The 230686-nt window shown below is 42.0% G+C and carries 208 protein-coding genes, 2 tRNA genes, 1 pseudogene and 1 riboswitch (1 of these 212 running past the window's edge); of the genes and pseudogenes, 100 read left to right on the top strand and 111 right to left on the bottom strand.

Translation table 11 applies throughout. The features are described 5' to 3' along the window. Positions 1–535: the 3' portion of a catalase gene (locus GO620_RS07500; protein ID WP_157523880.1), read on the top strand. It extends 1652 nt beyond the left edge of the window; 535 of the gene's 2187 nt are visible here — the last part of the coding sequence; its start codon lies beyond the left edge, outside the window; it ends in the stop codon at positions 533–535. A gap of 72 nt (positions 536–607) precedes the next feature. Here GO620_RS07500 and GO620_RS07495 read toward each other — a convergent pair whose 3' ends face one another. From GO620_RS07495 to GO620_RS07480, 4 genes are all read right to left on the bottom strand, one after another. After that, positions 608–889, bottom strand: a complete 282-nt coding sequence (locus GO620_RS07495) for a type II toxin-antitoxin system YafQ family toxin (RefSeq protein ID WP_157523878.1) — start codon at positions 887–889, stop codon at positions 608–610. A gap of 5 nt (positions 890–894) precedes the next feature. Continuing rightward, on the bottom strand, positions 895–1092 hold the full coding sequence (locus tag GO620_RS07490) for a hypothetical protein (protein WP_157523876.1): 198 nt from the start codon (positions 1090–1092) through the stop codon (positions 895–897). A 77-nt stretch (positions 1093–1169) separates the two neighbouring features. Next, positions 1170–2492, bottom strand: coding sequence for a BamA/TamA family outer membrane protein (locus GO620_RS07485; RefSeq protein ID WP_244139476.1), 1323 nt, complete (start codon positions 2490–2492; stop codon positions 1170–1172). 254 nt (positions 2493–2746) lie between these two features. Beyond that, on the bottom strand, positions 2747–3457 hold the full coding sequence (locus tag GO620_RS07480; protein ID WP_394368558.1) for a DUF72 domain-containing protein: 711 nt from the start codon (positions 3455–3457) through the stop codon (positions 2747–2749). Positions 3458–3553: 96 nt separating this feature from the next. On the opposite strand from GO620_RS07480, the gene GO620_RS07475 reads away from it, so the two are divergent. Continuing rightward, entirely contained in the window at positions 3554–4639 is a 1086-nt protein-coding gene (locus GO620_RS07475; protein ID WP_157523872.1) for an L-dopachrome tautomerase-related protein, read from the top strand. A 282-nt stretch (positions 4640–4921) separates the two neighbouring features. Here the strand turns inward: GO620_RS07475 and GO620_RS07470 are convergent, their stop codons facing one another. The 4 genes from GO620_RS07470 to GO620_RS07455 are packed head-to-tail and all read right to left on the bottom strand — an operon-like array spanning position 4922 to position 8147. Beyond that, on the bottom strand, positions 4922–6181 hold the full coding sequence (locus GO620_RS07470) for an aspartate kinase (RefSeq protein WP_157523870.1): 1260 nt from the start codon (positions 6179–6181) through the stop codon (positions 4922–4924). After that, complete coding sequence (locus GO620_RS07465; RefSeq protein WP_157523868.1) at positions 6181–6987, bottom strand: DUF3298 and DUF4163 domain-containing protein; 807 nt, start codon at positions 6985–6987, stop codon at positions 6181–6183. Before GO620_RS07465 ends, GO620_RS07470 begins: the two co-directional genes overlap by 1 nt. Then, positions 6984–7457 carry a GNAT family N-acetyltransferase gene (locus GO620_RS07460; RefSeq protein WP_157523866.1) on the bottom strand — a complete coding sequence of 158 codons (474 nt, stop codon included), beginning with the start codon at positions 7455–7457 and terminating at the stop codon, positions 6984–6986. The genes GO620_RS07465 and GO620_RS07460 overlap by 4 nt, the downstream gene beginning before the upstream one ends. Then, positions 7458–8147 carry a YggS family pyridoxal phosphate-dependent enzyme gene (locus tag GO620_RS07455; protein ID WP_157523864.1) on the bottom strand — a complete coding sequence of 230 codons (690 nt, stop codon included), beginning with the start codon at positions 8145–8147 and terminating at the stop codon, positions 7458–7460. An 81-nt stretch (positions 8148–8228) separates the two neighbouring features. Between GO620_RS07455 and GO620_RS07450 the strand changes: the two genes are divergently transcribed. Both GO620_RS07450 and GO620_RS07445 read left to right on the top strand, forming a co-directional pair. Beyond that, the gene (locus GO620_RS07450) at positions 8229–8654 is read left to right on the top strand and encodes a DUF4296 domain-containing protein (RefSeq protein ID WP_198173522.1); all 426 of its coding nucleotides are present in this window, start codon (positions 8229–8231) and stop codon (positions 8652–8654) included. A gap of 11 nt (positions 8655–8665) precedes the next feature. Next, positions 8666–11032, top strand: a complete 2367-nt coding sequence (locus GO620_RS07445; protein WP_157523860.1) for an endonuclease MutS2 — start codon at positions 8666–8668, stop codon at positions 11030–11032. Between the two features lie 105 nt (positions 11033–11137). Here GO620_RS07445 and GO620_RS07440 read toward each other — a convergent pair whose 3' ends face one another. Beyond that, complete coding sequence (locus GO620_RS07440; RefSeq protein WP_157523858.1) at positions 11138–11584, bottom strand: nuclear transport factor 2 family protein; 447 nt, start codon at positions 11582–11584, stop codon at positions 11138–11140. 73 nt (positions 11585–11657) lie between these two features. On the opposite strand from GO620_RS07440, the gene GO620_RS07435 reads away from it, so the two are divergent. Both GO620_RS07435 and GO620_RS07430 read left to right on the top strand, forming a co-directional pair. Continuing rightward, positions 11658–12374 carry a pirin family protein gene (locus tag GO620_RS07435; protein ID WP_157523856.1) on the top strand — a complete coding sequence of 239 codons (717 nt, stop codon included), beginning with the start codon at positions 11658–11660 and terminating at the stop codon, positions 12372–12374. 62 nt (positions 12375–12436) lie between these two features. Continuing rightward, positions 12437–13444 (top strand): glycosyltransferase family protein, encoded by a 1008-nt coding sequence (locus GO620_RS07430; RefSeq protein WP_157523854.1) that lies wholly within the window; start codon positions 12437–12439, stop codon positions 13442–13444. Here GO620_RS07430 and GO620_RS07425 read toward each other — a convergent pair. Further along, complete coding sequence (locus GO620_RS07425; RefSeq protein ID WP_157523852.1) at positions 13431–13880, bottom strand: hypothetical protein; 450 nt, start codon at positions 13878–13880, stop codon at positions 13431–13433. The two genes, GO620_RS07430 and GO620_RS07425, sit on opposite strands and share 14 nt — an antisense overlap. A gap of 140 nt (positions 13881–14020) precedes the next feature. On the opposite strand from GO620_RS07425, the gene GO620_RS07420 reads away from it, so the two are divergent. From GO620_RS07420 to GO620_RS07400, 5 genes are all read left to right on the top strand, one after another. Further along, positions 14021–14623 carry a metallophosphoesterase family protein gene (locus GO620_RS07420; protein WP_198173521.1) on the top strand — a complete coding sequence of 201 codons (603 nt, stop codon included), beginning with the start codon at positions 14021–14023 and terminating at the stop codon, positions 14621–14623. 44 nt (positions 14624–14667) lie between these two features. Continuing rightward, entirely contained in the window at positions 14668–14931 is a 264-nt protein-coding gene (locus GO620_RS07415; protein WP_198173520.1) for a metallophosphoesterase family protein, read from the top strand. A gap of 215 nt (positions 14932–15146) precedes the next feature. Continuing rightward, on the top strand, positions 15147–15599 hold the full coding sequence (locus GO620_RS07410) for a DMT family transporter (protein WP_157523850.1): 453 nt from the start codon (positions 15147–15149) through the stop codon (positions 15597–15599). A 23-nt stretch (positions 15600–15622) separates the two neighbouring features. Then, on the top strand, positions 15623–16126 hold the full coding sequence (locus GO620_RS07405) for a DUF1003 domain-containing protein (protein ID WP_157523848.1): 504 nt from the start codon (positions 15623–15625) through the stop codon (positions 16124–16126). A 162-nt stretch (positions 16127–16288) separates the two neighbouring features. Then, a tRNA-Lys gene (locus GO620_RS07400) sits at positions 16289–16364 on the top strand. Between the two features lie 4 nt (positions 16365–16368). Here the strand turns inward: GO620_RS07400 and GO620_RS07395 are convergent. Both GO620_RS07395 and GO620_RS07390 read right to left on the bottom strand, forming a co-directional pair. Continuing rightward, on the bottom strand, positions 16369–17451 hold the full coding sequence (locus GO620_RS07395; RefSeq protein WP_157523846.1) for an acyltransferase family protein: 1083 nt from the start codon (positions 17449–17451) through the stop codon (positions 16369–16371). Between the two features lie 207 nt (positions 17452–17658). Beyond that, on the bottom strand, positions 17659–18213 hold the full coding sequence (locus tag GO620_RS07390) for an arylesterase (RefSeq protein ID WP_157523844.1): 555 nt from the start codon (positions 18211–18213) through the stop codon (positions 17659–17661). Positions 18214–18393: 180 nt separating this feature from the next. Here GO620_RS07390 and alaS point away from each other — a divergent pair, with 180 nt between their 5' ends. The 4 genes from alaS (at position 18394) to GO620_RS07370 (ending at position 24818) form a co-directional block, all read left to right on the top strand. Continuing rightward, a complete protein-coding gene (gene alaS, locus GO620_RS07385; RefSeq protein WP_157523842.1) occupies positions 18394–21120 on the top strand; it encodes an alanine--tRNA ligase in 2727 nt (908 codons plus the stop codon). A 325-nt stretch (positions 21121–21445) separates the two neighbouring features. Further along, positions 21446–22915, top strand: a complete 1470-nt coding sequence (gene gatB / locus GO620_RS07380) for an Asp-tRNA(Asn)/Glu-tRNA(Gln) amidotransferase subunit GatB (RefSeq protein ID WP_157523840.1) — start codon at positions 21446–21448, stop codon at positions 22913–22915. Continuing rightward, positions 22915–24030 carry a TlpA disulfide reductase family protein gene (locus GO620_RS07375; protein WP_157523838.1) on the top strand — a complete coding sequence of 372 codons (1116 nt, stop codon included), beginning with the start codon at positions 22915–22917 and terminating at the stop codon, positions 24028–24030. The genes gatB and GO620_RS07375 overlap by 1 nt, the downstream gene beginning before the upstream one ends. Positions 24031–24125: 95 nt before the next feature. Continuing rightward, complete coding sequence (locus tag GO620_RS07370) at positions 24126–24818, top strand: response regulator transcription factor (protein ID WP_157523836.1); 693 nt, start codon at positions 24126–24128, stop codon at positions 24816–24818. Between the two features lie 70 nt (positions 24819–24888). On the opposite strand, the gene GO620_RS07365 is transcribed toward GO620_RS07370, so the two are convergent. After that, a complete protein-coding gene (locus tag GO620_RS07365; RefSeq protein WP_157523834.1) occupies positions 24889–25446 on the bottom strand; it encodes a hypothetical protein in 558 nt (185 codons plus the stop codon). A gap of 117 nt (positions 25447–25563) precedes the next feature. On the opposite strand from GO620_RS07365, the gene GO620_RS07360 reads away from it, so the two are divergent. Further along, positions 25564–26292: an RluA family pseudouridine synthase gene (locus GO620_RS07360; RefSeq protein WP_157523832.1), complete on the top strand. Its 729-nt coding sequence runs from the start codon at positions 25564–25566 to the stop codon at positions 26290–26292. Positions 26293–26307: 15 nt separating this feature from the next. Here GO620_RS07360 and GO620_RS07355 read toward each other — a convergent pair whose 3' ends face one another. After that, on the bottom strand, positions 26308–27057 hold the full coding sequence (locus tag GO620_RS07355) for a class I SAM-dependent methyltransferase (protein ID WP_244139475.1): 750 nt from the start codon (positions 27055–27057) through the stop codon (positions 26308–26310). A 125-nt stretch (positions 27058–27182) separates the two neighbouring features. Continuing rightward, positions 27183–28577 (bottom strand): arginine decarboxylase, encoded by a 1395-nt coding sequence (locus GO620_RS07350; RefSeq protein ID WP_157523830.1) that lies wholly within the window; start codon positions 28575–28577, stop codon positions 27183–27185. A gap of 325 nt (positions 28578–28902) precedes the next feature. Between GO620_RS07350 and GO620_RS07345 the strand changes: the two genes are divergently transcribed. Genes GO620_RS07345 through GO620_RS07335 form a run of 3 tightly spaced genes read left to right on the top strand, consistent with a single transcriptional unit; the run spans position 28903 to position 32166 of the window. Beyond that, positions 28903–29376 (top strand): (2Fe-2S)-binding protein, encoded by a 474-nt coding sequence (locus GO620_RS07345; RefSeq protein WP_157523829.1) that lies wholly within the window; start codon positions 28903–28905, stop codon positions 29374–29376. Beyond that, positions 29369–31534, top strand: a complete 2166-nt coding sequence (locus tag GO620_RS07340; protein WP_157523828.1) for a xanthine dehydrogenase family protein molybdopterin-binding subunit — start codon at positions 29369–29371, stop codon at positions 31532–31534. Before GO620_RS07345 ends, GO620_RS07340 begins: the two co-directional genes overlap by 8 nt. A gap of 11 nt (positions 31535–31545) precedes the next feature. Next, positions 31546–32166, top strand: coding sequence for a hypothetical protein (locus GO620_RS07335; RefSeq protein WP_157523827.1), 621 nt, complete (start codon positions 31546–31548; stop codon positions 32164–32166). A gap of 1 nt (position 32167) precedes the next feature. On the opposite strand, the gene GO620_RS07330 is transcribed toward GO620_RS07335, so the two are convergent. Genes GO620_RS07330 through GO620_RS07315 form a run of 4 tightly spaced genes read right to left on the bottom strand, consistent with a single transcriptional unit; the run spans position 32168 to position 38040 of the window. Next, complete coding sequence (locus GO620_RS07330) at positions 32168–35410, bottom strand: error-prone DNA polymerase (protein WP_157523826.1); 3243 nt, start codon at positions 35408–35410, stop codon at positions 32168–32170. A 3-nt stretch (positions 35411–35413) separates the two neighbouring features. Continuing rightward, positions 35414–36919, bottom strand: coding sequence for a Y-family DNA polymerase (locus tag GO620_RS07325; protein ID WP_157523825.1), 1506 nt, complete (start codon positions 36917–36919; stop codon positions 35414–35416). A gap of 1 nt (position 36920) precedes the next feature. Further along, positions 36921–37658 (bottom strand): ImuA family protein, encoded by a 738-nt coding sequence (locus tag GO620_RS07320; RefSeq protein ID WP_157523824.1) that lies wholly within the window; start codon positions 37656–37658, stop codon positions 36921–36923. 10 nt (positions 37659–37668) lie between these two features. Continuing rightward, positions 37669–38040 carry a hypothetical protein gene (locus GO620_RS07315; RefSeq protein ID WP_157523823.1) on the bottom strand — a complete coding sequence of 124 codons (372 nt, stop codon included), beginning with the start codon at positions 38038–38040 and terminating at the stop codon, positions 37669–37671. A 151-nt stretch (positions 38041–38191) separates the two neighbouring features. Here GO620_RS07315 and GO620_RS07310 point away from each other — a divergent pair, with 151 nt between their 5' ends. Next, a complete protein-coding gene (locus GO620_RS07310) occupies positions 38192–39439 on the top strand; it encodes a YdcF family protein (RefSeq protein ID WP_157523822.1) in 1248 nt (415 codons plus the stop codon). A gap of 62 nt (positions 39440–39501) precedes the next feature. Here GO620_RS07310 and GO620_RS07305 read toward each other — a convergent pair whose 3' ends face one another. Beyond that, positions 39502–40524 (bottom strand): LLM class flavin-dependent oxidoreductase, encoded by a 1023-nt coding sequence (locus GO620_RS07305; RefSeq protein ID WP_157523821.1) that lies wholly within the window; start codon positions 40522–40524, stop codon positions 39502–39504. A gap of 215 nt (positions 40525–40739) precedes the next feature. Between GO620_RS07305 and GO620_RS07300 the strand changes: the two genes are divergently transcribed. The 3 genes from GO620_RS07300 to GO620_RS07290 all read left to right on the top strand — a co-directional run bounded on the left by GO620_RS07300 (position 40740) and on the right by GO620_RS07290 (position 42773). Beyond that, positions 40740–41324, top strand: coding sequence for a DUF4142 domain-containing protein (locus tag GO620_RS07300; RefSeq protein WP_198173518.1), 585 nt, complete (start codon positions 40740–40742; stop codon positions 41322–41324). Between the two features lie 365 nt (positions 41325–41689). Further along, positions 41690–42289, top strand: a complete 600-nt coding sequence (locus GO620_RS07295; RefSeq protein ID WP_157523819.1) for a Rossmann-fold NAD(P)-binding domain-containing protein — start codon at positions 41690–41692, stop codon at positions 42287–42289. Positions 42290–42542: 253 nt separating this feature from the next. Continuing rightward, a complete protein-coding gene (locus GO620_RS07290; protein WP_157523818.1) occupies positions 42543–42773 on the top strand; it encodes a hypothetical protein in 231 nt (76 codons plus the stop codon). A gap of 437 nt (positions 42774–43210) precedes the next feature. Here the strand turns inward: GO620_RS07290 and GO620_RS07285 are convergent, their stop codons facing one another. After that, positions 43211–43549: a hypothetical protein gene (locus GO620_RS07285; RefSeq protein ID WP_157523817.1), complete on the bottom strand. Its 339-nt coding sequence runs from the start codon at positions 43547–43549 to the stop codon at positions 43211–43213. Positions 43550–43940: 391 nt separating this feature from the next. Between GO620_RS07285 and GO620_RS07280 the strand changes: the two genes are divergently transcribed. From GO620_RS07280 to GO620_RS07245, 9 genes are read left to right on the top strand one after another with little or no spacing between them, the layout of a single operon-like run. Next, a complete protein-coding gene (locus GO620_RS07280; protein WP_157523816.1) occupies positions 43941–44360 on the top strand; it encodes a response regulator transcription factor in 420 nt (139 codons plus the stop codon). Beyond that, positions 44338–45441, top strand: a complete 1104-nt coding sequence (locus GO620_RS07275) for a sugar transferase (protein WP_157523815.1) — start codon at positions 44338–44340, stop codon at positions 45439–45441. Before GO620_RS07280 ends, GO620_RS07275 begins: the two co-directional genes overlap by 23 nt. A 38-nt stretch (positions 45442–45479) precedes the next feature. Continuing rightward, the gene (locus GO620_RS07270) at positions 45480–46163 is read left to right on the top strand and encodes a TolC family protein (RefSeq protein ID WP_157523814.1); all 684 of its coding nucleotides are present in this window, start codon (positions 45480–45482) and stop codon (positions 46161–46163) included. Continuing rightward, positions 46163–48448, top strand: a complete 2286-nt coding sequence (locus GO620_RS07265; RefSeq protein ID WP_157523813.1) for an exopolysaccharide transport family protein — start codon at positions 46163–46165, stop codon at positions 48446–48448. Before GO620_RS07270 ends, GO620_RS07265 begins: the two co-directional genes overlap by 1 nt. A gap of 13 nt (positions 48449–48461) precedes the next feature. Continuing rightward, a complete protein-coding gene (locus tag GO620_RS17315) occupies positions 48462–48596 on the top strand; it encodes a hypothetical protein (RefSeq protein ID WP_262895030.1) in 135 nt (44 codons plus the stop codon). A 14-nt stretch (positions 48597–48610) separates the two neighbouring features. Beyond that, a complete protein-coding gene (locus GO620_RS07260) occupies positions 48611–50086 on the top strand; it encodes an O-antigen ligase family protein (RefSeq protein WP_157523812.1) in 1476 nt (491 codons plus the stop codon). After that, positions 50083–51330: a glycosyltransferase gene (locus tag GO620_RS07255; RefSeq protein WP_157523811.1), complete on the top strand. Its 1248-nt coding sequence runs from the start codon at positions 50083–50085 to the stop codon at positions 51328–51330. Before GO620_RS07260 ends, GO620_RS07255 begins: the two co-directional genes overlap by 4 nt. Positions 51331–51344: 14 nt before the next feature. After that, positions 51345–52256 carry a beta-1,6-N-acetylglucosaminyltransferase gene (locus GO620_RS07250; protein WP_157523810.1) on the top strand — a complete coding sequence of 304 codons (912 nt, stop codon included), beginning with the start codon at positions 51345–51347 and terminating at the stop codon, positions 52254–52256. 8 nt (positions 52257–52264) lie between these two features. Continuing rightward, a complete protein-coding gene (locus GO620_RS07245) occupies positions 52265–53935 on the top strand; it encodes a hypothetical protein (RefSeq protein WP_157523809.1) in 1671 nt (556 codons plus the stop codon). A gap of 4 nt (positions 53936–53939) precedes the next feature. On the opposite strand, the gene GO620_RS07240 is transcribed toward GO620_RS07245, so the two are convergent. Then, positions 53940–54869 (bottom strand): glycosyltransferase family 2 protein, encoded by a 930-nt coding sequence (locus tag GO620_RS07240; RefSeq protein ID WP_157523808.1) that lies wholly within the window; start codon positions 54867–54869, stop codon positions 53940–53942. Then, complete coding sequence (locus GO620_RS07235; protein WP_198173517.1) at positions 54862–56337, bottom strand: flippase; 1476 nt, start codon at positions 56335–56337, stop codon at positions 54862–54864. Before GO620_RS07235 ends, GO620_RS07240 begins: the two co-directional genes overlap by 8 nt. Before the next feature lie 374 nt (positions 56338–56711). On the opposite strand from GO620_RS07235, the gene GO620_RS07230 reads away from it, so the two are divergent. The 3 genes from GO620_RS07230 (at position 56712) to GO620_RS07220 (ending at position 59727) form a co-directional block, all read left to right on the top strand. Further along, the gene (locus GO620_RS07230) at positions 56712–57362 is read left to right on the top strand and encodes a response regulator transcription factor (protein ID WP_157523806.1); all 651 of its coding nucleotides are present in this window, start codon (positions 56712–56714) and stop codon (positions 57360–57362) included. A gap of 421 nt (positions 57363–57783) precedes the next feature. Continuing rightward, positions 57784–59115, top strand: coding sequence for a P-loop NTPase family protein (locus GO620_RS07225; protein ID WP_200230784.1), 1332 nt, complete (start codon positions 57784–57786; stop codon positions 59113–59115). A 138-nt stretch (positions 59116–59253) separates the two neighbouring features. After that, positions 59254–59727 carry an OmpA family protein gene (locus tag GO620_RS07220; protein ID WP_157523804.1) on the top strand — a complete coding sequence of 158 codons (474 nt, stop codon included), beginning with the start codon at positions 59254–59256 and terminating at the stop codon, positions 59725–59727. A gap of 78 nt (positions 59728–59805) precedes the next feature. On the opposite strand, the gene GO620_RS07215 is transcribed toward GO620_RS07220, so the two are convergent. Genes GO620_RS07215 through GO620_RS07205 form a run of 3 tightly spaced genes read right to left on the bottom strand, consistent with a single transcriptional unit; the run spans position 59806 to position 66414 of the window. Beyond that, positions 59806–61773, bottom strand: a complete 1968-nt coding sequence (locus GO620_RS07215; protein ID WP_157523803.1) for an OmpA family protein — start codon at positions 61771–61773, stop codon at positions 59806–59808. A 26-nt stretch (positions 61774–61799) separates the two neighbouring features. Continuing rightward, the gene (locus GO620_RS07210) at positions 61800–62762 is read right to left on the bottom strand and encodes a PorP/SprF family type IX secretion system membrane protein (RefSeq protein ID WP_157523802.1); all 963 of its coding nucleotides are present in this window, start codon (positions 62760–62762) and stop codon (positions 61800–61802) included. Between the two features lie 19 nt (positions 62763–62781). After that, a complete protein-coding gene (locus GO620_RS07205) occupies positions 62782–66414 on the bottom strand; it encodes a CshA/CshB family fibrillar adhesin-related protein (RefSeq protein ID WP_157523801.1) in 3633 nt (1210 codons plus the stop codon). Between the two features lie 541 nt (positions 66415–66955). On the opposite strand from GO620_RS07205, the gene GO620_RS07200 reads away from it, so the two are divergent. Then, a complete protein-coding gene (locus tag GO620_RS07200; protein ID WP_157523800.1) occupies positions 66956–69145 on the top strand; it encodes a PAS domain-containing sensor histidine kinase in 2190 nt (729 codons plus the stop codon). A gap of 12 nt (positions 69146–69157) precedes the next feature. Here the strand turns inward: GO620_RS07200 and GO620_RS07195 are convergent, their stop codons facing one another. The 5 genes from GO620_RS07195 to tal all read right to left on the bottom strand — a co-directional run bounded on the left by GO620_RS07195 (position 69158) and on the right by tal (position 72238). Then, positions 69158–69484 carry a single-stranded DNA-binding protein gene (locus GO620_RS07195; RefSeq protein ID WP_157523799.1) on the bottom strand — a complete coding sequence of 109 codons (327 nt, stop codon included), beginning with the start codon at positions 69482–69484 and terminating at the stop codon, positions 69158–69160. 52 nt (positions 69485–69536) lie between these two features. Beyond that, complete coding sequence (locus GO620_RS07190; RefSeq protein ID WP_200230777.1) at positions 69537–69800, bottom strand: hypothetical protein; 264 nt, start codon at positions 69798–69800, stop codon at positions 69537–69539. A gap of 178 nt (positions 69801–69978) precedes the next feature. Continuing rightward, positions 69979–70632: a response regulator transcription factor gene (locus tag GO620_RS07185; RefSeq protein ID WP_157523797.1), complete on the bottom strand. Its 654-nt coding sequence runs from the start codon at positions 70630–70632 to the stop codon at positions 69979–69981. A 159-nt stretch (positions 70633–70791) separates the two neighbouring features. Then, a complete protein-coding gene (locus tag GO620_RS07180; protein ID WP_157523796.1) occupies positions 70792–70998 on the bottom strand; it encodes a hypothetical protein in 207 nt (68 codons plus the stop codon). Positions 70999–71137: 139 nt separating this feature from the next. After that, complete coding sequence (gene tal / locus GO620_RS07175) at positions 71138–72238, bottom strand: transaldolase (protein WP_157523795.1); 1101 nt, start codon at positions 72236–72238, stop codon at positions 71138–71140. Positions 72239–72451: 213 nt separating this feature from the next. On the opposite strand from tal, the gene GO620_RS07170 reads away from it, so the two are divergent. The 6 genes from GO620_RS07170 to GO620_RS07145 all read left to right on the top strand — a co-directional run bounded on the left by GO620_RS07170 (position 72452) and on the right by GO620_RS07145 (position 79967). Next, positions 72452–73558, top strand: coding sequence for a fatty acid desaturase (locus GO620_RS07170; protein ID WP_244139474.1), 1107 nt, complete (start codon positions 72452–72454; stop codon positions 73556–73558). Between the two features lie 20 nt (positions 73559–73578). Further along, positions 73579–74100: a DUF892 family protein gene (locus tag GO620_RS07165; protein ID WP_157523794.1), complete on the top strand. Its 522-nt coding sequence runs from the start codon at positions 73579–73581 to the stop codon at positions 74098–74100. A 129-nt stretch (positions 74101–74229) separates the two neighbouring features. Continuing rightward, positions 74230–77175, top strand: coding sequence for a chemotaxis protein CheB (locus tag GO620_RS07160; RefSeq protein WP_157523793.1), 2946 nt, complete (start codon positions 74230–74232; stop codon positions 77173–77175). Then, on the top strand, positions 77168–78727 hold the full coding sequence (locus GO620_RS07155) for a sensor histidine kinase (protein ID WP_157523792.1): 1560 nt from the start codon (positions 77168–77170) through the stop codon (positions 78725–78727). The genes GO620_RS07160 and GO620_RS07155 overlap by 8 nt, the downstream gene beginning before the upstream one ends. Next, entirely contained in the window at positions 78727–79386 is a 660-nt protein-coding gene (locus tag GO620_RS07150; protein ID WP_157523791.1) for a response regulator transcription factor, read from the top strand. Before GO620_RS07155 ends, GO620_RS07150 begins: the two co-directional genes overlap by 1 nt. A 215-nt stretch (positions 79387–79601) precedes the next feature. After that, positions 79602–79967 (top strand): response regulator, encoded by a 366-nt coding sequence (locus GO620_RS07145; RefSeq protein ID WP_157523790.1) that lies wholly within the window; start codon positions 79602–79604, stop codon positions 79965–79967. Positions 79968–80130: 163 nt separating this feature from the next. Here GO620_RS07145 and GO620_RS07140 read toward each other — a convergent pair whose 3' ends face one another. Genes GO620_RS07140 through GO620_RS17365 form a run of 3 tightly spaced genes read right to left on the bottom strand, consistent with a single transcriptional unit; the run spans position 80131 to position 81937 of the window. Beyond that, positions 80131–80664, bottom strand: a complete 534-nt coding sequence (locus GO620_RS07140) for an ORF6N domain-containing protein (protein WP_157523789.1) — start codon at positions 80662–80664, stop codon at positions 80131–80133. Between the two features lie 59 nt (positions 80665–80723). Beyond that, on the bottom strand, positions 80724–81776 hold the full coding sequence (locus tag GO620_RS07135) for a site-specific integrase (protein ID WP_317198317.1): 1053 nt from the start codon (positions 81774–81776) through the stop codon (positions 80724–80726). Continuing rightward, complete coding sequence (locus tag GO620_RS17365; protein ID WP_317198316.1) at positions 81773–81937, bottom strand: Arm DNA-binding domain-containing protein; 165 nt, start codon at positions 81935–81937, stop codon at positions 81773–81775. The genes GO620_RS07135 and GO620_RS17365 overlap by 4 nt, the downstream gene beginning before the upstream one ends. A 707-nt stretch (positions 81938–82644) precedes the next feature. Between GO620_RS17365 and GO620_RS07130 the strand changes: the two genes are divergently transcribed. Beyond that, positions 82645–86025, top strand: coding sequence for an HsdM family class I SAM-dependent methyltransferase (locus tag GO620_RS07130; protein ID WP_157523788.1), 3381 nt, complete (start codon positions 82645–82647; stop codon positions 86023–86025). 325 nt (positions 86026–86350) lie between these two features. Here the strand turns inward: GO620_RS07130 and GO620_RS07125 are convergent, their stop codons facing one another. The 4 genes from GO620_RS07125 to GO620_RS07110 all read right to left on the bottom strand — a co-directional run bounded on the left by GO620_RS07125 (position 86351) and on the right by GO620_RS07110 (position 91957). Then, positions 86351–88762, bottom strand: a complete 2412-nt coding sequence (locus GO620_RS07125) for a hypothetical protein (RefSeq protein WP_157523787.1) — start codon at positions 88760–88762, stop codon at positions 86351–86353. Further along, positions 88755–89957 (bottom strand): hypothetical protein, encoded by a 1203-nt coding sequence (locus GO620_RS07120; protein ID WP_157523786.1) that lies wholly within the window; start codon positions 89955–89957, stop codon positions 88755–88757. The genes GO620_RS07125 and GO620_RS07120 overlap by 8 nt, the downstream gene beginning before the upstream one ends. 93 nt (positions 89958–90050) lie before the next feature. Further along, on the bottom strand, positions 90051–90770 hold the full coding sequence (locus GO620_RS07115; RefSeq protein ID WP_157523785.1) for a hypothetical protein: 720 nt from the start codon (positions 90768–90770) through the stop codon (positions 90051–90053). 68 nt (positions 90771–90838) lie between these two features. Next, the gene (locus GO620_RS07110) at positions 90839–91957 is read right to left on the bottom strand and encodes an RES domain-containing protein (protein WP_157523784.1); all 1119 of its coding nucleotides are present in this window, start codon (positions 91955–91957) and stop codon (positions 90839–90841) included. A gap of 260 nt (positions 91958–92217) precedes the next feature. On the opposite strand from GO620_RS07110, the gene GO620_RS07105 reads away from it, so the two are divergent. The 3 genes from GO620_RS07105 to GO620_RS07095 all read left to right on the top strand — a co-directional run bounded on the left by GO620_RS07105 (position 92218) and on the right by GO620_RS07095 (position 94203). Further along, complete coding sequence (locus GO620_RS07105) at positions 92218–92508, top strand: helix-turn-helix domain-containing protein (RefSeq protein WP_157523783.1); 291 nt, start codon at positions 92218–92220, stop codon at positions 92506–92508. A 103-nt stretch (positions 92509–92611) separates the two neighbouring features. After that, entirely contained in the window at positions 92612–92947 is a 336-nt protein-coding gene (locus tag GO620_RS07100; RefSeq protein ID WP_157523782.1) for a plasmid mobilization protein, read from the top strand. After that, entirely contained in the window at positions 92944–94203 is a 1260-nt protein-coding gene (locus tag GO620_RS07095) for a relaxase/mobilization nuclease domain-containing protein (RefSeq protein WP_157523781.1), read from the top strand. Before GO620_RS07100 ends, GO620_RS07095 begins: the two co-directional genes overlap by 4 nt. A 23-nt stretch (positions 94204–94226) precedes the next feature. On the opposite strand, the gene GO620_RS07090 is transcribed toward GO620_RS07095, so the two are convergent. From GO620_RS07090 to GO620_RS07075, 4 genes are all read right to left on the bottom strand, one after another. Then, entirely contained in the window at positions 94227–94574 is a 348-nt protein-coding gene (locus GO620_RS07090; protein WP_157523780.1) for an RNA recognition motif domain-containing protein, read from the bottom strand. Positions 94575–94725: 151 nt separating this feature from the next. After that, entirely contained in the window at positions 94726–95127 is a 402-nt protein-coding gene (locus GO620_RS07085; RefSeq protein WP_157523779.1) for a helix-turn-helix domain-containing protein, read from the bottom strand. 79 nt (positions 95128–95206) lie between these two features. After that, the gene (locus tag GO620_RS07080) at positions 95207–96001 is read right to left on the bottom strand and encodes a C10 family peptidase (protein WP_157523778.1); all 795 of its coding nucleotides are present in this window, start codon (positions 95999–96001) and stop codon (positions 95207–95209) included. A gap of 74 nt (positions 96002–96075) precedes the next feature. After that, positions 96076–97248: a helix-turn-helix domain-containing protein gene (locus tag GO620_RS07075; protein ID WP_157523777.1), complete on the bottom strand. Its 1173-nt coding sequence runs from the start codon at positions 97246–97248 to the stop codon at positions 96076–96078. A gap of 210 nt (positions 97249–97458) precedes the next feature. Between GO620_RS07075 and GO620_RS07070 the strand changes: the two genes are divergently transcribed. Then, the gene (locus GO620_RS07070) at positions 97459–98907 is read left to right on the top strand and encodes a HEPN domain-containing protein (protein WP_157523776.1); all 1449 of its coding nucleotides are present in this window, start codon (positions 97459–97461) and stop codon (positions 98905–98907) included. 307 nt (positions 98908–99214) lie between these two features. Here GO620_RS07070 and GO620_RS07065 read toward each other — a convergent pair whose 3' ends face one another. From GO620_RS07065 to GO620_RS07010, 12 genes are all read right to left on the bottom strand, one after another. Further along, the gene (locus GO620_RS07065; protein ID WP_157523775.1) at positions 99215–99916 is read right to left on the bottom strand and encodes an SDR family NAD(P)-dependent oxidoreductase; all 702 of its coding nucleotides are present in this window, start codon (positions 99914–99916) and stop codon (positions 99215–99217) included. A gap of 203 nt (positions 99917–100119) precedes the next feature. After that, positions 100120–100929: a transposase gene (locus GO620_RS07060; RefSeq protein ID WP_157523774.1), complete on the bottom strand. Its 810-nt coding sequence runs from the start codon at positions 100927–100929 to the stop codon at positions 100120–100122. Between the two features lie 859 nt (positions 100930–101788). Next, positions 101789–102862, bottom strand: coding sequence for a helix-turn-helix domain-containing protein (locus tag GO620_RS07055; protein WP_157523772.1), 1074 nt, complete (start codon positions 102860–102862; stop codon positions 101789–101791). A gap of 63 nt (positions 102863–102925) precedes the next feature. Next, positions 102926–103555, bottom strand: a complete 630-nt coding sequence (locus GO620_RS07050; protein ID WP_157523771.1) for a hypothetical protein — start codon at positions 103553–103555, stop codon at positions 102926–102928. 488 nt (positions 103556–104043) lie between these two features. Continuing rightward, complete coding sequence (locus tag GO620_RS07045) at positions 104044–104583, bottom strand: ORF6N domain-containing protein (protein ID WP_157523770.1); 540 nt, start codon at positions 104581–104583, stop codon at positions 104044–104046. Positions 104584–104618: 35 nt separating this feature from the next. Next, on the bottom strand, positions 104619–105866 hold the full coding sequence (locus GO620_RS07040) for a site-specific integrase (RefSeq protein WP_157523769.1): 1248 nt from the start codon (positions 105864–105866) through the stop codon (positions 104619–104621). 195 nt (positions 105867–106061) lie between these two features. After that, positions 106062–106146 (bottom strand) — tRNA-Ser (locus GO620_RS07035). 94 nt (positions 106147–106240) lie between these two features. Then, positions 106241–107227 carry a YihY/virulence factor BrkB family protein gene (locus GO620_RS07030; protein ID WP_157523768.1) on the bottom strand — a complete coding sequence of 329 codons (987 nt, stop codon included), beginning with the start codon at positions 107225–107227 and terminating at the stop codon, positions 106241–106243. Further along, a complete protein-coding gene (locus GO620_RS07025; RefSeq protein ID WP_157523767.1) occupies positions 107224–107643 on the bottom strand; it encodes an acyl-CoA thioesterase in 420 nt (139 codons plus the stop codon). Before GO620_RS07025 ends, GO620_RS07030 begins: the two co-directional genes overlap by 4 nt. Continuing rightward, the gene (mltG, locus tag GO620_RS07020; protein ID WP_157523766.1) at positions 107643–108695 is read right to left on the bottom strand and encodes an endolytic transglycosylase MltG; all 1053 of its coding nucleotides are present in this window, start codon (positions 108693–108695) and stop codon (positions 107643–107645) included. The genes GO620_RS07025 and mltG overlap by 1 nt, the downstream gene beginning before the upstream one ends. A gap of 3 nt (positions 108696–108698) precedes the next feature. Beyond that, positions 108699–109013 (bottom strand): rhodanese-like domain-containing protein, encoded by a 315-nt coding sequence (locus GO620_RS07015; RefSeq protein ID WP_157523765.1) that lies wholly within the window; start codon positions 109011–109013, stop codon positions 108699–108701. After that, the gene (locus GO620_RS07010) at positions 108994–109785 is read right to left on the bottom strand and encodes a PASTA domain-containing protein (protein WP_157523764.1); all 792 of its coding nucleotides are present in this window, start codon (positions 109783–109785) and stop codon (positions 108994–108996) included. The genes GO620_RS07015 and GO620_RS07010 overlap by 20 nt, the downstream gene beginning before the upstream one ends. 435 nt (positions 109786–110220) lie before the next feature. Between GO620_RS07010 and GO620_RS07005 the strand changes: the two genes are divergently transcribed. Beyond that, the gene (locus GO620_RS07005) at positions 110221–111210 is read left to right on the top strand and encodes a D-alanine--D-alanine ligase (RefSeq protein WP_157523763.1); all 990 of its coding nucleotides are present in this window, start codon (positions 110221–110223) and stop codon (positions 111208–111210) included. A 119-nt stretch (positions 111211–111329) separates the two neighbouring features. On the opposite strand, the gene GO620_RS07000 is transcribed toward GO620_RS07005, so the two are convergent. Next, positions 111330–111740 (bottom strand): acyl-CoA thioesterase, encoded by a 411-nt coding sequence (locus GO620_RS07000; RefSeq protein ID WP_157523762.1) that lies wholly within the window; start codon positions 111738–111740, stop codon positions 111330–111332. 435 nt (positions 111741–112175) lie between these two features. On the opposite strand from GO620_RS07000, the gene rpsO reads away from it, so the two are divergent. From rpsO to GO620_RS06970, 6 genes are all read left to right on the top strand, one after another. After that, a complete protein-coding gene (gene rpsO / locus GO620_RS06995; protein WP_157523761.1) occupies positions 112176–112454 on the top strand; it encodes a 30S ribosomal protein S15 in 279 nt (92 codons plus the stop codon). Positions 112455–112581: 127 nt separating this feature from the next. Next, positions 112582–114708, top strand: coding sequence for a polyribonucleotide nucleotidyltransferase (pnp, locus tag GO620_RS06990; protein WP_157523760.1), 2127 nt, complete (start codon positions 112582–112584; stop codon positions 114706–114708). Between the two features lie 151 nt (positions 114709–114859). Further along, positions 114860–115129, top strand: a complete 270-nt coding sequence (locus tag GO620_RS06985; RefSeq protein WP_157523759.1) for a hypothetical protein — start codon at positions 114860–114862, stop codon at positions 115127–115129. A gap of 115 nt (positions 115130–115244) precedes the next feature. Next, positions 115245–115895 carry a ribulose-phosphate 3-epimerase gene (gene rpe, locus GO620_RS06980; RefSeq protein WP_157523758.1) on the top strand — a complete coding sequence of 217 codons (651 nt, stop codon included), beginning with the start codon at positions 115245–115247 and terminating at the stop codon, positions 115893–115895. Positions 115896–116056: 161 nt separating this feature from the next. Further along, positions 116057–117124, top strand: coding sequence for a 3-phosphoserine/phosphohydroxythreonine transaminase (gene serC, locus GO620_RS06975; protein WP_157523757.1), 1068 nt, complete (start codon positions 116057–116059; stop codon positions 117122–117124). An 81-nt stretch (positions 117125–117205) separates the two neighbouring features. Further along, a complete protein-coding gene (locus GO620_RS06970) occupies positions 117206–118171 on the top strand; it encodes a D-2-hydroxyacid dehydrogenase (RefSeq protein WP_157523756.1) in 966 nt (321 codons plus the stop codon). A gap of 136 nt (positions 118172–118307) precedes the next feature. Here GO620_RS06970 and GO620_RS06965 read toward each other — a convergent pair whose 3' ends face one another. The 4 genes from GO620_RS06965 to GO620_RS06950 all read right to left on the bottom strand — a co-directional run bounded on the left by GO620_RS06965 (position 118308) and on the right by GO620_RS06950 (position 122999). After that, positions 118308–119705, bottom strand: coding sequence for an MBL fold metallo-hydrolase RNA specificity domain-containing protein (locus GO620_RS06965; protein WP_157523755.1), 1398 nt, complete (start codon positions 119703–119705; stop codon positions 118308–118310). Between the two features lie 105 nt (positions 119706–119810). Next, positions 119811–121643 (bottom strand): ABC transporter ATP-binding protein, encoded by a 1833-nt coding sequence (locus GO620_RS06960; RefSeq protein WP_157523754.1) that lies wholly within the window; start codon positions 121641–121643, stop codon positions 119811–119813. A 29-nt stretch (positions 121644–121672) separates the two neighbouring features. After that, on the bottom strand, positions 121673–122215 hold the full coding sequence (locus GO620_RS06955) for a hypothetical protein (protein ID WP_244139473.1): 543 nt from the start codon (positions 122213–122215) through the stop codon (positions 121673–121675). A 7-nt stretch (positions 122216–122222) separates the two neighbouring features. After that, complete coding sequence (locus GO620_RS06950; protein ID WP_157523753.1) at positions 122223–122999, bottom strand: SAM hydrolase/SAM-dependent halogenase family protein; 777 nt, start codon at positions 122997–122999, stop codon at positions 122223–122225. A 102-nt stretch (positions 123000–123101) separates the two neighbouring features. Here GO620_RS06950 and GO620_RS06945 point away from each other — a divergent pair, with 102 nt between their 5' ends. The 4 genes from GO620_RS06945 (at position 123102) to GO620_RS06930 (ending at position 126735) form a co-directional block, all read left to right on the top strand. Next, positions 123102–124061, top strand: a complete 960-nt coding sequence (locus GO620_RS06945) for a PhoH family protein (protein ID WP_157523752.1) — start codon at positions 123102–123104, stop codon at positions 124059–124061. Positions 124062–124144: 83 nt separating this feature from the next. After that, positions 124145–125089, top strand: coding sequence for a phosphoribosylaminoimidazolesuccinocarboxamide synthase (locus tag GO620_RS06940; protein WP_157523751.1), 945 nt, complete (start codon positions 124145–124147; stop codon positions 125087–125089). 341 nt (positions 125090–125430) lie between these two features. Further along, the gene (locus GO620_RS06935) at positions 125431–125808 is read left to right on the top strand and encodes an STAS domain-containing protein (protein WP_157523750.1); all 378 of its coding nucleotides are present in this window, start codon (positions 125431–125433) and stop codon (positions 125806–125808) included. Positions 125809–125823: 15 nt separating this feature from the next. Further along, the gene (locus GO620_RS06930; protein WP_157523749.1) at positions 125824–126735 is read left to right on the top strand and encodes a ribonuclease Z; all 912 of its coding nucleotides are present in this window, start codon (positions 125824–125826) and stop codon (positions 126733–126735) included. Positions 126736–126862: 127 nt separating this feature from the next. On the opposite strand, the gene GO620_RS06925 is transcribed toward GO620_RS06930, so the two are convergent. Both GO620_RS06925 and GO620_RS06920 read right to left on the bottom strand, forming a co-directional pair. After that, positions 126863–127807, bottom strand: a complete 945-nt coding sequence (locus GO620_RS06925; protein WP_157523748.1) for an MlaD family protein — start codon at positions 127805–127807, stop codon at positions 126863–126865. Positions 127808–127835: 28 nt separating this feature from the next. Continuing rightward, a complete protein-coding gene (locus tag GO620_RS06920) occupies positions 127836–128690 on the bottom strand; it encodes an N-acetylmuramoyl-L-alanine amidase family protein (protein WP_157523747.1) in 855 nt (284 codons plus the stop codon). A gap of 52 nt (positions 128691–128742) precedes the next feature. On the opposite strand from GO620_RS06920, the gene GO620_RS06915 reads away from it, so the two are divergent. The 3 genes from GO620_RS06915 to GO620_RS06905 are packed head-to-tail and all read left to right on the top strand — an operon-like array spanning position 128743 to position 134431. Further along, on the top strand, positions 128743–131475 hold the full coding sequence (locus tag GO620_RS06915) for a putative LPS assembly protein LptD (RefSeq protein ID WP_157523746.1): 2733 nt from the start codon (positions 128743–128745) through the stop codon (positions 131473–131475). A gap of 3 nt (positions 131476–131478) precedes the next feature. Next, positions 131479–132723, top strand: coding sequence for a competence/damage-inducible protein A (locus GO620_RS06910; protein WP_157523745.1), 1245 nt, complete (start codon positions 131479–131481; stop codon positions 132721–132723). A gap of 49 nt (positions 132724–132772) precedes the next feature. Then, entirely contained in the window at positions 132773–134431 is a 1659-nt protein-coding gene (locus tag GO620_RS06905) for a dihydrolipoamide acetyltransferase family protein (protein ID WP_157523744.1), read from the top strand. Positions 134432–134501: 70 nt separating this feature from the next. On the opposite strand, the gene GO620_RS06900 is transcribed toward GO620_RS06905, so the two are convergent. From GO620_RS06900 to GO620_RS06875, 6 genes are all read right to left on the bottom strand, one after another. Beyond that, positions 134502–135281 carry a polysaccharide deacetylase family protein gene (locus GO620_RS06900; protein WP_157523743.1) on the bottom strand — a complete coding sequence of 260 codons (780 nt, stop codon included), beginning with the start codon at positions 135279–135281 and terminating at the stop codon, positions 134502–134504. Then, entirely contained in the window at positions 135262–136215 is a 954-nt protein-coding gene (locus tag GO620_RS06895) for a glycosyltransferase family 2 protein (RefSeq protein ID WP_157523742.1), read from the bottom strand. Before GO620_RS06895 ends, GO620_RS06900 begins: the two co-directional genes overlap by 20 nt. Before the next feature lies 1 nt (position 136216). Beyond that, entirely contained in the window at positions 136217–137383 is a 1167-nt protein-coding gene (locus GO620_RS06890) for a glycosyltransferase family 87 protein (protein ID WP_157523741.1), read from the bottom strand. A gap of 240 nt (positions 137384–137623) precedes the next feature. Beyond that, on the bottom strand, positions 137624–138679 hold the full coding sequence (locus GO620_RS06885) for a homoserine O-acetyltransferase family protein (RefSeq protein WP_157523740.1): 1056 nt from the start codon (positions 138677–138679) through the stop codon (positions 137624–137626). Positions 138680–138739: 60 nt separating this feature from the next. Further along, positions 138740–140062, bottom strand: a complete 1323-nt coding sequence (locus tag GO620_RS06880; RefSeq protein WP_157523739.1) for an O-acetylhomoserine aminocarboxypropyltransferase/cysteine synthase family protein — start codon at positions 140060–140062, stop codon at positions 138740–138742. A gap of 236 nt (positions 140063–140298) precedes the next feature. Continuing rightward, positions 140299–140405: riboswitch (SAM riboswitch) on the bottom strand. Positions 140406–140785: 380 nt separating this feature from the next. Beyond that, positions 140786–141907, bottom strand: a complete 1122-nt coding sequence (locus GO620_RS06875; protein WP_157523738.1) for a trans-sulfuration enzyme family protein — start codon at positions 141905–141907, stop codon at positions 140786–140788. 121 nt (positions 141908–142028) lie between these two features. Between GO620_RS06875 and mqnE the strand changes: the two genes are divergently transcribed. Genes mqnE through GO620_RS06855 form a run of 4 tightly spaced genes read left to right on the top strand, consistent with a single transcriptional unit; the run spans position 142029 to position 145456 of the window. Next, on the top strand, positions 142029–143222 hold the full coding sequence (mqnE, locus tag GO620_RS06870) for an aminofutalosine synthase MqnE (protein WP_157523737.1): 1194 nt from the start codon (positions 142029–142031) through the stop codon (positions 143220–143222). After that, a complete protein-coding gene (locus GO620_RS06865) occupies positions 143222–143842 on the top strand; it encodes a histidine phosphatase family protein (RefSeq protein WP_157523736.1) in 621 nt (206 codons plus the stop codon). The genes mqnE and GO620_RS06865 overlap by 1 nt, the downstream gene beginning before the upstream one ends. Beyond that, the gene (locus tag GO620_RS06860; RefSeq protein WP_157523735.1) at positions 143843–144589 is read left to right on the top strand and encodes a menaquinone biosynthetic enzyme MqnA/MqnD family protein; all 747 of its coding nucleotides are present in this window, start codon (positions 143843–143845) and stop codon (positions 144587–144589) included. Between the two features lie 60 nt (positions 144590–144649). Then, positions 144650–145456: an SDR family oxidoreductase gene (locus GO620_RS06855; protein WP_198173516.1), complete on the top strand. Its 807-nt coding sequence runs from the start codon at positions 144650–144652 to the stop codon at positions 145454–145456. 34 nt (positions 145457–145490) lie between these two features. Here GO620_RS06855 and GO620_RS06850 read toward each other — a convergent pair whose 3' ends face one another. After that, entirely contained in the window at positions 145491–147227 is a 1737-nt protein-coding gene (locus GO620_RS06850) for a phospho-sugar mutase (RefSeq protein WP_157523733.1), read from the bottom strand. A gap of 210 nt (positions 147228–147437) precedes the next feature. On the opposite strand from GO620_RS06850, the gene GO620_RS06845 reads away from it, so the two are divergent. Next, entirely contained in the window at positions 147438–148322 is an 885-nt protein-coding gene (locus GO620_RS06845) for a TIM barrel protein (protein WP_157523732.1), read from the top strand. A gap of 55 nt (positions 148323–148377) precedes the next feature. On the opposite strand, the gene GO620_RS06840 is transcribed toward GO620_RS06845, so the two are convergent. Both GO620_RS06840 and GO620_RS06835 read right to left on the bottom strand, forming a co-directional pair. After that, positions 148378–149277: a DMT family transporter gene (locus tag GO620_RS06840; RefSeq protein WP_157523731.1), complete on the bottom strand. Its 900-nt coding sequence runs from the start codon at positions 149275–149277 to the stop codon at positions 148378–148380. Between the two features lie 75 nt (positions 149278–149352). After that, positions 149353–150219 (bottom strand): YitT family protein, encoded by an 867-nt coding sequence (locus GO620_RS06835; protein ID WP_157523730.1) that lies wholly within the window; start codon positions 150217–150219, stop codon positions 149353–149355. 56 nt (positions 150220–150275) lie between these two features. Between GO620_RS06835 and GO620_RS06830 the strand changes: the two genes are divergently transcribed. Both GO620_RS06830 and GO620_RS06825 read left to right on the top strand, forming a co-directional pair. Then, positions 150276–150659 (top strand): DUF5655 domain-containing protein, encoded by a 384-nt coding sequence (locus GO620_RS06830; protein ID WP_157523729.1) that lies wholly within the window; start codon positions 150276–150278, stop codon positions 150657–150659. A 63-nt stretch (positions 150660–150722) separates the two neighbouring features. Continuing rightward, the gene (locus tag GO620_RS06825; RefSeq protein ID WP_157523728.1) at positions 150723–151136 is read left to right on the top strand and encodes a hypothetical protein; all 414 of its coding nucleotides are present in this window, start codon (positions 150723–150725) and stop codon (positions 151134–151136) included. A gap of 31 nt (positions 151137–151167) precedes the next feature. Here the strand turns inward: GO620_RS06825 and GO620_RS06820 are convergent, their stop codons facing one another. The 3 genes from GO620_RS06820 to argB form a co-directional block, all read right to left on the bottom strand. Then, positions 151168–154014, bottom strand: coding sequence for a S9 family peptidase (locus GO620_RS06820; RefSeq protein WP_157523727.1), 2847 nt, complete (start codon positions 154012–154014; stop codon positions 151168–151170). 80 nt (positions 154015–154094) lie between these two features. After that, positions 154095–154907, bottom strand: a complete 813-nt coding sequence (gene proC, locus GO620_RS06815; protein ID WP_157523726.1) for a pyrroline-5-carboxylate reductase — start codon at positions 154905–154907, stop codon at positions 154095–154097. Positions 154908–154909: 2 nt separating this feature from the next. After that, a complete protein-coding gene (gene argB, locus GO620_RS06810; RefSeq protein WP_244139472.1) occupies positions 154910–155731 on the bottom strand; it encodes an acetylglutamate kinase in 822 nt (273 codons plus the stop codon). Positions 155732–155848: 117 nt separating this feature from the next. Here argB and GO620_RS06805 point away from each other — a divergent pair, with 117 nt between their 5' ends. Further along, entirely contained in the window at positions 155849–157150 is a 1302-nt protein-coding gene (locus tag GO620_RS06805; protein WP_157523725.1) for an NAD(P)/FAD-dependent oxidoreductase, read from the top strand. 59 nt (positions 157151–157209) lie between these two features. Next, positions 157210–158460: a cation:proton antiporter gene (locus GO620_RS06800; RefSeq protein ID WP_157523724.1), complete on the top strand. Its 1251-nt coding sequence runs from the start codon at positions 157210–157212 to the stop codon at positions 158458–158460. Here the strand turns inward: GO620_RS06800 and GO620_RS06795 are convergent. The 7 genes and pseudogenes from GO620_RS06795 to GO620_RS06760 all read right to left on the bottom strand — a co-directional run bounded on the left by GO620_RS06795 (position 158457) and on the right by GO620_RS06760 (position 164567). Further along, a pseudogene (locus GO620_RS06795) lies at positions 158457–159075 on the bottom strand (FMN-binding negative transcriptional regulator). The gene GO620_RS06800 and the pseudogene GO620_RS06795 overlap by 4 nt on opposite strands. Further along, a complete protein-coding gene (locus GO620_RS06785; RefSeq protein WP_157523723.1) occupies positions 159075–160022 on the bottom strand; it encodes a Rossmann-fold NAD(P)-binding domain-containing protein in 948 nt (315 codons plus the stop codon). Before GO620_RS06785 ends, GO620_RS06795 begins: the two are co-directional and overlap by 1 nt. Further along, on the bottom strand, positions 160019–161143 hold the full coding sequence (locus GO620_RS06780; protein WP_157523722.1) for an aspartate aminotransferase family protein: 1125 nt from the start codon (positions 161141–161143) through the stop codon (positions 160019–160021). The genes GO620_RS06785 and GO620_RS06780 overlap by 4 nt, the downstream gene beginning before the upstream one ends. A gap of 152 nt (positions 161144–161295) precedes the next feature. Continuing rightward, a complete protein-coding gene (gene argC / locus GO620_RS06775) occupies positions 161296–162336 on the bottom strand; it encodes an N-acetyl-gamma-glutamyl-phosphate reductase (RefSeq protein ID WP_157524324.1) in 1041 nt (346 codons plus the stop codon). Between the two features lies 1 nt (position 162337). After that, positions 162338–162685, bottom strand: a complete 348-nt coding sequence (locus GO620_RS06770; RefSeq protein ID WP_157523721.1) for a cupin domain-containing protein — start codon at positions 162683–162685, stop codon at positions 162338–162340. Next, a complete protein-coding gene (locus tag GO620_RS06765) occupies positions 162685–163878 on the bottom strand; it encodes an argininosuccinate synthase (RefSeq protein ID WP_157523720.1) in 1194 nt (397 codons plus the stop codon). The genes GO620_RS06770 and GO620_RS06765 overlap by 1 nt, the downstream gene beginning before the upstream one ends. After that, positions 163878–164567, bottom strand: a complete 690-nt coding sequence (locus GO620_RS06760; RefSeq protein ID WP_157523719.1) for a GNAT family N-acetyltransferase — start codon at positions 164565–164567, stop codon at positions 163878–163880. The genes GO620_RS06765 and GO620_RS06760 overlap by 1 nt, the downstream gene beginning before the upstream one ends. A 402-nt stretch (positions 164568–164969) precedes the next feature. On the opposite strand from GO620_RS06760, the gene GO620_RS06755 reads away from it, so the two are divergent. Then, a complete protein-coding gene (locus GO620_RS06755; RefSeq protein WP_157523718.1) occupies positions 164970–165803 on the top strand; it encodes an MBL fold metallo-hydrolase in 834 nt (277 codons plus the stop codon). A 55-nt stretch (positions 165804–165858) separates the two neighbouring features. After that, a complete protein-coding gene (locus tag GO620_RS06750; RefSeq protein ID WP_157523717.1) occupies positions 165859–166590 on the top strand; it encodes a glycosyltransferase family 2 protein in 732 nt (243 codons plus the stop codon). Between the two features lie 127 nt (positions 166591–166717). Here the strand turns inward: GO620_RS06750 and GO620_RS06745 are convergent, their stop codons facing one another. Then, positions 166718–167122 (bottom strand): hypothetical protein, encoded by a 405-nt coding sequence (locus tag GO620_RS06745; protein ID WP_157523716.1) that lies wholly within the window; start codon positions 167120–167122, stop codon positions 166718–166720. 29 nt (positions 167123–167151) lie between these two features. Then, positions 167152–168552, bottom strand: a complete 1401-nt coding sequence (locus GO620_RS06740; RefSeq protein ID WP_157523715.1) for a sigma-54-dependent transcriptional regulator — start codon at positions 168550–168552, stop codon at positions 167152–167154. A gap of 340 nt (positions 168553–168892) precedes the next feature. Here GO620_RS06740 and GO620_RS06735 point away from each other — a divergent pair, with 340 nt between their 5' ends. The 4 genes from GO620_RS06735 to msrB all read left to right on the top strand — a co-directional run bounded on the left by GO620_RS06735 (position 168893) and on the right by msrB (position 175741). Next, entirely contained in the window at positions 168893–171211 is a 2319-nt protein-coding gene (locus GO620_RS06735; RefSeq protein WP_157523714.1) for a penicillin-binding protein 1A, read from the top strand. Between the two features lie 114 nt (positions 171212–171325). Beyond that, on the top strand, positions 171326–174472 hold the full coding sequence (locus GO620_RS06730) for a DPP IV N-terminal domain-containing protein (RefSeq protein ID WP_157524322.1): 3147 nt from the start codon (positions 171326–171328) through the stop codon (positions 174470–174472). Between the two features lie 289 nt (positions 174473–174761). Next, complete coding sequence (locus tag GO620_RS06725) at positions 174762–175232, top strand: fasciclin domain-containing protein (protein ID WP_200230774.1); 471 nt, start codon at positions 174762–174764, stop codon at positions 175230–175232. Positions 175233–175264: 32 nt separating this feature from the next. Next, positions 175265–175741 carry a peptide-methionine (R)-S-oxide reductase MsrB gene (gene msrB / locus GO620_RS06720; protein WP_157523712.1) on the top strand — a complete coding sequence of 159 codons (477 nt, stop codon included), beginning with the start codon at positions 175265–175267 and terminating at the stop codon, positions 175739–175741. A 56-nt stretch (positions 175742–175797) separates the two neighbouring features. Here the strand turns inward: msrB and GO620_RS06715 are convergent, their stop codons facing one another. The 5 genes from GO620_RS06715 to GO620_RS06695 form a co-directional block, all read right to left on the bottom strand. Continuing rightward, a complete protein-coding gene (locus GO620_RS06715; protein WP_157523711.1) occupies positions 175798–178941 on the bottom strand; it encodes an efflux RND transporter permease subunit in 3144 nt (1047 codons plus the stop codon). A gap of 49 nt (positions 178942–178990) precedes the next feature. After that, positions 178991–180091, bottom strand: coding sequence for an efflux RND transporter periplasmic adaptor subunit (locus tag GO620_RS06710; protein ID WP_157523710.1), 1101 nt, complete (start codon positions 180089–180091; stop codon positions 178991–178993). Between the two features lie 24 nt (positions 180092–180115). Beyond that, complete coding sequence (locus tag GO620_RS06705) at positions 180116–181390, bottom strand: TolC family protein (RefSeq protein ID WP_157523709.1); 1275 nt, start codon at positions 181388–181390, stop codon at positions 180116–180118. Between the two features lie 542 nt (positions 181391–181932). Next, positions 181933–182709, bottom strand: a complete 777-nt coding sequence (locus GO620_RS06700) for an amidohydrolase (RefSeq protein ID WP_157523708.1) — start codon at positions 182707–182709, stop codon at positions 181933–181935. 19 nt (positions 182710–182728) lie between these two features. Beyond that, a complete protein-coding gene (locus GO620_RS06695; protein WP_157523707.1) occupies positions 182729–183874 on the bottom strand; it encodes a methionine aminotransferase in 1146 nt (381 codons plus the stop codon). Positions 183875–183953: 79 nt separating this feature from the next. On the opposite strand from GO620_RS06695, the gene GO620_RS06690 reads away from it, so the two are divergent. Genes GO620_RS06690 through GO620_RS06675 form a run of 4 tightly spaced genes read left to right on the top strand, consistent with a single transcriptional unit; the run spans position 183954 to position 186844 of the window. Further along, positions 183954–184922, top strand: coding sequence for an ABC transporter substrate-binding protein (locus tag GO620_RS06690; protein WP_157523706.1), 969 nt, complete (start codon positions 183954–183956; stop codon positions 184920–184922). Further along, positions 184922–185794, top strand: coding sequence for an ABC transporter permease (locus tag GO620_RS06685; RefSeq protein ID WP_157523705.1), 873 nt, complete (start codon positions 184922–184924; stop codon positions 185792–185794). The genes GO620_RS06690 and GO620_RS06685 overlap by 1 nt, the downstream gene beginning before the upstream one ends. Continuing rightward, positions 185787–186536: an ABC transporter ATP-binding protein gene (locus GO620_RS06680; RefSeq protein WP_157523704.1), complete on the top strand. Its 750-nt coding sequence runs from the start codon at positions 185787–185789 to the stop codon at positions 186534–186536. The genes GO620_RS06685 and GO620_RS06680 overlap by 8 nt, the downstream gene beginning before the upstream one ends. Before the next feature lie 41 nt (positions 186537–186577). After that, the gene (locus tag GO620_RS06675; RefSeq protein ID WP_157523703.1) at positions 186578–186844 is read left to right on the top strand and encodes a hypothetical protein; all 267 of its coding nucleotides are present in this window, start codon (positions 186578–186580) and stop codon (positions 186842–186844) included. Here the strand turns inward: GO620_RS06675 and GO620_RS06670 are convergent, their stop codons facing one another. Next, on the bottom strand, positions 186845–187288 hold the full coding sequence (locus GO620_RS06670) for a c-type cytochrome (RefSeq protein WP_157523702.1): 444 nt from the start codon (positions 187286–187288) through the stop codon (positions 186845–186847). It abuts the gene before it with no gap. Beyond that, positions 187288–188580, bottom strand: a complete 1293-nt coding sequence (locus GO620_RS06665; protein WP_157523701.1) for a PQQ-dependent sugar dehydrogenase — start codon at positions 188578–188580, stop codon at positions 187288–187290. Before GO620_RS06665 ends, GO620_RS06670 begins: the two co-directional genes overlap by 1 nt. A 266-nt stretch (positions 188581–188846) precedes the next feature. On the opposite strand from GO620_RS06665, the gene GO620_RS06660 reads away from it, so the two are divergent. Continuing rightward, positions 188847–189737, top strand: coding sequence for a hypothetical protein (locus tag GO620_RS06660; protein ID WP_157523700.1), 891 nt, complete (start codon positions 188847–188849; stop codon positions 189735–189737). 174 nt (positions 189738–189911) lie between these two features. Here GO620_RS06660 and GO620_RS06655 read toward each other — a convergent pair whose 3' ends face one another. Together GO620_RS06655 and GO620_RS06650 are read right to left on the bottom strand one after the other, a co-directional pair. Continuing rightward, a complete protein-coding gene (locus tag GO620_RS06655) occupies positions 189912–190862 on the bottom strand; it encodes an aldo/keto reductase (RefSeq protein WP_157523699.1) in 951 nt (316 codons plus the stop codon). A gap of 5 nt (positions 190863–190867) precedes the next feature. After that, on the bottom strand, positions 190868–191101 hold the full coding sequence (locus GO620_RS06650; protein ID WP_157523698.1) for a hypothetical protein: 234 nt from the start codon (positions 191099–191101) through the stop codon (positions 190868–190870). A 113-nt stretch (positions 191102–191214) separates the two neighbouring features. On the opposite strand from GO620_RS06650, the gene GO620_RS06645 reads away from it, so the two are divergent. From GO620_RS06645 to GO620_RS06630, 4 genes are all read left to right on the top strand, one after another. Next, positions 191215–192159, top strand: a complete 945-nt coding sequence (locus GO620_RS06645) for an MBL fold metallo-hydrolase (RefSeq protein ID WP_157523697.1) — start codon at positions 191215–191217, stop codon at positions 192157–192159. Between the two features lie 322 nt (positions 192160–192481). Beyond that, positions 192482–192664 carry a DUF3820 family protein gene (locus tag GO620_RS06640; protein WP_157523696.1) on the top strand — a complete coding sequence of 61 codons (183 nt, stop codon included), beginning with the start codon at positions 192482–192484 and terminating at the stop codon, positions 192662–192664. Between the two features lie 108 nt (positions 192665–192772). Beyond that, a complete protein-coding gene (gene msrA / locus GO620_RS06635; protein WP_157523695.1) occupies positions 192773–193429 on the top strand; it encodes a peptide-methionine (S)-S-oxide reductase MsrA in 657 nt (218 codons plus the stop codon). 64 nt (positions 193430–193493) lie between these two features. Further along, positions 193494–193730, top strand: coding sequence for a hypothetical protein (locus tag GO620_RS06630; protein ID WP_157523694.1), 237 nt, complete (start codon positions 193494–193496; stop codon positions 193728–193730). Between the two features lie 59 nt (positions 193731–193789). Here GO620_RS06630 and corA read toward each other — a convergent pair whose 3' ends face one another. Continuing rightward, positions 193790–194905, bottom strand: coding sequence for a magnesium/cobalt transporter CorA (gene corA / locus GO620_RS06625; protein ID WP_157523693.1), 1116 nt, complete (start codon positions 194903–194905; stop codon positions 193790–193792). Beyond that, positions 194905–195519 (bottom strand): WbqC family protein, encoded by a 615-nt coding sequence (locus GO620_RS06620; RefSeq protein WP_157523692.1) that lies wholly within the window; start codon positions 195517–195519, stop codon positions 194905–194907. The genes corA and GO620_RS06620 overlap by 1 nt, the downstream gene beginning before the upstream one ends. A 37-nt stretch (positions 195520–195556) precedes the next feature. Between GO620_RS06620 and GO620_RS06615 the strand changes: the two genes are divergently transcribed. Together GO620_RS06615 and GO620_RS06610 are read left to right on the top strand one after the other, a co-directional pair. Then, positions 195557–196441 carry a lysophospholipid acyltransferase family protein gene (locus GO620_RS06615; protein WP_157523691.1) on the top strand — a complete coding sequence of 295 codons (885 nt, stop codon included), beginning with the start codon at positions 195557–195559 and terminating at the stop codon, positions 196439–196441. Continuing rightward, positions 196434–197477 carry a glycosyltransferase family 2 protein gene (locus GO620_RS06610; protein ID WP_157523690.1) on the top strand — a complete coding sequence of 348 codons (1044 nt, stop codon included), beginning with the start codon at positions 196434–196436 and terminating at the stop codon, positions 197475–197477. The genes GO620_RS06615 and GO620_RS06610 overlap by 8 nt, the downstream gene beginning before the upstream one ends. On the opposite strand, the gene GO620_RS06605 is transcribed toward GO620_RS06610, so the two are convergent. Together GO620_RS06605 and aroQ are read right to left on the bottom strand one after the other, a co-directional pair. Further along, the gene (locus GO620_RS06605) at positions 197455–199965 is read right to left on the bottom strand and encodes a mechanosensitive ion channel family protein (protein ID WP_157523689.1); all 2511 of its coding nucleotides are present in this window, start codon (positions 199963–199965) and stop codon (positions 197455–197457) included. The genes GO620_RS06610 and GO620_RS06605 overlap by 23 nt on opposite strands. 46 nt (positions 199966–200011) lie before the next feature. Next, entirely contained in the window at positions 200012–200428 is a 417-nt protein-coding gene (gene aroQ, locus GO620_RS06600; RefSeq protein ID WP_157524320.1) for a type II 3-dehydroquinate dehydratase, read from the bottom strand. A 98-nt stretch (positions 200429–200526) separates the two neighbouring features. Here aroQ and GO620_RS06595 point away from each other — a divergent pair, with 98 nt between their 5' ends. Next, positions 200527–201369, top strand: a complete 843-nt coding sequence (locus GO620_RS06595) for a site-specific tyrosine recombinase (RefSeq protein WP_157523688.1) — start codon at positions 200527–200529, stop codon at positions 201367–201369. Between the two features lie 41 nt (positions 201370–201410). Here GO620_RS06595 and prmC read toward each other — a convergent pair whose 3' ends face one another. Beyond that, the gene (gene prmC, locus GO620_RS06590; RefSeq protein WP_157523687.1) at positions 201411–202286 is read right to left on the bottom strand and encodes a peptide chain release factor N(5)-glutamine methyltransferase; all 876 of its coding nucleotides are present in this window, start codon (positions 202284–202286) and stop codon (positions 201411–201413) included. A gap of 22 nt (positions 202287–202308) precedes the next feature. On the opposite strand from prmC, the gene ribD reads away from it, so the two are divergent. From ribD to GO620_RS06540, 10 genes are all read left to right on the top strand, one after another. After that, positions 202309–203355 carry a bifunctional diaminohydroxyphosphoribosylaminopyrimidine deaminase/5-amino-6-(5-phosphoribosylamino)uracil reductase RibD gene (gene ribD / locus GO620_RS06585; RefSeq protein ID WP_157523686.1) on the top strand — a complete coding sequence of 349 codons (1047 nt, stop codon included), beginning with the start codon at positions 202309–202311 and terminating at the stop codon, positions 203353–203355. Next, a complete protein-coding gene (locus tag GO620_RS06580) occupies positions 203352–204218 on the top strand; it encodes a DMT family transporter (protein WP_157523685.1) in 867 nt (288 codons plus the stop codon). The genes ribD and GO620_RS06580 overlap by 4 nt, the downstream gene beginning before the upstream one ends. Next, positions 204218–204829 (top strand): IMPACT family protein, encoded by a 612-nt coding sequence (locus GO620_RS06575; RefSeq protein WP_157523684.1) that lies wholly within the window; start codon positions 204218–204220, stop codon positions 204827–204829. The genes GO620_RS06580 and GO620_RS06575 overlap by 1 nt, the downstream gene beginning before the upstream one ends. Before the next feature lie 84 nt (positions 204830–204913). Continuing rightward, positions 204914–205192: a hypothetical protein gene (locus GO620_RS06570; protein ID WP_157523683.1), complete on the top strand. Its 279-nt coding sequence runs from the start codon at positions 204914–204916 to the stop codon at positions 205190–205192. Between the two features lie 85 nt (positions 205193–205277). Next, positions 205278–206627 carry a magnesium transporter gene (gene mgtE, locus GO620_RS06565; RefSeq protein ID WP_157523682.1) on the top strand — a complete coding sequence of 450 codons (1350 nt, stop codon included), beginning with the start codon at positions 205278–205280 and terminating at the stop codon, positions 206625–206627. Next, positions 206628–207617 (top strand): PD-(D/E)XK nuclease family protein, encoded by a 990-nt coding sequence (locus GO620_RS06560; RefSeq protein ID WP_157523681.1) that lies wholly within the window; start codon positions 206628–206630, stop codon positions 207615–207617. Position 207618: 1 nt separating this feature from the next. Then, positions 207619–208629 carry a biotin synthase BioB gene (gene bioB / locus GO620_RS06555; RefSeq protein WP_157523680.1) on the top strand — a complete coding sequence of 337 codons (1011 nt, stop codon included), beginning with the start codon at positions 207619–207621 and terminating at the stop codon, positions 208627–208629. 83 nt (positions 208630–208712) lie between these two features. Beyond that, entirely contained in the window at positions 208713–209969 is a 1257-nt protein-coding gene (locus GO620_RS06550; RefSeq protein ID WP_157523679.1) for a putative DNA modification/repair radical SAM protein, read from the top strand. Beyond that, entirely contained in the window at positions 209966–210724 is a 759-nt protein-coding gene (locus GO620_RS06545; protein WP_157523678.1) for a TIGR03915 family putative DNA repair protein, read from the top strand. The genes GO620_RS06550 and GO620_RS06545 overlap by 4 nt, the downstream gene beginning before the upstream one ends. Positions 210725–212250: 1526 nt before the next feature. Next, on the top strand, positions 212251–213600 hold the full coding sequence (locus tag GO620_RS06540; RefSeq protein WP_157523677.1) for a PhoH family protein: 1350 nt from the start codon (positions 212251–212253) through the stop codon (positions 213598–213600). On the opposite strand, the gene GO620_RS06535 is transcribed toward GO620_RS06540, so the two are convergent. Next, on the bottom strand, positions 213592–215778 hold the full coding sequence (locus GO620_RS06535; RefSeq protein ID WP_157523676.1) for an FUSC family membrane protein: 2187 nt from the start codon (positions 215776–215778) through the stop codon (positions 213592–213594). The two genes, GO620_RS06540 and GO620_RS06535, sit on opposite strands and share 9 nt — an antisense overlap. A 163-nt stretch (positions 215779–215941) precedes the next feature. On the opposite strand from GO620_RS06535, the gene GO620_RS06530 reads away from it, so the two are divergent. Both GO620_RS06530 and GO620_RS06525 read left to right on the top strand, forming a co-directional pair. Beyond that, positions 215942–218518 carry a phosphoenolpyruvate carboxylase gene (locus tag GO620_RS06530; protein ID WP_157523675.1) on the top strand — a complete coding sequence of 859 codons (2577 nt, stop codon included), beginning with the start codon at positions 215942–215944 and terminating at the stop codon, positions 218516–218518. Between the two features lie 65 nt (positions 218519–218583). Beyond that, entirely contained in the window at positions 218584–219117 is a 534-nt protein-coding gene (locus GO620_RS06525; RefSeq protein WP_157523674.1) for a DUF4142 domain-containing protein, read from the top strand. Here GO620_RS06525 and GO620_RS06520 read toward each other — a convergent pair. The 14 genes from GO620_RS06520 to GO620_RS06455 all read right to left on the bottom strand — a co-directional run bounded on the left by GO620_RS06520 (position 219109) and on the right by GO620_RS06455 (position 230110). After that, positions 219109–220311, bottom strand: a complete 1203-nt coding sequence (locus tag GO620_RS06520) for a DUF763 domain-containing protein (RefSeq protein WP_157523673.1) — start codon at positions 220309–220311, stop codon at positions 219109–219111. The genes GO620_RS06525 and GO620_RS06520 overlap by 9 nt on opposite strands. 292 nt (positions 220312–220603) lie before the next feature. Beyond that, positions 220604–221056: a hypothetical protein gene (locus GO620_RS06515; protein WP_157523672.1), complete on the bottom strand. Its 453-nt coding sequence runs from the start codon at positions 221054–221056 to the stop codon at positions 220604–220606. Between the two features lie 7 nt (positions 221057–221063). Beyond that, a complete protein-coding gene (locus GO620_RS06510) occupies positions 221064–222386 on the bottom strand; it encodes a phage/plasmid replication domain-containing protein (protein WP_157523671.1) in 1323 nt (440 codons plus the stop codon). Continuing rightward, on the bottom strand, positions 222383–222640 hold the full coding sequence (locus GO620_RS06505; RefSeq protein ID WP_157523670.1) for a hypothetical protein: 258 nt from the start codon (positions 222638–222640) through the stop codon (positions 222383–222385). The genes GO620_RS06510 and GO620_RS06505 overlap by 4 nt, the downstream gene beginning before the upstream one ends. 66 nt (positions 222641–222706) lie before the next feature. Beyond that, entirely contained in the window at positions 222707–223288 is a 582-nt protein-coding gene (locus GO620_RS06500) for a hypothetical protein (RefSeq protein ID WP_157523669.1), read from the bottom strand. A 5-nt stretch (positions 223289–223293) separates the two neighbouring features. Beyond that, positions 223294–225399, bottom strand: coding sequence for a hypothetical protein (locus GO620_RS06495; RefSeq protein ID WP_157523668.1), 2106 nt, complete (start codon positions 225397–225399; stop codon positions 223294–223296). After that, positions 225396–225683: a hypothetical protein gene (locus GO620_RS06490; RefSeq protein WP_157523667.1), complete on the bottom strand. Its 288-nt coding sequence runs from the start codon at positions 225681–225683 to the stop codon at positions 225396–225398. The genes GO620_RS06495 and GO620_RS06490 overlap by 4 nt, the downstream gene beginning before the upstream one ends. Continuing rightward, positions 225683–226312, bottom strand: a complete 630-nt coding sequence (locus tag GO620_RS06485; protein ID WP_200230763.1) for a hypothetical protein — start codon at positions 226310–226312, stop codon at positions 225683–225685. Before GO620_RS06485 ends, GO620_RS06490 begins: the two co-directional genes overlap by 1 nt. Continuing rightward, the gene (locus tag GO620_RS06480) at positions 226312–226884 is read right to left on the bottom strand and encodes a hypothetical protein (protein ID WP_157523665.1); all 573 of its coding nucleotides are present in this window, start codon (positions 226882–226884) and stop codon (positions 226312–226314) included. Before GO620_RS06480 ends, GO620_RS06485 begins: the two co-directional genes overlap by 1 nt. Then, positions 226884–227666: a hypothetical protein gene (locus GO620_RS06475; protein ID WP_157523664.1), complete on the bottom strand. Its 783-nt coding sequence runs from the start codon at positions 227664–227666 to the stop codon at positions 226884–226886. The genes GO620_RS06480 and GO620_RS06475 overlap by 1 nt, the downstream gene beginning before the upstream one ends. A gap of 1 nt (position 227667) precedes the next feature. Beyond that, positions 227668–227958, bottom strand: a complete 291-nt coding sequence (locus GO620_RS06470) for a hypothetical protein (RefSeq protein WP_157523663.1) — start codon at positions 227956–227958, stop codon at positions 227668–227670. Further along, the gene (locus GO620_RS06465; protein WP_157523662.1) at positions 227958–228365 is read right to left on the bottom strand and encodes a hypothetical protein; all 408 of its coding nucleotides are present in this window, start codon (positions 228363–228365) and stop codon (positions 227958–227960) included. Before GO620_RS06465 ends, GO620_RS06470 begins: the two co-directional genes overlap by 1 nt. Positions 228366–228368: 3 nt before the next feature. Beyond that, a complete protein-coding gene (locus GO620_RS06460; RefSeq protein ID WP_157523661.1) occupies positions 228369–229301 on the bottom strand; it encodes a hypothetical protein in 933 nt (310 codons plus the stop codon). A gap of 437 nt (positions 229302–229738) precedes the next feature. Then, a complete protein-coding gene (locus tag GO620_RS06455) occupies positions 229739–230110 on the bottom strand; it encodes a hypothetical protein (RefSeq protein WP_157523660.1) in 372 nt (123 codons plus the stop codon). Between the last annotated feature and the right edge of the window lie 576 nt (positions 230111–230686).

Here is a 230686-nt window from a genome sequence, read left to right as displayed (position 1 = left end):
AGTGGAAGGCTCTTTAGACAGATCTGAGCCTTTAAGTATGGCCAATACTGTAAAGGATTCAATTAAAAGCCGGAAGATAGCGATCCTTGCGGCCGATGGGGTAGACGATGCATCACTGACGACAGTTAAGGAAGCCCTTGAGGCAGAAGAAGCAGTGGTAGAGATCATTGCACCAAGGCTGACCATCACAACGGCCGGTGGCAAAATAATACCCGCCGATCACAGCTTCTTAACAGCTGCGTCTGTATTGTTCGACGCCGTGTATGTACCCGGCGGAACAAACTCGGTAGCGACTTTGGAGGCCGAAGCTAATGCGGTGCATTTCCTTAACGAAGCCTTTAAACATTGCAAATCAATTGCCGCGCATGCGGATGCCATGCAGGTTATAGACGCTACCTACTTTAGCAAGAAAGTACAAACCGATGAAGGCGTGATCGTCGGCGATGACAATGCCGCGCTTGCAGATCAATTTATTGCAGCCATTAAATTGCACCGCTTTTGGGAACGCGAAAAACCTCGACTGATCCCGGCGTAAATAAATGTGTTAATGAACAATGCCTCTCAGGAAACTGAGAGGCTTTGTTGTTTACTAAAACAAGATCTCTACTCAAAATAAGTCTGAATGTGAACCGGTTCGAACCAGTTCAAGCAAATTGATTTTTTCATTTTCATCCCAAATCAACAGTAGATCCGGCTTCACATGGCATTCCCAATAACCTTTGTAATTCCCGCTAAGCTTATGAGGTTTGTGCTTTTTATCGAGGCCTTTATGCCCCTTCTTTGCAAGGATACTTATTAAGTCTTTTAAAATGTCCAGATCTTTAAGCGATCGCTTTTTCAGCAATTTTAAATCTTTAAGAAACTTAGTAGACGTGACAATTTCGAACATGCGAATTATAGCCCTTTAAAAAGCTCGTCAACGTTTTTAAAATGTTTGCCTTTACCCGCTTTTAATTCGTTCATCGCCTCAACGGTGTCAATATTAGGCTCTTTGTGAGTTTTTTTCACCTTAATTACTACGCCCAATTCCTTCAGAAATCCTTTCACTAATCGCGACTTATTGTCGGGTACTTGTATCTCCAGCGTTTGCATGTTCGAAAATACGAGAATTTCACTATAACAAGAGCGTTATAAAACCGTATTAACCGAATCTTTTTTGAGAAAGTCCTTTAAAAAGACTCGTTCAGGTTTAGGAAGAAACCTTTGCTGCCAAAGCGGCCAAAGGCATAGTCGAGGGCCAGGTTGGTGCGGGTGGCTTTGTTAAACAACACACGCAGTCCCGCGCCATAGCCGGGCTGAAATACCTGGAAAAGTTTGGTGCCTTGCTCATCATTTGCGGTTTGCATGTTTACAAAGGTTACGCCGCTTAGGAATTTGTTTTTGGTGATGGGGAAGCGATATTCCAGTTCGGTATCGTTAAATTGGGTGCCTTTAAAATATTGGTTGGTGTAACCCCGGCCGCTGCGGAACGCGCCATCGCGGGCTGTGCCGGGTAATTCCAGGTAAGGTACATCGCCGCGAAGCAGGTATGAGCCCCAGTTCCAGAATGCCAAAACTTCTTCGGGGTGCGAATCGGACAGGCTAAAGTATTTCCTAAAGTCGGTTGTCAATTGCACCGAGTTTTTGGTACTGCCTATCCATGTTTGGTTGATACGGACACCTGCGTCGGCAAAAATACCTTTATAAGCACGGTTGGGGTTGTCGCGGGTGGTGTATTCCACGTTGAACAGGAAGCCGGCAGCGCTGTAATGATCCTGCGGAAAGCCATGCCGGATATTGTAGACACCCATCGGCGTGTTGGTAGAAGTGTCTTTGCCTGTAATGTTCTTCCTCACATCGAAAGACACACCCGCGCCCACAAATAAGTTTTTGGTTACGTTCTTATATATCTTCTCGCGAAAATTAAAGTAGGTTGAATTTAGGCCGTAAACCTTACGGTCGGGGTCTAACAGTGTTTTATCTGCACTACTGCCTCCCTGAAACGCGCGACCTATACCAAGGCCATAATCGGGCGAAACCGTTTTAGCCACAACGATATTACCCTGCAGGTTAAGCTTGTTACCGGGGGTAAAAATGTTATGGTTAATGTAAAAATAAATGACATTTTTTGTGGTGATAGAAGCAGAAGTAGCCGCTACAGAAAGCAGCGTTTTAGAATCATCGCCTAATCTTTTTGTAGCTACTGCTTTAATACCTATCTGGAAACCTATGGTAGGGTTGGCGCTGATATTTGGTACCACAGATACGCCCGAGTTGATCTTATTAGGATCGGCCTTGCGGCCGGGGTGCAAAATATTGCGCTCAAGATCGCCGATGTCATACTGTTTGCTTAAGTCTTGAGCCGGCACAAACCTGCGTGATTTTTTTATAGCGAACGAATCGGTTTTGAGCGAATCTTGCGGCACCGTTTGCGCAAACGAAACATCAGGTAAAGCGGCAACAAGGGAAATTGCCGTTAAGAATGCAAGTACGTTGGGGTAAAATTTCTTCACTTACAGATATACGTAACATCAGGTCCGTATGGCTTTATCAATAAGTCAATGTTCGGGCCTGTTTTAATTTTAAAACAGAAGAAAGCAGGGCGAGACCTGCTTTTCTTATCAATGAGTACAAAATTGCTAAAATGTTACGCGCGCTATTCATAATTAATTCAGAATTGACGCCGCAGAGACATATCTGTATCTCGCTTACTTTAAGTAAACAATTTGCAAGAAACTTTTAACAGCCGCTTTGTGGTAATAGCTGATTAACGCAGGTCTTTTACCATGCTGTTAAGGGTCATCAGGTTTTTTACCGCATCGCCCATGGTATTGTTAAAGTAGCAGTAAACGGCTTTGTCATCATCGAGCCACTCGACTATGAGGTTTGCATAGTCGTATAAAAAGTCGTCTTCATAGCTGCCGCTGTAACGGCCGCCCGGGCCATGAAAACGCAGATAGATAAAATCTGCATTCGATTTATTTTCAACAGGCGCGGGGCATTTTCCCATGTCATGTATCACCATTGCCGCCTTGTATTTTTCCAAAACCCCATAGCTGTCGTCGTTATACCAGCTGCTGTCGCGAAACTCTACGGCAACTTTCCAGCCGGTGTTGTGATTAGCGACCTCGCTCAACAAGTAATCCAGTTGGTAAATATTTTCTGATTTGATACTGCCGGGAAACTGGATAAGGAGGCACCCTTTCTTTTCGTCCACGTTATCGATCGCGGCCATAAAACGTTGAATGTCCGCAGGATCAAAAACCAGGTTTTTATTGTGGGTGATGTTTTGCCAAAGTTTAAAGGTGAAATTAAACGCGCCTTCAACTTCTGCAGCCCATTTGGCAATCGTTTTAGATAATGGCAGTTTATAAAATGAGCTGTTGATCTCTATGCTGCTAAACAACGAACTGTAATAGGTTAACCGGCTTTTGTCTTTATATGCATCGGGGTATTGGGTTTTGTTACGTACAGGCAATGCCAACCCGCTTATCCCAGAATGAAACTTTGCATTTGCCATGCTGTAAGAATGTTCTTTGTTGTATTTTGTTGGCGAAGATTTACGATTTCCTGAATGTTGAAGAGACACATTTTAATTCTGGCCCTTACAGCCACAAATGTCATAGCTAAGGCACAGCTGGTAGAAGTAAAATCGTTTGGGCATAACCAGCCTATCGGTGTTGCGGTTGCCCCTGACAACAACCGTTTATTTGTTTCTTTTCCGCATCATCAGCCGTTTGAGTTTGCCCTGGCAGAGATCGTCGACGGTAAAAAATATGCTTACCCTAACGAAGAATGGAACGAGTATAAACCCGGCGAACCAAAAAATCATTTCATGAATGTACAGGCCTTATACGCGGATGAAAAGAACTGCTTGTGGATACTTGATTCGGCACCGAAAGGATCTGTGCAATTAACCAGTGAGAGCAACAACAGCGTGGGTTATTTTAAGCTGATAAAAATTGATCTGAAAAGCGACCAGATCATCGCGGTTTACACCTTTGATGATCTGCCAAAAGATAAAAGCGCATTAAATGATGTGACCATAGACAATCTTCGCGGTATGGCCTATTTATCCGATCCGGGATTAAAAGCATTGGTGGTGCTTGATCTGGTTAGCCGTAAATCGCGCGTGGTGTTAAAGGATGATAAGAGCATGCTGGTTACACCGGGTTATACTTTGAGAATAGATGGGGTAGACGTGGCTGACAGTACCGGCAATGCTTTCGTGTCCAATGTAAATGGTATCGCTTTAACGCGGGATTATAACTGGTTGTATTATAGGGCTATAAATCAAACCAAATTGTACAGGCTGCCCGTGCAGTTATTGGCAGACGCAAGGTACAATGACTATGAACTATCCCAGCACATCGAAACTGTAGCTGAAACGGGTGTTAGCCACGGCATGGTGGCCGATTATAAAGGCAACATCTTTTTAAGTAATTCAGAACAGCATAGCATACAGTATGTGTCGCCCGATAAGAAAGTACATACGCTGGTTACAGATCCGCAGATCATCTGGCCCGACTCTTTCGCCGTTGGCGCAGATGGTTACCTGTATTTCACGTGTTCTCAGATAAACCGGTTGCCAAAATATAACTTCGGTAAGGACAAGACAGACTATCCTTACCTGCTATTTAAAGTCAAGCTTCCAAAGTAGCCCTATTTAATTTATTGCGTTATAATCGGTATAGTTATTGCACCATTTGCGTTATAAATAACATAATAAGAAAACGCAGGGACACATAAAAGGTAATGCCGCCGTACAAGGTACAGCTACTGCCGACAGAAACTTTACCAACCAAAAAGAGGTAAAACAACAAGCGGGAATTAGCAATGGCGGCAGCCAGCGTTCGGACCAAACTTCGGGCCGGGATGCAGCCCAAAAACCAAGGCGAAAAATGTTATAAAAAACGCTCCTCTAAAACGGAGGGGCGTTTTTTTATTGACTTAAAACCACTTGCGCTGTGTTGCGGCTAATTTGTTCCAATAAAATTTTCCGCCCCTGTGTCAACGATGTTAAATCTTCGGGTTTGTAATGTCTCAAAGTCAACAAGCTTAGATCACGGTTGTATTTGGCATTAAATGTTTGCTGCAGGGTAATTAGCAATTTCTCAAACTGGCCGTCCCGGTAATCAAAACAAACTGTAAAACTTAAGGCCGATACCTGCATCACATTGATCTTTACGTGCCTGTCTGCAAATAGCTTGAAGACGGTACTTAGGTGTTCTTCCGTAATAAAGGAGTGATCCTTTGCCGATACAGACAACATGACCTGGTTATGTTTTAAGATAATAACAGGTTTTGAAAATACAGCAGTGGCCTGATGACCGATAGTGGTGCCTGCCGCATTCATATCTGTAAAAGACCGCACAATAAGAGGGATGCCGGCGTTTTGTAATGGCTTTATGGTTTTAGGGTGGATAACACCGGCACCGTAAAAGGTCATCTCGATGGCTTCAGTGTACGAGAGGTTATCAAATTTTAGTGTTTCTGTAAAGAATTTGGGGTCAGCATTTAAAATGCCCGGTACATCTTTCCAGGTCGTTACCGATTGGGCACCCAGGCAAGCGGCAAAAATAGCCGCGGTATAGTCAGAACCTTCGCGACCCAGGGTGGTGGTAAAGTTTTCTGATGTACCGCCTAAAAAGCCCTGCGTAATCACAATGTTGTTTTGCAGTACCGGCGGTATATCTTTCGCTATTTGAGCACGGGTTTTATCCCAATCAACAATTCCCTCGCGATAGGTGTTATCTGTATGAATGTATCCGCGCACGTCAAGCCACTTGGCGTTAAGCGCAACCTTATTAAGATAAGCCGCCACTATGCGGGTGGATACCAGTTCGCCGACAGAAACGATCTGGTCATAAATGAAATCGAGGTCGTCATGCGGTTCCTCTTCAACCATCCAATCTATCTCTACAAAGGTGTTAGCCACATCGTTATAAACCGCGTCGTCCGGTTCAAAAAGCTGCGACATTATTTGATAATGATAGGTCTTTATCTCGTTAAATATCAGTTCAATATCCTCTGATTGATTAACATACGCTTCAGTTAATTTTTCAAGCGCGTTGGTGGTTTTACCCATCGCCGAAACAACGATCAGCAATTGTTCGCTTTGGTAAGCCGCAACGATCTTTGCAAGATTAATTACACCTGCCGCGTCTTTTACAGAAGCACCGCCAAATTTAAATACGAGCATTAATGAAGATATTGACTAGTAACGGTATTGGGTTTTAACAGCCCCTTGATTTTGGTATAAGGCACAAACAGATCTGTTTGGCCTGCAGCATAAGGTTTTATCTCATATTCGTTGTAAAGAAACCTGATGCCGACCGGGGTAATTAAGAAATTATTATTGACGCTGAATTTGGCATCCTTAAAAAAATAATCGCGGGCCAGGGACGATGTATCGGTAAGGTTCTCACTCTTGCGGAAAATCTTTTCTGCAACGGCATTCAGTTTTGGTAAATAGCCTTCCACCAACACATCTGCCAGTTTCAACTCTTTGTGGGTTTTTGTATTCCAATTCAAAAATGTAGTGCTGCTGCTGCCATGCGCGCCGCCTGTATATTGGTAACTTTTAATTTCGATGGTGGTCAGGGCCGAATCCTGCCGTATAACCGTGGCGGTAGTTTGCGCGGTATAAAACATGTCCTTGCGGCCTGTGGTTTTTATGTCGTCTTTGTAGGCTTTCATAAACTTATCAGCCGACGAACTGAAAGACGTGTCGGGTTTTTCCTGAAGATAGGCGAAGCTCACCAGCCTGCGCTTTAAGGTATCATTTAAAATTGGCGCGCTTCTAAACTCGGGGTAGATGATCTTAATTACCGTGCAGGTACTGTCGGGTTTGTCACCGCAGTCGTCCGCGCGTTGTTTTAAGGTCTTGTAACTGTATGCAAGCGTATCACGCGCCACATCGGGGTGTGTTGGGTTGCGCACTTTGCCACCGCAGGCGTATAACAATAACGACGCCGCCGCAAGTAAGAATGTTATGGGGTTTTTCATGATATCAATTGCTGTACCTGCTCTTTGCTGAGGGCGGCATTAAGCCAGCCTGCTTCGATGGTTGCTTTGTATTTATTGTAAAAATCTATGGCAGGCTGGTTCCAGTCGAGCACCTGCCATACCATGCCGCTAAAGCCAAGCTCGGCAGTTTCTTGTACAATGCGGTTGAAAAGCAGCTTGCCCAGGCCCTTACCACGATACGCTTCTGTAACTATCAGATCTTCCAGGTAAACCCTGCGCCCTTTCCAGGTAGAATAGCGGATGTAGTACATGGCGAAGCCGGCTATAAAGCCATTGTCTTCTGCGACAAATCCCTTCCATACCGGCTGTGCGCCAAAACCCGCTTCAACAAATTCTTCCAATGATACGGTTACTTCTTCGGGGGCGCGTTCAAACAAAGCCAGTTCTTTAACCAGTTCCATTAAACGCGGACAATCTTCTTCTTTCGCAACTCTTAAAAATACGCTCATTTAGTTATTCTTCCAGTGTTTTATTACGCGTTTACCAAATATGGTGCTGCCCAAACGTACAAGCGTGCTGCCTTGATCGATCGCGATCTTGTAATCAGCAGACATGCCCATAGACAATATGTTGAAATGCTCATCCTTGCGGAAATAGCTTAGTTTCACGCCGTCGAAAAACGTTTTCAATTCGTAATATTCTTCTTTAATCTGCTTTTCGTTGTCAGTATTAGTGGCTATCCCCATCAACCCGCAAATGCGAAGGTTTGTCAACTGAGTTAATTCCTCAGACCTTAATATTTCAATGGCTTCGTCGAAACCCAAGCCGAATTTGGTTTCCTCGTCGGCGATGTAAATCTGCAACAGACAGTCAATGACACGCTTATTCTTAACCGCTTGCTTATTGATTTCTTGCAGAAGCTTAAGACTGTCTACAGATTCTATCAAGCTAACATATGGAGCAATGTATTTTACTTTATTGGTTTGCAGGTGGCCAATCATGTGCCATTTGATATCCTTGGGTAGCGCTTCGTGCTTCTCTGTCATTTCCTGCGCCATGTTCTCGCCAAATATGCGCTGCCCGGCCTCATATGCTTCCCAAATATCTTCGTTGGGTTTGGTTTTAGAAACAGCAACTAATGTTGCTTTGGTATTTTCCAGCTCTTTATTTATGGCGGCAATTTGCGCTGCGATGCTCATTAATGCGTATTTTTGTGAAATTTGCTGCTAAGTTACAGAATGCGTATAAACCAAATCTTGTTTTTTTTAACCGCTTTTTTTTTGACAGCCTGCAAAAATAGGAGCACACCCGAGGGCATCATTCCGCGCGACCGCATGGTTGATCTGCTTGTACAAGTTCATATTGTTGATGGGTATATGATTTCAAAATCCCAGCAGCCGGACACGCTCTATAAATATGGTATGGCTAAATACATGCATTTATTTCAAAATTTCCATACAGATACTGCGCAGTTTAAACGCAGTACAGTTTACTATGCAAACCAGCCCGAACTTTTTGACCAGATGTATGACGAGGTTACAAAGCAATTGGCCGCAAAGGTAGATTCCCTTAGTAAAGTGCGGGCACAGATAGCAAAACAAGATTCTGCAAAAAACGCGCAGCGCACCAAACACCTGGCAGACTCTGCTGCCAAGGCGCAACAAAGTAAAGTGCCGCTGCTAAAAAAAGGGGAGATGATCAATTGAGCCCCGCTAATATGATATTTCCGGAAAATAGCGTTGATAAACTTGGTTTTACCGAGATAAAGGAATTGCTGAAACAGCATTGCCTGAGCGATATGGGCCGCGAATTAGCCGGCCGCATGCAGGTAATGAACAACTTTGAGCAGATCAATAAGTTTTTAAACCAAGCCGCCGAGTTTAAAAACGTGTTACAAAATGATGATGCCCTGCCCATCAACCATTTTTACGACGTCAAATCGCTGGCCAATAAGATGCGTGTTGAGGGTTCGTTCCTAACGGAGGATGAATTTTTCAGGGCGCAGGTATCTTTGACGACAGTGTTTGCCGTGATAGGTTACTTTAACGATCGCGAAGGCGTTTATCCTTTTCTCGAAGCGTTATTTGAGCATCTGCCGGTTGAGAAAAGCATTTTAAAGAAGATCGACCTTGTTATAGATCAAAAAGGTAAGATAAGGCCGAATGCGTCGCGGGAACTGGAAGACATCACTTCCGGTATTGCTAAAGCAGAGCAAGATGCCCGCCGAAAGATAGACCAGATATATAAATCTGCAACTGCTAATGGCTGGACCGCCGATGGCTCGTTGACCGTTCGCGACGGAAGGCTTTGTATACCCGTTTTGGCGGAGAATAAACGAAAGATCAAAGGCTTTGTGCACGACGAGTCTGCCTCCGGGCAGACGGTATACATAGAACCTGAAGAAGTTTTTACGCTTAACAATCACATCCGCGATCTGGAGTTTGAACGCCGCCGAGAAGTGATAAAGATTCTTACTACGCTTACGGACGAGTTGCGCCCGTTTGTGCCCTTACTTTTATCTTACCACGGCCTGCTTACCAAGCTTGATTTTGTAAGGGCGAAGGGGCTTTTCGCGATAGATATCGAAGCCGGTATGCCAAAACTGGTTAATGAACCGGGCGCTAAACTGATCAATGCGCGCCACCCACTGCTTTACCTGAGCTTTAAAAAGGAGCATAAAACGGTTGTGCCGTTAAATGTTACAATTGACGATGCGACGCGCGTAGTTGTGGTGTCCGGACCGAACGCGGGTGGTAAATCTGTTTGTATGAAAACCATTGGCCTGCTGCAAATGATGGCCCAGGCCGGTTTATTGATTCCCGCCGATGATAGCAGCCAGGTAGGCGTTTACAAACAAATCTTCGCGGATATTGGTGACGACCAATCCATTGAAAGCGACTTGAGTACGTACAGCGCGCATCTCTCAAAAATGAAATACTTTGTGGAGCACGCCAATGCCAAAACGCTGATTTTGATAGATGAGTTTGGAACCGGCACAGACCCGCAATTTGGCGGACCAATTGCCGAGGCTGTTTTAGAGTCACTCAACCAGAAGAAAGTAAGGGGAGTAGTTACCACCCACTATTCTAACCTAAAAATATTCGCCGGCAACACAGAGGGATTAGAAAACGCGTCGATGCTTTTTGACAACCGCGAAATGAGGCCGCTATACATATTAGAAGTGGGCAAACCGGGAAGCTCGTACGCTTTTGAAATAGCGCAGAAAATAGGCCTGCCGCAAAATGTGCTAAACCTGGCTAAGAATAAGATTGGCTTTAGCCAAAAGAAGGTGGATACGCTGCTGGTCGATTTGGAGCGCGAGAAAAAAGAAATTTACGATACCCGCACAAATCTTGATAAAGAAACGCGCAAGGTAAACTTGCTTAAAAAAGAGAATGAGCAACTGAAGAGCTATCTGGAAGAAAATAAGCGCAACCTAATCCGCGAGGCCAAACAGGAGGCGCAAAACATTATCCTTAACGCTAATAAACTGGTTGAAAATACCATAGCCGGTATTAAAAGCAGCCAGGCAGATAAAGAAGAAACCCGCAAGCTACGCGAGAATTTAAACAGCGAGTTGCAGAAAACCAAAATCCATGCTGCCCCAGCAAAATCTGTAACACCTGTAAATGACAGCGAAGTTAAAGTGGGCGACTGGGTGAAATTGAAGGATTCTGACACCACAGGGCAGGTAATGGAGATTGCCCGCGACAACGTGATCATCGCCATTGGCGATCTGCGCACTGTAGCCAAGAAAAGCAAGGTACAGAAGGTGTCTAAAAAGGAAGTACCCAAAGATGTAAGACGCAGTTATAGCAGCCAGACCACTGAGGTAGCCAGTTTTAGCCCGGAGATAGACGTGCGCGGCATGCGAGGTGAAGATGCTTTGTTCGCCATTGAAAAGATGTTCGACAGGGCAGTAATGATGGGCATTGGCAGCCTGAAAATATTGCACGGCAAGGGGGATGGTATCCTCAGAAAATTGATCCGCGATTACCTGAAGAAATATGATCAGGTAAGCCATATGGAAGATGAGCACGCCGACCGTGGCGGCAGCGGGATTACATATGTTTATCTGAAGTAGGGTACGCTTTCTAAAAGCGATTGTCATTCCGAGCTTGCAAGGAATCTTATGCGTACATGTATAGCTAAATAAGATGCTTCGCTACGCTCTGCATGACAAAAGTCGCTACATCTTGCTATCGTAATAAGTAGCATCAGAAATGATCTTTCCGTCCTTCAGCTTAAACACCGTGCAAATAGGCAGGTTAAACGATTTGCCATCAGCAGCGGTGCCGGTTGATATGAATTGAGTGATTACCTGGTCGTCTTTGGCAATGGTGTTAGTCAGGCTGTCTTTCAAATTAGGGAACATGCCCGCTAGCTGCGTGTACTTTGCTGTAGTTTGTGCGTGCGACTGGCTGACAAAATCTTTACCTAAAGACGGATCTAAAAATTTAGCGGTGTCGGCATAGTAAGATGACATCAGCTTAAAATCATGCTTATTAAAAGCATCAAAAAATTGATTTATTGTCTCGCGGTTTTTGGCGGTTTGGTATTCATCATAACCTGATGTGTGTACGCATGCCGAGGTTGTCAATGCCAATGCAATAAAAGCCGGGTAAATTTTTTTCATCTGTAAGAAGTTTAACTTTGCGGGTGCTTTCCAAATTTATGTGTTGGAGGCGGCAAGTCAAAATTATACTACTATGGAAAACTACATTCTACATAAAGCCGATACCCGTGGCGCGGCAGATCATGGCTGGCTTAACAGTAAACACAGTTTTAGCTTCGGCGGATATTATGATCCAGAGCGAATGAACTTTGGCGTCCTTCGTGTATTGAATGACGACACGGTATCAGGCGGGATGGGTTTTGGTAAACATCCGCACGACAATATGGAGATCATCTCTATCCCGCTTGAGGGCGAGCTGGTGCACAAAGACAGCATGGGTAACGAGGCCGTTATTAAGCAGGGCGAGATTCAGGTAATGAGCGCCGGCACAGGAATCTATCACTCAGAGCAAAACCATGTACATGATAAAACTGTAAAGTTTTTGCAGATATGGATCATTCCGAACAAGCGCAATGTAACGCCACGTTACGACCAGCAGGAAATAAATCTGTCCGTTAAAAATGAGTTTGTTCAAGTGCTGTCGCCGAACAAGGATGATGCCGGCGTTTGGATCTATCAGGATGCATACTTCTCTATTGGTACGTTCGACAAGGACACGCAATTAAGTTATCAGCTTAAAAACGCTGAACATGGCGTGTATGCTTTTATCCTGGAAGGCAATACCGTAATAAATGGTCATGAACTCAACAAACGCGACGGCTTGGGCATATGGGGTACAGACGCATTAACAGTAGACACCAAACAAGGCTCCCGCATTTTACTGATGGAAGTACCAATGCAGGTAAATTAAACTTAATTTGATGTATTGCTGATGTTTATTTAACACTATCGGCCTATTTTTAGCAGGAACAGATGAGAGTACTATACGCTATCCAGGGAACGGGTAACGGCCACCTAAGCCGCTCAATGGACATTGTCCCGCTTTTAAAAAACATGGCCGATGTTGACGTTCTTGTCAGCGGTAACCAGGGCGATCTGAAATTGCCTTTTCCGGTTAAATATAAATTCCACGGAATGGGGTTTGTGTTCGGAAAAAAAGGAGGGGTAGACCTTTGGAAATCTTTTTACCGCTCAGATATCCGCAAGTTTTTAAAAGAGATCAATGAACTCGATGTAGATCAATATGACCTGGTTATATCAGATTTTGAGCCGGTAAGCTCATGGGCCTGCCATGGTAAAAATAAACCGTGCATTGGTTTAAGCCATCAAGCGGCTGTATTGGCTGATAACGTTCCGCTGCCGGATTCGACCGACCTGATGGGTAAAATGATCCTTAAGCAATACGCGCCCGTTACTGCGCAATATGGTTTCCACTTTAAATCATTCGGCGATAATATCTATACGCCGGTGATACGTCAGCAAGTGCGCGAGTTAGAGGTTACCGATAATGGCCACTATACGGTGTACCTGCCCGCTTATGATGATGAGCGCCTGATAAAACACCTATCTAATTTTAAAGACATTACCTGGGAGGTATTCTCTAAGCACAACAAAAAACTCTTGCGACATAAGAATATTACCATTCAACCGGTAAGCAACAATAAGTTTATCAAAAGTATGGCTTCCTCAAGCGGAGTGCTGTGCGGGGCCGGCTTTGAAACACCGTCAGAGGTGCTTTTCATGAAAAAGAAACTGTTGGTAATCCCTATGAAAACCCAATATGAGCAACAGTTAAACGCGGCAGCTTTGAAATCTATGGGGGTGCCGGTAATTAAGAGCCTGAAAAGCAAACACGAAAAAACCATTCGTAACTGGCTTGATAACGGCGAAGTGATCCCGGTAGATTACCCTGATATTACGCAGCAGATTTTAGACCGCGTGTTTGAAGAGAATGTTCCCCAAGCGATTACTTCAGTTTAACGTAAATACGTTGGTCGTAATTGCCATATTCGAAGGTAGAGAAGGTTAAGGTGTCATTTTTTATAACGGTCTCGTATTTAGAATCGCCTATTGCGGTCATATTCAGCGTACGTGAACCGAATTTATAATTGATGTAATACAAATACTTGAATTGATAGTAATATAAATTATTATGATAGATGGTCATGGTAGAATCGTTAGTGAACACCACCTTTTCGTCGATTCCGGTAGAAACCGGATTTGATGTGCCGAAAGTGCCGCTGATGGCTTTAACCCAATCCCATTTACCGGTTAGGGGGGTATTCATCCCCAAGCCTTTGATGATTGTAGATTCTAACGGGATGTAAGGGCCGGGATCGGGCTCGGGGTTTTCTTTTTTACAGCCGCCGGCCAGCAAAACAATGCACAACAGAATGACGGTATAAATTTTAAGCATCAGGCAAATTTATTGGTAAAGCAAGCTATATATAAAGTACGGATAATCATAGCCTTACGGTTGTCTCATAATAAAATAACAAGTAATCATTGGCAATGGAATATTAATGAGGCCTAAATTATTTAGCAGCAATTATTAGCATGGAAAGAAGATCGGCATTGAAGAATATAGGCGGGTTGTTCTTAGCACCGTCATTATTATCTGCCACTGTAGAGAAGTCCAGGAAACGTGTGCTTCGCGTTGCCCACCTTACTGATATTCACTTAAAAAATGAACTCGGTGCACCCGGCAAGTTTGTAAAGTGCCTGCACCATATGCAGCAGCAGAACCCAAAAGTAGATTGTGTGCTTAACGGCGGCGATATCGTTTTTGATATGAACAAGGAAAATCTGGCTACCATTGATGCACAGTGGAAACTGAGCCATGATATCATGAAAGCCGAATGCAACATGCCGGTGCGTTATTGCCTGGGTAACCACGACATTTGGTGGAACGAAGACGATAAAGGTCAGGCCCTTTACGGCAAGCGCTATTCCATGGATCAGCTGCAATTAGCTAAGCCGTATTATAGTTTTACGCAAAACGGGTGGAAATTTATAGTGCTTGACAGTGTTCACCTGGATATTGACGATACCTGGTATATAGGCAAACTTGGCGACGAGCAATTTAACTGGCTGCAGAACGAACTTGCTACCACAGATGCCTCGACACCTGTTCTAGTGGTGTCGCACATCCCGATTTAACAGCCACAAACCTGATAGACGAGAATACGATAAACAAATGGGTAATGCTGGGCGGCGATATGCATACAGACAATGCTGCAATCATAAAGCTTTTTTATCAGCATCCAAATGTTAAGCTATGCTTGTCGGGCCATATACACCTGCGCGAAAAGTTGGTTTATAACAATGTAACCTATATTTGCAATGGTGCCGTTAGCGGCGCCTGGTGGAATGGTAACCGCCGGGAGACCACGCCGGGCTACGGATTAATAGATCTTTATAATGACGGAAGTTTTGATGAGCAGTACGTGGCGTATTTAAATGCTTAACGTTTTGCCTTAATGCCGCTGACAAATGTACTGCATCATTTTTAGCCAAATTGTGAAGTAGCCTCCATCAAGTTTTAGGATGGGCAAGCCCCACGCGTAAATTAGGATTGTTATGCATAACCGCCTTTGTATGTGTTTAAGGAAAATACAAATCATAAGCTAACAAGTAGCTAGTTGCCGTGTTAAGAGCCTGTAGATATAATCAGATCCTAACTATGCAAAGCAACTCTTTCTGGCTTTTCGCCATAATTGTATTAGCCGGTATCATCGAAGCATGCGGCCCACCGATGAATGCATCTTTATTTAAGCATCTTCAAAACCCCTGGATAGCCGGCTTGGTATGCTTTTTACCCGTATTGGTAATTTTGTTAATCATTTTTCTTTTCAGCGGATCACCGTTACCATCGTTCACTTTGCTTCAACGAATTCCCTGGTGGGCTTACTTAGGCGGTATAGCTTGCTGTATAGCAATTGTTTTGACATTTGTATACGTTGATAAAGTAGGTGTTGGTACATTCGCCGGACTTATTATCACTTCAAACCTCATTATGTCTGTAGTGATTGACAAATACGGGTGGTTTGGTACAGAAATTCACCCATTGTCAATCCCGCGACTTATAGGTGCTTGCCTAATGATAGCAGGTATCTTTCTTATATCTAAATATTGACCAAGAGTTTCATACATTGTAAGATGAAGCCGAAGTATAAATCACGAAAAACGAGCAATGAACAAGGACTTAAATCTGAGTTTCAGATTGATGAAACTAAGGCTGACCGCATAGCTATAGCCGTATCCGACGCATTAGGCAATTTTGCTTTTTTAATGATCATTTGCGCAGCTATTGCCATTTACATACTGTTTAATGTAAATGTCATACCTGGTGTGAAAGCATTCGACCCGGCACCTTTCAATATTATGGACTCGGTACTGTCTGTATTTGCCTTGATACTTACCATTACTATATTGATCAGTCAGGGCAGGCAACGCAGGTTGGAGAAGATACGCGAGGAGGTAGAATTTGAAATTAACGTACGCGCTGAACATGAAATCACAAAAGTGCTGACTATGCTTCACGACATTCAAACCAAATTAGGTATTGCTACTAATGATGCAGATCTTGAGGAAATGAAGCAGGGATTGGATCTAGACGCAATCAAACAAAAAGTTAAAGATAAAGACGCGTTATCAAGTTAAAGATACTCTGTGAATTTTAAGAAGTGGTGTATGCTCCTTTAGTTATGGCAGAATGTTACGTATTAACGTTTCGATAAGTCGTCACCGGTTACTATATTTGGCACGGTGAATATTGGCGCAGTTTTGGCGCACAACGTTTAATCAAATCTTAAAATCACACCAGACTCCGTAGCTCAGTTGGTAGAGCAACAGACTCTTAATCTGTGGGTCCTGAGTTCGAGCCTCAGCGGGGTCACCATTATTTAAGAAATAATACGCTTCCTTTTATTGTTCAACCACATTCGAAGCGGTTCATCATAAAATTTCATTACGAAGTAGCCAAATGCCAACAGGCCTAAAATGCCGCTGATTATTATGATGATTAACTGATTTGTAGACGGCTTATGGGCAGTTGTGTAATTTAAAAAAATCCATAACACAAAATAATGCGTCATATAAAGGGGGTAGGAAATATTGCCGGATAACGTGCAGAGCTTTTTGGTTTTGTCGGATATATTAGTGCCCACACCAAGCATTAACAGCAAGGGAAACCACAGCAGCACCACAAGCAACTCTGCCAGCCAGTTCAGCGGAAAATAAGGCATTACCAATGCTGCGATCAATAAGATCGCTAACCCAATAAATCCAAGCCGGTTGCTGATCTTTAATCTATACCGATAGATAAGCATGCCGGCAATAAAAGAATAAGACACACGTGCGCCGCCATCCCAAAAGTTGTCTTTGCTCCAGCCCCCTGCTAAAGACTGCGCATGCCATGCAACATAACTTAACCACGCTGCTGATACGATTAAAAGAACTACAAGAATTGGACGTCTGAACCGGACTAATATTAAGGCGTATACCACGTTTGCAACGTATTCCCAAAATAATGACCACGCGGGTGCATTAAGGCCAAAGTTGTTAAAACTGCGTTCGGTTATTGCTCCATAAGGGATCATCAGTAACGAGCATATAAAGATGAGCGCAATGTGCGGCAAGTTATAAGAAGCTGCCGCAGAACTAAACGGATCGAATAAAAACGCAAGCAAGCCTAATACAGATCCCATTATCACAAGCGGATGCAGACGGATAAGCCTCGAGACCGCGAATTGCCTAAAGCCCATTTTGCCGATCCGGTCGTCGTAAGCGTAGGCGATAACGAAACCAGACAGGCAGAAAAAGAAATCGACCGCCAGAAAACCGTGACCGATAAAATTTTTGCTGTAGTCTGTGATGATCATTTCCATAAAATGGAAGGTGACCACGCCGATGGCAGCCACGCCACGCAGTCCGTCCAACACCTCGAAATGATGCTTAGGTTTAAGCAACGATGGGTTTAAACTCATGCAGCAAAAGTAAATTAATAGCCGGATTAAAAATTGGAGTAAACTTTAATGCGGACACGTTAGTTAACTACTTACCATAAAAAGCTTACTAGTGCTGCGACAACAGCATAAATCGCCACAAGTAAATCAAGCAATGCTTCTTATGAAAAAAGCAAAAAGAAATTAGCGTTCTCAAGGAAAGTTGACTTCGTCATTATGATAACGCCCTCAAAGTAAAGTTCTTATTACCGGCCAAACGTTGTCTGCAATTATTTTGTATCCCGCAGCAGACGGATGCACTCCATCGCGCAGGTTTAAATACGCTTTTCCGGCAACGCCTTCCAAAAAGAATGGCACGAATGCCATATCATTTGCATCGGCCAGGGGCTTATAAATGGCTCTGAATTGTGCGGCAAAAGCCCCCGGAATAAATGCCGGTATTTGCATACCCATCAGCCCTAATTTTACCTGTGGGTATTTGCGTTTCACTTTGTGGATGATGTTCTGCAGGTTTGTTGCCGTGACTTCTGGCGAAATACCGCGCATAATGTCATTTACGCCGAGTTCTAAAATAAAAACGTCTATCGGCTGGCTCAGCCAGTAGTCGAGCCTAGCTAACCCACCGCCCGAAGTATCACCGCTTAACCCGGCGTTGATCACTTTATAATCAAGTCCTTCTGCATTGATCTTTTGCTGTACAAGGCCGGGAAAGGATTCGTTATCCACATTACCTAAACCATAACCGGCCGTAAGGCTGTCGCCAAAAAATAAAATATTCTTCATCTTCATTTGTTAACCCATAAAGCGTTCGCAGGTTTAGAATTTATTTGCATGATGCTCCACTATGGCGCCATCCGCAAGCAGCAGAATAATATCATCAACGGGTAAGTGCTTTAAAGACCTCCCTTACGGGCGAGGGTTGGGTGGGGCTATCTTCAGCCAAAATAATTACCTTTGCCGCTTATGACAGCCTCTGAAATACGCAAAGCTTTCCTGGATTTTTTTGCTTCTAAAGGTCACGTAATTGTGCCTTCTGCACCCATTGTAGTTAAGAACGACCCAACCCTGATGTTTACCAACGCGGGAATGAATCAGTTTAAAAATATATTTTTGGGAGAGGCACAGCCTGCCGCGCCGCGCGTGGCTGATACGCAACGCTGCCTGCGCGTATCAGGCAAGCACAACGATCTGGAAGAGGTGGGCATAGATACCTATCACCACACCATGTTCGAGATGCTGGGCAACTGGAGCTTTGGCGATTATTTTAAAAAGGATGCAATTGCATGGAGCTGGGAACTGCTTACCGAAGTTTACAAAATTGATCCTGAGCGGTTATACGTCACCTATTTTGAGGGCGACGAAAAAGAAGGGCTGGCAAAAGACCAGGAAGCTTACGATTATTGGAAACAATATGTGGGTGAAGACCGCATTTTGCCTGGCAATAAAAAAGATAACTTTTGGGAGATGGGCGAGACCGGCCCCTGCGGACCTTGCTCTGAAATACACTATGACAGTCGTTCGGATGAAGAACGTGCTAAGATAAACGGCGCTACGCTCGTAAACGACGACAACCCACTGGTTATAGAGATATGGAATAACGTTTTCATGCAATTTAACCGTTTAAAAGACGGCAGCCTGCAGCCATTGCCTGCCAAACACGTGGATACAGGCATGGGTTTTGAGCGATTAGTGCGCGTACTGCAAGGCAAAACCTCTAATTATGATACGGATGTATTTCAGCCGCTGATACAATTCATTTCTGAAAAAAGTGGCAAAACCTACAATGCTTCCCTCTCCTTTGGAGAGGGCCAGGGTGAGGCCTCTTCTGACTGGAATAACGCCGTAGCCATGCGCGTTATGGCCGACCATATCCGTGCCATTAGTTTCGCTATCGCGGACGGTCAACTGCCATCGAATAACAAAGCAGGTTATGTTATCCGCCGGATATTGCGCCGCGCGGTAAGATACCAGTACCAATACTTAGGTTTTATTGATCCCTTTCTGAATGAGTTAGTACCAATTTTAGCAGATCAATTTAAAAACGTCTTTGATAATCTTTATCAACAAAAAGATTTTGTTCAACGTGTTGTTAGAGAAGAAGAAGTATCTTTTTTGAGAACCCTTGGTTTTGGTACAACATTATTTGAATCCTTTGTAAAAACAGGTGAGGATGTAATTCCTAAAGGGCAATCACCATATTTACAAATAAATGGAAAGTCATTTTCTTCTGGTAAAGCAGAACGAATAATTCCTGGCTCTTTTGCTTTTGATTTGTCTGACACTTTCGGCTTCCCGATTGATTTAACTGAATTGATGGCCCGCGAAAAAGGTTGGACTATTGACATCCCCGGTTATGAGGCCGAATTACAAAAACAGAAAGACCGCTCACGCGCGGCTACAGCAATAGATACCGGCGACTGGGTCGTTTTAAAAGACGATGACAATGTTGAGTTTACCGGTTACGATGAGACCGAAAGCGTTGCCCATATAGTTAAATACCGCAAGGTAAAAGCTAAAGGAAAAGAACAGTTCCAGATCGTATTGGATAAAACGCCTTTCTATGCCGAAAGCGGTGGTCAGGTGGGGGATACCGGCGAACTGGTTTTCCCAGATGGCGAGATCATCCCGGTAACGGACACTAAGAAAGAGAACGGACTGATCGTACACTTTACAGATACCATCCCGCAATCGGTTGGCGACGCTTTAACTGCCATCGTTGATATGGAACGTCGCCGCAATACCAACAGCAACCACAGCGCTACGCACTTGCTGCATGCTGCCATGAAACAGGTTTTGGGTACACATGTAAACCAAAAAGGCTCGTTAGTGAATGCAGATTATTTGCGCTTCGACTTTTCGCATTTCAGCAAGGTAACGGATGAAGAATTGACTAAAATCGAGGCGATAGTCAATGGAAAGATACGCGAGAACATCTTCTTAAAAGAAGAGCGTAACGTGCCTTATCAGCAGGCTATCAGTGGCGGAGTCACTGCTTTATTTGGTGAGAAATATGGCGACTATGTGCGTGTGATTACTTTCGACGAAACCTTCTCTAAAGAACTTTGCGGCGGTACGCACGTAAAGGCTACCGGGCAGATAGGCTATTTCAAAATAATAGCAGAAAGCGCGGTCGCTGCAGGTGTGCGCCGGATAGAGGCGATAACCGGTGTTGCTGCAGAGCATTTCATCAATGACCAAAATTCGGTTGTTCAGCATTTAAAGGAGTTGCTTAAAAACCCGAAGGACATTTCTAAAAGCGTTGAGTCTCTTATTGAAGAGAATAACCGGTTAAAAAAGGAAATTGAGAAGTCGGTAGCGGAGAAAGCATCGGGTTTAAAGACCGAGCTTGCTGCGAAAGCTAAAGATATTAATGGTATCAATTTCATCGCAGAAAAAGTGGCACTTCCGAATGCCGACGCGGTTAAAACGCTGGCGTATCAGTTAAAGGATATCGTGCCGAACTTATTTTTAGTGCTGACTGCCGATTTTGACGGCAAACCGAATATTACCGTGATGATAGCCGAAAACCTGGTGAAAGAGAAAAGCTTTAACGCAGGTAACATTGTACGCGAACTGGCTAAAGAAATACAAGGCGGGGGCGGTGGTCAGCCATTCTTCGCCACTGCAGGCGGTAAAGACCTAAGCGGTTTGCATAAGGCGTTAGCTAAAGCGATAGAGTTTGTGAAATAACTTACAAGATTCACTTTAACGCGTCATTGCGAGAAGTAAAACGACGAAGCAATCTCTGATCTATAGACAGTCTTATTGGAAACACCGGGTCATAAGTTTCGTCGTAATGGAGGTTTATTTAAAAAACTTCCTTCTTGCATTTCTCAAATTAACCTCTACATTTATCACAGCCAATTATAAACGCGCTAGTCATCAACAAATCACTGATGGCTAGCGCGTTAGCCATTTAATAGCGTATCCTTTTTACATTTCCGGGCTATAAAACCTATATTGCAGTGGATTTGTGATAGGCGCTTAATACACTTGCGGCTATCAGTATATTAGTATGACGGATTTATTGGACAGCGTTAGTGAGCAATATGAGGTGGTTATCGGTCTCGAGGTGCATGTGCAACTGTCCACTCAAAGCAAGGCCTTCTGTGCAGACGATGCCGGCTTCGGCGGTCTGCCAAATACGCACGTTAGCATGGTGTCTCTGGGTCATCCCGGTACACTGCCGTTTATCAACAAAATTATGGTTGCATATGCGGTAAAAATGGGTTTAGCATGTAATTCACAGATCAACCCAAATAATACCTTTGCCCGTAAAAATTATTTCTACGCCGATCTGCCCAAAGGTTATCAGATCACCCAGGATCAGCAGCCCATTTGTATCGGCGGCGAGATTCAGGTTCGGCTCGCTGATGGTACAATGAAGACAATTGCGCTTCATCACATCCACATGGAAGATGACGCGGGTAAAAGCATCCATAATCAGCACGACGAATATTCGCTGATAGATTTGAACAGGGCAGGGGTGCCGCTATTAGAAATAGTTTCTGAACCGGATATGCGCAGTGCCGATGAAGCAGCGCTCTTCCTGGCAGAAATCCGCAAAATTGTGCGTTACCTTGATATTTCTGACGGTAATATGGAAGAAGGCAGCCTGCGTTGCGACGCCAACATTTCTATCCGTAAGAAAGGGACCACTACGTTGGGCAACCGTTGCGAAGTAAAAAACCTCAATTCCATCCGTAACCTGCAGCGCGCCATCGGGCACGAGTTTAAACGTCAGATAAGCGTTATTGAAGCCGGCGGAAGTATTGACCAGACCACACTCAACTTTAACGCTGATACGGGCGAAACTTCAGTCCTTCGGACAAAAGAAATGGCTAACGATTACCGGTATTTCCCGGAGCCCGATTTGCTGCCGATAGTCCTAACTGAATCATATGTTGATAGCATCAGGTCTGCGATGCCGCCATTGCCTGCCGCGCTATATGATAAATATATTACGGAATTGAACCTGTCCGCTTATGATGCGGGCGTGATTACTGCAGATAAAGACCTGGCGTTTTTTTTTGAAGAGTTGATCTCGCTCACAAGTAATTATAAGTCGGCCGCCAACTGGATGATGGGTGCAGTAAAATCGTATCTAAATGAACGGCAAGAATCTTTAAATGAATTACCATTGAAGCCGCGTCATATTGCAGATTTAATTGCGTTAGTAGACAGCGGAAAGATCAATAACAGCTTAGCGTCAGGGACTTTGTTTAGCGCGCTCCTTTCTGAACCTTCAAAAAACGCGGAAAATATAGCTGCCGAATTGAACTTGATAATCAGTGAGAATGTTAACGAGTTAGAACAGTTTATACAACAAGCGATCAATAAATATCCCGACAAAGTCAAAGAATATAAAAAGGGTAAAAAGGGCGTTTTGGGTTTATTTATGGGCGATATAATGAAACGCTCTAAAGGAAAAATAGACCCTCAGAAAACCAACCAATTATTAATCAAAGCATTAGAAGAATCATAATGAAAAACATATTTAAAGTTGCCGGTTTGCTGGCAATCATCACATGTGCTGTAGCATGCAAAGATCAAAAATCTTTCACTATTAATGGTACACTTAATAATTACAACCATGCAGGCAAGGTTTACCTGTTGGCGGCAGATAGTTCGCAGGTAACTGTTGTTGACTCGACAGGTGTTGGCGCGGATGGTAAATTTTCCTTCAAACGTTCAACCGCGTATCCAAATCTATTTAAGGTTAGAACCGGAGAAGCTATTTTCGATCTTATTGCCACCAATGGCGACGCAATTGATTTCGAGACCAACTTAGCCGACTCATCTCACACGTATAAGGTATCAGGTTCTGACGAGTCGGCCAAGATCCAGGAGTTTAACAAGATTAGCAACGTTTACGGTGAAAAGAACACCAAACTCGTTGCTGAATACCAGGAGAAGGCTGCCCATGGCAACTCTGATTCTTTGCTAAAAATATATCAGCCGGTCTTTCAGCAAAACGTAAAAGATTACACAGCGGCTGTTTTAAAGTTTGTGAATGATAACAAAAAATCGTTGGCTGGTTTTTACGCGGTAACTACCATCGATCCAATGCGTTATGAAACCGAACTGGTAAAATACGCCGACGATATTAAAGACGACTTTAAAAGCAATCCGTCGGTACGCAAATTTGTGAGTCAGATGATGCTTGCTAAACCATTGTCTATAGGACATCAGGCGCCGGATTTTACGGCTAATGATATCAGCGGCAAACCTATGAAGCTTTCAGATTTTAAGGGTAAATATGTTTTGATAGATTTTTGGGCATCATGGTGCGGCCCCTGCCGTGCAGAAAACCCAAATGTGGTAAAGCAATACGCCATTTACCATCCAAAAGGTTTAAACATTCTAGGCGTATCGCTGGATACCGATAAGGGCGACTGGCAAAAAGCAGTTAACGCGGATAAACTTACCTGGCAGCATGTGTCTGATCTTAAGCGTTTTGAAGGTCCCACGGAATCGCTATATAGGATTGAAGCTATCCCTTCTAATTTTTTTATAGATCCCAGCGGTAATATAATCGCCAAAAACATTACCGGTTCAGACCTTGAAGAAATGTTAAAGAAAACGTTCAACAAGCCATAAATTGCTGTTAACAAATTATGAAGGTTAATAATTAATTAACACACTTTTAACCGTTAGGTGCTTTAAACGATTTACTTTTACACAAAAATCGACCAATGAGCACTTTACCGAAGCACAAAATTTTAATTGTTGATGACGAGCCTGATATTTTAGAGCTTATTGAATACAACCTTAAAAAAGAAGGTTATCAGGTTTTTACAGCACAAAACGGTCAGGCTGCCGTAGCAGAAGCTAAGAAAGCGTTACCCGATCTGATCATCCTGGACATAATGATGCCTGTTATGGATGGCATAGAGGCCTGCCGCATTATGCGTACTATGCCGGAGTTTAAAAATACCTTCATGGTATTCCTGACGGCACGTAGTGAAGAATATTCTGAAATCGCCGGATTTAATGTAGGTGCCGACGATTACATTGCTAAGCCTATTAAGCCACGTGCCCTTGTAAGCCGTATTAACGCCATCCTGCGCCGTAACTCGGCCAGCGATGAGATCAGCGAAAATAAGTTGGAAGTGAGCGACCTGGTGATAGATCGCGAAGCTTATCTGGTTTTCCAGAATGGCGAAAAAGTGGTGTTAGCTAAAAAGGAATTTGAGTTACTGTATTTACTGGCATCTAAACCCGGCAAGGTTTATACCCGCGAAAACATCCTTAAGAATATTTGGGAAGATTCTGTGGTAGTGACCAACCGCACCATTGATGTGCACATCCGTAAACTGCGCGAAAAGTTAGGCGAGAAATACATATCTACTATAAAAGGCGTAGGTTACAAATTCGACGCAGAATAATAGAAAAAGCCCCTGATAATTCAGGGGCTTTGTTGTTTTAGCGCATTTTCTTCTTTGAAGAGGAATGGGGTTAGGCCTTATTTTTTTTTGCCGTTTTATCAACCGCACTTTTTACTTTACCAGCAGTTTTTGAGACTGACTTAGCTGCATTCGTTTTAGCAGAAGACGCTTTGCTATCTGCATACTTAACTGCCGATTTTGTAGCCGTCTTTGCTTTTGTTGCAGTGGATTTCGCCTTGTATGCTGTCTTATCAGCGGCGTTCTTGACAGTGGTTTTTGTTTTAGATGCAGTGTTACTTGCTTTCTTGCCTGCGTTATCAGCAGCTTTGGTTGCTGTCTTTTTAGCACTGCTTGCTTTATCAGCTACGGATTTCTTCACAGATGTCGCTTTGTCGGCCACTGTTTTCTTAGCAGCAGCTACTTTAGGAGCGGCTTTTGTTTTTTTGTCGGTAGCTGCTTTCTTTGTATCAGCTACTTTTTTGGTTACTGCTTTTTTAACTGTCTCGGCTTCGTCTTTTACAACTTCGATCGCGTCCTCAGTTTTTCCTTTAGTACCATCCCATAATTCCGAAACGGTATCAGCTATTTTTTCGAAGAAACCTTTTTCTTCACTCTTTCTCTTCGCCATGATTTATCAGGTTAATGGTTAATTGGTTTACAATTGCTTAACAATAAGTAGGTTAGATTGTTTTACTGCACGCTTACACGCCAAACGTGTTAATAAACGTATTTTTGCCAGAAGCATATGAAAGTTCCAAAGTTTACCGACCTGATCTTATTTGAAGACGACAACTTTATTGTGGTCAATAAACCGCCGTTCATCAGCACGCTCGACGAGCGGGGAGAAGCGGGCGGCAGCGAGATCAACATGCTGCGTTTAGCGAAGGCTTACAGTGATGATGCCCAAATCTGCCATCGGCTGGATAAAGAGACATCGGGCGCGCTGATCATCGCTAAGAACCCCGAGGCCTACCGGTTAGCCTCAATGCAATTTGAGCGCCGGAAGGTTAAAAAGGTTTATCACGCGGTGATTGAAGGTACACACGTGTTCGACGAGCTATTAATAGACTTGCCTATCTTAAACACGGGCAAAGGTAGTGTAAGCATTAGCCGGCAGGAGGGAAAGCGTGCCGAAACATGGTTCCAGTCGCTTAAATATTATAAACATTATACGCTGGTAGAATGCCGGCCGGTTACCGGCCGCATGCACCAAATCCGTATTCACCTGGCTACACAAAAGGCGTCTATCGCCGGGGACGCCATGTATAAAGGAAAACCTGTATTCCTGTCGAGTTTGAAACGCAAATACGTTTTGGGTAAGGACCAGGAAGAGCAGCCGATAATGAAACGGTTTGCCCTGCATGCCTTTGAGGTTACTTTTAAAATAAACGAGAAGACGGATGTAACCATCCATGCGCCATATCCAAAAGACTTTGATACGCTGTTAAAGTTGCTGGACAAGTTTGATGCGTAATTGCTTATCTGTCACCTATCTTTTCTGATAAACCAAAAAATGCTGAATAGGCAGAAACTCTTTATCGGTTATCAGCTTGAAATTATTCGCTGCCATTTCTTTATTTACCTGGGCGACGGTTGTTTTATGAAGCGTTTTGATCGGCACATTTGGGTCTTCGCCTCTATACTCTAACAGCAGTATCTTACCGTTAGGTTTTAGAGCACGTCTTAATGCCTGCAGATATTCGTGAGGATAAGCCAGTTCATGATAAACATCAACCATTATGGCCAGGTCTGTGCTGTTGTCGGGTAGGTTTGGTGATATCGCTGTACCTTTGATCACATCGACGTTAGACGCATTTATTTCTTTGGCTTTTTTTGTCAAGAAATTAATAGCCTCATTCTGCAACTCCACAGCATAAACTTTTCCGTGCGGTATTTTAGGGGCAATCCTGAAAGTATAATACCCGGTTCCGGCGCCGATATCAGCTATAACACTTTTAGCAGAGATCGGCAGGTTTTGTATGGCCAGCCTTACGTTTTCTTCCTGCTGGCGAGTATCACGTTCCAGCCACTCAGCGCCGCTGAAACCCATTACCTGTGCTATCTCGCGGCCCATATAAAACTTGCCGACACCGTCCGCAGAACCTTTATAATATGTATAAACTGAATCCTTTTGAACGAGTCTATCTTCAGCTTGCCGCGGCTCACTTAAAACAAATGATAAGCTAAAGAGAATAAGCGATTTGGCGATATACATATAACCTGAAACGAAAAAAGACACTATTTGTGTCTTTTGTAATTATTTCCTGTTACAAAATATAGTTATTGATGCTTCGACAGGCTCAGGATGACATGGGTTACTCCCACGGAAAAAACCTGCTCACCACTCACTAACTCACTAACTACTTACGTCGTATAACCCAGAATTTTTAGTACCTGCTTGCTGTTCTGCTCTTCGCCAAATACCTCAAAATTGAATGTCTCGTCGCGGTTGCGGCGTATGATCACATGCTTAGGAGAAGGCAGCAGGCAATGATGAATACCGCCATAACCACTTAATACTTCCTGGTAAGCGCCCGTATTAAAGAAGCCCAGGTATTGTACCTTCCGCGTTTTTGGCATAAATACGCTGTTCATGTGCGCTTCCTGGTTATAGTAATCTTGTCCGTCGCAGGTGATACCGCCAAGATTGACGCGTTCATATTCGGAATCCCAATTATTTATTGGTAATAAAACATATTTCTGATTCAGAGCCCAAACATCAGGCAGGTTGGTAATAAAAGAACCGTCCAGCATCAACCAGCGCTCACGGTCGTTTTGCTGCTTACGGCCAAGTACTTTATAAAGTATGCCCGATGCTTCTGCTACAGTGTACTTACCAAACTCGGTGATGATATCCGGTTCCATGGTATCATTTTCGGCACAGATCTCTTTAATACGGCTCACGATCTCGTTCACCATATATTCGTAATCAAAATCAAATACTAGCGAATCTTTGAAAGGCATGCCGCCGCCAATATCCAGCGTATCCAGATCTGGGTTGATCTTTTTAAGCTTGCAATACAGTGTTACATATTTCTCAAGTTCGTTCCAATAATATGGCGTATCAGAAATACCGGAGTTGATAAAGAAATGCAGCAGCTTCAATTTAAAGTTGGGGTTCTGCTCTATTTTGTTGTAATAGAAATCGATAATATCTTCTGAACGGATGCCCAAACGAGAAGTATAGAATTGAGAATCGGGCTGCTCTTCAGAAGCGATACGGATACCTAAATTACAAGGTGTATCCATCTCGATCTCATCGTCAAAAATGTTAAACTCTTCCTTGTTATCCAGCACCGGGATGATGTTGGTAAAACCATCGTGCAGCATATCAATGATATACTGTTTGTACTGGAAGGTTTTAAAGCCGTTACAGATCACGGTAATATCCTTAGTCACGGCGCCCTTTTTCTCCAGAGCGTCTATCATCGGCATATCAAAAGCCGAAGACGTTTCCAGGTGGATATCGTTCTTTAAGGCTTCTTCAACGATGTGGCGAAAATGCGAGCTTTTTGTACAATAGCAATATTTATAAGTTCCTCTGTAGTTGTTCTTTATAATAGCTTGCTGAAACAACAACTTCGCCTGCTGAATCTTCTTAGATATGATAGGTAGGTAGGTAAATCTTAAGGGCGTGCCGTAAGTTTCGATCATCTCCATCAGGTTAAGATCGTTAAAGAATAATTCATCTTCAATGATCTCAAAACCATCCTGCGGAAAGCCTACGCTTAGGTCAAGAAACTCCTGGTAACTTTGCATTTGCTGATAACGGTATTTTTCGCAAAAGTGTTATTTTTTTGAGAAATAAAATCAATTAAATGCTAATATGTTACGCGGATTATACATCTGTTATTTTACCAGCAATTGCGTTGAAGTTATTTGTGAACAATGTCATTGATGGCGTTACAGCAAAGCTGAATCAAAGGTAGGTTTGGTATGACAAACCAGTAATCTCTTCGGGGCAGGGTTTAGGTTTGTTATTTATAATTCGTCTATATAAGCAGGCACATTTGCAAGCGTATAAACATTTGTTTTAACTTACATCTACATTCAATTCGTACACAAGTAATTGACAAGCCAGCCTATGACAACTTTAACTGTAAATTCTAAAACATACCACGTTGATGCCGATCCCGAAATGCCGCTGTTATGGGTGCTTCGCGATATTATTGGCCTTACCGGCACCAAGTTTGGCTGTGGTGTTGCTCAATGCGGTGCCTGCACCGTTCATTTAAACGGCGAGGCAGTACGTTCGTGTGTCACACGTTTAAAACGCGCTGAAGGTCAACAGGTAGTAACCATAGAGGGCTTGTCTGCAAATAACGATCATCCGCTGCAACTGGCCTGGCAGGCTAATGACGTGCCGCAGTGTGGTTATTGTCAGTCGGGGCAATTGATGTCTGCGGCTGTATTGCTTCGCGAAAACCCTAATCCGACAGATCAGGATATTGACGATGCCATGAGCGGAAACATTTGCCGCTGCGGTACTTATGTGCGCATTCGTAAGGCTATACATGATGCCGCCGCCATGCAGAAAGGAGTAGCGGTAAATGGTTGAGCAGGAAATAAGCAGGAGAAATTTTCTTAAAGCGGGTGCCCTGCTCAGCGGCGGATTATTAATTTCATTTACCATACCCCAGGTTGGCGGCAGGTTAGGTAAGTCTATCATTCCCGGGATAGAGGGCGGCTTTACGCCTAATGCCTTTTTGAATATCCAACCCGACAACAAGATAACCATTATCCTAAGCCATACAGAAATGGGTCAGGGTATATGGACCACCTTGCCCATGCTCATTGCTGAGGAACTGGATGCCGATTGGAAAAATATTACTGTAGAACACGCCCCGGCCGGTAAGCCCTGGAACCACACTACCTACGGTATACAAATTACCGGCGGCAGCAGCACCACATGGTCCGAGTTTGACCGTTACCGCAAAGCAGGCGCGGCTGCAAGGATATTGCTAACACAGGCCGCTGCCAACCGCTGGCGTGTTACACCTGATAAAGTAAAAACCGCGAATGGTCTTGCCATTTTAGGCGACACGAAATTAAGCTATGGCGAACTGGCTACAGAAGCAGCGCTGTTACCGGAACCTAAAGAAATTCCGCTACGGGCTGCTACAGATTGGAAATATGTAGGCAAAGGTAAACGGCGTTTGGACGCGCCGGCTAAAACAAACGGTAGCGCCCGGTTTGGTATGGACATGCAATTGCCCGGTATGCTCATTGCTGTTGTAGCACATTCGCCGGTTTTCGGCGGGAAGGTTTTATCCTTTAATGCCACAAGGGCCAAAGCGGTTAAAGGGGTAAAGCAGGTTGTGCAAATACCTACTGGTGTAGCCGTTTTAGCGGATAACTATTGGTCGGCCAATGAGGGTAAAAAACTACTGAACATTATTTGGAACGAAGGCGAGGGGGCGAATCTAAACACTGCTTCTCAAATGGCGGCTTATAAAAAGCTGGCTTCAACTAATGGCTTACCTGCTCAAAAGCAAGGAGATCTAACAGCAGGATTTGCAGGCGCTGCTAAAATCATTGAAGCGGAATATGTGTTTCCATATTTGGCCCACGCGCCGATGGAGCCGCTTAATTGCACAGTTAAAATTACAGGCGATAGCTGCGAGATATGGAGTGGTACACAACTGCCCGGTGTGGACCGCGACAATGCCGCTAGAATATTGGGCATGAAATCTGAAAATGTAACGCTTAACGTGCCATTTCTCGGCGGTGGTTTTGGCCGCAGGGCAACCATGGCTTCAGATTTTGTTTCAGAAGCGGTGCAAATAGCCAAAGCCAGCCATCAGACCGTAAAGATGATATGGAGCCGTGAGGATGACATGAAGGGTGGCTATTATCGCCCGGCTTATGTGCATAAACTAAGGATCGGTACAGATGCGGATGGGATGCCTGTAGCCTGGCAGCATAACATTGCCGGACAGTCTATAATGGCAGGTACACCTATGGCTGCCGGCATCAAGGACGGTATAGATGACAGCTCTGTAGAGGGCGTTAAAGATTCGCCTTATTTAAAAGCCGTGCCGGCCCATTATGTAGGGCTGCATACCACTAAAGAAGTGGTTCCGGTTTTATGGTATAGGTCGGTAGGTAACACGCACACAGGTTTTGTGATGGAAACCATTATTGACGAGTTGGCTACTAACGCCGGGAAAGATCCGCTTGAATACCGTAGAAAATTATTGAAAGATAGTCCGCGGCATCTGGCTGCACTTAATCTGGCCGCGGAAAAGGCAGGCTGGGGCAAGAAATTGCCTGCAGGTCATTACCATGGCATTGCCGTTCATGAAGCTTTCAAAAGTTATGTGGCAGAGGTTGCAGAGATCAGCCTGGAAGGCGGAAAGCTAAAGGTTCATAAGGTAACTTGTGCCATTGACCTTGGTTTGGCTGTCAACCCTGACGGTGTACGCGCGCAAATGGAAAGCGGGATAATTTTCGGCCTGACCATGGCACTGTACGGAGAGCTATCTATAGAAAATGGCCGTCTGCAGCAGAATAACTTTTATGATTATAAAATTGCCCGCATGAATGAAGCACCGCAGATAGATGTGCATATTGTTGACAGTAAGGAAGAAATGGGTGGCGCCGGCGAGCCATGTGTGCCGCCGTTAGCACCAGCCTTGTGCAATGCCATTTTTGCTGCCACCGGTAAACGTATTTATGATCTGCCGTTGATGAACCACAACTTTATAACTGCCTAAGCCCCCAACCAATGAATATCACTCAGAAAATCACACTTAATAAAAAACTATCTGTAATCGTTATATTGCTATTTTTATTGGCCGGGGTTGTTGGCTTATCATTTACTAATGGACCTGCCGCGCCAAAACCAAATATTAAAAAAGATAGTGTGGCATCTGTAAAAGCTTTTATGGGAGTTTATAAAGTGCTGATGAGTCCGCGCTGCATGAACTGCCATCCAAATGGCGACGTGCCTTTACAGGGAGAAGACAGCCACCTGCATACTATGAACGTGAAGCGAGGCGTTGACGGAAAAGGCGTTTATGCGTTGAAATGCTCAAACTGCCATCAACCTACCAATACACCGGGCTTACATACGCCTCCGGGTAATCCAAACTGGCATTTGCCACCAGCAAATATGCGCATGGTTTTCCAGGGCCGCACACCGCGTCAGCTGGCTAAACAGATTATAGATCCAAACAAAAACGGGCACAAGGATATGAAGGCATTGATCGCGCACGCTGATGACGGACTAGTGCTTGCGGGATGGAATCCCGGAGAGGGCCGCAAGTTGCCGCCTTTGAGCCATGCCGAATTTAAAAGGCTTTGGTTAATATGGCTCAATAACGGCGCATATGCGCCGGCTAAATAGTTTATTTAAAATTTCTGGCATTGGGTATTACCCTATGTCCATCGCGCACATGCGGCTGCTGGCGGATGTCGTAAGGGGTGGGCTTGGTAGTTTCATCAGCGCTGGCTAAAGTTAGCAACGGCAGTTCTTCTGTATTAGCTGCTGTTAAGCCTTTAAGCAATGGTGAGAGGTTAAAACACCGGCCGGCAATAACGTGTATCACCTGACCCTCACGCTGCACTTTACCCTCTACCATTAATAACCTGGCTTGCAATATTTCTCTGCGGTACTTATCAAACAGGCTTTCCCATACTACCAGGTTAGCGTAACTGGTTTCATCTTCAACGGTTATAAAACACACACCTTTGGCAGTCCCCGGCCTTTGCCTAACCAAAACTAATCCTGCCACCCTTACTGTTTCACCATCAGGTATATCCACTAGTTCGGCGGTTTTGACCGCGCGCAGCATGGTCAGTTGATCGCGCACAAAACTTACAGGATGTGCTTTTAATGATAGAGATGTTGTAGCATAATCTTCTACCACATGTTCGGATGCGGTCATTAACGGCAGTGCTATCTGTGTTTCAATTGCACTTTCTGATGGCTGTCCATTAAACAATGCAATAGGGCGGTCTTTTAAGGCTGATATTTCCCACAGCGCTTGCCGCCTGTCAAAACCTATCGACCTGAAGGCATCCGCATCGGCCAGTTTTTCAAGCGCCGCTAAAGGCACACCCGCGTCCATTAACTGCGGAATGGTTTTATAGTGTTTGATCCTTCCTCTAAGGAGGGCATCCATATCATCCTCTCGCAAACCATCCACCTGCCTGAAACCCAGTCGTACTGCCCGGTATGCACCCACTTGTTCTTCCAGGGCATTGTCCCAGCATGAATAATTGACATCTACAGGCCTCACCGTTACATTATGTTTCCGGGCATCTGTTACGATCTGCGCCGGCTGGTAAAAACCCATCGGCTGGCTGTTAAGCAAGGCAGCACAAAACACATCCGGGTAATTATATTTTAGCCAGCAGGATATGTAAACCAGGTGGGCAAAACTATAGGCATGGCTCTCAGGAAAACCATAACTGCCAAAACCTTCCAGTTGTTTAAAGATGCGAGCGGCGAATTCCGCATCATAACCTTTAGCCACCATGCCATCTATCAGTTTCTTCTTAAAACCGCTTACCTCACCCTTAGCTTTAAAAGTAGCCATGCTCCGACGTAGCTGATCGGCCTCGGCAGGGGTGAAGTTTGCGGCTACTATAGATATTTCCATTGCTTGTTCCTGAAAAAGAGGAACGCCTAGGGTGCGTTTTAAAATTTCTTCTAATTCTTTTGATGGATACTCTACTAAATCAGGATTATCCCTCCTTTTTAAATAAGGGTGCACCATATCACCCTGGATTGGTCCCGGCCGTACAATGGCTACTTCGATCACCAGGTCATAAAATTTTTGTGGCTTTAGCCTGGGCAGCATAGACATTTGTGCACGGCTTTCTATCTGGAAAGTGCCCAATGTATCTGCCCGGCAAATCATATCATACACCCCGGTTTCATCCTGTGGCACGTTTTCCAAAGTAAGGTGCCTGCCGTAGTGCTGCTGTGTTAGATCAAAAGCTTTACGGATACAGGTAAGCATACCCAAAGCCAGCACGTCTACCTTTAAAATACCAAGCGCTTCCAGATCGTCTTTGTTCCATTCCAGTTGCGTGCGGTCTTCCATGCGCGCGTTCATCACTGGGCAAAGGTCAGACAATTTGCATTGCGTAATCACAAATCCTCCGGTGTGCTGCCCTAATTGCCGGGGGAAACCCATCAGCTGCAACGTAAGTTCTAAAACCTTGTTCAGGTGCGGATCATCAGGGTTAAGGCCATTCTCAATAATACGTTCCCTGTCAAAAGCTTCTTCTGTGAAATGCCATATCGTACCCGATAGGCGTTTGATGGTATCTTCTGAAAGCCCCATTGCCTTACCCACATCCCGGATAGCTCCTTTATGCCTTTCCTGGGTTACGGTCGCTACAATACCGGCATGCTCGCGGCCATAGGTTTCATATATCCATTGGATGATCTCTTCACGGCGTTCATGCTCAAAATCTACATCCACATCGGGCCACTCATCGCGCGCGTCAGACATAAATCTTTCGAATAACAAACGTGTTTTGGTTGGGTTAACGGGCGTGATCCCTAAGCAATAACAGACACTGCAATTTGCAGCTGAACCGCGGCCCTGGTGCAATATGCCTAGTTCTTTTGCCTTTTGTGTGTACTCGAAAATTCGGAGAAAATAAGGAGCTAGTTTGCGGCGCTTAAAGAAGTCCAGCTCAAATTGTATTTGCTTTGACATTCGGGCAAATTCCTCTTCGTTAAACATTTTGCGTGCACCGGCCCACGTATGATCTGCCAGATGCTCATCAGACGTACGGCCATCAGGGCTTTTCCATTCGGGCTCCAGATATTTAAGCGTATCCAGTGAAAAATCGCAGGCATTGGCGATCTCCATAACGTTAGCAAGTGCTTCGGGATAATTTTGAAACAGGCGTTCTATTTCATCAGTAGATTTTAAATATCTTTCGGCATTGGCATGCAGCAAAAAACCGGCGTTACTGATGGTGCATTTTTCGCGTACGCAGGTTTGTATGTCTTGTAACTCACGCCGCGCCGGGTCGTGGTAATACACATCATTAGTAGCCACCATTGGTACACCTAACTGTGCAAGCCTGTAAAAGCGCTTGGCATCATCGCCATTGTAGGAGCGTGTTGCGGCGATATATAATTGATTGCCTAAAATTTGCTGATATTCCTTTAACTGCGTTTTAAAACCAGCTTCAAAGTCAAAATCAGCATTTAAAACAGGGGGTGGTATAACGATGAATTTTATACCTTCAGCGTGTTCGTAAACATCCTGTTTATACAATTCACATTTGCCTTTTTCTGTGCGCAGGTTGCCTTTGCTTAATAGAGCGCAAAGACGGCCCCAGGCAGTAATGTCTAAAGGATAAGCCAATAGATCTGGCCCGTCCAGTAATTGCAAACGGCAGGCAGGAATAAATTCAATTTTACGATATTCAAATTCTTCTTTATCTGATAATTCCTTTGCTTCCTGGTGTGCGCGTACCACGCCCGCTACACTGTTTACATCTGTAATAGCGATCTTAGAATAACCCAGCTCAAAGGCACGTCTAACCATTTCTTCGGGGTGCGAAGCACCTTTCATGAACGTAAAATTGCTGGTTACCTGTAGTTCCGCATATTCTATCATCTGTCAGGCAAAAAATCCGTGAATAAACCACTGATGGGTTTGATCTGCACTGTAATGGCCTAACCTAAAGAGCCAGTAACGGCAGCCGGCCTCATCTTCAACCACATAATAATCACGGTGCTCGCCCTTGTCCATCCACCATTCGCGTTCTATACGTTCGGGGCCGTCAGACCTGCGTATGTGGTGCACCTTATCTTTATATCTGAAGTTGATGGGTGGGTAATCGGGGATAGGGGCAGCAACCTCTATGCGCTGCGGATATGGCAAAAGTTGCGTAGGCCTTGGTTTTGCAACAGACCATGCAATGGCAGGCTGTTCCTTTATTGAAGTTGTGCTTTTGACCGAACGCTCAGGCCAGTAATGCTGCTGCGGCAAATACCTGCGGATATGACCTGCTCCAAACTTTCCGGCAATACGGTCAAGCAGTTCTGCAACCTGAGGGTCTTCAAGTCCGGTTGTTTCACCCCAAAACACTTCTTGCGATGGATTAATATTTTCAACCTTGGGCGCTTCAAGTATAAATAACTCGATGCCTAGAGCAGGTTCAATGCTGTCTATTTTTAGTGTAAACAGCTTTAACAAGTGCGCAACATTGTTTGAGGGAGTATTTGTGCCTATCTGAACCTGCTGCTGATTACCATCAACCCGGTAACAGGTTAAGATAGCTATACGCAAACCCTTACCTTCATTTTCGAGCCGTCTGCAAATTTTGGCTAAAAGCATCTCTATGGCGATTTCTATCCCGGATGCCGTGCAAATAGGCTCAAGGCATGGCAGGCGTTCTTCATACGGGCTAATCACTTTTACAGGCTGCAAAACTTCTTCTTCGAAGCCAATAGCCTGCCCTATGCGCAATAAAATATCATCGCCAAAACGCCTTCGCAGAACAGAACGCGGCATTTTTATAAAACTGCCAATGGTTTTTAAGCCAAGTTTGATAAGGCGCTCCAAATTGTCCGGCTGCAGCCTAAGCGCATTTGCGGGGAGCTGCAGTAATGCATTTGCTTGTTCATCGCTTGGGACGATAGTCCCGTTTTTGCCAAAGTGCGCCACAGCCCATGCAGCACCTATAGTATCGGCCATTGCGGCCCGTATGCGGAAACCTTTAAAGTGTAAGCTATTAGCGATCTTATTCATGTAAGCCTCTTCGCTGCCCAGCAGATGTGCGCAACCGGTTATATCAAATATCAGGCTATGGTTATCCCTGTCAACAGCAACAATGGGTGAGAAGCGGATGCACCATTCGGCCATGGTTTTTAGAAGACTGGCATCACGGCCGGGTTTGTGGTCAAATACCTGCAGATCGGGGACAATAGCTTTGGCATCGGCAGCGAAAATCCCTTTAAATATGCCTTGCGATTCGGCCTCTTGATTAGCAGCAATAACAATTATGCGGTTATGTTCGGCCGCTGTAAATATAAATGGCACCTCGCGCATTCCGGGCTTCTTGAGTATCAGCCAATCGGTCAACAAGTGATGAAACCATATCACAACAAAACGCTGTGCCATATCAGCCTGCCTTTCTGGTATATGTATGGATTTCTTCGGAAGTAGCTTGTTGTGCTATTGCTGTAAATTTACCGCCACGCCACTCAACCTGCCATGCGCCGGGGTTTCCGTTACGCACTTTTAACAATTCGACATTCCAGCGGGGGAAGCCTACACCCGGCATGTCGCCTTCCAATTCACTTGGTAATGAGGTGATCTGCCACCGTGCCGCGCATGCAGATGTAGTGAGCTTTAAAGGATCATTTCGTAAAATAAAGCCCGTAACTTTACTTTGCTCAACTGCCAATTGTAACCGCCTCGACTGGGTGAAGCTCATCTCTTTCAACTCGGTAACTACGGCAGCCAGTCCATCGCATTTAAGCGCTTCTTCTGTTGCCCAGAGGATATCTTTTTCGCGCTTTACATCAATAAAGATCACGTGGTGGGGTGCGATATTAAATATACTCAAACCCATTGGGAACAGCATCCGTGAACTGCTTACCCAAATGCATACACCGTTGTTATGCATCAGGGTGCTTAATAACCCGCTTATAAAACCACCGGTAGCTGCTTTATGCTCGGCTTCAAAACATAGAAATTCATGAACAGTACCTGTAGGAATTACTCCACCCGGGAAAGCTTGTTCAACATCACCCAATCCAAAAGTTTGCCTGGAACCATTATCGAAAGTGCGGATCCCCTGTAAACGCAGGATATCCTTTTGCAACTGCTGGATGATCTGTTGTTTTGCGGCAACCATAGCTTGTCATTTAGTTTACAGCAGGGTTAGGTAAAGAGGCAACAAATAAACTCATGCGCGACACCAGCTGAACTACCATATAGTTTGATATGGCCGCGCCGATAGTGCTAATTTCATGGCGGGTTAAAGGGCAGTTATAATCTTCCCAAAACTCATGAAAGTGCAGCTGGTCTGTATCATCAGTAAAACGGTTATCATGCAGGTGCCAGTTGCCGTTTTCTAATTGCAGGGTAAGTGTAGTAAAGCTTTTGCCGTTATAGAAGTCAATGGTGAAGAGCAGGATGTTAAGCACCGCCTGTTCATAAGGTGTTGCTTCTTCAACCTGTATGCGGGTTAAACCTTGTGCCAGTTGCACATCGACAAAAAAATCGTCTACAATCACACATCAAAGTTATGCTAATAATATTAGCATTTCAAAATTTAATTTGAAAAACTTTATCGGCTCAAGTGCTTGTTGTAATCTCATTCCAACTAATTTGTTACATACATTATATTTCCTAAAAAAGCATTTTGCATCGATTTTACTACTACTTATGAAACATTCGCTAATAGTTATATTGGCAATTTTTATGTCTGCAACCGCTTTCGCGCAGAAGCCTATACCTCCACAGCCGGGAAAGCAGCACACCAATTTTTGGATACAATCGAAAAACTATTACTTACTAACCTTATTTGAGCAGGATAAAAATGTTAGCCAACTATTAAAAAGCGACACACTTTTATCAAGATTCGCTAAGCAAAAAATAGCCGACCTAAAAAGTTCTGTTAAAGATTGTAAAGATGCGGCCTGCTATCCGGAAGCTTTGAAATTTACAGAAGGCGAAATTCAGCAGGTTGGCCTTAGATTAAAAACGTTGTACCAATCTAATAACGCTTTAGGGTTAATGGTAAAGAATAAACTAGTGCCTTCAGGTTGTTATAGCATGTATCATTTAAATGGCAGCGAATTATTAATGAAAGCCTGGGAGGAGGATGCAGGTGCGGTAAATTATACCATTGCTGTTTATGCAGAAGGTAAAAAGCCCAATTACCCAACAATAGATTCCATTAGTTATAATGTAAAATCAAAAGGTTATGTAAACCTGATATATGATGCTTCGGCAATTTTAGAAAATGAGATCCAACCGGATGCACTATTCTTTGAACCGGCATTACAGGCTGCGCTTACTTATTTGCAGATAAACCAACGGGCAGACCCGGCAAACTACGAGCCTATGGAATCTACCGTTAACAAACTTGCTGTAGATCTTATAAAAACTGTTAAGTGGGCTAATTATCCCTATACTCACATTATGGTACCGGGAGCCGGCCCCGGCGATTTAGTTACCGCGCTTAGCGGCGAAGGTATGTTACGGTGCCGTCTTGCCGCAAAACAATATCGTTTAGGCGTAGCGCCGTTTATCATGGTATCGGGAGGGAAGGCACATCCTTTTAAAACCAAGTATTGCGAAGCCGAAGAGATGAAAAGGTTTTTGGTTAATGAACTGGATATTCCGGCCAAGGCTGTGATCATGGAACCGCACGCAAGGCATACTACCACTAATTTGCGAAACGGTTTAAGGCTGGTTTATAAATACGGTATCCCGGCTAATAAACCCGGACTGATCATTACGGATAAATCACAAACGGATTACATCATGACCATGGATGGCCGTTCACGCAAAGAATTGGGCTATGTGCCTTATAAGTTGGGTAAGCGACTTGCAGATACTGAGGTTGAGTATTATGCTGTACCTGAGGTTAAACAAATAGACCCGGACGAGCCGCTTGATCCGCGGTAAAGTTCTGTAAATAAAAAGCCCGATATATAAATATCGGGCTTTCTCGTAACAATAAATATTAATCAACGCCAACCTAAGCCAGGCGCAACATGCTTAATAATGGATGATAACACGTGCACATTATAATCTACACCCAAAGTGTTGGGTATGGTTAAAAGCAAAGTGTCGGCTTCCTTGATAGCCTCATCTTTTTCAAGTTCTTTGATCAATTGGTCAGGTTCCGCGGCATAACTTCTGCCAAATATGGCGCGCTTATCGCTTTCTATATATCCTAATTGATCTTTAGAACCGCCTTGCTGACCAAAGTAAAACCTGTCCTGGTCATTCATGATAGCAAATATAGAACGGCTGACAGAAACACGCGACTCGCGTTTATGGCCGGCTTTTTTCCAGGCTTCTTTGTACAACCTTATTTGTTCGGCCTGCTGTTCATGGAAGGGTTTGCCGTTTTCGTCGAACTTAAGTGTAGAGCTTTGCAAATGCATCCCATTCTCTGCTGCCCAAATGGCAGTAGCGTTAGAGGCAGCACCCCACCAGATACGTTCACGCAAACCGGCTGAATGTGGCTCTAAACGTAAAAGGCCCGGCGGATTTGGAAACATAGGATAGGGGTTAGGCGTCGCAAAACCAACACCATCCAGCTTGTCTAAAAATTGCATGGCTTTATTACGGCCCATTTCTGCATCTGTTTCACCTTCTGCAGGCCCATAACCAAAATATCGCCAACCGTCTATTACCTGCTCCGGCGAACCCCGACTGATGCCCAATTGCAAGCGCCCGCCTGATATCAAATCAGCGGCGCCGGCATCTTCTACCATGTACAGTGGATTTTCATAACGCATGTCAATGACGCCTGTGCCTATTTCTATCTGCTTAGTTTTAGCGCCAATTGCCGATAACAACGGAAAAGGAGACGCCAGTTGCGCTGCGAAATGGTGCACCCTAAAATATGCGCCATCTACGCCGATCTCTTCTGCAGCAACTGCAAGATCTATAGATTGAAGTAACGTATCGCTTGCTGTGCGTGCCTGATATGAGGGATGATTAGCCCAGTGACCGAATGATAAAAAACCTATCTTTTTCATGATTTTGTTATCTCCTCCCAGAGATATTTATACAAAGATAATCAACAATCGAGCCAAATATATGTTTAAACATTTATTTGACTTTGTAATTGAATTGTGTCGTTCTAATCACGTAGATTTTTCCTCATAATCAGTGTTTATACAGCAAACTTAAAGCTAAGCTATCCTGTTCAAATTGTAGAATGTCGCAAGCTTCAGACAAATCAATTCAAATGATGAAAAAGTCAATATATGTAATTGTTATATGCATAGCTGTTACGGCTTGCAAGCAACATGGGCCGGATAGTGTAAGCCAGGCAGATAGTGCCAACATGACGAGGGACTCAAACGAAAATCGCAGTCCGGCTACACCTCCGTACGAGATTAGTGGCATCGATGCAAAATTTGCAGCAAAGGCCGCTGCCGGTGGGATGGAAGAGGTGGAGCTTGGTATGTTAGCCCTTGCCAGGAGCAATACCCCGGGAGTAAAAACCCTTGCGGATATGATGCAGAAAGACCATTCAAAAGCGAATACTGAATTGAAAGCTATCGCGTCTGCCAGGCACATTGTATTGCCTGACAGATTGAGTAATGACGCGGCAGCACTTAAAAAAAGTTTGAGCAGCTATAACGATAAAGAATTTGATAAGGCTTATGTAAAAGCAATGGTAAAGGATCACAAAAACGACATCAGCGAATTTACCGATGCTTTAAAGGTTGTGAAATATCCTGAAATGACGGCGTTCATAAAAAAGACAATACCTGTTTTACAGATGCATCTGCAGGCAGCAGAAAAACTCGAAGATCAAATGGTTCAATAGGTTGATCACTTCCACATTATGCTAAAACAAAAAGCCCGACAGATATTCTGTCAGGCTTTAAGTTTTGAAAGTCCCCTTCGCAACGTCACCAGCGGACTTTGTCCGCCGAGGTTGCTTCGGCGACCGAAGGCGGAGAGAGAGGGATTTGTACCCTTCTTTTAATCGCCTTACTATCAATATATTACAGATGTGATAATTCTAACTCACCGAATCACTCACCGCTGATTTTATACGTTTTAACGCAAATCTTATAAATCAAAAATACAAAATTTAATAAATCAGTAAAAGCAATAATTAAAATTATGGGGCTGTAATAGCCAAGATTACGCGTTGTTGTAACGAGCATAATGAATTAACTAAACGACATGCGGAATTCAATTGGAGACAGTTTAGTTTTATGTGCTGCAGAGATAAGGAAACTCGCCGCAGAAGTAAATCTAATTGGACCGTTCGATGTGGTAATTCATAATGCGGGGCTATATCAGGTTCCCGAGGATAGTATTGGTGCCGAGGGTTTATCATTACTATTAACCGTGAATAGCCTTGCACCTTACCTTCTCACCAACTTGATAAACAGGCCGGAGTATTTGATATTGTTAAGTTCAGGAATGCACCTGCAAGGCCGGGTCGATCTTGACGCGATATCAGCAAATAAGGTTTCCTATTCAGACACTAAATTACATGATTTGATACTGGCTAAATATTTTGCACGGATCTGGCCTCAGACTTATTCGAATGCAATTGATCCCAGATGGGTGCCAACTAAAATCTGCGGTGCAAGTGCCCCGGACAGTTTGGAAAAAGGTTTTGAAACCCAAGTATGGCTTGCAGAAAGTAATGAGCCCGGGTCATTGGTAAGCGGCAAATATTTTCATCATAAAAAACAAACTGATTACTTAAAAATTGCCGATGACGTTAATGTTCAGGATGAATTGGTAGATAGGTTTAAAAGTTTACTACAGTAATATGCAAACAAATAGGTTAATCTGTAACCAGAGATCGAGTTGTGACTGCTATTATAAGCTAAACTAGAAAATTATCACAATAACATTGTAAAAGCCGCACTTAGGTACACTACGCACTTAAATACAGTATTTATTCCACAAAAACGGGTATTTCTGCTTCAAACTCATACTCATTTTAATTTGTTGGGTTAATAATAAACACAAACAACTTGCGGGCTTAATAAAAACTCATCAATTATAAAAAGAAAAAATTATGGAAAACAATTCTCCAGGCGAAGGTCAAATGACCAAAGCCATTGAAAATCAAACGGCTAAAATTCCTTCTGTGGTGTACCTAAGTGCCGCAATAGCTTCAATAGCCTTGTCGGTCACCTTTAAAGTAATGGGTAAAAAACACGATGCACTCTTTGTGGGCCAATGGGTTGCACCGTTCTTATTGCTAGGTATTTATAACAAGATAGTCAAAACAGAAGGGAGTGAATAATATACCCTTATTGATAAGTTTTATCGTTGAGGACAAAGTCCCAAACTGGGATTAAGTTTATAATTACATTATTGCCTGTCATGTTGAAAAGCATTATAAAATGATTAATTAGAATGTTAAAAAAACTCGAGGATAAGGGTAATTCAGTTAATGTTAATCGCGACACTAACAATCTACGTTATGGGAATGGTTTTAGACGGACTAATAAGAATACAAGCAATTCTTTTAAGACTAACAATTCAAAACATGATTTAAGATCTTAAATAAAAACCGTCAAAATTGCTGACATTTAGCAGGAGATCATAGCAATTACAAAAACGCCTTTTTGAATAATTTCAAAAGGCGTTTTTTATTTTAGTTAGTTCCTTGTTTGCATCTATAATCAGTCGCAAAAAAAGAAGCCGACTTCACGATTTTAGTTCTCGATAACAGCCAGGCTACAGCAACCACATTGCAGCATGATCGCGGTATTCTGTGATATGCTCAATCAGTTCTTCAACTTCATCGCTGTCAAGAGACTTATGCAAAGCAGGTTCATAAGTAAATAATTTTCCGGGCTGCTCAAATAAAATGACACCGCGATAATTAGGATCGTCATTATCTTTTAAATGAAGTCGCGATTCCTTGTCGAAAATATTATCGCCATACAGGTCATCAGTTTTTTCGAAAATACTATACGAGTATGTTAGCACAGGATGACCATCAGCATGACCTATAGAATCGGGTAGAATCAACAGGTGTAGTTCTTGGGCAATAACAACAGGGAAGGGATTCATAGGTAAGAAGAGTATCTGCCAAATGTAGTCAAATCAACTCCATATAGTCCTGATGTTAATTCCGTATACAGGCGCCAATTATACACCCCCTGTAATAAACACTATAGTTGTGCCGGCTAGTAACCTTGCGAGTCATTCACGCTACCAAGCACATAAGTTTCTAATAAATAGCGCTTTGCGACTTTATTTTTATATGTATAGCTCATAAATCTTTTGCTATTAATACGGCCCTTTATTTTTCGACTGAACAAATACATAGAAAAATATAGTATTAAAACGCTTTAAAAATGGCAGATGTACTGAGTCTGTAAAAATTGGCATGGCTAATTTTGATACTGTTGATGGGCTATGATTTACCACAGCTTAAAACACATCAATATTAATAGGCGCCATGAAACTACAACACCTCTCCAACAAACCAAGGCTTCAAAAACGGCAGATATTAATAGTAGACAGCGAATGGAATATCCTAAAGTTGTTGTATGCATTTCTATCGAGAGAGTTTACTGTTGTTGCAAAAAACAATGCGGTAGATGCATTTCATTGGCTTTTAAGTAATAATCAGCCCGCTATAATAATTGCAGAATTGAAATCAACAGGCTTTGACGATCTGTCATTTCTTAAGCATTTAAAATACAGCGGATTGTATAAGGATATCCCCGTTATTCTGCTTACAGAATATAGAGGTGAAGAGCAAAAAAATGCAGATCCTTTTGATATAGCTGATGTAGTGCTGATGAAACCGTTTAACCCTTCTTATCTCATTTATAAAATAAATCACCTTATCAATGCAAAATCAATTGTGGCCTGAAAAACGTCAAATTCACGATAACTCTGTTAAGGTCGACCTATTTTATGTAGGGAATGATTTTAGAGACTTGCTAACAGAAGAGTTGCCGCCGTCTTATAATTTTCTTTATGCCGAGAACTCTGAAGAAATAGTACGACGTGTAAATGGGTTAACAATATTCGATACCCCCGATCTGATCATTGTTGAGGCAGATGAAAAAGAAAATCATTTTAAATTGATCCAGATTATAAGGGACAATTTATATCTAAATGAGATTATTATTATAGTTCTATCCAAATGGAACGTGGCAAACTGGAGGGTAAAAATGTCGCACCTGCGGGTGCATGACTATTACCTTTATCCCTTTAGTGTAAATCATATTCAGGAAAGGATAGCCTTACTTTTAAAATTGAGGTTATTAAGGCCTAACAGACTTGGGTTGCTCAAAAATGCCGGAGCAGATTTAAAATACAAAATGCCCTTTACCAAAAGGTTATTCGATATTTTATTTTCCGGCTTCATTTTATTGTGTCTCTCACCACTTCTGCTGCTCATTACTTTTTTAGTAAAAGTGGGTTCTAAAGGGCCTGCCATTTACCGTAGTAGCAGGGTAGGGGCCGGCTATAAGATTTTTAGTTTTTATAAATTCAGGTCAATGCATTCTGATGCGGATAAAAAGGTTGGAGATTTTAAAAATCTGAATCAATATCTGCACAGCGGTAATCTAAATGGGAAACCCGTTTTCTTTAAAGTATTAGACGATCCCAGGGTAACTAAATTGGGCCGGTTTCTTCGCAGCACAAGTTTGGATGAACTGCCCCAATTATACAACATTCTTATAGGCGACATGTCATTTGTGGGCAACAGGCCATTACCCTTGTATGAAGCTGAACAACTCACATCAAATGAGTGGTCTAAGCGGTTTTTAGGTCCGGCTGGTTTAACCGGGCTGTGGCAAATAAAGCAGCGCGGCAAAGCAGAAGTCTCCGAACTGGAGCGCAAACTTCTTGATAATAGCTACGTAACCAATCACTCATTCATTCTCGATCTCAAAATATTATTTCAAACCATACCCGCCATATTTCAAAAGGCTAAAGTTTAGCCGGCATAAATGCAAATACTTAATCAAAAACAAATTATATGCTAATCAGATCAACACCATTCTTGCTATTTACAACCTTATTCATAAGTGCCTTTTCTACTGTAAAAGCTCAGGAAAGCATTGTACCAGACATATCTTATGCTTACATAGATAAACTTGTTGCAACTGCTCAAAAAAATTATCCGGAAGTGCAGGCCCGTACCTACCAAACCACCATCGCGAAAAGCGGGATTGGCAAAGCACAGGTAGGATACCTTGAAGCCCTTAATCTTTCTTACTACTATCGTCCAAATACCTCGGTAGATATTGTTAATCCTAACCTGTTTAATGGCTACCAAATAGGAATTAACTTAAATGTAGGCACAATACTCGAAAGACCTTTTGCTGTTAAAGAAGCGCGCGCGCAGTATAAAGTGGCGCAGCTCGCAGAAACGCAAATAAGTTTAAACTTGACAGAACGCGTCAAAGAAAAATATTTCGCCTACCTGGAACAACGGGCCCAGCTTAAAATAAGGACACAGTCTTTTACAGATGCGCAAACATTGGTAAAACAACTGCGCTACAAGTTTGAGAAAGGCGAATCTACACTTGATGACTACCAACGTGCCGTATTAAATACTACCGAGCAGAATCAATCATTAGTGCATGCAGAAACGGGCGTATTCACAACTAAGGCTGCCTTAGAAGAGCTTTTGGGTGTAAAACTTGAAAGCATAAAATAATGGAGATCAAAAATTATTTCATGATGATAAAAAGGCATAAACTTATGCTTTTTCTCATCCCTGCCATAGCAATGGCAGGCGCATATTTCCTGGTTAAATACATCCCAGACAGCTACGTAGCCAAAACTCAGATCGTTACCGGCCTGGTTGACCAGAGCCAACGGGTGATGAATAATAATGATAATCGCCGCGATGAAAATTTAGGTAATGAGTTTATAAACCTGATAGAATCCATTCAACTTGACAGGGTAATAAACCAGGTAGGTTACCAACTGCTTTTGCATGATTTGACCGTGAAGCCCACCTTTAGGAAAATGGCAGCGGCCAACTTTGGTCTAACAAAGGTACAGCTTTTATCTACTATTGCCTTGCTTGAAAAGAAGCAGCTTGATTATGAGTTACTTAACCCAGCAATACCTACAGAGCACGCTGCCGATTCCTTAATAAGTGCGGCAGGTTACGATGCAGGGCACCTGCTTAAAAAGAACCTTAAAATATTTCATAGCGATGGCAGCGACTTTATCAGTATTGAATGTGATACAGAAAACCCTGCACTGTCAGCGTTTATCGTAAATCAACTGTCAGACAAGTTTATCAACTACTATACCGCTAACCTTAGCCAGGGCCATAACAAATCGACCGAGTTCTTGGGCAAGCTATTAGTAGAAAAACAAACGGCGATGAGGCAGAAAATCGCGGAACTGGAGAGCTATAAGGTTAAGCACAATATACTTGACATGGCCAATGAGTCTAAAGACGCCTACGACCAATTGAACAGTCTTGAAGGTTATCGCCAACAAGCGAATAAAGACGTTATTGCCTATACTGGTACGTTGAAAAGTATTGATAGCCGGTTTGATCCTAAAGACCGTAAATACCTCGAATCTACTACAACCAAAGTTAACGCTGCAATTTTAGTGACGCGCGAAAGGTTAAGAGTGACGAATAATAAATACCTCGAAAACAACTTCGATCCGAAATATAAAAAGTCTCTCGACTCGTTACAAAACGCCTTGACAGAAGAGATCAATCAGTCGACCGATAAATACATCTCAAATCCTTTGGCAGCAAAAGACAACCTTGTACAAGAAAAGCTAAAGATGGAAAACAACCTGGAGATTGCGCGCTTTAGTGCAGGCTCTTTGGACAAGCAAATTGGCGCTTTAAAAGGACGCTTAAATGGTTTGGTACCTGCTCAAGCCGTGGTAAGTTCACTTGACCGCGATATAGATATTGCCACAAAAGAATATCTTGACGTGCAGGATAAATACAATCAGGCGAACGTGCAAAATGCATTGCCGGTTCAGCTTAGGCAGCTGCATGCTGCCCTTCCTGGTATCAAGCAGCCATCAAAAAAAATCTTACTCATTGCGCTTTCAGGTTGTGTAAGTTTTGTTTTGTGTATGGTAATCATACTGGCGCTATTTTATTTTGACAGTCATGTTAGGAACCGCGATGACCTGGAAAGGTTAACGGCCATAAAGGTTTTGGGAGAACTAAACTTTGTGCCCGAGATACCAAAAAGCAAAGCCCGTTTTAAAGAACAAAGTGATATTAATGGCAGCATGACTTTATATAGAAACCTGTTGCGCAACATCAGGTTCGAAATAGATAGCAAACTTAGCGACCAGATTACACTTGGCATTACCAGTTTGAATGGACTGCAAGGGAAGACGTTGTTTTCATTAAGCCTGGCTTATGCTTATGCAATTAGCAATAAAAAGGTATTACTGATAGACGGCAATTTTATTCATCCCGTGATCACAGAAATGGTGAAACCTAAACTGTTCTTGGAGGAATTTCTGCACGAAAGCGAATTTGATCCGGATGTATTCGAGGCTAATCAGCCTGACAAATTATTGGCGGGTAAAAAAACTCATCTTCTCGGCATTGGTAATAGCACACCTATTGGTTCTAAAATACAACGCCTTGGTGAGCAATCTTCTTTCGTTCCAGATGGCTTAGACCGTATTAATATTATGGGTAATCGCGGCGGTGATGTGTCATTGCTGGAAATAAGTTCACAGAAACGTGTTCAGGAAAAATTGGAGCAATTGCAAACTGTGTTCGATGTTATTATTATCGAAACGGGGTCTTTAAATTCTTTATCAAAAACAAAGGAATGGATGTTGTTTACAGATAATACCATTGGGTTATTTGAGAATAACCAAAGCCTGCGGGGCGATTCAAAGCCATCGATCGATTATCTGAAAGGCCTTAACGGCCGGATGATGGGCTGGGTATTAAATAAAACCAATACTAATTTCCAGGCAGATGCAATATAAAACCACAAGTAACATGAAAAGAGAAGAAATACGCATCGAAGACGGCAGTCAAACTGAGCTTGCACTTAATGTAACGTTACGTGTACTGGCAACCGGCACAGTACTATTCGTATTGGCAGGCGTAGCCGTAAAGATCATTTTCTTTTAACAAAGCGATTGTTCATGATTTTAACAAAAGAATTTAATTCAAAAACCTGGGCCGATTGGTTTTACCAACCTAAAGGCTATATAGGATTAGCTTTAATAGGACTCATCCTCACTGCTGCAGTGGTGCAGTTTGGCACGCTGGCAGCAATAGGGGTTATTATGCTTGTTGTAGGTATCCCGTTTGCTTTAGCTGTAATAAATTATCCTGCATTTGGCGTTATAACGTTAATGGTGGCCGCATACTTGGTTATGTGGTTAAACCGCATGCTATTAAGCTTCCCGGCCGGGCTTATAATGGACGGGATGGAAGTACTTATGATCATTGGCTTTGTGCTTAAGCACAAGTATGACAGGACATGGGAGTTTTTAAAAAGTCCGATAAGCATAATGGTGTTGCTTTGGCTTACCTATAACATTCTTGAGGTTATTAACCCGGTTGCCGACTCAAAAATGGCGTGGCTTTTTACTATACGTAGTTTGGGTGTGGTGTGTATAACCTACTTCATTTTTATGTATCACATAAAAACGGTTAGTTTCATCCGATTGATAATTAAAGCTTGGCTAATACTTTCTGTCTTTGCAGCCTTATATACCATTCTGCAAGAATATCACGGGTTTCTCGCATTTGAAAAAGCTTGGCTGGCCACAAGCTGGAGTAACGCCGATTTATACTTTATAGGCGGCCGATGGAGAAGATTTTCTATTTTTTCTGACCCCGTTGCAGCAGCATATAACATGGTGATCAGTACAATTTTGTGCTTGTCACTCATGTTTGCTGTAAAATCGGTCGTCAAAAAAGTAATGTTGGCTGTGATAGCAATGCTTTGCGTGGTCGCATTATTATACACAGGCATTAGAGGTGCGTTTGTGCTGCTTCCTGCCGGTTTAGCGTTGCTGTTTATCTTAAAGCTTAGCAAAAGAAGCTTCGTGGTGGGGATTATTTGCGTTGGACTCTTCGGGGTATTTTTAAAAATACCTATACACAACACGGCGATCTACCGTGTGCAAACCGCTTTTTTTCCATCTTATGATCCCTCTTTTAACGTAAGAAAATATAATCAAAAACGTATTCAGCCCTACATTCAGTCGCACCCTTTTGGTGGCGGCCTTGGTGCCACGGGCATGTGGGGGCAAAGGTTTTCAAAAGGATCTTATCTGGCATCTTTCCCGCCGGATAGCGGTTTTATGCGCGTAGCTGTCGAAGAAGGCTGGATAGGTCTAGTATTACTTTGCTCATTCCTTTTTGTAATTCTTCGTCAGGGTATTAGAAATTATTTCGCCATTCATGACCGGGAATTGAAAAGTTATTGCCTGGCTGTGGTGCTCATCATTTTTGTACTAAGCGTAGGTAACTACCCGCAAGAAGCGCTTGTGCAATTCCCAATCAACATTTATTTCTACTTGTTTGCGGCGCTTATCAATATCACTTTAAAACTGGATATCGAAAAACGTGAACAACAACAAAAGATCACAACTTCTTACGCGTTATGATAAAGGGAAGAGATATTTTAATAGTATGCCAGCAAGCCTGGGACATAGAAATTGGCAGCAATTGCAAAAATATTGCAATTGAGTTTAGCAAGCACAACCGTGTTCTTTATGTGAATCCCGCTTTAGACCGGATAACCATGATAAGACATAGAAGCGACAAAAAAATAAAGCGCCGGCTGAATGTGATCAATAAAAAGGAGGCAGGGCTGATCAAGATCAGCGAAAATATTTGGAATCTGTACCCCGATAAACTTTTAGAATCTATCAATTGGTTGCGATCTGAGTGGTTGTTTAAACTATTTAATAAACGCAACAATAAGGTTTTTGCGGAAGTGATAAAACGGGCGTTGACTGCACTCGACTTTAAGGACACCATCATATTTAATGATGGTGATATGTTTAGAAGTCTTTACTTAAAAGAACTTTTACGCCCTTCATTCTCTATTTACTATTACAGGGACAATTATTTAGCGACCGACTATTATCGCAGGCATGGCAAAATAAGTCAGCCGTTGGTAATAAAGAAAAGCGATCTATGCCTCACCAACTCAGATTACCTGGCAGATTATTGCAAAAAATACAACAGTAACAGCTTTAATATCGGTCAGGGGTGCGACGTAGCATCCTTTATCAATTTTTCATCACCTCATTTGCCTGCGGATATAGCGGTAATACCCAAACCTGTAATTGGTTATGTTGGGGCTTTATTGACAAGCCGGCTGGATATTGAGATACTATTACATATTGCACGCTACAATCCCGATTGGAATATTGTGCTTATAGGACCGGAAGATGACAGCTTCGTTTCCAGCGAATTACATCTCTTAAAAAATGTGCATTTTTTGGGTGCTAAACATGGAGATGACCTTGCTGCATACATATCGGCATTCGACATCTGCATCAATCCCCAGGTAATCAATGAACTTACTGTTGGCAACTACCCCCGTAAGATAGATGAATATCTGGCCATGGGAAAACCAGTTGTGGCTACCAAAACCTTAGCAATGGACATGTTTAAAACATATGCGTATACAGCAAACAGTAAAGAACAATACCTTACTTTGATAAAGCGTGCTTTGGAAGAAGATTCGCCCGAGGCACACGCCGATCGTATACGATTTGCGTCTATGCACACCTGGACTAACCATGTTAATGCAATTTATAATGCGATAACCCGCACTTTAAGTTCAAGGTACAAAGCGCCACACCAGTTACAATTATTTGATAACCCTATCACTGCCTAAGGCATATTATAATTATGTCATTAAAACTTGCACACCTGATACTTGCCCATGCCTATCCCGAACAACTGGAAAGGCTGATAAAACGCTTACAACACCCTAATGCAGATATTTACATACATGTAGATAAAAAGTCTGATATCGGTATTTTTTCGAATCTTCTGGCCTACCAAAATGTATTCTTTATCGAGAACAGATCTCTGATAGACTGGGGGACGTACAGTTTAGTGCGCGCTACGCTTGATAGTATGGAGGCTATCTTGCAAACAAAGATTGGGTACAGTCACATTAATCTGTTAAGCCCGCAGGATTATCCTTTAAAAAATGCAGAAGAGATAAATACCTTTTTCATGGCTAACACCGGGAAAAGTTTTCTCGACTCCAAGAAAATTGGCAAAGAGTGGAAAGAAGGTGTGCATAGGGTAGAGAATTATAGTTTTGGTGATTTCAAGTTTAAGGGGCACTACCATTTGCAATACGCTATTAACTTTCTACATATCAAAAAAAGGAAACCTAAACAGCTGACATTACTAGGTAGGTCGCAATGGTTTAGCATTACTCCGGAGTGTGCAGCTTACGTAGTCTATAAAGTTAAAAACGAGAAAAAGCTTAGAAACTATTTTAGATTAAGTTTTGCACCCGACGAATTTATTTTTCAAACGATATTAGGTAATTCAAGGTTTGCGCACACCTTGGTTAACGATAATTTGAGACACATTATTTTTAAAGACGGCGCTCACCACCCTACAGTATTAACTATGGCTGATGCGCTGATATTGATATCATCCAATAAACTATACGCAAGGAAATTCGACCCTAAGAAAGATGAGTTGATCATGAACTATCTTGATTGGGTGGCGGAGTTTGGCCTAAATATCAATTCGCCCGAATACAAGTGCATTAACTATATATTAACCAGAACTACTTAAACTTATACATGCCCACATCAATTATAACAACCAATACTGCAATATCCCTGTTGGTTGTGCCGTTGGGTATGTTAATGAAACTACTGACCCCTAATCTTAAAGTGTTATTTTTTGCAGGGAGCCTAATGGCATCTTGTCAGAAAAATCAGGTTGCATTAACCACAGCTTCACCAGCTATAGTAGACAGCTCGGGTGTAAATACGCCGGCAGCAGCAACTTTGGCAAACACCTTTAATAACATGCTTGGGGTAAACGGGTTTGAGTGGAATGTGTTAAGCGGTGATGGTAGCCAGATCGACGAAAATAAATTAAAGGCCATTAAGCAATTTACCGGTGTACGGCATTATCTGGATTGGAGTAGAATAGAATCCCAGCAAGGCAAATACACTTTTAATCCGGCCCACAGCGGTAACTGGAATTATGATGCCATGTACCAGCGTTTAAAAACCGAAAATGTTGATGTATTGGTATGTTTAAAAACCTGCCCCGACTGGTTGCTGCAAACCTATCCCGCAGATCAGCGTGATGCGGAAAATGTGCCGATGCCATACGGTGCAGATAAAAGTCAACCCGGAAGTTATGTTTTACAGGCGAAAGCAGCATTTCAGTTCGCTGCCCGGTATGGTGGTAACAAAGCTGTCGATGCATCGCTTTTAAAAATAGACAATAGCCAGCGCTGGCCCGGTGATGGCGTTAACGAGAATAAAACCGGTTTAGGACTGATAAAATATATAGAGTGTGACAACGAGCGTGATAAATGGTGGAAGGGTGATAAGGCCCACCAAACCGCACAAGAATATGCGGCCAATCTCTCCGCGTTTTATGATGGCAATAAAGGGAGTCTGGGCAAAGACGTGGGTGTAAAAAATGCAGACCCAAATATGAAAGTAGTGATGGCCGGCCTTGCAGCTGCAGACCCGGCATACGTATCGGCAATGATAGATTGGTGCAAACAAAATCGGGGCTATAAAGCAGATGGCAATGTAAATCTTTGCTTCGACATTATAAATTATCACCTTTACACTAACAATAATAAATCTAACGGTGGTACAGCCACGCAAGGATTAGCGCCCGAGCTTTCTGAAGCTTCACAAATTGCTTCCAGCTTTGTTAATCTGGCAAATGCAAATCACTTACCAGTTTGGGTTACAGAAGCCGGCTTCGACGTTAATACGCAAAGTCCACAACGAGCATTAGCGGTTGGTAACAAAAGTGAAATACTCACCCAGGCTGATTGGCTGTTACGCACCGCACTGCTTTATGAACGAAACAGTGTTCAGAAGTTGTTTTTCTATATCTTATATGACGATAATTTATCTAGCTCAACACAGTATGCGTCATCGGGATTAGTGTTGCCCAATTTTACGAACAGGCCTGCGGCAAATTACATTGTTCAGGCAAAAAACTTAATAGGTGGATATAGCTTTCAGAAGACAATATGTATTGATCCTATTGTAGACATTTATAAAAACGGTACTAAAACCATTTACGTTTTGGTGGTGCCTGATCAAAAACAACGCACAGCTACTTTTGACCTGCTATTGGCAGGTATTAATAAAGTAACGTTCCATACACTTTCTGCAACTTCAACAACAACGATAGACGAAAGCAAAACGGTAACAAACGGCAAGCTTAGTGTTACTGTAACAGAAACCCCTGTTTTTGTTGAAGTAAACTAATATGTTACTTAGCAAGAATAAAACGTTTCAAAAGAAAAGCTTGGTTTCTTAAGGTAAAGTAGAGCCGCGAAAGACTAGCAAGCCCGGCCTGCATGTTAAACGCGCGTTTTATTTTATAAATATTAGACCTTACCAAATGTTTCTTAACACCTAAAAACCTAACGTATAATTCTTTCACCAGGTGTTCATGCATAAAGGGCGTCAATATATGGCGATCTTGAAGTAAGTCATATAATTCCAGATTTTCTATAAAATAATCGCCGGTACTGTAAAATCTCGAGCTTACGTCTTTATCATGGTTTCGAAAATAGTTGAGGACTTTGCCGGATATAAATACATCGCACTGGCTTAATATTGAAATCCAGAACAGCCAGTCGCCACAGAATTTAAACGAAGTAAATTCAAGGTCAACGTTTTCAAACAGATCTTTTTTCCATACTGCCATACTTGCGTTTACTATTTTATTGCTGCTAAGCATGTATTGTTTAATGAAATCTTTGCCACCCTCTACGTTCTCGTAATAAGGGTAGTAGGTAGTTTCTTTTACTTTGTTGGGCTCATAATAATACATCGACTGGCAAAAAGCTATGCCGGTGGTAGGATTGTTCCGCAGGCCATCCATTAAAGTTGCTAATAGGGTTGGTTCGCACCAGTCGTCACTTTCGGCAATCCAGATGTACTCGCCTTTAGCCAACGCAATCCCTCTTTGCCATTGCTTAAACGTGCTGCCGCTGTTTGCCGTATTGAATACGATCTCACTTACCTTTTGGTGATATTTATATTCGTTGATGATTTCTCTGCTGTCGTCGGGCGAGCAGTCGTCAAGAATAATAACTTCTATATTCTGGTAGGTTTGCGCCAATACCGAATCTATGCGCTGACGCAGAAATTCACTGTGGTTATAGTTGGGTATAATTACCGATACCTTATACATAAGCTTTCTTTTTAATAAGCATTAAGCGGGCTGTGACGGCCACCATTTTTGAATGAAGAAAAGGTTCGATGACATCTTTTAAGATGGGCTGCCTGAAAATTAATTTTTGGATGAGCCAGTAAGCCATTGCACATGCAGGAATAGCTGTAATCAACATTAAATAATTGTTTACGTGCGTAAACCTTAACACGGTAACAATTGGCACGAAGATCAAAGAACTAATAGTTGCGGTAATTATCGGCCTGATGCGGAAAGTAAAGTCATATAACCGTTTTACATAAAGGAACATTAAAATAGTTACAATTAACTCCGATATTACATTGGCGAGTGCAGCGCCCAAATATTCAAATCGCGGGACCAACACAAAGTTTAAGACCAGGCTTGCAGCTACGCCGCCTAACACGCAAAATAACATTTGCTTATCCTTACTATCAGGCACAAGTATCTGGAAACCGAAGAAATACCCAAACCCAATAATTATGGGTAGAAGCGCCATTATTTGCATCGAAAACGTAGCGTCCAGAAATTTAACGCTGGAGAATGCGGTAATAAATTCAGGTGCCAGAACCGCCAGGCCAACGCAAATAGGGATCGATATTAACGATGTAAAAGCAAAAGACTTATCAAGTGTTTTTTGCACCTCCTTAAGGTTTTTCGCTGCAAGGTTTTTAGCAAGCCCAGGCACCAGCACCATTCCGGATGATACAACGATTGGTAAGCTGATTTTTGAAAGTTTCACCGCAGCAGTATACAAACCCACTGCATGGGTATTGGCAAGCAGACCGAGCAGAACCGTATCGAACATGGTATACATACTGGTTGCGATAGTAGTACTAAATATATAAAGCAGCGGTTTAAAGTGTTTTTTTAGAGATAGCCCCGTAAAAGTTAAGGATACAGCCTTATGGAGCCGCAACATGTTGATACCGTTATTAGCGATATTGGTAATGACCATGATCATGAGATACCAGAAGTAATCCTTACCACTTTTTATAAGAATGAACATAAGTATCAGCGAACCAACGCGTACCAGCATAGACCGTATAGCAACAGCCTTAAATTGTTCCAGACCTTCATAAAACCAGTCGACCGAGGTGAAGCTGAGTATTATAAAGGATGCTGACCATATATACAGGTTCAGATCAGCTTTGAAACTGGTTACGCAAAGGATAGAAATAAAGTAGACAACGGTTAGTATGATACTGGTAAAAAAATAGATTACTGATAGTTCAGAAAATACTGTGTTCAGTTTAAGCCTGTCATGTTTGTTTTTTGCGATCTCTCTGATCCCGTACACCGGAATACCAAGTGCTGCGATTAAACCAAAGTATTGCGCATATGAGGTAATGAATTGTACTTTACCAACCCCGTTTGGGCCGATGATCTTAGACACGTAAGGGAAACTGATTATCGGAAATAAAAGGTTGGAGATGGAAAGGCATAAATTGAAAAAATAGTTCTTTTTCATGTGGTGTATCAGAGCGCTTTTATTTACTGAGAAGCACTTTATCAAATTTAACCTTTCGGAAAACCACACTCGTGGCATTTGTACTGTAAACCTGTGTGATAACTACTGAATTTGTCTCTCTATTGAATTCCCACTTAGTTTTGGGATATTCTCTTAAAACTTAATGGTGTTATAAATACACCAACTTCAGATCGCCGTCTGTATAAATACCGTGGGTAAATATTTATACCGTTAAGAAATGGATTTACACCATAAGAAATATGTTATCTCTGTCCGATAAATTCCGTAAAAAGCCAATAACGGAAGTATTTTAACATGGCTACATTTAGCTAACAAGAAATTGACAAATACCTATAAAAACAAGCATATTCTCTATGATAAATGTAATACTGGCCGAAGACCATGTGATAGTCAGAAAAGCCATAAGAGCGCTGATAGATAAAGAGAAAGACATTCAGATTGTGGGAGAGGCCGAAGACGGGAATACTTTGCTGGAACTAATAAAAGCTGTTGATGCAGATATCATCCTTACTGAAATAGAGATGCCTGGACTTAAGGCGGTAGACTTTACCCTGTTAATGAAAAATAAGTATCCTAAAATGAAAATTGCATTCTTGTCTATGCATGACAACGAAAGGGATATTATGACAACTATAGCAGCCGGAGCAAAAGGATTTCTTAGCAAAAGCGTTGATATAACAGAACTTCTATTTGCCTTAAGACATATTTCTAACGACGGGCAATACATCTGTTCCAATTCTACCAATACTTTATTAAACCGCATCCGCCAAATACCGGATATCGCGCCTATTGCTTTAGATGCAAATTTGAATTTTTCTATCCGTGACGTGGAAATCTTAACATTGATGGGCGAGGGGCATACCAATCATGAAATTGCCGAGAAATTATTTACGAGCCAGCGGACAGTAGAAAGTCATAGGCAGGCATTGCTCAACAAAACAGGCTCAAGAAACACGGCAGCGCTTATTAAATTCTCTATGACACATCACATTATACATGCGTAAGTATAATTTTTAATTTGAAATGAGCAGGTTTTACCTTTATCCTCATTTCTACCTGGCAACGATAAAAACTTATCGCAGATACTTTATCGGCGTAATCGTCTTTTTGTCCATACTCCTATACTTCATTAACAGACGGGTGAATCCTATACATCGAATTGATGCTGTAATTAAGGTCCCGGTAAATGTAATATCGCCTGCCTATTTAAAAGCAGTCAATAAAAGTGCGTCTGACCATCTCCTTAAAACCGTTAAAGATTTTCAGCTATCAACTATATCGGGCACAAATACATTCAAAATTACTTTTAAATCAACCGGGCTAAATTACAGAGGCCAGATATTGGCGGCTTTTAATAAAGAGGGAGCAAAAAAGCTTATTGCAAACGCAAACCGCATTAATATGCTTGCCGATTCGCTATTGTTTTTGCAAGCAAAAGCTGAAGAAATTGATAGCGCACAAAGAGCTGTGTCAAATCTTACATTGGCAAAAGCATCTCGTAAAGCCGGGCCTTCTCTCCAAGGTCAAAAGATTATTCGTAAGGTAAGTTACCTTGAAGCGTATTTAAACAAACCGGTAGGAAATTTTAACATTATCCCCGAGGGTTTTTTTTCTAACGACAAGCTTATTGAAAACGAAATTGACAAGTTTAACAAGGCCCAATATCAGCGCCAGTTTATTTTAAGTGCAGAATTGCCAGATAGGCGCGCGTTAAAATCCATCGACAGCCAACTGCAGTCATTAAGAGCAAATTTAGCGACTCTTATTGCGCACAAGAAACTTACCGTAAATGCTCTTAAAACGGATATTGCTAAAAGGCCAGTTGACAATACATCCTTGCTGGATAATAGAAACATGGCAGGGGTTAGGTCAGAAATTGCCTTAGTCAAAACAGAGATCGCGGCGCGAGAACAGCAAAGTCTTGAATTAGCCGAACCTGTTTCATACCTCTCTTACCACGATCATGCTGACAGGCCGGGACACTATGGCATTTGGTACCTGGCAGCAGCAATAGTTTTATTGGCATTTCCATTTGCTCTAACCGCGTCGCAATGGCGTGATGATTTGCATTCGGCAAAAATTACTCTTAAAGATGTCAAAAAAGGAAACGGTTTTCCTTCACTTGTATTTCCAACTGACGAGGCCCTAAAAGGCGAAGCTATAGATACCTTTCTTAACGGTCTGGTAACAACAATAGTTCAATTGCCCAAAGACAATCCCTTTGCACAAATTATGCTGATAACTACCGCAGGTAATTTTGCAAAGCCAATTGCGTTGGATCTCGATTTTGCAGGAAGACTCAGTGCTTTGAATAAAAACGTTCTGCTTATCGATTACAACATAGAGGCACCATTTATATTAGAGAGCTTCGGGATGAGTTATAGCAAAGGGTTAAGAACTTACTTTGAAAATGAAAAGACGCTTGCCGACCTAATTATTGTTTCTGACAAACATCCGGGAGTGTCATTTATTGGTGCGGGCCCGGATTTAGCAGAGAAGAACGAGGATGTAATAAATTTTTTGCATCTTTTTAATGAAGGCCTTGATCAAGAAAATAGGCTTAATCCTGAAAAATCTACTTCAGATCAACTGATCAGTAAACTGGTTGATCATTACAAACTTAGCTTCGATTACATACTTGTCGCTATTCCGGATCTAAACACTGTTGACAGGTCAAGCGAGTTGTATAAACTTTCTGACACAAGAATGTATCTGGTAGACGATAATAACACGCAACTCATTTCCACAGAGTTTTGACATCGTTTGATGCATTTTTTTGCCTGTGTGCGGTTTCTACCAAAAATGGCGCATTTCTACTATAAATCACCTCCTAAATCAACAATATAATTTGCTTACTGTAAATAACTTATACATAAATAACTAATAAAAAAGACCATGAAAACAACTCAGAACAAAATCAAAATTATGGCAGCTGCCGTAGTTTTCCTTGGTATGTCAGCAGGGCTGCAAAGCTTTGCCACTAAAGGACATTTCTCTTCAAAAGCAAAGTCGACAGCAAAACGGGCCGACATTAGCAACGTAAAGAACAAGAATATCAGTTTCGGCTTCAACCGTGCAGCCATTACTGCAGATTATTATGCAGAGCTGGCAAAAGTAGCGACCCTTATGCAGCAAAATAATGCCGCCGTAAAATTATCGGGTCATGCGGATAATGTGGGCGGTTACGTATATAACTGGAAATTATCAGAAGCGCGGGCTCAGGCAGTAAAAGATTACCTTATTGGTAAGGGCATTGATAGCTCAAGAGTAGCTGCAACCGGCTTTGGCGATACAAAGCCTATCGCTTCAAATAAAACGCAAACTGGCAGATTAAAAAATAGGAGAGTAGAAATAAAATTCGCTCAATAAGATAAGTGGTAGTTTTAACTAAGTAAGCTGTATTTGTGCCCGGTATATTACCGGGTACAATCGGCTTGCGAAAACTGACTACTGCCTTGTGATCTTGAATTCTGTTCTGCGGTTAATCTGATGTTCTGCTTCAGAACATGCGACATTATTGCCGCATGTGTTAAGTAACTTTGTTTCCCCATATCCTTTTGCAACAATGCGGGCAGGGTCTATACCGCCGGTGGTAACAATGTAATCAACAGCTGATCTTGCGCGTTGGTAAGAAAGCGCTAAGTTATATTTGTCAGAACCCCTGCTATCAGTATGCGAACCCAATTCGATCCATATCGTAGGGTTATTGTGCATTACTTCGATGAGGTGATCTAAGGCGGGGCGAGCGTCGGCCCGTATATTAGCCTTGTTAAAATCGTAATTTATATTTGCTAAAATAATTGGCGCATTGATCTTAATCTTCTCTAAATAGAGGTCTTGTACTAAGGTTTGCGACACCTTTAAACCATTGGTAGTTAGCTGCGCCTGATCGCTTATAAAGGTACGTTTGTCGCCTTTTAAATAGTAATCTTTATCAGCCAGCAAGGTAAAAGCATAATGGCCGGTGCCGTCGGTTTGGTAATTAATAAGAAAAGTATTGCATGTTAATGATACGGATGCGCCGTCAAGAGGTTGCTTAGAAGTTTTATCGTAAGCAATGCCCTCCAACCGCAACACGAGCGGTGGCTTTTCATAAAATTTGTAGATATCATCACTGCCCATGCCGCCTGTTCTATTAGACGAAAGATAGCCCGACTTGCCATTGTAAGATAGGTATGCAAAATCATCTTGGGGTGAGTTTACGGGGTATGCTAAGTTTTTGATGTTACTAAATTTCCCATCGATAAGGGTGGCACTATAGATATCAAGACCGCCCATAGTAATATTACCATCTGTAGCGTAATAAAAGTTGCGCCGGTTGTCGTACATCGGTGTTCTTTCGTTACCTGTAGTATTTAATTCTGTGATATTTACAGGCACACCCCAGGAATTATCTGCCAGCCTGGTGCAATAATAAAGGTCTGTGCCTCCTTTACCGCCAGGCATATCAGAGCTAAAGTAAAGCCGTTTACCGTCGGGTGTCACGTAAGGGTCACCGGTAGAAAATCCCGGCTGGTTATACTTAAACGCAATAGGCGTTGTCCAACCTCCGGATGATCGATCTTCGCGTGCATAATAAATATTCAGTTTAAAAGTCTCTATCCGGTCCGCGTTGCGTTTGTGTTTATTCGGTATACGCTCATCAATTGTATAATACATTCCGCGGCCATCTGCGTCAAAGCTGGCAGGGCCGGTGTGGTACGCGGTTCCTTTATCCTTAAAAAACGGTAAGCCGGGAGTTGACCCTGAGTCTGTCGCTATAGCCGTATAAAGTTTTAAATAACCGCTACCTGTCCATTCGTAAATTTTATTATCGGGATATTGATTGCCATCAAATTTCAGGAAAGGCTTTGCAGCAGATGTTTTATTATTAGGAATAGCCATCCTGTCAGAGGCAAACACAACCTTGCTCTCATACACTGACGCGCCCCACTCAGACGCACTTGTGTTTAGCATAAGCTGATTGGTAACAAGAAAGTTGGTTGGCGAGCGCATCCATTTTATGGCAGAATCGCAAGAAGCGGTCAATAGTGCAATATTTTGGCTCAAGCCTGGCGGAGTTGCTCCTGTGTAGCGATTATAAGCGATCTTGGCTTCGGGATACCTGGCATTACTTTGCAGGGCTTTTGCATAACCTAATAAATTTTCGGCAGACGGCGACATTTCAACAGCCATAGCATACCAGCTTTCCTCGTTTTTGTAATCACGCATCTGGTGATATGTGACCGCTAATTTTTGTACGGTTGACAGCAAAGGTTTTGCGCGATATGCTTTTTCATAAAGCGACGCGGCTTGATAATAATTATACAATTTAAATTGTTCATCAGCGAGTTTTAAGACGAATTGTCCCTTTGCGCTTATAGACAAGCACGTTAATAACAGTATCCAGATAAGCTTAGGGGATAGATTGTTCATTTCAAAATCTTAAATGAGTAAACAGGTTAGAAGTAACGCGGTGTAAGTATTCTTCGTTTAAATGTTTTTATGTAATAGCCGATAGATATCTCATGTGTGCCAGAGCTATATCCCTGGAGAGGGCCGATAGAAATATCATAAGCATATCCTATTCGGATATTGTCGACAGGAAAAACTTCTATGGCAGTAACAACCGAATTGGTTTTACTCAGATCGCTTTGCAGATAACTTTTGTCGTACAAACTTACTGCACTGCGGTAAGATGCACCGAGCCATAATTTTTGGCCAAATAAAATAAAGGCATTTAAGTCTAAACTGGTAGGCCCCGCACGGTCGTCTTTAAGCAAAAAGCTGGGTTTTAGGTAGATATCCTTGCTTAAAGGAATTAGGTAACCTGCCGTTAAATAGTAATGCGGTTTAGGTTGGGCTATAAAAGGGTGCGAATTTTTATTGATATACTGCGAAACTAAATTGTCTGCTGATAAACCCGCGTAAAGCAGGTTATTAGAAAAGAAGACCCCTATGCGGCCGTCGGGCAAAATAACGTTTTGGTTGCTGAGCGGCTGATTTATCTCGGGATCATTTGGATTGAGTAATGCACTATTAAGACCTAATGATACAGCACCAAGACCGACACCCAAGGCCAGTCTTGAACTGCCGTCGTTATTTAACCTTAGCCGGTAAGCATAATTTACATAGGTAGAAAAATCGCTTTGCGCACCAATTCTGTCATTAGCTATTTGCAAGGCCAAACCCACATTGCCGTCGTTGGCCGAGGCATCTACTGCAAGCGATAGACTAACAGGTGAACCTGTAATACCCGTCCATTGCGAGCGGTAAAAGCTATGCAGGTTAATATTTTCTTTGTAACCCGCGTAGGCAGGGTTAATATATATGCCATTAAACATATACTGGCTTTGCTGCGCATCTTGTTGGCCAAAGGCCAGCAGCGTAAAGCAAAGTAATAAAAGTGTGAGTTGTATCTTCATAATATTGTGGCGCCTGAGGCTACCGGTTAACTGTACGTAGTAGCGTTACATAACCCTTGAAAACCTGCCAGCTATCGGCAGCAGTTTTTTTAACCTGAAGTATATAGAAGTACGTGCCCTCATTCAGCCCGTCGCCGGGCCAGTTATTTCGATAACTATCCTGTTTGTAAACCTCATTACCCCAGCGGTTTACAATGGTAAGATGGTTAGCCGCATACTGTTCTAAACCCCTGATCTCGAAGACATCATTCCGTCCGTCGCCATTAGGTGTAAACAGATTGGGGATATTAATAATACCTATGAAGTTTACAGTAATGGTCACCGTGGCAATATTTGTAGTGTAACCCAATACATCAGTTACACGGTAATTAAAAACATCCTGCCCGGTAAAGCCCTTGTTAGGCGTGTAAGTAACTGAACCATCATTGTTCTTTGTGGCGATTCCGTTTTGAGGCTGAGTTGTAATTAAAAGTGTCGGTATGTTAAATGTGGATCCTGCTGCGTCGTCATTGGCCAATACAGATATAATCACTGCCTTATTAGCATCTGTCTGTGCAACATCATCTATAGCAGTTGGCAATCGACCAACCGGAGTGGTAGTTGTACCTGTGCCGGTTACAGGTGTACCGGCAGGCGGTGTCCCCGTTGCGTTAGCTGTATTTGTGACACTGCCGACAACTTTGTCTGCCTGTAAAACAGTGTAAGATGCAGTGAAATTAACGCTAGCGGCCGGCTGCAATCCACCAACAGGCAGTGTGAGTACTACGTTTCTTAGGTTAAGCTTTGCATCTGTGAGATTTAAATTGGTAAGCGTTACGTTACCGGTGTTGGTCACTAAAAACGTATATGTAATTTTATTTATGGCGAATACGCCTGTTTTAACAACAGCCAAGCCGGGCATCGCTACGATAGTGACGCGCGTTGAATCATTTGGTGCCGGCGTTGTGGGATCATCAGACTTTGGTTGGTTAACGGGCGTTCCGGACGGATCTGTTCCCGATGCCGATGCCTGGTTAGCAAAAGTTCCGCGATTTACTTCCTCTTGTGTTAATGTGTGTTTTGCGATAAGGTTCACCGACGCGCCTGCCGCAAGAGATGCGATCACCGCAGGCGAGATTGACCCCGCATCCGCGCGGTCGTCCTTAATGCCGATATTGGTAAGCAGCACATTCCCGGTATTTTTTGCTACCAGTTGATAGTTAATCACATCGCCGGCTTTTGAGCCAGTATTAAGCGCGACCTTTGTGAGAGATAAGGCCGCGCTATCTGCAAAGACCCTGATCGTTACAGTGATAGGATCTGAGGCAGTTGTGTCTGCTGTAGTTAAAGTATAAGTAAATGTATCTGTACCTGTGAAACCCGGATTAGGTGTATAAGTAACGGCTCCGGTGGTGCCGGTAACAGTAGTACCATGACTTCCGTTTCCGGCAGTAACTGAGGTGCCATTGCCACTCGGGCCGTCGTTGTTTTTTACAACTATGTTAATAGGGACATTTACCCTGGTAGATGCTGTATCTTTTACGCCAACCGGCTTCACAGCAACATAAATTAAAGCAGGCAAACTAACAGCCCCGTAGTTGTCTGTTATGGTGTAGGCTACCGGCGTTGCTTTGCCAATAAAAGTAGCCGTTGGCGTAAAGACGACCGTTCCTGCTTTTGTGCTTGTGTAGCTTCCTTGTGCAGGGATGGTAATCGTAGATTTACTTATTTTGTCTGCAGGGTCAACCAACAATATTGCGCTTAGCTCTAAGGAACCGTCTGCATCACTATCATTGCGCGCGACGTTTATCGTAACCGGTTGATTTATTTTCGTTGTATCATGATCCGCTACTGCAATAGGGCGCTGATCTACGCCGAAATCTACATCCGTTACACCCTTCCCGTTACCAGGCATTGTCACGACAATCTTTAAATCAGGAATTCCTGGTTCTATACCATTGCGGTTACCGTTGTTAATCCCGTACCCATCGGCAGATGGTACCCAGGGCTTGGGAAGGGCAGGTGTGGTTGAAGAAAGGGTTGCACCTACCAAGGCATTTAATACAGAAATGCCAACTGAATAATTGCCGCTTACGACATCGTCAAAGTGGTAAAAGCCTGCAGTGTCAACCGGTATTTTATTAATTATTTTTAAGGTGCTGTCGGCCAGGTAGGCATATAGTTGTTGCCCCGATACTACCGAAATCTTATTGCCTGATATTAAATTATCAGAACCTCCATTACCATCGTCATATATGTGGCCCGAAATGCCCACGCCGCTGCCAAGTACATCCTTAAATCTATAGTCTTCAACCTCACCATCTGCAGCGAAATTGATGCTGCGTTCATCCACCTGCGATACGCCGTCATCTGTTAATGCTGAGGTCGTGATCCGTAAACGGCCATAAAGGGCGCCTGCTCTCAGCAATTTGCTGAAAGAGGCTCCTTTAAAGATCAGGTTTACTGATTGGTTATTGGTATTTTGTGGTACGGGTAGACTTGTACCTTCATAAGTTTCAAAGATACCGTCGCCATTGAAGTCTATCCAGGCATATAGCGTTGCCGCAATCTGTTTAGTGTTAGTGACCGGTACACTAAGTGTAATATCGCCTGATTGGTTTACTCGTATATCGGGCAGCGAAGAAACATTTAATGTGTTTTCATCATTGTTTGCTGTAGTATCATCTGCATTGGCACCAGTGCTAAATTTGGGCTGGCCATCGGCATCTACATTGCCGGCACCAATATAAACGCTTGCTTTTGGTATAAGCGGGCTAATGTTGTATTCAACCACAGCATATGTGCCGTCTGTAGTAAAATAATCCTGTGTTTGAAAATCATCTATGTAATGTGCAGGTGCGCCAAAAGTTGCAGGCGCGTCTCCAAAATCAAAAGGTAGTATAAGCCCTATGGCAACCGCTGTTAAACCCTGGCCTTCAATTTTTACGTCTTTTAGGCTGGTAGCCCCCTTGGCAAACAAAACCGCTTGTACGCCAACATCGCCCGGGGGCTGATCAACAAACAATTTAAATGACCGGCCAGAATCTGTAAGTTGCAATTTATAATGGCTGTCATTTGCATTACCCTCGGTACGCTTGTTAAGCAACTGAAATGCAACCGCATTAGTAGAAGTTCCGGATATAAACTCGTCGCCTGCATTTAATGATTCTGCATCTGCTATGATCATACCCGGGTAGGCAACATTTATGTATACGCCGTTGATAAGGACAGATACGGTTAGGTCAATGTCGAATGTTATTGTCTCGCCATTTATAGTTGCCAGGCCCGAGTTTGCTACACCGCGCGAAGCCGGTTTAGGTAGGTTATTACCTGAGTATATAAGATCCAGGCCATCTCCGGAAAAGTTACCGGGCGTATAAGAGATCATCTTGTCGCCATTAACAAATACCTCATTGCTTAATATCGCGGTAATGCGTACTGATGGAGACAATTGCCAGGTATATGTGCCGTTAATAATATGGTCTTTATCGGCACCCTGAGGAGCCGTTATCAACGTTGTATTTGTTGCATTTTCATCCCATGTTAACCAATAAACAGCATTATAAAGCGCGGGTCCCGCCGTCCCACCAATGGCATATTGCGCTAGTGCTTTATTTGAAATGATGGAAAAATTTAGCAAAACGCACGAGAATAAAATTAATCGCCTGATCATGCCGTATGGGTTAAAGAGACGGTTATTTGGGCGGGGATATGCGCTACTAATTGCTTAATAATTGCTTGTTTAAGCTGGTCACAAGGTTTAAAATCACTGATGAAATGCCAAACCCCGGCAATGTTTAGAATAAGGTATTGAGTTGCTAAGGTTCTCAAATGGAAAATGGAGACATCATTAAGTTGCACTTGTGATATACGAGTTAAAAACTTTATATCCTGATAATTGAATCTAACTTTATAAGTAACCGTTGCGGACATAACAGATGAGTAATATGAATGAACATTACAAACCTAATGAGCCCAATTAAACCCATATACGCGATAAATACTGAAAATGAGAGGCTTAAGTACTTCTTTTTGGTGTTATTATATTAGTAAATATTTCTACAGGATAGTATTTATACGTACGTAATATCTAAATTGGCTACACTTGTTATCAGCTTAATGACATATAGTGTTGTGAAGCTGTTAAACATCTAACGCAGACGTTAGTATGAGTTACAGGAGGATTTAGACCCAATCAATTAGTCATCTCAATTATGGCCCCCACCCCCGATTCAGTAGCAATAGAAATACTGGATACGATAGCTGTCGCGTGCTTTAAACTTGATGGAGAAGGCAGGCTGATCTACATAAGTAAAGAGGCACGGCAGTCTCTATCAGAATTCGGTTCTGTACAAATAGGCGCAAAACTCCTTGACAGTTTTCCGCTATACTATGGCACCCCCGTGCCGGACCTGTTAGAAGAAGTGAAGAATACAGGCAAGTCATTATCCTGTGAATATATTTCCCCTTATGACCATTTTTGGATGAGCATTGCGGTTCATCGTGTTGACAATAACGGCCTAATTGTTTATTTCTCTGAAATTGAAAAAGCAAAAGGCACTCAAAAGGAACTTTTAAGCGAACAAGAGAAACTCCATGCCAATAGAAATCTCCTGCGTGCCACTCTTGACGGAAGTTTAAATTTTACCCAAGTTTTTGAGGCGATAAGGAATAACAATCACAAGATCATTAATTTTAAATGGTTGCTGCAGAATAACGTGTCGAAGGAAAGTTCGGGTCATGTTATAGGCAAGCTGTTACTTGATGAAAATCCCGGAGTTATTGACACCGGTTTTTTTGACCGTATGATAGCGGTTACTGAAAGTGGTGAATCATGCCAATACGAGTTGGAGTACAACCATGAACAGTTTAATGGCTGGTACCATCATTCTATCATCAAATTAGCTGATGGTGTGGTAGTAAGCTCTACGGATATTACCGCCCGTAAGTTAGCTGAAGAAAAATTGCTTGACGCCAATGATCTGCTTCAATCTGTTTTTGATACAAGCCTTCTGGCTATATCGGTTATGGATGCAGTATATGACGAAGAAGGAAATATAACCGACTTTAGAATCAAGGTAGCCAATGCTGAATTAGAAAAGCAAACCAATAGAAAAGATCTGGTGGGCAAGCTTTATTCGGTGGAATACCCCGGCATTAAGCAGATGGGTATTTACGACACCATTTTACGGGTTATGGATACCGGCCGAAGTGAAGGGTTTGACTATTTTTATCCGTTTGAGGGGATAAACAGATGGTTTGCATGCATGTTTGTAAAGATGGGTAGCAGCATCATTGCAACCAACTTAGATGTAACCAATATCAAAAACGCCGAATTTGAAAAGCTAAAAATATTAAACTTGCTGGAGCAAACCGAAGAACTGGCCATGATCGGTAGCTGGGATTACGAACTTGCAGGCAAGGTAATGACTTGGTCTGAAGGCATGTACCGCCTGTTCAACCTGGAAAAGACGGCTACCCTTAGTCCGGAAGTCTTTGTGACGTATGTGACACCATACAACACCTATGTCACTCGCAGAATTATCAAATATATCAATAGCGGGCTGGGCCCGTTTGATGAAACAATTGATTTTAAAATTGGGAAGAGTAAAAAAACCTTAAGGTTAAAGGCTGATGTTGTGCGCAACCTTAATGGGGATGTTGAAAGGGTACTTGGTGTAACATTGGATATTACTGCGGGTAAACTAGCGCGCGAAAAAACCAAAAAACTGGTTAAAGAACAGAAAGCATTGGAGTTGGAAAAACAGCAGCAAATATTTAAAGCAATAATTACCACACAGGAAGAGGAGCGTAAACGTATTGCAGAAAGCTTGCACAACGGTTTAGGCCAGGTACTTTACGGTGTGAAGCTAAGCCTAAACCAATTAAAGTTTGGCACAGACAACAATGTAGTTGATAATATTAAAACTGTAAGGCAAACAGAAAACTTATTGATGGATGCCATAAGCGAAAGCCGACGCTTGTCCCACGAGTTGATGCCAAAGCTATTAGAAGACTTTGGCCTCAAAGCAGCTTTTGAGGATATGGCCGAACAATTTGAAACATCTATTGGGTTATTTCTACAGTTTAACGGTCCAGATAATTTCAGGATAGACCCATTTATGGAGCTGGCGATCTATCGCATGATACAAGAAGTGATCCTCAACGTGGTTAAACATGCGGCGGCATCAATAACTAAGCTTAATGTTGAAATTACAACAAAAAAAATGACGGTACTTGTTAAAGATAATGGTAAAGGCTTCGACGTCAACCAAAGCGGGGGTGATGGTATTGGCCTTACTTCGCTACGTAATAATTTGAAATTGCTTAACGGATCTTTACAACTAACATCCGGGTTGGATATGGGTACGCAGGTTGTATTGGAATTTCCTATACAATTTTAAAGTTAGGCAGTATTAAAATAGCTGTAGTTGGCCAGCCACAATTTCTGTGTGATAGCGTTTTATTCCATCTTCAAATGTGCTGTAGGTATGGATCTTACCTTCGAGATGTATAATCTTACCAATGTGCAACGATGTTTTGTCAAATATGGCTTTGTCAGTAACCCTTACAAAATGAAACTCAATGTGCTCAATGTTGCTTTCTTTTTTAGGGATAATTTCTTTTGTAATGAGCGTAAATGTAATACCCGCATTGCCGGGCTCATGGATGGGTGCAGAAGAAATTTGGCCAAGCAAAAATACCCTGTTTACACGGGTTTGGGGGGGATATTTTAAAGTCAAATCAAAGAGGGATTAGCAAGCCAAAATGCGTTGTCATTACACATTGATTTGACTAAAAGTTTTTGCTGTAAAACATTATCGCCGGCAAATATTTCTTGTAATGTGTCATATCAATAAAACCTTTAAAAAAAAACTTCTCTGCCGGAGCAAACTCCCGGTCTGTTAAGAAATAATCGAAGTTTTTTTTACTGATTAGATCTGCTGCAGTAGAGAAATTGACACATTTATAAACCTCAAAATCTGAGATATTGAAAACATCTGCTAGAAGATTGCTTAAAAACAAATCACTACCTAATAATAAAACTCGTTTGGGCATATATCTTTCCTTTCCTGTAGCAAGTCGAATCGTCATCAGGAAAAATAAAGCTCATCCCGGGGGTGTATCTGCAATTGCTACAACCCGAAAGTAAGCACCACAAAAAAAAGCGTAATGCGTATTGCTACCATAAAAGGCACGTAATTTATACGCTATTAACAACTGCGAAAATTGAGTATTATTCTATTAAGTTGTTTTTCATCGCAAATTTTATCAGCGAAGCGGTGTTCACAGAGCCGGTTTTTTCCATTAGCCCTTTACGATAGCCCTCAGCAGTACGTTTACTGGTAAAAAGTTTTTCCGCAATCTCTGCGTTTGTCAAACCGTCTGCAATCAGAAGTAACACTTCAAGGTCTCTTACGGAAAGTTTTAGATCAGAAGGGCTGGGTTGGTTTTCTGTCACACTATTTGTTGCCAATAACTTATCGAGCAGGCGAAGAGACAATTCCGAGCAAATATATTTGCCGTACATGTGTACATGACGTATAGCAAAAATCAATTCATCAGGTGTAATGCTTTTAAGAAGAAAGCCGTTAGCACCAGAGCTAAATGCATGAGCGATATATTTCTCTTTATCCAGCATGCTTAACATTACGATCTTCATTTTCTGGTGCGTTTCCCTGAGTTTGGGAATCAAGTCCAGGCCGTTAACACCGGGCATGTTTATATCGCTCAATAAAATATCAGGTTCTTCCTGGTTTTGCAAAATTGTTAAAAGCTGCTCTGAGTTAACAGCTTCTCCAACTATCTTGTAATCCTTTTCTTTCTCAAGCAGTGCTTTTATACCATTTCTTACAACGTTATGGTCTTCGGCTAAAATAATTTTTATCATTCCCGCGGTGTTTATGGCTAAATCTGCTTGTGGGTTAATAATTTACAATTATGTAAGTATAGGGTTTTAATGTGGCAATAATTCAGTTCTGATATAAAGCTGACCTCTAAAATAAAAAAGCCTCCGTCGGGAGGCATTTTTTAAACAAAATAGATTGACCTATTTGTGTTTGGTAGCATGTTTCTTCGAGGCTTCTTTCGCATGCTCTCCTGCAGCAGCATGATGGCCACTTGCTTTATGAGCATGATGAGCAGCCTTTTCATCGTTGCCATCGGAGTGCTCTTTGTGCGCAGCGCGATGACTTTTTGCTGCTTCTTCATGATGTGTTGCCGCCTCTTCGTGGTGGCTGTGTTTGGTGGTTGCCATATTGATTTTTGTTTATTATATAAGGTCAACCTTAGTTACCAACTATTGTTCTATTATTTAATTTTTTTATTTTTAATTAAATTCTGCATTGGCGTTAGTTTCGTTGTTAGGGCTTCGTTCCTGTAAAAATGAGACATATCTAGATTTTATTATCCAATTTATTCGTAATAGCCGCTAAAAGTTTTTTGTAAGGTTCTTCAAATTTTTTAATGCCTTCTTGTTCAAGATCGGCTGCGATTAACTCCATGTTTATACCGGCTAATTCAAGTGCCGAAAGAATGTTAAAAGAATGTTCTGTATTGTTTTCAAGGCGGGGTAATGCAATTCCATGGTCTCTGAAAGCGTCTATCAAACTCATTGGCGCAGTATTAACGGTGTCTGGTCCAATCAGTTCTTCCATATACCTGGTATCACGGTAAGCAGGGTTTTTATTCCCGGTGCTTGCCCATAGGAGGCGTTGAGGTTTGGCTCCTTTGGCTTCGAGCTTTTCCCAGCGCGGCCCATTAAACAGGCGCTTATAAATTTTGTAAGCTGCTTTTGCAGAGGCAATTGCAACTTCGCCGCGCATCTCTGTAAGATCTTTTCCGTCTAAAATAGGGTCTACCATTAAGTCAATCCTGCTAAGAAAGAAACTTGCGACAGAGGCAATTTCGCTTATTCCATGACCTGCTGCCACCCTTTGCTCCAAGCCGTTTATATAAGCATTTGCAACCTCTTCATATCTTGATAGGCTAAAAAGCAGCGTTACGTTTATATTTATCCCTTCACTTATTGCAGTTTCAATAGCATGCAGACAGGGCCACGTTCCGGGGATCTTCACCATTAGGTTTTTTCTGTTAACCGCGGCCCACAGTTGCCGTGCCTGGGCAATGGTAGCGAGCTCGTCAAGAGCTAAAAGCGGCGACACCTCCAAACTTACATAGCCATCTGCACCTGCAATACCATCGTTATACAACGGTTCAAACAGGTCTGCAGCGTTCTGAATGTCATCTATAGCAAGTTTAAAGAAAATACTTTCCGGGTCGGCATTAACTTTCCCGTACTTTAATATATCAGCGTCGTAATCTGCACTATTATTTATCGCCTGTTCAAATATAGCAGGGTTAGAGGTCACTCCACGAATGCCGTCATCATCGATAAGACTTTGAAGTTTATCAGTGCGAATAATGTTTCTGTCTATATAATCTAACCAGATACTTTGTTTAAAAGTAGAATGAATTTGCTTAACGCTATTGGGCATGGTGTGCTTATTTAAAAAGTAGTATGAAAACCATTGCAACAATGTTGTGATGGTTATTTTAAAATCGGGGTTTTGCAGCAAAGATGCTGGCTAATTTGAGGCGGATATATCATTACAACCCCTGCTAAATCGATCTGTTTCATTTCAAGAGTTTCGACCATATATAGCGTAAAAACCACCACCTGAAAGGTGGGTTTACACACGGGAATAAAAATGTGCATACATAAATTTGAATTAGGCAATAGTCTACTCTTTAACCATCATGTGATGCCGTTTTTTGACCATGTATTACAAGTCCCTGCGTATGGTTGGGCAGATGCCCGCGGGGAATTAATTACGCCTTCTAAAAGGCAAATATGGTCTGAGTTTTTTAGACGGTTAAACGTTTTTCGTTCTAAAAAAAACTGGCTGCCATTTTTCAGCTGGATGAAGGTGATTTTACTATCGTGCTTTTTTGTTGCGTTTTTGTTTTTTTATCTGAGCTGGGGTACAATTTTAGCCGCCTTTTTATATGGGATGATAGTAATGGGAACGCATGGCACTATTTGGCACCATCGCTACTGCACTCACGGCGCATACAAATTTCGCAATAGCTTCTGGCGGTTCATTACCCAAAATCTAACCATTAATGTAATACCCGAAGAGATATATGCCGTTTCTCATCATGTGCACCACGCAAAATCAGACAAACCGGGCGACCCTTACAATGCTAAAGCCGGATTTTTGTATTGCTTTTTAGCTGATGTTAATCACCAGCCCATAGCAAAGGATCTGTCGGCCAATGATTACTGGCGAGTAGTTAAATTAATGAACCATACCGGCATTAAGGCCAATTCATTTGAGCAATATAAAATATGGGGATCTTACGCACATCCTGCCCGTGCGGTGCTATCGTGGGTGCTCAACTGGGCATTTTGGTATGGCGTATTTTTTGTGATGGGCGGCAACGCGCTTGCCGTAAGCCTCTTTGGCGCCGCGGGTTTCTGGGCTGTCGGCGTAAGGACGTTCAATTATGAGGGCCATGCCAAAGGAGAGGAAAAGCAGCGTGAGGGAACTGATTATAATAATACTGATAATTCTATAAATCAACTATGGCCCGGTTATGTGGCGGGTGAATGGCACAATAACCATCACTTGTACCCAAAGAGTGCGCGCAGTGGGTTTCAGCCACATCAGATCGATCTGGCTTGGTATTACATCAAGTTAATGAGCATGCTTGGGGTAGTTACAAAATACCATGATAATAAGAAGCAGTTCTATGAAGAATACTTTTTGCCGCACAAGCAGAAAAAGATCGCTATAAATACATTTCATAAATAACCTATTGCAATTCGACCCCAATGAATAACCAATCTGACCAAATGCCACCATCCGGCCTTGCACTTGACGTTATACAGCGTAACCGGTTTTTTGTCAAGCATTTGAACCGTGTTTTTTGTGTAAAGGTGCATTTGCTTGAACGGCTGCCCGAACTGGAAGACCAATCTGAATTTAACGACCTGAAATTCGCGATAGCAGAAACACTTCAGGACGTTCAAAAACAAATTGCGCGTATGAGGAAGATCTATTTAACGCTTGATAAAGAGGCTGACTTGTCAGAATGTGGTGACCTAACCAACTTTATAGAAGAGGGATTTACCGCTGTTTTTGAAAATAAAGACCAACAAAGTTTGCGCGATCTTTCTATTATATTTTATCTTTCTGTTATAGAAAGCGTAGAAGCTACCTCTTTTCGCTTACTTAAAATGGTTGCAAAAGGGTTTAAGTCAAAAGAAATAGATCAACTGCTCTTGCAGAGTATCGATGAATCTAATGGCGATCGTAAGCTTCTGCTGCAAATAGCGGCACGCCACACTATTTAACAGCTACCGGCCACGCTTAGATAAAAGCTTTAACATCTATCAAAACCATATTAAGGATTGATGTTCTTTTAGCAGTTACTTCCATTCAAAAGAGTAACTTTAGAAACCAATCATTACACCTGCCTATTTATGGTTCACAAGCGAAAAGCCGTGTCTCCCGAGATCTCTGTTACGTCAAAAGTATCGGGTTCTGGCAAAACGGTGAAAACAAGTTCTTTTCCCATAATTGCAATAGGTGGATCGGCAGGGTCTTTCCCCGCTTTCGAGAAATTTTTCTCGCAGATGCCAATTGACAGCGGAATGGCTATTGTTGTAGTAATGCACCTTGACCCAAGCCATAAAAGTGAACTTACTGAGGTAATGCGCAGGTTTACGCCATTGCCGGTTATAGAAGCTACAGACGGCATGCTTGTAGCAGCAAATCATGTTTACATTATCCCATCTAATAAAGATATGGGCATCCACAGTAGGAAATTACTGTTGATGAAAGCATCTAAACCGCAAGGCATCCGTCAACCAATCGACTATTTTTTTCAAAGTCTCGCCAACGATCAATGGAACAGGGCAGTTGCAGTAGTGTTGTCAGGAATGGGTTCTGACGGAGAAACCGGTATACGGATGATCAAAGAAAACCTTGGATTAACCATTGCCCAAGACCCAGAAACTGCTGATTATCCTAGCATGCCAAGTGCCGCCATCGACACAAACCTAATAGATTATGTACTTGCGCCGGAAGAGATTCCGTTAAAGATCATTCAATATTTAAACCATCCAGCCATTGCCGAAGAGACGGGTGAGGATACAAAAATGTCTTTAAAGACAACTAACGCCATGCAGAAGATCCTTATGTTTCTGCGTTCGCAAACCGGTAATGATTTTTCGTTATACAAAAAAAGCACTATTGCCAGGCGTATAGATAGGCGGCTTGCACTTTTTCAATTTACAGATTATGGCCAGTACGCAGATTACCTGCAAGACAACCCAGACGAGATAGATACGTTGTTTGGAGAATTACTGATTGGGGTAACTAAGTTTTTTAGAGATGCCGCTGCTTTTGACTCTCTTAAAACGCTTATTAAAGATAAGCTTAAGGCAGATAATGGGAAAGATAAATTTAGGGTTTGGATTGCGGGCTGTTCGACGGGGGAGGAAGCATACTCAGTTGCGATTATCATTAAAGAAGTTATTAAGGAATTAGACCTTAAGGTGCCGCCAGATTTGCAGATTTATGCAACGGATCTCGACCCCATTGCTCTTGAACATGCCCGGTCGGGCAGATATCGCGGCAATATTGTGTCTGAAGTATCTGAGCAACGTTTAGAGAACTTTTTTACGAAAGAAGAAGAGGGCTATCGAGTAAAAAAAAATCTACGGGAAATTGTGGTTTTTGCGCAGCAAAATCTTATTAAGGATCCGCCGTTTATAAAACTCGATCTGTTGTGTTGCCGTAACATGCTGATTTACTTTACGCCGGAGTTACAGAAAAAAGTTATACCCTTATTTTGCTACGCGCTTAACCCCGCAGGATTAATGTTTATGGGGCCCGCTGAAACTATTGGCGGTTTCTCTGAGATGTTTAAGCCTGCAGATCCCAAGTGGAAGATATTTAAAAGATTGGAGGGCAGTGTAATGTTAAGTAACATGATAGAGTTCCCGTCGCACCCCGCTAAGCAAAATCACGAAAAGACCAAAGATGAAATTGTTGCTCCCGTGCAAAAAAAAGGGGTGAGGGAGATTTTTACACAGGCTTTGATCGATAAGATTTTACCGGCGTCTGTATTGGTTAATGAAAAAGGGGATATTCTTTATAACAATGGCAATACAAGCAAATTTTTAGAGTTGCCCCGAGGTGAAAATATGATCAATAATATTTTACGATTAGCCAGGGAAGAGTTGAGATATCCGTTAACCATGCTGATGCAAGAAGCTCTTAAGACTGACAAAGCTGTTACAGCTGAGGTTGTTAAATTTAACCTTGATGACCAGTTGCGCTTGGTAACAATAAAAGCTGCTGCAATAAAAGATGGGGGGGAGCATCATCTTTTATTGATCTCTTTCGAAGATCTTGGTTTGCAAAGCCACAATGTAAAGTTGGCAAAAAGCGCAGCCTCTTCTGTGGATATAGCTGCTGAAGAGTTGAAAAAAGAACTGATATACACTAAACAACAGTTATCATCGACAGTAGAGGGCATGGAAAACTCGATTGAGAAATTACGATTAAGTAATGAGGAGTTGCAAAGTGCTAATGAAGAACTGCAAAGCACCAACGAAGAGTCTTTAACTACTAAAGAAGAGATGCAGTCTTTAAACGAAGAATTAATGACTGTGAACAGCCAGTATCATTTAAAAGCCGAAGAGCTTACGCGGCTTAATAATGATATGAAAAATCTTTTAGAGGCAACAGAGGTATCGACATTGTTTTTAGACAACGATTTAAACATCCTACGCTATACTCCACAGGTTCGCATACTTTTCAATTTGATAGCAAGCGATATAGGCCGACCTATCAGCCACGTAGTATCAAATTTTGAGGAGCCTATCAATGAACACGACATCAGAGAGGTGATAGATAAACTCGCGATCAAGGTTTCAGACATACGTACAAAAGATAACGAATGGTATAGGGTGCGCATTATGCCTTACAGAACTTTAGATAACTATATCTCCGGCGCGGTTTTGACCTTAACGCTTATTACAGATTTTAAGCAAATGCAGTCAAAGCTGGATATGCTTGAAAATTACGCCCACACACTAACAGATGGATTATCTGACGCCATCATAAGGTTTAGCGATACCCTTGAGGTTTTGGATTTTAATGCCGCAACCTTGAAGATTTTGGGCGTTAAACACAATGAACTTAAAAATCAAAATGGGGCAGCGTTTTTTAAAAAGCTTTGGAAGTCTGACGAGCCTGCAAAACTAATGCAGTCTGCAATAGCAAACCACAGCGTTAAGGAAGCAACTATCAGCATTAAAAATCCGGTTCAGACTAAATTTTTATTAACTGCCACACCATTTTTCGGCGACATAAATACCACCCCTATTGTAGTTCTAAAAATAGGTGCCGATGTCTAAAAAAGGGCAAGTTGCTGCAACGGAAAAGTCAAAGGAGCTAACATCCAATGAGGTTCGTTTACAAAAAGTATTAGAAGATCTGCATTTGCACCAGGCCGAGCTTGAGATGCAAAATGATGAGCTTAGAATTGCTAACGAAAAACTTGAACTGCAACAAATTAAGTTTTCAGGTATTTATGACCTGGCGCCTATAGGTTACTATATTTTAGATAAAAACGGATTAGTTACGGAGGTGAATAACGCTGGAGTTAACCTTTTAGGTGTCGCGCGTGGCGTGGTTGTGGGTAAAAGACTACAAAGCTTTGTTACAGAAGACCATCGCGATATTTACCATATATTTTTGCGGAAAATGCTTAGCAGCGGCGAAAAACAAAGCTGCCAATTAAAAATTAATTCGGCCAGGCAAGGCGACTTTTACGTTCAAATGGAGGGTATAGCCATTCAGCCCGTGCGATCACTTCCTTTGCAATGTGACATTGCCGTAATAGACATAACTGAGCGGGTAAAAACAGAAAATGACTTGTCTAAAACAAAAGAACGGTTAGAACTGGCTTTAGAAGCATCGTCTTCAGGTACGTGGGATTTAAACGCGGACACGATGATATTTCATCTTGATGAATCTAACTTAAAGATATGCGGCCTACCCGGACCGAAGTTTGACGGCAAGTACCAATCGTTCATTAACCTTATTAATCCGGAAGACAAACAAAGCGTGGATAAAGCGTTTAGAAATGCAATAATTCATAAACAAGAAATTAACATTGAATGCCGTTTTAGCAACAAAATAACCAAAGACTGTTTTGTAAATATCAGAGGTCATGTTCATACTGGAAAACATCAATCTGATAGGTTTATAGGTACAATGACAGACATTACCTTAAGAAAGAATTTAGAAGAAGAAGCACAACGAATTAAGCGCGAACAACAAAGAAATATAGCCCTGGCCACTGTAGATGCCGAAGAGAATGAACGGATACGAATTAGCGATGCCCTTCATGATAGTGTGAGTCAGTTACTTTATGGCATAAGGCTTAAATTAGAACTTGTACTTGATGCGGAACGGCCTGACGAAGTTATAAAGGAAGTGTCTGATCTATTGGCTATGGCCACCCGCGAAACGCGCAATATTTCTTTTGAACTGGCACCGTCAATATTAACCGATTTTGGATTACCGACAACTATTGATGAGATGGCAAAGCGTTTGTCCACTTCCAATCTAACTATAAGAACAAATTTAAGTCGGCTTGAAAGGCGCATGGATATTTTATTGGAGACCAACATTTTCAGGATATTGCAGGAATTGGTCAATAACGCAATGAAGCACGCCAATGCTAGCCTGATTGTTATTGACGTAAGAAAGGGCGCAAAAGTTGAATTGAGTGTATCTGATAACGGAAGCGGTTTTTTAGATGGTCCTGATTATATATCAATGGGGTCCGGATTGTCGCGCATAAAAAACAGGTTAAGCTTGTATAACGGTACATTGGTCATCAACTCTAAACCTGGTGAGGGCACCACCGTCGCTGTAACATTGGATACAAGGCCATCGTAATGATAAAACCGCAGATTAATATAATTCTTGCAGATGACCATCTTATTTTGAGAGGGGGCGTTAAGGCCATGCTTGAAAAAGATGTGTCGTTTAATATTATCGCAGAGGCTGATACTGGGGAGGGCGTGCTGCAGCTTCTGCAAATGGGGGCGAAGCCCGACATCGTATTGGCCGATTTAAATATGCCTTTATTAGGTGGAATAGACCTGACCGCCCGCTTAACGGTAGGATTTCCTGAAATTAAAGTAATCGTCCTTAGTGCCCTTGACTCCGAAAAATACATTGTTAAAGCTTTCAAGAATGGCGCCAGGGGATATCTTCTAAAAAGTGTTAGTGCTGCAGAACTATTGTTCGCAATTCATCATACCTATAACCACGGGCATTATTTATGCGCAGAACTTTCCAAACGGTTTTTAGATCGATTGATTTCCATACCGGAAACGGTAATTCAAGACAGCGGACACAACCTCGAAATATCATCTTTAGATGCAGAAATATTGAGTCATCTCTCTGAAGGGCTCACCAATCAGGAAGTTGCCGATAAGCTATTCATTAGCAAGCGTACTGTGGAAAATCACAGGCAACAACTAATAGACAAAACAGGGTCGCGCAACACAATAGCACTCATACGTTTTGCCATATTGAATGGTGTGATTTGACCTGCCAATTTTGCGTAATTACCGTATAAAATTATAGCGTTTCTACCTCCGTTGTCAAAAATTACAGTCTTATTTTTGACCACTATTATTATCAGAGAGTATCTTATGGGTAACTTTTTATCTAAAATACCTATAGAGTATAATACGCCAATAGATACTTAAAAACTGATTTATCAAATGTTGTTTCGCCTAAAATTGTGCTTAAAGAGACGCCTATGAAAAAACAGATACTTATAATTGATGATGATTTTGATCTGCTATATGTATTGCATGAACTTTTCAGGTTTGAGGGGTATAAGTCAATTGGATTTAATCATGGAAATGATATCGAAAATGTTATTCGAGCTCACAAGCCAGATCTAATTTTATTGGACTATCTGTTGCCTGGCTTTAACGGGGGTGAAATTTGCAGCAAACTAAAGTCGTTATCAGAATATGCCATGATACCTGTAATTATATTTTCAGCACACTCGGACAAGGGTATTAAAAATGGAAGTTATGGCTGCGATTACTTTATTTCAAAGCCGTTCGATCTTGAACCACTAATGCTGGTGATAGAACGTTTAATAAATAAAATCTAACTTAGGAGTCAATAATATTGGTCTTTAGATACTTAAATTCGTAATACGATTAACAGGTACAATTTCTTAGGGAGTAATTCGTGTATTAGTAAAATTGAATTTTGTATTTAGTTGATATTCAGCAATTTTGGGACTGGGTTCATTTTTCCTCCCTTATCGTTATTTATAATTCATCAGATTTATAGCCTATTGTCTTTCTGGGTTGATTAACGTTTCTTTTTTCGATAAGTTCATCAAGATACTTAAATACAAGCTCGATATTTTTATCGTGGTACTCCAGTTTCCTTTTAATCTGCTCAACATCAATTTTCAAATCAGTTTCGTCATTTAACAACTGACGCAGTTTGGTAAAAAGGCGAATTATCTGAATATTTATTTCTATTGCTGTCTCGCTATTTAAAATGCTGGATAGCATTGCGACGCCTTGTTCTGTAAAACAGTAGGGTGCATAGCGCAACCCCATTAGATCAGAATTGGAGGTCACAAATTGTGACCTCCAATTTTTGAATTCATCGCTACTCATTTCGAACATAAAATCTACTGGGAATCTTTTAGCGTGTCGCTTAACAGATTGCTTTAAAACTTTGGTTTCGACACCATACAGTGTGGCAAGATCCCTGTCCAACATGACTTTTTGTTTTCTTATATAATAGATCTTGCTTGCAAGAAGATTTTCGTTGATTATTAAATCGCTCATAATAGTAGCTTAAATGATTACGGAAATTAAGTTGCGAATAGCAACCTGATTAAATTGATTTATCCGGCATATTTTGCTTTTAAAGCAGCCATATCGTTTCCAACTTTCAGATCAAGTATTTTTGCGTAATGCTGGGTAGTCTTAATGTTCGTATGCCCTAACATTTTACTGACGCTTTCAATTGGAACACCATTTGATAGCGTTACAGTAGTTGCAAAGGTGTGCCTGGCTATATGAAAGGTCAATGGTTTATTGATACCCGCAACGCCTGCTATTTCTTTTAGGTATGCATTCATCTTTTGATTAGATGAGACAGGCAATGCTTTTCCTTGGCTTTCGCAAAAAGGGTGATCTTCATAACGGTTTAAAATAATTAAAGCCGATGGGAGCAGAGGTATGCGGCTTGGTGTATCGGTCTTTTTTCTTTTTGTGTAAATCCACATTTCCCCGTCTAAGCCTTTGACGATTTCAGATTTCTTGAGTTTGTGAACATCTGCATAAGCAAGTCCCGTAAAACAGCAAAATAAAAATGTGTCCCTGACCTGGTTTAAACGATCGGTAACAAATGTATAATCCGCTAATAATTGAATTTCTTCCTGATTCAGAAAAGTTCTGTCTACCTGTTTTACTTTTGCCTTATAATTCAAAAAAGGATCGCGAGTTAACCAGCCGCTTGCTAAACAAATCCTGATAATTTTTTTAAAATTCTTAATGTACTTTACAGCAGAGTTATTCGCACATTTCCGCTCGGATCGCAGGTAGAATTCATAACTAGTGATAAAATCATGGTCTATCTCCTTGATGTCTATATCAGGGACCTGATATTTCCATTCTAAAAAGTTCCGTGTATGCTTCAAAGATGTCTCGTAACGCGTTAAAGTACCCGAAGCATACTCGTCACCAATCAGTGCTGCAACCTTCCTATTATGGTCTTTAAAAATGTTCAATAACATTAGCGGTTTGTCACCTTTTCCGAGCAAAGAATTTTTAAGGGTTTCTGCTGTAATCACCTTGCGCGCGTCCGTCATAACGCGGTGAGTCTCGTAAACTTGATATTGCAGGTTGTCGAGATAGGCATTAAATGATCTAACTTCTTCTTTGTTACCTTTCATCCTGCCCTTGGCGCATTCCATAGTGAGGGCAGGCATTCGCGGCCTGATGCGGTTTCCGATCTTTTACCGGCTACCGTAATCCTTAAATAAACGGGTACAGGCCCGTCTTCATAATTTTTTGGCTTCTTTAAATAAAAAAGCAAACTGAACGTAGTTTTCATAATGTTTAATACATTAAAAGTGAAACAAAATTAAGTTTGCAGCTACTTGTAGACAAGATGTTCATTGATTGAACATGTTGATAATCAGCATTTTGATGCGATTCTGGTGAGTCAGCTTTTTTTGATCGCTGACTCACCGAATCACTCACCAGAATAATGGGTTTTGGTGAACATTTTGTACATCTGATAACAAAAGAAAAGCCCGTAATCATGAGATTTACGGGCTTTTGTATGTTTTGATATTGAAATCAGCGGAGAGAGAGGGATTTGTAATCCTCTTTAATATCGCACTCTGAGCTATATATTGAAGCTTTTTGAAAAATGGGTCTCTTGAAAGACCCTCTCAAATCAAATTGAATAATCTCAATCGGTAATTAAATATACGAGTTCTATTTCATATTATAAGTATATGTTGTATGTTCTTCATTTGTCAAATACAGATATTAGGGTTATATACTGTCTTAATAACGTTGTTTGCAGTGATTAACTTAAAATATCAGTGTACTAAGGACAGATCGTTCTGTTTGTGTCCCTAAGCGGTTAACAGGACAATTCGATATAGACCACTATTATAGTGAATTTTATACAACAGAATTGGATTAATTAATTTGCCAACTTTTATAAGAAATTCATAAAGATTTTTTGTAAGATGATAAGTTTGTGCATTTATATGTAGTTTGTACTTTCGATTCGACCCACAAATAGGTATGAGCAATACTTTTTTCCAAAAATCCGTACAAAATAAATATCTAAACAGCCAAGATAGAACCGCCATATCGATAAAATGGCAGTTATTTAGAAGACATTTTCAAAATGCAATAATTCAGGAAAACATCCGTAGAAGCAAGGAAGAGCAATATCAGGGTGAGTTTCTCATTGATTTGTTTGTAAATATTTTCGGCTATACAAAGAATCCAGCTCCTTATTTTAATTTAACTACTGAATATAAAAATGCTAAAGACAGTCGAAAAGCGGATGGAGCAATTATTATAAATGGGAAAGTTACAGCAGTTATAGAACTTAAAGGGATAAATACTACAGATTTAACTAAAGTCGAAACACAAGCATTTGGTTATAAAAACAATCAGCCTGAATGCGTATATATTATTACCTCGAATTTTGAAAAGCTTCGTTTTTATATAGAAAACGCAACTGAATATCTGGAGTTTAATTTATTTACGCTTACAGAAGAAGATTTCGCTCTATTATACTTATGCTTAAGTTATGATAACATATTTAAGAATTTACCAAAAATAATTAAAGAGGAATCTGTAAGCAAAGAGAAAGAGATTACAAAGAAGTTATACTTTGACTATTCTTTGTTTAAAAGAGAATTATACCAAAGTTTAGTGCTGAAAAATTCCAGTCTTGAGCCACTGCTGCTATTCAAAAAATCACAAAAACTGCTAGATAGATTTTTGTTCCTTTTTTTTGCTGAAGATCGGCAGTTACTACCACCAAATTCTGTTAGACTTATTTTAAATGATTGGAGGGACTTGCAGGATCGTGATGAAGACGTCAGGCTATATGATCGATTTAAGAAGTACTTTAATTACCTTAATTTAGGCTTTAAAGGTAAACGATATGATGTTTTTGCCTATAATGGGGGCCTTTTCAAACCAGATGAAATTCTTGATATTGTTAATATCGATGACGAGCTTCTTTACAGACATACGTTTACTTTATCCGAATATAATTTTCAAAGTGAAGTTGATGTAAATATTTTAGGTCATATTTTTGAAAACTCACTTAATGAACTTGATGAAATAAAGGCGAAACTCGAAGGCCTCGAATTTGATAAATCTAATACCAAGCAAAAAAAGGATGGTGTTTTTTATACTCCAAAGTATATCACAAAATACATCGTAGATAACACAATTGGGAAGCTGTGCTTAGAAAGAAAGGTATATCAAAAGATAATTGAGGAAGATTATACATTAGATCGAAGGCGGCAAAAAAGGACGATTCAGAGTCTAGTTGATAATCTGACTGAATATAGAAAATGGCTTTTACAATTAACAATCTGCGACCCATCATGTGGTTCAGGTGCATTTCTAAATCAAGCGCTAGACTATTTGATCAACGAGCATCGTTATATCGACGAATTGCAAGCGAAGCTGTTTAGCGATACTCTTTTGCTCAGTGATGTTGAGAAGAGCATTCTTGAGAATAATCTTTTTGGAGTTGACTTAAATGAAGAGAGCGTTGAGATTGCAAAACTGTCTTTATGGTTACGAACAGCTAAGACTAACAGGAAATTAAATGATCTAAATAACAATATCAAATGTGGTAATTCATTAATTAGTGATGCAAATATTGCTGGTAAAAATGCATTTGATTGGTTAAAAGAGTTTCCTCATATTTTTGAACGAGGAGGATTTGATGTCATAATTGGAAATCCTCCTTATGTTGGAGAAAAAGGTCATTCAAACATTTTTGAAGACCTCAAAAAAGTTCCGAAATGGAATGGTTACTATAGACGTAGATCAAACACATATTACTTTTTTATAAAACACGGGATTGACCTTTTAAAAGATGGTGGAGTTCAGAGTTTAATTGTTCCAAGAGAATTTACTAATGCTGATTGGGCTAACAACGTAAGAAAAGAAGTGTTAGAGGAGTCAAAGATTGTCGAAATTGTAGATTTCAATAACCTTAAAGTATTTGATGATGTGGGAACAACGAGTTTAATTCTAACTCAGAAGAAAGAGAAGGTGAGTCAATATACATTCCGATTCAAAGCTCTCAATAACTATGAGACCCTTCAAAATGTTCTTTTCGACAAGCTAAATCATTTGAATTATGACGTGCAAAAATTAAAATCTGATACATATAAACCTTGGAATTTCAATTCATTTGAAATTAGCTATTCTAACTTTATTGTTCCTTTAGGAGAAGTATTTGATATTTCTCAAGGTCTAGTGACGGGTGCAGACAAGGTGACAAATAAACATGTCATTTCAAAATTAATAAGCGAAGATTATCTAGGTAGAGGCATCTTCATATTAAACAAAAACAAAGATATCAAGTGGCAGAAAGGTGATGTTTTCTTAAAAATAAACAACGACTGGATTTTATTAGATGAAGAAGATAAAAATTTTATTAAGCTCTACTATAAACCGGAACACTTAAAAAAGTGGTTCATCCATAACACAGATACGTTTGTTATATATGTTGGTCAACACAATCTAACCGAAAAAATCAAGGACTATCTTTTGCAGTTCGATAAAATTTTATTAAACAGATCTACCATAAACGAAAACAAAGTAATCACGCTTAAAGAATTTTTAGGCTTCTCCACCGATGAAATTAAACAAAATTATAGTTCCGCTGGAGCAGTTCAAAAAATTATGCGTCAGAAAAAATGGTATCTCCCTTTGTATGAAAGGCGCAATGTACCGTTCGAGTCATCAAAAATCGTCGTTAATACGAAAAATATGGACGTATTTACGTTTTCCGATCAGTCTTTTTACTCTTCTGGAGGAGGGTCTGGAGGACAAAATTTCATTTTTCCAAATTCTGCCATTATAGATAAGATTAAAGAAACAAAGACAAATTCTATAGAGTTAACTATGTATGTCAATGCGATTTTAAACAGTAGCTTGCTTCAGTATTACATCGTGCAAGGCCAGTTCAACCAATTAAGCACAGAAAAAATCGCCGATCTACCATTATATCTAGATAAATCTGAATTAAGTAATGAAAAAAGTCACTATTTCAAAATCATTGAAAAGTGCAAAATATTAATTGAACTGTCCAAAAAATCAGAGGCTATTACCCATAAATTTTATTCCTACCTCTCAAGTAAGTTCGTTAGTGCTGAACTATCAAAACTTAAAGCTTGGCAAGACTGTTCCTTTCCACAATTTGTTGATGAATTGAACAAAACATTGAGAGCTACTGGTCTCGATCTACTTTCAAAAAAGGAAGAATTTGAATGGATGGACTTATTTAATGAGAATGTTCTTATTTATCAGGATATCCAAACCAGTATAAAAAACACTGAAGATTTTATAAATGATCTAATTTTTAGCCTTTATAAATTAAGTAAGCAGGAAATTTATTTGATTAAAACATTGAACCCATAGTGTCAGCACCCGTATCAGGTAACGGTTTTCTGTTAGGATTCACGCATTGTTCAGTTGAGTAATCAATTTCGCTTTAATTGATAAATTCTCCTTTTAACATAGGTCAATTGTAGTGAAAATCCAAACCATTCCTCTTAGTATAAATAGCCTAAGACTTCGGTTCTGGGTTAGATACTTCCCATTTGAGCATAAATATAAGTTAAAGCCACTCCCAACAGTCTAATATTGTCCGGAGCTCAATTTAATGAAGATTACTTTCCAAATCAATAATGCGAAGGCACAAAAGAGTTTGAGACTATGCCTATTTGAAGCCAATATTTGCAAATTACCTTAGAATTTTTGCCTCTAATAACGCTATCTTCTCAAAGAGTTCCTGATTTTGGTTTTCGAGATCTGTTATTTTTTGTTGTAAAGTCGGCTTTTCTTTAATGATTTCGTTTTTAATATATTTGTTGAATAACAAAACCAGCTCGTTATTGTGTATTTGATCAATCTGGTGGCTTAGTTGTTCGAGGTGTTCTTGCTTTAGAGTCAATTTTTGGGTGGCAATCGCATATAAGAATTCTATCAATCCTTCGCCTTGTGGCGTATGATGTTCTGAAATAATCTTTTCTAAAATTAATTTCATATTCAAACTAGCGTCATCATCGATCCGGTAAGCAAGCTCGGTTGTCCGCGCACCACGTAAAATGCTTGCTTGAATAATACCATCATTAAACCTATTGAAGTTGCCAGGATCAATGAGATTTCTCACATACTCTGATTGACGTAAACAATGACCTTGCTCCTTGGCATTTCTCAACTGGTTCAGTATCGCGGAAATTGTAAAGTAAACATCAGCTTGGCTTAGGTCTTCGAATTTCGTACCGAAATTGATGAACGCAAAACCCTTTCTCAACTCTAGCTGTTCAGTGTCAGTACTTGGGTAGAAAAGTTCATTTGCAAGCCCCTTGTTCAATTTGCTTTGACTGTCATTAATAATTTCGACACGTTCTTCCAAAAAATGCTTTGCGTTCTCATATTCCATAGCGTTGGCTAATGGTAATAATTGAGATTGAATAAATTCTTTTTCATTCAGCCAGTTGGTTCCTTTCACATCACGATTGCAGAAGAAACTTTCCACTTCTACAAAAGAATGGGTTTCCTTACCATAGTTTCCTTGACGTAGGTTACTCTTAAGAAAATCTAGATCCTCTTGATTATGAGTCCGCGTTAGGCCAATAAAGTAAATGAGCTTTAGGCGTTCGTAATTACGAAAAGCACGGCTAAGATAAAGTAGGTTTTTACCATTAGAAATGCATGAAGCTATGATTACGGCTGCACCTTCAACTTTCTCATCAACTATAACTTCGGCAACATTATCGAAATCAACAATTTTCGGTTCCTGACCAACGATATAATTGAGTTTAAGGTGGTTCAATATCATTGCCGCCAGCTTTTTAGATCCCTCGTCCGGTAAGGCGATTAGAAATTTTGCGTTACTTGGGATGAATTGATTGATGAAATCATAAAGCTTAAGACGATACTTTTTGTAACGTGGATTTTCAATTTCATTTAATACTTGATAGATGTCGAAGTAAATCTCGTACTTCCTATTCGCTTCGTACGTTTCTTTATAATTGACCTTAAAAACAAGCTCTTTAAAGCGCATCGATGCCATAAATTGTTGGACAAAATCAGCTAAGCGTTTAGGCGCATCAGTAACACGAATTGTGAGCTTATTAACCTTTGGTTTTTCGAGCAAAAATACATCACCTTTAACTTCGACGGGAAATGAACCTTTAGCGCAGAAGCTGCATTCTTTGCCTGTATACGTATCATATAATTCAAATCCAACGGGATTATTTTCCGAGAGAGTTAAATTACTCAAGATGTTATGTTCTTTCTTTTTAAATTCTTTTGAGGATCCTAAAAAATATATAATGATAATATTTCGTGAATCTACGGACTCATCATGCTCGAGGATACGTTCAATAATATTACCTGAAGTAGAAGACGATATCAAAATTAATGAATCATTAAAAAACCGAACTTTTTTTGAAAATAAACCCTCATAGGATGAAAAACTTTCAATTGGAATGAAAGGTAGTTTTTTAACAAATCGGCTTTTCAATTCTGCTAATGCAAATGCTAGTGTGTTAATTGACGAGGTATCACAAAAGATCTTTTTGTGCTTGTTTTCGTTAAAGTATCCTAGAAGCCTAAATGCAATGAAATAGATTTCAGCAGTATTCATCAAAACATTGCCTGTCCGGAGAAACTTATCACAGTGTTTTCCAGATGGAAATATAAAATGATGAGCATCACCCTTTGCTTCAATTAGTCCACCTCTATTTTTAAAGATGAGTACAATACCTATATTTAATAACTTATTTAATGTTTCATTATCAATAGATTTTTTTCTGTTACAGCAAGTTAGTTGACCGTCTTTGTTAAAAATCATGACGTGAACATGTTCAGCAAGATGATCGGCTTTTAACTTAGGAACATTTTTGAAAGTGCTAAGTTGATTTATAATGAAGGTTTCTTCGAGTTGTTTTTGCTGATAAGTACCACCGATAATAATAATCTCGTCGGTTTGATAATTTGTTTGATAAAACTCTTTAATTTCTGTTTGCGCGCTTTTCTCTGAAAGTGTATTATTGGGAGAAAAAATAAATGTTACAGATCTTGGGACTAGTTCAGCATAATCATTCAAAGTATTATATTTCGAGGAATAGATATAAAATTCAGACATTGCTCCTCCTCATTAAAGGAAATATAAGAGTTGCAACGGTTCCTTTGACCAAGAAGAGAGGAGTGAACCGATCATTAGAATTTTCCCGCCAATCATAGAGCTGAATATCAGTCACCAGTCCATCGGGTTTGTAATGATTTTGAATGAGATTTCTGAAAACAGAAACATTACCTGTTCTTAGCCAGAAGAAACCCTTATCGTTCAGTGTTCTCATGATCCGATCTAAGCCTTTACCTTTTGACTTCCCGGTTAATCCGGTTGCTGATGTATTATTGACCAACATACACTCTTTTATAACCTCGACTTGCTCTTCCGTTGAAAAGTCATTAGTGGGTCTTTTAGTGAAGCGATTAACGTAACCAACGCCAGTGTCAAACACAGATATTTCTAAAAAATATAATTCGTTATTTGAGTTTGTTTCAAAATAGTTTGAGGTGAAAAAACCATTTAATCCCGCATATTCATGGTAGATATCTAGAAAACTGGCCTTAGTACGACGATGGGTTTTAAGGTATAATCCTCGACTATTTGGGGTCAATGGTCGCTCATTGATATCTGCTCTTGCCCAATCATTTGTGTTTTTTACGAGCTCAAAAATAACATCGATTACATCCTGTCTCACGGGAGCAAAATTTGATAGTTGAAGTTGAACATTCAAAGATGTGACTTGCCTTAAAGACTTGTCGATCGCTCTATCAAAGTCAATTTCATTATCAATAAATTCATCATCTGTGTAGAAGGCATTTAAAAGACCCTTTTGATTGCCGAGATGGTCAAAGCATGCTAAAATTGCTTGAAACCCGTTGATTTGTTGCCGTCTCATTTTGCGGTGATGACTTTCGTTCTGTAACCGCAACAACGGTTTTATATTCCGTCCTTCTATATCTTCAATCGGCCTAATCCAACAATATACCACGCAGGTAAAAAGAAAATCAAGACGATAAAAATCTGATAAGTATTTGTCTGACAACTCTGAATTAACATTAGAAACGTCTTCCGTTTTTATATCAAAAATGATCTTTCCAGAGTTACTATGATACCATGTCGCGAAAAATTGGATAATTGCAGGTGTTAAGCCGAAATCATCATTTGAAAACGATTTAGAAATCTTGATGTCAACCGAGTTATCGGCTCCGAGTTTTTCATATGCGTCTTCGAGTGAGTTTAAGCTTGTTTTATGGTTAAAAATAATCATTAGTCAATGTCAAAATTAACAATATTTCGTATGTAGAAAAGCAACACCTAATGTGTGCGAATTACCTTATTATAGTTGAAAATTTGATATGCATTATTTAACAGCATTCAAAAATCCACAATACCTTGTTAGATGTTCTGTAATTGCAACTAGGTATTTTTTTACGACCTCACTTCTAGTTTGTACTTTTTTAACCCACAATCTACAAATGCGGCGATATTCCACATTAGAGCTTTCTAAAAATGCCAACTTAGTGTCTTCTTCCTCAAGTATCTTTATTATCCCCAACTTGTTTAGCGCTATATCACTAAAACGGCTGTGATGATTTAACAAATTCCTTTCCTTTAATTCGTAACTAAAGCTGTTATCGTAATGCTTGATGAGTCGACCAGTATCCATATAATGGTTTGGAGAAACCGCTTTATATGCAGCACCCAGATTTTTAATGCGTTCCCTAAATTCATATATTTTGTTAAAAAACACTTCGCAATTACGCGTCAAGTAGTCAGCATGACGTACGGGCAACCCATTAAACGGATAGCGACGAAAATAATATTCGCACTCTACAAGGGCGTTCAGACATGAAATAAGTTCGACATAACACATTAAAAACTCATGCTCTTTCTTTGTTTGTTCATCGAATTCAAACTCATGAATACCATCTTCATTAACATGCTCGTCGTATATGAGTGTGTAACTAATTTTCTCTTTGTTAAACTTGCGCCAATATGGATTTTGCTGAAGAAAAGCCATCCAGTTAGTCACCTTATCCCAAAAAATCGAGATAATGGGATCATTGTAAATATTTTCCATCTAATTGTATTCTAATCATCATACAATAAAAATCTTGACACGTGTTTTATGTTGTATTGAATCAACGGTCAATCCGCTAATTCATCCTGCTCTATGCCAATCGGTTGTTCTTCTGAATAGTTTAAAGTCCTTTCAAGTTCCCCAAGAACTGATAACCCATAAAAGCTAGATTTTCCTGGTATTACTTCAATTTTGTGCGCTCGTGCATTAAGCGATTCCAGTTCACTTTGAAGAAGTGTATAATGACGCCCACTGTTACTACATTGGCTTAGTTGAATCGAAGTAGCGTTAGTCATAACAAATTTTGATTTTAAATGGCTGCATAACCCCCTTGCCCTGTTATCCTTGACAGGCAAAACAAGGTTGAAAAAGTCACCTTTAGATATATTATTTCTGAAATCTATATGTGTCGTTTGGTAAGCTATACCATCTATGTCTTCTTTTTCCCTCACCCATTGCAGCAACAACTGAGGAACTATATATTCTGGCTTAAAAGTATCCTTATGGTTACGAATTTGAACAGAGCAGGCCATTACAAGCGGCCATATCATTAAGTAGTGATAGCGTCTTTCGGAAGAAATAGTGTTTACATTTGGTGGTGGAGATAGATCTAATACTTTCAAGGAACTTGTAAGGCTCAAACGGACGGCCTGAAAATCGTTGATATTAGGCCGATTCATCTCCTCCCAGCAGACATATAAAGATGAACCAATATATAAAGAAGGGAATCCTGGAATACTAAAACGTTGTGTTTTAACTAATCCTCTTTTTTCGAATGGAATATGAAAAAAACTGTTAACTGGTATCGGATAGTTTTCTTTGTGTATTCGTATACGGTAAAAGTTTTCCTTAGGTAGGTAAGTTTTGAAATGCAGAACCTCGTTGAAGTCTTTATTAGGATTTACTAAGCCTTCAGATAAGTGAGCGTAGGCTTCAGAGGGCTTACCATTATAATAAGCATTAACTGTCTCTTTGATCTTGCCTATAAAATGGAGTTGCCGTTGTAAGATACGTGCAATGGGGTAGTGCTCCAAAGTGTCAAATGAAGACTCGCTAATTTGTGTTTCTTCTAATTTCTGAATAAATATATCAAGCTGTCGAAATAGAAATTGTTTAAAATCTTGTTTGGGGGGTTGTTTAATAGGTAAGTCAAATATTGAATCGCTTAAAAAATTTTCAATTCTCATAAAAGTGATAAAGATTGCACTTGTAAAGTACGTATAAATTGAATCAACTTACATTTCTTATATATGATATTTAAATTGGAGCCGATACTTAATATAGTTTTTCTCACTCCGACTCGGACTATATCGGATTAAATTCCAATTTCTTTCACTCAATTTTGTATCAAAGGGAGGCTTCTATTATCCGGATGCATTGGGATAAGCTAATATGAGTTCACATTTTGCTTATCTGCTATTAAAATGTTTAACAAATTTGAAAAGCTATGGCAACAGAAATTATCACCAGGGAAGATTTGCAAGAGTTCGGCGAACGACTGCTTGGCCAGATTAAAGCCCTAATCAGCGGCGGATCGGCAGAAGAACCGCGAAAGTTTTTAAAGAGTTACCAGGTCAAGAACCTGCTTAAAATCTCCAACAATACCCTCCAGACATTAAGGGATAACGGTACTATCCCATTCACCAAAATCGGCGGTATCCTCTATTACAGTTACGAGGATATCATGAAAGTTTTACGGGGAGAAGTCAAAAGCAAACGGATCAGTTTCAGTAAATAATTCTGTCCTTTTGATATGGAGCAAGCCATGTTTTCGCTACGCTTAAACGGCTTGCTCCATTCGGAGGCAGTACCATTTTACACTTCGTTTAAATGTACATCTCATGGGAAGACCAGCATTACAAGAAGAAGAAAAGCGGGTGGTTCAGGTGAACATCCGGCTGACTGAGGCAGAGAACAAAAAGGTGAATTCCTTTGCGGAAGCATCAGGCATTTCACCCGCAAACTGGATCAGGCAGAAAGCATTTACCGGCAGATTCCCGATGGTCAAACTATCCCCGCTAAATGCGGCAGTTTACCGGGAACTGCACATGATCGGTATCAACCTGAACCAGGCTGTAAAGCAGTTGCATGCAGGCAAGTTGTCACCTGCTTATCTTAACATCCTTACAATGCTTCTGAAGACCTTGCAGGATGTGTTAAAAGCATTAATGCAATGACAGGCGACCAGGTAAAAGGAAAGGGGTTCCGCAGTGCTTTACGCTACAATCTACAAAAGGTCGATAGGGATGTCGCTAAAATTCTCGATTCGACTTTTACATCGGGCAACGAGCATTCTATCATGGCAGAAGTAGCTTTGGTCAGGGTTATGCGTCCCAACCTGCAAAAATACTTTTACCATACCTCGATCAACTTTCCGCCGTCTGAAGATCTGAACGATGAACAAATGAACAATATTGCAAATGAATATCTGAACAAAATGGGATTTGTTCAGAACCAGCATGTAATCTTCCGGCACTTTGATGCAGAGCATCCCCATTTGCATATACTGGTCAACCGCATAGGCTATGACGGAACAGTAGTGTCTGACAGCAAAGACTACCAGCGTAGCGAACAGGTATTACGAAGCCTTGAAAAGCAGTTTGGATTGACCGAGGTCATTTCGAGCAAACAATCTAAGGAAAGTGCAATGACCAAGGATGAATGGGAAATGATGAAGCGGACGAGTTTGCCATCGGTAAAGATACAACTTCAGGAGATCGTTAAAGAAGCCTTAAACCAGAATATTAATTCAGCTAATGAATTGATCAGACTGCTGGAAGCAAAACAAGTGAACTTATTATTTAACCAGGCCAGCACAGGATTTGTAAGCGGTATATCTTACGGGTATAAGGGTATGCAGTTTAAAGGTGCCCATTTGGGTAATGCTTACAAGTGGCAGGCCATCAAAAACAATATCAGTTATGAACAAGAAAGAGATCGCACAGCAATACACCAGGCAAATGTTAGAACAAGAGCCGGAGGTGAGTACAGTATAACAGGGCAAACCAGAAATGCCGGACAATCCGCAAATACAGAACGAAAAGGCAACATCCGATCAACCAGCCGAACAACCCTCAGAGCTTTTGCAGATCAGGAAGTTGCTGCCGGAAATAGAAAGGATGTACAGCAAAGCACTGGATATTTACCGGTCAAAAACGGAAATGTATATCGCGCTGACAGCAGGCAGGCTGAAGGAAACAAATCAAGCAACGGAATTGATCGTGTTCAAGTTAAAGAAAACGGAGGAGGACTTTCGGAACGCTTATCTGCTCAACAGCAGGACAGGCAGCAGGTGGATTGTCAGGGTTTATCTCGTAGCGATCTTATCAGCGATCTGCTCGGCCTTGATCACCATGCTGCTGATTTGGATAACGCGCAGGTAAACGAGTTTAAACGCAGGAAAAAGAAGAAGAAAGGTCACAGGCTGGGTTGACCAATTTAAAAAATTATAAAAATCTAAGCCCGTCGTGGCCGTTTCTTTCTTACTACTTCGTTAGCCTTTTCGGAGATTTGAAACGATCTTTTTTGAACCGGAACATATTTTGGTTGAGAAACCTCTTGAAGTGTCTCACTAATTTTAACGGTTAGAGCTTTGCCGCTAATTATATAATTATCCAAATACTCAACAGCAGATTCTGCCCCCGGGCTGTCTTTCATTTCGATAAAGGCATAGCCTTTGCATAAGCGCGTCTTTTTATCCCGGACAATTTTTATTGTCTCTATATAACCATGTATTGCGAAAAGTTTCGCGAGACCTATTTCGTCTATGTCAAGCGGGAAACCGCCGACAAATAATTTAACCATTATCTCGAATTATATACAAATGTAGAATTGCAGAATACTTGATTTGTGTATTTATAGAAATGAACATTTCTGTAAATGCAGAAACTTAGAAATGCAGATATGCATTTCTAATAATTGAACTTTGCAGTATAACTTGACAATCAAGAAAGGATTATTTATTCTTAAGAATTTCAACTTTCTCACGCTCGCTTGCTAAAAGCTGTTCATAAAGCTTTTTATTCTCTTCAAATAGCTCCAACAGTCGATCTAAAGGATTGAAAGTACAGTTAAAATTTTGGGAACCAACGGCTCCATGATTTTGGCTATTGTCATTGAAAGTATTGAAATAATTAACAATACCATCTTCACTAAAATTCTTAATTGCATCTGGTGTTACTCCTAATGCGTCCGCGATTTTACTTAATGCCAAATCTTCAACTTCCGCACTTTGCTCGATCTTGGAAATCGCTTGCTGACTCACGCCCATTAGGGTCGCCAACGTTTCCTGCTTGATTCCTTTAAGCTCGCGTATCTTGCTGATCTTTCTTCCGATGTGTAAGGTTGTCTCTGACATAATTCAAATGTAGCTGATTAGCGTAAATGTACAAAACCTTTATTCGTAAGGAAAGCGACTCGATTGTCTTTTACTCTTGTTAGTGCAACTGTGATTTTGGCATTGGCCTGATTGTATAAATAACCCTTAAATTGCGGTCGCCTTTATGTAATAAATCTTCATCAAAATCGTACCAGCCATCTTGCGGGCCGCCTTGCCCCTGATTTAAATGAACAAAAAACCGATCATTAATTTGCTTATAACCGTCAATAACCACAGAATGCCCAAAATCCTTTAGGTTGGCAAAGTGCAGAAACAATGGCCTTTTTGAACTGATTTCTTGCATTACAATGCGCTCCAGTTTCCCCGATGAATAAGGTAGAATATGATTCCATGAAATGTAGCGGCTAACTCTTATTTTGTAATGCTGTTCAAGCAAACCTGATGATGCTAACTTATGCATATAATTATCTGTTCCAAAATCTTTGTTGACTGCTAATGCGGCATAGTAATTATACTTTGCTAAGGCATCGATATTGGCGGTTGGTGTGACTTTATCTATCTGCATAGACAATTTTGCAAGATCAATTTTTGAACTGTCTATATCTTCGTTAATCACGTAACCGTGACTGGATGTATAACTAACATGCCCAAAAGGTTTCAAACGGTGGTAATATACAATCTGCGCAAATGCGGTACTCCAGCATCCAAGCCTTAAATGATCCGGCGTTTCCTGTTCAAATCCGCCCATTTGCTGCCAGTGAGTTTTTAGAAAAATACTGTCTTGTTTCGGAAAGCTATGTTTGGGTAAATCAATTAGCGCGGTTGCGGCAAATGTATAAGTAGTAAATACAATTGCTGTAGTGATGGTCGGTAAAAGAATGCTTTTTTTCATGTTCTGTTTTTAATTCAAAACAAGCTTGTAATAGCATTCTGGGCCACTCAAAACACGTTTTGAGTGTGAATAAATTATATCTTATGATTTTTTATGTAATCGCTAGGGGATAATCCTGTTTCCTGTTTGAAAATTCTAAAAAAGCTGGGCTCCGAATTAAAACCACACTCTAAGGCTATACCGAATAAGGAAAGATGCATAGGGGGATTTATTGAGCGCTCTTTAAACTCCTTTATTCGGTACTGATTGACCATATTACGAAAGTTAACGCCTAAGCTTTTATTAATTACCGCAGATACCATTGCCACCGGATATCCTACATGCTGAGCCATTTGCTTTATATTAAGTTCTTGGTTTAGATAAATCTTTTCGACGTTCATACTGTATAGTATGGATTCCTTGATGGTCAAATAGGCTTTGTCTTCGGTGTTTAAGGTCAAATCATCCGAATATTCATCCGCTGTTATATCAGAAAACTGGCGCAACTTTATCTTATCAGCAATTAAATTGACAGGGTTAGAAAAACTGTACAATGAATAGCCTTTTAAAGACAGGTAATAAATAGTTAATGTTAAATACGTATAAAAAATCTCAATAGTTAAAAAAGAGTGCGGTCCGCTCGTAAAAATATCTTCGATCAAAACAACTGTAATTAAGCCCAAAATCATTATTGCAGACATGATTAAAAGGTTCTTAAGCCAGGTTAACTCCTGCAAACGACTATCAGACTGTGTATCAAACAACCATTTCCTGTAATTATGGATACGTTTAAACCCAAACAGCCAATAAAAAACAGCAGATATAACGGCAACAAAATCTTCCAGGCTTTTTATTTGGTTAAAGAAAAATTTGTTAGCTAAAATGTCTTTATGTCTAATATCCGTTACAGGGATTATCCATACATAAACTAATATTGCATAGGCCATAAAAATTAGCGTAGGAATAAAGTAAAGCAGAATCTTTTTACAAGCTATTTCTTGTGCTGTAATTAAGCATATATACAAATACAGCAGTGGCGGTAAGGTTGTATCAATTGCTAATGGAAAAAAATGGAATAAATGAGAATTCCATAAACCAAGTGTATGCAGAAGTATCTTAAAATTTAGGAGCGCCAGCGTAAAGAGTATTAAAGAGAGGTGTTTTTTACTAGGATCTTTCACTGGCAGACGATACAAAACCAGTCCCATAACTATTCCTTGGATAGCACCTACTTCAACAATAGAATTAAATAATGTTAATGGCAGCATAAGACTTGCAAAATCAACTATTAATAATAGCAGACTTATATTTAGGCATTTTTAAAAATTAAGATTAGTCACTTCCGAATTCTTAGATCATGCAAATTATAAATTACAACTTTCTTATTGTAAAAAACAATCATTTATAGTTCGGTACATTATTGGTAATGCGGTCATTTGTCTACCTGCCGGATAAGCGTCAGTGTTAATGATTGCCATATGAACCTGCATCAAAACTACTATCTCAAATTTTTGGATGTTAACGACAAAGCAGACCCATTATCAGTTATAGCCCAGTTTTTTTCATCTGATTGGTTGCCGGGACATTTAAAAGCCTTGGCAATATGGAGAAAATATTTGCTTTCAGATGAAGTTTTCGAAGATGGCCGCAGCGGCCCGGCGAATGTGTTGTTCACTTATGAGATAACCATAAAATTACTGGAGGCCGTTTTTTTATTCTCAAAAACCAAGCGGTTCCGGTTATTGAAAGACCGTATTTATTTAAAAATAGAAGATCAGATCGAACAGGAACGAAGGGAATGGATTCACTACCCTGGCATTCTTGATTTTAAGGGACTTGCCAATCCGTACGAGGTTATCTTACAAGTACTAGAAAGACCTTTGGATGATTATAATGACCAATTGCATGAATGGCTCGAGATAGCTCTATCCACTTCAAGTATTGATGAATCGCTGAGCGTTGCAGATTTCATCTGGGTTTATGAAAGCATTCAGAAGTTGTATGAAGCGTCATGGGTGATCAGGCAAAGGGAAATCACACTAACATTAAAAAAAGACACCATTACTAGAAATAATGATCTAAAAGAAGCAAATGGCAGAACAGAAAACAACTTAGTAATTTATCAAACCAATTGCTCATTCAATATTGTACCAACAATTGCAGAATTGGCCGGACTGGAAAAGCTGACAGATAAGATTGTTTCCAGTATTGAAAATGTAGATCTCATTATTCATTTAGGAACATATCCAAGACCTGAGGCATATTACCTTTTAATTTTAGTTAGTGAGAATAATAAAACAACTGAACATGAACTGGTAAACAGGATCGAAGATTTATGCAAACCTATGATAGATGTTTGCGCATTAGTGCATAAATTCGACGCGTTTATAAGGGCAATAAATGGCGAGAACAATTTTTTTTACAATGCTCTACTAAATCGTCAGATCGCTTATCAATCTAAGGACTTCGTTATACCTGCTGTGAAGAATTTCGTTAACGAACTTACCACTAAAACAACGGAAGAAACGTGGAAACGCTGGGGTATGCAAGGGAAGTCGTTTTTTGAAGCCGCTCAACGATGTTACGAGGAGGGGAACTATAACCTTAGCCTGTTCCTTATACATCAGGCGGTTGAAAATGCATTGAGCGTTATTATTAGACTATGCCTCGGGTATCGAATAAGCATTCATAACCTGGCGAGGATGCTGCGGATTACACAGATATTTACGGACGACTTTAAAAATGTTTTTGATTACAATGTGGCTGAAGATATCTGCCTTTTCAAGCTTTTACAATCTGCTTATTCTGCTGCTCGTTATGTAGACAATTTCAATGTAGATAAGGACTCCGTTAACAAACTATTAAAAAGGGTAAGTATGATCATTGATATGGCAGAAGCCTTGTATACTAAACTGATTGAGAATTGAGCCGAATAGCGGCGCGGCAAACGGTTCATTTATATTCGCTGTCGCTAAATATTTCATTTCACCGACAGCCCTAACGCCCAGGCAAAATTGTTTTCGCTGCGCTTCAACAAATTTGCTATTTTCTTTATCGCCTTACACCGCCATCACAAAATTAGCACCGCAGGAAAACTGTCAAGGGTATATGAACGATGCGACTTAATTTTTACTTTACCTGCAGCATCGTATTTCTAAGACAATGTCAAACAATAATTTTATTTTTGTCGATTCTTTTGTGCAGTCCAATATGTTCTTTAATAACCTGTGCTACTTACACGTTCAAAAATTTTAGTACTATGCCGACTAACGTCCACCGCCTTGTTATATAGACTACTTGCTTTTTTTTACTTATCGCTGAAATTATTTGGGCCGCTGCCTTTTTTACTGGTGCCACCCAAAATAAGCCATCACCTTTTGCCATTGCCGTATCAACAAAACCTGGCCTTACATCTGTAATGATTATTGATTGTTTCAACTGATTAGCCTTCTTACGAAGGCCTTTGAGATAATTGATCTGGTAAGCTTTACTTGCATTATATGCTGGCGCAACAGGGCTGCCTGTCATGCCTGCAAGAGAAGTTATGGCTACTAAATGTCCGTAGGTTTGCTGTTGAAATGTTCTAAATGCCCACCCAGCAATTTTTGTAAAAGCTGTTATGTTCAAGTCTATTGTATCCTGTTCGATATCAAAGGTGAGTGATTCATTGATGTTTCCTATACCAGAACTCAGAATTAGCATATCCAAGCCTCCAAGTTGAATCTTCAGGCTTTCAAGCCTCACATCCAAATCATCAAGTTGCGTATTATCTATCTGGCTGCAATATATTCTGTCAGGATGCTGCTTTCTTAGCTGTTCTAATAGTTCTATTCTTCTACCTGTTATTCCAATAAGGTAGTCAGCTTTAGCCAACTGAAGAACGAGCTCTTTACCTATTCCTGAGGATGCGCCTATAATAATAACCTTCTTTGCCATGTTAGATAGTTGTAGATTAGAGTGATTAAGAGTAACAATGTTACACGTAAACTACTTTCATCTTATCGCAGTCACAAAGTTCAGTTCCACTCAGAACCTGTAAAGGGTATATAAACAGCTACGTCCGCTACGCTACCTTAGCTGCCCTTTACAGAACCTGCCCGGAAGCTGCTGCGGTGTTTAAGCGTTAAGATGCTACCTGTCTAGACTGGATATTTCGCCAATTCAACATAGCTTGATTGCCGGTTAATAAGTGCGAACATGCGGGCCAAAATCTTATTACGTAGAACGTTTATTGTACTCATCTTGCTTTTGCCCTCGCCAACCCTTCTTTTGTAATAGGCCCTTAGCTCTTTGTTATGAATGATAGCGCTGATTGCCGCTAAGTGAAGCAGCTTTTTAAGCTGTTTATTAGCCAAATGGCTAACCTGCGTTTTTCCTCTGACGCTTGTACCGGATGTATGTTCAAATGGAGCCGTTCCGATATAACAAGCGAACTTTCGCCAATTTGTAAAACGGGTAAAGTTATGCGTACTGGTAATCATATTCGCTGCAATGACAGGGCCAATGCCTTTCATACTGGTTAGCAGATCATATGTCTTCTTTAAAGCGACATCATTATCAACAACACTCAATATTTGCGCATCTAGGTTTTTGATTTGTGTGGTCAAATGAGCGATCATGCTTTTATAGACCTCGAACACCTCTGCATTGTCGGCTATTCCTAGTAACAAACGCTGTTCTTTACAGGTTGCTTCGAAGCCACCCCTGTCACGTACCAGGCGGTCGCGCAAGGTCAGCAGCGTTTTAAGTTTGAGTATACTTTTAGCTGGCAATACGGATGGTTTGATATCGTCCCGGTGCAGCCAGGCATAATTCGCTATGCGCTTAGCATCAATAAAATCACTTTTACCCCGGTGCATACCAAGCGACTTCTTTATCTCTAGTGGAGAGATCATTGCGAATGGGACGTTTGCTTCCTGTAAATGAATAGCAAGTCCAATGCTGTACATGCCGGTATGCTCAAAGCATACTATAAAACCACCTCGATCGACGCTTGGAAGAAGCTTGTTAGTCCATAGCAGTAGCGCAGTGAAGCCTTGGTATTATTAGCAAAGGTTTTGAAAGCATTGCTTCCTCTTAGATGCACATCAATGGTCAGTTTGGAAACATCTACGCCTACAAAATTTGTGAAGTTCATTGTTCGTCAGTTTAAGAGTGAAAAACCCAATTAAAAAGATATGCCGATGACTAATGCCTTTACAAGACCTTAAAGTCTACTATTCTAACTGGTCACGACATGATCTTGTGATTTGGAGCAGAGACTAATACGGCGCATAGGTCGTTAACCTAGCCCTTGACTGAGTTCACCCTGCTCCTTATCAACAAGATAGTTACTTTTAACTACTGACAAATCTAAAGGCCCTTGACAGTTTTCCTGCTTGCTGCTGCCAGTTGTTTAAGCGGTGCAATGAGATGGTGCGTTCATCTTTAGAAACTTTAAGAAGTAATCATTCATAAGTATAAAGCAATCTTAGAAATATAAATGCAGGTAATAAAGCTTTAAGCCTCCATCACATCATCAATTTTTTGCATTATCTCATTAGTTCTATGCAATGCAACAATCATTTTCTGATAATGCAAGATATCATCAAACTCTAAAACTCTAAATACGACTTTAGTAACTCTTTTAATGTCACCGAAATTTCTTCCCCATGTGAGATTATATGCCTTTGTTTATGTTTTATATGCCAGTCTTTTATTCATAGCACTAGTACCCTCATAAATTTATTTAACGAAAAAAAGCTGGTCCAAAATCACTTATTTTAGTAATCCTAAGGAACAGCTTGAAGTTCAAATGTTACGAATATCTTATACAGCTATTCTCATTTTTGTGCTTCTTTTTTTGTTAAGAATAAAAAAATCAAAATCGTCTTTGTTTATTGTTAAAGCAGACATAAATTCTTCATCTGTAAAGCCTAGAGATTTGTGGAAAGTATCAGTAATAAGTCTCAATAGTTGGGGATCTTCCATTGGAACATCATTTTTTTCCACCTTGCGTTCATTGTAACGACTTAATTCAGTCATCAAATAAATAAATCTGTTCATATCAATGCACCCTAACTTATGTGCTCTGTAAATAATTGAGCTTTTGGATACTTTCCAATAGCCCTTGATGTCTGTAAGCTTTGCATAGGTAAGCCTATACAATTCATTTCTTATTTGATCCGAAGGCATAAGAAACTCAGATGCGAATGTGTCGGCCTCCTTTTCAATATCTGCATCGGTTTTAAACGGATTTTCGCTAGTAAAAGGAATATGACAAAGTATGTGACAAAGTTCATGGCTAATTGTAAATCTTTTTCTGTAATTGGGCATGTTTTCATTAAGGACAATAACCCTAGTTCCACTTTTGGTAATTACGGTAGTCCCGTCAAACTTGTCCGGAGCATTCTGTAGCAAAAAGATCATTACTCCGTTTCTCTCCAATAGCTCGATCAAATTAGCGATAGGCCCCCTTTCAATCCCTAAATATCTTCTAACCTTGTTTGCAATTACTTCTGCCGTATTTGTGTGTTCAATTTCAATCTCAGGTAACGAAAAATCTGGTATGTCTACAGATTCCAAAAGATCTTCACAAAACATTCTGATCAAATCAAAAGTTGCTTCAAGTTTTATTTGTTGTTTTTTGGGTAATGTCTGTCTTTTTCGGTAAAAATATTCCTGATATGACCCTGGTATTTTTCCCTCTCTATTGAAAAATGACACAGGAAAATCGAGGTGTTTTGATAGTTCATTAAGTTGGTTTTCTTGGATTTCCACTATTCCTTTTTCAATTCTTGAATAAGTTGCTTGGCTAATTGTTATTAAAGTTTTTGTTAATTCAGCTTGAGACAGCCCTCTTGCTTCTCTTGCCAAAATAAGCATACGTGGATTGATAGTCATGATAGTTTGCCTTTCTTTAATTAAAAGCGGAGAGGTGGCTCTCCGCTAATTGTTTAAAAGACTTTAGCCAGTCTTTTTTTGCTGTTGTATTTTTGGCTTTACAACTAAGCTTTGTCCTGTTGGTGGAATAACCGTTGGCGTATTCTTTCTTCTTAAATCGCCTGCAAGGCCTTGTAAGTTTACAGCCCACTGCACTTCTTCATCAACAATTTTCACTGCCTTAATAGTTCTCATGTCCTCATAGCCATGAGTAACTGTAAAGCCGATAAAAATAATCTCAGGCTCTCCCTGAAAATTGAGCTTGCCTTTAGTTGACAACATAACGCTGTTTCCAGTTCGTATGTTTGAAGGGAAGCCCTTGTTATTAAACTTCTTAAACAAAAAGACATAATCGTTTAGAAACAATCCAAAGCGATTATATCTCAGAGATTTAATTTTATCTCCATAATGTTCAATCAGCTTCCCTTTAACCTGCTCATTCATGCGATTCGGCTTTGTTAGATGATTTCTGAAATCAGGGCTGATGTTATTAACCTGATTCCTCATCTCGTCAAACGCACTGTTTATAATCTCTACAAGGACGGGAATTTCCTGTTCCATCTTGTCTTCGAATCGTATTTGACTCGGCAATTTTGTCGATTCCTTATCATTTTCCTTGGAATCTTCAAATAAAGTGTTTAAATTTGTACTCATTACGAAAAAGATTTATTTTTAATAATTGCCATTAACAAGATGGCGTTAGCAAAAACTCAAAAGCTATACAATTCCACCTGTATAGCTTTTTTTGTGTTTATACAAATATAGCACTCTCTGAATTAAAAACCAAGAAAAGTTGGATTTGTATTTAATTAATTCTTGTGTCCCTATATCTCCTAAGGCTTAAACGATTATTAATACATTATCAGAAGCTGTAAACGGGCAACTAAGTTTAATAAGTAATTCAATATCAGTTGATAAGTCAGTGTGAGCAAAGTTGTCATTATTTTATAAAATATACTACATCAATCCATATTACACACTTATCTTTATGTAAGTTTATGAGAATTAAATAGTTGTAAGATTTTGGAGTACATTTTGGAATTTTCCACGCTTGCGCGCTTGTAAAATATTGAAAAATAAGAGAATACTTGGGATTGGTTTAATTCCCGTCCTTTTACCAATTTTTTAAATAGTTTACTTGTTTAAGGTTTAAACCCAATTCTTTTCCTATTCACTTCTAATGTTGAATGATCAGCAATTTTGCTCGATAATTCATCAAGATAAGCAAAAACGATTTCCATATTTTTTCCTTGATTGAAAAGCTCGTTTCTAATTTTCTCTATTTCCAATCTTATTTCAGTTGTATCAGACAGCAATTGACGTACATTCACAAAAATGCGCATAATTCGGATATTTATTTGAATAGCGTCAGAGCTGTTTAGAACACTTGAAAGCATACTAATCCCTAGTTCGGTGAAGGCCATCGGTGCATATTTTATATTTTGCCCCTGTTTCAAGGTGCCAAATTGGCTCCTTGAAATATTATATTCTTCAGGTGTTAATTCAAACATAAAATCCTCCCCAGGAAACCTCTCCAAATTTCGTCTGACCTGCCTTTTAAGTTGTTTAGTTTCTACTTTGTAGAGCTCGGCCAAATCGAAATCCAGCATTACCTTTTGCTTTCTGATATAAAATATCTTACTGGAAATTATATCATCGGGAATTATGAAGTCATTTTTCATGTTATAAGATTTTAGAGTTAAAAAATTGTGTCAGGTTAATTATACATTAATGACTTATTTTCTATTGACAAGAATTTTTCCTTTAGAATAGCCATATCCTCACTCACTTTAGCGTCAAGAATTTTTGCATAATGCTGCGTGGTGCGAATATTTCGATGACCGAGCATCTTAGACACACTTTCAATAGAAACGCCATTGCCAAGTGTCACAGCCGTCGCGAAAGTGTGCCTGGCCATGTGAAAGGTTAATTCCTTGGTAATGCCCGCCGCACTTGCGATTTCTTTTAAATAACTATTCATTTTTTGATTTGAAAGTACCGGAAGGACACGGTCTTTATGCAGGCATTCTGGATTGTTCTCGTACTTTTCTAAAATCTTTAAGGCTGTTGGAAGCAATGGAATTCTTGATGCAGTGTCCGTTTTTTGCCGAGACGTGAAAATCCACCACTGGCCATCAATACCTTTTGATATCTCTGTTCTTTTTAATTTTTTAACATCAGCATAGGCAAGACCTGTAAAGCAACTGAATAGGAATATATCTCTAACCTGGTTAACGCGATCCGTCACCAGTTCTTTATCTGCTATGGCTTGTATTTCTTCTTTAGTAAGATAATCCCTGATTACTTCCTTTACTTTTGCTTTGTAGTTGATGAAGGGATCCTTATCCAGCCAGCCGTTAGCCATGCAGATGCGGATGATTTTCTTAAAGTTCTTTATGTATTTGACAACTGTATTGTTGCCACAACTTCTTTCAGACCTTAAATAGAAATCGTAGCTTGTTATAAACTCATGATCTATAGCTTTGATGGCTATATCGGATTTCCCGTATTGCCATTGCATGAACTCAACAGTATGCTTTAGGCTGGTCTCATAACGTGCTAATGTTCCTTTAGCATATTCTTTGTCGAGTAAAGACTTGATACGTTTGTTATGATCCTGGAAAATGGGGACAAGCATTTTTTCTTTTACCTGCTGTTCTATTCCAAGCAACCTGTTTCTTAAAGCATCGGCAGTAATTAATTGCTTATTATCCAACATCTGACGGTGTTCTTCAAAAACCTGCTGCTCTAAGGTTTTCAAATAATGGTTGAACACTCTGGCCTCATCTGTAGTGCCTGACATCTTCTGTTGGGCGTTATTCCAGCGTTCCGGCCTGATGTATCGGCGTGTGGTAAATTCAACTCTTTCTGAGGCCACTGTCAATCTTAGATATATAGGAGCAGTGCCGTCTTTAAGGATTTTGGTTTTCTTCAACGTAAAATTGATACAAACTGTTCTGATCATCGCTTTGAACTATTAAAAGGTTAATAAATAAACATTTACCGTTTTAGCGAGACCTAATTTAGAAACCGATGATAGGTCTCGCAAGAGGTCTCAATCAGATTGAGATATTATACATTAGATTGGGTAGCTCTAAAACAAGAAACGCCCCAAATCATATGATTTGAGGCGTTTTTCAAAAACTTAAACTATATTTCGCGGAGAGAGAGGGATTCGAACCCCCGGACCTTTGACAGTCAACGGTTTTCAAGACCGCCGCAATCGACCACTCTGCCATCTCTCCGGGGACAAAAGTACAAATCCGCGCCGGATTACGAAACCCGGAGTTTACTTTTTTTAATTATTTAAAAATTTGGTTATAAGCCCCTGACGTGCAGCTATTTATGCTGCTCTATTTTTTGCGCCGCCGATTTAAAGGTGTTAAACCTAGGCTTCGCGATCTTCACATTCTGCTTGGAAAGGTCAATGCTGGCGTTCAATTCAAAGCCAATCAAAATGATCAGCGAATTTAAATACAGCCATATCATTACCACGATAAGGGTGCCGATAGAGCCATAAACTTTGTTATAAGCACCAAAATTGTTGATGTAATAACTAAATCCCATAGAAGTAAGCACTGCAAGGGTAGTAGCCAGAATAGCGCCCGGACTTACTAACTTCCAGCGGCGGCGCTTGTGTGCAGGGCCATAACGGTATAGCAATGCCAGGGTAAAGAAGAAGATCACCACTACAATAAGCCATCGTACAAATGAAATTACATAACTCCAAAACCAGCCATCAGTATCCAGTCTGGTGCGGATGAAAACAATAACCGCCTGCCCGGCAATTAAAATACAAATGGCTAGGAACAGCGACATACTGATCACAAATGTGAGTACCAAAGCAATCCACCTGCGCCTTAGCCACGGCCTGGTTTCTTTAATAAGCGATGATTTATTAAAGGCCTGCATTAATTTATAAATGCCATTTGTAGCAAAATAAGCCGCCGAAACGAAGCCAATTGATAGCAAAGAACCGTTTTGGTTTTTAATGATGTCTTTAATAGTGCTCTCGAATGCGAGGTATGCATTATGCGGCAACACTGTTGCGATCAGTCCGATAAGCTCGTCCTGAAAATGGTGTACGGGAACATACGGGATAAGCGTGAAAAGGAAAATGATGGCAGGAAAGAAGGCAAGCATAAAACTGTAGGCCAATGAAGACGCCTTATTTACCAGCGATTCTTGTTGGATCTCTTTAAAAAAGAAAACCGCGACAGTATGCAGCGGTAACGGCCTAAAGCCCGGAATAATGGCAACCTTAGTCCAGTCTATGATCCACTGGTAAAATCTAAACTTGCTTAGAAAACGGTGCAGCCATTTCATTTTTCTAATTTATCGAAAAATGGCTTTACTGCATCAAGGAAATCCTGTCCCGGCAGGCATGGTCTTCCGCTGGCCATATTAACGAACACCAGGGCTGTTTCTCCCGTGTTGATCAGCTCGCCTTGCTCATTGTTAAGTTCGTAACGGAAATGAATACGTATGCCGGGCATCTTATCCATTATCACTTTTACGCTTATCTCTTCGTCATAACGGGCTGGCTTTAAATACTTACATTTCATCTCCATAACGGGCATCATAATGCCTGATGCTTCCATGGAGCTGTAGGTGAGGCCTAAACTGCGCAGCATTTCCACACGGCCAACCTCATAAAACTGGGCGTAGTTGCCGTAATACATATAACCCATCTGGTCAGTTTCGCCATAGCGTACCCTTATTTTGGTAGTGTGTGTAAACATTACCGTTTTATATTCCGCTGGTCTAATGCTTGCTGAAAACGCCGTGCATTGGCCTTATGGTCTGCCTCGTTGGTGGCGAAGTTATGATAGCCGGAAAAATCCTCTTTAGCGCACATATACAGATAAGCGTTGTTATCACGGTTTAACACCGCGTTAATGGCATTGATAGACGGCATCATCACCGGGCCGGGGGGCAGTCCCGTATGAACATAAGTATTGTACGGCGACGGGTTAGACAAATATCTGTTGAGCACCCTTTTAATGGTGAAATCATTCATAGCGTAGATCACTGTGGGATCGGCCTGAAGCTTCATACCCTTGTTCAGTCGGTTTAGGTAAAGGCCTGCAATTTTAGGCATTTCGTCGTCATGTAGGGCTTCGGCGTCCACAATGGATGCTAAGATCGAAACTTCAATAGGGGTGAGATTAAGGGCGACGGCTTTTTGCTTACGCTGAGGTGTCCAGAACTTCTCGTAAGCACCATACATCTTTTTAAAGAACTTCTCGGGCGTGATATTCCAGTAAACCTGGTAAGTGTTCGGCAAAAACATGGTATACACATCCTCAGTGCTAAAACCGTATTGTTTTATGTAAGACGCGGAATCGAGCAGGCGGATCAGGGACAATGAATCGGGTTCAATCTTTTTACCCATAAAGCCTGCAAACTGTGTTTTTAACCTTAGGTTATGGAATGAAATATCAACCGGCGATTGTGTGCCCGATGCCAGCATATTAATCAGCGCACGGTTACTCATACCTTCCTTCAACTTGTAGCGGCCCGGTTTTACCCTGTTCACATATTTCATGTTATGCGCCGCCCATAAAAAAGTAGTAGTGTCGTTCACCATTTGGTGGGTTTTGACGGAATCGAACACTTCCTTAAAATCGGCGCCGGTGTGTATATACAAGTATTCCTGTTTGCCACTCACATTAGGACCAAAGTACCTCAGGTAGTAAAAAATTCCGGTACCGGCTAATGCAATTATTACGATCACCACCAGCGCGATGATGAATTTTTTAAAAGTGCCGCCAGATGATTGTCCTTCAGCCATAAATTATTTGTTAGAATTTAGTTTTTGTAGTGCCAGTAAACCACCAGTAAGGTTCCTGACGTTCTGATAACCGTTTTGAATGAGAATTGATTGCGCCGTTTCGCTGCGTTTACCCACTTTGCAAATCACAATAACCTCGTCCTCCATATCAAAGTTTACAGTTTGTAAGTCCTCTTGTAAACGGCTTACGGATATATTTTGTCCGCCGATATTATAGGTGTGATACTCTATAGCTTCGCGCACGTCTAAAATATTGAGTGATTCGTTATTGTTAAGCCGTTGCGAAAATTCCTGCGCATTAATGCTGGGGTTGTTCATCTGTTTTCTTACCCTGGCTAACAGTTAAGTTTATACGTGTGCCTATACTGGTTTTGCTTGTCGAATCGGCCCGCATTGGCGTCTGTGCAACCACAATTACATTGGTAGAATCTGTAATGGTTCCCTGGTACATAATGGTCCCCAATACCAGCCCTGCGCCATGGATGGCGAATTTAGCAGCGTCAAGATCGAGGTTCACCAATTCAGGGATCTCAACTTCGCTGGCACCTTTACCATCGCCCAGCACCAGATCAACCTTAGATCCTTTTGGCAGCTTTGTGCCGGTTTTTATAGGCTGGCCGCCAAACATTACCGCGAGTATGCGGTCGCGGGCAATATCTGCTTTGTACGTAGTGTCGCCAACCTTCAAGCCAAAATTAGATAGCGTGGCAACGGCCTCGCGGTAGGTGCTTTGCTCCAGATCAGGCAGTTGTACGTTTGGTGCAAGTTGCGTTACCACAGTAAGATAAACGGTGCGGTTCTCTTTTACGTTGGTGCCCGCATCGGGGTCTTGTTCTATCACCGTCCCCGGTGCCTGGTCAAGCACATAAACAGAATCTATCTGGTATTTAAAGCCTTGCTGGTCTAACAGGCTCATGGCCCGGCTTACCTGCATCCCTTTTAGCTGTGGTACAGGCGCACCCTCGCCATGACGGGTATAGTAACCTAAAGAAAGGTACGCGATAAGCAACACGGCAACTACCGCACCTATGGCACCTAATATATTATTGCGGAAACTTTTGGTCTTTAAATAAGCCCGGAGTTTGTTCATCTGTGTTTATAAGTACAATTGTTTGTGCCTGGTTAAAGGCTATCAAACATAAATATAATTTTGGAAACGATGGTTCAAATGTGTTTCCGCACATATGACAAGTTCAATTCAGCAGTGTCAAAATGGTTGCAATTTATGACTTATCAGTCATCTTTTGTCGAAACACTGACAAAGTAGTGCTTGCAGGTAAACGCTGTAAGTTACTGATAACAAACTAAAAGCAATATCCCGTCACATACTTAAAGTATGTAACAGGTGTTTCACCTGTTTCAAGTGAAACAGTGAAACAGCAAGTCGAAAAGCATATGAGCGATTCAAGTATTCGGTAACGATACGCCGGCAAATTGGGCACGTGTGTGTGAAATTTGATAACACTAGACGGGAAGTTTAAACTATTTGATGGGGCTTTATAGCTTATAATTATCTTTGAGAACTATGTCTGTAAAAAACATTGCCCTGCTTGCGGGTGGCTACACCGGCGAATATGAAGTTTCTATTAACAGCGCGAAAAATATTGCTGCTACCCTTGACTCTGCCGAGTTTAAAGTCTATACGATACTGATCAACCGGGATTCTTGGTTTTATGAATCGGCCGGCGGTAAGATAGGAGTTGATAAAAACGATTTTAGTCTTACCATTGATGGTGATAAAGTCAAATTCGACGCGGCATTTATTACCGTGCATGGCACGCCCGGTGAGGACGGCAAGCTGCAGGGCTATCTGGACATGCTGGGCATACCCTACAATACCTGCGACGCTGCCACGTCAGCCCTGACCATGAACAAAGCGAACACCAAAACCATTGTTCATGGCATAAAACATTTGCATACCGCAAAGTCGCTCAGGTTATTTAAAAAAGACCTGCACGACGTAACTACCGTCTCCGCGACTTTGAGATTTCCTTTGTTCATAAAACCAAACAATGGTGGCAGCAGTGTGGGCATGAGCAAAGTGCACAACGTAGCCGAACTGCCCGGCGCGTTGGAAAAGGCATTCCACGAAGACAGCCAGATATTGGTTGAGGAATTTATCGAGGGCCGCGAATTTAGCATCGGCATTGCGCGATTGGATCATCACCTTACGGTTTTACCGGCTACGGAGATTATTACGCACAAAGAGTTTTTTGATTATGAAGCTAAATATACACCCGGCGCAAGTAAAGAGATAACGCCCGCGGACCTTACTGCCGAACAAAACGAAACCATCCAAGAAATTGTAACCGAAGTGTACCTGCGCCTTAATTGTAAAGGCATGGTGCGGGTTGACTTCATCCTGCAAAAACAAACCAGCGATTTTTATTTCATAGAGATAAATACCACGCCGGGGCAATCGGCAGCCAGCCTGATACCGCAGCAGGTACGCGCTGCCGGTTTGGACCTGCAGAAGTTTTATGGAGATATTATAAACGGGGCGGCTAATAGTTAATCATCCCTTTTGTCATTTCGACGAAGCATGAGGAGAAATCTTCTCCAAGTGGAGCAGAATTTATAAGGCAGAAGATTCCTCGCAGGCTCGGAATGACAAATTTGTAAATGGGTCGGTCTTTACATCTGGTAATGTTTGATCACATGCGCAGGAAGCTTTACAGCCTTACCTGTCGCTACCTCGATCATACTGAAATCGAACCAACCGTCGCAGCAAATTTTCTTGGTAGCTTTGTTGCTGATGCTGAAATGCACCCGGCAGCCACGCTCGTCAATAGTTTCTATGCCTGTCTTTACCAGGAAGTAATCGCCCATAGCCAGCGGGCGTTTAAAGTCCATTTGCACGGCGCGCACTACCCAGCCGAAGCCTTTGGTTATAAAGCTCTCCATGCTCATGCCGTAGCAGGTGTCCATCTGCTCATAACGGGCGGCCAGCACATAGTCGAAATACTTGCTGTTGTGCACATGGTGGAACATATCTATATCGTCGGGGCGCACCCGGTGCTCGGTTTCAAAAACGGCGTATGGCATTTTGAAAATTCAAAAGGTAAAATTCAAAAGTAAAAAATAGGAGGGTTGGTGCAAGGGGAAAATCTCCATCACGTCTTTGCGAGGAATAAATCGACGAAGCAATCTCAAAAGTATTTTTTCGGTAGGCAATTGCGTGGTTGGTTCACGTTAGCGATAGCAGCAGATACAGCATATAGCCCGACCGCCAAAGGCGGGGACGCCATGTGAGAATTTGTAGAGGAATTGTGAAAGAAATTGAAATAAATGTGAAATGCTTAATCACTGAATTTTCATCACATAAGTTTCCAAAAAGTGTGTCTAAGATATAATAGACAAAGGTTTGCCATTGTGGGCGCTTAAATTCTAAGTGTGAAGGATTGTGAAATTTTTCAATTTTTTTCATTACATTTGCACCACAATTAACAAAAGTTACACGCTTTAATATTATTCAACGTAATGTATTTAAGTAAAGAAGCAAAGGCAGAGATCTTTGCAAAACACGGTGGCGAAGCTACCAACACAGGTTCGGCAGAAGGCCAGGTTGCATTATTTACAACCCGTATTGCGCACTTGACCGGCCACTTAAAGAAAAACAAAAAAGATTTTTCTACGCAATTATCATTGCAAAAACTGGTAGGTAAACGCCGTGCATTGCTGGCTTACCTATACAAAAAAGACATTAACAGGTACCGTGCTATCATCAAAGCATTAGAGCTACGTGATATCATTAAGTAACTTTTAAGCAAAATTGACAAAAAGCCGTCGGGATATTCCCCGATGGCTTTTTTTGATTAGAAACAACAATTTTATACATAGAAAAATGGCGCGCTCCCAAAGATGAAAAGCGTGCCGAATTAACAAAATGAAAGTAATTAACAAAGTTATTGATCTGGGCGATGGCCGTACCATCGAGATCGAGACCGGTAAACTGGCTAAACAGGCAGACGGTTCTGTAGTAGTAAAAATGGGCGACACCATGTTGCTGGCTACTGTAGTATCATCGCCGGAGGCTAAAGAAGGGGTAGATTTTTTACCACTGTCTGTAGATTACCAGGAAAAATACGCGGCAACCGGCCGTATCCCGGGTGGCTTTTTACGCCGCGAAGCACGTTTGTCCGACTATGAGGTATTGATTTCCCGTTTAGTAGACCGCGCATTACGCCCGATGTTCCCTGAGGATTATCACGCGGATACACAGGTAATGATATCGTTGATATCTGCCGATAAGGATATTATGCCTGATGCGCTTGCAGGCTTGGCAGCGTCAGCAGCTTTAGCCGTTTCTGATATTCCGTTCAACGGCCCTATTTCAGAAGTGCGCGTTGCAAAGATCGACGGGCAGTTGGTGATCAATCCCCGCTTAAGCGAATTGGAGCGCGCTACTTTAGAATTCATTGTGGCAGGTTCTGAGCACGACATTAACATGGTTGAGGGTGAGTCGAAAGAAATTCAGGAAGCTGAATTGGTTGAAGCTATCAAATTTGCACACCAGGCTATTAAAGTTCAGTGCCTTGCACAAAAAGAACTGACACAAGAAGTTGGCAAAACAGAAAAACGTACTTACAGCCACGAGCACAGCAATGAGGACTTGAAAAAGGCCATTTATGCTGCTACTTACGACCAGGTGTACGCAGTTGCGTCATCAGCATCTAGCAAAGATGGGCGTGCGGTTAAATTCAAAGAAGTACGCGACAACTTCATCGCAACTTTAGGCGAGATAGACGACATTACCAAATTCCTGGCAAAGAAATATTATCACGACGTAGAGTATGATGCCATCCGCAATTTGGTATTAGACGAAGGTAAGCGCCTTGACGGCCGTAAAACTACTGAGATACGCCCTATCTGGAGCGAGGTAAGCTATTTACCTGCTGCTCACGGTTCGGCAGTGTTTACCCGTGGCGAAACACAATCATTAACCTCTGTAACCCTTGGTGCTAAAACCGACGAGCAGATGATAGATGGCGCTTTCATCAATGGCTACAACAAGTTCTTATTACATTATAACTTCCCTGGTTTCTCAACCGGCGAGGTTCGTCCTAACCGTGGTGCCGGTCGCCGCGAAATTGGCCACGGTAATCTGGCTATGCGCTCGTTAAAACAAGTGCTCCCGTCTGATGATGAGAATCCATACACAATCCGTGTGGTATCTGATATTTTGGAATCTAACGGCTCTTCATCTATGGCTACTGTGTGTGCAGGTACATTGGCTTTGATGGATGCCGGTGTGAAAATCAAGGCGCCTGTATCGGGCATAGCAATGGGATTGATCACTAATGAAATGGGTACTAAATATGCTATCCTTTCTGACATTTTGGGTGACGAAGACCACTTAGGTGATATGGACTTTAAAGTTACCGGTACCGCTAACGGTATTGTTGCTTGCCAGATGGACTTGAAGATCAATGGCCTTTCGTGGGAAGTGTTAACCAACGCTTTAGACCAGGCTAAACAAGGCCGTATACACATCCTTGGCGAAATGGCTAAAACTATTACTGCGCCTCGCGAAGATTACAAACCGTTTGCTCCGCGCATCATAACCCTGAAGATCGATAAAGAATTTATCGGTGCGGTTATAGGTCCCGGTGGTAAGATCATCCAGGAAATGCAACGCGAAACCGGCGCTACCATTAACATTGAAGAGGTTGGCAATCAAGGCGTTGTTCAGGTATTTGCAGACCATAAAGATAAGATCGACGCTGCAGTGGCACGCATCCGTGCAATTGCTGCCCGCCCTGAGGTTGGTGAAATTTATGAGGGTAAAGTACGCTCAATAATGCCTTTTGGCGCGTTTGTTGAGATAATGCCTGGTAAAGACGGCCTATTACACATCTCTGAAATTGACCACAAACGTTTAGAAACTATGGACGGTGTGTTTGAAGTAGGAGAGATGGTAAAAGTGAAGTTGATAGATGTTGATAAGCAAGGTAAATTGAAACTTTCGCGCAAAGTTTTGATCCCAAAGCCGGAACGTCAGGAAAATAAATAGTACATTTAACAAACTTGATAATGAAGCCCTCACAACGTGAGGGCTTTTTTGTTTTAACTATTTTTCAACAATTGAAAACAATTTTTTAATTCTTCCCTTTTAATTGCGTGAAGTTGCTAAAACTTATTATTTACAAAAGACGCTACCATACATGAATGCCCCGTCTGACCCACTTGAATTCCTGAACGGCGGGCCCGAAAATTTGCGGCAAGGCACCGGCAATGATCTGGTGCAATCTCTTTTGTATGAAATTGTTCGCGTAAAAGACCTGATAAAATATTATGAAGAACTACCCGGTGGCGCCGGGCAACTTGGTGCTGCAATCTTAAAGGAACTGGTTGCTGAGGCCTACAATTCCCTCGTTAACTATGATACGGAACTAATGTCTAAATACTACGACCTGCTGCAGAACTGCGATTAGCGCTACGCGAACTATCGACGATAGTCCATATATCAGAGCAACTCAACAGCGTTTCTCATTAAATCTATGGTCTATGGTCCATTGTCCATGGTCTAAAAATGATATATTTGAAACCATGAACCGCTTGATAGCTCCGTCAATTCTTTCTGCCGATTTTGCTAACCTGCAGCGCGATGTAGAGATGCTGAACAACAGCGACGCCGATTGGATACATGTTGATGTAATGGATGGCAAGTTTGTTCCCAATATATCATTCGGGTTTCCGGTAATCAAGGCTATAAAGCAGTACACTACAAAGCCGCTCGATGTCCACCTGATGATAGTTGAGCCCGACCGGTACCTTAAGGACTTCAAAGATGCCGGTGCTGACCATATCACCGTTCATTACGAAGCATGTGTACATTTAAATCGCACAGTTCGGGCCATCAAAGATCTTGGTTGCACTGCAGGTGTTTCTCTAAATCCGCATACTCCTGTAGCGTTGTTGGCTGACATTATTACCGAGATAGACCTGGTACTCATCATGTCTGTAAACCCGGGTTTCGGGGGACAAAAATTTATTCAGAACACCTATAAAAAGCTCACCGATCTTAAACAATTAATCGACGATACAGGTGCTGATGTTTACGTCGAAGTAGATGGGGGATTGAGCGATGGGAATATCAAACAACTTTCGGAAGCTGGTGCTAATGTCTTCGTTGCAGGAAATTCGGTTTTCTCTGCTAATGATCCCTCACAAATGATCTCGAGGCTTAAATCTATCTAACAATTTAATTTTTCCGTAAGTGCTTCCATTGATGATTTGTTAATCAACTACGAATTTTTGATTAACCTGTGATAATAAATCATTCCATTTATTGCCAAACTAATATTCAATTTGCTAATTTCGGCAGTCGCTAATCAAGTGCGGCAGATAACAAAAAACATATGAAACATAACTTTGGTGCCGGTCCGGGCATCCTGCCTCACGAGGTATTAAAGCAAGCAGCAGAAGGCGTTGTTGATTTTAATGGTATTGGTTTATCTATCCTTGAAATATCGCACCGTTCGCCAGAGTTTGAAGCTGTGCTTGCCGAGGCTGTTAAATTAGTTAAGGAGTTGTTAAATGTACCCGAGGGGTATTCGGTATTGTTTTTGCAAGGCGGCGCAAGTACACAATTCGCGTTAGTGCCGTTTAACTTACTACCTCAGGACGGCAAAGCAGCTTATCTGGAAACAGGTGTATGGGCTAATAAGGCACTTAAAGAAGCAAAAAACTTCGGGAATGTCGAGATCATAGCTTCTTCAAAAGCTGATAATTTCACCTACATACCTAAAGATTACACTATCCCTGCGGACGCGTCATATTTCCATATTACAACCAATAATACGATATATGGAACGCAGCTGCATGAGTATCCTAAATCGCCGGTGCCAATGGTTGCAGATATGTCTTCAGATATTTTCAGCCATCCTATAAACGTTGCTGATTTTGGTTTGATCTACGCAGGGGCACAAAAGAACATGGGCCCGGCAGGAACTACCCTGGTAATTGTGAAAAATGAGATATTGGGTAAAACGGGCAGGACCATTCCAGCGATGTTCGATTATCCAACACAGGTAGAGGGTGGTTCTATGTATAACACCCCACCGGTATTTGCCATTTATGTGTCCATGCTTACCCTGCGCTGGTTAAAAGCCAAAGGTGGCGTCGAGGCGATCGAGAAAGAAAATAAAGCAAAAGCGGACGCACTCTATGTCGAGATAGACCGCAATCCATTGTTTAAAGCGGTGTGCGCTAAAGACGACCGCTCTTACATGAATGTAACCTTTGTATGTACTAATCCGGAGCATGAGAAAGCCTTTTTAGAACTTTGTGATGAAAAGGATATAGTAGGTGTAAAAGGCCACCGTAGCGTTGGCGGTTTCCGTGCGTCTATCTATAATGCATTACCTATCACCAGCGTACATGTGCTGATAGACGCGATGCAGGAGTTTGCGGAGAAAAATAAATAACAACCCCCTTGCCCCTTAAAGGGGGTAAGAATCAGATACACCCCCTTCAGGGGGATTGGGGGTGTCAATAACTAAAAAGAAATGATCAGAATATTAGCTAATGACGGGATAGACCCGATAGGTCAGCGTTTACTAGAAGGTGCAGGCTTTACCGTCGATACAGAATTTGTACCTCAGGATCAATTGCCAGAGGCTCTTCAAAATTACGATGCCATCACTGTACGTAGTGCTACTAAAGTGCGACAATCACTTATTGACGCCTGCCCTAATCTAAAATTGATCGGTCGCGGCGGAGTAGGTATGGATAATATTGATGTTGAGTACGCGAAGGAAAAAGGTGTGGCTGTATATAACACGCCTGCCTCATCATCATTATCTGTTGCGGAGCTGGTTTTTGCCCACTTGTTTACAGGTATCCGTTTCCTTCAGGATGCAAACCGTAGAATGCCTGCCGAAGGCGACACAAAGTTTAACGATCTGAAAAAGGCTTACGCAAAAGGTGTTGAGCTACGTGGCAGCACCATCGGTATACTTGGTTTTGGCCGGATAGGCCGGGAGGTTGCTAAAATAGCTATTGGTTTAGGGATGGAAGTTTTGGCTTATGACCTTTACCCATTCGACCCTACATTAGAGGTTATTTTAGGTGGTGGCATCAAAGTTAACGTTCCGGTGAAAGTTGCAACTAAAGATGAGATCATTGCTATAGCGGACTTCATTACACTGCATACACCGTTTTTAGACCAGCCGGTGTTGGATGCCGCCTCTTTTGATCAAATGAAAAAAGGTGTTGGTATCATCAATTGTTCACGTGGGGGCTTGATTGACGAATCTGCGTTAATTGCCGCCTTAGACAACGATAAAGTTTCTTTTGCCGGATTAGACGTTTTTGATAACGAACCGACACCGCGTAAGGATATTCTTACTCACTCTAAGATTTCACTATCTCCGCACATTGGTGCCTCTACAAATGAAGCGCAAGAGCGTATAGGTACCGAACTGGCTAATCTGATTATCGATTATTTTAAGAACGTATCGGTAGCTGAATAAGCATTTTTTCGTTCTGAACGTGGTGAAGAATTTTATTCAGTAGTGCATTTGCGCATAAGATCCTTCGCGTTGCTCAGGATGACAGAGAGGTAGCTAACAAACTACAAAGGCCACTAAAAAGAGTGGCCTTTGCTATTTACAAAGTGTAAGTAATGCCTTTCTCAGGTATACTTACCGCGTAATCTTCATCCTCGATAGCTGCTGCCAGCGCGTCCATACTCTGCGGATCGCCGTGTACCAGGAAAACCGTTTTCAATTTGTCTTTATTCTGGCCACGAACCACATCCATAAGATCATCGTGGTCGCCGTGGGCACTTAAAACGTCGGTTTGTTTTATCGTAGCGTAAACGGCTAACTCGCGGTCGCGGATGTGAACAATAGGGTCACCGCGTAAAAGACGGAAACCAAGGGTGCCTTTTGCGCAATAGCCGATAAACAAGATAGTGCAGTAGTAATTTTGGATATTGTAAAATAAATGGTCCTGGATACGGCCGCCTTCGAGCATACCGGCAGAAGATATGATCACACACGGCTCAAAGTAATTTGAGATATCACGGCTCTCGTTTATATTCTCAACGTAGGTAAGGTTATCAAACTCAAACTCGTCGCCTTCGCGGTCGTAAAAGTCCCTGCTTTCTTCGTTCAACAACGTATGGTATTTTCTGAATGTTTCTGTAGACCGTATAGCCAAAGGGCTATCTACAAAAACTTTAACAGGCGGCAATAAACCGCTGCTAAAAATTTTGTTGAGCGAATAAACCAGCGATTGCGTACGGCCAATGCTAAATGCCGGGATGATTAGCCTGCCATTCTCTTTCACACATGCCTTATCTATCGTCTCAACTAAAACTTCTTCAACGGTTTTACCTTTTGTATGATGGCGGCCGCCATAAGTAGATTCGGTCACTAAGAAATCCACCTGCGGCAAAGGCTGAGGATCATTAAGTACAGGATAGTTTTTACGCCCGATATCGCCCGTAAACGCAATGGTTTTCTCTTTGCCGTTGTCATTGATCTTTAGAACAGCTGCAGCCGCGCCTAACAGATGACCAACCGGAATAAACGTCAGTTCGATATCGCCGGTCATACGGAACGGTTTATTGAAACCTATGGTGACAAACCGTTCTGCAGTGTCCATTACATGTTTCTGAAGATAAAGTGGTTGATTGCCACCACTGTCGTGGTGCCGCTTCTTTCCACGCTTATTGCCGCCTTGCATTTTACGCAAAAAGATATTAACTGAATCCATCATTAGCATTTCTGCAAGATCGGCGGTAGGGGCGGTGCACAGGATCTGGCCTGCATAACCCAATCGAACAAGTGTCGGCAAGTTACCCGAGTGGTCGATGTGCGCATGGGTAAGTATCACCACATCTATTTCTTCCGGCCGAAATGGGAAATTCTCATTGGCAATGGTGCTGCGGTCGCGCTCGTAATCAAGGCCGCAGTCTATTAATATTTTGTATCCGTTAACCTCGAGCAAATGCATGCTTCCGGTTACCTGGCGGGCTGCCCCGTGTATGGTTAAGTTCATTTTATCGTTTCCCTTTTAGAGGTCATGCCGAACTGGTTTCGGCATCCCACATTTAGGTTGAATGTCGTTTGAGATCCCGAAACAAGTTCGGGATGACTTATTGTATTAAGACGTTGCGCTCTCTAACTGCAATTGGCTTAAATAGCGGTACAGGCCGCCATCATGCGCCATTAACTCTTCGTGTGTGCCGGTTTCTGTTATAATGCCCTTATCCAATACGATGATCTTATCCGCTTCGCGGATGGTAGATAAGCGGTGAGCAATGATCACCGAAGTGCGGCCTTTCATCAGCACTTCTAAAGCGTCTTGCACCAAACGTTCAGATTCAGAGTCGAGCGATGACGTTGCTTCATCCAGTATCAAAATAGATGGGTTCTTCAACAGTGCCCTTGCTATCGCGATCCGCTGCCGCTGTCCGCCTGAAAGTTTAACGCCACGCTCGCCAACAAGCGTATCATATCCTTCAGGAAAATTACTGATAAACTGATGTGCGTTTGCTTGTTTTGCAGCCTGTATCACATCTTCGCGGCTCGCGCTAAGCGCGCCGTATTGAATATTCTCTAAAATCGTACCGCCGAATAATAAGACATCCTGTGGTACGATCGCCACCTGGTTACGGATGTCCGTTAAGGTATAAGCGTTCGCCGGCTTTCCATCGAACAAGATTGTTCCGCTTTGCGGATAATAGAATTGCAGAATCAGCGCAGCCATTGTTGATTTGCCGGACCCACTCGGACCTACTATCGCCACTTTTTGGCCGGCTGTGGCATCAAAGCTAATGCTATTTAAAACAGTGATCTCAGGTCGTGAAGGGTAAAAGAAGTTTACGTTATTAAAGCTAAGATTACCGCTTATCTTTTGTTTAATTATATTATCCTCTGCGTTGATCGACACAGGCTCTGCGTTTTCATTCAATATTTCCAGCACGCGTTCGCTGGCACCCACGGCTTTTTGCATGTTGGCGTATAGTTCGGGAAAGCTACCCATCGCTGCTGCAACAAATATGGCATAAAGCACAAATTTTGTAAGGTCACCAACGGTCATCTCGCCGTGGCTAACTAATGATGAGCCATACCATATAACGCCGATGATGGTACCGAACAAGCAAAACACAATAAATGAGGCAAATATCCCACGGAACCGTGCACCCTTAACAGCAATGTTTACAACCTCCCGCAGATTACCATTGTAACGTTTAGCTTCATAAGCCTCATTAACAAAGGCCTTTACATTAGCGATGCCTTGTAAGGTCTCTTCAACAATGGTGTTTGAGTCGGCTAATTTATCCTGCGCCTGGCGTGATATCTTGCGTATAAAACGTCCGAACACAACCGCAAAAGCGATAAGGAAGGGCAGAAGTGCCAGTAAGCTTAAAGTAAGTTTTATAGATACAATAGCCAGCAAGGTGACTCCGCCCACCATCAATATTAATTGGCGGATCATTTCTGCAAGCGTTGTAGTAATGGCATCTTGTATTTGAGAAAGATCTGCAGAAATACGGCTGTTCAGTTCACCAACCCTGCGGTTGCTGAAGAAATTCATTGGCAAAGTGATCAGCTTAAAATAAGTGTCCCTGCGGATATCTGCCAAAGCTTTTTCTGCGACCTGCACAAACCATACAACACGGAAGTAGGAAACAAAAGCTTGAACGAATAGCACGCTGAAAGCGGTTAACCCAATAACAGTTAATCCGCCCGAAAGATATTTTGAATGTGTTTTGCCTTGCGCGGCGTCAATTAATGCGCCTAAAAAGGATGGAAACGCAAGGCCGACTATACTCGACACAAATAAAAACAGCAAGGCCGCTATAAATCTGCCACGATACGGCTTAATGTAACTGATTAATTTGCCTATGTTTTTAAGACTTTCCCTATTGATCTTTGCCTTTGGCAATTCTTTTTCAGAAGCATTGCCGCTATTCAACCTCGCTCTCGCCATTTATATTTCAAAAGGCACGAATTTACGCTTTAATTGCGGGTTCGTTTGCGGTTAACAAATAAAATTAACCCGATGATGACAACGACAATCGCTGCAGCCCACTTTTTAATCGAACTATTACGGTCTTCACTTTCTCTTAATTGTGCAGTAAGTTTTTCATTCTGTACACGAAGCTTGTTGATAGTAGTCATGTAGCCTATCGAAACATCCTGTGTCTCTTTGGCTTGGCTTTGCACAGTTTGTTGTTGATAGGAGCGATATTTAAGCTGATTGTCTTTAAGAGATAACAATACTTTAGTTTGTTCCAGAATGGCATTGTCTGTACGCGTAATATCCATTAATATCTCATTAGAACGGCGTATATCTTTTTTAGTCTGCAACCCAAATATCCCGGTATGCTGGCCCAGGCTTATTGTATAGTCGCCAAATTTAGCAACCCTTTGTGCCAGCATTGTATTTATCTTCTTGCGCTGGTTTTGGTAAGCAAGAGAATCGGGATCCGGCGTAATTGTTTGCGCAAATACAGATAAAGCGATCAAACAAATAATTAAAGTTATGAATGACTTAACCATCTGTATGTTATTGAAAATCAATAATAACACTATCACCCAAATTAAGGCCAAGCAAACCACTTGCGTTGCCTTTATTGATAGCGATCTCTAAATGATCGCTAATGCCAAACAGACAAAGCTTCTCACCCTCAGGTACTTCGTTGTAATGCCAGCTTAGATGTGTAATGGTTTCATTGCGTTTAAAGTAAAGCACAAACCGCCTGCCGTGCTGTACCTGGTTAAAAAAGTCTTTAGTGATATTGGTAATAACGTTTTGGAACGAGTCGATATAGATCACCATACCACGGATGAGGTTACGGTCTACAACCGGCTGCAGGTTCATTTTCTTTTCTGTCTCAACTATCGGTATGCCTATCTCTGTAAGAGAACCCCCGCCGGCAAGATGACATGCCGCCTTTACGAAAATATCGGCCAAAGGGAAGTGCAGGAACTTCAAATCCTGCATAATATTAAGCTCAACCATTTCTGTAGGCCCGGCGTCAAACATCAGCGAAAAAATGCCGTTGTCGGCCCCGACAAAAAAGTGGCCTTTATAAGCAACAGCCAGGTAACGGGTGTGGGTGTTAAAAACGGTATCGATGCCAATAAGGTGTACGGTACCCGCAGGAAAATAATGGAAACTGTTTTTTAAAATGAACGCAGCCTGCTGTGTATTAAAAGCGGCTACGCTATGCGTAATGTCAACAATAGTAACGCCGGGTAACAAACTGAGTATGCTGCCTTTTAGCGCAGCCTGGTAGATATCTTTATCGCCCAGATCAGTTGTTAATGTTATTATTGGCATTGACTATTTCAAATATTTATTGTTAACCTTGTACAAGCGAACAACGCTGCAAATATTCAAATTTTTTAAGCATAAAAATCGGCCACTAAAAAATCATTTCTATTGAACGAACTTAAGATATCCCTCGAGAATGTTAACCCGGCTGTAGTGTGGGGACCAAATAATGATCATTTCGAGATCATTAAAAAACAATTTCCAAAGCTTAAAATAGTTGCCCGTGGTACTGAACTAAAAGTTTTAGGCGATGAGGCCGAACTAAAATCCTTTGACGACAAGTTTGCCAAACTGCTTAACCACGTAGAAAAATACGAATCTCTTAACATACAGGATATTGAGCGATTATTCGGCTCAAAAGTACAAGCACCTGAGCCTGCCGAAAACGCCAATGACAAGTCAACCACAGGCGAGGTGATCGTTTTTGGGCCTAATGGTATTTTAGTTAAAGCCCGTACGGCAAATCAGCGACGCATGGTTGACAGTATCGCTAAAAATGATATCATATTTGCCATAGGGCCTGCCGGCACGGGTAAAACGTATACAGCCGTCGCACTTGCCTGCCGTGCATTAAAGAATAAAGAAGTAAAACGCATTATACTCACTCGCCCCGCGGTAGAAGCAGGAGAGAACCTTGGTTTTTTACCGGGCGATCTAAAGGAAAAAATAGATCCGTATTTGCGCCCGCTTTATGATGCACTGGACGATATGATCCCTGCAGAAAAGTTGAAGCTTTATTTAGAAAACCGCACGATAGAGATCGCTCCTCTGGCATTTATGCGAGGCCGTACTTTGGATAATTGTTTTGTGATACTGGATGAGGCACAAAATGCTACCGATATGCAATTAAAGATGTTCCTAACCCGTATGGGACCATCAGCTAAATTCATTGTTACCGGCGACGTAACGCAAATAGACTTGCCTAAAAAACAACAATCTGGCCTGCATACCGCGTTGAAGATATTGCCTGACATAAAAGGTATAGACATTATTTACCTAACTGGCGAAGACGTAGTACGCCACAAATTGGTTAAACGCATATTAGAAGCTTACGGGGATATACAGTAGACATGAGATATTAGATTTGAGATAAAAGACACTTCCGTATAATTTTATCTCATATCTCACGTCTCACATCTCAAATCTATACTATGAACGCCATAAAAGAGACCCGCTTTAATTTTCCCGGTCAAACGTCACTTTATAAAGGCAAGGTACGTGACGTTTACACTATCGATAATAAGTACCTGGTGATGGTGGTTAGCGATCGCATCTCCGCCTTTGATGTGGTTTTATCTGAACCTATTCCTTTTAAAGGGCAGGTGCTCAATCAAATTGCCGCCAAATTTTTGGAAGCGACTAAAGATATCGTGCCCAATTGGGTTGTTAACGTGCCCGACCCATCTGTAACTATTGGCCGCATTTGCGAGCCGTTTAAGGTTGAGATGGTAATACGTGGTTACCTGGCAGGCCACGCCTGGCGTGAATATAGCGCAGGCAAACGGCAGGTATGCGGCGTTGCACTGCCGGAGGGTTTAAAAGAAAATGATAAACTCCCAAATCCCATTATCACTCCTACAACCAAAGCCTCTGTAGGGCATGACGAAGATATATCTAAAGAAGAAATCCTTTCCCGAGGTATTGTATTGGCAGAAGACTATGAAAAGCTCGAGGCTTATACTAGGGCTATATTTGAGCGTGGAACTCAGATAGCTGCTAAACAAGGGTTGATATTGGTTGACACCAAATATGAGTTTGGAAAAGCTGGTGAACAAATCTATCTAATAGACGAAATCCATACCCCGGACTCATCACGTTATTTTTATGCAGATAGTTATGAAGAACGTCAGCAGAGAAATGAACCCCAGAAGCAGTTGTCAAAAGAATTTGTACGCAAGTGGTTAATAGAAAATGGTTTCCAGGGAAAGGATGGACAAGTGGTTCCGGAGATGACGCCTGAAATTGTTGAATCTATTTCGGACCGCTACATTGAACTATATGAGCAGATAACCGGCGAGCGGTTTGTAAAAACAGATACTGCTGATGTTTTAAAAAGGGTAGAGGCTAACATAAATCAAGCGCTTAGCATGCTTTGAACTGGCTATTCATTCGCGTCAGGGATAGCAGCGAAAAGCCCGCATCCGCCGCAGGCGGAGAGGACTTGCAGCGTATAGCCCGACCCGAGTATTGCGAGGGTGACGCCCAACAAAAAGACACTATAGCATCTTTTATTTCACTTTCATTTACAGATTCTCCAAACACTATTTGCTTTTATTCACTCCCAAGCTTCACCCAAATAGCCATTCTTAGAGGTGTCACCCTCATATTGTCGAAATGCAGCATCATAACTATCATTAATAATTAGTTTTCACCACCAAATCTCCGATTTTTATTTACAGGTAAAATAATTATATCTTAGCCCAATAATTCTACGATAATGAAATTTACTATTGATAAACACGAGAAGTATGTTGTAGTGAAGTTGAATGAATCAAAACTGAATTCATTATTCACACCTCAGCTTAAATCAGAACTGATATTGATCAACGCCGAGGGGCAGCGTAATATCATACTGGACCTTTGCCAGGTTAAGTTTGCAGACTCGTCTGGTCTTAGCAGTTTATTGGTAGGCCACAGGCTTTGTAAAAATGCCGACGGTGTATTTATTCTTGCTTGTCTTAATGAAGCCGTACAACGCCTGGTTACTATTTCTCAATTAGATACCGTAATGACTATAGTCCCTTCTGTTGAAGAAGCTATCGACCTTGTTTTTATGGAGGAGATAGAGAAAGAACTAAAAAAGGAAGTAAAGTAAACCCTCACAGCTGCTATGAAGTTTGAGGTAACCATACTTGGTAGCAGTTCTGCAACGCCTATTTATAACAGGAATCCAACCTCGCAGGCGTTAAATATCAATGAGCATATTTACCTGATCGATTGCGGCGAAGGCACGCAACAGCAAATGCTTAAGTTTGATGTTAAGGCCAGTCGTATAGATCATATTTTTATCAGCCACTTGCACGGCGACCATTATCTCGGTCTTGTGGGCCTGCTATCGTCTCTCCATCTTAACGGGCGCACTAAGCCACTTAAGCTTTTTGGTCCTGCACCGCTTAAAGAGATCATAGAGTTGCAGTTTAAGCACTCTGACACTCACTTGCAGTACCAAATAGAGTTGTATGCTACCGACGCTACGACCCATCAGGTCATATTAGACAATCAGGATATCTGTGTAGAAACGTTTCCGCTTGATCACCGAATCCCTTGTACAGGTTTCCTGTTCAGGCAAAAGAAATTGCTGCGTAAGATCATCAAAGAGAAAGTAGAGCCGCTAAATATTCCGGTTTCATTCTATTCGCAATTGAAACGCGGATTAAACTATGTGGCGCCCGACGGAACAATTCATCAAAATGGTGAACTAACAAAGGACTCCAGCGCGCCAAAGAGCTATGCATATTGTTCAGATACTATTTACAATACCAGCTACTTTCCGTTTATTAAAAATGCCGACTTGCTTTACCATGAAGCTACGTTCCTACACAATATGCTGGACAGGGCTATACAGACCTTCCATACCACAGCATGGCAAGCCGGTGAGATTGCAACAGAAGTGCAGGCAAAGCAGTTACTTATAGGGCACTTCTCTGCCCGCTATAAAACACTGAATGATCTGCTTGAAGAAGCACAGCAGGTTTTCCCTGATACGCAATTGGCTATAGAAGGTAAGACGTTTGAGGTTTAAAGTTTCTAAACCAATCCATCATGTCGTTGCGAGCCGCAGTATGCGGCGCGGCGATCCCGTAGAGTTCAATGGGAAAGCGACGAGATTGCTTCGTGCCTCGCAATGAAAAATTGTTTATTTAAAGGTTCTATTTATCCTTACGCCCGAAAACAGAGAAGCTCACGTAGCGGCTTGGATGTGCTTTAAGATCAATAAACAGATTATTAAGATTTGCAGAAGCCGCATTCAGGTTATTATACATCCTGTCGTCGTTAATTAGTAGAGACAGTGTCCCTTTACCATTATTGATCTTGTCGACGGTAGCCTGTAGGTTAGCCATTGTTTTATTCGCATTTGCAAGCGTTTGGTTGATGTTTCCATTAGCCAGATCACCGCTAAAACGGTCGAAGTTAGCAGTTATGTTGTTCAACCTGCCGGTGCTGGTCTTTAAGTTTTCTGTAACAGCCTGTGCATTGGTCATAATGCCGTTGATATGGCCGCTTTGCGAACCAACAATAGCATCTATTTTCTTCGAAGTGCTTTCAAGCGTTTGCAAGGTATTGGCAATACTTTGGAAACTGCGGTCCACGTTTTTCTGGAAATTTGGGTTTACTATCCTGTTTACAGATGCCAGGGTGGAATCCAGGCGCGAGATTAACATTTCAGCTTTTTTCTGTACCGGCTGCAGGCTTTCTGCCAAACTGCCCTGAATATCCGCGCGGAGCGTATCCTGATCTTCAGCATTTTCTTTACTGGTGCCCAATTCAAAGACTATAGCTTTACTACCTAATAAGTCGGTGCTTTCTAATTTCGCCAGCGTATTAACCGGAACGTTATATTTATGCTGTATCTTGAATTGAACGATCGTCTGGCCGTCGCCGCGCAGTTCCATTTTAGAAACTTTACCTATGGGAAAACCATTTACCAACACGGGTTTAGAGACGGTAAGGCCTTCTACATTTTTATAGATAGCATAAAAACGATCGTCGGTAGAAAATACGTCGGCACCTCTTAAGTAGCTGTAGCCTAATATTAATACAACAACAGCAACAACAGCCAATATGCCAACTTTAGTTTCGTTAGAGATTTTCAAGATATGATATTTTAGATGTATACGTAATTTAATTCACCATTTCAACTTCGGCCTTGTATGTCTTTATAGACCTAATCAAAGTGGCTACAATTTCATTTTGTCCTTCATCAGAGTTTAAATATTCCTCGTCTTTAGGATTGTTAATATATCCGGTTTCTACCAATACTGCCGGCATAGCGCTATGGCACAAAACTAATATGCCCTGTTCGCGTACACCTTCGCTCGGCCTGCCGTCTGTGTCTTTAAATTCGTCGTTAATGATATCTGCAAAATGAATACTGCGCTTGCGGTATTTGTTTTTAAATGCATTAAGCAATATCATTTGTGTAGGGTCGTTAAAGTCGACAGCGTCTGCACCTTTAACATCTTTATCCTCAAATAAGTTTTCGCGAAGCGCCGCAGCTTCTTCTTTATCACGGTGAAAGCCATAAACCAATAGCAATACTCCACGTCCGGATTGATCCGGGATGCGTCGCCTGCGGCCGTTAACAGTCACCACTTTATCTGACAAAGAGTTGCAGTGCAGCGAAATAAAAAGGTCGCCTTTTGCCTCGTTGGCAATGTCAGATCTTTTTTGCCATAATATGTCATCATCAGTAGTGCGGGTCATCACCACGTTTACATCAGGCACTTCTTTTTGTATCGCTTTCTGCAATTTAAAAGCCAGGGCAAGCGTTACATTCTTTTCTACAGAGTATGCACCGTTAGCTCCCAGCCTTTTACCGCCGTGACCGGCATCAACAACAATGGTACGTAATTTATAACCTGTAGGTGTAGAATCTCTTTTTGCACTGTCGGGAACGGCCTTAAATGAGAACAATGACAGTGATAGAAGGAATAGTGAGGTAGAATAAATGATTGTTTTGAATGCTTTATTTTTCATTATTTTTGAACGCGGATAGCTTAGACCGCAGAAATATCATTACTAATTAATTTTGAAATTCGCCAGGTTCTTATCTATCTTATTGTGTCTTGTACTGGCGAAAGCATCATTTGCTGTAAATCATAACGCTTTTCAAACAAAGATATTGGCAGATCAATCGCCAAACAGAGACACTTTGCCAAAATATCTCACTCCTGAAAATAAGATACTACCTAATGCGAAGCCCACTAAAATTACAAAAAAAAATGCAACCGTTGCAAAGGACACCACCAGGAAGGCGTCGAACGGATTGGAAGATATTGTTACAGCAACATCGGAAGATTCATCTTATACCGATAACGCAACCAAAATACAGTACCTATATGGACGTGCAAGGGTTAAATATCAAGATTTTGAGCTGGATGCTGACTTCATCCGTTTAGACCAAACTAAGAAGCTGATATTCGCCAGCGGTTTGATAGACCCCAAAACACATCGTTACGTTGGCCGGCCAATCACCAAACAAAAAAATGAAAAGCCAGCCGCGGCTGATTCATTATATTACAACTACGAGACTAAAAAAGGTAAGGTGTGGAACCCCGCTTCCGCGCAGGATGCCAACTTTCTTTCGGGCGGTGAAGCCAAAAGGCTTAATGAAGACGAGGTTGCTTACCACAATGTGATCTATAGTACTTGTGACTTGCCGTATCCCGATACGCACTTTGGTATTGTGATCACCAAAGGTATAGCTACGCAAAAGCAAATTATTTCCGGACCGGCTTACTTAGAAATTGAAGGCGTACCACTGCCATTGGCTATTCCGTTCGGGTTTTTTCCGAAGCCTAATACTCGCGCATCGGGCGTAATATTGCCTTCTTTTGGTGAGGATGCCAGGCTGGGTTTCTATCTGCGCAATTTTGGATACTATTTAGGCTTTAATGATAATATCGATCTGCTGACCAATGCCACAGTATACTCGCATGGAGGTTTCGAACTAAGTGAGCAATCCCGTTATCTAAAACGTTATCGTTACACCGGCGATGTTACCTTAAGTTTTTCTTCCCTTAATTACGGCAACCCCGGCGATCCGCGGACTAACAGTTTCAACATCCGCTGGAGCCACACCCAAGATCCTGCGGCGCATCCCGGCTCAACGTTTAACGCTTCTGTAAACGCCGGAACTTCAAGCTATTATGCAAACAGCCGGGCTAATACAGGTTATAGCTTGCAACAAATTACGCAAAACAACTTACGGTCGAGTATATCATATGCCAAAACATGGGCTGGTACACCTTTTAACTTTACCACCAGTTTATCACATGCACAAGACCTTACTAGGAAAACCATTGACCTGGAACTTCCTTCGTTCAACTTTAACATGACCAGTATCAGTCCATTTGATTCGAAAGAGCGGGTAGGCGAACAGAAATGGTATCAAAAAGTGTCTGTGAGCTACACGGCGCAGGGGACTAACAGGTTATCGCAAATCCCTGAATCACAATTATTTCAAAGCGGCGTATTATCCCGCCGACTGCAAACCGGTTTAAGACAAACATTGCCGGCTAATTTAAACCTCACGTTTTTAAGGTTTTTTCAGTTTGGTATCAATGCTACTTACAATGAATACTGGAACCTGCAAAGCATTAACAAGTTCTACGACCGTAACAATCTTAACAGCGGTAATTCCATCCCTACAATTGACACCATTGCAGGCTTCAAACGCGCGGGCGAATATAATCTAGGAACCTCGCTGTCAACTAAAGTATACGGCACTTATAACTTTAAAGGGTCGGGTAAGTTACGAGCCATTCGCCATGTGCTAACGCCAACTTTATCATTTAATTACAACCCAGACTACAGCAGGGCATGGTATAACCAAACAGTTGTAAGCCAGGCCACAGTGCCTTACCCTTATACTTTTCAGCGCTATTCAATATTCTCAAATTCTGCATATGCCCCGGGCAGTGCTCAACGGCAGGCAGGTGTCGGTATAACTTTAGACAACACCATCGAAGCTAAAGTGCGGCCTAAGGCTACAGATACCTCACAAGTAGATAAGAAAATTCAAATATTGCAGGGTTTTACTATATCATCCTTTTACAATTTTGTTGCAGACTCCTTTAAACTTTCGCCAATTAACTTTAATGGCCATACTGCTGTATTCAATCAGCGTTTAAATATAAACTTTGGCGGTACCTTATATCCCTATAAAGTGCTTCTGCGGGATTCGATATCTAATAACCAGATAGGCAGATACCCGATAGTTAAAGACCAATACGCTATTCCGAAGCTCACCAATTTCTTCGCCTCCGCAAACATTAGCTTTAATTCACGGGCTAAAACGGTTGCCAACAGGGGGCAGGGTGTAAATAATGCGCCATTGCAAGGCCTTACTCCGGAACAAGCCGAACGTCTTTCGCTTATCAACCAGGATCAAAGCGCGTTTGTGGACTTTAACGTGCCATGGAATGTCAACGTAAGCTATACGTTTAATTACTCGCTCTTAAATTATTTAGGCACCAGTGTTACCAATACCATGCAGCTGCGCGGCGACGTAAGCATCACTCCAAAGTGGAAGATAACTTATTATTCTGACGTTGATATTCGCAAGCAAACATTAAGTACCGCTCAGTTTGGTATCTACCGCGATTTGCATTGTTGGGACCTGTCCATCCAGTGGATACCTTTTGGTTATTTGAAGATGTACACAGCAACACTAAGGGTTAAAGCGTCAATACTGCAGGACCTGAAATTGAGTAAACGCAACGATTACACCAACAATCAGTTCTATAATCCGTATTACTAATACATGTTAGCAGAGATCATTACCATTGGCGACGAAATATTAATAGGGCAAATAGTTGATACCAACTCGGCATGGATGGCCACCCGCCTAAATTCGGTGGGTATAAGGGTAAAGCAAATATCGTCCGTTTCTGATGATGCCGATCACATTCTTACCGCTTTGGCGGAGACGCATAAACGCGCGGATGTCATTCTGATAACTGGTGGACTTGGCCCGACTAAGGACGACATCACCAAAAAAACACTGGCGCAATACTTTAATGTTGGTTTTAAACAGGACGACGGCGCCCTCGAGAATGTAAGACGCATTTTCGCCAGATACAACCGTCCATTGCTGGACGTGAATATTAAACAAGCCCATGTGCCCGAAAATTGTGAGGTGATCCCGAATAATAACGGTACAGCCCCGGGCATGTGGTTTGAACATGAGGGCAAAATTTATATCTCCATGCCGGGTGTTCCATTCGAAATGGAATATATGATGGATGAAACTGTTATCCCGAGACTGGAACAGCGTTTTAAACTTCCAAAAGTTATTCATAGAACCATCTTAACCGTTGGCGAGGGTGAATCTTTTTTAGCAGAGCGTATCGCGGATATCGAAGACAGCCTGCCGGCACATATCAAACTTGCCTATCTGCCAAAACTTGGCCAGGTGAGATTACGTTTAAGCGGCTATGAGGATGCTGGGGGAACGCTTGAACAAGAAATCGGCGACTATTACAAACTCATAGTAGATCGGGTGAAAAACGTTGTTGTTGCCGAAGATGATGTAGCTCTGGAGAAAGCGATACTAAACCAACTAACCGAACGCGGGCAAACTTTATCTGTTGCAGAAAGCTGTACAGGCGGATACATATCCCATCTGTTCACCAGGCATCCTGGATCATCAGCAGTATTTTTTGGCGGCGCAGTTTCATATTCTTATGAGCTTAAAGAAAGTTTGCTTGGTGTGAAAAATGAAACGCTTTGGCAGCACGGTGCAGTAAGTGAACAAACCGTTACCGAGATGGTGGAGGGTGCGTTGCTGAACTTTAAATCTGACTATGCGATAGCCGTTACGGGTATTGCCGGGCCTGGTGGAGGCCTCCCCGATAAGCCCGTAGGCACTGTCTGGATAGGTGTTGCAAAATGTGGAAAAACCGTGGTCAAGAAATTCACATTCGGCTCTAAGCGCCTGCAAAACATTGAAAGGACTGCTATAGCGGCCCTCGGAATGTTGAATACTTTATTGCAGGATGTTAATTAAAAATTAAGGAAAGCCTTATTTTTGAGCCATCAATATTCTATCGTTACCAATGTCTGACTACCAATTGTTATTGCCAAAAATGGGGGAGAGTGTTGCAGAAGCAACCGTGATAAGATGGCTGAAAAACCCTGGCGATACCATTGAGGCAGATGAGGCTGTGTTAGAGATCGCTACGGATAAAGTTGACTCCGAAGTTCCGTCGCCTGTGGCGGGGGTACTAAGCCAGCAATTGTATAAGGTAGATGATGTAGTACAAGTTGGCTCTCCGCTTGCCGTTATACAAACCGGTGCCGCTCAATCCACCGCGCCTGCAGCGCAACCAGCACATGTAGCTGCGCCGACCGTTCAAGAGCAATCAGCTCCGGCATCGCAACCTATAGTATCTTCTCCTGCACCTGCTCCGCAAGCAGAGCCTGTTAAGTCGGCTCAAATACCGGGTATAGATCAGCTGCAAAATAAAGCAGCAGCCAAAGCAGATAGCAATGGCGGCAGTAAGTCCGGCAGATTTTATTCGCCGCTTGTAAAAAGTATTGCCAGCCGCGAAGGCATTGACATAAACGATCTCGCCAATATACCGGGTACGGGTTCTGAAGGCCGCCTCACCAAAGACGACCTGCTTAACTATCTGCAAAGCAAAAAGGTTGCACCTCAGCAACAAGTAAGCGAAACTCCTCAGTCTGCGCCACAAGCATCAGCACCTGCTGCAGTAAGATCGCAGCAGGAATCAGCACCCGCTCCGCAACCTGAGTCCGTTCAACAAACACAAGCACCTGCTGCTGAGCCAAACGCCGCGCAGCAGCCTGTTAGGAGCCAACCGCAAGTATCACAACCGCAAACATATCAGCAACAACCTGCTTATCAGCAACAGCCGCCACCGTATGTATTTTATCCGCAGATAATTATGCCGGGGGCTTATCCGCAAAACGAAGCTGCTCAGCAGCCATCATCAGCTCCAAAAGCTGACGACGTACCGCAAAAAAAGGCGGTCTCTGTTGGCGGCGAGGACGAGATCATAGAAATGAACCGCATGCGCCGTTTAATTGCCGACCACATGGTTGACAGTAAGCATAGTGCGCCGCATGTTACCTCATTTATAGAAGTGGATGTGACAAATCTTGTGGCATGGCGTGAAAAGGCTAAAAAGGTTTTTGAACAACGCGAAGACAGTAAACTAACGTTTACACCAATATTTGTCGAAGCAGTTACTTACGCTATCCGTGCTTTACCAATGATCAATGTATCTGTTGATGGTTACAACATCATCAAACGGAAGAACATTAATATAGGTATGGCTACAGCGCTGCCAAGCGGTAATCTTATTGTGCCGGTTATTAAAAAGGCAGACGAATTAAGCTTAGTTGGCCTCGCCAAGGCAGTAAATGACTTGGCAGACCGGGCTCGAAAAAATAAATTGAAGCCCGAGGAAATACAAGATGGTACTTTTACAATCACCAACGTTGGCACCTTCGGTAACCTGATGGGTACACCAATCATCAATCAGCCACAGGTCGCTATCCTTGCAATAGGCGCTATTAAAAAGAAACCGGCGGTTGTAGAAACCCCATCAGGTGACGTAATAGCCATTCGCCATATGATGTTCCTGTCTTTATCATACGATCACCGCGTAGTTGATGGTTCTCTTGGTGGTGCTTTTATCAAAAAAGTATCAGACTATCTGGAGTCTTGGGATATCAACAAACAGATATAAGTTAAAGACTTTTTGAGATTGGCCAACAATTTGCCTTTCGGATGTCGGAATAACTTCGACATGCGGTAAATTATTTGCGCAACTGCATAACAAAATCATCAGTGCGCTGAAATCCGTAAACCATGCTTTTTGCCCAGGCAATAAAGTCATCAATACGTTTCACAAAAGCCTCTCCGGTGTTTTTAACCACGTAACCTGGGAAATTGTATTCATCAGGTTTATCCAGATCTGTAAACTCCCACGGATGAAAATACAAGCTCAAGTAGCCATCTTTTTTATGCGTGGTTTTGCATAAAAATTTAAGCAAACCCATTGGCAGATTGTGAAAGCTTAACCAAAACAACGGAAAGCGGACCAATGGTGAAACCGACGATGGTAATTGAAGTACATTATGGAACTTAAACCACGTGCGTGGTTTACTAAAGTTATTATACCGGCCGGGCAGCCACGTCGGATTGATAGAAGAGTTATATATGTAGCCTGCTTTTTCTATCTCGCGCTCATCTACAGGCATCATACGCGCCATGCGGTAACCAATAACTGGATTTTGGGTAATCTCTTCGAGTTTAAGTTTTGACTGTAGCAAATGCTCAGGCTTAAAATCAGAATGATAATAACCATGTGATGCCACTTCATGCCCACCTTCTAAGATGGCGTTGATCACGTCTGGTTTGTGCATAGCATAGTTTGCTGTGCAATAGAATGTAGCCTTAACGGAATGATTCTTTAAAATATTAAGTATCTTGTAAGTGCCTTCGGTAGAAACGTCCAACTGTTTTTCGAATGAGATTTGCCTGTTGTACTCGAGCGGCATATCAAATTCTTCTATATCAAAGCTTAGTAATATCATCTTTTACTTCTGGTAAGTTGGTCGACCTGATTATATAATTTGGCCGTTGCTTGGCCTGCATAAATAGTTTACCGAGGTATGTGCCAATAATACCCAATACCATTAATTGTACACCGCCAAAGAAAACCACTGTCGCCAATAAGGATGACCAGCCCGATACCACATGCCCGGAAAAGTAACTGATGAGGATATAAGGAATATACAAAATAGCAGCTGCAGAAAAGAATAAGCCAATGCCTGTCGCGATGTATAACGGTCGTACGCTAAAAGCAGTCACGCCTTCAACAGCGAAACGCAGCATCTTTTTTAAGGTGTATTTGCTTTTGCCTGAGAAACGCGCATCTGCCGTGTAACGGATGCCATATTGACGAAAACCTAACCATTTAATAAGTCCTCGCATAAAAAGCCCGTTCTCATTGAGCTCGCTTAACACGTTGGCCACTTTACGGTCTATCAGGCGAAAATCTGCGGTGCCCTTTTCAAGTTTGGTGTCGGATAACGAGTTGATGAAACTATAGAACAGATCAGATGATTTAGTCTTAAAATATGTTGTTTCATCCTGATATTCCCGAAGCGTATAAACCACATCAAAACCTTCTTCCCATTTCTCTATAAACTGCGGGATCATTTCCGGTGGATGTTGCATATCACCATCCATACTAATGATGGCATCGCCGTTGGCAAAATCATATCCTGCTTTTAAAGCATTCTGATGGCCAAAGTTGCGCGACAGTTCAAGATAATAAAAGTTGCTATCTAAGCCATTTAGGTTTTGCAGCTTTTGAAGCGTTCCGTCGCTGCTGCCATCATCCACAAATATTACATCATAATCATAGTTAATGGTTTGCAGCACTGCACTAAGCCTGCGGGCCAATTCCTCTATATTGCCAGCCTCATTAAATGAAGGAATAATTACAGATATCTTCTTTCTCATGTCAGACAGCAACAGTAGAATTTGTCGGTTTGAATTTTCGGGTCAAGGTTTCGTGAATGATCTTTAACCATATCAGTAAGCAAGGTAAGGCTTTTAACGCGTACGGCCTTATGAAGTTTCTATTGACAGATTGAGGGAACAGATCTGAGGGTGACAGACTGGTTATTATAAGCGCAAAGACAAGCAAAAATATCTCAAATCCGCTTACGGGCCGTTTTAAGTTCATAAACCAAATACCCACACCGGTAAAGGCGATTATGTAGGTTGGCGACTCGGAACCGGTACTAAAAATAACTGTAAACAGCAGCACCGAACACAGCAGTAGTAATTGGTAATTTACGTTATTAAACAACCTGGTGCGGATATAAGCCATAAGCAGCAGCGCAAAACCAGGTAAGATGACCAGCACGTTCGACAAATTGTGGAAGCCAAATATGCGCCGGATCATACCCATTACAGAAATATCCTGCATAACCGAATCGGTATTTTCGTTGTTCTTATGGGCGAGGCTGTTATACCAATCGTGATAACATTGAATCACAAAGTCTTTTGATGAGATGAGCATTGGCGCGACAAATAGCACCACCATCCACATAAGAAAAGTCCAGATAAATTTGAGTTTATCTTTAGAGAAGAAGAAGAACGCAAGGCCTACAATGCCGTAAAGTTTGATATAAATACCAATGGCTATCATTAGCGTAGCCCAGATGTCTTGCTTGCGGTTTACAAAAACATAGCTCATGATAATTAGCGCAGTCATTGTAGGATTAAACTGCACGTTAAACGATGCTGTCATCAATTCATGCGCGCAAATCAGAAGGATTGGCACTTTAAGGATTTCTTTTAGAGGCAGCTGCGTTATCGCGATATAAAGCATTAACGCGTTGAACATCACCCAAAGGATAACACCAACAAAATCCGGGACGATGGTGAAAGGGGCGATCAGCAATGCAAATACAGGTCCGTAATGGTTACTGTCAAAAAAATGGGCGGGTTGCTGGGTATATAAATTCTCGTGGTGGGTAAGGTTGATGAAAACGTATTTATAAATAAACCAGTTGTTTATCTGATGCCCCGCGGCTTGCTTTATAACCGCGAATAAACTTAGTCCAAACCATAAAACGGTAACTACATATTTATTGAGCAGAAACTTAAAACTGTTAAGCATTAACTATGAAGCGGGTTATTGGTCACAAATATAAGAATAGGATAGAGAGTTGGCAGAGGGCCTTAACGACAAAGGGTTCCGCAGAAGCGGAACCCTTTAAATTACCGGAAACGTCTATACTATTTTAATGCTTTGCTTATCTGACCCCTTGTAAACTCGGCAATAGCTAAACACGGCAATCGTACAATATACGTAGTTGATACAGTCTCGGTTTTCAATATTTTGAATTTATTTTAAATATTAGGCCGATTGCTGCAGATCTATGATTTTCCCCTTTACATCCGCTTTAAAAAAAGACGTTATAATATTGGTAAGAGTTTCAGTTTCAATTAAAAAGCCATCGTGGCCGTAAAACGAATCAACTTCTGCAAAGGCAGCTTTTGGTATGTGCTGAAACAAATACTGCTGTTCTTCAATCGGAAATAATAAATCACTTTTAATACCGATGACCAATGTTTTAGCAGTTATAGCGCTTAAGGCTTTCTCTACACCTTTGCGGTTACGGCCTACATTGTGAGAGTCCATCGCTTTAGTCAAATACCAGTAACTATAAGCATTAAAGCGTTTAACCAATTTTTCGCCCTGGTATCCCTGGTATGACGAAGCGCGGAACCCGTCTGAGTTATTGTCTTCTTCTTCCTGTTGAGTAACTGCGTATGTTTTATAGTTTCTATAAGAGAGAAGCGCGAAGCTGCGTGCTGCCTTTAAACCTTTTGCTCCACCATCGGGTGAATTAGCATAGAAGGTGCGATCAGAAGTAATAGCCAATCGCTGCGATTCATTGAACGCTATGCCCCAGGGCGAATGTTTGGCATTGGTTGCTATCAGTACCAAGTTTTTAATCCGTGAAGGTTCCAATATACTCCACTCTAATGCTTGTTGCCCACCTAACGATCCCCCAATGAGTATATTGATCTGGTTGATACCTAACTTATCGGCTAGTAATTGATGCGCTTGCACAATATCACGTATCGTAAACTTAGGAAAGCTAAGGTAGTATGGTTCTGAAGTTTCGTTATTGATAGTTAGCGGGTTATCTGTGCCATACGGTGACCCTAATATATTCGCGCAAACTATAAAATGTTCGTCAGGGTTAAACAGGTCATTTTCGCCGAATAAACCTTTCCACCAATCAAAAACGTCGGCATTGGCGGTAAGCGCATGGCAAACCCACACTACGTTGTCCCGGTGCGTATTCAATGTACCGTAGGTGTGGTAACCAATTTCCAAACCTTTTAACTTTTTGCCCGATTCTAAGATGAACGGCTCTGCATGCTGATAAATTTGTGTGTCCATAGAGAATAAACCTCTCCTCACCTTGACCATGAGGAGAGGCAGTAACAATAAAAAAACTAATTACACCAATTCAAGTTCGCCGGCGTTCACTTTGGCAAAAGCTTGCTCAAAATCGGCCTTAATATCATCTATATGCTCAATGCCTACAGAAACGCGCAGCAGGGTAGGTGTCACCCCGGCAGATAGCTGCTCCTCGGCTGATAATTGTTGATGCGTGGTTGCTGCAGGCTGAATGATCAGCGTTTTGGCATCGCCCACGTTTGCGAGGTGGCTTACCAGTTGCAGTGCATCGATAACTTTGCCGGCGTTTTCCTTATCGCCATTTAGTTCAAATGAAAGCACCGCCCCAAAACCGTTTTTAAGGTACTTTTTTGCGTTTTGGTAGTTAGGTGAAGATGTAAGGCCCGGATAAATTACTTTAGATACGATAGATTGCTGCTCTAACCATTGTGCCAATTCAAGGGCGTTATCAACATGGCGCTGCACGCGCAGCGACAATGTTTCCAGGCCTTGAAGTAACAGGAAAGAATTGAACGGCGAAAGTGATGCACCGAAATCGCGCAAACCTTCTACACGGGCACGAATGATATATTGGATGTTACCAAAATCACTGCCTACGCCAAATACGTCAGAGAATATTAAACCATGGTAGCCTTCGGCAGGCTCAGTAAATTGTGGGAATTTACCGTTGCCCCAATTGTAGTTGCCGCCATCTACTATCACGCCGCCAATGCTGGTTCCGTGGCCGCCTATCCATTTTGTTGCCGACTCGACAACAACATTTGCTCCATGCTGCAAAGGTTTTACCAGGTAACCAGCCGCGCCAAAAGTGTTATCAACTATCAATGGAATATCATGGCGTTTGGCAACTTCTGCAACCTTCTCAAAATCAGGGATGTTAAAGCCAGGATTGCCAATGCTTTCCAAATAAATAGCCTTGGTGTTGCCATCGATTAACTGCTCGATGTTTTCAGCAGAATCATCGGCAGCAAACCTTACTTCGACACCAAGGCGTTTAAAGGCCACTTTAAATTGATTGTAAGTACCACCATATAAAAATGGCGAGGTAACGAAGTTATCTCCGGCTTGTAAAATGTTGTTTAACGCGATAAACTGAGCTGCTTGTCCCGAACCGGTTGCTAAAGCTGCCACACCACCTTCAAGAGCGGCTACGCGCTGTTCAAAAACATCTGTTGTTGGGTTCATTAAACGGGTATAAATATTCCCGAATTCTTTAAGCGCGAACAGGTTAGCCCCATGTTCGGCGTTTTTAAACACATAAGACGTGGTTTGATAAATTGGTACCGCGCGTGAACCAGTTGCCGAATCGGGGCTCTGACCCGCGTGTAATTGCAGTGTTTCGAATTTCAAGTTTGCAGACATTTTGCGTAGATTTTTAAGATTTTTAAAAGATTTGAGTTAAGACAAATTGAGACGCACCCCTTGCAGGGCATCACACAGTTCCGGGAAAAATTGAAAGGGAATGTGTTAGCTAATTAGCAGCAGCAACAGCAAATGCACATACAAGTGCGGGCTTTAACGGGAATTAAAACCAAAGTGTTATCCTTTTTAGGATTGAGAAATTGACCGATGATGTGAATTAGCTTTTCCATTTTTGTCATTTATATTTCCCGGTGTTATTTGCCGGGTCAGGAATTGGCACCTTCTTGTTGTCAAGGGTTGCCAGCGGGTCAGAGCCTGTTCTCTCGCCGCTTCTTTATAAATCAAAAACCAATTTGGAGATTGATCCTGGTATTGCTACCAAATAATGTTTCAAAGGTATGTGATAAAAAGTTTAATATCCAAATAAAATTTGCAGAATATTTTTTGTCTACGTTCGGACCACTTTAGAAATGAATGAAACTTGCAAAAAGATTAATCTTCTTAGCCAAACAAAAATTGGCAAGAAGAATTATTGCATAGATAAAAAAGCATTGAAATAGACACCCAAATAAATTACCCGATAGCTATACTTATTGTCATAGCTGCTATCATTTTCATTGTGCTTTTAATTCAGCGTAATATAAAAGACGAGCAAGATTTTGAGCGAGATGTTACCAAATCTGAGTTAAAGCCTAACGATCATAAAGACCGTAATCGTGGCATTTAAATCTCATCTAAAGCCTGGCTTATATCGGCAATCAGGTCATCTATATGTTCGAGACCTACAGACACCCGCAGTAAGTTCCATGGTGTTTTAGTATCAGGCGGCTCAACGGCTGCGCGATGCTCTATCAAACTTTCTACTCCGCCCAGGCTGGTTGCACGGGTAAACAGTCTCACGCTTTGTATCACTTTTATGGCATTTTCTGTGCCGCCCTTAACGTTGAAGGATAACATGCCGCCAAACGCTAGCATCTGTTCTTTAGCCAACTCATATTGCGGGTGAGAAGGCAGCCCCGGGTACATTACGTTTTCAACTTTTGGGTGCTGCTCTAAAAACTCGGCTAACAAGTGCGCGTTGTGAACGTGTCCGCGCATACGGTACGGCAATGTCTTAATACTTCTCACTAAAAAATAACAATCCATTGGTGCCGGCACGGCGCCACCCAATTGTTGAATATTGCGGATGTTTTGCCACCAACCATCATTCTTTGCTGTGACCAATGCGCCACCGGTGATATCACTATGACCGCCAAAGTATTTGGTTGCTGAATACATCACAATGTCAGCACCTAAACTTAAAGGCAATTGACAGATAGGTGATGCAAATGTATTGTCACACACTACTTTAATATTATTTTCGTGTGCAATTCGCGTCAATCTTTTGATGTCCGAAATTTTTAGCTGCGGATTAGACGGCGTCTCTATCCAGAGCAATCCTGTATTTGGTTTGATGTAGCTCTCAAGTTTGCTTGCATCTGTCAAATCAACAAAGTCAAACTCCAAAATACCATTGAACATGGCTTTTAGCTGGCTATTTAGACCATGGTACATATCATCCGGAGCAATGATATGTGTACCAGGTTTTAGCGATTGAAAGATAGTCATACCCGCAGCATTGCCTGATGAAAATGCCGCCGCATCTGCACCACCTTCTAGCGCACAAATCACCTTTTCCAGTTGCGCGCGATTTGGATTATCGGCCCTGCCATAAATAAAACCCTTAGGTGTAGAACCATCATCGTCGCGAACGAAAGTGGTTGACATAACAATGGGCTGTATAACCGCGTGCGATCCTTCGTCGGTATGGTTGCCCGCATGTATGGCTATGGTTTCTTTGTGCATGGTTCAAAAGTAAAGAAGAATTTAAAATTAAGTCGACAGGCGGTACAAACTTTTTGTTACATAAAATTGATAATCAAACGCGTCAATTATTGCTATTTTTGTACCATCCAAAGCGATTTTGATGCACGCTGAACAACAATTACAACTACTGCTTAATGATACCCGCTTAGCCAAAGACCTAAGGCAAATTGCTGCAAAGGTATCCAGGAGTGAGCGCATTTCATTTGAAGAAGGTGTATTGTTATATGAGAAAGGTGAATTGGGTTACCTCGGTATTTTAGCAAACTACATACGCGAAAAACGACATGGCAACAACACCTATTTTAACCGCAATTTCCATATAGAACCAACCAATCTTTGTGTATATGATTGTAAGTTTTGTTCGTATTCCCGCCTGATAAAAGAGCGTTCTCAAGGGTGGGAATATACTATGGACGAGATGCTGGACATTGTCAAAAAATATGATAATGAACCCGTAACAGAAGTGCACATAGTAGGTGGTGTATTGCCACAGTATGACCTGCCGTTTTACAGCGAATTATTTACGCGGATAAAAGAGCATCGCCCCGATTTGCATGTTAAAGCACTCACCCCGGTAGAGTATCACTATATTTTCAAAAAGGCTAAGGTTGATTACGCCACCGGTATGGCTATGATGAAGGCTGCCGGACTGGAAAGTATGCCGGGCGGCGGAGCAGAAATTTTCCATCCGGAAATACGCGAACAGATTGCCAAAGATAAATGCACAGCTGACCAGTGGCTAGATATTCATCGCCAGTGGCAAAAGTTAGGCATGCGCTCTAACGCGACTATGTTGTACGGCCACATTGAAGAATTTAAGCACCGTGTTGGCCATATGGAGCGACTTCGTCAGCTGCAGGACGAAACCGGTGGTTTTCAAACGTTTATCCCATTGAAATTCCGTAACCAGGATAACCAGATGTCTAACGTTCCTGAGTCGACAGTAACTGAAGACTTGCGTAATTATGCTATCGCGCGTATTTACCTTGATAATTTTGATCATATTAAAGCGTATTGGGCGATGATCAGCCGGACAACGGCGCAGCTATCGCTAAATTTCGGTGTTGATGACATTGATGGCACACTGGATGATACCACCAAAATCTATTCTATGGCCGGTGCGGAAGAGCAAAAACCTGCAATGAGTACCAAAGAACTGGTATACCTGATAAAAAATGCCGGTCGTGTAGCCATTGAACGCGATACGCTTTACAACATAGTTACGGACTTTACCAATTACGAATTTCCCGAAGAAGTTAAACCTCAATTTTACAGGTTACCTGTTGTTAACTGATGCCGGATAAACTGCTCTACATTGTCCGCCACGGGCAGACAGACCTAAACAAGCAGGGGATAGTACAAGGTCGGGGAATTGATTCCGACCTTAACAATGAAGGCCGTAAGCAGGCAGGTCAGTTCTTTAATGCTTATAAACACATCCCTTTCGACAAGATATATGTATCAACACTAAAACGCACGCAACAAAGCGTTCAGCCTTTTATCGATCTGGGAATCTCTTTTGAGAAGCTAAGCGGATTGGACGAATTAGCGTGGGGCATAATGGAAGGTAAGCCTAGTTCCCCTGATACTAAAGCGACGTTTTTGCAATTGATGCGCGACTGGACTGGTGGTCGTTTAGATGCAAAAATTGAAAACGGAGAAAGCCCGAATGAAGTTAAAGAACGGCAGTTAAAAGCTTTGGACATCATTTTAAGCCATCCAGAAGAAAAAACGGTTTTGATATGTATGCATGGCCGGGCGCTTAGACTGTTGCTTTGCCTGTTAACAGGCAAGCCACTGAGCAAAATGGAAATGTTTCCACACCAAAACCTCATTTTATATAAGATAAGCTATGACAGCCAGCAGTTTAAGATTGTTGACTTTAACAGTGATGTTCATTTAAAACATTTTTAGTTGGATAAGATAAAAATATCGGCAGTTAGCTATACTAACACTAAGCCGTTTCTATACGGATTGCAGCATACTGCAATTCTTGATAAAATAGACCTCAGCCTTGATAACCCATCAGACTGTGCACAAAAGTTAATTGACAACCGGGTTGATATAGGTCTTATACCTGTTGCTGCCACACTGGATTTACCTGAGTGGCATATCGTTTCTGACTATTGCATCGGCGCAGACGGCGCCGTAGACTCGGTTTTCATATTCAGTAACTGTGACATTAGCAAGGTTAAATACCTTCAGATGGACCCACAGTCACGGTCATCTAACTACCTGGCTCGTGTACTTCTTAAAAACCATTGGGGAATATCGCCACTGCAATTGGTAAACGCCGACGATTACAGCGTATCTAAAGATGAGCAAACAGCGTTTGTACAAATAGGCGACCGCACATTTGGCAAAAGAGACAAATACCCCTTCGTGTATGACTTGGCCGAAGAATGGAAAAGGCTGACCGGCTTACCATTTACATTCGCGGCGTGGATAGCTAACAAGCCCATTCCTGACATATTTATTGATGAACTCAATATTTCACTAAAATATGGTCTCGATCATAGGGCAGATCTCTTTAAAGAATTGCCAATGCGCGATGATTTCGATATCAAGGATTACCTCATCAACAAGATACAGTATCCGCTTACCGAGGACAGAAAGAAAGCACTTTTCTTATTTCTTGAATACATAAAAGCACTCAATTAATTTTTACGCCCGTCCAAACATATCTGCCTCACTTTTATTGCTTAGGTAGACATAATGACAATGGACAATCAAATTCTCAAAGGTCAAGCAGCGCTGGTAACCGGCGGTGACAGTGGTATAGGTAAAGGCGTGGCTTTAGCGCTGGCTAGGGCAGGCGCGAAGGTTGTAGTAAATTATGCTCATAATCATGATGCTGCAACCGAAGTAATTAAGGAAATTACCGATATAGGCGGAGAGGCTTATGCCCATGGTACGGATGTTAGCCATGAAGGCGACGTGCAGGACATGTTTAAATTCATGTTTGAAAAGTACGGCACCATTGATATACTGGTAAATAATGCCGGACTGCAAAAAGACGCAAGGTTTCTAGATATGACGTTGGAGCAGTGGAACACCGTCATTGGCATTAATCTTACAGGTCAGTTTTTATGCGCGCGTGAGGCAGCAAAAGAATTTATCCGCAGGGGAGTGGTAGAAGGTGTGAGTAAAGCTGCGGGGAAGATCATCTGTATGAGCAGTGTGCACGAGGTTATTCCATGGGCCGGCCATGTTAATTATGCCACAAGCAAAGGCGGCATTATGATGATGATGAAAAGCATGGCGCAGGAATTAGCGCCTCACAAGATCAGGGTAAATTCTATAGGTCCGGGCGCTATACAAACACCTATAAACAAAGACGCGTGGGATACACCCAAAGCTTTAGAGAAACTCTTAACCTTAATTCCTTATGGGCGCATCGGTCAACCGGCTGACATAGGTAACCTTGCCGTTTGGCTCGCATCTGACGAGTCTGATTACATTACCGGCACTACTATCTTTAGCGATGGCGGTATGACTTTGTATCCGGGCTTTGCGGATAATGGGTAAACAAAATGAGCCGCATATCGCGGCTCTAAAATTTTTATACTCCCAAATCCTGGATGATCTTATCGATCTTTGCTTCAAGCGCGTTATCCGTTGCTTTATATTCGTCTTTATTATTAAGCTTGCCGTTTACGCTGCAATAGAATTTGATCTTAGGTTCTGTACCAGAAGGTCTTGCAGAAATGATGCTGCCATCTTCTGTGATAAATTGCAGTACGTCTGATTTTGGAAAATCCAGCTTGCTGGTCTGGTTTGCTGCTAAGTCGGTTTCCGTACCTTTCTCATAATCCTTTAACGAAACAACTTTCGAGCCGCCTAAAGTCGCAGGAGGGTTGCTGCGGAATTTCTCCATCAATGCTTTGATATCTTCGGCACCTGTTTTACCTTTTTTCGTAATCGATATCAGCTTTTCTTTATAGAAGCCATATTGCACGTAGGTATCAAGCAATGCCTCAAACAAGCTGCTGCCTTTATCTTTATAGTATGCGGTCATCTCGGCAATGAACGCGCTAGACACTACCGCGTCTTTATCGCGCACCAATTCGCCAACCAGGTAACCGTAACTTTCTTCACCGCCGCCTATAAAGGTTTCTTTGCCTTGCAGTTGTGTCATCAACTCACCAATATACTTAAAGCCGGTAAGTGTGTTGAAGTATTTTACATTCTTAGCCCTTGCGATAGCCTCTATTAAATTAGAGGTTACAATGGTTTTAACAATGTATTGTTTACCGTCAAGCTTGCCGGCGTCTTCCCAGGCGCTTAATAAATAATTGATAAGCATACTACCGGTCTGGTTACCGTTAAGCAAGATGAACTCACCATCACTGTTCTTAACGGCAATGCCAACACGGTCAGCATCAGGGTCGGTGGCCAACACAAGATCAGCATCAACTTCAGCAGCTTTTTTCAAGGCCAGGGTTAGCGCTTCTTTTTCTTCAGGGTTTGGATAAACGACCGTAGGAAAGTTGCCATCAGGTGTGGTTTGCTCATTAACCAGGATCACATTCTCGAAGCCGAACATCTCCAAGGCTTTCGGCACCAGGGTAATACCGGTACCGTGTATGGGAGAGTAAACAATCTTCAAATCTTTCTGACGCGCGATGGCATCTTTCGATATCGACAGTTTAGTAATGCCATCGAGGTAAAGCCGGTCTATCTCTTCACCAATTAGCTCAATGTTGGCATCTACGCGGTCAAATTTTATTTCATCTACGCTTTTGATCGCTGCAACCTCATCCATTACTGCCTGATCTTCGGGGAACACAAACTGACCGCCATCGGCGCCGTAGGCTTTATAGCCATTGTATTCTTTTGGGTTATGCGAAGCGGTGAGCATTACACCGCTTTTGCAACCAAAATGGCGAACTGCAAATGAAAGTTCAGGTGTAGGGCGCAGGGCTTTAAAAAAGTAAACATGTATATCGTTTGCAGAGAACACTTCGGCGGTGATATTTGCAAACACGTCAGAATTATTACGGCTATCGTGAGCTATCGCTACACTGATCTTTTCACCCGGATATTTCTTTTTCAGGTAGTTTGCGAGGCCTTGTGTAGCAGAGCCAATAGTATATTTGTTTATACGGTTACTTCCCGGGCCCATTGTGCCGCGCAAACCGCCTGTACCAAATTCAAGGTCGCGGTAAAATGAATCTGTCAGTTCGGTAAAAGCTTGGTCGTCCAGCATTTTTTGTATCTGCTGTTTAACGTCGGCATCGTAGCTGCCATTAAGCCATGAGTTAACTTTGTCACGTACGGGAGCGTCTAATTCCTGCATTTTGCGTTCTTTTAAGTAGGTTGGTTTATGAGGTTGTTCAAATATGATAATAAAAACAATTGCTCAAATTGTTTTCAATAAAATAATGGTTAGCGCTAAAGTTTGTTTGCACCCGATAAATTTAATTGCGGTTAAACTAAAATTGATGTTACAAGTCTTTTATTCAATAAATATTATGGTAGTTTTACCATAACACCAATTAAACCCATTATGACTACAAGACGTTCGTTTTTGAAGACCTCGGCCGTGATTTCTGCCGGCCTTATGGTTGGTCCAAACCTTTTTGCTTACGATAAAAAATACATCGGCCTGCAGCTTTATACCGTGCGCGACCACATGTCTAAAGACCCTAATGCAACACTTGCACGTGTGGCGCAAATAGGCTATAACTCTGTGGAAGGCGCAACCTATACCGGCGATGAGAGGTTTTATGGAATGGACCCGGCAACTTTTGCTAAAGCATTAAAACAAAACGGTTTGATCATGCCAAGTGCGCATTACCGTTTAGGTGAAGAGCAAATGAATGGTAGCAGCCAAAAAGGAACTATCCTAAATGATTGGGACCGTGCAGTTGATGATGCCTCTGCAGTTGGTATCAAGTACATGGTTTGTGCTTATTTATCGCTACCTGAACGTGGCGATCTTGAACACTACAAACGTACAGCCGAAGCTTTGAATAAAGCCGGCGAACGTTGCAAGAAGAACGGCATACAATTGTGCTATCACAATCACGATTTTGAATTTAAACAAGAAAACGGTCAATATCCGTATGAGATATTGTTAAACAACACCGATAAAAATCTCTTAAAGATGGAGATGGACTTGTATTGGGTGACCAAAGCAGAGCAAGATCCGATTGCCTTGATAGACAAGCATCCGGGCCGTTTCCCACTGTTCCATGTGAAAGATATGGATACGACCCCACAAAAGAGGTTTACCGAGGTAGGTAACGGTTCTATCAACTTTAAGAATATATTTAGGCATGCCGATAAAGCCGGGTTAAAATACTTCTTCGTTGAGCAAGACATCTGCCCTGGCGACCCTTATGACAGCATAACCAAGAGCATATCTTATATCAAAGCAAACCTGGTATAACAGCAAATTGATCTATGTATGGAAAGCCTTTCTGCAAAACGGAAAGGCTTTTTATTTACACCACTTTTTTCACTTTCTTCTCAAAAAAATTTGGTTGCCTTATAATGAGAATCCCTATGATTATTAGCACCATGCCGGCGTAATGCCAAATTCCCAGATCCTCGCCATCTAAGACACCCCAGAAAATAGCTACAATGGGTAGCGCGTAAGTTATAGTGCTGGCAAATAAAGCAGATGCTTTTTTAATAAGTTGATAAAATAGCAGTTGAGCTATCGCGGTGCCGAATACGCCTAATGTGACGGATGCCAATAAAGGTATTTTGTTGGCATCGTTGATATACAAGTGCGGGATACCGCTAGATAAAAACAGATAAATGATAGCCACAATTCCTGCTGACGCTACAGCTACTGTTGTGGTATGGATTGGATTTACGTCATGCAAATGAACCTTTACCATATTGATGTTTATCCCATAACAAACAGTTGCCGCTATGGCAAAAAATGCAAAATGGTTGAGCGATACGCTTCCGCTTGCGGTAAAAAGTATAAGTAGCAACACGCCGGCAAACCCTATGATCATCCCAATGATCTGACCACGTTGAACAGCTTGTTTATAAAACATGATGCTGATGATGACCGTAAATGCAGGCGTGAGCGCATTAAGGACACCCGCTATCGCGCTGCTCAACCCCGACTCAGCATAACAAAACAGGTATGCGGGAATAAACATGCTCAGCAATCCTGACAGTACTACGTACTTCAATTTTTTAACAGGAATCTTTCTTACGTTAAATATCGCTAATCCGCCGAGTACCACAAGTGCGGATACCTGCCTTATAGTGGCTACCTGGGGCGGAGTGAAAAATTGCAGACCGTATTTCATCAGAATAAAAGAACTTCCCCAGGTGAGTACAAGAATGAAATAAAACAGGTAGATAAGAAAATTATTCTTCATGGCGACAGAAGTAAGGTTATGGGCAATGTTATGATTTATTCTGATGACACGAAACCCGTTTCTTGCGATAGTGCCCTAATGCAATCCCTTTCTTGTCAACAATCCGCCGCTGGTGTCATCAATACTTTGCTGTACAATGAATGCCTTTGGGTCGATTTTTAGGATCACTTGTTTTATTGATGGTATTTCTAACCTTGTTGCAACAGTGAAGATAATGTCGCGCGGATCATTGATCTGGCCATCTTTACCGTATCCGCTTTTACCCTGGTAAATAGTTACGCCGCGCCCCAATTGTTTTGTGATCGCTTCGCGTATGGCATTGCTGTTTGTAGATACGATGGTAATGCCGGTAAATTGCTCAAAGCCGTTCAGCAGAAAATCTATCATCTTAGAGGCAGCCAGGTAGGTGAGTATCGAATACAATGCTGATTCTATTCCAAGGAAAAACGCGGCTGCCGAGAATATTACGACGTTGAGCATTAATATAATATCACTTACGCTAAACAGTTCAATCTTTTTGCTGACTACCATTGCAGCTATCTCTGTTCCATCTAAAACGGCCCCGCCGCGCATAGCCAAACCGATGCCAACGCCGATGAAGAAACCACCAAAAACTGCGGTAAGTAGTTTATCCGGTGTAATATCAGGCATCTTTAAAAAGGCAAGACAAAGCGACAAGCCTGCAATAGCCAATGCACTTTTTATAGCAAAAGTTTTTCCCAGACGTTTGTAACCGAGGTAAAGAAAAGGCATGTTAATTACAAAGATAAGTATGGCTATTGGCAGGTCTGTGATATCTGACAACAGCATAGATATACCTGTAACACCACCGTCTATAAACTTACTGGATAACAAGAAACCCTTTAAACCCAGGCATGCGCTTAAGATGCCCAGTATTATTGATATAGCGTCTCTAACTATTGCCTTTGTTTGTACAGCCATGAGAAGATGTTTATGCCGATAGCCATCGGAGCGCGTAAATTAGTAAATTTACACCAATGGCTCAGAAACACCATGCTACGGTTTATCATGTTGATGATTTTTTAAGAGAAAAATCTGACATCACCGTTAATTTGTACAATGCGTTTACAAACGCGTTTAAAAGTGTCTCACCCGCCATTGAAATAATCCCTGCGAAGACTATGATCGGTATCGCAACATCAAGAAAACGTGTTGCGTGGATCACGCAGTTTGGCAAAAACTTCCTGCACGTAGTTTTCCCATTTGAACAACCACATGAAAATAACCTCTGTTTTCAAAAGATATCCAAAGTGCCTGATGATAATAAACAGTACAATCATCACTTGCGGATATACAGCATTGATGACATCAACGACGAAGTTATCGCCTTCATGAAACTTGCCATAGAAAAAGGCAGCTGATAAATTTTTAATCCTTTGTAGCAATTCTGTGTTTAACAGCGTAAAGGTGTAAAAGCTTATCAAATGAAGAAGTTGTATTTATTTATGCTCATCGCCGGCTTCGTAGCCTGTAAAAAAGAAGATGTTAAGGTCAATGCCTCGATCACAGACGGCACCTACACAGGAACTTTTTTATACAGCAATAGAAACCCTGCTGTCAATTATGTGCCACTGACAGGTAATGTTACCCTAATTATGAAAAACCGCGCCTATACCTGCACGTCGCCGTCCACTAGTTTCGGAGCGGCAGCACGCGGGCGTTTTGACATACCGGGCCAACAAATTGTCTTTACGGATTCCCTTGTGCATACAGCTAATTTCGATGGTAACATCGTGCTCAATGGTACTTATGATGCGGTTGTCAAAGATGACAGCTTATTTTTAACCAAAACCGTTAATACCTACGCGGTTTACAGTTACAAGTTAAAGAAGCAATAAAAAGGCCCTCATTTCTGAGAGCCTTTGGATTTTAATTATCTTCTGTTTGTTTGATGGTGCTAAAGCCCCAATTCTTGCCTTTGTCCACTGCAGGTACGCCGCGTTCAAGCCACTCAGGCATTGGCGCGCCTTTTAAAAAGTGGTCGAAGTATTGCGCTTCGCGGATAGATATGTCCTTGCGATTTTGGCGTTTCACTAAGTTGTGTGCCTCATCATTATATTGAAGCAGCCAAACCGGCTTACTCAAGCGGCGCAGCGCGGTAAACATTTCAATACCTTGATACCATGGCACAGCGCCGTCAGCATCATTACTCATGATCACAACCGGTGTGTGCACCTTCGGCAACTGAAATAACGGAGAATTTTCGATATACAATTGCGGGTTACTCCAAAGGTCTGTACCAATACGGCTTTGTGTTTTTTCATATTGGAACTGGCGGTTAACACCTGTTTCCCATCGTATGCCACCATATGCAGAGGTCATGTTTGCTACCGGTGCACCGGCCCATGCAGCAGCATACATGTCAGTCTGCGTGATAAGGAAAGCTACCTGGTAACCACCCCAGCTTTGGCCTTGTATACCTACATGGGCACCATCCACCCATGAATTTTTCTTCAATGCTTCTACACCTGAGTTTATGTATTCAACTGCAGATGCCCCCGGATGCCCGGTAGTATAATGGATGTCGGGCGCAAACACCAGGTAGCCGTTACTTACGAAATAAGAAATCGGCAAACGCGATGGGGTAGGCCCCGGCGGTACATAGCTGTATAAACCTTCTGAAAGTGTTTCGTAAAAATATACCAGCATAGGGTATTTCTTAGTCGGATCGAAGTTTTCAGGCTTATACAAAATACCCTTTGAAGTATGGCCTTGAGGCGTTGTCCAGCCAACCAGTTCTGCGGTTCCCCAGTTATAACCCGCTTGCTGTGGATTAATTGCGCTCAATTTTGTCTCCGACCGTAAATTGGTTGAAGCATACAAATCGGGCGACTGCGTATAACTTTGTTTAGTGTAAATGTACACATCGGCGTTTTTGGCTTTTTGTATATCACTGTAATTTACTTCGCCGGTTGCCAGAAGCTCCGGTGCCCTTTTACTGTTAAATGTTTGTTGGTAGTAGCCCCAGTGTTTATTTTCTTCGTTTTGCGCCAGCAGATAAACCGGTTTATTAAGGGCAATGGCACGGTCATCTTCACTCGCACCCGGGCCGCGTTCTACCTGCATACCATAACGGAATATCAGTTTATTGCGTCGTCCGTAGCCACCTGTAAATCCTGTAGAGGCCCCTGTTGCCGGGTCAACACTCCAGATATCATAACGGTCGTTAACTAATACGTTTTTGTCGCCTGTTGTCCAGCCTGCAATGCCATATGCGTTAGGGTCATCAGGTACATCGTTCTCTTCATCGCCCATTTTAGTGCCAATACCTGCGCTGATGTTTGTTTTCTTACCATTCACAATGTTGTAGGTAAACCAGTTTTGCTGTGCGGCGTCAAACCAGATCACGTAGTTTCCGCCCGGAGATATTTGGTAACGTGCCTTGGTACGGTCTGTAATTTGTTTCCGTTCGCCGGTTTTAAGATCAATAAGCCAGGCAATTGAACGGCCGCCGCCTTCCCACTGGGCTTGTACACGCGCGCCGGTATCCGTCGTGGCTAATACGTAGCGTGCATCATTATTAGCAGCCACAGAAATATCCGCAATGCCTTTAGTGCCTAGTTGTATCAGCTTGTCACTTTCCTGTGGATGGATCACCGCAAGATAATTTCTGCGTAGTTCGCGCTGCAGATTTTTGAGTTGCTGTGGCTGCAGGTAATCATCTTTATAATTCCAAATGTCAACTTTAGCCACTTCGAAATCTACGATAGTGGTGTCAGCTGGCTTGGGGATAGGCGCGGTGCCGAAAAATAAATTATTTCCGGCTTTACTAAAGTACACACGACCGTCGCCACTCACTGCCCATTTTGCAGGCATACCTGCGGAGCCCGGTGCCGCAATTACTTTTGCGCTATCGGTGCCAATGTTGTAGTAGTACAATTTAAAAGGTTTTACCTGCGCCTTTTCGGGATTTTTCTCGGCGGTGAAAGCAAACTGTTTGCCGGCGTCATCAAAAGCCAAATTTTTATAATTGCCCCGTCCATTGCTAATGTCTTTTAAAAGCCCTTTTTCAATGTCGTAGATATACATTGCCGATTTAACGTCTTTATCCTTGCTGCGGCGGGGCGCAGTAGTAGCAAACGCCAGCAGTTTGCCGTTTTTGCTCAATTGATACTCGGTTACATATTTAAAAGTTCGTTGCTTTCCGCTAAGCAGTTCTAACACGGTAAGGTTTGACCCTTCGCGGGTAGGCGGAGCAACTGTTGTCGCTACCGCTTTTTTTGAAGTGTCGTTCACGGCAGGTTTTTTTACCGTGTCAGAAGGAGCAAGGTAAGCAATGACAGGCGCCTGCTCGGCCATTTTAAACGAGCGTACGGCCGGAACTTTAGTTACTTTACCACTGCCAAGCGTGGTATAACCCAGCGTATCTTTTGGCATATCGTCGGCCTTTTTCTTCTTGATCTTAGCCATGCGGATATCCTTGAAAAATGGGCGAATCAGGAACACCGCATATTTAGAATCACCTGTAAAGCGAGCTGTATCAGCGCGGGGTACACTGAATTTATTAGCGCCTTGCGGATTAGTGATTACCAGGCTGGCGTCACCTTCCTGCGGCTTAATCACATATGTTATCCATTTACCATCATTGCTGATACGATCATTCGCGACAGATTGCCAACTGTCATAAACAGAATGATCAATAGGTTTTTTTGCCTGCTGTGCGTTAGCCGCCAAAACAGTAACGGCAAATGGGATAAGAAGTAAAAGTTTGCGCATGTTATTCCGATTTATGGAACTTTAAATATCGAAATAAATGCGCTTTGGCAAAGGCAGTTATAAAAATGTTACAGACAATTTTATTCGCTCTTATAGAGCGCGCCGGCTTTTTCTGCAGATGTTTTAATGCCCTTGATCAATGCTGAACTAAAGCCATTATGCTCCATTTCATTTAGCCCGGCAATAGTGCAACCCTTTGGTGAAGTCACTTTGTCTATTTCCTGCTCGGGGTGAGATGCTAATTGAAGCAGCAAGTTTGCCGCCCCCTTAGCTGTTTGTGCAGCCATCTTTAGCGCGTCATGCGCATGGAAGCCAATTTCTGTGCCGCCTTGTGAAGCCGCACGTATAGAACGCAGGAAAAAAGCGATACCGCAAGCGCACAAGGCAGTAGCAGACGTCATCAGTTCTTCGTTAATAACTATGCTTACACCAACTGTGTCGAACAAGCTTTTTACTAATGTGACATTTTCGTTCGAGGCATTGCCGCTTGCAATGCAGGTCATAGAGTGGCCGATAGCGATAGCCGTATTTGGCATTGCCCTTACAATCTGTACATCAAAACCCAAATGGCTGCAAATGTCTGCGCAACTTACACCGGAAACGACAGAGATGATTAAATGTTCACTTGCTTTTAAAGATAACTTTATATTATCTAGCAGGCCGTTTAGTTGCTGAGGCAAAACCGCGATCACTACAATGTCACTGTTAGCGACAGCAGCGGCGTTATCGTTCGTGATATTATAACCGTCATTAGCGTAAGATTGTAATGCCTTAACGTTTCGGCGCGTCAAAGTAATATTATCAGGCTGATATATACCCGCTTTAACTAACCCTTTAGCCAACGAAAGCCCGATGTTACCGCTGCCTAAAATTGTTACACGTTTTGTTTTCATAATTACTGCTTTTTACTCAACCTTGTTCCAAATGGTTTGCTGTCGCCTATGTTACCTAAATCTTCTGCATGGCCGATAATAACAGATTTAACGCCGCACGAAATGGCTTTGAAGGCGTTGTCTAGCTTTGGCAACATGCCGCTGTGAATGATCTGCTGCTCTTTTAGCTCTTCATACCGCTGCGGATCTATCTCGCGGATAAGCGAATCCTCATCATCAATATCCTGCAACACGCCCTTCCTTTCGAAACAATAAATCAGCGTGGTTTCGTATATATCTGATAAGGCTACAGCAAGAGCAGAGGCAATAGTATCCGCATTGGTGTTCAGTAATTGTCCATCGCCGTCGTGCGTAATGGCTGCAAACACGGGTGAAAAACCCGCTTGCATTAATTTACTAATATCTTCAGCATTAACAGAATCCTTGGTTATATCACCTACAAATCCATAATCAATGGATTTTACAGGACGCTTTACGGCTTTTATAAAATTGCCATCTGCGCCAGTCAAGCCGATAGCATTTGTGCCAAAACGCTGCAATTGAGCCGTAATGTTCTTGCTGATCAACCCGCCGTAGACCATGGTTACCACACGTAGGGTTTCGATGTCTGTAATCCGGCGGCCATCAACCAATTTCGATTCGATGCCCAGCGTATCAGAAAGCTGCGTAGCCACTTTGCCGCCGCCGTGAACCAATATTTTGTGTCCCTCAATAGCGGTGAAGCTTTTTAAGAAATGATACAGATTTTCAGAATTATCGATGACGTTGCCGCCAATCTTAATCACATGCAGTTTATTGTTTGATGTATTTTCAGGCATCGCCATAGTCAGGTTAGTATGTTGCAAAATTAAAAGATTAGGCCATCAATTGGCTTCTTGGGCGCGGATTAAAAACATAAGTCACTGCAAAGGGTTTATAAAACATCAATCGCCAACCATTGCATGAAAATAAGAGACATTACACCCGGCACTCCTCGAATTGTGATCATTGGCGGCGGTTTTGGCGGCATTAATCTGGCAAAGAAATTAAAAAATCAACCTGTAGAGATCATTTTGCTCGACAGGCATAATTATCATACGTTTCAGCCGCTATTGTACCAGGTTGCAATGGGCGCTGTTGAGGCAGACGCAGTTGGTTTTCCGCTTAGGAAGATATTTGAACGGCAGGACAATTTAAGGTTTCACCTTGCCGATGTAAAAAAGATCAACGCGGCCGAAAATTCGGTAACTACATCTGTTGGCGATATTAAATACGACTATTTGGTTGTAGCTACAGGATCTGATACCAATTTTTTTGGGAATGAGGAGATCGCGCATTACACTATGCCGATGAAAAACATTGCTGAGGCCCTAAATATCCGCAGCCTTGTTTTGCAGAATATTGAGAAGGCTATGGTTTGCGATCAGCCTGAACAAAACGCGTTACTTACATTTGTTGTAGTTGGCGGCGGCGCGACTGGTGTTGAACTTGCCGGCTCATTGGCCGAAATGCGTTTACATGTATTAGAAAAGGACTATCCGGGTTTAAAGGCTGATGACATGAAAATTTACATGGCCGAAGGTAAACCAGACCTGCTTGCGGCTATGTCTGACGACGCATCCGCCAAAGCCAAAAAGTACTTGACCGACAAAGGTGTTATCATTTATAATAGCGTGCACGTGACCAGTTACGATGGCGAAACTTTAAAGATCGATAACGCGACCGAAATAAAAACCCGTAACGTTTTTTGGGCAGCAGGCGTCAAGGCCGAAGTACCGGAAGGGTTTGGTAAAGAAAACATCGGCCCGGGCTCGCGAATTCAAACCGACGAGATCAACAAAGTGAAGGGTTACAATAACATTTTCGCCATTGGCGATGTAGCCGGAATAATAACCACTGAAAAGCCGAACGGTTACCCGGGAGTAGCACAAGTAGCAATACAGCAGGGCCAGCAACTAGCTGTCAATTTAATGCGCATTATAAAAAATGAACCTGTTGTGCCATTTAAATATTGGGATAAAGGTACTTTGGCAACAGTGGGCCGCAACCAGGCAGTTGCAGATATTGGCAAATTTAAATTCCAAGGATTTTTTGCGTGGTTACTTTGGCTTTTTGTACACCTGATGTTCTTGGCAGGCTTTACCAATAAGCTGATTGTATTTATCAACTGGGCAATAAGCTATTTTACGAAGAACAGCGATAATCGTATAATCGTGCGATATTTTGATACGAAGACAAGACAAACTGACCCCACCTCGATATAGGTTTTAGGTTGCAATGAACGCCTAAACCTTTTACACAAGTGGGCATCTAATTAATGCCTATGAATTTATTTGTCATCATTGCTTTCCTGGTGATCGTTAGCGCCGGTTACTCATACCTCAATGCCAGGTTTATTAAGCTGCCGACTACTATTGGTATCATGCTGATAGCGACGATAGTTTCGATACTTATCATCGTTCTTGACAGTATAAACCCGTCTTTCTCTAAATACCTGACAGACCTTTCCCGTAATATCGATTTCTCTGAAGTGGTGCTGAACGTAATGTTGGGCTTTTTACTTTTTGCCGGCTCATTTAACCTGGACGCCGCCAAGTTAAAGCGCGAAATGAGGCCGGTTTTAGTATTAAGCACTGTAGGCGTAATCGTATCGACATTTGCGTTTGGGTTTTTATTCTTTGGCGCCATGCGCCTGTTTGACATCCACGTGCCGCTGATCTATTGCTTGTTGTTCGGCGCGCTGGTATCGCCTACAGATCCTGTAGCGGTTTCTGCATTGGTAAAAGGGTCCAAGCTACCTAATCACATCGAAACAATTATTACAGGCGAATCGCTTTTCAATGATGGGGTAGGGCTTGTATTATTCGTTACCATTTTGGAGGTTGTACAAACGCATACCACCAAGATCAATTTTGGCCAAACGGCGCTGCTGTTTTGTCGTGAGGTTTTTGGCGGGATCACTTTGGGATTGGCTTGCGGCTATTTTATTAACCGTTTGATGCGCTCAATTACTGACTTTCAAACAATAGTGTTATTATCATTGGCATTAGTTATGGCCTTATCATTGATGGCCATAGCATGGAAATTATCTGTGCCCTTGGCAGTAGTTTCTGCCGGACTTATCAGCGGCATACGGTCTATCAATAATTCGAATAAGGAAATGTCTCACCAAAATCTGGAGCGGTTCTGGAAATTGATAGACGAGATGCTTAACACGATCTTGTTTGTGATGATAGGCCTGCAGATAGTTGAGCTGCCATTTTTGAAGAATTATTGGATCACTGGCGGGGTATCAATTACCGCGATACTTTTAGCGCGATGGCTTAGCATAACCATACCTGCCGCGTTTTTAAGGCGCACGCTGAATATGAACTACAAAAGCGTAAACATTCTTACCTGGGCTGGCTTACGCGGCGGCATATCCATTGCACTTGCGCTATCGTTACCACACAGCAAGTACCGAACGCTTATATTAGCCGGGGCATATTTTATCGTAATCTTTTCTGTGATTGTACAGGGCCTGACATTGAACAGGTTAATCAACAGCAGTTACAAAGATAATCCGAAAAGTTAAGCGCCATTTTCCTGTTGCCTGCGCATATATTCTGCCACTTGCTGCTGTGCAGAATCCTTGCTGCTAAGTGTTTCGATAATGCGATCTTTTTCCGTCTCAGCTTTGTTCTGGCTCAACTTCATTTTTGCCTGCAGGTCATCTACTATAATCTCGAAAGCCACTATACCTTTGGCCATCTTTATTTTGTAGTCAAGTGGCATCGTTATCCATTTTTTCAGGTAGTCAATGTCGTTATAGAAGGTGATCATTTCCTTAAGCATGGTCAATTTGCTGTCTACCTCATCGATAATAGATACTTGCCCATATGCATGTACTGCAATGTAATTCCACGTTGGCACTACTAACTCCTTTTCATAGTGTGAAGGCGAGATATAAGCGTGGGGTTCATTAAAAATTGCTAAAACTTTTTGATTGATTAAGAGTCGGCTTTGCGGATTAGCCAAAGCAATGTGAGCTTAGTTTCACTTTATCACCTTCCTCCGTTACTACAAACGGGATGTGTGTAGCAATGGGCAAACTATTTTGTGTACTGACTAATATTCCGAAACTGAACCTTTTGATGAACTCAATAGCCTCGTTTTGATCTTCGGCCCGGAATTGGTGCGGAACGTACATTAGAGACTTTCTAACATTTGCTTAAGCACAGCTTGCGCCGCCCAAACACGGTTGCCGGCTTCATGGATCACAACAGAACTTTCGCTGTCTAAAACTTCGTCGCTTAGTTCAACATTGCGACGCACCGGCAAGCAATGCATCACTTTAGCATTATTAGTTGCTTTTAACTTGTCAAGCGTTAACATCCAGTCGTCATTACCCGGTAGCACTTTTCCGTACAGCTCGTACGCCGACCAGTTTTTAACATAAACAAAATCAGCATCTATCAGAGCCTCGTCCTGATCATTGGTTATTGTAGCGCCTTGAGTAAAGTCCCGGTTTAGTTCATAGCCTTCGGGATGTGTGATCACAAAATCAACATTTGCTTTGCACATCCATTCGGCAAAAGAGTTCGGCACAGCCTGCGGTAAAGCCTTTATATGCGGTGCCCACGTTAATACTACCTTCGGCCGAAGCTTCGTTTTAAACTCCTCTATCGTAACCAAATCAGCGAGGCTTTGCAATGGGTGACGGGTTGCAGACTCCAGGCTTACCACCGGGACATTACAGTACTTGACAAATTTATTAAAAATCGCTTCGCTATAATCCTCATCGCGGTCTTTCAACCCAGGAAAAGAGCGGAGACCGATGATGTCGGCATATTCGCCCATAACGGCGGCGGCATCTTTGATATGTTCTACACTCGTGCCATTCATCACGGCGCCATCCTGCAATTCCAAAGCCCATCCTTCTTTGTCAATGTTTAGTACGATGACGTTCATACCCAAATTCTGCGCGGCTTTTTGTGTACTCAAACGTGTGCGCAAGCTTGGATTAAGAAACACAAGGCAAATGGTTTTATTTTTACCAAGTTGCTGGTACGCAAATGGGGAAGCCTTTAATGCCAGAGCTTCTTTAGCTAAAGCATCTACATCCTGAACATCGTTTACTGAAGAAAATAATCTCATTTTACTAATTGTGAAAATGCCTCCAGGAACCTGTCGGCGTGTGCTTTGGTTAGGTTAAGTGCGGGCAGCAGCCTGATCACATTTGGTTTGGCTTCGCCTGTGAATATGTGGTGCTTGAAGAGCAGGTCTTTTTTTACGTTTGCCATTTCTGCAGGCAAGTCAATACCTATCATCAATCCGCGGCCACGTACTTCTTTTATCTCGTTAAACTTTTTTAACTCTTCAGTCAAGTATCCGCCAACCTCAGCTGCATTTTGTAGCAGGCTGTGTTCTTCTATCTCTTCCAGCACAGCTAACGCGGCAGCGCAAGCTAAATGATTGCCGCCAAAAGTTGTGCCTAGCATCCCGTAAGCCGGTTTAATTTTCGGCGCAATGATAATTCCGCCAATGGGGAAACCGTTGCCCATACCCTTGGCCATTGTGTAGATATCCGCGTCAACGCCGGCAAAATCGTGTGAAAAGAATCTACCTGTACGGCCATAACCGCACTGTACGCTGTCTGCTATGAAAACGGCGTTGTGCTCATCGCATAGCGTTCGTATTTGCTGCAGAAACTCAATGGGAGCAACTTTAATTCCGCCAACACCTTGTATACCTTCAATGATGACCGAAGAAATATCATTGTTTTTAAATGCTTCTGTTAGCGCGTTACCATCGCCCCATGGCAAAAAGATAACATTATCCGTCTCATTAACCGGCGCTACAATTTTAGGATTATCGGTCGCGGCAACCGCTAACGAAGTCCGACCATGGAATGATCCGGTAAAAGCGATCACTTTCTTCTTGCCATTATAAAATGATGCCAGTTTTAGCGCGTTCTCATTCGCTTCGGCTCCCGAATTACATAAGAATAGTTGATAGTCGGTTTTACCGGATACCTTACCCAGTTTTTCTGCCAATTGTTTCTGTAAGGGTATTTCAATCGAATTTGAGTAGAAACCTATCTTATGCAGTTGATCCTCCAAGCGGTTAACGTACCGTGGGTTAGTATGTCCGATTGATATAACGGCATGGCCGCCATAAAGATCAAGATACTCAGTTTCCTGCGCGTCATATACTAAACTGCCAACACCCTTTACAATTTCGATAGGGTTAATAGGATAAACGCCAAATAAGTTCATTTTTAATTTCTTTATTATTATTGTCATCCTGAACGTAGTGAATCCCGATAGCTATCGGGATTATGCGTTACAGCAATACTGAATAAGATACTTCGCTAGCGCTCAGTATGACAACTTTTCTATAGTTTCAATCGCCGGGAGATTTAGCCTCCCTAAAAAGCAGCAGCTTTTAACCTTAGTCCCGCTGTTTCTTCAAGTCCGAATATTAAATTCATGTTCTGCACCGCCTGGCCCGATGCGCCTTTGAGCAAGTTATCCATTATACTGATGATGAATAGTTTGCTACCTTTTTTCTGTACTTGCAAAAAGCATTTGTTAGTATTTACAACTTGTTTTAAGTCTATGTTACGGCTCGTCACATGCGTAAACGGATGGCTTGCGTAAAACTCTTCAAATAGTTTCAATGCATCTTCCGCGAACAGATCGCTGTCTAAATATATTGATGCAATTATCCCCCGGGTAAAATCGCCGCGATAAGGGACGAAGTTTATTGTCTGGTCAAAACCATTCTGCAACTGTACGAGCGACTCGGTTATCTCTGTTAAATGCTGATGTTCAAATGCTTTATAAACAGATAGGTTATCGTTGCGCCAGGTAAAGTGCGACGTTGGAGCTAAGCTTTGTCCGGCACCGGTTGAGCCTGTTGTCGCGGTGATATGAATTTCGCTATTCAACAACCCTTTCGAGGCCAAAGGCAACAGACCCAATTGCAAACAAGTTGCGAAACAGCCCGGGTTGGCAATGTTTTCAGCTGACTTAGTTGCCTCACGGTTTAGTTCAGGCAAACCATATAGAAACTTCCGACCTGCATGCTCAGTGTCTTCATATCCAATATCTGATTTTGCCGCGTGGCGGAAATCCTGGCTCAGATCAATGACTTTAACACTTGCAGGGAAGGGGTTAGCCGCCAAAAACTTACGCGCGTCGCCGTGTCCAACACATAAAAAGAGTACATCGATATCAAGATTAAGCACATCGGTGAACTTCATCTCAGTATCACCAAAAAGGTCAGTATGCACTTCATAAACCGGGTTACCTGCGTTACTGTTGCTATGTACAAAAGCGATATCGACATTTGGGTGATTTACCAAAATGCGCAACAGTTCTCCGCCCGTGTAACCTGCGCCGCCAATAATGCCCGCTTTAATCTTTTCACCTCCAGGTAGTGCAACCAAAACTGTTGGAATTTCCATATTAGCAATTGGTTCGGTCATTTTTTGTTGATGGTTGAGAGTACAAAATGAATTCGAGGTCGCCAGCGGATTCGTTGCTTACCCTATGCTTTTGGCCTGCTTTAATTTCTATACCCTGATGCATGTTTACTATATTAGTAACTTGGTCCACCTCAAATGTGGCAGTGCCTTTAAGAATAAAGAAGAACTGGTTTGCCTTGTTGTGATAGTGCAATGCCTCCGCTGTTCTCGCAGGCATCAGTTCTTGTTTTACCGAAAGATCGTCTGTGTCCACAAAATTCCACCCGGTACAATTATCACCCCAAGTGTATTTGCTTAAACATTTATCTTTAGATAAAATAGCATTCATTACTCGGCACTGTTTACTTTGTGATAGATCATCACCTGGTTACCAAAGATCTTAGAGAAACCTTTAACATCTTCGCCGGTCCAGGCATTATTCATTTCGCCGTAGCTGCCGAATTTATTAGACATCAGGTCATGGTCAGATTCGATGCCTGTTACCTGGAAACGGTATGGGTTAAGCTCTACAAAAACTTTTCCGCTCACTTTGGCTTGCGTGCTGTTTAAGAATGCCTCAATATCGCGCATAATAGGGTCATGGAATTGGCCCTCATGCAGCCAGTTGCCGTAAAAAGATGCTAGCTGGTCTTTCCAGGACAGCTGCCATTTGGTAAGCACGTGCTTTTCTAATGTGTGATGAGACTTAATGATAACAATTGGTGCCGCGGCTTCAAAACCTACGCGGCCCTTTATGCCGATGATGGTATCACCAACATGAATATCCCTACCGATTCCGTAAGGCTGAGTGATTGCTTGCAAGGCTTGTATCGCTTTTGTTGGATGATCGTAGCCTGTCCCGTCGATCGCAAATAATTCGCCTTGTTTAAATTCGAGTGTAAGGTTTCTCGCCGCACTTTCCGTCACAGGGGTTGGCCACGCATCTTCTGGTAAACCTAAGTTAGAAGTAAGCGTTTCTTTTCCGCCTACAGAGGTTCCCCAAATACCTTTGTTGATAGAATATTTAGCCTTTTCAAAATTCATGTCAACACCGTGCTCCTTTAAATAGGTAATCTCTTCTTCACGGCTCAATTTAAGGTCGCGGATGGGAGTGAGGATCTTCACATCCGGTATCAGGATATTAAAGATCATATCGAAACGCACCTGGTCATTACCTGCACCGGTGCTGCCATGGGCGACAAATTCGGCACCTATTTCCTTAGCATAGTTTGCGATGGCAGTTGCCTGGCTAACGCGCTCAGCACTTACAGAAAGAGGATAGGTATTATTCTTCAACACATTGCCAAAGGTTAAATACTTAACGCAGGTATTATAAAAATTCTCCGTTTCATCAACCACGTGATGCGATGTAACGCCCATTTTGTATGCACGTTCTTCAACGCCTTTTAACTCCTCATCGCTAAAACCACCGGTATTTACAATTACCGAGTGCACTTCCATGCCGAGGTCTTGCGTTAAGTATATGCAGCAAAATGAGGTGTCGAGGCCGCCGCTATAGGCCAATACAACTTTCTGTTTCATTAGTTATCAAATAGTTTGTGTAATAAGGCGCTAATGCCCAAAATGGTAATTATTTTAGTTGAACGCAGTTTCAAGGCGTTCTCTATACGCTCCAGCAAAGTTGCTTTATGCGATATTTCCTTAAATTTATCTTCTTTGTGTTTTTGTTTTTCAGCCGGGTCGTAAAGCATCGCCGTGCACATACAATTCTTGCGTTCCTTACTCATCAAAATATCGTAATTAACGCAACTGCGGCAACCTTTCCAGAAATCTTCATCCTGTGTAAGTTCAGAATAAGTAACCGGCTCGTAGCCTAGTTCAGAGTTGATCTTCATTACGGCTAAACCTGTAGTAAGCCCGAAGATCTTGGCATCCGGATATTTGGAACGGGATAATTTGAACACTTCGTGCTTGATAGCATTTGCCAATCCAACCTTACGGAATATGGGATTAACAATAAGTCCTGAATTGGCAACAAAATCGCCATGGCTCCAAGTTTCTATGTAGCAGAAGCCGGCCCAGGTACCGTCTTTATGGAATGCAATTACCGCCTTCCCTTCAAGCATCTTATTGGCGACGTACTCCGGCGAGCGCTGTGCTATACCCGTACCGCGTGCCTTAGCGCTCTCAGCCATTTCAATGGTGATCTGCTGAGCAAAATCAACATGCTTTTCTGAGGCGACTAGTATATCAAAATCTTTAATGGTCATTTTGGAAACCCTTTAAACTTGCTTGGCTTTTGGGCCGTAAATAAATAAACGTTTAAGGAGTAAAGTGTTTCACACTTTAATTGAGGATGGTGCAGAATTTAGCAGCACAGGCTACATTCACACCCTGGGGATATAGATCCTTCGTCGTGAAGGGAAAATTGAAAGATCAGTACAACGCAAAGCAACGGCAGCGGGTGCAAATTTTGCACAGGGGGCCGTAGATGTAAAGCTCTGAACGTTCATTATTTAATGATTTTAACCGTCTTTAAATTTTGTGCAAATTATTGCATTAATTTTTATTTATACAAGTAAAAAATGCGATAGAGGGACATTAGGTTTTTGAACTGACAATTTTTTAAACATTACTATAATTTTTAGCAGAAACGCCGTTAATTTGTAGTAATGTCTTTATACATCGCGTCAATTAATTCCGGAAGCAACGGTAATTGCTATTATGTTGGCAATGAAACCGATGCAATATTAGTAGATGCCGGTTTATCCTGCCGCGAAATCGAAAAGCGCATGGCGCGTATGGGCCTCGATTTAAAGATGGTGCGTGCTATATTTATTTCCCACGAGCATACCGACCATGTTACCGCGGTGCCGGTATTGGCTAAGAGATACGACCTGCCGGTTTACATTACCCCAAGAACTACATTTACCGGCCGTCAGTTCTTGCAGCAACACATGATATTCCCATTTGTGGCTTATCACCCTGTAAGTATTAATGGCATATCTGTAACTGCTTTCCCTAAGATACATGATGCTGCGGAGCCGCACAGTTTTACTATAACTTACAATGGTATTAAGGTTGGCGTAATCACCGACATCGGCAGCGCATGCGATCATGTTATTGCAAACTTTAAAGGTTGCCATGCCGCATTTCTGGAAGCCAATTACGACGAGCAGATGCTGATGAACGGCCGCTATCCATATCACCTAAAACGGCGCATTAGCGGTGGCAGGGGGCATATCTCTAATGCCCAGGCATTAAAATTATTTACGGATCATAAGTCTGCGCATATGAGCCATTTGCTGCTGGCACATTTATCCCGCGATAACAATGATCCTCAATTGGTTGAAGATCTGTTTAGACTACATGCAGGCCGCACCAATATTGTGGTGGCATCGCGTTTTCACGAGTCTGCTGTTTATCATATTACCGGCAAACACATTGCCGAGCCGGTTGTTCCGCTGTGGACTGAATCGAAGCAACTCCAATATGCTTTATTTTGATATATAGCGGTTTTGCTTATCTTAATAAAATCTAAGCCTTACGCTTTCTACCTGCATGAACGCCAAGATCAATAAGTTATCTATAGTTATCCCCGCTTATAATGAAGCAAATACTATCCACCTTATCCTGAATAAGATAATGGCGGTTGATCTGCTCGATGACATCGAAAAAGAAATTATCATTGTCAACGATTGTTCTACAGACGATACTGCCGGCGCAGTTGCCAATTATTGTGCAAAATATCCGGGCGTGAATATTCAATATTTCGAGCATGAACTAAATAAAGGAAAGGGTGCGGCCTTACATACTGGTATTTCTAAAGCGACCGGAGAGTACCTCATTATCCAGGATGCCGATTTGGAGTATGATCCTCAGGAGTACAACGACCTGCTGAAACCCATTTGCAAAGGTTTTGCCGACGTGGTTTATGGTTCCCGGTTTATGGGCAGCAACCCGCACCGTATCTTGTTTTTCTGGCATACCATCGGTAATAAGTTCCTCACTTTTTTGTGCAACATGTTTTCCAATCTTAATTTAACAGACATGGAAACATGTTATAAGTTGTTCAATACCAAATTGATACAAGGTTTATCTCTACGGGAAAATCGCTTTGGTTTTGAGCCCGAGGTAACCATCAAACTTTCACGCATCCCAAAACTTCGTCTTTACGAGGTTGGCATATCTTACTATGGCCGTACCTACGACGAAGGCAAAAAGATAGGATGGAAGGACGGTGTGCGCGCCATCTATTGTATTCTGAAATATGGCTTATTTGGAGCAAAATAGCATAGCAGCGGTCATGCCGAACTTGATTCGGCATCTCACTTACAAATCAAATTTTCATTGGTGATGGGATCCCGAAACAAGTTCGGGATGACATGGCAGCTATGAACCATCAACTTTGATCTATGGACTATTTGATCATCACTCCGGGCTTATTTAGTACCGGCAGCCTTATGAAATTCGATTCCACAATGCTCTCCGGCAGGAAGATAAATTTCTTATCGTAGATTTCTCGGCCTATATAATAGCTTAACCAGTATTCATTACTCAAACCAAATGTCGCTTCGTCTATTGGTTCTATCAAGGCATAGGCACCGGCGTCTAACTGCGGGATCATGTGGCGCAAAACCGATGTTTTCACCTGTTCGCCATTTTTTTCGCCGTAACCTTTTGATGTGATGAGTACATTTTCTATAGCTGTATCCTTTAAGTTGATTAGGTAAACGTACCAAAGCTTGCTTTCAATATCTTCCTTTTCGAGTGCTACACCAATAGCAACGTCTTCAACTCTATTATCGGGAATATCTTTTTTCATGGTATTTAAGCAGTTAAATGCAAAAGGGGCTATTCGCCCCTTTTTAATCCGTATTTCTCAATTTTACTGTAGAGGTGGCTGCGCTGAATGTCAATATCATCAGCGGTTTTAGACACGTTCCAATTATTTTTTTCCAGTTTAAATTTTATGTATTCGCGCTCTGCGAAATCCTTGTATTCCTGAAAGTTTTTAAACTGATTAAAATCCTGCTGAGGGGCAGCAGCTGTGGTTGACCCTATAGCTGCTTCTCCGCCTGCGTGTGTAACCGGCGCGGAAGGGTTGGCAAATGCCTTTACGTCCGCGTCCGTGATCACCTTATCGCTCAGGATGATCAAACGCTCAATCATGTTGCGCAGCTCGCGGATATTTCCCGTCCACGGCAATGCCTTAAGTGCTTCCATACCGGCTTCTGACACCTTTTTAACCGTCATGCCATACTCATTGCATATCTCTTCGAGGAAATTCTGCGTAAGCAATGGAATGTCATCGCGGCGCTCTGTCAACGGCGGGACATGTATCAATATTACGCTAAGGCGATGATACAAGTCCATACGGAAGTTGCCATCCTCAATTTCCTTAAGCAGGTCTTTGTTAGTGGCAGCAACTACGCGCACATCAACTTCAATTTCCTTTTCGCCGCCAACACGGGTTATCTTGCTTTCCTGCAGCGCACGCAGAACCTTTGCCTGGGCCGAGTGGCTCATGTCGCCGATCTCGTCCAAAAATAATGTACCACCACTTGCCGATTCAAATTTACCGATACGTTGTTTTACAGCTGATGTAAATGAGCCTTTCTCGTGGCCAAATAATTCGCTTTCGATTAATTCGGAAGGGATGGCCGCGCAGTTAACCTCTATGAGAGGAGCATTTGCACGATTAGATTTTTCGTGCAGCCAGCGGGCCACCAGTTCTTTACCGCTGCCGTTGGCGCCGGTGATCAATACACGGGCTTCTGTAGGTGCCACACGGTCGATCGTTTCCTGTATACGGCTAATGGCTTGCGAAGTACCCAAAATTGGCCGAACCTTCGATACCTTGCGTTTTAAGGTTTTGGCTTCTGTTACTAAGCTACCACGGTCAAGCGCGTTGCGAACGGTAATTAATAAACGGTTTAAATCTGGTGGTTTAGAAATAAAGTCGAAAGCACCTTTTTTGCTGGCTTCTACTGCTGTTTCAACAGTGCCATGGCCCGATATCATGATGAAAGGCAGATCCGGCTTAATGGTTAAACCTTCAGTGAGCACTTCCATGCCGTCCATGCGGTTCATTTTGATATCGCACAGTACAAGGTCATAATCATTCTTTTTGATCAGTTCCAGGCCGTCTATACCATTGTCTACATCCTCAACGATGTAGTCTTCATACTCCAATATTTCCCTTAACGTGCTGCGGATGGCACGCTCATCATCAATAATTAAAATTTTAGCCATTTGCGAATTTGAAATGCTCTATCAAAGCGGGCTAATATAGGTATTAGCGTTTAATTGTATAGAAAAATAAACAGTATATAGTTTTCAAGCATAGTACGTACAATACGTAATATTGTTTTAGGCTCGGTGCGTCTTAAGTCTTTTGCATTGATAGATAGGTTGCTATTTGACCAGAAAAGTAATAGTTGAAGAATTGGGCTATGTGGTTCAACTATTCGTTATGCACGATCACATTTAAAGTGTTCTTTATAACCAAACTAAAATTTCATTGTTAAAATTACGTTAGTAATATTTGCAGCGCAAAAACCTAAAAAGCGCAATTAATTCACATATTTACGCAATGTTCAAACGTATCAGCAACAAGATCCTGCGTGGTTTCCTTATATTCATCTACTTTGTAATTATCTTTTTTTGTGCAATAGAACTTAACTTTTTGTGGCTGTTTGGTTACTCGCCTGACATGCAGGATATTAAGACACACACTCTTTCCACCGCATCAGAAGTGTATTATGCCGATGGAAAACTTATCGGCCGTTATTACAAAGAAAACCGTTCACCGGTAGAGTTTAAGGAGATATCCCCAAACCTTGTAAACGCGCTTATTGCTACCGAAGACGTACGTTTTTATAACCACTCCGGTGTTGATTTTTACTCGTTCGCTACCAGTTTAGTGTCTACAGCGAAAGGCGACAAACGGGGGGGGAGCACTATTACGCAGCAATTGGCAAAAAACCTTTTTTCAACCCGCAAACGCAAGTCGCAAGGGGTGATAAGGCACATCCCGGTATTACGGACAATCGTTTCTAAATGTAAAGAGTGGCTAACGGCGTTCAAGATAGAACACGTTTATTCTAAGCAACAGATATTGACGCTGTATTTCAATACTGTACCTTTCGGTAATAATACGTTTGGTATCAAGACAGCGACGCTTAAATACTTCGATAAAAACCCAAACGAAGTGGACCCAGCCCAAGCTGCAACGCTTATTGGCATGCTTAAGGGAACTTCGGTGTACAGCCCGATAAGATATCCCGAACGTTCTATAGAACGCAGAAATACCGTGCTGGGCCAGATGGAAAAATATAACTACATTACCAAAGCGGTGTATGAGGAAAACGAAAAAAAGCCGTTAAACCTCGACTTAAGCTATGTAGAGGATGACGCCCAGGGCGACTCATACCTTCGCCACGCTGTAGAAAAATGGCTTGACAAATGGCTGAAAGCCAACGACTATGATCTTTATGAAGATGGTCTGAAAATTTATACTACCATTGATTCCCGCCTTCAGCAATATGCCGAAGAAGCCGTTGCCCTGAAGATGCGCATGCTGCAAAGACGGTTTTACGGTCTTTGGGGCAAGAAAGAGCCCTGGCGCGATTCTAAAGGTGTTGTCATAAAAGATTTTTTATTAAAGGCGGAGCAGAAGTTACCTATTTACGATCTGCTTGAGAAGAAGTATAAGGGCGATACAGTACAGATACAGCAATATTTTACAAAGCAAAAAAAGATGCGTGTGTTTAGCTGGATAGGTGAGCGAGATACCACAATGTCCACTGCCGACTCCATAAAATATTACGCTAAAATCTTAAACACCGGGATGATGACTTTAGAACCTTCTACTGGGAAGATAAAAGTTTGGATAGGTGGTATAAACTTCAATCACTTTAAGTTCGATCACGTAAATCAGGCCAAGCGGCAGGCTGGATCTACATTTAAGCCGTTTGCCTATGTTACAGCCCTCGATAACGGTTATACTCCGTGCGACAAGTTTACAGATAAACCTGTCTCTATAAATTATTCTGAAAATGGCAAGCCAGAAGTTTGGGCGCCCAACAACGCCGATTTCCACTTCTCTTACCGCGATATGTCCTTGCGTTGGGCTATGGGTAAATCTGTAAACTCAATTACTGCCCAGGTAACAGAAAAGGTAGGCTGGGACAAAGTCGTTGAATACGCACATAAGTGCGGTATTGAAAGTCCGCTCAAATCTGTGCCTTCTGTTTCATTAGGCTCTAATGATGTATCTGTTTATGAAATGGTGCGTGCCTACAGTACATTTTTAAATAAAGGCAACAAGATCGACCCCATACTGGTGACCAGGATCACAGATCATAATGGCAACATCATAGATGAGTTTCAAAAGAAAGAAGAAAAAGTCTTAAGCGAAGAAACTGCCTGGCTGATGCTTTACATGTTCCGCGGTGGCATGGAAGAGCCGGGCGGCACCTCGTTGGCCCTTTGGGAGTACCCGGGTCTCTGGAAAAAGAACAGCAATCAGATTGGGGGCAAAACAGGCACATCAAGCGATTATGTTGACGGTTGGTATATGGGTATTACTAAAGACCTGGTGACAGGAATTTGGGTAGGCGCAGACGATCGAAGCGTGCACTTCACCACATCAGAAACAGGCGAGGGGTCACACACGGCTCTGCCGATATTTGGTGCATTTATGGAAAAAGTATATGCCGATCCAAAAAGTGGTTATACCCCGGGGCCATTTCCTAAACCATGGAGCAAGATCACTAAAACATATGAATGCCCGTCGCCGCACATTTCTTCTGACACGCTGGCAACCGATAGCCTGTCTGCTCCCGTAGATACTACCAAAGTGCAGGCACCTGCTTCAACACCTGCAGAACCGACAGCGCCACCACAGTAAAATTTAACATTTGTAATGCGGGTGATTTTTTATTTTAGCAATACATAACCCAAGCCGCATATGCAGAGTTTCTACGCCTTAATTGTCAGATCTAAAACTTTAACTATCGCGATCATGATCGCGGTGCTTTCTGCTTTTGTTGCCGGCAATGCGCATGCGCAGTACTTTGGGCAAAACAAGGTGCGGTACAAAAACCTCAAATTTAAGGTGTACAAAACGCCGCACTTCGAGATCTATTATTACATGAAAAATGATAGCCTCCTAAAACGCTTTGCACAGGAAAGCGAGTTGTGGTACACTTTGCACCAGCAGGTTTTTAGGGACACATTCCGCAGGGCAAACCCAATAATTCTTTATGCCAACCACCCCGACTTTCAGCAGACTACAGCTATAGATGGCGAGATAAGCGTGGGTACGGGCGGTGTTACCGAGGGTTTAAAAAACCGGGTAGTAATGCCCATTATGGAAACCAACCAAACCACGCGGCACGTTATAGGGCATGAGTTGGTACACGCTTTTCAATATCACTCTCTGTTAACCAGCGACACCACCAGCCTGGCTAGTTTAAACAACTTGCCGTTGTGGATGATAGAAGGTATGGCTGAGTACCTGTCATTAGGTAAAAAAGACGCTTATACAGCCATGTGGATGCGCGATGCTTATTTAAACCATGATATCCCAACCCTGCGCGACCTGACCGAGAGTACCAAATATTTCCCTTATCGTTATGGAGAAGCTTTCTGGTCGTTTTTGGGTTCAACTTATGGCGACACTATCATTGTTCCGTTTTTTAAAAATACGGCTCGTTTCGGTTTACAATATGGCATCCGCCGCACCTTTGGCTATGATGACAAGACACTATCTAAACTCTGGAAAAATTCGATCGAGACTACCTATCAGCCTTATTTAAAAGACACCTTACAAACCCCTGTAGGAAAGCGAATTATCGACAATAAAAATGCCGGTGATATGAACGTTGCGCCTTCAATAAGTCCCGATGGTAAATACCTCGCGTTTCTCTCAGAAAAAGACCTTTTTACAGTAGACCTATATCTGGCCGATGCAAAGAGCGGCAGGGTAATTAAGAAGTTAACTAGTAAGGTATCAAACACCCACATAGACGAATTTAATTTTATCGAGTCGGCGGGAACATGGTCGCCTGATGGCAAGAAGTTCGCCTTCAGCGTATTTAACAATGGGCGCAACCGTATGCTGATAGTAAGCATTCCTAACGGACGCGTGCTGGAAGATATCTCAATGGGCAAGGTAGAGCAGTTCAGTAACTTGTCATGGTCGCCGGATGGCAAAAACATTGCTTTCCAGGGAATGACTGAGGGACAGGGTGACATCTACACGTACAACTTTGACACCAAAAAGGTAACGCAGCTCACCAACGATAAATATTCAGACTATCAGCCCACTTACTCCCGCGATGGCCGTAAAATCATCTTTTCAACAGACCGCACTACATATGATAAGTCGCTAAGCCAGGAGATCACTTTTAATTTGGCAGAAATAGACGTTGCAACCGGGTTGGTGAATAACCTGAATATTTTTAACGGCGCAAACAATCTAAATCCGCAATATTCCGCAGACGGTTCGCAGATCTACTTCCTGTCAAACAAGGATGGCTTCCGTAATATGTACCGTTACACCTTAGCATCGGGCAAAACTGAGCAGATGACAGATCTGTTTACGGGCATCAGTGGTATAACGGAGTATTCCCCTGCTTTAAGTGTGTCGGCGTATGACGATATAGTTTATTCCTACTATCGCCGCCAAAAATATGCCTTGTACAATGCAAAGGCATCGGAATTTAAAGCGACGACAGTAGAGGCCGGGCAAACCAACTTCGACGCTGCCATGCTGCCGCCGCCTCGCTTTGTTGGTGTAGACCAGATTAATGCCAATCTGCAAAATTACTTAGCCTATCCACGCATCCCGGTTGATTCTATCAAAAATGTCCCTTACCGCCCGCAGTTCAAATTAGACTATCTGGCCAGCAGTGGTGTTGGGGTAGGTGTGAGCACATACGGCGCGGGTTTAGCCAGCGGCATACAAGGCGTATTCAGCGACATTTTAGGCCGTAACCAAATCTTCGCAGGTGCATCCGTTAACGGCGAGGTTTACGATTTTGGTGCGCAGGTAGCTTATATAAATCAGCAAGGCCGATGGAATGTAGGCGGCGCGTTATCGCACATCCCATTTCAGTTTGCTAATTATAACCGGGTATCAACTACCTATAACAACGGTGGCAAACCTATCCCGGCTTACGAAGACAGGTTTGATATCATCCGTATATTTCAGGACCAGGCAAATTTGTTCACAGCTTATCCTTTCTCAAAGGTTACCCGATTAGAGTTTGGCGGCGGAATATCACATTATTATTACCGCGTAGACCGCTACAGCACTTACTATGATACCACATCGCTGGCGCCCATCGCCTTCGAGAAACATCACGTTGCTAATAGCGACTACCAGGCAGATCCGCTAAACAGCAACATAAGGCTTACACCTTTTACCATACTTCAGGTAAACACGGCTCTGGTGGGCGACAACTCTTTCTTCGGCGTAACTGCACCGCTTAACGGTTTCCGTTATCGCATACAGGCCGAGTACGATTTCGGCAGTGCAAATTATTTTGCGCCAAGTATAGACCTGCGGAAGTACGAGCGGGTAGCACCTGTAACCTTTGCCGGCAGATTTTATACATATGGGCGTTTTGGGCAGGTTGGTAATTTGCTGTACCCGCTTTTTGTAGGATATCCTTTTCTGATACGGGGTTACGAATACAACAGCTTTTACAACAGCCGCCAAACAAGTGGTAACGGGTTTACTGTAGACCAGTTATCTGGCAACCGCATAGCAGTAGCAAATTTTGAAGTAAGGTTACCATTTACCGGCCCTGAGAAATTGGCGCAAATAAAATCTAAGTTCTTGTTTACCGATCTGAATTTATTCTTCGACGCCGGATTGGCGTGGAACCAGGGTAACGAAATAAAATTCGCCCTTGCACCTGATGCCATCGGCACTGCCCCCGTGTTGGATGCCGGCGGGAAACAGGTTTTAGGCGCGAGTGGTAAACCCGTGATGCAAACGCTTTATAACACCAATCAGCGGGTGCCGGCTTTGAGCGCCGGGGTTTCGCTGAGGGTCAATCTTTTCGGTTACCTGGTTTTGGAGCCATATCTGGCAATACCGTTTAACCGTACGGATATTGCCAAGCCTGTATTTGGTTTAGGGTTCACGCCGGGTTGGTAAATTGATATCGCCCAAAAGATGTCATCTCGAACGAAGTGAGAGATCTTCTAAATTGATAGCGTAGAAGTTTTTAATCACTATATCTTTAAAGTAACGATGAAATTTCAATATGAAACAAACTAACGCATCTGTAAGTTAGGTTAATATGAAATGGCTGCCTTTATTTCTTTTGCTTTTCCCTTTTGTTTCCCTTGCTCAACGGACGCCAGTCATAGCCACTGACCCCTCTGATACAATAAAGGTTGCGCGCCTTAGGAAGAATAAACCCGAAGAATCTAACGGAATCAAAATGGGTACGGCCTATGATATTTGGGAGAACGTTTCCCAAACAACGCAACTAACCTCGCTAAGTAAAGCCATCCGCGCATCGGGTTTGATTTCTACATTTAGAAGTAACGGCCCGCTGACATTATTTGCACCTGATAACAGCGCCTTTCAAAAACTGCCGAAGCGGATGATGGATACCTTGATGAAGCGCAAGCATGTACTTGATCTGAGCGCTTTGCTGACAGGGCAGGCTGTGCCCGGCAATCTTTCTATAAAGGACCTTGAGAAAATGATAGATGATAAGGCAGGCCAGGCACGGTTGACCACGCTCGGCGGTAACATTATCATTGTATCAAAAGGGGATGGCGACGATCTGGTACTGACCGACGAGAGAGGCAACAAGGTGAAGATCATTGCAAATGACCTGACGCAGCGCAATGGTTATATCCATGTCATAAACGGGGTCTTAATGCCTAAACCGCGCGTGTTATGAAACTATCCTTTAAATCTGAACGTAATTGAGATATGAAAAACTTAGCAAATGTATTGATGGCCGGCGCGGTGATGTTGTTTAGCTGCCAGCAAATGAACGGGCAGTCAAAAAACCAGCCCTCAAAAGCCACGAAAGAAGCAAAATGGAAAGGTAAGCTTTCTCCTAACGCTTACTATATAATGGTTGAAAGCGGCACAGAACCGCCATACAAAAATGCCTATTGGAACAACCACGAGAAAGGCGTTTACGTGAGTGCTGCTACGGGCGAGGTATTGTTTTCTTCTGACGATAAATTCGACAGCGGCACGGGCTGGCCAAGTTTTGTTAAACCGGTTAATTCGAGCAAAGTTGAGGTTGTAAAAGACAACAGCTATGGCATGAGCCGCGACGAAGTTGTAGAGAAAAGTACAGGTTTACACTTAGGCCACGTATTTGATGACGGCCCTGCCGACCGTGGTGGCAAACGTTACTGCATGAATTCGGGCGCGTTGAAGTTTATCAAGAAATAAGCGTTTCTGGACGAAATAAGAAAGCCCGCAGGATCTCTCTGCGGGCTTTTTTCTATTTATGCGCCTCCTTGTATAGCACCGATTTTCTTTAACAGTTTGCGGTTTTCGCGACGGTGGATCAACCGCCAGACCATAGCATAAATGATCGGCAGTATGAGCAAGGTAAGTATGGTTGATGTCACCAAACCGCCGATCACCACAATAGCCAGCGGCTTTTGAGTTTCTGAACCAATGCCTGTAGAAACGGCAGCCGGCATCAAACCAATAGCTGCCATTAAAGCTGTCATCACCACCGGACGCACACGGGATATCACCCCATCTAAAATTGCCTCATTAAGCTGCATGCCTGCCTCCATATTCTTTTTGAATACAGAGATAAGGATCACACCGTTTTGGATACACACACCAAACAATGCAATGAAACCGATACCTGCTGATATACTAAAATTTATGCCAGTAAGGTGTAGTGCCAGTATGCCACCAATCAACGCGAACGGTACATTCAGGATAACCAGGAACGCGTCTTTAGCATTACCGAAAGTCATGAACAACAGCAGGAATATAACCAATAAACAGATAGGCACCACGTGCGACAGCGTGTTAGACGCGCGTATCTGGTTTTCAAACTCACCGTTCCAGGTAAAGCTGTAACCATGGTCTAGTTTTACAGCATCGCCAACCTTGTTTTGTGCTTCGGCAATGGTGCTGCCTAAGTCGCGGCCACGCACAGAGAATTTTACTGCGATGTAGCGGCTGTTATTGTCCCGGTAGATAAATGCAGGGCCGGTTAATATTTTGATTGTTGAAATTTCCTGCAACGATATCCTTGAACCACTTAGCGTTGGGATCATCAGGTTGCGGATCTTGTCCTGCGTATCGCGGAACTGCTTTTGGTAACGTACCCTTATGTCGAACTTACGTTCACCCTCGTATAATACTGATGCTGCCTTACCACCGATAGCCATCTCGATAACCGCATTCGCGTCGGCAACGCTTACGCCATATAATGCCATCTTGCGCTGGTCCAGCTCTATTCTAAATTCAGGCTGACCAAGATTGCGCAGGACACCCAGGTCTTCAACACCCTGGATGTGCTTGAGCACGTTTACCACAGCATCTGCTTTTTTATCCAACACCTCAAAATCCGGCCCGAATATCTTAACAGCCATAGACGCCGGCACACCGGCGACAGCTTCTGCAACATTATCACTTATAGGCTGCGAAAAGTTATAGATGATACCCGGATACTCGCTCAGCTTTTTGTACATGTCGGCTATGAGTTCATCCTGGGTAATGCCGCGCTTCCATTCTTTTTTAGGTTTTAAATCAACCTGTATCTGCACGTTAAAGAAACCTTTTGGGTCGGTACCGTCATTTGTGCGGCCCACCTGCGAAAGGGTTTGCTTAACCTCGGGGTAGCCAGCTAAGATCTGGCGCATCTTGTTGGTGATATTCACAGAGCTTTCCAGCGATGTACTCATCGGCAACTGGGCGGTAACCCATAAGGCGCCCTCATTTAATTGCGGTAAGAACTCTGTACCCAGCAACTTCGCCGAAGCGAAAGTAAGCACCATAAAGACAACAGAAACGATAAGGCTTAGCTTCTGGTTCTTATAAGTGAAGTTGAACATGCGGCGCACGCCGTTCTCAAAGAATAACACTACAGGGTTATGCTTTTCCTTCACATTTTTATTAAGCAATATGCTCGATAGGGCAGGAACAAGGGTAAGCGTGAGAATCAATGCACCTAACAAGGCAAACCCAAGTGTGTAGGCCAACGGCGAGAAAAGCTTGCCTTCTACTTTTTGGAACGCGAAGATGGGCACCAAACAGGTAAGAATGATCACCTTAGAGAAGAAGATGGCCTTGCCCATCTCCGTACCTACATTTTTAAAAATGCTGAGCTTAGCCAGGCGGTTAAACTTCGGCATGCCTACCGCGTGGGCCTTATGATCAAGTGCAACGAATATACCCTCAACCATTACCACCGCGCCGTCTATGATGATACCAAAGTCAATTGCGCCCATTGATAGCAGGTTGGCGCTCATGCCCTTTATACGCAGACAGATAAACGCGAAGAGCAAAGCAAGCGGAATAACCAATGCTACCGTAACAGTCGTACGCCAGTCGGCCATAAAAAGGAATACAATAACTGTTACCAGCACAATGCCCTCTATAAGGTTATGGATCACCGTTTCGGTGGTGAAATCCATCAGGTTGGTACGGTCATAAAAGGTATCTATCTTAACGTCTTTAGGCAAAACGTTTTCGTTAAGATCTTTTATTTTGGCATGCACGCGGTCCAGCACCTCTGCAGGGTTCTCGCCTTTACGCATCACAATGATACCCTCTATCATATCGTTCTGCTTATCGCGACCAACCTGACCTAAACGCGGCAATCCGCTTTCCTTGATATCAGCAACGTCTTTTGCCAAAATAGGAACGTTGTTTACGTTCTTAATGATGATGTTAGATATCTCGTCGATGTTATTTATCAAACCGATACCACGCACAACATAGGCCTGGTCGTTCTTTTCGATCACATCGCCACCCACGTTAATGTTACTACGATTGATGGCGTTATAGACGTCAAGGGATGTCAACTCATACTTGCGAAGCAGGGAAGGGTTAACGCTTACTTCGTAGGTTTTTTCTTCGCCGCCAAAGCTGTTTACGTCGGCAACACCCGGCACTGCTTTGAACTGACGATCGAGTACCCAATCCTGTATGGCGGTAAGATCATGAAGCGACTTAGTTTTACTTTTTAACGTGTAGCGATAGATCTCGCCTGTAGGGCCATAAGGCGGCTCAACCTCGGGTTTCACGCCATCCGGAAGGTCAGCATTACTTAGACGGCTTAACACCTGCTGACGCGCGAAGGCATCATCGACACCATCATCAAAGATGATACGCACATAAGATAAACCGAATGATGATGTGGTGCGCAGGTTAGATTTGCTTTGTACCGAGTTTAAAACCGTCTCCAGCGGGATGGTGATCATCTTTTCGACCTCTTCGGCACTGCGCCCCGGCCATTGCGCTATGATGATGATCTGTGTATTGGTAACGTCGGGAAAGCTTTCGATAGGGGTATTGCTATAGCTCCAAACACCCAAAGCTATAAGCACCAGCGTCATAAAAAACACAAAAAACCTGTTCTTTAATGAAAACTGTATAATGCCTTTAATGAATTTATTCATTGTTAATTACTGGGGTAGTTAAATAAGAGATGTAATAGTCGACAAATAATTACTCGGCTATCAACGCATCGTATAAAAGCAATTGGTTTTTTGAGATCACCTTGTCGCCGGGGTTAAGCCCCGCGCTGATGTATGATACATTGTCCACGCTTTTTATTACAGTCACTTCCTGCACCCTAAGGTTACATTTGCCGTTGTACACCACCACAAAGTATTTGCTGTTATCAAATACAACCGCAGCTTTCGGTACCGATACCGCTTCTTTATTTTCGCTGTTGGTTACGGTTACGCTTGTAAACATTTCGGGCTTCAATAGTAAATCAGGGTTGGGCAGGGTGATCTTTATCTTCATCACCTTGTTATCCGGGTCGAGCACAGAACTTACCTCATTTACCTTGCCGCTAAACACTTTACCGGGGTAGGCAATGGTAGTCACTTTAGCATCATAGCCTTGTTTTACTTTAGCAATGTCGCTTTCAAAAACGTTAGCCCAGATCCAAACATCCTTCATGTTAGAAATGGTGAATAAACTGGCGCTATTGTCGGGGCGGATGAAACTGCCCTGAGTTACATTTTTCTCTACCACGTAACCGCTTTCAGGCGCTTTAACTACCAGTGTGCCGCTGGCGTTGGTATTACCGCCACCGTTGATGGCTATTTGCTGGCGTATTTTACTGCTCGATGCAACTGCTTTGTTATAATTTTCTTTTGCTTCAGTATAATCACGCTCACTTGAAATGCCGTTTTTATAAAGATACTCCGCTTGCGACAGTTGGCGTTTAGCGATAGACAGGTCAGCGTTTGATGATGTTAAGTCGGTATAATTACCGGCAACGTCCGCACTGCGGATAACAGCTAAGGTCTGGCCTTTGCTAACCTTATCGCCAAGTGAAACTTTAACTTCCATTACCTGGCCACTAGAGAAAGGAAATACCTTAACCACATTATTATCATCAAAAGATACCTCGCCGGATAGTTGCAGCTCATCCTTCATAGCGGTTGCTTTCGCGGTATCAATAGTGATGAGTTTAGCCATAGAGTCGCTTACGCAAACTTGTTTAGCTTCTGTTGTGGCCTCGGTTTTATGCTTGCATGCTGCCAGTAAAGTAATGGCGCTAAGGCCGGCAGCTAACAAATTATTTTTAGTCATTATAAGTTTAGTTTCGGGGGATTATTAAGGTTTAACTATTGTTGTGCCTACGGCAAAGTTTAAAGTTGCGATAGATTTTTGCAGGTTGTATTGCTGCTGCAGTATTTTAAGCTTGGTATCTTTGTAGCTTTCAAAGAAGTCTATAAACTCCACCAGGCTTATTTCGCGGCGTTTAAAAGCAGTGGTCATGGCATTAAACAGCTTATCGTATTGCTCGTTGAACTGTATCTGCTGGGTGGTAAATAGTTTTTGATTTAGCTGATATTGATATACCGCTTCTGCAACATCATTACGCAATTTAATTTCTGTATCCTGGAGCGTTGCCTGCTGGCTCATCATATCAAACTTTGCGGATTTGATATTGCCCTGGTTACGGTTAAAAACCGGTAGGGGTAACCCTATTTGCAAACCATAATAGTTTGGCGCATAGCTGCTGTTCTTATCGAAAGAGCCACCGATAGTTACATCCGGCGAAGCCAAAGCCTTTTGGTATTTTAAATTATCTGTAGATGATGCCAATTGATATTGACCCGATAAATAGTCTGGACGATTTGCCTTGGCCTGTTCTATTAGTGACGCAATGTTAAGATCAACATTCATAGCAGGTACATCATTAACCTGGGGCGATACAAACGTAGTTTCCTTGATACGCATAAGGCTTTTTAATTCAGTCTGCAATTCATTGATCTGGCGGTTGTTTTCAACCATATCATTCTGCAAGCCAAATAACAACGCTTTTAAGCGTATGAGATCCTTCATAGACACATTACCGGCATCAAAGGTCTTTTGCGTTATGTCTACCAGATTAGATGCAGCAGCTATTTCGTTTTTATAGACCTCGTTTTGTTTTACAAGCGTAGCTACCTGCCCGAAATCTAATTGCAGGTTGTAGCGCAGGTTACGCATCAGATCATTTAAAGCTGCTTGCTGAACCTGGGCGTTATCTTTGGCTACCTGTATCTGCTTACCGCGTTTCCCGGCTGTCAGGAAGACCTGGCTTAACTGCACAAACACCTGACCGAAGCCATCGCCATGTTTAAAGAATTTTCGGCTCTCACCATCCCAGATATTTTGATCTGTGCTTAGGGTAGGGTTATCCCAAAGGCGCGCCTGATCGATAAGGGCTTTGGTAGACTCTACATTATATTTCTGTGCTAAGAGGCTCAGGTTATTTTGCAGGAAAGCTTTTTCGGCATCCTGAAAATTAATTTTCAGCGTATCGGTCTGTGCATTAGCGGGTATTGAAAAGGATAAGAGAAGAGCAGCAAATAAGTATGTTATTCGTTTGTTTAGTTGCATTTCGGAGTTTCTATTCGACGTAACAAATTTTATTAAACCGTATGAATTTTTAATGAAGCATTAACCGTTTAAGCCATCTGTTGCACAACTGACTGGTAATATGCGCTATGTGATAGTATTATGACAATTTTCTTAAATGGAATTCATCTGGCGGTAGTGCTATTTAGAGATAAGTCACTTACGCAACAATGGCAAATGGGCTTATGAAAAAAAGAACTAATAATATTCCGAATAACCGCTTTTTTTTATCACTCTCGTTTTCCCATCGCTTGTGTAGTTCGAAAAAGGAACCATTATATAATCTGTAATTTACAATAAATAGTGCAGGAACCAGAATTATAACGACCCATTTTATTTGTTGCAAGACAAATTGCAACTCGCCTTGCGTTAAACAAAAAAAACCAAAGACCTTAATAGCGGATAATAAAAATAATAGCTGTATAAGGCAAATTAAAGCAATCGCCCTTAACCCGATGTCTGTAGGATATTTGAGGTAGAGCTTCGTTACGCGATATTAGAAATATTTAAAAAGGAGATTCAATCTACTGCAAAGTAAAATGGTCAGCGTCTTTAAGAAAAGGAAGTGACTGCCTTGTTTTTTCTACCTCATCTAAACTAATGGTAAAAGTATAAAGGTCTTCTTCGTCACGCTTGTAGTAGACTACATTTCCAAGAGGGTCTATACAGCTGGAATCACCAGAGTGATAAACTTCGTGTCCATCATGGCCGACACGATTTAAACCAATAACGTATGCTTGATTTTCGATTGCCCGCGCTGTGATGAGGCTGCGCCAGTGGTGCGAGCGGCGCTCGGGCCAGTTGGCTACAACAATAAGTAAATCATAAACTTCATCTACATTATTCAACCAAACAGGAAAGCGCAAATCATAACAAACAACCGGACATATCCTCCAGCCATTTAAATCAACGATTAGCCGTTTATTGCCTGCTGTGTAGGTATTTTCCTCTTTAGCAAGCGTAAAAAGGTGTTTCTTGTCGTAAGTTTCAAAACTTCCGTCCGGCCGCATCCATATCAACCGGTTATAATATTTCCCGTTTTCTGATATGATAACACTTCCAGTTATAACAGTATCATATTTCCGGGCGGTCTCTTTCATCCAGCTAATTGTCTTACCATCCATGGTTTCGGCAAGTTCTGCGGCATTCATAGAAAACCCTGTTGTAAACATTTCCGGTAAAATGATCAGATCCGTTTTTTCGCGGATGCTCGATAATTTAAGACTTATATTTTGTAAATTTTTATCTGTGTTTTCCCAAAACAAATATCCCTGGAATGTGGTGATTTTTAAGTTTCCCATAATTAACGGCTTTAACGATTTATAAATTTAATAATCTCTCAACGGCTTTATCAAGCGTTTCTTGCTTTTTCGCAAAGCAAAACCTCAACACAGATTCATTACCTGCGCGCGAGTAAAATGCAGATATAGGTATCGAGGCAACCCCAAATTCTTTAACCAGGCGAACGGCAAAATCACTATCCTTTTCATCTGTAACGTTTCTATATGTGACTGATTGGAAATAGGAACCGCTGCATGGCAGCAGATCAAATTTAGTTGCAGCTAAAGCTTCTCTAAAATAATCACGTTTTTGCTGAAAAAAATCAGCCAGCCCTAAATAATGGTTCTCATCCTTTAAATATTCCGCAGCCGCGATCTGCATAGGCGTGTTCACACTGAAGACGTTGTACTGATGTACTTTTTTAAATTCATTCATCAGTTGAGAAGGTGCCATGCAATATCCTATTTTCCAGCCTGTTGTATGAAACAACTTCCCAAAGGAAGCCACAACAAAACTGCGTTCTTTTAGCTCCCGGAACGCAGCCATGCTCAGGTGTTTGTGCCCATCAAATACCAGGTGTTCATACACCTCGTCACTCAAGATAATAATGTCTGTGTTTTTAACCAGCGATGTCAGTTCTTTAATGTCCTGCTCATTTAAGATTGTTGCTGTAGGATTGTGCGGCGAGTTAAGGATGATTAGCCTTGTTTTGTTAGTTGTAAGCTTACGCACCATTGCCCAATCTATCCTATAATCGGGTTCGTGCAGTTGCAGCGACTTAACAATGCCGCCGGCAAGCTTGACGGCAGGGGCATAGCAGTCATAAGCCGGTTCAAAAATGATCACCTCATCATTTGGATTTACAACCGCGGTTATTGCTGTAAAGATAGCCTCGGTACCGCCAGCTGTAACTGTGATCTCCGTGTCGGGATTGTAAGCAGCGTTGTAAAGTTTATCAGCCTTCTCTGCTATGCGTTCGCGTAATTCAACCGCACCCGCCATTGGCGCATATTGATTATGTCCGGCAAGCATAGCTTTATTAACCAGTTTGATCAGTTGCGGATCGCATGGATAATCGGGGAAGCCCTGAGAAAGATTGATAGCCTTGTGTTCATTTGCAAGGGCCGACATTACAGAAAATATGTTGACCGCTGTTTGGGGCAGTTTAGAGACTATGGATGACATTGTGCCCTAAAATATGGAAAACAGGTCATAAAACGAGGATCGCATTTACGCCTTAATGGTAAATAGCTAATTTAGTGAAATGAAATACGCTGCCCTGCTTATATTTGTAGCCCTTCTTACGTTGACTTTCGGTTGTAAAACGCGCGACAAGAATGTTCCTGTTGTTGGCTTTGCCGATGCGTTCGAAGACGCGACTATATCTCAGGCCCGCGATGGTTTTACTGATGCACTTGCCGCTAACGGCTTTAGTAAAGAAAAGCATACTGTTGACATTGAGTACCGCAACGCACAGGGCAGCATACCTACACTTACCCAAATAATTAATCAGTTTGTATCAGAGAAAGTTGACCTTATTGCTACCTGCACAACACTTTCAACAGTTACAGCGGCGCAAAAAACGAAGGCTATCCCAATAGTAATGATGGTGTCACCGACATTGGCACGAGCCCACTTATTAGACGCTAGCGGGAAAGGCCCGTCAAATCTTTTCGGCGCGGTTGAAGATCTAAATTATATTGACACGTCGTTTTCGATTATTCCCAAAGTACTGAAGCCAAAATCTGGTAAGTTGGTGGTCGGTATGATCTACAACCAATCTGAGCCCCAATCTGCCGATGCGTTGGAACGAATTAAAGGCCTTGCCTCAAAAATGAATGTGAACATTGTTGCCTTGCCATTAAATAGCAGCGCAGATGCGCAATTGGTTACACAATCTTTGCTATCAAAAAATATTGACGCGTTTTTCGCTAACCCCGATAACACCGTATTCGCAGCGTTTGAAACCATTTTAAAAAGTTGCAACGCCGTTAACGTGCCTATTTTCACCAGTGAGGCAGGCTTAGTTAAGCGTGGGGCAGTAGCAGCCTTTGGTGCAGACATTTATCAGTGGGGGTACCAGGCAGGTCTGCAAGCTGCACAGTATCTTAAAACCCGGTCTATGAATGGCTTAAAGCCCGAGATGGTAAAGATTCGCAAAAGGGTTTACAATCCCGCTGCTGCCGCGAAGTATAACATAAAATTGCCAAATAATTTTCAGCCGGTTAAGTAATGGGGTTTTATCTGACGGCTATATTACAGGCGTTGTGCCTATCCGGACTGGTGCTGGGTATCTATATTTCCATGAAGATCTTCAACATCCCGGATATTACTACCGATGGCAGTTATACATTAGGAGGGTCAGTTACGGCCGCAATGCTTAGCCATCAGCAATCATTGTGGGTTACAATACTAGTGGTTTTGGTAGCGGGGGCGGTAGCCGGAGCACTAACAGGCCTCATTCATACCAAATTAAAAATCAACGCTTTGCTTGCGGGAATTTTGGTCATGACCGGTTTATATTCCATTAACCTGACCATCCTCGGACGCTCCAATGTGCCCTTGATCGGTACAGCATCGATTTTTGAACTTATCCACTTAAAGATTGACAGCAATGTAAACAGCCTGATCATGTTGATAGTTATAGGTATTACACTGATGGCAACGATTGGCTATCTCCTCAAAACAGATTTCGGTATCGCCATGCGCGCCACAGGAAATAGCGAGCAGATGATCAAAGCCCTGGGCGTAAGTACCGACCGCATGAAAATAATCGGCCTGGCTGTCGCTAATGTGCTTACCGCCTTAAGCGGTTTCATGATGACGCAACTGCAGGGTTATGCGGACATTAACATGGGCATTGGTATTGTCATTACGGGTTTAGGATCTGTGATCATTGCAGAAACACTGATCAACTGGTTAAGAATAAATGCTATCAACACTGTTTTAAAATTAGTAATTGTTGGTGCGGTAATATTTCAATTGGTTTTAGCACTCACGTTAGCTATTGGAGTAGATGCCAATTTGTTAAAATTAGTAACTGCTGTTTTTGTCTTGCTCATCGTGGGTTTGCCGCGTTTGACTTTATCCGCCCGCAATGATTGAGATAAATAACCTTGTAAAAACCTACAATAAAGGTTTGGACACAGAAGTACTTGCATTGCAAGATATCAATCTCAACATCTCAGACGGACAATTTTTAGTCATTGTCGGGGCAAACGGATCTGGTAAGTCAACTTTACTCAATGCTATTGCAGGCAGTGTTTTGCCAACATCAGGCGAGATATTATTTGATGGACAAGCAGTAACCAAACTTAGAGACTTTGAGCGCAGCAGGTGGATAGCACGTATATTTCAAAACCCTCTAAGTGGCACTGCCCCGGGCCTTAGCATTATTGACAATTTTAGGCTGGCTGCGTTACGAACTAAACCGAAAGGCCTGACCGTAGGCATTGACAGTACCTTCAGAAAATTAGTACAAGAAAAGGTTTCTGTACTTGGCCTTGGCCTGGAAAACAAACCGGATGCGTTAATGGAAACATTGTCTGGCGGGCAGCGGCAGGCGCTTACCTTACTGATGAGCACTATGGATGAGTGCAAAATATTATTGTTGGATGAGCCAACCGCGGCTCTCGATCCAAGGTCAGCAGATATTGTTATGCGCACTGCTGATAAGATCATTCAAAGCCTAAACCTCACGGCCATATTGGTGACCCATAATCTTAAAGAGGCATTTACTTACGGCAACCGCATTATACAAATGGCAGAAGGAAGAATAATAAAAGACTTTGACCAAGATTGTAAACAACAATTAAAACAGGCCGATCTTTTCGAGTGGTTTAGCTAAGATCAAAATTGTGGCAAAGTAATTGTATTACGCATGCCACTATGAAAAACATCGATTTTAACGAAATAAAAGACGCCTATCAATTGATTGACGGCGCTAAAATAAAAGGCAAGAATTACGACGAAATTTTTGAATTGGGCGTTTACGATGCCAATAAGCGCGGTTACACTTTGTATCCGTTCGAAAATGGCGTACGCTATGAAGACTTTTGCGTTATCGTTTCCGAAAGCGAGCTGATGAACAATTACCTAGTTGAGGGATTAAACGTAAACCTGCCGATAGACGAGCAGCAGCGCTTATCAGCTTAACTATTTTTTCTTGGTCCTAAGCTTAGATACCTCCTCAGGTAACACCGCCGACGCTTTATTTCCAAAGCTGCTGCGAACGTAAGTAAGCACATTGGCTATGTCCCTGTCGCTCAAAAAGTCGAATGACGCCATTACATTGTTGTAGGTTTCGTCATCTATCTCTGTGGCGCTAAGTCCATTTAGCACAACTTTAATGATGCGGCTTTTATCGCCCTCTATCCATGATGTTTTTGACAGGGGCGGATTCATTTTTTGCACGCCAAGCCCGTCAGCCTGGTGGCATGATACACAGTACTTTGCGTAAACGGCTTTTCCAGACAAGCCCTGTACCGGCCCGTTGGTTGGTGTGCCTATATGGGTTACCGGCTTTTTCGGTTGTGCGCTCACGTTAAAAAGCACCGCCGAAAGGGCGGTGCTGAGTATGATCGAAAATATTTTGGTCATTATTTTTTGTAAGATATTTTGTAGATGGCACCTTTGCTGTCATCGGTCACATAGATAGAACCATCTGCAGCTTGCGCCAATCCGCATGGGCGGTGTTCGGCACGGCCGGAAGCTGTCTGTTCTGCAGAACCTGAAAATCCATCAGCGAAAACTTCCCATTTACCATCAGGTTTGCCATTTTTAAATGGCTGAAACACTACAAAGTAACCTGCTTGCGGCTCAGGTGCCCGGTTCCATGATCCGTGAAACGCAATGAATGCACCATTTTTATAGCGCTCGGGAAATTGATTGCCGGTGTAGAATAACAAACCGTCTGGTGCCAGGTGTCCGGGATATGCAGCTGCCGGATCGATAGCGTTTTCGCCGCCGGTCTTTTTACCATCTCCGCCATATTCGGGCGCTAATATTTTTTTGTTGACTAACTGGTCGTAATAAATGTATGGCCAGCCGGCATTGTCGCCTTTGTTAATAGCATACAAACACTCGGCAGGTAAAATGGCAGATTGCTGCACAGTGTACATATCGGGATACAAATCATGCAATTGATCGCGGCCGTGCTGCATCACAAACAACTGGTTGTTCTGCTTATTCCAATCCATGCCCACAACGTTGCGCAAACCTGTAGCATAACGCACTCCGTCTCCATAGTGCTGATTTAATTTATCAGCCTTGAACTGCCAGATACCGCCCGCCGAATCCAGAACAGGGCAGCCCTTTTGTCCCGGCGAATCTTTTTGGCGGTCTTTAACCTGGCAAGCGTTTGAGTAGGCACCAATATTTACATAAAGGTTCCCGGCATCGTCAAGCAAAATGGCCTTGGCCTCATGCTCGTGGCGGCTCAGCAAACCGCTAACCACTGTTTCGGGCTGTGTGCCCGGTTCAACTTCATTTTCAGCATTCAGCTTATAGCGGTAAACGTTTTCATCTGACGAAGCATACAGATAGCCGTTCTTCAAATAGATACCGGTACCCGGAAACGCGGTAATGCCAGCCTTTTGTGTGGTAGTACCGTCGCCATTATCGTGTAAAACAACAATGCCTTTGCCATCGGGCTTGCGGCGCGCGTTGTAATTGATCTTTACAAAAATGTCGCCTTGCGGACTTGCTGCAATGTGCCGGGCCGTGCCCAGATTATCGGCTATGATCGCGGCGCTGAAACCTGCCGGAAGTTTTAACCCTGCGGCAGCAGTTTCTTTGTTGTCGCCCGGTTTGTTTGACAGGCATTTAAAAGATAATAACGCAACAGTAGCCACAGAAAGCACTGCCAGCGCAGATAAACGTCTTGTTTTCATGGATGATTGGTGAGTGAACTCAAATTAACAGATTATACCTCGATAAGTAAAATAAGTTTTAAGGCAATAGAATGTATTGGTGTAACAATATTCAGACAATTTAATTTGGCTGGGAGATGCGTGATCTGTGTTTTACGGAATTATATTTTGCAATTTTTGGTATTAGTAAAACTATGACTTGAAATAGGTAAATACTACAAAATAATTTGCAAGTGTGGTTAAACCTTGAGCCTGTTTGTATCGTCATACATGCAAATAACACGAAAATGAAAAAGTTAACAACAATTATGGCAGCAGGTTTAGCTGTATTGGCTTACCACACTGCGAGCGCACAAGTAGGTTTACACGTAAGCTTAAATCTTGGTGGTGTTGGCGTACATGCCGTATACAACCAGGCTCCTGTTCAATATGTTGATAACGCTTACGGCGACGATTATTACTACCTGCCCGATGTTGAAGCGTACTACAGTGTACCACAACATTGCTACTACTACAATGATGGCAGGCAGTGGGTATCAGCAGCGTATTTGCCGGGCCGTTTCCACGATTTTGACTGGAGAAATGCCCGCAGGTACGAGATAAGAGGCGAGCGCCCTTTTATGCACCACGACATGTACCGCACCCGTTATGGCGGCTTCGACCAAAGAGGTGGTGGTTTTGCAGACAACCGTTTTAACAATCGCGGTGGCTTTGACAGGCCAGGGAACAACAGGGGTTTCGATCGCCCATTCGGTGGCAACTTCGATAACCACGACAGAAGGTATGATAATGGCGGACAGTTTAACCGCGACCAAAACCGTGGCGGATTTAATCAGCCACAAGATAACCGTGGCGGTCAGTACCAAAACGACCAAAACCGCGGTGGTGGTAACTGGAACAACCAGCAACCTGCAAATGGCGGTCAAAACAATGGTCAGTTCAACGGTGGCCAGAATCGTGGCGGCGACAGGAATAATCAGCAGCCATCAAATAACGGCGGACAAAACGGTGGGCAGTTCAATGGCGGTCAAAACCGCGGAGGTGGTATGGACCAGCAACCCGCAAACGATGGCGGACAGAATGGCGGCCGCAACGGGCAAGGTGGTATGAGATCAGGAGGAATGGATAACCACTTTGCTGCAAACCAAATGGGTGTTGTAAGGCCCCCAAGATTCTAAGCAATTCCCCAACATATATATAAGTGAAAAGGCGGCCGATGCTATAAGGCCGCCTTTTTTTGTGTTGTAAGTTTATGTCATGCCGAACTTGATTCGGCATCTCACATTGAATTCCTTTACACAGTAAACCTATCTTTGGGATGCCGAAACAAGTTCGGCATGACTTCTTTTAGATCAATACGCACTCGCTTCGTCGAGCTTGGCAACAGCTTCGGCACTTAAATTTAATTCTAAAGACTTTAAGATCTGTTTCAGCTGATCAACGCTTGTGGCGCTGGCAATAGGCGCGGTAATGCTTGGCCGTGCTATAAGCCATGCCAATGAAACTGCCGCCGGGGTTGCATTATACTCCGCGGCGATATCATCTAAGGCGGCTAAAATACGTTTGCCGCGATCGTTAAGATATTTACTCATGCCGCCGCCCCGTTTGCTTTTGTCAAAGTCGGCTTCGCTGCGGTACTTGCCGGTCAAAAATCCGCTGGCCAGCGAAAAATAGCTAATAACACGCAAACCTTTCTCAAGGCATATATCTTCATACTGCTTCTCGTAATCCTGGCGGTTGTAAAGGTTATACTCCGGCTGTAAGGTCTGATAGTTTGAAAAACCTTTTGCAGCGCCCGCAGTTAATGCTTCCTTTAACCTGTCGCCCGAAAAATTGGAAGCGCCTATAGTCCGCACTTTTCCTTCTTTAATTAATTTCTCAAAAGCTTCGAACGTCTCATCAAACGGCGTATTAGAGTCATCCTCGTGCGACTGATATAAATCGATATGATCTGTTTGCAACCTGCGCAGCGAATCTTCCGCGGCTTGGGCGATATATTTTGCCGAGAGGCCTTTCTTGTCACCACCCATAGGTTTGCCAACTTTCGTGGCGATGATGACGTCATTCCGCTTACCACTTTTCTTTAACCAGTTCCCAATCACAGTTTCAGATTGACCGCCGGTGCCGTTGTTAGCCCAGGTAGAATAAACGTCTGCCGTGTCTATGAAATCCATGCCTTCGCCTGCAAAAGCGTCCAGCACTTTAAATGACGTTTGTTCGTCTATCGTCCAGCCAAAAACATTACCTCCCAGGCAAAACGGTGCAACCTTGATGCCCGATTTTCCTAACTCTCTCTTCTCCATCACAATTATCGTTGTATTAATATCTGCTCTGCTAATTCATCGGCCCACCCGGTAAAATAGGGGTCTGTGCCGCCCACCCGTATCCATTGATCATTATCTTTCGCTATGATAAGGTGAATGGTGTCGTCCACAGATTTAAATTCATAAGCTTCGGCATAACCTGTCGCGGCAATAGTCTTTGCCACACCTTCAACCGGTCCGTCAGACCCTGTAAGCACTACATCGTATCCTGTTTCCATTATATTGTTTTAATACCTGCGGCAACAAGCCGCCACTCTTTTTGTGTGTGGTAATACAGCTTTTACAAAACCATAACATTAAACAGCTTGTTAGCAGCTAAACCAGTTAATAAATGATTAAGAAGAATAACGTCAGTTTTTTCCAGGTCGCGCAAGGCGTTTGGGGAATGAAGCTCACCTTTGTTAATATTTATATGATAGCCAACCGCCGGGGCGTTGCCAAAGGTTGGGTATTGGTAGATACGGGGCCAAAGCATTCTGCAGACAAGATCATTGCCATGGCCGAAGCATTGTTTGGTGTTGGTACAAGGCCGTCTGCAATTGTTTTAACTCACGGCCATTCTGACCATACAGGCTCTCTGGAAGATCTTTTGAAACACTGGAAAGTGCCCGTTTATGCCCACAAGCTAGAAATACCTTATTTAACCGGTCGCGCATCGTACCCGCCGCCCGATCCTACAGTTGGTGGGGGAGTGATGAGTTTGTTCTCTGTTTTATTTAGCAGAAAACCCGTTGATATCAAGGGAAAGATAAAAGAGATCGATACAGATGAAGGCATACCCGAACTTCCGGAATGGAAGGTGATAGAAACCCCGGGCCACTCGCCGGGACACATATCTTTGTTTTTACCATTAAATACTACGCTGATAGCAGGTGACGCATTTTCGACCACCAAGCCCGAATCGGCCATTTACGTTTTAAATTATATCAAGAAGATATCAGGTCCGCCGATGTATTTCACGCCCGACTGGCCATCTGCAAAACGTTCCGTAGAAACATTGGCCAATTTGCAACCGCGGATAGCAGCACCCGGGCACGGTCCGGTAATGAGAGGGAGGGAACTACAACTGGCGCTTGCAGATCTGACAGAGAACTTCGACGAAAAGTCTGTCCCTGATAGCGGGAGATATGTAGGCGACCCGGCGCGTTACGATGAAAACGGGTTAGTATATGTGCCGCCGTTTAAAGTGAATCATAAGTTTTTAGCCATTGCAGCCGTCACAGGTTTAGCTGTAGGTTTAATAGCAACTGCCGGCGCAAAGAAGCTATTTAATTGACGCAAAGTAAAGCTGCAGACCTATTGAAAAATTGCGGTGACAACGCTTTGTCAGTGTAACACGTGTTACAATATGAAACACTTTTTCGGTTAAAAGCAGCGATCGCGTTACACTGACATGATTGTGCAAGGTTGATAATAAGGCAATTACAATGCTGACAAAATGCTGTCAGATACTAATAAGTCAGTATTTAGGGGGAAAGTGTCACATGTTACACCCGTCCGTCAGCTGACGGATCAGTAAAGATGTTTTATTTTACATTTACCGTGTGGAGAATGTAACGCCGGATCATACCGTATTAATTGAGCTTTTAAAAACCCGAATGCCGTTTGGAAAATACAAAGGGACTATCATTGCCGATCTGCCGGTTTATTATTTAGAATGGCTGCATAACAAGGGAATGCCGCCGGGCAAATTGGGCATGCTACTCTCTACCACATATGAGATAAAGATAAATGGTATGGCGTCTTTACTTTTCCAGTTGAAGCAAAAGTTAGGGCAGTAAGCCCCCTCCTTCGGAGAGGGTTTGGGAGAGGTTTGTTGCAATTGGCTTACAATCCGCACTAAACCATGGCGATAGTGATTTCGTTTATAATATAAATCAATGAGAAGAATGAAAAGATTTGCAATGTATATGCTGGCACTTGTTGTGCTGGGGAGTTGCGCTAATGCGCAGGAGTCGGCTTCTAAAAATAGTTTTGCTGCCGTTCCGGCACCAAAGGCCGGTGAAGAGGTTGCCACATTTGGCGGCGGTTGTTTCTGGGCGATGGGCGAGGCACTTAATGAATTAAAAGGGGTGCATAGCATTGTGGCAGGCTTTGCCGGCGGTACAAAGAAAAACCCAACGTATGAGGATGTATGCACCCGCACAACCGGCCATGCCGAAGTTGTACAGGTTTACTACGACCCGAAGGTGATCAGCTATGCTACCCTGGCAGAAGCTTTCTTCTACGCACATAACCCAACCGAGCTGAACTACCAGGGTCCGGATGAAGGTACAGACTACCGCTCAATAGCTTTTTACCGCACTCCCAAAGAAAAAGCCACCTTGCTTGAAACCATTGCCAAGGTAAATGCCTCAAAGCATTATAATGGCAAAGTGGTAACACAGGTTGAGCCATTCAAGGTATTTTACCCGGCAGAGAAATATCACCAGGGGTATTATAGGCTGCATGGCGATAGCCCTTACATACAGTCGGTATCGGTACCTAAAGTGCTAAAGATGCGTGCCGCGATGAAGCAGTACTTAAAACCCGAGTTTCAGAAATAAAAACGTTGCTGCGAACAATCGGTAAGTTCGGCGGTTATTAAAGTACAACCAAACAACGAATACCATGAGAAATCCCGAAGAAGAAGTTGCTCAATACAACGACGACAACGATAACCCAAGAAACAGCAGCAACGACCAGGAGAACGCCCAGACCTTAGAAAGCGATCTATCTGGCGATGGCACAGACTCTGTAGACAGCGGCGAAGTTGAAGCTGATACTGATGCTATAGATGTTGCCAGCAGGGCAGCAGAGCCGTCATACACGCTTAATCTCAGCGAAGACGATCAAAAATCTGAATAAACTAAGTGAGTAATAGTTTTTTAAGAAGGCCAACCGTTAGCTAACGGTTGGCTTTTTTGTTATAGCTTGCTGAACCAGCCCTTTTTGGTAAAATACCATAATTGCACCCCTGCTATCAATATCATAATAGCAACGCAAACAGGATAGGCATGGTGCATATACAACTCGGGCATATTGTCGGGTATTACATGGCCTTTGTCATCCTGCCGCTGAAAATTCATGCCGTATATACCGGCGATAAAAGTTAAGGGCATAAAGATAACGGAGATAATGGTCAGCACTTTCATGATCTCATTCATGCGGTTGCTCACCATAGACAAATACAGATCCATTACACTTGTGGTAATCTCTTTATAACTGTCGGTCACATCCATAATGTGTATACAGTGGTCATAAGCATCGCGCAGGTAGGTTTTTACTTCGGGAGTTATTAATGCGCTCTCGCTGCGGATCATATCGTTTATCTTATCGCGCTCCGGCCAGCTTACGCGCCTCATCATAATCAAGGCGCGCTTTAAGTGCTGGCTATCGTACATGATGCTTTTGTCCGCCTTCTCATATAAACGGTCTTCTAACGTATCCAACGCTTCGCCGATGTCGGCCAGAACAACAAAGTACTGGTCTATGATGGTATCCATCAAAGCATAGCACATATAACCGGGCCCTGCTGTGCGGATGGCGCCTTTGCCGGCCTTTAAACGGGTTACCACAACATCGAAGCGTTTTTCATAATTCTCTTCAAACGTGATGATGATATCATCCTTAACTATCGCCGCGAATTGCGAACTGGTGATCTCGTGCTTATCATCAAACTCGATAATGCGGCTGGTGGCAAAAACATAACCATCGTACTCATCAAACTTGGGGCGCTGGTGCGTGTTGGCGATGTCCTCTAAAACCAAAACGTTTATATTCAGCAATTCGCCGATCTTCTCGATCAGCTGCGCATCGCCAATGCCATTGATCTTTATCCAGTGCGTATGCTTCGGGCATTTCTTAAACTGCTTAAGGATAACCTCGATATCGCTTCCGCTAGATGATTGTACCTCGTCGGCATTGTAAGAATACACCACAATTTTGGGCTTCAGTGCGTCATCAGGGAAAGTTAAAGTTCCCGGCATGTCGCCAACCTTGCCTGTGAATTTTGCTTTTAAGTGATGCCTGTTGGTATTCATTAAAGGTAGTTGATAGCTTGCGGCCCCTGGTTAAATAGCAGATCGACTATGCTTAAATTTTTCAAGAAGCCGTGCCTGTCTTCAAAAACCTGAAAGTATGGCTTTTGTTCAAAAGCCTGCTCTTTTTTGGCGCTTATGCTTGATCTGTAGTCTTGCACACTTTCCGGGTAATTACGTTCATAGTCGGAAGTATAACTGATGTTTAATTTCATCTTCATCAACTTGATGATCAATTCAAGCAACTGCTGGTTATAGTCGAAAAGAAAATCAAACCGCTTTTCGTAGAATGGAGCAAAATCGTTTTCGTAATATTCGAAATAAGCCGAGCGGCGGTAACAAGCCTGCAGGCTCATCCAATGCAATCGCTGCCAGCGAAAATCATAACTAATCTTTACATCTTTTACAGAAGTATGCACTTTAGAACCTTTGACCACCGGTACTACCAGAGAAAGCGCGCCATCAGGCGTGTAAATATTTGCCCTGTTGCGATATGTCTGCTTTGGGAAGTGTTCGTGCTGCTCAATCCAGATGTCAGACTTAAAATCATTCAGCACCTTAAAATATTCAAGCGGGGGTAGATAAAACATGGGCAGCAAAGCGCCATTCTCGATCATATCACTTATGTTTGTAAATTAACTTTCGCCGAAATTAATGATTAAAAAAGCGCTGGCAAGCTTAGTTGTTTTCTTTTTATACCTTCTTTCGCTGCTGCCGCTAGCTGTACTGTATGTATTGTCAGATGTATTATACATCGTTACGTATTATCTAATTGGCTATCGCCGCAAGGTTGTTGCCGAAAATCTTAAAAATTCATTTCCTGAGAAAACGGAGGCCGAACTAAACACAATCAGCAAAAAATACTACCGTTACCTATGCGACCTGATGGTGGAGACAATAAAACTATTGACCATGTCTCAAGCCGAAGTAACTAAACGTGTCGATCTTTACAACACGGCATTTTTAGAAGAAACTTTAGCATCCGGCAAAAGCATTATTTGCGTAAACGGCCATTATGGTAACTGGGAATTAGGGGCACTGCGGCTTGGGCAAATAACAAACCACAAGCGCATAATTGTTTACAAACCAATTAGCAATGAAGCAGCCGAAAGCGTGTTTACACGAATGCGGAGCCGTTTTGGCGCTACCCTGGTGCCAATGAAAAGTATCCTGCGTACGTTAGTTGCGCTGAAAAACGAGCCTACTATCAGTGTATTTGTTTCTGACCAGACGCCTGTAAAGGAAGAAGCACATTACTTTACGCAATTTCTTAACCAGCCGACCGCGGTTTTTCTAGGTATTGAGAAACTGGCTACTACATTTAACTCTACAGTTGTATTTGCTGACGTGAGGGTATTAAAAAGAGGTTACTATTCTTGTACATTTGTCCCTTTATTTAACGAACCTAAGCAAACTGCTCAATACGAGATCACAAATACGCACGTGCACCATTTAGAAGAAATGATAAAACGGGAACCACAATATTGGTTGTGGTCGCACCGCAGGTGGAAATTTAAACCCGAGCCTGCCAATGCCTAACCAGCCTAAAGTTGCCGTTGTGATATTGAACTGGAACGGCCTTAAATATTTAAGCCGTTTTCTGCAAGGCGTAGTTGATTCTTCTTATCCTAACCTTGAAGTAATAGTGGGCGACAATAACTCATCTGATGGCTCTGTAGAGTTTCTTAAGTCACATTTCCCACAGGTTACGGTAATTCAGAATAACAACAATTATGGCTTTACAGGCGGGTATAACCGTGTGCTAAAACAGGTTGATGCCGAATACTTTATTCTGCTAAACTCTGATATTGAAGTTAGACCGGGATGGATAGAACCAGTCATCAATATGATGCAGGCCGATGATAGCATTGCCGCGGCTGCTCCAAAGATTAAAGCCTTTAGTCAGCAAAATACCTTTGAACATGCAGGCGCCGCCGGTGGTTTTATAGACAGATTTGGCTATCCATTTTGCCGCGGCCGGATCTTTTACGAAGTAGAGGAGGACAAAGGCCAATACAATACCTCGGGCGAAATTTTCTGGGCATCGGGCGCGGCATTATTTATTAAAAAGAAATGCTGGGAAGAAACCGGTGGTTTTGACGAGCAATTCTTTGCTCACATGGAAGAGATAGATCTGTGCTGGCGGTTGAAAAATCAAGGCTATAAAATTATGTACTGCGCCGAATCTGAGGTTTACCACGTAGGAGGGGGTACCCTGGACAAGGAAAATCCCTTTAAAACTTATCTTAACTTTAGGAACAACCTGCTGCTGCTTAAAAAAAACTTACCGGCATACAAATCTGTACCGGTTATAACTTTACGTTTTTTTATGGATACGCTGGCGATCGCGCGTTTCATGAATGAAGGAAAGCGCAAAGATGCCTGGGCTGTTAGCCGTGCGCATCAGAATTTTGTACGAAAATTGTTCGCCGGTAAAAAGGAACGTGGGCATGTACATCACCCGGCTAATAAAGAGGCAAACCTTTCAGGTTTGTATAAGCGGAGTATTGTGAAAGATTTTTTCTTGAAAAAACGAACGCACTTTAACGATCTCAATCCTCGGGATTTTTTATAGGCAGTGAGGTGGTTGTGTCGACTATATCCCCAGTCAAATTGCCGTCTCGTTTCAACGCTTCGTCTAAGCCGTCTGTATGCAAATGAATGTTCCGTTGCGGAACCGATAATTTAATATCATTCTTTGCAAAAAGTTCATAAATGGCTGATAAGATATTGCTCTTCAGTTGTGTCCATGTGTTAATGTCAGCGGCCCAAAAAGATATCCTGAAATCAAGGTTGCTTTCACTCATGCTGTTTAAAAAAACCACCGGTTCGGGTATACTCATAATGTCTTCACGGTTCTTCAGCATTGCTAGAAGCAGGTTTTTAACATTGGCTATATCTGTTCCATAAGCAACGCCAATAGCTAATTCTGCCCTGCGATTGGTGTTGCTAAGTGTCCAGTTGATTACCGGTTGCGATATAAAGTCGCCATTAGGGATAATCACCTCAGCGCCATCACCGGTAAGAATTTTACTTGAACGGATACCGATCTCTTTAATCGTTCCTGATTTGTTCGCAACTTCTATTATATCGCCAACTTGTACGGGTTTCTCAAAAGCCATGATCAATCCTGATACCAAGTTATTGACAATGTTTTGTAACCCGAAGCCGATACCAACACCAAACGCGCTTATGATGATCGTAATTTTATCTAAAGGAACACCCGAAGCAGCCACCGCCAATAAAAAGCCCACGGCAAAAATGGCTAGCCTGACCAGCAGCATAGATGTTTTTGCTTTTTTATTCTTGCCCTGACTTTCGCGGCGCTGATCTGCAGAGTCGTAAAAATAACTTATGACACGAGCCACTAACGATGCAAGCCATATTACGGCGATGAAAATTATAATGCTGCCGAAAGTAAATAAGGTGCCGCCTAATTTTCTGGACTTGGTTAGAAAACTACCTATACTATCATATAGCGCATCTTCCACACTTAAATTTTGCGCCAGCATTATGATCCATAAAATAGCGGCGATGGTATTCAACGCATTTCTGAACCTGCGCTGTAACACCTTAAAATCCAGGTAAGAGCTAATTACACTTTCTCCCTTGTTGGCCTCCAGCTGCAAAAAGAGACTTTGCATAAGGATCTGCACAAAAAGAAACAGGCTTAAGCCAAGCCATAAATTGAAGGTTGTGGTAACCGCAATGATTTTAGCAAGCGTAAAACGGCCGGTGATGTTGCAAAGAGCGGCAATTGCTTGCAACGCGATGTAAATTTTTAACACCGATTGCGTATACGGAGGATATTCTTCTGCATCGGTAATTGTTTTTAGGAACCGGTAAGCTATAAACACGCTTGCCAATGATAATACAAAGATAATTAACCTGTCTGTAGTGGAAACTTCTACAAAGAGATTGCTGATACCGAACAAAACTGTGATCCAAAGCAAATGCTGTAGAAACAACCGCATGGGTTGTGGCGACGTTCTTCTAACCAGGAAGAAAACCGCTATAACAGAAACCAGCAATACACATTCCAGAAAAACAGCCGGAGGGTGATCATAAAAATATGGCTGTATGATAAATGCTACTATAACCGCACATAAAAAAGGCTGCCTGGCTACATAACCTGTTTGATCAAGTATTTGTTTAGGATTATCTCGTTTACTGAAGATCTTTCGCCGGTTTGAAAATATCCATGTAAAGAAGGATACCAAAATAATTAAACCAACTAAATGTATAAGGGTATCGCGGCTTAACATATATTTAAGCAGCTTATAATTCATGTTGAAAGTATCTTCAAACGCCGAAAAGAACGTAATACCAGGCGTATTTTTCATTGCCCAGATATAGTCATACTCATCTGAAAATGCCCTAACGCTAAAGTCCCTTATCTTCGCGTTTATCTGATCTTTTTCATCTAGGATGGATATATAGATGTCTGCGACCCGGTTTTGTAATAAGCCTACCTTAAGCAGTGCGCTTTTGCTTAGTGAGTCGAGTTTGCGATGTTTAGATAAGATGGCCTTTATTGGTGCGTCGGTCGAACGTTGTAAGCTGGTGTCAATAGGCACTACCTTAAATACAGTATCTCTCTTAATTTCAGAGAGGTCGTTTCGCATTTGCACCAATTTGCTGTTGTATTTAGCAAGTTGATCCTGCCAGTCATCCAGTTGATCTTCTACATGCGTTAAAATATCACGAATAGCATACAAGTATCTTAGCGTATTAGATTTGTCTTTGTCTACCAATACTTTAATATCACCTATGCGCTTTTCGTATCGGGGCAACTGCCGACTTATCTGCACAGTATCAAAGCCTTGTTTTATGCTAACGCTTATCTGGTTGAAGGAATTACTGTAATACTCGACCTTCTGCAATAAGCTATTTAAAGACGTGTCGGATTTTTTGAGCGATCTGATTAACGAATCTCTTTTGACCACACTGGCACGCAGCGAGTCTGATACGCTACGCTTGTAATGGCGCTCTTGCGCATAACTGCTATTAAAACAGCACGTTAACAGGAAAAGTAAAAGTATCGGCCTGTAAATATATTTCATCAACAAACGTCTCTACAAGCGAGCGAGCCGTTTTGTTTGTCGGCATCTACTTGTTAAAATACTGCAAAGCCAGTTTGTAAGACTCTAAACCAAAACCGGCAATTACGCCTACGCAATTAGCAGCCAGCATAGACTTGTGACGAAACTCTTCGCGCTTGTATACATTTGAAATGTGTACCTCAACAACGGGTGTGCTTATTCCCGCAATGGCATCCGCAACGGCAATGGAGGTATGGGTATAGCCACCGGCATTGATGATTATGCCATCAGCAGAAAATCCAACCTCATGCAGCTTGTCGATCAGCTCACCTTCTTTGTTGCTTTGGAAATAACTGATGTTGACTTCCGGGAATTGTTGTTTCAAACTATTGAGATAGCTGTCGAAATCCTGTTCGCCATAAACAGACTTTTCCCTCACGCCAAGGAGGTTTAAATTTGGTCCGTTGATAATGTGTATATTCATCATTTCAAACTTAGTTATTAAATAGCGGTAATTAAAATCAGGTGGATTGGGGTACGGCAATAAAGGGTTTCACAAGCTATTTAAAGTTAGAGCGGGGCATGGCCGCCAATTCGATAAACGCTTACATCAGTGATTTAGATAAGTTACAGCAATTTTCAGTAAATGAAGAAGTTATACTAACTCCTGACAAAATTAAACTTGCCGATCTCAGGCGCTTTTTGACGTGGATAAGCGAACTGGGTATGCTGCCAACATCGCAAGCCAGGATACTGAGCGGGGTTAAATCGTTTTATAAATACCTGCTGCTGGAAGATGAAATAAAGATCAATCCAGCTGAGCTTTTAGAGTCGCCGAAGACCCGCCGTAAATTGCCCGATGTACTTAGCAAAACAGACGTCGACAACCTTATAAACGCCATCGATCTTTCTAAACCGGATGGCGCCCGCAATAAAGCAATTCTTGAGATCTTGTACAGCTGTGGTCTGCGCGTTTCTGAACTAACGGAGTTGCGCATATCTAATCTATACCTTGAGATAGAGTTCATTAAGGTATTGGGAAAAGGCAGTAAAGAGCGTTTAGTACCCATTGGCAGACCGGCAACAAAGGCGCTGGAGATTTGGCTTAACGAAGTGCGGGTGCATATCTCCATAAAAAAAGGGGAGGAAGACTTCGTATTTCTAAACCGGCGAGGCAGCAGGCTTACACGTGTATATATTTTCATGCTGATAAAACAGTTGGCCGAAACCATCGGCTTAAAGAAAAAGATCAGCCCGCATACTTTCCGTCATTCATTCGCTACCCATTTGGTCGAAGGTGGCGCCGACCTTCGAGCGGTTCAGGAAATGCTTGGCCACGAAAGCATCACCACCACAGAGATCTATACACACCTTGATAACGATTATTTAAAAAGTACCATAAGGCAATATCATCCAAGGAGTTAAGCCCCCTAGCCCGCTAAAGGGGGAGTAGAGGTGTGTATAGGTCAAACTCCCCCTTTAGGGGTTAAAGGGTTATTAGCTTTTACCATCCGATCTTTCCCTCTGATGTCCTGTCTTAATTCAATGTCTCTAAATCCTTTACCCGTCATCATATCAATGGTTTGTTGAGCAAAACTTTCATTGATCTCGAAGAAAAGTAAGCCATTGCTATTTAGGTTTTGTAAAGCGAAGCTGGCAATAGCTTTATAAAAGAGCAAAGGGTCATCTTCCGGTACAAACAAAGCGGTATGTGGCTCAAAATCGGTCACATTAGTATGCATCTGCAGTTTATCGCTTTCAGTAACATACGGTGGGTTGCTGACGATCACATCAAACTTATTTTCAAAACTTAACGCACCCTCATGTAAAATGTCGGCTTCAATAAAATTTATATCGACGTTGTTCTTAACTGCGTTTGCACGGGCAATTTCAAGAGCATCAGCAGAAACATCTATAGCCAAAACGTTTGCCTGTTTTAATTCATGTTTTAAACTGATAGCGATACAGCCGTTGCCGGTCCCGATGTCTAAAATGTTAAAATTTGGTTGCTTGACCGTTTCAATGATCCAGCTTACCAATTCCTCTGTTTCCGGCCGGGGAATAAGTACGGCTGGGCTTACATCAAAGTCGAGCCCATAAAATTCAGTATGGCCAAGCACGTACTGGGGCGGCATACCCATCTCAAGTTGCACAGATATAGCCTCCATGCGGCCTTCCTGGACGTTAGTAAGTAGCTCGTCGCCGAAAGCTTTAAGCTTCGCTTTGGAGAAACCGGTAACGTCGCCTAATACAAGCATAGTAATGGCTTCTGCCTCAACACTATCATAGTGCTTGTTTAATTGCCGCCTTAAAGTATTACTGGCTTCCTGCACGGTTTTCATGCAACAAATATAAATTTGTGCAATGGATCGGCATAACATGTACATGCAGCGCTGCATTGAATTAGCACAATTAGGTGCCGGTTATGTTAGCCCGAACCCTATGGTAGGTGCTGTTATCGTTTATAAAGACAAAATAATAGGCGAGGGCTATCATCAAAAATATGGTGGGCCACATGCCGAAGTAAATGCTGTAAATGACGCGTTGACGAAACATCCAGATGCTGAGCAATTATTAAAGCAGTCGACGATCTACGTTTCTCTTGAGCCATGCGCGCATTACGGAAAAACCCCTCCCTGTGCCGATCTCATCATAAAGCATCAGATTCAGAAAGTTGTAATTGGCTGCCGCGATCCGTTCGACGCTGTTAATGGCAAAGGCATAGAAAAACTGATGGCAGCAGGTGTAGATGTGCAAGTAGGTGTACTGGAGCAGGAATGCGAAGATTTGAACAAGCGCTTTTTTACCCGCGTTCAAAAACAGCGTCCCTATGTGATCCTAAAATGGGCGCTGACTGCAAATGGGTATTTTGCCCCGGCAGATGGTTCACAGTTTTGGATAACAAAACCCGAAGCAAAAACACTGGTTCACAAATGGCGTGCAGAAGAGAATGCCATTTTGGTTGGCAAAAACACCGTATTGGCAGATGATCCAAAATTGAATGTACGTTACTGGACAGGCAATAATCCCAAAAGAATTGTCATAGATCGTAGCCTGGAAATAGATCAATCCTTCGCGATATACGATCAAAGCGTTGAAACCATTATATTTAACGAAGTTAAAACCGGTATTGAGGGCAAAGTAAAATACATAGCGTTAGAAGATTTCGACAAGTTTGTTCCTCAATATATTCTGTTTCAATTATACCTGCAAGACATCCAGTCGGTTATCATAGAAGGGGGCGCACAAACTTTAAATAGTTTTATTGAAGCCGGTTTATGGGATGAGGCACGGGTATTTACAGGAAGCGCAATGTTGCAGAATGGCGTATTCGCACCACTAATTGGGGGGCAGCTTTTTGAACATACGATGGTCGGTAATGACATGCTTAAAATTTATCACAATAAATGATCTATATTTTATTAGCCATTTGTTTTAGTGTTACGGTATCTGTGCTATTTAAACTGGCACGCCGGTACAGTATAGACGTCTTTCAGGCTATAACCTGGAACTACTTTACGGCGATATTACTTACCTGGTTATTTTTAAAGCCACAGTTTTCGCAACTTGATGGCGCGCCGGTTTATTTGTACAGTATCCTGGGGTTTTTACTACCAACATTATTCGTCGCCGTTGCAGCGTCAGTACGTGTTACCGGCATTATGCGCACAGACACGGCACAACGGATATCATTGATAGTTCCCATTGCGGCAGCATATTTTTATTTTAATGAACAACTGTCAGCTGTTAAAATTGCAGGCATAGCTGTCGGTTTTATCGCTGTATTATTGCTATTAAGTAAACCAGGCCGGCAAACACCTAACAGGACAGGCGGTTCTGTCTGGATATACCCGCTTATTGTTTTTCTTGGTTTTGGCTTGGTAGACATATTGTTTAAGCAAGTTGCGCTTACCAAAACTATCTCGTTCGGCACCTCACTTTTTGTTGTTTATGTAATTGCTTTCGCGCTATCTATCATTGGTTTGTTGTATCTCATTATCTCGGGCAAAGCGCGCTTTCAGTTCAGATACATTGTTTTTGGTTGGATATTGGGCATCGCTAACTTCGGAAACATTTTGTTTTACGTAAAAGCGCACCAATCGTTTTCAAAAAGCCCTTCCATAGTTTTCTCTGCCATGAACATTGGTGTAATTACGCTTGGTACGTTAATAGGAACAATTATCTTCAAAGAGAAAACCAGCTGGTTAAACCGCATAGGTATTGGCCTAGCCATTGCCGCCGTAATCATCATTACTTATAGCCAGTTGTCTTAATGTTATTCGACGATAGTTACAAGACCGTAGCTGCCGCTGCCGAAGGTGTTTACAATGTTAGCGGCAGCAAGTTTATCGCCTATGTTATTCCACTAGACAGCGAAGCCGGTATAAAACCCGCGGTAGCAAAGATCAAAGAGTTGCAGCCCGGCGCATCACATTATTGCTGGGCTTGCAAGTTTGTGAATGAGCAATCTAACGGGCGCGTAAATGACGATGGCGAACCCGCAGGTTCTGCAGGCAGGCCTATTCTAAATCTCATCTTATCGAAACAGCTAAATAATGTATTGATAGTTGTTGTGCGCTACTTCGGGGGCACTTTGTTAGGCATCCCCGGACTTGTTGCTGCCTATAAAACCGCTGCGCAAAATGCTTTAGTCAATGCGCGAATGGTTAAAGAAGTATTCCGTGATTTTTACCAAGTTGAATTTGACTACGCCAATTTGAACGAGGTGATGAGACTGATTAAAGATGAAGATCTTGGGGTGACAGAAAAGTCCATCGATAACAGATGCGTCCTCACCGTCGGTATTCCAAAACTTAAAGTAGAAGCAGTGTTGTCAAGACTTGATAATGCTTCCTTAAAGGTGGTGTACCTTTATAGCAAATAGCGCTAAGATAAATTCGAATATTTTTAGCAATGTTAAAACCTTTAGGATAGACAAAGGTTAATAAGTGGCTAAAACCTGTAAACCATGACCTCTTTACCTATCGGAATTTACGTTGAAGACGAAAAACGTTTCGAATTTGACTTCGTTAAACACCTTCTTAAGATTTCATTCTTTAAAGAAACCCGCCCCGCAGGGAGCATCGTTTCGCCGTTCAGGATAGTGAAAAATAATGATGATTTATATTTATTGATCCACAATTATGATCGCTTAGGCGAACGTAAGATCAAGATCGAATCGATAGGTGTAAATAATTTATCTATCAGTCTTGACGATCAATCTTATCGCCTGCAAAAAGTGGCTTAGATAATCTTACTTATATAAAAAAGGGCAGAGGTATCTGCCCTTTTTTTGTTGAATAAGGTTTTTAGAATGCCTATTTTGTGCAGGTATGCAATCGTTCGAGATCAATAAAGCCGACCTTTTAAAAATAAGGACCGCCCTTGATGGTGATGATGCCGAAATTCTTAAAGTTTTAGAAGAGTATCACGCTTCGGAGATCGCCATTTTGTTCGAACGGCTGAACCCCGATCAGCGGCAAAAGATCATTAACGTATTGCCTGCTGATGTGGCTTCGGAGATCATTTCTGAGATGGACGAAGAAGATCACCCGGAGCAGATACTTTTTAACCTTCACCCGGAAAAACGCTCGGAGATTATCGAAGAGCTGGATTATGATGATGCCACTGATATCATTTCTCAATTAGAGGTTCATGAGCAGCAGGAGGTGTTGGAAGATCTGGACCAGGAGGACGCGACCAACATTCGCACACTTTTAACCTACGAGGAGGACACCGCCGGCGGCTTGATGAATTCTGATGTTATCAAGATCAACGTCAGTTTAAACAAGAAAGACGCATTGGATGAGGTGATCCGCCTTTCCGAGGAGATAGAAGAGTTTTATACCATCTACGCTGTAGATGATTACGATACCCTTCAGGGCATTGTATCACTAAAAGATATCATAAAAGCGCGACCCGAAACCATGGTCGCCGATTTGATGAAGACAGATTATGTTTTTGTGCGCGCGGATGTCGATCAGGAAGAAGTTGCAAAATTGATATCGCAGTATAACCTCACAAGTATTCCTGTTGTAAATGATTATTTGAAATTGTTAGGGCGTATTACGGTTGACGATATCATTGATGTATTGGAAGCCGAAAGCACCGAGGACATCTTGAAAATATCCGGTGTATCCGAAGACGAAGAACTAAGCGGTAATTGGAAAGACGCGGTCAAAAGCCGTTTGCCGTGGTTGGTTATAAATCTGGGTACCGCTTTTCTTGCTGCGTCGGTTATCAGGCATTTTGCGGGTTTAGAAGCAAAGCTTCCCATCATTGCAGCTTATATGACCATTATTGCAGGCATGGGCGGCAACGCAGCCACGCAGGCGCTCGCCGTAACTGTACGGCGTATTTCGCTTAACGATCTGACAGACGCGCAGGCATATCGTACAGTGCTGAAGGAATTTACGGTCGGCTTAATTAACGGCGCCGCCAATGGAATAATTGTTTTAGTGGTTGCACTTTGGTATGATGCCAACCCTTTATTAGGGTTGGTTCTATTTTTAGCCATGACCGGCAATCTCATTGTAGCAGGATTAACCGGCGCAACTATTCCGTTGGTTTTAAAGCGGGTAGGAATAGACCCGGCTGTGGCATCATCGATCATCATCACCACATTTACAGATTGCATTGGCTTTTTATTGCCTTTGTGGCTTGCATCTTCACTTTTATTATAGATGGATTCGCTTTTTACAAAATTATATAGTTATCGTCAAAGGGAAAATAAAGGTGATTTAGAAAACTTCTCTACCGAACTATTTGCGCATTGTTTAATGGATGACGTTATTTTTCAGAAATCTTTTATGGATTTTATTGGCTGTGATGAGTTAATAGATAATATTTCAACTCAGCAGTCTTACCCCAAATTTGGAAGACCGGATATTGAAATTAATACTGAAACTTTTATTATACTTATTGAGAATAAAGTAGAGTCCACTGAAGGCATTAATCAGTTACCTAGATATGTAAATATTCTAGAGCAATCTGAAAAAAGAAAAATTTTAATCTACCTCACTAAATTTTATGAACAAAAAGAAATTTTTAGCGAAAAAATTAATTTTCAAAATATAAAATGGTGGGATATTAGTAATTTGATTGATCGGGACGAAAATAATATTATAACAAATTTATTTGACGAATTTTTATTAGAAAATAGAATTGCAATGGATAATAATTTTGAAAATTTAGACATAGTAAGCTTGGAAAATATCTCGAATGTAATTTCAAAAATGGATGAGGTTATTGATTCTGTGAGAGATTATTTTTCAGCAAGGCTGGGTGTTTTTTCGAAAGATTCATCAAGAAGTACCCGTTTGGGTGATGGAGCTTATTATACCTATAAAAGCATTGGAACACCACATAAATTTAATATCGACTTGGGTTATTATTGGTGGAATGATGAACCTGTGCAACTGGGTGTAAGGATTTGGATTCCATTTAAGATGAATGAAAAAGATTATATCACTAGTTTTTTTAGGAAAAACCTCGATCCGTTAAAATGGCAGGAAGATTCGTGGGGGAAAAATATCGCATTCAGTAATTATTGGAGTTTAAATAAAATTATTGCATTAGAAGATGATCAATTACCTTTAATGATAAAGTTTTTGAAAGCATGTATTGATGAATTGAGTAGGTTAAAATCATCAAATTCGCCTATATTTGAATAATATGATTCAAATACGACACGACTGGACCAAAGAAGAAATTTCTGAAATATATTATACCCCATTACTTGACCTTATTTATCAGGCGGCAACCATTCACCGCGAAAACAAGGATTATTCTGAAGTACAGATCAGTTCACTTATCTCCGTAAAAACAGGCGGCTGCCCGGAGGATTGCGCTTATTGCCCGCAGGCAGCGCGTTATAATACAGGTGTTAACGTACATGCCATTTTGCCTAAAGAAGAAGTGATCGCTGCTGCCGAGAAGGCGAAGGCAGGCGGCGCTTCGCGTTTGTGTATGGGCGCTGCATGGCGCGAAGTGCGCGATAACCGCGACTTTGATAAAGTGCTGGAAATGGTTACCGCTGTTAATGGCTTAGGCATGGAAGTTTGCTGTACACTGGGTATGCTAACAGAAAACCAGGCTCAGCGCCTTGCTGATGCAGGTTTGTATGCTTACAATCATAACCTTGATACCTCTGAAGATGATTACAAACGTATCATCACCACCCGTACTTATGACGACCGTTTAGACACTATTAAAAACGTGCGTAAAGCTAAGATCAGCGTTTGTAGTGGTGGTATTATAGGACTTGGCGAAAGGGAAGAAGACCGCATTGCCATGCTTAAAACGCTGGCGAACATGCCCCAACATCCGGAGTCTGTTCCGGTAAACGCGTTGGTGCCGGTACAAGGTACGCCGTTGGCAGATCAGCCGCGTGTTTCTGTTTGGGACATGGTACGCATGATAGCTACAGCCCGCATTATTATGCCTAAAACCGTTGTGCGCTTATCGGCAGGCCGCACAGAAATGTCTACCGTTGAACAGGCGTTATGCTTTATGGCAGGCGCCAACTCGATATTCGCAGGCGAAAAACTTTTAACTACACCAAACCCATCTTTCGATACAGATATGGCGATGTTTGAGCTACTTGGCTTAACCCCACGAAAGGCATTCAAAAATGGCAGGCCGCAGCAAATTCCGGTAATTGAAGAAGAAACGATTGTTGCGTAATACTTTCAGCCGCTAAATTTTTTACTGAAAAAATAATTTATTTCATCATTCTTAATACTAAATATTTTAGTATTTTTGATTTGATGAATGCAGAACGGATTACCGAGAAACTAAACATATTAGCCGATGCGGCTAAATATGATGTATCATGTTCTTCGAGCGGGAGCAAGCGTAAAAATAAGGATAAGGGTTTGGGGAACGCCAGTAATGGCATTTGCCATACCTATACAGAAGATGGGCGATGTGTTTCGTTATTAAAGATACTTCTTACCAATGTTTGTATTTACGATTGTGCTTATTGCGTTTCGCGAAAAAGCAATGATATAAAACGTGCTGCATTCACCGTTCAGGAGGTAGTTGATCTTACTATAAGTTTTTATCGCCGAAATTACATTGAAGGCTTATTCCTTAGCTCGGGTATTTTTAAAGATGCCGATTATACGATGGAACGTTTGGTGCAGGTAGCCAAAAAGCTGCGTACTGAGCACAATTTTAATGGTTATATTCATTTAAAAAGTATACCGGGAGCAAGTGATGAACTAATGCGCGAGGCCGGGCTATATGCCGACCGTTTAAGTATTAATTTAGAAATGCCTACGGCCGAAGGTTTGAAATTACTGGCGCCCGATAAAGACCGCCAGGACATGATTAAGCCAATGGGCTTTTTAAAGAATGAGATCATTCTAAGGTCAGAAGAAAAAAAGCTTTTTAAAAAAGCACCGATTTTTGCTCCCGCGGGGCAAAGCACACAAGTTATTATCGGCGCCACACCTGAGACAGATCAGCAAATACTTTCTATGGCCGATCAGTTTTATCGCGGGTTTAAATTACGCCGGGTTTATTATTCAGGCTATGTTCCGGTAATAAAAGACAACCGCTTGCCCGCATTAAATTCTGATGTACCTATGGTACGCGAAAACCGGTTGTATCAGGCAGATTGGCTAATGCGTAATTATCAATTTAATGTAAATGAGATAGTTAACGCTAATAATCCTTTATTAGATTTAGATATCGATCCAAAACTTGGGTGGGCCTTGAGAAATCTTAATGTTTTTCCGATAGATATTAACAAGGCTGATTTGCAAGTGATTTTACGCGTACCAGGTATAGGTGTTCAGTCTGCAGAAAAGATTGTTAGCGCACGTCGCTTTGGCAAATTAAATTGGGACCAGCTCAAAAAAATTGGCATTGCCATAAACCGCGCACGATACTTCATCACCTGTCACAGTTCTAAGTTTGAGAGGCGGGATCTTACCGCAACGGCCATTAAGCAATATATCCTGGCAGAATCGAGCAGTAAATACTTAAAGAATAGTTCTGTTCAATTAGGTCTATTTTGATAACCACCCTGATATACGATGGCACCTTTGAAGGCCTGTTAACAGCCGTTTTTGAAATTTATGAACACCGGCTTGATCTGGTGCGCATTAAAAAAGGGGAGTGGCTCAATACCGCGTTATTCGAAAATACAATTAAGGTAGTAACTGAAAATACCCGTGCTGACCGTGTGTTAAAAGGTTTGAAGCAGAAGCTTTCTGCAATGGGATTGCAAAGGTTATATGCCGCCCATTTAGCAGAGATGGATGGCGAGGACGATAATTTGTTAGGGTACATCCGTTATGTGTTCGACTCGTCGCAAAATGTAGAAGAAGACTACGGCAATAAATATGTGATGCGGGTGTCTGAAATTGTTAGAAGTGTACGGCGCGAGCGACATCGTATGGAAGCCTTCATCAGGTTTAAAGAACTTAAAGATAATACGTATTACGCTACCATAGAGCCCGATTTTAATGTTTTGCCGCTATTGGTTAAGCATTTTAGAGACAGGTATGCCGATCAAAAATGGATCATTTATGATATAAGGCGCAGCTATGGAGTATACTATGACATCCACGATACACAATATATTTCTCTTGACTTCGCCACGCTTGATCCGGGTAATGCGATCGCAGCCTTTAATGAAAATGAAGTGCTATATCAGGATCTGTGGAAGAATTATTTTAACAGCGTGAATATTCCGGCGCGTAAAAATACCAAGCTCCATTTACGCCACGTACCTAAAAGATATTGGCGGCATCTCACCGAAAAAATTTGATAAGCATTCGTTTTTCAAGATTACTTTTAATAAGAAAATCAAGGTATTTTACATAAAATGTTGATAAACTATATGTTAATATTGCATTAATAAAAAACTGTTACAATTCATAACTTCTTGTTTATCAAGGTGTAAGTAAATGTTAATAAAGTGGCAATTATTGTGGATTTCTGGTTTATAACTTCTGTTTTATTTTCTTGCAGAAAGGCATTGACGCACCTACCTTAGAAATATCGGAAACGACGTACTTTGAACAGCCCCGGGATACGGAAATTGAATCGGGCGAACCTTCGGGCAAGCTAAAGATCAAGGGAAGTCCCTAAGTTACTGCAGAAATTAGATCGCCAAATTAATGAACGCGCAAGCGTAAATTATAAGAGTGAGATCACTTCGAGGTCAACACTGAACAATACCCGACACTTAGCGCAAGCGAAAGACCGGTGAGTTAAAGATCACTTAGAAAACGATAATCACGTCGGCTTTAAAAATGGTGCAGGCAAATTTACCAGGGGTACTGCTTTACGCAATACTTTTAGGAGAATGGTGTATACAGCGGTGGTCGGGCTAATATTTACGTTTAGGCGTTTAATGAGAGCAGGCCGGTTAAAAATACTATCAAGCGGTTCAGATACTTTGAACCCGGCTATGGTTGGGCGCAGAGTTAAAAACGGAGGCATCGTCTGAAAAGAAGGTGTCTCCGTTTTGCTTTTCCATATGTTCATATTCAATTTTTATCAAAGGCAAATCTAGCGGGCGCACCAACCCAAACGAACATTTGTCTTACTAACTTTCGTCAGCATACAGTGCCCAGCCGGGGCCGACAGGTTAATTTCTGAAAGCTGTCTAAATTCTCCACCAAAATGCAGTAAAATACTACCGCAAAAATAATCTCGCTCATTTACAGTGTTTTAATAAATACTTTACAATTATTTTAAATTTTCACTTGACACGTGTTGATATAAACTCCATATTGCAAACATCAAGAACGACGTACTTTGACAGCCTTGAGATACGGAAATTGAATCGGGCGACCCTTCGGGCAAGCTAAAGATCAAGGGAAGTCTCTAAATGACTAAGGAAAAATCAAGCACTAAATTGGTGAGTGTGTGAACAGGAACCATAAGAGTGGAAGTTTGAGGATGTATAGCTGAACAAGCTGAGATGGGCATGTGAATGTACCGGCAGATGAATACCGCTTTCAGGAATCAACGGAAACGCCAGTGTATAATTACCGTGGTTAATTTAAAAGGGGTATTGCTGTTTTATAACACCCTATGGGGGAAAATGAGACATAGGCAATGGTCTTGACGAGTAAATGCTGCGAGTCGGCAAAGGAAGTCAGATCGGTTAAATACGAGAAAACGTTATTGGTACTTCAAAACGGCTACGGCCGGCGAGGAGTTAGAAACGGAGGCAACATCTGAAAGGAAGTTGGCCTCCGTTTTGCTTTTAAGAACTCTCTTAAAATTTATACCACAAATTGTGCGTCAGTTCTTTCACCCGTCAAAATATTTTAATTTAGCACCATGTCTAAAGAAAAGAGCCGCAACGGCGGAGCTAAGAAAATATTTGTTCTGGATACTTCGGTAATATTGTATGACCACGATGCCTTCCGCAATTTCCAGGAACATGATGTTGCTATCCCTGTGCAGGTATTAGAAGAATTGGACAACATGAAAAGCGGGAATGATACCCGCAATTTTGAGGCACGCAGTTTTATCCGGCTAATGGATGAAATGGCCGCAAATCAAACCTTAAACGATTGGGTTCCTTTGCCGGGAACTAATAAAGGTAATTTCCGGGTCGTGATGGACAACCCATCGCCAACTATTAACGCTGAAAAGATCTTTGGCCAGGGCAAAATAGACCACCGTATTTTAAATGCGGCCCTAGGTCTAAAGCAAGAATGCGCAGATTGTAAAGTTATCTTGGTATCTAAAGATATTTGTCTTCGCTTAAAAGCTAAATCTTTAAATATCAACGCCGAAGATTATGAGACCGGTAAGGTTAAAAATCTTGACGAGCTATATAGCGGTAAAACATCGGCAGACAAGCTGACCGAGAAAATTATCAACCAATTTCTCAAAAACAGGCTTGCTTCGCCAGAAGATCTGGGGCTTGTACCGCCGCCGGGCAACAGGTTTTATACACTCAACAGTAAAAATAAAACTGCGCTGGGTTTTTACAACAGTGATAAAGACGTTATTGAGCACGTTGTTGATCAGAGCGCATTTAACATCGTGCCAAAGAACCCCGAACAGGCATTTGCAATCCATGCGCTTTTAGACCCCGATATAAAGTTGGTAACCATCCAAGGAAACGCCGGTACGGGTAAAACACTCATCGCACTAGCCTCGGCCCTTGAGCAGCGGAAAACGTACCGCCAAGTGTACGTGACCAGGCCTATCGTGCCGCTTAGTAATAAAGACATTGGTTTTCTGCCCGGTGATGTAAAAAGCAAGGTCGACCCTTATATGGCGCCAATTTGGGATAATCTGAAATTTATCCGTGAGCAATTTGCCGATGATACTAAAATGCAGCAAAAGATAGATGAATTGGTCACAACCGACAAAATATCCATCGCACCACTGGCCTTCATACGCGGTCGAACACTAACTAAAATATTTTTTATTGTTGATGAAGCGCAAAACCTAACCCCTCATGAGGTAAAAACTATCATTTCAAGAGCAGGGGAGAACAGCAAGTTTGTATTTACAGGCGATATATACCAGATAGACACGCCTTACCTTGATGCAGAGAGCAACGGCTTGTCTTACCTGATAGACCGTGCAAAAGATCATCCGTTGTATGCGCATATCACTTTGCAGAAAGGCGAGCGAAGCGAACTGGCGAACCTGGCGACAGAACTATTGTAAAATCAAATTGTCGGTGATCCTGCCAATATCTACGCTGATCTTATTAACAAAGTTGAGCTGCTCTTTAAGCAATTGCTGGTCGGGATCTGTGGTATCCAAAGTATTACCCAAATCAAGTTTGTCAACCACCAGGTCCATACTTTTACCACCTAATTTTTTGCTGTTATCGTTCAGCACAGCAATACTTCGGCGCATCAATTTAAAGTTATCCGCACGAAGATGCTGCACCTTCTTACCATTTAGACTGGCAGCTATGGTGGACAAATAAGATGACAAGATATGATTTAAAACAACAAATTTATGCAGGTCTTTAGCCTTAGACTGTTTGCTCTTTGGCTCTGACACCATCCGCTCGAAGGTTGCGGAAAGGTTGGCCGAGTTAACAAATACATCTTTACGGGCAAGCTTGAAATCTGTCACTGTAACAGGTTTGCCTAAAAGATCATCGGCGATGGTCAGAAGATACCTAATATTGGCATCGAGCACTTTATGCAAGCTTTCGCGCAGCTGCTGCGACTCCCAGGACGGAAAAAGGGTGTAACTGGCAATAATTGACAATATCGAGCCGAATATGGTATCAATAATACGTTCCTTGGCAACATCGTAATGACCTGCTGTACCCAAAAACCTAAAAACAATAAGAACGTACGGTGTCATGAACATTACGCTTACTATATAATTTATACGCAAAAAACTATAAGAGCCCATCATAAAAAACACCAGCAAAACAATCTCGATGGTTTTATTCGTCACGAAAGCTAAAATGACAACACCGATTAACCCGCCTGCGAGTGTGCCCAGCACTCTTTGAATATTTCGCTGCTTAGACAAGCTGAAGCCTGGTTTCAAAATCACAATGATAGTTAGTAACACCCAATAACTATGGTTGCCGAAAACAACTCTTTTGCCTGTGATGAAATTTACCAACTCTAATAACCCGTTGCTTCTGGTCGCTACAAAACCGGCTACACAGACCAAACACACGCGTAATGCATGTTTGAAAGCGGCTGATGTAAACGTTAGGTTGTCAAACAAAATATGAGGCGCGAAATCCTGGTGATTTACAAATTTTACTAACTCAACATCATTGGTTTTTTTGATCAAACCTTCCGAAGATTTTGAATTGTAATACTTGTGAATGTCAGTGATCTTTTGGCTTAGGTCGCGGAGGTTAATAAGCACTTTTTTAAGCACCAGGTTACTGGTGTTATTTTCTGCCGCTATTTTATCGATATGCTGTTTTAGCTTTTCCAGATCTGGGCTAAAGTCGCGAACAATTTTGTATCTCGAGTTAGCTAATATAGCGTAGCCAATGTTGTCTAACTCATTTGCCATTTGTTGTAACAGGTTGGCTATGTCCGGCAAGATGCTTGTATCCCTAAAACGTTCACGCATCTCATTGTAGTCGTAATGTGTGGCAAGGATCTGTTCAAACATATCAACGAGGTCGACGAAAGTCAATATCAATATACGGCTCGCGTTGGTAGATTCGCGCACCAGGGCACGGCTTTTAAAAAGCAATTCGCGAATCTGATCCTGGTGTTCGCTTACCTTCACCTGCTGCGAAACAAGTTTAGCATAATTGCTTTCAATATTTGTCTCTGGTAGGTAGAAGTCCGCCTTTATGCGCAGGAATCTAACCACATCTGTGATGTTTTCTGCCAAAGCCTGCTGCGCTGCACGGTATGGTCTGATAGAGAAAAATACCATGCTAAGCACCATGTACCAAATTCCGCCGCAGGTTAAAACAATGCTGTAACGTAATATTTCATTGGCTTCAAGTGCTTTGCCGATCATGAACACCATCACCAGCAGTACTGCCGTACCCACAGACGTAGCCCTGGTACCGTAAACCGTGAACATGGAGAACAAAAAGGAGAACAAAGCTATCTCTACCCCAAGCGTGTAGATGGTCAACCGGGCATAGCCTGTAATCATTGCCACAACAAACATTAAGGCATTACATACCAGCATGGCGTTTCGCTTGTACCGGGTCGGGCCGGGCGAGTCGACACCACAAATACATACAGCGCCTAAAGAAAGCGTTAAGCCAAGCTGCAGTTCGCCAAACTGCGCTAATATAAACGACGGGACCAAGACACCAATAGATATACGCAAGCCGTCTGAGAAGTATTGGCTGTAAAAGAAACTCCTGATTTCGCGCGAATGGGTGTCCATAAAAATGTATCAGCGCAAAATTACAATAAATGTTTTGGGGCATATATGATAATTGCAAAAGCGGCGCAACCAATACCAATTATTAACGATATCTCTATATTTACCTCATGGCCAAACATGCTGTGACAGGCTGCGTTTTGCTGGTATCGCAATAATATTTACTATGTCATCTACCCAAGACTTAACCCATCGCGAAGGTGTTTTTAACCAGGAAGTGGTTACCCGTTTCGAACTTTATAACAGTTTGTTCCTTACGCTTCCTTTCTACCAGGTAAAGGATACCGGCAACCTGCTGCCGTTCTTTAGCGCGCATTGCGAAAAAGGAGCAGCGGCAAGGCAAGAGCCTACGGAAATTATCGAATCTTTCTTTCAGCAGTATGCTCCTAAGATCGATCACCGCGAGCAGTTAAATCGCCTGTTCAGGTTTTTGCAGTATATTGAAAGGCAGGTAGTATTATTTGATGCCATTGAGGATTCGTCCTTTAATAAAGTTACCAGGTTTGAAGACAGCGGCACGCTGCAAAACCTTATTCAACAGATAGGTAACAATGAAGAGAAGCGGGCGTTAGTTAAAGAAAAGCTTAAGGATTTCTCATTGCGGTTGGTGCTAACTGCGCATCCTACTCAGTTTTATCCAAGCCGGGTATTAGGCATCATTACAGACCTTACAGAAGCGCTTAAAACAAACGATATCAACACGATCAACCAGTTGTTGCAACAACTGGGCAAGACGCCGTTTTTCAATCAAAAGTCGCCGACACCTGTAGATGAGGCTGTTAGTCTGATATGGTTTTTAGAAAATATTTTCTATTACGCCATGCCAGCTACACAACAGCGTTTAAACGAGGTTTTTGACACGGCCGATATAGCCGATCAGTTACTCGAAATGGGCTTTTGGCCCGGCGGCGACCGCGATGGCAACCCTAACGTAAGAACTGATGCAACGCGTACTGTATCCGCTTTATTACGTCAGATCATTTTCCGGTGTTATTACCGCGATTTTAGGGTTGCGAAACGTCGCATAACTTTTAAGGGTGTAGAAGAAGCTATGCAGCGCCTGGAAAATATTCTCTATCAAAACGCATTTAATCCGGTTGAAAAACCGATAGACGAGAAAGACGAAATGCTACAATTGTTAAGCAGCGTTCGTGATGTTTTAGTAAAAGAAAACTATGCGCTTTTTACAGATATCGTAGATGACCTTTCTGCAAAAATAAAGCTTTTCGGATGTTACTTCGCCACACTGGATATTCGCCAGGATAGCCGCATTCTGCGAAAAGTTTATGCTTACATCACTGGGCAATTACACATTCCTATACCTAACGGATACACGGATCTGGAGGAAGAGCAAAAAATCAAATCGATGAGTTTCACGGAGGCTGATTTTATTTGCCCGGACGACGCTGATGAAATGGTGAAGGATACCCTTGATACCATTCGACTGGTCAAAAATATTCAGCAGCAAAACGGCGAAAAAGCCTGTAATCGTTTTATAATAAGCAATTGCCAGCAAGCGTCGGATATTTTGCAGTTAATGAACCTGTATTTATTCAGTGGATGGAAAACTGAAGAACTTACTATTGATTTCATGCCGTTATTCGAAACCGTTGCCGACTTAAAGGTGGCGGCACAGGTTATGGAGACGCTTTACAACCATCCATTTTACAAAAAGCACCTGGCACTTCGAGGCAACAAACAAGCGATCATGCTCGGCTTTTCTGACAGCACCAAAGATGGGGGCTATTTGATGGCAAATTGGTCTATTTATAAGGCAAAGGTTGAGTTGACCGCGATTGCCAGAAAGTATGATATCGATCTTGCATTTTTTGATGGGAGAGGGGGACCACCCGCCCGTGGTGGCGGTAAAACACACCGGTTTTATGCTTCCATGGGTAAAGAGATCGCCAACAACCACATTCAGTTAACCATCCAGGGGCAGACCGTAAGTTCACAATACGGATCTATAGATACCGCACGGTTCAACATTGAACAATTGTTTAACGCTGGCATCGTATCGGCATTAAACGAAAACCATAAAGACTTGCTCGACAACAGGCATAAAGATTTGATCAGCTCGATGGCGGATGTGAGCCACGAGAAATTTTTATCGCTGCGCAAGCACCCGTTGTTTACAGAATACCTGGAAAAACTAAGTCCGCTAAAACTGTTGTCTGCGGTGAATATCAGCAGCCGGCCAACAAAACGAAACAGCGATGCTCCGCTAAAACTTGAAGACCTGCGTGCTATAAGTTTTGTAACTTCCTGGAGCCAATTAAAACAAAACATCCCCGGGTTTTATGGCTTAGGTAGTGCTTTAGAAAAGATGAAAGGAGAGGGGCATTGGGATGAAATTGTTGAATTGTATGAGCGGTCGGGGTTCTTTAAAACAATGATAGACAATTGTATGATGTCTATGTCTAAGTCCGATTTCCGCGTTACGGCTCACTTAAAAGAGGACGAACATTTTGGACAGTTTTGGACAATGCTGTATAATGAGTTTGAGCTAACTAAAAAATTGCTGCTCCAATTAACGAATACAAATACACTGATGCAGGCATATCCGATCGAAAAAAAATCGATCGCCATTCGCGAGAAAATTGTTTTGCCTTTAGTGATGATTCAGCACTATGCCTTGAATCTTTTAAACAACAGCAGCGACGAAGAGCTTAACAACATCTATTCTAAATTAGTTGTGCGTACAGTTTACGGCATTGTAAATGCGGGCAGAAATCTAGCCTAAGTATTACTAATAAAACTATCTGTATTTTATTGTGTTGAGTAATTATACCATATTTAACTTATAACATGAGAAAGCTGACCTGGATATCAACCGCATTGTGTTTAGCATTGGCCTTTAGCGCCTGTCATGACGAAAAGAAAGCTAAGAACTTTAACCAAAAAACCACTTTAGACGACAACGGTGTAAAGTTTGTGATGGATGCCCACGAAGCAGGATTAACAGAAATTAATGCAGGAAACCTCGCAGAGAAAAACTCTAAAAATCCGCGTGTTATTGGTCTTGCAAAAATGATGGTAGCTGATCATACAGCTGCTGGCGCAGAGTTGGATACGATTGCTAAAAACAACCTAGTAACAGTTGCGGATACTCTTACGGGCATGCATAAACAAATGCTAAATGATCTTAGCAAAAAAGCAGGTGCAGACTTCGACAAGGCCTATATGCAAATGATGGTTGATGACCATGGAAAAGTGATCGATTTGTTTCACCATGCACAAGAAAACACAAACGCAGCTTTAAAGAATTATTCTTTAAAAATATCGCCAAAATTGCAGGTCCATTTAGATTCTGCAAAAGCAATTCTTTCATCTTTAAAATAACTCAAGTTGCTGCGGCGACGGTGGTTTAGCTTTACCAAAAACCGTGCGGCCACCGTATCTCCAGGAGTTGTCGCGTTCGTGCTTGATCACCTCGTCAAAATTGGCGTTAGCCGTAAAGCTTTCTTCAGCCTTTTGAGCTATTTGAGTAAGCCGCTTAACGGCTTCTTTTTTATCCTCGTTGCCTAATTTAGCTTTGTGTATGGCTGTTTGCAGAATACCAATTGTTTCATCATAGACTTTTATCGGTACCGGGAAGGGATGTCCGTCTTTACCACCGTGAGCAAATGCGAACCGTGCGGGATCTTTAAACCTGGAAGGCGTTCCGTAAATCACTTCGCTAACCAGCGTTAAAGATTGCAATGTGCGCGGCCCCAAACCTTCTAACAATAATAAATCTTCAAAATCTGCAGGTCGCTTTTCATGTGCTAACCACAATACAGCGCCGAGCCGCTTCAAGTCTACGTCTTTTGCGCGCACGTCATGATGGCCCGGCATTACCAGTTTGCTGATTTCTGCGAGCATTAGCTGCGGCCGTTCAAGAGATACGTCCATAATGCTTTTTCTCGTTGGCGCTGCGCGATTATCGGTCAGGTTTAAAATCTTTCCGCAATTGGGCCCACAAATTGCGGTATGCGGCTCTTCTACAAATGACTTGATGCCTTTAGAGTGCCAATGATAACGCCTCGCTGTCTTATTTATGGCATTCATGCCTTGCTGCACTATAGACCATTGCCCGGTATTGCTTAAAATAAAGTTATGGGTATAAAGCTGATAACCATCCTGGATTGCGGTATTATCCACTTTTGCTGCCAGCTTACTTGAGCGTACCAGTGTTGTAGTATCCAGGCCTGTGTTTTCGCCGATCTGCATCAATTCATTAGGTGTTTGTGTTGAATGTTTGCCTTTACCGCCGGCAATGTAAATACCCAATTCCTTTGCATGCGGGTTTATGGCTTTCTTAAGCGCACCCATAACAGATGTTGTGATTCCAGATGAATGCCAGTCCATACCCATAACAGCGCCCAGGCTTTGAAACCAAAAAGGATCACTTAACCGACGGATAAATTCATCCGCACCGAAATCCATCACCAAAGTTTCGGCAACTGCTAAACCAAGCTTTGCCATACGCAAACCCAGCCATTGCGGTACATATCCATAATGTAACGGTAAGTCTGCAGAACCAGAATGTTTCATTACTAACAAAGTTAGTAAATATGTTTCAAAAACCTCAAACGCAATAATAAAAAAAACTTATAATTAATAGTATGAAAGTGATTTTTGTTAAGTATTAATACGAAGATAGAAAAGCGCGGGGAGCGCATTACTTAACTGATAAGGAAACAAAAGTACAATTGACATTGCGATATCCCATCGCTGCCAATGGCACTAATATACACATTTAATAAACAAACAAAAATTTAATAAATTTTTTATGTGCTAATTTTAAATATATTAAAAATGAATAAGTGAGTAAACTTCGCCCCCACTAAGGTATCAGCAGAGGAGCGAAAAGTTTAAATAATGTAATGATATCCGAAGTGCTGATATCAGGGGTAGTTTTACCCTTAACATTAGCAGCAACCTGCTGATTGAATAGGTTACTATCGTTTATAAAGTTTGCGATAGGACGCAAGGATTGGTCAAAAAATACACATCTAGAAAAGTCTTTACTTACAGCTAAGAAATAAGGTTTTTTTTGGTTTGGCATGGTAACCACAATTAATTGCAATCCTGACACCGTTGTATCGCGCACAGGTGTTAAAAGTGTCGGAGAGTAATCAGAGGCACTATAATAAAATATCGATTTTTCAGGGTTTTTACTATCCATCAAGACAGTCACAGACTTCCAATTTGGTGTACCAAAACCCGATTGAAAAGATATTTGAGCGAAAGTTGAACTTGAAATAAAGAATAATAAAATAGATAAAAAAATTTTCATAACAAGGTTATTTAAGGTGTGAGTTACCGAAGTTATAAAAGTAATCCCGATAATCCAAAGGAGGGATAGGGATATCAGTCAGTCTGCTTTCACTATCTATACCAAGTTCGGCCAGCTTTTTTTGATATTTATAAAAAGTCGTTTTAGACATCAAACCCGATTTGCGCAAATCATCAATAGACTGATGTTGAGTTAATAAGGCCAGCACAGTAATCATTGGCTTATTAAAACTCAATTTTTCACGAAGTTGCTTACTTTGTGCCTTATCCCTTATTTCGTTTTTAGCATCTATCTGTTTAATAACGTCATATACAGACATTTTTTGGCGTAGCTGGTATTTAAAAACAGTTTGCCAAAAGAAGTCATATAGCAGCTTAAAGACATTAAGGTCAAAGGTTACCATCTTAAATTCTACAGCGTCGATATTATCGACATTGGCAAATACAAATCTTTTGCTTTGTTCTACGAACTCCATACATAACGCATAATATTCAGGGTTTTTCATTTTTGCCCAAGAGTGAGAATTGGCATTAGCCAGTTCAGGTACATAACGATTATGTAAATCTGATTTTTCGAAAAGATAATTGATTTGCGATTTGCGAAAAGTAACCTCATACCTTAAAATCCTATCCGAGATATCCTGCAAATTTTCAATCTGATATCCCGTAGGATTTTTTTTGGCCAACTCTTTACGATCGTGTTTGCGAAACTCCGTACCCTTATGGTAGATTTTAAAGGAGTACCTCTTAGTAGTGTACATTAAAGAAGTTTCGTAACTACGATAATCGTTCTTAGTTGACCTAGCATGCTTTTTCATCAACTCTTTTTGTTCAGCTAGATATTTCATAGCATCATATTTTGAGTTAAAAAACTGGTTGTAACAAAGGTCAAGCCGAGTTAATTCCAAGTCTTTATAATCTATCGTTTCTAGAAAATGTTTCTTTACAAAAGATGCCACGAAAGACCGCAAATGCTTAAATACACTTTCATAATCCTGTCCGAAGTACTGCACAAATTGGAGAATATTAGTGCCGTACATGTACTTAGGTATAGCGAAGTTAAAGTCTATGAAATTGCCCGAATAGTTATAAAAGTAAGATACGTTATAATGGCTAGAGGCAATAAACAAAGAAGAACGCTTGCTAAGTGGAGTAATAGTATCACTATCATGATGCATAATAGCGCGTATTTTAGAATTATCAGCAATTTCGCCAGTATCGTGATCAACCTCGAAGACTGTTTTGGCCGAGCGTTCGAATTGCTGGTATTGAGATTCAATAATTTTATAACGTGAGACATTGTTTAATCTAAAGTTTATAGTGTCAATCATTGCTTTACAGGAAAGTCAATAAATATTTGTTTGGGATCTTGTTGGGTTTGCTTGCAATGTTCCATATACCTGTCATGCTGTTTAGCACGCTCCATTTTAAAGTCGTGCCGGGTTACAGCCTCTAAATGTTTTTGGTATTGCCATTTTAAATGATTGGCAAGGGGATTAAGCAGTTCAGGAGGAATTTGCAGAGTATTAAAATCGTGCTTTTCGTCCTCGAAAAAATGCACGATCATATAATTAGCAACAGCCATGAATAAGATTTTGGGTTATAAAAATGTCGAGCTTATTTGCTCGACATTTTGGTTTCTAATTATTGGTTACTTTTTACGGAGGAAAAAGAACCAGCCAGCTACAGCAGCAGCACCAATCAGTAATACGTTTTTCATACGATCGTTTGAAATGAAGTCTTTAATTTTTCTTTGCCAAGAAACATCGGTACGGTAATCAGTCTCTTTGTTTTCGCCTTTAGCGTAACCGATGTGAACGCCCCATTTGTAAATAAATAGTTCGCCCATAGGAGAAACTTCTTTTATAGTTTCCACAAGTTTATCTATCAGGTTTGCATCCACGGCCAGCGATAAAGCGCAGCCCGATGTATACAGATCACTATCGCCACCATAGCTTAAAAGGTTGTATTCAGGTGAGCGGTAAGACGCAATCACTTTTATAACACCTTCAAAACTTTCTTTAATGTTAGCAAGAGCAACCAGTAAGTTCTTATTAAGCTTTGTTATTGATAGCGGATTTGCAGTAAGCAAATCGGCTAATGTAAAGCCATCGACTACCTGATAAGTTAGGTTTGAGTTTTTATCAAACACAAGATTGTCAGCCTCAATCTTAAAACGATTTTCGGCGGCATCGGCTTTAAGCCGAGCGTCTAAGTCTGTTTTCGTAAGCATAATTATTAATAACCACCACAATGGTAATTGATAGCGTAGGACGTATTAGGTTTGAAAGCATTAGTTGTGTTAGACAACGACCAAGTGTTTCCAGAACCATGTGTAAGCAATAAGTTATAAGATGCCATATCAGCACCTTGCGCTGGTGTAATAGTTACCACAGGACGATTAGAATATGATAAACCGTTTGCAAGTGTTATACGAAGAAAATCGCCGATAGCAGTAACAGACGAGCCAGTAGTAAATGTTATATAGCCATCCGAATTAGTACCGCCGATAGTGACATTTGAATAATTTCCACCAATAACGTCTGATGAAAGAATTGTCAGTGAAGGAGTACCAGTTGCAGAACTAGGGATTGCCGCAGTTAATTGATCCTTTGTAATAAACTCATTTCCATCGACCGCAGCAGAACCACTTACACGGCCAACAAATTCAGCATGCCCAGTAACACCATCAACATGAAAGCGAGCGAGTGAACTACGTCCACCCCAAAAATATAAACCACCAGTAAGGCTATTCGAATAATTCAAGTCAATTTCGCCAGAACCATCACCACCGTACGACGCACCGTAATTAACAGTAAAACCACTTGACGTGTTAACCTTATTAAAAGCAACGTTACAAGTAGTGCAGATACTTTGCGGGAGAGATAGCACAGGAGCACCACTTGCTACACTTACAAATACCTGATTGGGAGTGCCAGTTAGTGTATTAACAAGAGAAGGTACATTAGTAAGGTTTACAAAATTCAAATAATATGATGCCGACTGATTATTTAACATACCAGCGTTAGTAGCATAATCAGCATTAGCCGCCTTACCGGTAGTGTTTTGATTTAGAATTGGTATGTCAGCAGGAACAATTGACCGTAGTAAAGGATATCCGGGGCCACCATTAGGAGTAGCATAAAACAAGTTACCAGGCGACGACGGAAACAAATAATTTTTGAATACTGGTAATGAATAAGGTCGAATATAATGATCTATATTACCAGCATAGACGAGTGTTAGGTCTGAACCGTCATCAACAGTAGCAGTAGTTTTAAAGTAACTGTTTACTACTACACCATTGACATCCCTTAAGACAACCGTAGAACCAACAGGATTAACGTTTGGGGCATAGCCTCTAAGAGAATTTGCGTCACCAGTAATATCACCAATAAATTGTCCCGAAGCGTTTTTTAACGCCGCAAGATTACCAGCGTTTTTACCAATAGCTTGAGTTATGTTATCGGTAGGTAAAATTGTTCCAGTAGTAGGCGAGTAATTAGGTATTAAGATATCAGAGCCCCTTAAAACCACGTTACCTACTTTTGTATTAACAGTCACGACAGCATTATTATTATCAATTTTTTGATAAGAAACGCCATTTGAAATAATCCAGTCACCAGCTCTAAGAGTATCGGAAACATAAGCCGAGTAAGCCTTATTGTTAACAACCCAATAATAACCTTTATTAGCAGAAGCAGCCGAAGGCAATACAGGGTAGTTAGTAACTGGATTATAAACAGCTTGATAAATTACAGCACCTAGTAAAGCGTCAGGTATCTGCGTAGTAGGTATTTTTGCATTAGCATCTAGGGAAGCATAGCCATTAGCAACACCCTTATTAGAGGTATTTTCAGGTGTATAGCCTAAAGCGGATTGTTTACTGTTCCAATAGGATATTTGGGCGTCAGTAGAAAACCTATAACCTGATGAAGTGACAATATTAGCAGGGTTTGTAGCATCTATGTTTAACACATTGGAAAGACCAATATCGCCTTTAGACAGTACAATATCATTAGTTAAGGGTTTACTATTTATCGTTCGGGACTTTTGAACATAACCACTCAAATCCTGCAACGCGAATGTTTGCCAAACGCCATTGCCCTGATAAACTCCAAATTGCTGTAGAGTAGAATTATAAGCTATATAACCAGCCTTGTCTTTTGCACCGTTTAGTGTCCAAGATGTAAGGACTGGAATATTAAATGCCTTAACTGCCTTAAGATTATCATCTAAGATAGCCTGATCAGAACGCATAACCGTCCGCTGATAATCAGGGACGGTTTGCGCATAAGCTTGAAAAGTAATAACGGTTAAGAATAGAACTATTAATTTTTTCAATTAGCTGGAGTTAAATAAACAGCATCATTTGGTAGAAGCTGGAAATTGTAAATTGTTATTGTACCGCTTGATTGTTCAAAATTGTAATCATTAGGTTTTAATGGCACACCAATAGAAGCTATTTGTACAATTACATTTTTGAAATTCTTGTAATCGGTAATAACGATTTTGGAGTTATTGGCAGCATAACTAAGACGGGGATCGGCTTGTCGGATAATTAAAGATCCGACAACACCAACACCACATCTTATTTTTTTTATGGTAGTCCCAATATTTTCACACATTAAACAGGTGAATTAGAATTGTTATTACCATCATAAGGTAGTAATGTGACGTTTTTACCGTCAGGACTTGGAGGGCTGATAGAGGATATCTGCGTATGATATTCGGTTATCGCACCTAAATTTGTGTCATAATTATCACCTACAACTTGATAAACTGTTTTACCAGCAGGGATAGTAACAGGAGGCGCAGCAGCAGCCCTATTAACATTATTCTGCCTGTATTGTGCATTAATAGTTACAGTTACAGGAACAGAAAAAGCAGAAGCAAGCGTAATGATATAAGTAAACTTACCATTACCGCCGTCTTGCATGATTGCCTGAATACTGTAGTCAACGTTTTGAGCAGGTAATTGACACAATGTAGTGTCCTGATAATCGGCTATGTAATTTGCGTCAGTAGCAACGTTAGGTTTAGTATTCGCAGTAGCGACACCAGAAACAAGATTATACTCCTCCAATGTAGCGACATGTACATAGCCAGTATTGTGCCCGTTACCGTCCAAGACGCATGCACGTGATGAAGCCAGCGCACGCCAACCTGTATCAGTTGGCAAAGGAGTAGTTTCACCCATGCAAAGGTCACAGGGATATAGAAAGGAACTGGCTTTAATGCATAAACTATTTTTCATTATTGGAGGATAATTTTATAACCGGAGATTGCAATCTCAAATTCAAGACTAGACGTATACTGTCCCGCACCCTGCGTATTCAACACCCAACCGTTTGCACTATCGACATACTCACCGCCTTTGACATTAACGTTTTTTAGCGTGTGTAAAAAAGAGCGGTTAAACGGGATTTGGTGATTAGCCTTTGGGTACAGGCCAGCAACAAAGTCCTTAAATTTTTGGCCAGTTGTGCTAACAGCATCACCTTTACTTACTTGTAAAAATTGTCGGGTAACCCCGTCCAATTCAAATTCAAGTACGGAAAAGCTTGTTTTAGATGTATTATCTGTAGGGGTATAGGTAGGCAAAAGCATATCCATATAACCTACATAAGTACTGTCTTGAAATTGCACAGTAGGGGCATAATTAAGCCCTACTTTAAAATCAGAAGACGGATATCGAAGAACACCAACATATGGTAACATAGTTGTTTGTTTGCGTCTACTGTCCAACTCCATAAGTTGTTTTACGTACTCCTCAGAGCCGTAATCTATATACTTGACGACCTCTTGAGATAACGTATTTTTATCCATTAGATAACAGAATAATAGGCATGAATTTTAGTAAGTTCAGCAGCATAAAGAACTATCTTAAGATGATCTTTAAGAGTACCGATCATTTTATTCTCATGAAATAAATTACCAAGAGACCAAACATCAGCGTTAAGAAGATGTAACGGAGATTTTGCGTAAGTAGCAAGGTCACGAGTACCATAAGAAACTGACATCAAACGGAAGGTTTGCACGTCCATCTTGAGTATCGTATTTACTATTTGGTCGTGATCTACGCTAAGAGAATTTAACCAGTCATGAAAAGTGTTAGCGAGACTTGCAGATGTAGTACTAACAGTAATACCTTTTGCCGCCAAAGATGATTGCGTGTTCGTAATACTATCAGCTTTGGCCTGATTAGAATCTACATAGGTACTACCAAGCGCAACAGCACCCTTTTGCTTTGCAGCATCGGCGGCGTCGCTGACAGATGTATCTCCAAAGAACTTTTGATAAAGTTTATAACCGACAAGACCAACGCCGCCTATCATTGCTAAATTGATGACAGTCGAGGCGGAGGGCATCTTAACACCGCTTAAAGGATTTTTCCGATAGGCCATTTTTCTATACGGGTTTTTAGCATTAGCAGACGGTTTAAAGTTCAGCAGTTCGCCAGTTTCAATATCCAATCCGTGAGTAAAAGCATAGTGCTTTTTACGGTTATACGACCTTGAATTGTAATCAAATTGACTGGCTTGTGCCGAACCTGTACCATCGGATTTGCCGCTCATACCGAGCAAACCAGCGATGTTACCGCCGTCCATTTTAATGCACGTCTTGCATATCCTCGGGGTCTTGACCCGGGTTAAGCATGCCGCTAATGAAAGAGGTAACTATCGGAAAAGCCACAGCGAAAGCCAAACGGCAGTACCATTTGTCAGTGTGTAGTATAATTTTTTGAAGAAAAGATGTATTGCCTGTCTTTTGTGCGTCAACAGCAGCAGACAATTGCTGATCGTACCATTGCTGACAGTCAGTATTTAGTTTTGCACTGTCTGTAGCAGACATAGGCGCACTTTTTTCTACAACTTTATTTATGAAAGATGTTAATTGCATTAATAACGTTTATTTGATTTAGTAAGAGAACTAATAAGAAAGACACCGCCAGCAGCCAAGCCAACAGGTAACAACCAAGACGGTAAACCGCTTGTAGATTGTGGATCGCCAGCACGGCCACCGACACCAGTATTGACATCAACTTGGGCATGGGAGTTACCACTAAGGAAATTAGAAGCAGAATTAAAGAGACCTTTAACAGCGTCCATAAAACTGCCATTATTAGAAGATTGTAAAACGGGGTTAGCAGGGGGAGGGGCAGAGGCTTGGGTAACGGCAGCAGCTTGGCCGCTACCGTCCCAACCTATCATGCCGTTAATGTTAACACCAGTAACACCACCGACAACGCCTAAGCCTACCTTCGCAACTCCTTTACCGACAGAGCCAAGGACAGACCAAAGAGACATGTTTTATTTTTTGTCTGTTTTAGTCATCGCATCGACTTTCTCAACAGCATCCTTAGCATGTTTCTGGTCGATAGCATTGGCCTTGTTAATGGTTTCCCAATCCGTAGTATAGTTCCAGGCGACCAAATAGTTTTGGCTGGCCACAACGTTCGCAGCATTGAACTGAATTTCAACCCCAACGGCGTTGAATTCCTGTCCGAACTCGATTAATGCAAAAGACTGATCTTCTTCAAAATTTATTGAAATATCCGCAGATGTCGGAATAAGGTTTTTAGCGAAACCACGAATTTTCGCAGCAACCAAATCAGGATAGTTGTAAACTTCGTCAAGACGATCAGAAGAAAACGCAAGCGTATTTACAACGTTTGCAGCGAAGTCCGCTTTATCAAAGTTTAGCAAGGCCAACTTAATAGTATGGTCACCAAGTGTGTATTGGTTACTGGTTTCATTAGCCTGTATCGTTTTTGTAACGATTTTAGCCAAATAACGCTCAACACCTACAGATTTGCGAGGCTTAACTTCTAAATAAGAATTAGCCAGCAAAGAAGCGTCAGTAAATAATCCGTTTTGGTTAATAACCTCAACATAGATATAGTCATTACCCTTAAGGTTAATGTGCCCGCCGAATTTTACATCGAAGGAAACCATTTTGCGACCATTGTCGACAGTCACACCGCTAGAGCGGTCAGTACTGAATGCATATTGGTCAAGGCCATTAAGGTTAGAAGCGAGGCCGAGAATCTTTAAGTTATCCTGACAGATAACAAAAGGTGATTTGCCATCCCTGAAAAGAATTACTTTCAGGAGGCAATTTTCAAAGGCCATATTTTGAGAGCCTGATGCATTAGCACCCGAGATCAGCGCTTTAACCGAAATACCGTCTAAAGTTAAATTACGGTATTCCTGATTTTTAGTTTCTAAGTGTTTTACGTTCACAGTTAAGAGTGATTTTTAAGTTTGTCAATTAATGGTTTGATGTGGTCTTTAAACATGTAAAGACCGCCACCGATAACAGCAAGCCAAATGAATATGCTAGGCATGCGAAATCCGATAATCGGAACACGGTTTGAAAAACCGCCTGAACGGCGATAAGATGAACGCCTGAAACGGCGAAAAGGTCGGAATGAGCGGAAGCGTGAACGCATCCGAGAGAATGAGCGCCCGAAGCGCCTACGAGAATAAGCCATTTGTTTTTTGCGTGGTTTTTTAAGTTTCGATGAAAGGTTTCTTAATCGTGCACGCAATCGTGAAACGGTAGACTGACTACGTTTCCTACGTTGCTTTTTAAGTGCCATGTTAGAGAATGATTTTTAGTAATAGTCCCGTCGACGGGAGTGAATGTTCCATGTTATAGGCTTGGAACATCTATAGACCTACTGGATAGCGGGTACAAAGTTTTTAAGAGCCGATAACGGGTCTGATGAAGCAAAGGCCATATCAATACACCCCCGTACAATTTCGTCCCATGTAACGCCCAATTGCATACCTGTTACGCCTAAACGAGCGTAATCATCTTGCGATAAGAACATATTTGCTTTAACAGCACCAGCAATGTGAGTGCGTTTTAAGTTAAAACTGGTAACGTACTTGATGTGGCTTTTTTGCACCTTTTTGCTTTGTGCCGGCGACGCCGCAGCTTGTTCAGCGTGAAGGGCAAGATTACTTTCAGGGGAAAGGGTAGGAGTAGTTTTAGAAGTTAATTTGGCCGCTTTGGCCGCTTTGGTCGGTTGTTTGGACGTTGCCATTAGGTTTTTTGGTTAATAGTTTAGTTAAATAATGGGATGCTACAGTCATTAATAACGGCATAGCGTAATGCAGAACTGTAGCTAAAACAGATGTAGAATTGTAGGGAACGGGGTTTGTCGCAAGTGCCGTTCCATAAGCAACCCCAGGAGGGGCAAGGGTTTTTAAGGTGTCAATCAATAGTATTGAACTTATACACCTTTGTATTTGTGAAGTAAACCATTACGGCCGCAATAATCCGATAACGGAAGATCTTCGCTTTTTTAATCTGATGGGTATAACCAGTAGATAACGATTTATTTGCGCGAGCGTCAGAGTTACCGCAATAATACAGAGGCAAATTTGAATAAAGAGTAAGAGTACGTAAGACATACATAACGTGAAATTTAATTGGTGAAACAAAATTTCCACGCTCCGCACCACACAATATAAGTGTGCTAATTCTAGTGCCGTAAAGCCGAAACGGCATAAAGCCGTTTGCACTTCGTGCCGCACTATTTATACGTTTCTTTGGCTTGACAGCACGAAACGCACACTTCAACTTTTTAGTTTTGGTGTTTAAGCGGAGCGAGGAAAAT

This window comes from Mucilaginibacter ginkgonis (assembly GCF_009754905.2).
Classification (GTDB): domain Bacteria; phylum Bacteroidota; class Bacteroidia; order Sphingobacteriales; family Sphingobacteriaceae; genus Mucilaginibacter; species Mucilaginibacter ginkgonis.
The sequence above is the reverse complement of the archived record's forward strand: the minus strand, read 5'-3'. Positions and strand labels throughout refer to the sequence as shown.

Excerpts from the sequence above, each read along its gene's own strand:
- GO620_RS06935 (WP_157523750.1), top strand. The coding sequence starts at position 125,431 with ATGAAATTTACTATTGATAAACACGAGAAGTATGTTGTAGTGAAGTTG.
- GO620_RS06920 (WP_157523747.1), bottom strand. The coding sequence starts at position 128,690 with ATGAAAAATAAAGCATTCAAAACAATCATTTATTCTACCTCACTATTC.
- GO620_RS07240 (WP_157523808.1), bottom strand. The coding sequence starts at position 54,869 with ATGTATAAGGTATCGGTAATTATACCCAACTATAACCACAGTGAATTT.
- GO620_RS07495 (WP_157523878.1), bottom strand. The coding sequence starts at position 889 with ATGTTCGAAATTGTCACGTCTACTAAGTTTCTTAAAGATTTAAAATTG.
- GO620_RS06490 (WP_157523667.1), bottom strand. The coding sequence starts at position 225,683 with ATGTGTGAAAATATTGGGACTACCATAAAAAAAATAAGATGTGGTGTT.
- GO620_RS07070 (WP_157523776.1), top strand. The coding sequence starts at position 97,459 with ATGAACCTGCATCAAAACTACTATCTCAAATTTTTGGATGTTAACGAC.
- corA (WP_157523693.1), bottom strand. The coding sequence starts at position 194,905 with ATGAATACCAACAGGCATCACTTAAAAGCAAAATTCACAGGCAAGGTT.
- GO620_RS06650 (WP_157523698.1), bottom strand. The coding sequence starts at position 191,101 with ATGGAAACAGGATACGATGTAGTGCTTACAGGGTCTGACGGACCGGTT.
- GO620_RS06690 (WP_157523706.1), top strand. The coding sequence starts at position 183,954 with ATGAAATACGCTGCCCTGCTTATATTTGTAGCCCTTCTTACGTTGACT.
- GO620_RS06735 (WP_157523714.1), top strand. The coding sequence starts at position 168,893 with ATGTTCAAACGTATCAGCAACAAGATCCTGCGTGGTTTCCTTATATTC.
- GO620_RS06765 (WP_157523720.1), bottom strand. The coding sequence starts at position 163,878 with ATGAAACAGAAAGTTGTATTGGCCTATAGCGGCGGCCTCGACACCTCA.
- serC (WP_157523757.1), top strand. The coding sequence starts at position 116,057 with ATGAAACATAACTTTGGTGCCGGTCCGGGCATCCTGCCTCACGAGGTA.
- GO620_RS06985 (WP_157523759.1), top strand. The coding sequence starts at position 114,860 with ATGAATGCCCCGTCTGACCCACTTGAATTCCTGAACGGCGGGCCCGAA.
- GO620_RS07445 (WP_157523860.1), top strand. The coding sequence starts at position 8,666 with ATGATATTTCCGGAAAATAGCGTTGATAAACTTGGTTTTACCGAGATA.
- GO620_RS07280 (WP_157523816.1), top strand. The coding sequence starts at position 43,941 with ATGAAACTACAACACCTCTCCAACAAACCAAGGCTTCAAAAACGGCAG.
- GO620_RS07010 (WP_157523764.1), bottom strand. The coding sequence starts at position 109,785 with ATGAACAAACTCCGGGCTTATTTAAAGACCAAAAGTTTCCGCAATAAT.
- GO620_RS07395 (WP_157523846.1), bottom strand. The coding sequence starts at position 17,451 with ATGAGTTTAAACCCATCGTTGCTTAAACCTAAGCATCATTTCGAGGTG.
- GO620_RS07470 (WP_157523870.1), bottom strand. The coding sequence starts at position 6,181 with ATGCTCGTATTTAAATTTGGCGGTGCTTCTGTAAAAGACGCGGCAGGT.
- bioB (WP_157523680.1), top strand. The coding sequence starts at position 207,619 with ATGATTCAAATACGACACGACTGGACCAAAGAAGAAATTTCTGAAATA.
- GO620_RS06660 (WP_157523700.1), top strand. The coding sequence starts at position 188,847 with ATGAAAAAGTTAACAACAATTATGGCAGCAGGTTTAGCTGTATTGGCT.
- GO620_RS07285 (WP_157523817.1), bottom strand. The coding sequence starts at position 43,549 with ATGAATCCCTTCCCTGTTGTTATTGCCCAAGAACTACACCTGTTGATT.
- GO620_RS06510 (WP_157523671.1), bottom strand. The coding sequence starts at position 222,386 with ATGATTGACACTATAAACTTTAGATTAAACAATGTCTCACGTTATAAA.
- GO620_RS07180 (WP_157523796.1), bottom strand. The coding sequence starts at position 70,998 with ATGGCAACCACCAAACACAGCCACCACGAAGAGGCGGCAACACATCAT.
- GO620_RS06890 (WP_157523741.1), bottom strand. The coding sequence starts at position 137,383 with ATGCTTAACAGTTTTAAGTTTCTGCTCAATAAATATGTAGTTACCGTT.
- GO620_RS07255 (WP_157523811.1), top strand. The coding sequence starts at position 50,083 with ATGATAAAGGGAAGAGATATTTTAATAGTATGCCAGCAAGCCTGGGAC.
- GO620_RS07465 (WP_157523868.1), bottom strand. The coding sequence starts at position 6,987 with ATGAAAAACCCCATAACATTCTTACTTGCGGCGGCGTCGTTATTGTTA.
- GO620_RS07170 (WP_244139474.1), top strand. The coding sequence starts at position 72,452 with ATGTGCATACATAAATTTGAATTAGGCAATAGTCTACTCTTTAACCAT.
- GO620_RS07455 (WP_157523864.1), bottom strand. The coding sequence starts at position 8,147 with ATGAGCATCGCAGCGCAAATTGCCGCCATAAATAAAGAGCTGGAAAAT.
- GO620_RS07220 (WP_157523804.1), top strand. The coding sequence starts at position 59,254 with ATGAAAACAACTCAGAACAAAATCAAAATTATGGCAGCTGCCGTAGTT.
- GO620_RS07430 (WP_157523854.1), top strand. The coding sequence starts at position 12,437 with ATGAGAGTACTATACGCTATCCAGGGAACGGGTAACGGCCACCTAAGC.
- GO620_RS07030 (WP_157523768.1), bottom strand. The coding sequence starts at position 107,227 with ATGAAATGGCTGCACCGTTTTCTAAGCAAGTTTAGATTTTACCAGTGG.
- GO620_RS07065 (WP_157523775.1), bottom strand. The coding sequence starts at position 99,916 with ATGGCAAAGAAGGTTATTATTATAGGCGCATCCTCAGGAATAGGTAAA.
- GO620_RS06730 (WP_157524322.1), top strand. The coding sequence starts at position 171,326 with ATGATCGCGGTGCTTTCTGCTTTTGTTGCCGGCAATGCGCATGCGCAG.
- GO620_RS07040 (WP_157523769.1), bottom strand. The coding sequence starts at position 105,866 with ATGATCAGAACAGTTTGTATCAATTTTACGTTGAAGAAAACCAAAATC.
- GO620_RS06740 (WP_157523715.1), bottom strand. The coding sequence starts at position 168,552 with ATGGCTAAAATTTTAATTATTGATGATGAGCGTGCCATCCGCAGCACG.
- GO620_RS06930 (WP_157523749.1), top strand. The coding sequence starts at position 125,824 with ATGAAGTTTGAGGTAACCATACTTGGTAGCAGTTCTGCAACGCCTATT.
- ribD (WP_157523686.1), top strand. The coding sequence starts at position 202,309 with ATGGATCGGCATAACATGTACATGCAGCGCTGCATTGAATTAGCACAA.
- prmC (WP_157523687.1), bottom strand. The coding sequence starts at position 202,286 with ATGAAAACCGTGCAGGAAGCCAGTAATACTTTAAGGCGGCAATTAAAC.
- GO620_RS07490 (WP_157523876.1), bottom strand. The coding sequence starts at position 1,092 with ATGCAAACGCTGGAGATACAAGTACCCGACAATAAGTCGCGATTAGTG.
- GO620_RS06595 (WP_157523688.1), top strand. The coding sequence starts at position 200,527 with ATGGCCGCCAATTCGATAAACGCTTACATCAGTGATTTAGATAAGTTA.
- msrA (WP_157523695.1), top strand. The coding sequence starts at position 192,773 with ATGAAAAGATTTGCAATGTATATGCTGGCACTTGTTGTGCTGGGGAGT.
- argB (WP_244139472.1), bottom strand. The coding sequence starts at position 155,731 with ATGGCGATGCCTGAAAATACATCAAACAATAAACTGCATGTGATTAAG.
- GO620_RS07460 (WP_157523866.1), bottom strand. The coding sequence starts at position 7,457 with ATGAGCGTATTTTTAAGAGTTGCGAAAGAAGAAGATTGTCCGCGTTTA.
- GO620_RS07060 (WP_157523774.1), bottom strand. The coding sequence starts at position 100,929 with ATGTACAGCATTGGACTTGCTATTCATTTACAGGAAGCAAACGTCCCA.
- GO620_RS06850 (WP_157523733.1), bottom strand. The coding sequence starts at position 147,227 with ATGCAGGAATTAGACGCTCCCGTACGTGACAAAGTTAACTCATGGCTT.
- GO620_RS06695 (WP_157523707.1), bottom strand. The coding sequence starts at position 183,874 with ATGTCATCCATAGTCTCTAAACTGCCCCAAACAGCGGTCAACATATTT.
- mqnE (WP_157523737.1), top strand. The coding sequence starts at position 142,029 with ATGCACGCTGAACAACAATTACAACTACTGCTTAATGATACCCGCTTA.
- GO620_RS07185 (WP_157523797.1), bottom strand. The coding sequence starts at position 70,632 with ATGATAAAAATTATTTTAGCCGAAGACCATAACGTTGTAAGAAATGGT.
- GO620_RS07200 (WP_157523800.1), top strand. The coding sequence starts at position 66,956 with ATGGCCCCCACCCCCGATTCAGTAGCAATAGAAATACTGGATACGATA.
- GO620_RS06855 (WP_198173516.1), top strand. The coding sequence starts at position 144,650 with ATGGACAATCAAATTCTCAAAGGTCAAGCAGCGCTGGTAACCGGCGGT.
- GO620_RS06575 (WP_157523684.1), top strand. The coding sequence starts at position 204,218 with ATGTTATTCGACGATAGTTACAAGACCGTAGCTGCCGCTGCCGAAGGT.
- GO620_RS06680 (WP_157523704.1), top strand. The coding sequence starts at position 185,787 with ATGATTGAGATAAATAACCTTGTAAAAACCTACAATAAAGGTTTGGAC.
- GO620_RS06715 (WP_157523711.1), bottom strand. The coding sequence starts at position 178,941 with ATGAATAAATTCATTAAAGGCATTATACAGTTTTCATTAAAGAACAGG.
- GO620_RS06710 (WP_157523710.1), bottom strand. The coding sequence starts at position 180,091 with ATGACTAAAAATAATTTGTTAGCTGCCGGCCTTAGCGCCATTACTTTA.
- GO620_RS06970 (WP_157523756.1), top strand. The coding sequence starts at position 117,206 with ATGATCAGAATATTAGCTAATGACGGGATAGACCCGATAGGTCAGCGT.
- GO620_RS06500 (WP_157523669.1), bottom strand. The coding sequence starts at position 223,288 with ATGCTTACGAAAACAGACTTAGACGCTCGGCTTAAAGCCGATGCCGCC.
- GO620_RS06645 (WP_157523697.1), top strand. The coding sequence starts at position 191,215 with ATGATTAAGAAGAATAACGTCAGTTTTTTCCAGGTCGCGCAAGGCGTT.
- GO620_RS07410 (WP_157523850.1), top strand. The coding sequence starts at position 15,147 with ATGCAAAGCAACTCTTTCTGGCTTTTCGCCATAATTGTATTAGCCGGT.
- GO620_RS06580 (WP_157523685.1), top strand. The coding sequence starts at position 203,352 with ATGATCTATATTTTATTAGCCATTTGTTTTAGTGTTACGGTATCTGTG.
- GO620_RS06825 (WP_157523728.1), top strand. The coding sequence starts at position 150,723 with ATGAAGAAGTTGTATTTATTTATGCTCATCGCCGGCTTCGTAGCCTGT.
- pnp (WP_157523760.1), top strand. The coding sequence starts at position 112,582 with ATGAAAGTAATTAACAAAGTTATTGATCTGGGCGATGGCCGTACCATC.
- GO620_RS06820 (WP_157523727.1), bottom strand. The coding sequence starts at position 154,014 with ATGCGCAAACTTTTACTTCTTATCCCATTTGCCGTTACTGTTTTGGCG.
- GO620_RS06760 (WP_157523719.1), bottom strand. The coding sequence starts at position 164,567 with ATGACCATTAAAGATTTTGATATACTAGTCGCCTCAGAAAAGCATGTT.
- GO620_RS07435 (WP_157523856.1), top strand. The coding sequence starts at position 11,658 with ATGGAAAACTACATTCTACATAAAGCCGATACCCGTGGCGCGGCAGAT.
- GO620_RS07300 (WP_198173518.1), top strand. The coding sequence starts at position 40,740 with ATGAAAAAGTCAATATATGTAATTGTTATATGCATAGCTGTTACGGCT.
- GO620_RS07335 (WP_157523827.1), top strand. The coding sequence starts at position 31,546 with ATGAATATCACTCAGAAAATCACACTTAATAAAAAACTATCTGTAATC.
- argC (WP_157524324.1), bottom strand. The coding sequence starts at position 162,336 with ATGGAAATTCCAACAGTTTTGGTTGCACTACCTGGAGGTGAAAAGATT.
- GO620_RS06780 (WP_157523722.1), bottom strand. The coding sequence starts at position 161,143 with ATGAACTTATTTGGCGTTTATCCTATTAACCCTATCGAAATTGTAAAG.
- GO620_RS06885 (WP_157523740.1), bottom strand. The coding sequence starts at position 138,679 with ATGGACACACAAATTTATCAGCATGCAGAGCCGTTCATCTTAGAATCG.
- GO620_RS06640 (WP_157523696.1), top strand. The coding sequence starts at position 192,482 with ATGCCGTTTGGAAAATACAAAGGGACTATCATTGCCGATCTGCCGGTT.
- GO620_RS06665 (WP_157523701.1), bottom strand. The coding sequence starts at position 188,580 with ATGAAAACAAGACGTTTATCTGCGCTGGCAGTGCTTTCTGTGGCTACT.
- GO620_RS06940 (WP_157523751.1), top strand. The coding sequence starts at position 124,145 with ATGAACGCCATAAAAGAGACCCGCTTTAATTTTCCCGGTCAAACGTCA.
- GO620_RS07125 (WP_157523787.1), bottom strand. The coding sequence starts at position 88,762 with ATGTCTGAATTTTATATCTATTCCTCGAAATATAATACTTTGAATGAT.
- GO620_RS07025 (WP_157523767.1), bottom strand. The coding sequence starts at position 107,643 with ATGTTTACACACACTACCAAAATAAGGGTACGCTATGGCGAAACTGAC.
- GO620_RS06835 (WP_157523730.1), bottom strand. The coding sequence starts at position 150,219 with ATGGCTGTACAAACAAAGGCAATAGTTAGAGACGCTATATCAATAATA.
- GO620_RS07250 (WP_157523810.1), top strand. The coding sequence starts at position 51,345 with ATGTCATTAAAACTTGCACACCTGATACTTGCCCATGCCTATCCCGAA.
- GO620_RS07130 (WP_157523788.1), top strand. The coding sequence starts at position 82,645 with ATGAGCAATACTTTTTTCCAAAAATCCGTACAAAATAAATATCTAAAC.
- GO620_RS07320 (WP_157523824.1), bottom strand. The coding sequence starts at position 37,658 with ATGGTTGCCGCAAAACAACAGATCATCCAGCAGTTGCAAAAGGATATC.
- GO620_RS07105 (WP_157523783.1), top strand. The coding sequence starts at position 92,218 with ATGGCAACAGAAATTATCACCAGGGAAGATTTGCAAGAGTTCGGCGAA.
- GO620_RS07440 (WP_157523858.1), bottom strand. The coding sequence starts at position 11,584 with ATGAAAAAAATTTACCCGGCTTTTATTGCATTGGCATTGACAACCTCG.
- GO620_RS06655 (WP_157523699.1), bottom strand. The coding sequence starts at position 190,862 with ATGGAGAAGAGAGAGTTAGGAAAATCGGGCATCAAGGTTGCACCGTTT.
- GO620_RS07330 (WP_157523826.1), bottom strand. The coding sequence starts at position 35,410 with ATGATAGAATATGCGGAACTACAGGTAACCAGCAATTTTACGTTCATG.
- GO620_RS07290 (WP_157523818.1), top strand. The coding sequence starts at position 42,543 with ATGGAAAACAATTCTCCAGGCGAAGGTCAAATGACCAAAGCCATTGAA.
- GO620_RS07260 (WP_157523812.1), top strand. The coding sequence starts at position 48,611 with ATGATTTTAACAAAAGAATTTAATTCAAAAACCTGGGCCGATTGGTTT.
- GO620_RS07075 (WP_157523777.1), bottom strand. The coding sequence starts at position 97,248 with ATGCTGCCATTAACATTATTTAATTCTATTGTTGAAGTAGGTGCTATC.
- GO620_RS06830 (WP_157523729.1), top strand. The coding sequence starts at position 150,276 with ATGGCTCAGAAACACCATGCTACGGTTTATCATGTTGATGATTTTTTA.
- GO620_RS06485 (WP_200230763.1), bottom strand. The coding sequence starts at position 226,312 with ATGAAAAATAGTTTATGCATTAAAGCCAGTTCCTTTCTATATCCCTGT.
- GO620_RS07115 (WP_157523785.1), bottom strand. The coding sequence starts at position 90,770 with ATGGAAAATATTTACAATGATCCCATTATCTCGATTTTTTGGGATAAG.
- GO620_RS06875 (WP_157523738.1), bottom strand. The coding sequence starts at position 141,907 with ATGCACAAAGAAACCATAGCCATACATGCGGGCAACCATACCGACGAA.
- GO620_RS06530 (WP_157523675.1), top strand. The coding sequence starts at position 215,942 with ATGTCATCTACCCAAGACTTAACCCATCGCGAAGGTGTTTTTAACCAG.
- GO620_RS07140 (WP_157523789.1), bottom strand. The coding sequence starts at position 80,664 with ATGAGCGATTTAATAATCAACGAAAATCTTCTTGCAAGCAAGATCTAT.
- GO620_RS06880 (WP_157523739.1), bottom strand. The coding sequence starts at position 140,062 with ATGTCTGCAAACTTGAAATTCGAAACACTGCAATTACACGCGGGTCAG.
- GO620_RS06840 (WP_157523731.1), bottom strand. The coding sequence starts at position 149,277 with ATGAAGAATAATTTTCTTATCTACCTGTTTTATTTCATTCTTGTACTC.
- GO620_RS06620 (WP_157523692.1), bottom strand. The coding sequence starts at position 195,519 with ATGATCGAGAATGGCGCTTTGCTGCCCATGTTTTATCTACCCCCGCTT.
- GO620_RS07375 (WP_157523838.1), top strand. The coding sequence starts at position 22,915 with ATGAAAAACATATTTAAAGTTGCCGGTTTGCTGGCAATCATCACATGT.
- GO620_RS06685 (WP_157523705.1), top strand. The coding sequence starts at position 184,922 with ATGGGGTTTTATCTGACGGCTATATTACAGGCGTTGTGCCTATCCGGA.
- GO620_RS06725 (WP_200230774.1), top strand. The coding sequence starts at position 174,762 with ATGGGTACGGCCTATGATATTTGGGAGAACGTTTCCCAAACAACGCAA.
- GO620_RS07085 (WP_157523779.1), bottom strand. The coding sequence starts at position 95,127 with ATGTCAGAGACAACCTTACACATCGGAAGAAAGATCAGCAAGATACGC.
- GO620_RS07145 (WP_157523790.1), top strand. The coding sequence starts at position 79,602 with ATGAAAAAACAGATACTTATAATTGATGATGATTTTGATCTGCTATAT.
- GO620_RS06570 (WP_157523683.1), top strand. The coding sequence starts at position 204,914 with ATGACCTCTTTACCTATCGGAATTTACGTTGAAGACGAAAAACGTTTC.
- GO620_RS06470 (WP_157523663.1), bottom strand. The coding sequence starts at position 227,958 with ATGCAATTAACATCTTTCATAAATAAAGTTGTAGAAAAAAGTGCGCCT.
- tal (WP_157523795.1), bottom strand. The coding sequence starts at position 72,238 with ATGCCCAATAGCGTTAAGCAAATTCATTCTACTTTTAAACAAAGTATC.
- mgtE (WP_157523682.1), top strand. The coding sequence starts at position 205,278 with ATGCAATCGTTCGAGATCAATAAAGCCGACCTTTTAAAAATAAGGACC.
- GO620_RS06675 (WP_157523703.1), top strand. The coding sequence starts at position 186,578 with ATGAAAAACATCGATTTTAACGAAATAAAAGACGCCTATCAATTGATT.
- GO620_RS07210 (WP_157523802.1), bottom strand. The coding sequence starts at position 62,762 with ATGAAGATACAACTCACACTTTTATTACTTTGCTTTACGCTGCTGGCC.
- GO620_RS17365 (WP_317198316.1), bottom strand. The coding sequence starts at position 81,937 with ATGAAAACTACGTTCAGTTTGCTTTTTTATTTAAAGAAGCCAAAAAAT.
- GO620_RS06865 (WP_157523736.1), top strand. The coding sequence starts at position 143,222 with ATGCCGGATAAACTGCTCTACATTGTCCGCCACGGGCAGACAGACCTA.
- GO620_RS07305 (WP_157523821.1), bottom strand. The coding sequence starts at position 40,524 with ATGAAAAAGATAGGTTTTTTATCATTCGGTCACTGGGCTAATCATCCC.
- GO620_RS06965 (WP_157523755.1), bottom strand. The coding sequence starts at position 119,705 with ATGAACTTAACCATACACGGGGCAGCCCGCCAGGTAACCGGAAGCATG.
- GO620_RS06785 (WP_157523723.1), bottom strand. The coding sequence starts at position 160,022 with ATGAGATTATTTTCTTCAGTAAACGATGTTCAGGATGTAGATGCTTTA.
- GO620_RS07310 (WP_157523822.1), top strand. The coding sequence starts at position 38,192 with ATGAAACATTCGCTAATAGTTATATTGGCAATTTTTATGTCTGCAACC.
- GO620_RS07345 (WP_157523829.1), top strand. The coding sequence starts at position 28,903 with ATGACAACTTTAACTGTAAATTCTAAAACATACCACGTTGATGCCGAT.
- GO620_RS06845 (WP_157523732.1), top strand. The coding sequence starts at position 147,438 with ATGACTACAAGACGTTCGTTTTTGAAGACCTCGGCCGTGATTTCTGCC.
- GO620_RS06770 (WP_157523721.1), bottom strand. The coding sequence starts at position 162,685 with ATGAATGCTATTTTATCTAAAGATAAATGTTTAAGCAAATACACTTGG.
- rpsO (WP_157523761.1), top strand. The coding sequence starts at position 112,176 with ATGTATTTAAGTAAAGAAGCAAAGGCAGAGATCTTTGCAAAACACGGT.
- GO620_RS07475 (WP_157523872.1), top strand. The coding sequence starts at position 3,554 with ATGTTGAAGAGACACATTTTAATTCTGGCCCTTACAGCCACAAATGTC.
- GO620_RS07090 (WP_157523780.1), bottom strand. The coding sequence starts at position 94,574 with ATGGTTAAATTATTTGTCGGCGGTTTCCCGCTTGACATAGACGAAATA.
- GO620_RS07190 (WP_200230777.1), bottom strand. The coding sequence starts at position 69,800 with ATGCCCAAACGAGTTTTATTATTAGGTAGTGATTTGTTTTTAAGCAAT.
- GO620_RS07080 (WP_157523778.1), bottom strand. The coding sequence starts at position 96,001 with ATGAAAAAAAGCATTCTTTTACCGACCATCACTACAGCAATTGTATTT.
- GO620_RS06630 (WP_157523694.1), top strand. The coding sequence starts at position 193,494 with ATGAGAAATCCCGAAGAAGAAGTTGCTCAATACAACGACGACAACGAT.
- GO620_RS06750 (WP_157523717.1), top strand. The coding sequence starts at position 165,859 with ATGAACGCCAAGATCAATAAGTTATCTATAGTTATCCCCGCTTATAAT.
- mltG (WP_157523766.1), bottom strand. The coding sequence starts at position 108,695 with ATGGCTGAAGGACAATCATCTGGCGGCACTTTTAAAAAATTCATCATC.
- GO620_RS06895 (WP_157523742.1), bottom strand. The coding sequence starts at position 136,215 with ATGAGAAAGAAGATATCTGTAATTATTCCTTCATTTAATGAGGCTGGC.
- GO620_RS06475 (WP_157523664.1), bottom strand. The coding sequence starts at position 227,666 with ATGGACGGCGGTAACATCGCTGGTTTGCTCGGTATGAGCGGCAAATCC.
- msrB (WP_157523712.1), top strand. The coding sequence starts at position 175,265 with ATGAAAAACTTAGCAAATGTATTGATGGCCGGCGCGGTGATGTTGTTT.
- proC (WP_157523726.1), bottom strand. The coding sequence starts at position 154,907 with ATGAAAACAAAACGTGTAACAATTTTAGGCAGCGGTAACATCGGGCTT.
- GO620_RS06560 (WP_157523681.1), top strand. The coding sequence starts at position 206,628 with ATGGATTCGCTTTTTACAAAATTATATAGTTATCGTCAAAGGGAAAAT.
- GO620_RS07295 (WP_157523819.1), top strand. The coding sequence starts at position 41,690 with ATGCGGAATTCAATTGGAGACAGTTTAGTTTTATGTGCTGCAGAGATA.
- GO620_RS07205 (WP_157523801.1), bottom strand. The coding sequence starts at position 66,414 with ATGATCAGGCGATTAATTTTATTCTCGTGCGTTTTGCTAAATTTTTCC.
- GO620_RS06520 (WP_157523673.1), bottom strand. The coding sequence starts at position 220,311 with ATGAAACATTCTGGTTCTGCAGACTTACCGTTACATTATGGATATGTA.
- GO620_RS06900 (WP_157523743.1), bottom strand. The coding sequence starts at position 135,281 with ATGATATTACTAAGCTTTGATATAGAAGAATTTGATATGCCGCTCGAG.
- GO620_RS07370 (WP_157523836.1), top strand. The coding sequence starts at position 24,126 with ATGAGCACTTTACCGAAGCACAAAATTTTAATTGTTGATGACGAGCCT.
- GO620_RS06525 (WP_157523674.1), top strand. The coding sequence starts at position 218,584 with ATGAGAAAGCTGACCTGGATATCAACCGCATTGTGTTTAGCATTGGCC.
- GO620_RS06955 (WP_244139473.1), bottom strand. The coding sequence starts at position 122,215 with ATGGTTAAGTCATTCATAACTTTAATTATTTGTTTGATCGCTTTATCT.
- GO620_RS07425 (WP_157523852.1), bottom strand. The coding sequence starts at position 13,880 with ATGCTTAAAATTTATACCGTCATTCTGTTGTGCATTGTTTTGCTGGCC.
- GO620_RS06905 (WP_157523744.1), top strand. The coding sequence starts at position 132,773 with ATGTCTGACTACCAATTGTTATTGCCAAAAATGGGGGAGAGTGTTGCA.
- GO620_RS07275 (WP_157523815.1), top strand. The coding sequence starts at position 44,338 with ATGCAAAATCAATTGTGGCCTGAAAAACGTCAAATTCACGATAACTCT.
- GO620_RS07055 (WP_157523772.1), bottom strand. The coding sequence starts at position 102,862 with ATGACTATCAATCCACGTATGCTTATTTTGGCAAGAGAAGCAAGAGGG.
- GO620_RS07045 (WP_157523770.1), bottom strand. The coding sequence starts at position 104,583 with ATGAAAAATGACTTCATAATTCCCGATGATATAATTTCCAGTAAGATA.
- GO620_RS06670 (WP_157523702.1), bottom strand. The coding sequence starts at position 187,288 with ATGACCAAAATATTTTCGATCATACTCAGCACCGCCCTTTCGGCGGTG.
- GO620_RS07325 (WP_157523825.1), bottom strand. The coding sequence starts at position 36,919 with ATGGCACAGCGTTTTGTTGTGATATGGTTTCATCACTTGTTGACCGAT.
- GO620_RS06700 (WP_157523708.1), bottom strand. The coding sequence starts at position 182,709 with ATGGGAAACTTAAAAATCACCACATTCCAGGGATATTTGTTTTGGGAA.
- GO620_RS06515 (WP_157523672.1), bottom strand. The coding sequence starts at position 221,056 with ATGAAAATTTTTTTATCTATTTTATTATTCTTTATTTCAAGTTCAACT.
- GO620_RS06615 (WP_157523691.1), top strand. The coding sequence starts at position 195,557 with ATGATTAAAAAAGCGCTGGCAAGCTTAGTTGTTTTCTTTTTATACCTT.
- GO620_RS06800 (WP_157523724.1), top strand. The coding sequence starts at position 157,210 with ATGAATTTATTTGTCATCATTGCTTTCCTGGTGATCGTTAGCGCCGGT.
- GO620_RS07390 (WP_157523844.1), bottom strand. The coding sequence starts at position 18,213 with ATGAAGAATATTTTATTTTTTGGCGACAGCCTTACGGCCGGTTATGGT.
- GO620_RS07235 (WP_198173517.1), bottom strand. The coding sequence starts at position 56,337 with ATGAAAAAGAACTATTTTTTCAATTTATGCCTTTCCATCTCCAACCTT.
- GO620_RS07120 (WP_157523786.1), bottom strand. The coding sequence starts at position 89,957 with ATGATTATTTTTAACCATAAAACAAGCTTAAACTCACTCGAAGACGCA.
- GO620_RS06465 (WP_157523662.1), bottom strand. The coding sequence starts at position 228,365 with ATGTCTCTTTGGTCTGTCCTTGGCTCTGTCGGTAAAGGAGTTGCGAAG.
- GO620_RS07270 (WP_157523814.1), top strand. The coding sequence starts at position 45,480 with ATGCTAATCAGATCAACACCATTCTTGCTATTTACAACCTTATTCATA.
- GO620_RS07160 (WP_157523793.1), top strand. The coding sequence starts at position 74,230 with ATGGTTCACAAGCGAAAAGCCGTGTCTCCCGAGATCTCTGTTACGTCA.
- GO620_RS06805 (WP_157523725.1), top strand. The coding sequence starts at position 155,849 with ATGAAAATAAGAGACATTACACCCGGCACTCCTCGAATTGTGATCATT.
- GO620_RS06605 (WP_157523689.1), bottom strand. The coding sequence starts at position 199,965 with ATGAAATATATTTACAGGCCGATACTTTTACTTTTCCTGTTAACGTGC.
- GO620_RS07005 (WP_157523763.1), top strand. The coding sequence starts at position 110,221 with ATGTCTGTAAAAAACATTGCCCTGCTTGCGGGTGGCTACACCGGCGAA.
- GO620_RS07095 (WP_157523781.1), top strand. The coding sequence starts at position 92,944 with ATGACAGGCGACCAGGTAAAAGGAAAGGGGTTCCGCAGTGCTTTACGC.
- GO620_RS07360 (WP_157523832.1), top strand. The coding sequence starts at position 25,564 with ATGAAAGTTCCAAAGTTTACCGACCTGATCTTATTTGAAGACGACAAC.
- GO620_RS07230 (WP_157523806.1), top strand. The coding sequence starts at position 56,712 with ATGATAAATGTAATACTGGCCGAAGACCATGTGATAGTCAGAAAAGCC.
- GO620_RS17315 (WP_262895030.1), top strand. The coding sequence starts at position 48,462 with ATGAAAAGAGAAGAAATACGCATCGAAGACGGCAGTCAAACTGAGCTT.
- rpe (WP_157523758.1), top strand. The coding sequence starts at position 115,245 with ATGAACCGCTTGATAGCTCCGTCAATTCTTTCTGCCGATTTTGCTAAC.
- GO620_RS06540 (WP_157523677.1), top strand. The coding sequence starts at position 212,251 with ATGTCTAAAGAAAAGAGCCGCAACGGCGGAGCTAAGAAAATATTTGTT.
- GO620_RS07245 (WP_157523809.1), top strand. The coding sequence starts at position 52,265 with ATGCCCACATCAATTATAACAACCAATACTGCAATATCCCTGTTGGTT.
- gatB (WP_157523840.1), top strand. The coding sequence starts at position 21,446 with ATGACGGATTTATTGGACAGCGTTAGTGAGCAATATGAGGTGGTTATC.
- GO620_RS07420 (WP_198173521.1), top strand. The coding sequence starts at position 14,021 with ATGGAAAGAAGATCGGCATTGAAGAATATAGGCGGGTTGTTCTTAGCA.
- GO620_RS07100 (WP_157523782.1), top strand. The coding sequence starts at position 92,612 with ATGGGAAGACCAGCATTACAAGAAGAAGAAAAGCGGGTGGTTCAGGTG.
- GO620_RS07215 (WP_157523803.1), bottom strand. The coding sequence starts at position 61,773 with ATGAACAATCTATCCCCTAAGCTTATCTGGATACTGTTATTAACGTGC.
- GO620_RS07350 (WP_157523830.1), bottom strand. The coding sequence starts at position 28,577 with ATGCAAAGTTACCAGGAGTTTCTTGACCTAAGCGTAGGCTTTCCGCAG.
- GO620_RS06755 (WP_157523718.1), top strand. The coding sequence starts at position 164,970 with ATGTCTTTATACATCGCGTCAATTAATTCCGGAAGCAACGGTAATTGC.
- GO620_RS07365 (WP_157523834.1), bottom strand. The coding sequence starts at position 25,446 with ATGGCGAAGAGAAAGAGTGAAGAAAAAGGTTTCTTCGAAAAAATAGCT.
- GO620_RS07155 (WP_157523792.1), top strand. The coding sequence starts at position 77,168 with ATGTCTAAAAAAGGGCAAGTTGCTGCAACGGAAAAGTCAAAGGAGCTA.
- GO620_RS06705 (WP_157523709.1), bottom strand. The coding sequence starts at position 181,390 with ATGCAACTAAACAAACGAATAACATACTTATTTGCTGCTCTTCTCTTA.
- GO620_RS07135 (WP_317198317.1), bottom strand. The coding sequence starts at position 81,776 with ATGAAAGGTAACAAAGAAGAAGTTAGATCATTTAATGCCTATCTCGAC.
- GO620_RS06610 (WP_157523690.1), top strand. The coding sequence starts at position 196,434 with ATGCCTAACCAGCCTAAAGTTGCCGTTGTGATATTGAACTGGAACGGC.
- GO620_RS07015 (WP_157523765.1), bottom strand. The coding sequence starts at position 109,013 with ATGAACAACCCCAGCATTAATGCGCAGGAATTTTCGCAACGGCTTAAC.
- GO620_RS06745 (WP_157523716.1), bottom strand. The coding sequence starts at position 167,122 with ATGAAAAAAGATATTCCCGATAATAGAGTTGAAGACGTTGCTATTGGT.
- GO620_RS06480 (WP_157523665.1), bottom strand. The coding sequence starts at position 226,884 with ATGGATAAAAATACGTTATCTCAAGAGGTCGTCAAGTATATAGATTAC.
- GO620_RS06535 (WP_157523676.1), bottom strand. The coding sequence starts at position 215,778 with ATGGACACCCATTCGCGCGAAATCAGGAGTTTCTTTTACAGCCAATAC.
- GO620_RS06505 (WP_157523670.1), bottom strand. The coding sequence starts at position 222,640 with ATGGCTGTTGCTAATTATATGATCGTGCATTTTTTCGAGGACGAAAAG.
- GO620_RS07165 (WP_157523794.1), top strand. The coding sequence starts at position 73,579 with ATGAATAACCAATCTGACCAAATGCCACCATCCGGCCTTGCACTTGAC.
- alaS (WP_157523842.1), top strand. The coding sequence starts at position 18,394 with ATGACAGCCTCTGAAATACGCAAAGCTTTCCTGGATTTTTTTGCTTCT.
- GO620_RS06550 (WP_157523679.1), top strand. The coding sequence starts at position 208,713 with ATGAATGCAGAACGGATTACCGAGAAACTAAACATATTAGCCGATGCG.
- GO620_RS06455 (WP_157523660.1), bottom strand. The coding sequence starts at position 230,110 with ATGGCAACGTCCAAACAACCGACCAAAGCGGCCAAAGCGGCCAAATTA.
- GO620_RS07110 (WP_157523784.1), bottom strand. The coding sequence starts at position 91,957 with ATGAGAATTGAAAATTTTTTAAGCGATTCAATATTTGACTTACCTATT.
- GO620_RS06960 (WP_157523754.1), bottom strand. The coding sequence starts at position 121,643 with ATGGCGAGAGCGAGGTTGAATAGCGGCAATGCTTCTGAAAAAGAATTG.
- GO620_RS06950 (WP_157523753.1), bottom strand. The coding sequence starts at position 122,999 with ATGCCAATAATAACATTAACAACTGATCTGGGCGATAAAGATATCTAC.
- GO620_RS07150 (WP_157523791.1), top strand. The coding sequence starts at position 78,727 with ATGATAAAACCGCAGATTAATATAATTCTTGCAGATGACCATCTTATT.
- GO620_RS07405 (WP_157523848.1), top strand. The coding sequence starts at position 15,623 with ATGAAGCCGAAGTATAAATCACGAAAAACGAGCAATGAACAAGGACTT.
- GO620_RS07265 (WP_157523813.1), top strand. The coding sequence starts at position 46,163 with ATGGAGATCAAAAATTATTTCATGATGATAAAAAGGCATAAACTTATG.
- GO620_RS07415 (WP_198173520.1), top strand. The coding sequence starts at position 14,668 with ATGCTGGGCGGCGATATGCATACAGACAATGCTGCAATCATAAAGCTT.
- GO620_RS07050 (WP_157523771.1), bottom strand. The coding sequence starts at position 103,555 with ATGAGTACAAATTTAAACACTTTATTTGAAGATTCCAAGGAAAATGAT.
- aroQ (WP_157524320.1), bottom strand. The coding sequence starts at position 200,428 with ATGAATATACACATTATCAACGGACCAAATTTAAACCTCCTTGGCGTG.
- GO620_RS07340 (WP_157523828.1), top strand. The coding sequence starts at position 29,369 with ATGGTTGAGCAGGAAATAAGCAGGAGAAATTTTCTTAAAGCGGGTGCC.
- GO620_RS07000 (WP_157523762.1), bottom strand. The coding sequence starts at position 111,740 with ATGCCATACGCCGTTTTTGAAACCGAGCACCGGGTGCGCCCCGACGAT.
- GO620_RS06910 (WP_157523745.1), top strand. The coding sequence starts at position 131,479 with ATGTTAGCAGAGATCATTACCATTGGCGACGAAATATTAATAGGGCAA.